The sequence below is a fragment of the Vreelandella venusta genome (assembly GCF_007989605.1).
GTDB classification, from domain to species: Bacteria; Pseudomonadota; Gammaproteobacteria; order Pseudomonadales; family Halomonadaceae; genus Vreelandella; species Vreelandella venusta.
In genome coordinates this window covers 1-230,686 of the sequence record NZ_BJUL01000003.1, presented here as the reverse complement: position 1 = coordinate 230,686, position 230,686 = coordinate 1, and the positions used below count along the sequence as shown (strand labels likewise).

The 230,686-nt window shown below is 52.9% G+C and carries 202 protein-coding genes, 4 tRNA genes, 1 pseudogene and 1 riboswitch (1 of these 208 cut by a window edge); of the genes and pseudogenes, 127 read left to right on the top strand and 80 right to left on the bottom strand.

The genetic code is table 11. The features are described from left to right. From HVE01_RS04930 to HVE01_RS04910, 5 genes are all read right to left on the bottom strand, one after another. Nucleotides 1-121: the beginning of a phosphopentomutase gene (locus HVE01_RS04930; protein ID WP_146942765.1), read on the bottom strand. Its footprint begins 1,124 nt before the window's first position; only the first 121 of its 1,245 coding nucleotides appear in the window; its start codon is at nt 119-121; the stop codon falls past the left edge of the window. Beyond that, complete coding sequence (deoA, locus tag HVE01_RS04925) at nt 121-1,473, bottom strand: thymidine phosphorylase (RefSeq protein ID WP_146942763.1); 1,353 nt, start codon at nt 1,471-1,473, stop codon at nt 121-123. The genes HVE01_RS04930 and deoA overlap by 1 nt, the downstream gene beginning before the upstream one ends. Continuing rightward, nucleotides 1,474-2,292: a deoxyribose-phosphate aldolase gene (gene deoC / locus HVE01_RS04920; protein WP_125746142.1), complete on the bottom strand. Its 819-nt coding sequence runs from the start codon at nt 2,290-2,292 to the stop codon at nt 1,474-1,476. It lies immediately after the preceding gene. Between the two features lie 83 nt (nt 2,293-2,375). Continuing rightward, complete coding sequence (locus HVE01_RS04915) at nt 2,376-3,659, bottom strand: NupC/NupG family nucleoside CNT transporter (RefSeq protein ID WP_125746144.1); 1,284 nt, start codon at nt 3,657-3,659, stop codon at nt 2,376-2,378. Between the two features lie 33 nt (nt 3,660-3,692). Then, entirely contained in the window at nt 3,693-4,535 is an 843-nt protein-coding gene (locus HVE01_RS04910; RefSeq protein ID WP_146942760.1) for an outer membrane protein OmpK, read from the bottom strand. A gap of 260 nt (nt 4,536-4,795) precedes the next feature. Between HVE01_RS04910 and HVE01_RS04905 the strand changes: the two genes are divergently transcribed. From HVE01_RS04905 to HVE01_RS04855, 11 genes are all read left to right on the top strand, one after another. After that, on the top strand, nt 4,796-5,563 hold the full coding sequence (locus HVE01_RS04905) for a DeoR/GlpR family DNA-binding transcription regulator (RefSeq protein WP_146942758.1): 768 nt from the start codon (nt 4,796-4,798) through the stop codon (nt 5,561-5,563). A 274-nt stretch (nt 5,564-5,837) separates the two neighbouring features. Next, the gene (gene cyoA / locus HVE01_RS04900; protein WP_146942756.1) at nt 5,838-6,893 is read left to right on the top strand and encodes a ubiquinol oxidase subunit II; all 1,056 of its coding nucleotides are present in this window, start codon (nt 5,838-5,840) and stop codon (nt 6,891-6,893) included. A 2-nt stretch (nt 6,894-6,895) separates the two neighbouring features. Further along, nucleotides 6,896-8,923, top strand: a complete 2,028-nt coding sequence (gene cyoB / locus HVE01_RS04895; protein WP_125746151.1) for a cytochrome o ubiquinol oxidase subunit I — start codon at nt 6,896-6,898, stop codon at nt 8,921-8,923. Continuing rightward, nucleotides 8,923-9,543, top strand: a complete 621-nt coding sequence (gene cyoC / locus HVE01_RS04890) for a cytochrome o ubiquinol oxidase subunit III (protein WP_146942754.1) — start codon at nt 8,923-8,925, stop codon at nt 9,541-9,543. The genes cyoB and cyoC overlap by 1 nt, the downstream gene beginning before the upstream one ends. A 1-nt stretch (nt 9,544) precedes the next feature. Further along, a complete protein-coding gene (gene cyoD / locus HVE01_RS04885) occupies nt 9,545-9,874 on the top strand; it encodes a cytochrome o ubiquinol oxidase subunit IV (RefSeq protein ID WP_125746155.1) in 330 nt (109 codons plus the stop codon). Beyond that, nucleotides 9,832-10,755 carry a heme o synthase gene (cyoE, locus tag HVE01_RS04880; RefSeq protein WP_125746157.1) on the top strand — a complete coding sequence of 308 codons (924 nt, stop codon included), beginning with the start codon at nt 9,832-9,834 and terminating at the stop codon, nt 10,753-10,755. Before cyoD ends, cyoE begins: the two co-directional genes overlap by 43 nt. Nucleotides 10,756-10,976: 221 nt before the next feature. Next, entirely contained in the window at nt 10,977-12,767 is a 1,791-nt protein-coding gene (locus HVE01_RS04875) for a DUF4153 domain-containing protein (protein WP_146942752.1), read from the top strand. Nucleotides 12,768-13,082: 315 nt separating this feature from the next. Continuing rightward, complete coding sequence (locus HVE01_RS04870; protein ID WP_146942750.1) at nt 13,083-14,003, top strand: EamA family transporter; 921 nt, start codon at nt 13,083-13,085, stop codon at nt 14,001-14,003. 117 nt (nt 14,004-14,120) lie between these two features. After that, nucleotides 14,121-14,630 (top strand): porin family protein, encoded by a 510-nt coding sequence (locus tag HVE01_RS04865; protein ID WP_125746163.1) that lies wholly within the window; start codon nt 14,121-14,123, stop codon nt 14,628-14,630. 299 nt (nt 14,631-14,929) lie between these two features. Continuing rightward, nucleotides 14,930-15,991: an HlyD family secretion protein gene (locus HVE01_RS04860; RefSeq protein WP_146942748.1), complete on the top strand. Its 1,062-nt coding sequence runs from the start codon at nt 14,930-14,932 to the stop codon at nt 15,989-15,991. Beyond that, nucleotides 15,981-17,063: a DUF2955 domain-containing protein gene (locus HVE01_RS04855; protein WP_146942746.1), complete on the top strand. Its 1,083-nt coding sequence runs from the start codon at nt 15,981-15,983 to the stop codon at nt 17,061-17,063. Before HVE01_RS04860 ends, HVE01_RS04855 begins: the two co-directional genes overlap by 11 nt. A gap of 231 nt (nt 17,064-17,294) precedes the next feature. On the opposite strand, the gene HVE01_RS04850 is transcribed toward HVE01_RS04855, so the two are convergent. From HVE01_RS04850 to tenA, 4 genes are all read right to left on the bottom strand, one after another. Next, nucleotides 17,295-18,761 (bottom strand): DASS family sodium-coupled anion symporter, encoded by a 1,467-nt coding sequence (locus tag HVE01_RS04850; protein ID WP_146942744.1) that lies wholly within the window; start codon nt 18,759-18,761, stop codon nt 17,295-17,297. Nucleotides 18,762-19,107: 346 nt separating this feature from the next. After that, the gene (locus HVE01_RS04845; protein ID WP_146942742.1) at nt 19,108-20,817 is read right to left on the bottom strand and encodes a hypothetical protein; all 1,710 of its coding nucleotides are present in this window, start codon (nt 20,815-20,817) and stop codon (nt 19,108-19,110) included. A 181-nt stretch (nt 20,818-20,998) separates the two neighbouring features. Next, entirely contained in the window at nt 20,999-22,945 is a 1,947-nt protein-coding gene (gene thiC, locus HVE01_RS04840; RefSeq protein WP_146942740.1) for a phosphomethylpyrimidine synthase ThiC, read from the bottom strand. A gap of 44 nt (nt 22,946-22,989) precedes the next feature. Next, nucleotides 22,990-23,688 (bottom strand): thiaminase II, encoded by a 699-nt coding sequence (gene tenA / locus HVE01_RS04835; RefSeq protein ID WP_146942738.1) that lies wholly within the window; start codon nt 23,686-23,688, stop codon nt 22,990-22,992. Nucleotides 23,689-23,778: 90 nt separating this feature from the next. Continuing rightward, nucleotides 23,779-23,937, bottom strand: a riboswitch (TPP riboswitch). Between the two features lie 236 nt (nt 23,938-24,173). Here tenA and HVE01_RS04830 point away from each other — a divergent pair. From HVE01_RS04830 to HVE01_RS04805, 6 genes are all read left to right on the top strand, one after another. Beyond that, entirely contained in the window at nt 24,174-25,070 is an 897-nt protein-coding gene (locus HVE01_RS04830; RefSeq protein WP_146942736.1) for a hypothetical protein, read from the top strand. A 52-nt stretch (nt 25,071-25,122) separates the two neighbouring features. Further along, nucleotides 25,123-26,565, top strand: a complete 1,443-nt coding sequence (locus tag HVE01_RS04825; protein ID WP_146942734.1) for a hypothetical protein — start codon at nt 25,123-25,125, stop codon at nt 26,563-26,565. A gap of 88 nt (nt 26,566-26,653) precedes the next feature. Beyond that, entirely contained in the window at nt 26,654-27,118 is a 465-nt protein-coding gene (locus tag HVE01_RS04820; RefSeq protein ID WP_186808804.1) for a DUF2262 domain-containing protein, read from the top strand. A 75-nt stretch (nt 27,119-27,193) separates the two neighbouring features. Beyond that, complete coding sequence (locus HVE01_RS04815) at nt 27,194-27,820, top strand: LysE family translocator (protein ID WP_146942730.1); 627 nt, start codon at nt 27,194-27,196, stop codon at nt 27,818-27,820. 349 nt (nt 27,821-28,169) lie between these two features. Next, nucleotides 28,170-28,637: a GNAT family N-acetyltransferase gene (locus tag HVE01_RS04810; protein ID WP_146942728.1), complete on the top strand. Its 468-nt coding sequence runs from the start codon at nt 28,170-28,172 to the stop codon at nt 28,635-28,637. 215 nt (nt 28,638-28,852) lie between these two features. Continuing rightward, nucleotides 28,853-29,233, top strand: a complete 381-nt coding sequence (locus HVE01_RS04805; protein ID WP_146942726.1) for a nuclear transport factor 2 family protein — start codon at nt 28,853-28,855, stop codon at nt 29,231-29,233. 48 nt (nt 29,234-29,281) lie between these two features. On the opposite strand, the gene HVE01_RS04800 is transcribed toward HVE01_RS04805, so the two are convergent. Continuing rightward, nucleotides 29,282-29,725 carry a MarR family winged helix-turn-helix transcriptional regulator gene (locus HVE01_RS04800; protein ID WP_125746197.1) on the bottom strand — a complete coding sequence of 148 codons (444 nt, stop codon included), beginning with the start codon at nt 29,723-29,725 and terminating at the stop codon, nt 29,282-29,284. 96 nt (nt 29,726-29,821) lie between these two features. On the opposite strand from HVE01_RS04800, the gene HVE01_RS04795 reads away from it, so the two are divergent. The 4 genes from HVE01_RS04795 to HVE01_RS04780 all read left to right on the top strand — a co-directional run bounded on the left by HVE01_RS04795 (nt 29,822) and on the right by HVE01_RS04780 (nt 31,717). After that, nucleotides 29,822-30,268 (top strand): hypothetical protein, encoded by a 447-nt coding sequence (locus HVE01_RS04795; protein WP_125746199.1) that lies wholly within the window; start codon nt 29,822-29,824, stop codon nt 30,266-30,268. Between the two features lie 89 nt (nt 30,269-30,357). Continuing rightward, nucleotides 30,358-30,582 (top strand): hypothetical protein, encoded by a 225-nt coding sequence (locus HVE01_RS04790; RefSeq protein ID WP_125746201.1) that lies wholly within the window; start codon nt 30,358-30,360, stop codon nt 30,580-30,582. 40 nt (nt 30,583-30,622) lie between these two features. Then, nucleotides 30,623-31,222 carry a GNAT family N-acetyltransferase gene (locus HVE01_RS04785; protein WP_146942724.1) on the top strand — a complete coding sequence of 200 codons (600 nt, stop codon included), beginning with the start codon at nt 30,623-30,625 and terminating at the stop codon, nt 31,220-31,222. A gap of 159 nt (nt 31,223-31,381) precedes the next feature. Continuing rightward, on the top strand, nt 31,382-31,717 hold the full coding sequence (locus HVE01_RS04780; protein WP_146942722.1) for a TfoX/Sxy family protein: 336 nt from the start codon (nt 31,382-31,384) through the stop codon (nt 31,715-31,717). Nucleotides 31,718-31,778: 61 nt separating this feature from the next. Here HVE01_RS04780 and HVE01_RS04775 read toward each other — a convergent pair whose 3' ends face one another. Beyond that, entirely contained in the window at nt 31,779-32,447 is a 669-nt protein-coding gene (locus tag HVE01_RS04775) for an FMN-dependent NADH-azoreductase (protein WP_146942720.1), read from the bottom strand. A gap of 140 nt (nt 32,448-32,587) precedes the next feature. Between HVE01_RS04775 and HVE01_RS04770 the strand changes: the two genes are divergently transcribed. Next, complete coding sequence (locus HVE01_RS04770; protein WP_186808803.1) at nt 32,588-33,436, top strand: LysR family transcriptional regulator; 849 nt, start codon at nt 32,588-32,590, stop codon at nt 33,434-33,436. Between the two features lie 48 nt (nt 33,437-33,484). On the opposite strand, the gene HVE01_RS04765 is transcribed toward HVE01_RS04770, so the two are convergent. Further along, nucleotides 33,485-34,279 (bottom strand): helix-turn-helix transcriptional regulator, encoded by a 795-nt coding sequence (locus tag HVE01_RS04765; protein WP_146942716.1) that lies wholly within the window; start codon nt 34,277-34,279, stop codon nt 33,485-33,487. Between the two features lie 93 nt (nt 34,280-34,372). Between HVE01_RS04765 and HVE01_RS04760 the strand changes: the two genes are divergently transcribed. The 5 genes from HVE01_RS04760 to HVE01_RS04740 all read left to right on the top strand — a co-directional run bounded on the left by HVE01_RS04760 (nt 34,373) and on the right by HVE01_RS04740 (nt 38,696). After that, nucleotides 34,373-35,983 (top strand): MFS transporter, encoded by a 1,611-nt coding sequence (locus HVE01_RS04760; protein WP_146942714.1) that lies wholly within the window; start codon nt 34,373-34,375, stop codon nt 35,981-35,983. Between the two features lie 37 nt (nt 35,984-36,020). Continuing rightward, nucleotides 36,021-36,350: an ArsR/SmtB family transcription factor gene (locus tag HVE01_RS04755; RefSeq protein WP_146942712.1), complete on the top strand. Its 330-nt coding sequence runs from the start codon at nt 36,021-36,023 to the stop codon at nt 36,348-36,350. Next, entirely contained in the window at nt 36,343-36,834 is a 492-nt protein-coding gene (locus tag HVE01_RS04750) for an SRPBCC family protein (RefSeq protein WP_146942711.1), read from the top strand. The genes HVE01_RS04755 and HVE01_RS04750 overlap by 8 nt, the downstream gene beginning before the upstream one ends. After that, on the top strand, nt 36,821-37,249 hold the full coding sequence (locus HVE01_RS04745) for an SRPBCC family protein (protein WP_146942709.1): 429 nt from the start codon (nt 36,821-36,823) through the stop codon (nt 37,247-37,249). Before HVE01_RS04750 ends, HVE01_RS04745 begins: the two co-directional genes overlap by 14 nt. Nucleotides 37,250-37,499: 250 nt before the next feature. Then, nucleotides 37,500-38,696, top strand: coding sequence for a multidrug effflux MFS transporter (locus HVE01_RS04740; RefSeq protein ID WP_198350375.1), 1,197 nt, complete (start codon nt 37,500-37,502; stop codon nt 38,694-38,696). 349 nt (nt 38,697-39,045) lie between these two features. Here HVE01_RS04740 and HVE01_RS04730 read toward each other — a convergent pair whose 3' ends face one another. Beyond that, nucleotides 39,046-39,612, bottom strand: a complete 567-nt coding sequence (locus HVE01_RS04730; RefSeq protein WP_125746217.1) for a manganese efflux pump MntP — start codon at nt 39,610-39,612, stop codon at nt 39,046-39,048. Between the two features lie 393 nt (nt 39,613-40,005). Then, entirely contained in the window at nt 40,006-40,965 is a 960-nt protein-coding gene (locus HVE01_RS04725) for an AraC family transcriptional regulator (protein ID WP_125746219.1), read from the bottom strand. 482 nt (nt 40,966-41,447) lie between these two features. Here HVE01_RS04725 and HVE01_RS04720 point away from each other — a divergent pair, with 482 nt between their 5' ends. Both HVE01_RS04720 and HVE01_RS04715 read left to right on the top strand, forming a co-directional pair. Next, on the top strand, nt 41,448-42,632 hold the full coding sequence (locus HVE01_RS04720) for an efflux RND transporter periplasmic adaptor subunit (protein WP_146942707.1): 1,185 nt from the start codon (nt 41,448-41,450) through the stop codon (nt 42,630-42,632). Between the two features lie 6 nt (nt 42,633-42,638). Further along, nucleotides 42,639-45,803: an efflux RND transporter permease subunit gene (locus HVE01_RS04715; RefSeq protein WP_125746223.1), complete on the top strand. Its 3,165-nt coding sequence runs from the start codon at nt 42,639-42,641 to the stop codon at nt 45,801-45,803. Nucleotides 45,804-45,964: 161 nt separating this feature from the next. On the opposite strand, the gene HVE01_RS04710 is transcribed toward HVE01_RS04715, so the two are convergent. Next, nucleotides 45,965-46,699, bottom strand: a complete 735-nt coding sequence (locus HVE01_RS04710; RefSeq protein ID WP_146942705.1) for a CDP-alcohol phosphatidyltransferase family protein — start codon at nt 46,697-46,699, stop codon at nt 45,965-45,967. A 227-nt stretch (nt 46,700-46,926) separates the two neighbouring features. Here HVE01_RS04710 and HVE01_RS04705 point away from each other — a divergent pair, with 227 nt between their 5' ends. From HVE01_RS04705 to HVE01_RS20015, 4 genes and pseudogenes are all read left to right on the top strand, one after another. Then, complete coding sequence (locus tag HVE01_RS04705; protein WP_146942703.1) at nt 46,927-47,916, top strand: zinc-dependent alcohol dehydrogenase; 990 nt, start codon at nt 46,927-46,929, stop codon at nt 47,914-47,916. A 34-nt stretch (nt 47,917-47,950) separates the two neighbouring features. Beyond that, a complete protein-coding gene (locus tag HVE01_RS04700) occupies nt 47,951-48,349 on the top strand; it encodes a 6-pyruvoyl trahydropterin synthase family protein (RefSeq protein WP_146942701.1) in 399 nt (132 codons plus the stop codon). Further along, nucleotides 48,346-50,292, top strand: a complete 1,947-nt coding sequence (locus tag HVE01_RS04695) for a glycosyltransferase (protein WP_146942699.1) — start codon at nt 48,346-48,348, stop codon at nt 50,290-50,292. The genes HVE01_RS04700 and HVE01_RS04695 overlap by 4 nt, the downstream gene beginning before the upstream one ends. Further along, a pseudogene (locus HVE01_RS20015) lies at nt 50,282-51,175 on the top strand (lysylphosphatidylglycerol synthase transmembrane domain-containing protein); the annotation flags it as partial. The gene HVE01_RS04695 and the pseudogene HVE01_RS20015, both read left to right, overlap by 11 nt. 96 nt (nt 51,176-51,271) lie before the next feature. On the opposite strand, the gene HVE01_RS20010 reads toward HVE01_RS20015, so the two are convergent. Continuing rightward, on the bottom strand, nt 51,272-51,940 hold the full coding sequence (locus HVE01_RS20010) for a RibD family protein (protein WP_226930573.1): 669 nt from the start codon (nt 51,938-51,940) through the stop codon (nt 51,272-51,274). A 253-nt stretch (nt 51,941-52,193) separates the two neighbouring features. On the opposite strand from HVE01_RS20010, the gene ribA reads away from it, so the two are divergent. Next, nucleotides 52,194-53,297 carry a GTP cyclohydrolase II RibA gene (ribA, locus tag HVE01_RS04685; RefSeq protein ID WP_146942695.1) on the top strand — a complete coding sequence of 368 codons (1,104 nt, stop codon included), beginning with the start codon at nt 52,194-52,196 and terminating at the stop codon, nt 53,295-53,297. Here ribA and HVE01_RS04680 read toward each other — a convergent pair. The 4 genes from HVE01_RS04680 to HVE01_RS04665 all read right to left on the bottom strand — a co-directional run bounded on the left by HVE01_RS04680 (nt 53,294) and on the right by HVE01_RS04665 (nt 58,444). After that, nucleotides 53,294-54,082, bottom strand: a complete 789-nt coding sequence (locus tag HVE01_RS04680) for a creatininase family protein (RefSeq protein ID WP_146942693.1) — start codon at nt 54,080-54,082, stop codon at nt 53,294-53,296. The genes ribA and HVE01_RS04680 overlap by 4 nt on opposite strands. 78 nt (nt 54,083-54,160) lie before the next feature. Next, complete coding sequence (locus HVE01_RS04675) at nt 54,161-54,943, bottom strand: FkbM family methyltransferase (RefSeq protein WP_146942691.1); 783 nt, start codon at nt 54,941-54,943, stop codon at nt 54,161-54,163. Further along, nucleotides 54,943-56,922: a glucans biosynthesis glucosyltransferase MdoH gene (mdoH, locus tag HVE01_RS04670; protein ID WP_146942689.1), complete on the bottom strand. Its 1,980-nt coding sequence runs from the start codon at nt 56,920-56,922 to the stop codon at nt 54,943-54,945. The genes HVE01_RS04675 and mdoH overlap by 1 nt, the downstream gene beginning before the upstream one ends. Further along, nucleotides 56,915-58,444 (bottom strand): OpgD/OpgG family glucan biosynthesis protein, encoded by a 1,530-nt coding sequence (locus tag HVE01_RS04665; RefSeq protein ID WP_146942687.1) that lies wholly within the window; start codon nt 58,442-58,444, stop codon nt 56,915-56,917. The genes mdoH and HVE01_RS04665 overlap by 8 nt, the downstream gene beginning before the upstream one ends. Nucleotides 58,445-58,620: 176 nt before the next feature. Between HVE01_RS04665 and HVE01_RS04660 the strand changes: the two genes are divergently transcribed. After that, nucleotides 58,621-60,234, top strand: coding sequence for an alkaline phosphatase family protein (locus tag HVE01_RS04660; protein ID WP_146942685.1), 1,614 nt, complete (start codon nt 58,621-58,623; stop codon nt 60,232-60,234). A gap of 48 nt (nt 60,235-60,282) precedes the next feature. On the opposite strand, the gene HVE01_RS04655 is transcribed toward HVE01_RS04660, so the two are convergent. The 4 genes from HVE01_RS04655 to HVE01_RS04640 form a co-directional block, all read right to left on the bottom strand. Further along, a complete protein-coding gene (locus HVE01_RS04655; RefSeq protein ID WP_125746246.1) occupies nt 60,283-60,633 on the bottom strand; it encodes a DUF4870 family protein in 351 nt (116 codons plus the stop codon). Nucleotides 60,634-60,651: 18 nt separating this feature from the next. Continuing rightward, nucleotides 60,652-61,584 (bottom strand): lysophospholipid acyltransferase family protein, encoded by a 933-nt coding sequence (locus tag HVE01_RS04650; RefSeq protein ID WP_146942683.1) that lies wholly within the window; start codon nt 61,582-61,584, stop codon nt 60,652-60,654. A 3-nt stretch (nt 61,585-61,587) separates the two neighbouring features. After that, entirely contained in the window at nt 61,588-62,004 is a 417-nt protein-coding gene (locus tag HVE01_RS04645; RefSeq protein ID WP_125746250.1) for a DUF4870 family protein, read from the bottom strand. An 87-nt stretch (nt 62,005-62,091) separates the two neighbouring features. Beyond that, the gene (locus HVE01_RS04640) at nt 62,092-62,475 is read right to left on the bottom strand and encodes a VOC family protein (RefSeq protein WP_125746252.1); all 384 of its coding nucleotides are present in this window, start codon (nt 62,473-62,475) and stop codon (nt 62,092-62,094) included. Between the two features lie 39 nt (nt 62,476-62,514). Here HVE01_RS04640 and HVE01_RS04635 point away from each other — a divergent pair, with 39 nt between their 5' ends. Next, the gene (locus tag HVE01_RS04635; RefSeq protein WP_146942681.1) at nt 62,515-63,162 is read left to right on the top strand and encodes a class I SAM-dependent methyltransferase; all 648 of its coding nucleotides are present in this window, start codon (nt 62,515-62,517) and stop codon (nt 63,160-63,162) included. Between the two features lie 24 nt (nt 63,163-63,186). On the opposite strand, the gene HVE01_RS04630 is transcribed toward HVE01_RS04635, so the two are convergent. Genes HVE01_RS04630 through HVE01_RS04615 form a run of 4 tightly spaced genes read right to left on the bottom strand, consistent with a single transcriptional unit; the run spans nt 63,187 to nt 69,665 of the window. After that, nucleotides 63,187-64,311 (bottom strand): ABC transporter permease, encoded by a 1,125-nt coding sequence (locus HVE01_RS04630; protein WP_089038822.1) that lies wholly within the window; start codon nt 64,309-64,311, stop codon nt 63,187-63,189. Nucleotide 64,312: 1 nt separating this feature from the next. Further along, nucleotides 64,313-67,078, bottom strand: a complete 2,766-nt coding sequence (gene rbbA, locus HVE01_RS04625) for a ribosome-associated ATPase/putative transporter RbbA (RefSeq protein WP_146942679.1) — start codon at nt 67,076-67,078, stop codon at nt 64,313-64,315. Then, entirely contained in the window at nt 67,075-68,145 is a 1,071-nt protein-coding gene (locus HVE01_RS04620; protein ID WP_146942677.1) for an HlyD family secretion protein, read from the bottom strand. The genes rbbA and HVE01_RS04620 overlap by 4 nt, the downstream gene beginning before the upstream one ends. Nucleotides 68,146-68,162: 17 nt before the next feature. Continuing rightward, nucleotides 68,163-69,665 carry an efflux transporter outer membrane subunit gene (locus tag HVE01_RS04615; protein WP_146942675.1) on the bottom strand — a complete coding sequence of 501 codons (1,503 nt, stop codon included), beginning with the start codon at nt 69,663-69,665 and terminating at the stop codon, nt 68,163-68,165. Between the two features lie 347 nt (nt 69,666-70,012). Between HVE01_RS04615 and HVE01_RS04610 the strand changes: the two genes are divergently transcribed. From HVE01_RS04610 to HVE01_RS04555, 12 genes are all read left to right on the top strand, one after another. Further along, nucleotides 70,013-71,383, top strand: coding sequence for an MFS transporter (locus HVE01_RS04610; RefSeq protein ID WP_146942673.1), 1,371 nt, complete (start codon nt 70,013-70,015; stop codon nt 71,381-71,383). Nucleotides 71,384-71,575: 192 nt separating this feature from the next. After that, nucleotides 71,576-73,366, top strand: a complete 1,791-nt coding sequence (locus HVE01_RS04605; protein ID WP_146942671.1) for an acyl-CoA dehydrogenase — start codon at nt 71,576-71,578, stop codon at nt 73,364-73,366. A 198-nt stretch (nt 73,367-73,564) separates the two neighbouring features. Further along, entirely contained in the window at nt 73,565-74,938 is a 1,374-nt protein-coding gene (locus HVE01_RS04600) for a solute carrier family 23 protein (RefSeq protein ID WP_146942670.1), read from the top strand. A 46-nt stretch (nt 74,939-74,984) separates the two neighbouring features. Then, complete coding sequence (locus HVE01_RS04595) at nt 74,985-76,616, top strand: acyl-CoA synthetase (RefSeq protein ID WP_125746266.1); 1,632 nt, start codon at nt 74,985-74,987, stop codon at nt 76,614-76,616. Nucleotides 76,617-76,634: 18 nt separating this feature from the next. Continuing rightward, nucleotides 76,635-77,483, top strand: coding sequence for a 3-hydroxybutyryl-CoA dehydrogenase (locus tag HVE01_RS04590; protein WP_146942668.1), 849 nt, complete (start codon nt 76,635-76,637; stop codon nt 77,481-77,483). 120 nt (nt 77,484-77,603) lie between these two features. Further along, on the top strand, nt 77,604-78,377 hold the full coding sequence (locus HVE01_RS04585) for an enoyl-CoA hydratase/isomerase family protein (RefSeq protein WP_125746270.1): 774 nt from the start codon (nt 77,604-77,606) through the stop codon (nt 78,375-78,377). A 100-nt stretch (nt 78,378-78,477) separates the two neighbouring features. Continuing rightward, the gene (locus HVE01_RS04580) at nt 78,478-79,095 is read left to right on the top strand and encodes a LysE family translocator (RefSeq protein ID WP_125746272.1); all 618 of its coding nucleotides are present in this window, start codon (nt 78,478-78,480) and stop codon (nt 79,093-79,095) included. 39 nt (nt 79,096-79,134) lie between these two features. Beyond that, nucleotides 79,135-79,830, top strand: a complete 696-nt coding sequence (locus tag HVE01_RS04575; RefSeq protein WP_146942666.1) for a glutathione S-transferase family protein — start codon at nt 79,135-79,137, stop codon at nt 79,828-79,830. Nucleotides 79,831-79,897: 67 nt separating this feature from the next. After that, nucleotides 79,898-80,437: a YaeQ family protein gene (locus HVE01_RS04570; RefSeq protein ID WP_125746276.1), complete on the top strand. Its 540-nt coding sequence runs from the start codon at nt 79,898-79,900 to the stop codon at nt 80,435-80,437. Nucleotides 80,438-80,631: 194 nt separating this feature from the next. Then, nucleotides 80,632-81,621 carry a lipid A deacylase LpxR family protein gene (locus HVE01_RS04565; RefSeq protein ID WP_125746278.1) on the top strand — a complete coding sequence of 330 codons (990 nt, stop codon included), beginning with the start codon at nt 80,632-80,634 and terminating at the stop codon, nt 81,619-81,621. 25 nt (nt 81,622-81,646) lie between these two features. After that, complete coding sequence (locus tag HVE01_RS04560) at nt 81,647-81,967, top strand: hypothetical protein (protein WP_125746280.1); 321 nt, start codon at nt 81,647-81,649, stop codon at nt 81,965-81,967. A 153-nt stretch (nt 81,968-82,120) separates the two neighbouring features. Next, nucleotides 82,121-82,438 carry a DUF6693 family protein gene (locus HVE01_RS04555; RefSeq protein WP_125746282.1) on the top strand — a complete coding sequence of 106 codons (318 nt, stop codon included), beginning with the start codon at nt 82,121-82,123 and terminating at the stop codon, nt 82,436-82,438. 207 nt (nt 82,439-82,645) lie between these two features. On the opposite strand, the gene HVE01_RS04550 is transcribed toward HVE01_RS04555, so the two are convergent. Together HVE01_RS04550 and yghU are read right to left on the bottom strand one after the other, a co-directional pair. Beyond that, complete coding sequence (locus tag HVE01_RS04550; protein WP_038482296.1) at nt 82,646-82,876, bottom strand: DUF2798 domain-containing protein; 231 nt, start codon at nt 82,874-82,876, stop codon at nt 82,646-82,648. Nucleotides 82,877-83,001: 125 nt separating this feature from the next. Then, nucleotides 83,002-83,865 carry a glutathione-dependent disulfide-bond oxidoreductase gene (yghU, locus tag HVE01_RS04545; protein WP_146942664.1) on the bottom strand — a complete coding sequence of 288 codons (864 nt, stop codon included), beginning with the start codon at nt 83,863-83,865 and terminating at the stop codon, nt 83,002-83,004. Nucleotides 83,866-84,019: 154 nt separating this feature from the next. On the opposite strand from yghU, the gene HVE01_RS04540 reads away from it, so the two are divergent. Next, complete coding sequence (locus HVE01_RS04540) at nt 84,020-84,715, top strand: aspartate/glutamate racemase family protein (protein WP_146942662.1); 696 nt, start codon at nt 84,020-84,022, stop codon at nt 84,713-84,715. Here the strand turns inward: HVE01_RS04540 and HVE01_RS04535 are convergent. Together HVE01_RS04535 and HVE01_RS04530 are read right to left on the bottom strand one after the other, a co-directional pair. Continuing rightward, nucleotides 84,712-85,137, bottom strand: coding sequence for an organic hydroperoxide resistance protein (locus HVE01_RS04535; RefSeq protein WP_125746288.1), 426 nt, complete (start codon nt 85,135-85,137; stop codon nt 84,712-84,714). The two genes, HVE01_RS04540 and HVE01_RS04535, sit on opposite strands and share 4 nt — an antisense overlap. A gap of 185 nt (nt 85,138-85,322) precedes the next feature. Continuing rightward, nucleotides 85,323-85,772, bottom strand: a complete 450-nt coding sequence (locus HVE01_RS04530) for a MarR family winged helix-turn-helix transcriptional regulator (RefSeq protein WP_125746290.1) — start codon at nt 85,770-85,772, stop codon at nt 85,323-85,325. 249 nt (nt 85,773-86,021) lie between these two features. Between HVE01_RS04530 and HVE01_RS04525 the strand changes: the two genes are divergently transcribed. From HVE01_RS04525 to HVE01_RS04500, 6 genes are all read left to right on the top strand, one after another. Then, nucleotides 86,022-87,095, top strand: coding sequence for a TRAP transporter substrate-binding protein (locus HVE01_RS04525; RefSeq protein ID WP_146942660.1), 1,074 nt, complete (start codon nt 86,022-86,024; stop codon nt 87,093-87,095). A gap of 72 nt (nt 87,096-87,167) precedes the next feature. Further along, the gene (locus HVE01_RS04520; protein WP_146942658.1) at nt 87,168-87,794 is read left to right on the top strand and encodes a TRAP transporter small permease; all 627 of its coding nucleotides are present in this window, start codon (nt 87,168-87,170) and stop codon (nt 87,792-87,794) included. A 2-nt stretch (nt 87,795-87,796) separates the two neighbouring features. Beyond that, nucleotides 87,797-89,077 carry a TRAP transporter large permease gene (locus HVE01_RS04515; RefSeq protein ID WP_146942657.1) on the top strand — a complete coding sequence of 427 codons (1,281 nt, stop codon included), beginning with the start codon at nt 87,797-87,799 and terminating at the stop codon, nt 89,075-89,077. 12 nt (nt 89,078-89,089) lie between these two features. Further along, a complete protein-coding gene (locus HVE01_RS04510; protein ID WP_146942655.1) occupies nt 89,090-89,614 on the top strand; it encodes a gluconokinase in 525 nt (174 codons plus the stop codon). A 100-nt stretch (nt 89,615-89,714) separates the two neighbouring features. Then, nucleotides 89,715-90,710, top strand: coding sequence for a gluconate operon transcriptional repressor GntR (gntR, locus tag HVE01_RS04505; RefSeq protein ID WP_146942862.1), 996 nt, complete (start codon nt 89,715-89,717; stop codon nt 90,708-90,710). Nucleotides 90,711-90,804: 94 nt separating this feature from the next. Continuing rightward, nucleotides 90,805-91,650, top strand: a complete 846-nt coding sequence (locus HVE01_RS04500) for an MOSC domain-containing protein (RefSeq protein ID WP_146942653.1) — start codon at nt 90,805-90,807, stop codon at nt 91,648-91,650. On the opposite strand, the gene HVE01_RS04495 is transcribed toward HVE01_RS04500, so the two are convergent. After that, nucleotides 91,604-92,509 carry a DMT family transporter gene (locus HVE01_RS04495; protein WP_125746304.1) on the bottom strand — a complete coding sequence of 302 codons (906 nt, stop codon included), beginning with the start codon at nt 92,507-92,509 and terminating at the stop codon, nt 91,604-91,606. The genes HVE01_RS04500 and HVE01_RS04495 overlap by 47 nt on opposite strands. Before the next feature lie 239 nt (nt 92,510-92,748). Here HVE01_RS04495 and HVE01_RS04490 point away from each other — a divergent pair, with 239 nt between their 5' ends. Continuing rightward, the gene (locus HVE01_RS04490; RefSeq protein ID WP_125746306.1) at nt 92,749-93,171 is read left to right on the top strand and encodes an OsmC family protein; all 423 of its coding nucleotides are present in this window, start codon (nt 92,749-92,751) and stop codon (nt 93,169-93,171) included. A gap of 393 nt (nt 93,172-93,564) precedes the next feature. After that, nucleotides 93,565-94,530, top strand: coding sequence for a L,D-transpeptidase family protein (locus tag HVE01_RS04485; RefSeq protein ID WP_146942651.1), 966 nt, complete (start codon nt 93,565-93,567; stop codon nt 94,528-94,530). A 6-nt stretch (nt 94,531-94,536) separates the two neighbouring features. On the opposite strand, the gene HVE01_RS04480 is transcribed toward HVE01_RS04485, so the two are convergent. Genes HVE01_RS04480 through HVE01_RS04465 form a run of 4 tightly spaced genes read right to left on the bottom strand, consistent with a single transcriptional unit; the run spans nt 94,537 to nt 98,122 of the window. After that, nucleotides 94,537-95,205, bottom strand: a complete 669-nt coding sequence (locus HVE01_RS04480) for a response regulator transcription factor (RefSeq protein ID WP_146942649.1) — start codon at nt 95,203-95,205, stop codon at nt 94,537-94,539. Between the two features lie 32 nt (nt 95,206-95,237). Beyond that, nucleotides 95,238-96,770, bottom strand: a complete 1,533-nt coding sequence (locus HVE01_RS04475; RefSeq protein WP_146942647.1) for a PAS domain-containing sensor histidine kinase — start codon at nt 96,768-96,770, stop codon at nt 95,238-95,240. A gap of 6 nt (nt 96,771-96,776) precedes the next feature. Further along, a complete protein-coding gene (locus HVE01_RS04470) occupies nt 96,777-97,466 on the bottom strand; it encodes a 2OG-Fe(II) oxygenase (protein WP_125746312.1) in 690 nt (229 codons plus the stop codon). Beyond that, the gene (locus HVE01_RS04465) at nt 97,463-98,122 is read right to left on the bottom strand and encodes a CoA pyrophosphatase (RefSeq protein ID WP_171880173.1); all 660 of its coding nucleotides are present in this window, start codon (nt 98,120-98,122) and stop codon (nt 97,463-97,465) included. The genes HVE01_RS04470 and HVE01_RS04465 overlap by 4 nt, the downstream gene beginning before the upstream one ends. 94 nt (nt 98,123-98,216) lie before the next feature. Here HVE01_RS04465 and HVE01_RS04460 point away from each other — a divergent pair, with 94 nt between their 5' ends. Beyond that, nucleotides 98,217-98,774 carry an NUDIX hydrolase gene (locus HVE01_RS04460; protein WP_089038795.1) on the top strand — a complete coding sequence of 186 codons (558 nt, stop codon included), beginning with the start codon at nt 98,217-98,219 and terminating at the stop codon, nt 98,772-98,774. Between the two features lie 60 nt (nt 98,775-98,834). Here the strand turns inward: HVE01_RS04460 and HVE01_RS04455 are convergent, their stop codons facing one another. Then, on the bottom strand, nt 98,835-99,146 hold the full coding sequence (locus HVE01_RS04455; RefSeq protein ID WP_089038794.1) for a YqfO family protein: 312 nt from the start codon (nt 99,144-99,146) through the stop codon (nt 98,835-98,837). 95 nt (nt 99,147-99,241) lie between these two features. Here HVE01_RS04455 and HVE01_RS04450 point away from each other — a divergent pair, with 95 nt between their 5' ends. The 15 genes from HVE01_RS04450 to HVE01_RS04380 all read left to right on the top strand — a co-directional run bounded on the left by HVE01_RS04450 (nt 99,242) and on the right by HVE01_RS04380 (nt 118,128). Next, a complete protein-coding gene (locus tag HVE01_RS04450) occupies nt 99,242-100,198 on the top strand; it encodes a sugar-binding transcriptional regulator (RefSeq protein WP_146942645.1) in 957 nt (318 codons plus the stop codon). 267 nt (nt 100,199-100,465) lie between these two features. Continuing rightward, nucleotides 100,466-101,788: an ABC transporter substrate-binding protein gene (locus HVE01_RS04445; protein WP_146942643.1), complete on the top strand. Its 1,323-nt coding sequence runs from the start codon at nt 100,466-100,468 to the stop codon at nt 101,786-101,788. Between the two features lie 80 nt (nt 101,789-101,868). After that, nucleotides 101,869-102,759: a carbohydrate ABC transporter permease gene (locus HVE01_RS04440; protein ID WP_146942641.1), complete on the top strand. Its 891-nt coding sequence runs from the start codon at nt 101,869-101,871 to the stop codon at nt 102,757-102,759. A 32-nt stretch (nt 102,760-102,791) separates the two neighbouring features. After that, nucleotides 102,792-103,646: a carbohydrate ABC transporter permease gene (locus HVE01_RS04435; protein WP_089038790.1), complete on the top strand. Its 855-nt coding sequence runs from the start codon at nt 102,792-102,794 to the stop codon at nt 103,644-103,646. Between the two features lie 11 nt (nt 103,647-103,657). Further along, a complete protein-coding gene (locus tag HVE01_RS04430; protein ID WP_146942639.1) occupies nt 103,658-104,815 on the top strand; it encodes an ABC transporter ATP-binding protein in 1,158 nt (385 codons plus the stop codon). Further along, nucleotides 104,812-105,510, top strand: coding sequence for an HAD family hydrolase (locus tag HVE01_RS04425; protein ID WP_146942637.1), 699 nt, complete (start codon nt 104,812-104,814; stop codon nt 105,508-105,510). The genes HVE01_RS04430 and HVE01_RS04425 overlap by 4 nt, the downstream gene beginning before the upstream one ends. Further along, a complete protein-coding gene (locus HVE01_RS04420; RefSeq protein ID WP_146942635.1) occupies nt 105,494-106,279 on the top strand; it encodes an L-iditol 2-dehydrogenase in 786 nt (261 codons plus the stop codon). Before HVE01_RS04425 ends, HVE01_RS04420 begins: the two co-directional genes overlap by 17 nt. Nucleotides 106,280-106,286: 7 nt before the next feature. After that, on the top strand, nt 106,287-106,907 hold the full coding sequence (locus HVE01_RS04415; protein ID WP_146942633.1) for a nucleoside/nucleotide kinase family protein: 621 nt from the start codon (nt 106,287-106,289) through the stop codon (nt 106,905-106,907). A 37-nt stretch (nt 106,908-106,944) separates the two neighbouring features. Continuing rightward, complete coding sequence (locus HVE01_RS04410) at nt 106,945-108,432, top strand: mannitol dehydrogenase family protein (RefSeq protein ID WP_146942631.1); 1,488 nt, start codon at nt 106,945-106,947, stop codon at nt 108,430-108,432. Beyond that, nucleotides 108,432-109,916, top strand: a complete 1,485-nt coding sequence (gene xylB / locus HVE01_RS04405; protein ID WP_146942629.1) for a xylulokinase — start codon at nt 108,432-108,434, stop codon at nt 109,914-109,916. The genes HVE01_RS04410 and xylB overlap by 1 nt, the downstream gene beginning before the upstream one ends. Before the next feature lie 89 nt (nt 109,917-110,005). After that, nucleotides 110,006-110,851 carry a fructosamine kinase family protein gene (locus HVE01_RS04400; RefSeq protein WP_146942627.1) on the top strand — a complete coding sequence of 282 codons (846 nt, stop codon included), beginning with the start codon at nt 110,006-110,008 and terminating at the stop codon, nt 110,849-110,851. Nucleotides 110,852-111,232: 381 nt separating this feature from the next. Continuing rightward, complete coding sequence (locus HVE01_RS04395) at nt 111,233-112,702, top strand: TolC family outer membrane protein (RefSeq protein WP_146942625.1); 1,470 nt, start codon at nt 111,233-111,235, stop codon at nt 112,700-112,702. A 91-nt stretch (nt 112,703-112,793) separates the two neighbouring features. Further along, a complete protein-coding gene (locus tag HVE01_RS04390; protein ID WP_146942623.1) occupies nt 112,794-114,062 on the top strand; it encodes an efflux RND transporter periplasmic adaptor subunit in 1,269 nt (422 codons plus the stop codon). Further along, a complete protein-coding gene (locus HVE01_RS04385; RefSeq protein WP_146942621.1) occupies nt 114,062-117,253 on the top strand; it encodes an efflux RND transporter permease subunit in 3,192 nt (1,063 codons plus the stop codon). Before HVE01_RS04390 ends, HVE01_RS04385 begins: the two co-directional genes overlap by 1 nt. A 200-nt stretch (nt 117,254-117,453) precedes the next feature. Then, complete coding sequence (locus tag HVE01_RS04380) at nt 117,454-118,128, top strand: hypothetical protein (RefSeq protein WP_125753471.1); 675 nt, start codon at nt 117,454-117,456, stop codon at nt 118,126-118,128. Nucleotides 118,129-118,157: 29 nt separating this feature from the next. On the opposite strand, the gene HVE01_RS04375 is transcribed toward HVE01_RS04380, so the two are convergent. Continuing rightward, nucleotides 118,158-119,090: an alpha/beta fold hydrolase gene (locus HVE01_RS04375; RefSeq protein WP_146942619.1), complete on the bottom strand. Its 933-nt coding sequence runs from the start codon at nt 119,088-119,090 to the stop codon at nt 118,158-118,160. Nucleotides 119,091-119,152: 62 nt separating this feature from the next. Next, the gene (locus tag HVE01_RS04370) at nt 119,153-119,764 is read right to left on the bottom strand and encodes a TetR family transcriptional regulator (protein ID WP_125746345.1); all 612 of its coding nucleotides are present in this window, start codon (nt 119,762-119,764) and stop codon (nt 119,153-119,155) included. Between the two features lie 207 nt (nt 119,765-119,971). On the opposite strand from HVE01_RS04370, the gene HVE01_RS04365 reads away from it, so the two are divergent. Next, nucleotides 119,972-121,003 (top strand): succinylglutamate desuccinylase/aspartoacylase family protein, encoded by a 1,032-nt coding sequence (locus tag HVE01_RS04365; protein ID WP_095602439.1) that lies wholly within the window; start codon nt 119,972-119,974, stop codon nt 121,001-121,003. A gap of 92 nt (nt 121,004-121,095) precedes the next feature. Here the strand turns inward: HVE01_RS04365 and HVE01_RS04360 are convergent, their stop codons facing one another. Further along, nucleotides 121,096-122,508, bottom strand: coding sequence for an ATP-binding protein (locus HVE01_RS04360; protein WP_146942617.1), 1,413 nt, complete (start codon nt 122,506-122,508; stop codon nt 121,096-121,098). Next, a complete protein-coding gene (locus HVE01_RS04355) occupies nt 122,505-123,167 on the bottom strand; it encodes a response regulator (RefSeq protein WP_125746349.1) in 663 nt (220 codons plus the stop codon). Before HVE01_RS04355 ends, HVE01_RS04360 begins: the two co-directional genes overlap by 4 nt. A 245-nt stretch (nt 123,168-123,412) precedes the next feature. Here HVE01_RS04355 and HVE01_RS04350 point away from each other — a divergent pair, with 245 nt between their 5' ends. The 4 genes from HVE01_RS04350 to HVE01_RS04335 all read left to right on the top strand — a co-directional run bounded on the left by HVE01_RS04350 (nt 123,413) and on the right by HVE01_RS04335 (nt 126,594). After that, complete coding sequence (locus HVE01_RS04350; protein WP_213017505.1) at nt 123,413-123,790, top strand: diacylglycerol kinase; 378 nt, start codon at nt 123,413-123,415, stop codon at nt 123,788-123,790. Beyond that, nucleotides 123,772-124,458, top strand: a complete 687-nt coding sequence (locus HVE01_RS04345; protein ID WP_146942615.1) for a phosphatase PAP2 family protein — start codon at nt 123,772-123,774, stop codon at nt 124,456-124,458. Before HVE01_RS04350 ends, HVE01_RS04345 begins: the two co-directional genes overlap by 19 nt. 24 nt (nt 124,459-124,482) lie before the next feature. Continuing rightward, nucleotides 124,483-126,150: a phosphoethanolamine transferase gene (locus HVE01_RS04340; RefSeq protein ID WP_125746353.1), complete on the top strand. Its 1,668-nt coding sequence runs from the start codon at nt 124,483-124,485 to the stop codon at nt 126,148-126,150. Nucleotides 126,151-126,225: 75 nt separating this feature from the next. After that, nucleotides 126,226-126,594, top strand: coding sequence for a hypothetical protein (locus HVE01_RS04335; protein WP_146942613.1), 369 nt, complete (start codon nt 126,226-126,228; stop codon nt 126,592-126,594). Nucleotides 126,595-126,790: 196 nt separating this feature from the next. Here the strand turns inward: HVE01_RS04335 and dusA are convergent, their stop codons facing one another. Then, the gene (gene dusA / locus HVE01_RS04330; RefSeq protein WP_146942611.1) at nt 126,791-127,819 is read right to left on the bottom strand and encodes a tRNA dihydrouridine(20/20a) synthase DusA; all 1,029 of its coding nucleotides are present in this window, start codon (nt 127,817-127,819) and stop codon (nt 126,791-126,793) included. 286 nt (nt 127,820-128,105) lie between these two features. Between dusA and HVE01_RS04325 the strand changes: the two genes are divergently transcribed. Beyond that, nucleotides 128,106-128,687: a hypothetical protein gene (locus HVE01_RS04325; protein WP_146942609.1), complete on the top strand. Its 582-nt coding sequence runs from the start codon at nt 128,106-128,108 to the stop codon at nt 128,685-128,687. A gap of 24 nt (nt 128,688-128,711) precedes the next feature. Here HVE01_RS04325 and HVE01_RS04320 read toward each other — a convergent pair whose 3' ends face one another. Then, on the bottom strand, nt 128,712-129,236 hold the full coding sequence (locus HVE01_RS04320; protein ID WP_038482396.1) for a helix-turn-helix domain-containing protein: 525 nt from the start codon (nt 129,234-129,236) through the stop codon (nt 128,712-128,714). Nucleotides 129,237-129,520: 284 nt separating this feature from the next. Here HVE01_RS04320 and gltX point away from each other — a divergent pair, with 284 nt between their 5' ends. The 3 genes from gltX to HVE01_RS04305 all read left to right on the top strand — a co-directional run bounded on the left by gltX (nt 129,521) and on the right by HVE01_RS04305 (nt 131,429). Then, a complete protein-coding gene (gene gltX, locus HVE01_RS04315; RefSeq protein WP_146942607.1) occupies nt 129,521-130,999 on the top strand; it encodes a glutamate--tRNA ligase in 1,479 nt (492 codons plus the stop codon). A 197-nt stretch (nt 131,000-131,196) separates the two neighbouring features. Next, nucleotides 131,197-131,272 (top strand) — tRNA-Ala (locus tag HVE01_RS04310). A gap of 81 nt (nt 131,273-131,353) precedes the next feature. Next, a tRNA-Glu gene (locus HVE01_RS04305) sits at nt 131,354-131,429 on the top strand. 420 nt (nt 131,430-131,849) lie between these two features. Here the strand turns inward: HVE01_RS04305 and HVE01_RS04300 are convergent. Beyond that, nucleotides 131,850-132,731 carry an NAD(P)-dependent oxidoreductase gene (locus tag HVE01_RS04300; RefSeq protein WP_125746473.1) on the bottom strand — a complete coding sequence of 294 codons (882 nt, stop codon included), beginning with the start codon at nt 132,729-132,731 and terminating at the stop codon, nt 131,850-131,852. 141 nt (nt 132,732-132,872) lie between these two features. Continuing rightward, on the bottom strand, nt 132,873-134,159 hold the full coding sequence (gltA, locus tag HVE01_RS04295) for a citrate synthase (protein ID WP_083002030.1): 1,287 nt from the start codon (nt 134,157-134,159) through the stop codon (nt 132,873-132,875). Between the two features lie 486 nt (nt 134,160-134,645). On the opposite strand from gltA, the gene sdhC reads away from it, so the two are divergent. The 9 genes from sdhC to sucD all read left to right on the top strand — a co-directional run bounded on the left by sdhC (nt 134,646) and on the right by sucD (nt 146,481). Further along, nucleotides 134,646-135,023, top strand: coding sequence for a succinate dehydrogenase, cytochrome b556 subunit (gene sdhC, locus HVE01_RS04290; protein ID WP_171880175.1), 378 nt, complete (start codon nt 134,646-134,648; stop codon nt 135,021-135,023). After that, complete coding sequence (gene sdhD, locus HVE01_RS04285) at nt 135,017-135,364, top strand: succinate dehydrogenase, hydrophobic membrane anchor protein (RefSeq protein ID WP_038482412.1); 348 nt, start codon at nt 135,017-135,019, stop codon at nt 135,362-135,364. The genes sdhC and sdhD overlap by 7 nt, the downstream gene beginning before the upstream one ends. Before the next feature lie 3 nt (nt 135,365-135,367). Then, nucleotides 135,368-137,140 carry a succinate dehydrogenase flavoprotein subunit gene (gene sdhA / locus HVE01_RS04280; RefSeq protein WP_146942605.1) on the top strand — a complete coding sequence of 591 codons (1,773 nt, stop codon included), beginning with the start codon at nt 135,368-135,370 and terminating at the stop codon, nt 137,138-137,140. A gap of 27 nt (nt 137,141-137,167) precedes the next feature. Then, nucleotides 137,168-137,878 (top strand): succinate dehydrogenase iron-sulfur subunit, encoded by a 711-nt coding sequence (locus HVE01_RS04275; RefSeq protein WP_125746479.1) that lies wholly within the window; start codon nt 137,168-137,170, stop codon nt 137,876-137,878. Between the two features lie 434 nt (nt 137,879-138,312). Further along, nucleotides 138,313-141,147, top strand: coding sequence for a 2-oxoglutarate dehydrogenase E1 component (locus HVE01_RS04270; RefSeq protein WP_125753477.1), 2,835 nt, complete (start codon nt 138,313-138,315; stop codon nt 141,145-141,147). Nucleotides 141,148-141,185: 38 nt separating this feature from the next. Continuing rightward, on the top strand, nt 141,186-142,739 hold the full coding sequence (gene odhB, locus HVE01_RS04265) for a 2-oxoglutarate dehydrogenase complex dihydrolipoyllysine-residue succinyltransferase (protein ID WP_146942603.1): 1,554 nt from the start codon (nt 141,186-141,188) through the stop codon (nt 142,737-142,739). 114 nt (nt 142,740-142,853) lie between these two features. Next, a complete protein-coding gene (gene lpdA, locus HVE01_RS04260; RefSeq protein WP_125746483.1) occupies nt 142,854-144,293 on the top strand; it encodes a dihydrolipoyl dehydrogenase in 1,440 nt (479 codons plus the stop codon). 149 nt (nt 144,294-144,442) lie between these two features. Further along, entirely contained in the window at nt 144,443-145,609 is a 1,167-nt protein-coding gene (gene sucC, locus HVE01_RS04255) for an ADP-forming succinate--CoA ligase subunit beta (protein WP_009722517.1), read from the top strand. Next, the gene (gene sucD / locus HVE01_RS04250; RefSeq protein WP_125746485.1) at nt 145,609-146,481 is read left to right on the top strand and encodes a succinate--CoA ligase subunit alpha; all 873 of its coding nucleotides are present in this window, start codon (nt 145,609-145,611) and stop codon (nt 146,479-146,481) included. Before sucC ends, sucD begins: the two co-directional genes overlap by 1 nt. Nucleotides 146,482-146,547: 66 nt before the next feature. On the opposite strand, the gene HVE01_RS04245 is transcribed toward sucD, so the two are convergent. From HVE01_RS04245 to HVE01_RS04235, 3 genes are all read right to left on the bottom strand, one after another. After that, nucleotides 146,548-147,588, bottom strand: a complete 1,041-nt coding sequence (locus HVE01_RS04245; RefSeq protein ID WP_146942601.1) for a glucosaminyl phosphatidylglycerol flippase — start codon at nt 147,586-147,588, stop codon at nt 146,548-146,550. Then, nucleotides 147,566-148,684, bottom strand: a complete 1,119-nt coding sequence (locus tag HVE01_RS04240) for an N-acetylglucosaminyl phosphatidylglycerol synthase (RefSeq protein WP_125746489.1) — start codon at nt 148,682-148,684, stop codon at nt 147,566-147,568. Before HVE01_RS04240 ends, HVE01_RS04245 begins: the two co-directional genes overlap by 23 nt. 132 nt (nt 148,685-148,816) lie before the next feature. Further along, nucleotides 148,817-150,757: an exoribonuclease II gene (locus HVE01_RS04235; RefSeq protein WP_146942860.1), complete on the bottom strand. Its 1,941-nt coding sequence runs from the start codon at nt 150,755-150,757 to the stop codon at nt 148,817-148,819. Between the two features lie 254 nt (nt 150,758-151,011). On the opposite strand from HVE01_RS04235, the gene HVE01_RS04230 reads away from it, so the two are divergent. From HVE01_RS04230 to HVE01_RS04165, 14 genes are all read left to right on the top strand, one after another. Then, complete coding sequence (locus tag HVE01_RS04230; protein WP_125746491.1) at nt 151,012-151,746, top strand: GntR family transcriptional regulator; 735 nt, start codon at nt 151,012-151,014, stop codon at nt 151,744-151,746. An 8-nt stretch (nt 151,747-151,754) separates the two neighbouring features. Continuing rightward, nucleotides 151,755-152,870 (top strand): N-acetylglucosamine-6-phosphate deacetylase, encoded by a 1,116-nt coding sequence (gene nagA / locus HVE01_RS04225; RefSeq protein WP_146942599.1) that lies wholly within the window; start codon nt 151,755-151,757, stop codon nt 152,868-152,870. After that, entirely contained in the window at nt 152,871-153,890 is a 1,020-nt protein-coding gene (locus HVE01_RS04220) for an SIS domain-containing protein (protein ID WP_125746495.1), read from the top strand. A 29-nt stretch (nt 153,891-153,919) separates the two neighbouring features. Then, complete coding sequence (gene ptsP, locus HVE01_RS04215; RefSeq protein WP_146942597.1) at nt 153,920-156,499, top strand: phosphoenolpyruvate--protein phosphotransferase; 2,580 nt, start codon at nt 153,920-153,922, stop codon at nt 156,497-156,499. A 1-nt stretch (nt 156,500) separates the two neighbouring features. After that, nucleotides 156,501-158,240, top strand: a complete 1,740-nt coding sequence (gene nagE, locus HVE01_RS04210) for an N-acetylglucosamine-specific PTS transporter subunit IIBC (RefSeq protein ID WP_125746499.1) — start codon at nt 156,501-156,503, stop codon at nt 158,238-158,240. A 192-nt stretch (nt 158,241-158,432) separates the two neighbouring features. Beyond that, the gene (locus HVE01_RS04205; RefSeq protein ID WP_146942595.1) at nt 158,433-159,839 is read left to right on the top strand and encodes an OprD family outer membrane porin; all 1,407 of its coding nucleotides are present in this window, start codon (nt 158,433-158,435) and stop codon (nt 159,837-159,839) included. 17 nt (nt 159,840-159,856) lie between these two features. Beyond that, entirely contained in the window at nt 159,857-162,550 is a 2,694-nt protein-coding gene (locus tag HVE01_RS04200) for a beta-N-acetylhexosaminidase (RefSeq protein ID WP_146942593.1), read from the top strand. 129 nt (nt 162,551-162,679) lie between these two features. Next, the gene (locus tag HVE01_RS04195; protein ID WP_146942591.1) at nt 162,680-163,477 is read left to right on the top strand and encodes a Cof-type HAD-IIB family hydrolase; all 798 of its coding nucleotides are present in this window, start codon (nt 162,680-162,682) and stop codon (nt 163,475-163,477) included. 99 nt (nt 163,478-163,576) lie between these two features. Further along, nucleotides 163,577-164,302, top strand: coding sequence for a response regulator (locus tag HVE01_RS04190; protein WP_125746507.1), 726 nt, complete (start codon nt 163,577-163,579; stop codon nt 164,300-164,302). Continuing rightward, entirely contained in the window at nt 164,299-165,771 is a 1,473-nt protein-coding gene (locus HVE01_RS04185; protein ID WP_146942589.1) for an ATP-binding protein, read from the top strand. The genes HVE01_RS04190 and HVE01_RS04185 overlap by 4 nt, the downstream gene beginning before the upstream one ends. A gap of 181 nt (nt 165,772-165,952) precedes the next feature. Then, nucleotides 165,953-167,248 (top strand): ABC transporter substrate-binding protein, encoded by a 1,296-nt coding sequence (locus tag HVE01_RS04180; protein WP_125746511.1) that lies wholly within the window; start codon nt 165,953-165,955, stop codon nt 167,246-167,248. An 82-nt stretch (nt 167,249-167,330) separates the two neighbouring features. Further along, complete coding sequence (locus tag HVE01_RS04175; protein ID WP_125746513.1) at nt 167,331-168,245, top strand: carbohydrate ABC transporter permease; 915 nt, start codon at nt 167,331-167,333, stop codon at nt 168,243-168,245. Then, the gene (locus tag HVE01_RS04170) at nt 168,238-169,116 is read left to right on the top strand and encodes a carbohydrate ABC transporter permease (RefSeq protein WP_146942587.1); all 879 of its coding nucleotides are present in this window, start codon (nt 168,238-168,240) and stop codon (nt 169,114-169,116) included. The genes HVE01_RS04175 and HVE01_RS04170 overlap by 8 nt, the downstream gene beginning before the upstream one ends. A gap of 184 nt (nt 169,117-169,300) precedes the next feature. Next, nucleotides 169,301-170,422: an ABC transporter ATP-binding protein gene (locus tag HVE01_RS04165; protein ID WP_146942585.1), complete on the top strand. Its 1,122-nt coding sequence runs from the start codon at nt 169,301-169,303 to the stop codon at nt 170,420-170,422. 99 nt (nt 170,423-170,521) lie between these two features. Here HVE01_RS04165 and HVE01_RS04160 read toward each other — a convergent pair whose 3' ends face one another. Then, nucleotides 170,522-172,162, bottom strand: a complete 1,641-nt coding sequence (locus HVE01_RS04160) for a BCCT family transporter (RefSeq protein ID WP_146942583.1) — start codon at nt 172,160-172,162, stop codon at nt 170,522-170,524. Nucleotides 172,163-172,246: 84 nt separating this feature from the next. Further along, nucleotides 172,247-173,785, bottom strand: coding sequence for a choline-sulfatase (gene betC / locus HVE01_RS04155; RefSeq protein WP_146942582.1), 1,539 nt, complete (start codon nt 173,783-173,785; stop codon nt 172,247-172,249). Between the two features lie 128 nt (nt 173,786-173,913). Here betC and HVE01_RS04150 point away from each other — a divergent pair, with 128 nt between their 5' ends. Beyond that, entirely contained in the window at nt 173,914-174,795 is an 882-nt protein-coding gene (locus HVE01_RS04150; RefSeq protein WP_244973784.1) for a LysR substrate-binding domain-containing protein, read from the top strand. Here the strand turns inward: HVE01_RS04150 and HVE01_RS04145 are convergent. The 4 genes from HVE01_RS04145 to HVE01_RS04130 are packed head-to-tail and all read right to left on the bottom strand — an operon-like array spanning nt 174,792 to nt 178,328. Beyond that, nucleotides 174,792-175,820 (bottom strand): YcjF family protein, encoded by a 1,029-nt coding sequence (locus tag HVE01_RS04145; RefSeq protein ID WP_146942578.1) that lies wholly within the window; start codon nt 175,818-175,820, stop codon nt 174,792-174,794. The two genes, HVE01_RS04150 and HVE01_RS04145, sit on opposite strands and share 4 nt — an antisense overlap. Then, complete coding sequence (locus HVE01_RS04140) at nt 175,817-177,205, bottom strand: YcjX family GTP-binding protein (protein ID WP_146942576.1); 1,389 nt, start codon at nt 177,203-177,205, stop codon at nt 175,817-175,819. Before HVE01_RS04140 ends, HVE01_RS04145 begins: the two co-directional genes overlap by 4 nt. A gap of 4 nt (nt 177,206-177,209) precedes the next feature. Next, on the bottom strand, nt 177,210-177,398 hold the full coding sequence (locus HVE01_RS04135) for a hypothetical protein (protein ID WP_125746527.1): 189 nt from the start codon (nt 177,396-177,398) through the stop codon (nt 177,210-177,212). Nucleotides 177,399-177,458: 60 nt separating this feature from the next. Beyond that, nucleotides 177,459-178,328, bottom strand: a complete 870-nt coding sequence (locus tag HVE01_RS04130; RefSeq protein ID WP_146942574.1) for a D-hexose-6-phosphate mutarotase — start codon at nt 178,326-178,328, stop codon at nt 177,459-177,461. 159 nt (nt 178,329-178,487) lie between these two features. On the opposite strand from HVE01_RS04130, the gene HVE01_RS04125 reads away from it, so the two are divergent. The 4 genes from HVE01_RS04125 to HVE01_RS04110 all read left to right on the top strand — a co-directional run bounded on the left by HVE01_RS04125 (nt 178,488) and on the right by HVE01_RS04110 (nt 183,430). Then, nucleotides 178,488-178,733 (top strand): GlsB/YeaQ/YmgE family stress response membrane protein, encoded by a 246-nt coding sequence (locus tag HVE01_RS04125; RefSeq protein WP_125746531.1) that lies wholly within the window; start codon nt 178,488-178,490, stop codon nt 178,731-178,733. Between the two features lie 261 nt (nt 178,734-178,994). Beyond that, nucleotides 178,995-181,460 (top strand): DUF1266 domain-containing protein, encoded by a 2,466-nt coding sequence (locus HVE01_RS04120; RefSeq protein WP_146942572.1) that lies wholly within the window; start codon nt 178,995-178,997, stop codon nt 181,458-181,460. Between the two features lie 107 nt (nt 181,461-181,567). Continuing rightward, nucleotides 181,568-182,206 (top strand): C40 family peptidase, encoded by a 639-nt coding sequence (locus tag HVE01_RS04115; RefSeq protein WP_125746534.1) that lies wholly within the window; start codon nt 181,568-181,570, stop codon nt 182,204-182,206. 36 nt (nt 182,207-182,242) lie between these two features. Next, nucleotides 182,243-183,430: an MFS transporter gene (locus HVE01_RS04110; RefSeq protein WP_146942570.1), complete on the top strand. Its 1,188-nt coding sequence runs from the start codon at nt 182,243-182,245 to the stop codon at nt 183,428-183,430. Here the strand turns inward: HVE01_RS04110 and HVE01_RS04105 are convergent. Genes HVE01_RS04105 through HVE01_RS04085 form a run of 5 tightly spaced genes read right to left on the bottom strand, consistent with a single transcriptional unit; the run spans nt 183,387 to nt 188,239 of the window. Then, nucleotides 183,387-184,028: an ABC transporter ATP-binding protein gene (locus HVE01_RS04105; RefSeq protein ID WP_146942568.1), complete on the bottom strand. Its 642-nt coding sequence runs from the start codon at nt 184,026-184,028 to the stop codon at nt 183,387-183,389. The genes HVE01_RS04110 and HVE01_RS04105 overlap by 44 nt on opposite strands. Further along, nucleotides 184,021-184,875 carry an ATP-binding cassette domain-containing protein gene (locus HVE01_RS04100; RefSeq protein ID WP_146942566.1) on the bottom strand — a complete coding sequence of 285 codons (855 nt, stop codon included), beginning with the start codon at nt 184,873-184,875 and terminating at the stop codon, nt 184,021-184,023. Before HVE01_RS04100 ends, HVE01_RS04105 begins: the two co-directional genes overlap by 8 nt. A 15-nt stretch (nt 184,876-184,890) precedes the next feature. Further along, nucleotides 184,891-185,691 carry an ABC transporter permease gene (locus HVE01_RS04095; protein WP_146942564.1) on the bottom strand — a complete coding sequence of 267 codons (801 nt, stop codon included), beginning with the start codon at nt 185,689-185,691 and terminating at the stop codon, nt 184,891-184,893. Continuing rightward, complete coding sequence (locus tag HVE01_RS04090) at nt 185,688-186,668, bottom strand: ABC transporter permease (RefSeq protein ID WP_244973785.1); 981 nt, start codon at nt 186,666-186,668, stop codon at nt 185,688-185,690. Before HVE01_RS04090 ends, HVE01_RS04095 begins: the two co-directional genes overlap by 4 nt. Continuing rightward, nucleotides 186,659-188,239 (bottom strand): ABC transporter substrate-binding protein, encoded by a 1,581-nt coding sequence (locus HVE01_RS04085; RefSeq protein WP_146942560.1) that lies wholly within the window; start codon nt 188,237-188,239, stop codon nt 186,659-186,661. Before HVE01_RS04085 ends, HVE01_RS04090 begins: the two co-directional genes overlap by 10 nt. 106 nt (nt 188,240-188,345) lie before the next feature. On the opposite strand from HVE01_RS04085, the gene nikR reads away from it, so the two are divergent. Next, nucleotides 188,346-188,747 (top strand): nickel-responsive transcriptional regulator NikR, encoded by a 402-nt coding sequence (gene nikR, locus HVE01_RS04080; RefSeq protein WP_125746547.1) that lies wholly within the window; start codon nt 188,346-188,348, stop codon nt 188,745-188,747. A gap of 62 nt (nt 188,748-188,809) precedes the next feature. Here the strand turns inward: nikR and HVE01_RS04075 are convergent, their stop codons facing one another. Next, entirely contained in the window at nt 188,810-189,292 is a 483-nt protein-coding gene (locus HVE01_RS04075; protein WP_125746549.1) for an FKBP-type peptidyl-prolyl cis-trans isomerase, read from the bottom strand. Between the two features lie 179 nt (nt 189,293-189,471). Here HVE01_RS04075 and HVE01_RS04070 point away from each other — a divergent pair, with 179 nt between their 5' ends. Beyond that, nucleotides 189,472-189,753 (top strand): hypothetical protein, encoded by a 282-nt coding sequence (locus HVE01_RS04070; RefSeq protein ID WP_146942558.1) that lies wholly within the window; start codon nt 189,472-189,474, stop codon nt 189,751-189,753. Between the two features lie 122 nt (nt 189,754-189,875). On the opposite strand, the gene HVE01_RS04065 is transcribed toward HVE01_RS04070, so the two are convergent. The 9 genes from HVE01_RS04065 to HVE01_RS04025 all read right to left on the bottom strand — a co-directional run bounded on the left by HVE01_RS04065 (nt 189,876) and on the right by HVE01_RS04025 (nt 198,716). Beyond that, nucleotides 189,876-190,343: an outer membrane lipoprotein gene (locus tag HVE01_RS04065; protein WP_125746552.1), complete on the bottom strand. Its 468-nt coding sequence runs from the start codon at nt 190,341-190,343 to the stop codon at nt 189,876-189,878. A 268-nt stretch (nt 190,344-190,611) separates the two neighbouring features. Further along, nucleotides 190,612-192,210 carry an isocitrate lyase gene (locus HVE01_RS04060; protein WP_125746554.1) on the bottom strand — a complete coding sequence of 533 codons (1,599 nt, stop codon included), beginning with the start codon at nt 192,208-192,210 and terminating at the stop codon, nt 190,612-190,614. Between the two features lie 449 nt (nt 192,211-192,659). Further along, nucleotides 192,660-193,082 carry a GNAT family N-acetyltransferase gene (locus tag HVE01_RS04055; protein ID WP_125746556.1) on the bottom strand — a complete coding sequence of 141 codons (423 nt, stop codon included), beginning with the start codon at nt 193,080-193,082 and terminating at the stop codon, nt 192,660-192,662. 6 nt (nt 193,083-193,088) lie between these two features. Then, nucleotides 193,089-194,270, bottom strand: a complete 1,182-nt coding sequence (locus HVE01_RS04050) for a cupin domain-containing protein (RefSeq protein ID WP_146942556.1) — start codon at nt 194,268-194,270, stop codon at nt 193,089-193,091. 55 nt (nt 194,271-194,325) lie between these two features. After that, nucleotides 194,326-195,711, bottom strand: a complete 1,386-nt coding sequence (gene purB, locus HVE01_RS04045) for an adenylosuccinate lyase (RefSeq protein ID WP_038482516.1) — start codon at nt 195,709-195,711, stop codon at nt 194,326-194,328. Between the two features lie 93 nt (nt 195,712-195,804). Then, the gene (gene hflD, locus HVE01_RS04040; RefSeq protein ID WP_125746560.1) at nt 195,805-196,443 is read right to left on the bottom strand and encodes a high frequency lysogenization protein HflD; all 639 of its coding nucleotides are present in this window, start codon (nt 196,441-196,443) and stop codon (nt 195,805-195,807) included. Further along, nucleotides 196,440-197,582, bottom strand: a complete 1,143-nt coding sequence (gene mnmA / locus HVE01_RS04035; RefSeq protein ID WP_146942554.1) for a tRNA 2-thiouridine(34) synthase MnmA — start codon at nt 197,580-197,582, stop codon at nt 196,440-196,442. Before mnmA ends, hflD begins: the two co-directional genes overlap by 4 nt. Nucleotides 197,583-197,655: 73 nt before the next feature. After that, complete coding sequence (locus HVE01_RS04030; RefSeq protein ID WP_125746564.1) at nt 197,656-198,105, bottom strand: NUDIX hydrolase; 450 nt, start codon at nt 198,103-198,105, stop codon at nt 197,656-197,658. A gap of 8 nt (nt 198,106-198,113) precedes the next feature. Further along, nucleotides 198,114-198,716 carry a pseudouridine synthase gene (locus HVE01_RS04025; RefSeq protein ID WP_146942552.1) on the bottom strand — a complete coding sequence of 201 codons (603 nt, stop codon included), beginning with the start codon at nt 198,714-198,716 and terminating at the stop codon, nt 198,114-198,116. Between the two features lie 305 nt (nt 198,717-199,021). Here HVE01_RS04025 and HVE01_RS04020 point away from each other — a divergent pair, with 305 nt between their 5' ends. From HVE01_RS04020 to clpA, 3 genes are all read left to right on the top strand, one after another. Further along, the gene (locus HVE01_RS04020) at nt 199,022-201,259 is read left to right on the top strand and encodes an NADP-dependent isocitrate dehydrogenase (protein WP_125746568.1); all 2,238 of its coding nucleotides are present in this window, start codon (nt 199,022-199,024) and stop codon (nt 201,257-201,259) included. A 343-nt stretch (nt 201,260-201,602) separates the two neighbouring features. After that, entirely contained in the window at nt 201,603-201,926 is a 324-nt protein-coding gene (gene clpS, locus HVE01_RS04015) for an ATP-dependent Clp protease adapter ClpS (RefSeq protein ID WP_125753484.1), read from the top strand. Nucleotides 201,927-202,064: 138 nt separating this feature from the next. Then, a complete protein-coding gene (gene clpA, locus HVE01_RS04010; RefSeq protein ID WP_125746569.1) occupies nt 202,065-204,341 on the top strand; it encodes an ATP-dependent Clp protease ATP-binding subunit ClpA in 2,277 nt (758 codons plus the stop codon). 192 nt (nt 204,342-204,533) lie between these two features. Here the strand turns inward: clpA and infA are convergent, their stop codons facing one another. The 3 genes from infA to aat form a co-directional block, all read right to left on the bottom strand. Beyond that, a complete protein-coding gene (gene infA / locus HVE01_RS04005; RefSeq protein WP_007111068.1) occupies nt 204,534-204,752 on the bottom strand; it encodes a translation initiation factor IF-1 in 219 nt (72 codons plus the stop codon). Between the two features lie 139 nt (nt 204,753-204,891). Then, nucleotides 204,892-205,626, bottom strand: coding sequence for an arginyltransferase (locus tag HVE01_RS04000; protein ID WP_146942550.1), 735 nt, complete (start codon nt 205,624-205,626; stop codon nt 204,892-204,894). Nucleotides 205,627-205,687: 61 nt separating this feature from the next. Beyond that, complete coding sequence (aat, locus tag HVE01_RS03995) at nt 205,688-206,440, bottom strand: leucyl/phenylalanyl-tRNA--protein transferase (protein ID WP_146942548.1); 753 nt, start codon at nt 206,438-206,440, stop codon at nt 205,688-205,690. 118 nt (nt 206,441-206,558) lie between these two features. On the opposite strand from aat, the gene HVE01_RS03990 reads away from it, so the two are divergent. Both HVE01_RS03990 and lolA read left to right on the top strand, forming a co-directional pair. Then, complete coding sequence (locus tag HVE01_RS03990; protein WP_146942546.1) at nt 206,559-210,017, top strand: DNA translocase FtsK; 3,459 nt, start codon at nt 206,559-206,561, stop codon at nt 210,015-210,017. A 168-nt stretch (nt 210,018-210,185) separates the two neighbouring features. After that, the gene (gene lolA, locus HVE01_RS03985; RefSeq protein WP_146942544.1) at nt 210,186-210,839 is read left to right on the top strand and encodes an outer membrane lipoprotein periplasmic chaperone LolA; all 654 of its coding nucleotides are present in this window, start codon (nt 210,186-210,188) and stop codon (nt 210,837-210,839) included. Nucleotides 210,840-210,904: 65 nt separating this feature from the next. On the opposite strand, the gene HVE01_RS03980 is transcribed toward lolA, so the two are convergent. Continuing rightward, entirely contained in the window at nt 210,905-212,239 is a 1,335-nt protein-coding gene (locus tag HVE01_RS03980; protein WP_146942542.1) for a replication-associated recombination protein A, read from the bottom strand. Between the two features lie 254 nt (nt 212,240-212,493). On the opposite strand from HVE01_RS03980, the gene HVE01_RS03975 reads away from it, so the two are divergent. The 5 genes from HVE01_RS03975 (at nt 212,494) to HVE01_RS03955 (ending at nt 221,418) form a co-directional block, all read left to right on the top strand. Further along, the gene (locus HVE01_RS03975) at nt 212,494-213,039 is read left to right on the top strand and encodes a hemerythrin domain-containing protein (protein WP_125746581.1); all 546 of its coding nucleotides are present in this window, start codon (nt 212,494-212,496) and stop codon (nt 213,037-213,039) included. A gap of 115 nt (nt 213,040-213,154) precedes the next feature. Beyond that, nucleotides 213,155-213,952, top strand: a complete 798-nt coding sequence (gene murI, locus HVE01_RS03970; protein ID WP_125746582.1) for a glutamate racemase — start codon at nt 213,155-213,157, stop codon at nt 213,950-213,952. A gap of 57 nt (nt 213,953-214,009) precedes the next feature. Then, complete coding sequence (gene trmA, locus HVE01_RS03965) at nt 214,010-215,125, top strand: tRNA (uridine(54)-C5)-methyltransferase TrmA (protein ID WP_146942540.1); 1,116 nt, start codon at nt 214,010-214,012, stop codon at nt 215,123-215,125. Nucleotides 215,126-215,320: 195 nt separating this feature from the next. Continuing rightward, on the top strand, nt 215,321-220,144 hold the full coding sequence (locus HVE01_RS03960; RefSeq protein WP_146942538.1) for an NAD-glutamate dehydrogenase: 4,824 nt from the start codon (nt 215,321-215,323) through the stop codon (nt 220,142-220,144). Nucleotides 220,145-220,404: 260 nt separating this feature from the next. Continuing rightward, complete coding sequence (locus HVE01_RS03955; RefSeq protein WP_125746589.1) at nt 220,405-221,418, top strand: quinone-dependent dihydroorotate dehydrogenase; 1,014 nt, start codon at nt 220,405-220,407, stop codon at nt 221,416-221,418. 72 nt (nt 221,419-221,490) lie between these two features. Here the strand turns inward: HVE01_RS03955 and rmf are convergent, their stop codons facing one another. Beyond that, entirely contained in the window at nt 221,491-221,700 is a 210-nt protein-coding gene (rmf, locus tag HVE01_RS03950; protein WP_125746591.1) for a ribosome modulation factor, read from the bottom strand. A 342-nt stretch (nt 221,701-222,042) separates the two neighbouring features. Here rmf and rlmKL point away from each other — a divergent pair, with 342 nt between their 5' ends. Further along, complete coding sequence (gene rlmKL / locus HVE01_RS03945) at nt 222,043-224,265, top strand: bifunctional 23S rRNA (guanine(2069)-N(7))-methyltransferase RlmK/23S rRNA (guanine(2445)-N(2))-methyltransferase RlmL (protein WP_146942536.1); 2,223 nt, start codon at nt 222,043-222,045, stop codon at nt 224,263-224,265. Nucleotides 224,266-224,284: 19 nt separating this feature from the next. Then, complete coding sequence (locus tag HVE01_RS03940) at nt 224,285-224,620, top strand: glutaredoxin family protein (protein ID WP_146942534.1); 336 nt, start codon at nt 224,285-224,287, stop codon at nt 224,618-224,620. Nucleotides 224,621-224,705: 85 nt separating this feature from the next. Here HVE01_RS03940 and HVE01_RS03935 read toward each other — a convergent pair whose 3' ends face one another. Beyond that, complete coding sequence (locus HVE01_RS03935) at nt 224,706-224,987, bottom strand: WGR domain-containing protein (RefSeq protein ID WP_030070186.1); 282 nt, start codon at nt 224,985-224,987, stop codon at nt 224,706-224,708. A gap of 84 nt (nt 224,988-225,071) precedes the next feature. Between HVE01_RS03935 and pdxB the strand changes: the two genes are divergently transcribed. Further along, nucleotides 225,072-226,247, top strand: coding sequence for a 4-phosphoerythronate dehydrogenase PdxB (gene pdxB, locus HVE01_RS03930; RefSeq protein WP_146942532.1), 1,176 nt, complete (start codon nt 225,072-225,074; stop codon nt 226,245-226,247). A 95-nt stretch (nt 226,248-226,342) separates the two neighbouring features. Here pdxB and htpX read toward each other — a convergent pair whose 3' ends face one another. The 4 genes from htpX to msrB form a co-directional block, all read right to left on the bottom strand. Next, nucleotides 226,343-227,248 (bottom strand): protease HtpX, encoded by a 906-nt coding sequence (gene htpX, locus HVE01_RS03925; protein WP_125746599.1) that lies wholly within the window; start codon nt 227,246-227,248, stop codon nt 226,343-226,345. Between the two features lie 108 nt (nt 227,249-227,356). After that, nucleotides 227,357-228,604 (bottom strand): pyridoxal phosphate-dependent aminotransferase, encoded by a 1,248-nt coding sequence (locus HVE01_RS03920; RefSeq protein ID WP_089038711.1) that lies wholly within the window; start codon nt 228,602-228,604, stop codon nt 227,357-227,359. 55 nt (nt 228,605-228,659) lie between these two features. Further along, nucleotides 228,660-229,613, bottom strand: a complete 954-nt coding sequence (ylqF, locus tag HVE01_RS03915) for a ribosome biogenesis GTPase YlqF (protein WP_146942530.1) — start codon at nt 229,611-229,613, stop codon at nt 228,660-228,662. A 119-nt stretch (nt 229,614-229,732) separates the two neighbouring features. Further along, entirely contained in the window at nt 229,733-230,131 is a 399-nt protein-coding gene (msrB, locus tag HVE01_RS03910; RefSeq protein WP_125746602.1) for a peptide-methionine (R)-S-oxide reductase MsrB, read from the bottom strand. A gap of 340 nt (nt 230,132-230,471) precedes the next feature. Between msrB and HVE01_RS03905 the strand changes: the two genes are divergently transcribed. Continuing rightward, a tRNA-Glu gene (locus tag HVE01_RS03905) sits at nt 230,472-230,547 on the top strand. Between the two features lie 55 nt (nt 230,548-230,602). After that, nucleotides 230,603-230,677 (top strand) — tRNA-Gly (locus tag HVE01_RS03900). Nucleotides 230,678-230,686: the final 9 nt, after the last annotated feature.

Sequence of the window (230,686 nt, the reverse complement as noted above, 5' to 3'; positions counted from 1 at the left end):
CGCGAGCGCAGGCAGCCGCGATGTGGCCCAGGGTATCAGCACCCTGGTCGCCGAATTTATCAGCATCGGGGGCGCTACCGATCCCAAACGAATCAAGGACTAATACAATCGCACGACGCATTAGGCTTCTCCTCGGAAGGTGTCTTGCAGCAGTGTGTCCGCTGCAGCAGGCTCTTCGCTAAGGGTCATGGCGGCACGCAACTGAGCAGCAGCGCGCTTGGCCGCCTCTTCACTGCGGGCGTGAACGATGGCTAACGGGCGCTGGCTATCGACGCGGTCGCCAATTTCGACAATATCGCTAAAGCCGACGCTGTGATCGACGCTAGCGTCGTTGCGCAGGCGGCCACCACCTAGCTCGACCACGCTCATACCGACGGCGCGGGTGTCGATGCGCTGTACGATGCCACTCTGATCGGGGTACACCGGCTGAATGACCGGTGCGGTGGCCAAGTAGCTATCCGAGCGTTCCATAAAGTCGGCGGGCCCACCCAGCTCGCGCACCATCCGGGCGAAGACTTCGGCTGCTGCCCCCGAGGTGAGCGCTTTTTCCAGCTTAGTTAGGGCTTCTTCACGGTTGTTGGCCAGTTTGCCGGCGATTAGCATTTCCACCGCCAGTTCGCGGGTGACCTGCATCACGCGGCTGTTGGCACGTTCGCCGCGCAGCAGGGCCAGGGTCTCAACGATTTCGACCGCATTACCCGCGCAAGGCGCCAACGGCTGGCTCATATCGGTGAGCAGAGCAGTGGTTGGGGTTCCGGCTTGGGTTGCCACGTTGGCGATGCTTTTGGCTAGCTCGCGGGACTTTTCCGGCGTGGGCATAAAGGCGCCGCTGCCAACCTTAACGTCCATCACTAAGGCATCTAAACCAGAAGCCAGCTTCTTACCCAGAATAGAGGCGGTAATTAGCGGAATGGACTCCACGGTGGCGGTCACATCACGCACGCCGTAAATGCGCTTATCGGCGGGGGCAAGGTTACCGGTTTGGCCGATAATCGCTACACCGGTGGATTTCACCACACTGCTAAAGCGTTCCGGCGCGGGGTAGGGATCGTACCCTGGGATCGACTCCAGCTTGTCCAGCGTGCCGCCGGTGTGGCCAAGACCTCGGCCGGAAATCATCGGCACAAACGCGCCGCAAGCGGCGACCCAGGGGCCGAGCACCAACGACACTAAATCACCAACGCCGCCGGTAGAGTGTTTATCGACAATCGGGCCAGGCAGGTTGAGGGAGTCCCACTGCATGACATGGCCAGAGTCGCGGGTCGCCGTGGTCAGAGCGACGACTTCTTCACGGCTCATGCCGTTTAAGAACACCGCCATGGTGAAGGCGCCAATCTGGGCGTCGCTGATGCGATCATCGGCAATGCCTTGTACGAAGGCTTTGATCTCTTCTGCGGGTAGCGGCTGATTATCGCGCTTCAGGCGAATCAGTTCCTGGGGCAGGAGAGCGTGATGAGAAGCGGTAGATGACATTTAGTAGCCTCCGTTAGTAGTGGCGAGCGGTGCGGTTTGTGGGGCGCCGTTTAACGTGTTCAATAAATTACCCAGCAGGCTGGAGGCACCAAACCGGAAGTGCTCAGGCGTTACCCACTGTGCGCCCATGATGTTCGTAGCAAGTGCTAGATACTCGGCGGCCTCTTCGGTGGTGCGTACACCACCGGCGGCTTTAAACCCGACATCTTGACCGCTGGCTTTAATCGCGTTGAGCATGATCTCTGCGGCTTCCAGAGTGGCATTTGTTGCCACTTTACCCGTCGATGTTTTAATAAAGTCAGCGCCGCCTTCAATAGCCAGTTCACTGGCACGTTTGATAAGCGCGGGGTCTTTGAGTTCGCCCGATTCAATGATGACTTTTAAGCGTGCTTGACCGGCGCAGGCGGCTTTACACATTTCGACCAGCTCTAGGCCGATTGCTTCATCGCCTGCCATCAACGCGCGGTAGGGGAAGACCACATCGACTTCATCGGCACCGGAAGCAACGGCGTCGCGGGTTTCACGGGCGGCACCCATGATGTCGTCACCACCATCTGGGAAGTTGGTAACCGTGGCAATTTTAACGTGGTCATTGAGCTTGTGAGCGGTGAGCGCACGCTGCGCGGTAACTACAAATTGCGGATAAACACATACTGCTGCTGGGTTGCCAAAGGGGGTTTTAACTTGCTGGCAGAGCGCCTCAATCGTGCTATCGGTGTCGCTATCGTTCAGGCTCGTTAGGTCCATGAGGGTGAGTGCTTGACGGGCAGCTTGGGTAAGTTGGGCTTGAGTGTGCTGAGAGGAGGCAGTCGCAGTCATGGAATTCTCGCAAATTAATAAAAGACAAAACGGGCCCTGCGTGAAAATGGCAGCGCCCGTTGCATAGTGTCGTGCTCGCTGCGTTAAGCCGTGGCGCTACTCAACGCAATAAAGAAGCCTGCAATTGAGGCCGACATTAGGTTAGAGAGTGTACCGGCCAATACGGCCTTCACGCCAAAACGGGCAATTTCTTTACGGCGTGTAGGGGCAATGCTGCCTAAGCCGCCCAGCAAAATGGCAATCGATGACAGGTTGGCAAAACCACATAACGCAAAGGAAAGAATCGCCATGGTGTGCGGAGTCATCATTTGACCCGTGGCAGCGACCACCTGTTCCCCATCAATGTAGGGAGCCAAGTTGATAAAGGCGACAAACTCATTCACCACCAGTTTTTGACCGATAAACGAACCCGCTAGGGTGGCTTCTTCCCAAGGGACGCCAAGTAAGAAGGCAAGCGGCGCAAACAGCCAGCCGAGAATCAGTTCAAGGCTGAGTGACTCAAAGCCAAACCAACCGCCAACGCCGCCTAGAATCCCGTTAATCAGGGCAATCAGCGCAATAAACGCGAGCAGCATGGCACCGACATTGGCGGCAAGTTTCATACCTGAGGTAGCACCCGCTGCGGCGGCATCCAATACGTTGGCGGGTTTGTCTTCCTGCTCTTTAAGCTCTTCTTCTACTCTAGAAACGCTGTCGCTATCGGTCGCGTCTTGAGTTTCAGGCATGATTAATTTGGCGAACAGTAGGCCGCCAGGTGCCGCCATAAACGAAGCGGCGACCAAGTATTCCATGGGAATACCCAATGCGGCGTAACCCGCCAGTACCGAACCAGCCACCGATGCCAGGCCACCGCACATCACTGCAAATAGTTGAGATGGGGTCATGCGGGCGATAAACGGACGTACCACCAGCGGCGCTTCGGTTTGGCCAACAAAGATATTTGCCGTGGCAGAAAGCGATTCGGTGCGTGAAGTGCCGAGCGCTTTTTGCAGCGCGCCGCCTAAAATCCGAATGACCCACTGCATAATGCCTATGTAATAAAGCACTGCAATGAGTGACGAGAAAAAGATAATGACTGGCAGTACTTTAATGGCGAACACAAAGCCGACGTTATCGACATTGGCTAAGCCGCCAAACAGAAAACCAATACCGTCATTAGCGTAGACCAATACTTGGCTAACGCCGGATGAAATGGCTTGCAGGACTGCTTGGCCAAAGGGCACATAAAGGACAAATGCACCAATACCCGCCTGGATGGCAAACGCGCCAAGCACGGTGCGCAGCCGAATTGATTTACGGTCGTAAGAGAAGATAAGTGCGATGGTTACCAGCGTAACCATGCCTACCAAGCTCATGATGAGAGTCATGTGGGTACCTTCCGAGCGTGTGAAGTGGAGCGATTACAGTAAGTTTAATTTTACTGAGTAAATCATTGCATTTTGGTAAGCGTTCGGGGTGCCCAGCTTATTGTCTGAGTAGCGATACTGCACGCCAGTGGTAATTAGCTCAGAAGGGTGCCACCACAAGCTAAGTGCGCCGTTGGTACCTACGCTATCTGCTTTATCGCCCACGTAGTTTTGTTCTAAATACTCGTCGTCACGGCCAAAGGTTTGTTCATGCCAGTTGGTGACGCTGAAATTCTGGTTGAGCGCTGAGAAGTCATAACCTGCTACCCAGCCTGCCATAAAGCCGTTCATACCAGTGTAGCCGTCGCTCTGCACACGTGCTGCGCCAATAAACGGTTTAAACCATAAGCCATTGTCGAACGTCGTGCGGTAGCCGAGACCAAGAATTTGATCCTGCTCGCGAGCGTTGAAACCATAATCGCGGAAGTCGTACAGGTGCGCGTAGATCGATAGCGGGCTATCGCCTAAATAAATGTGTGAGGTGACTTTTCCAGCGGTACGAAAGTTGTCTTTACCACCGCTTGATTCATCAAACTGGTCGTTGGTTGGGTTCTCGAAATCGAAGAAGCCGTAGAATTCGCCCCAGCTGTAACCTACGCCGCCTTCGATTTCGACAAACGTGAAGTCGCTTTTTGCTGCGTTACTAGCGGTGCGCGCTTCAGTGCCGTTAGACCAATCTAAGTAGTTCACCGAAACGTTGGCAAACGACCAAAGGGGAGTGGTTGGTGACGCGGGGGTGTCGTTGGCTAACGCTGGTGTTGCCAGTGCGGAGCTAACCAGTAAAACGCCAGTGCCAAGCGTGGCGAAAGCAGAGCGAGAAGGTGTTCGAGCAGTCATGGAAGCCTCAACAGGGTTGTTATGAGTCGTGTGGGCTGATGTTGATGTTAAAATTATAACATTTAGTGTTATTTTTTTAACGTTGATTTGCAAGTACTGCCCCATCAACGCTCTGTATATGTGATATAGCTTTCAAATAGTCGCAGAGCAGCGTCTGACAGTGGAAATATAGTGAGGGCTGGCTCAGCATAGACCCTGGATACCCACTAACCGCTGATAACAAATAACGCCTGAACTTGGGATTAAAGGAGAGGTTTGCTATGAATGACCGAAGCGCTCAGCGTTTGGCCAAGTTGCAAGAAGCGCTTGCTAGCGGGGGAACGTTGCATCTGCGCGATGCTGCTGAGCTGTGCGGTGTTTCTGAAATGACGATCCGTCGGGACGTTACTACGCAGCCTTCGGCGATTAGCTTGCTGGGTGGTCGGTTGGTCATGGCAAACTACCCGGGTGTAACACCGGTATATGACTTGACTGAGCAACAGGCGAGCCATTATCAGATTAAGTATCGGCTCTGTCAGCGAGTTGTCAGCTTTATTGAAGACGGCGATACACTGTTTATTGATTGCGGTTCAACGCTAATCCCTTTGCTAAGTCAGTTAAGCTATTTCCGCGAACTTACCGTGGTGACATATGCCCTTAACGTGGCTAACTCAGTGGCCGCGCTGCCTAATGTGCGGTTAGTGCTGCTAGGGGGGCTGTTTTATGCCTCATCACAATCGTTTGGCAGTGACGGTATGCGTGCTGCGATTGAGCGTTTAGGCATTAATAAAGCACTGATCTCTGCCGCAGGAGTGGACTGCGAACGTGGGGTTAGTTGTTTCCATTTTCATGAAGTAGCGCCCAAGCAGGCTGCCATTGCAACGGCTATGCAGCGCCTGTTGATTGTTGATGCCAGTAAATTTGGCTTAGTGCGCCCAGCCTATTTTGCCGCGTTATCCGATTTCGATATTGTCGTGACCGACGATGACAGTGCGCCGAAAGTACAAGATTGTCTTCCTCATGCATCACCCAGTGTGACGGTCGCATAACACACTATTGAGCATTCGGGGTGCGGCAAAGCGTCTCTTTCTGATTGATCCAGATCAATAGAAAATACTTTAGTCGTAGTTGATGCGCGCGTGGCGTGTACTGGCTATGACTCGCTATCAATCCCTTCGGTAGCGCATATTTTTCCCGGAGCAACGCATACGTACTCACTGTTCTGGGAAAAGTATGGGGTGTTAGTTAGCGTGCTATTTAGCTAGCTATTCAGCTGGTCAAATTAGCGCGCTATTTTGGACAACTCTCTGACGAGATCACACCATGCAACGACATACCCTCTGGCGCAGGCGAGGCACATTCGTGCTCGTCATGTTGTGCCTGTTGTTAACGGGCTGCAGTTCTGCATTGTTGGATCCCAAAGGGCAGATTGGCGTTGAGCAACGTTCGCTAATACTGACCTCATTTGGGCTGATGCTAATTGTAGTTATTCCGGTGATAGTGATGACGCTGCTGTTTGGTTGGCGTTATCGGCGCAGCAATCGCAATGTTGCTAAATACCTACCCGACTGGGCGCACTCGAATGCGATTGAAGTCGCGGTATGGACAGTGCCCTGTCTAATCATCGCCGTCTTAGCGTTTCTTACCTGGAAAACCTCCCATAGTTTGGATCCCCATAAGCCCATCGAAAGCGATACCGCCGCAATGGAAATTCAAGTGGTAGCGCTGGACTGGAAATGGCTGTTCATCTACCCCGAACAAGGCATTGCCAGTGTCAACGAGCTTGCCTTTCCTGTGGATACGCCGGTGCGTTTTCGAGTCAGCTCTGGCTCGGTGATGAATGCGTTCTTTATTCCGCGCTTAGGCAGCCAAATTTATGCCATGGCGGGTATGGATAACGATGTCCATCTCATTGCAGACGACGTCGGTGTTTATCCGGGCCGTTCCACTAATTATAGCGGCGCTGGCTTCTCAGGAATGACCTTCGATGCTCACGTTACCACCCCTGAAGAGTTTGAGGCGTGGGTTGAAAACGTGCGGGCTTCCAATGAAACCCTGACGTATCCCGACCGTTATAGCGATTTAGCCAAACCGAGTGAATACCACCCGGTTGAGTACTTCTCTGAGATATCTCCGGCGCTGTATACGTCGATTCTGACCAGCTTTCATACCGGTGGCAGTGGGCACGGTGGTCATGGCGATCATGCTAGCCACATCGAAGCCGCCAGTGATGCTGACGATAGCCACGGCGAGTCTGGCGAGCTAGAAAGCGCGGGCGCTACCCATCATCAGGCCGCGTTTGGCCACGTTACCAATCAGCATGCGAGTGAGGATCACGCGATGAGCGGCCATCCCACAAGCGTTGAAGCGGGGGGTTAAGCATGTTTGGAAAACTGACGTTAGAGTCGATTCCGTATCACGAACCGATCATTATGATCGTTGCCGCCATGATGGCGATTGGCGGTGCTGCGCTTATCGGCGCATTAACTTATTACCGAAAGTGGGGCTGGCTGTGGAGCGAGTGGTTTACCTCCGTTGACCACAAAAAGCTCGGTATTATGTATTTTGTGGTTGCCTTGGTGATGCTGCTACGCGGCTTTGCCGATGCCATTATGATGCGTACCCAGTTAGCGATGGCTGCTGGTGGGGCCGCGGGTTATCTCCCCCCTGAACACTATGACCAGATCTTTACCGCCCATGGCGTGATTATGATCTTTTTCGTTGCGATGCCCATGGTCATCGGCCTGATGAATCTGGTGGTGCCGCTGCAAATTGGCGCACGCGACGTTGCTTTCCCTTTCTTGAATAACCTGAGCTTTTGGCTGTTCGCGGTGTCCGCGATTCTAGTTAATATTTCCCTAGTAGTAGGAGAATTCGCCAAAACTGGCTGGCTCGCTTATGCGCCACTTTCGGGGATAGAGTTTAGCCCTGGTGTGGGGGTCGATTACTGGATATGGGCGTTACAAATATCCGGCATAGGGACGACGCTCACCGGGATTAATTTCTTTGTTACGATCCTGAAAATGCGTACTAAAGGCATGACCATGTTCCGCATGCCTATTTTTACCTGGACATCGCTTTGTGCCAACGTCCTGATTATTGCCTCTTTCCCGATTCTTACCGCGACGATCGCGCTGTTAACCCTAGACCGCTACTTCGGCATGCACTTCTTCACCAATGATTTTGGCGGCAACATGATGATGTACGTCAACCTCATCTGGGCCTGGGGCCATCCGGAAGTGTATATCCTGATCCTGCCAGCCTTTGGCGTGTTCTCTGAAGTGATCGCGACTTTCGCGCGTAAGCGTTTGTTTGGTTACACCACCATGGTATGGGCCACAGTGGCGATCACGCTGCTGTCGTTTATCGTCTGGTTGCACCACTTCTTCACCATGGGGGCTGGCGCTAACGTCAATGCCTTCTTCGGTATTATGACGATGATTATTGCCATTCCTACCGGGGTGAAAGTATTCAACTGGCTGTTCACTATCTTCCGCGGCAGCCTGGAACTGACTTCGCCGGTGCTATGGACGTTAGGCTTTATTATTACCTTCACCTTAGGCGGTATGACCGGCGTGATGTTGGCGCTACCTGCTGCCAACTTTGTACTGCATAACAGCCTGTTCGTAATTGCCCACTTCCACAACGTGATTATTGGTGGCGTAGTGTTTGGCATGATGGCGGGCTTAACGTATTGGTTCCCTAAAGCATTCGGTTTCACGCTTAGCGAGAAGTGGGGCAAGCGTTCATTTTGGTGCTGGTTTATCGGCTTCTATGTCGCCTTTATGCCGCTCTATGTGTTGAGTTTCTTTGGTGCGGTGCGCCGTATGCAATCCTACGCCAACCCTGAATGGCAGTCGTGGATGATCCTGGCCTGGGTAGGTGCCGTCATCATCATGATGGGCATTGCCTGCACCATTATTCAGTTCTGGGTGAGTATTCGTGATCGCAAGCTGAACGCCGATGTGACTGGCGACCCATGGGATGGCCGTACATTGGAGTGGTCAACGTCATCACCAGCACCGTTCTATAACTTTGCCCGTTTGCCTGAAGTTGGCGATATCGACAGTTTCTGGTCGCAAAAACAGCGTAGCAACGAGCAGTTGGACGAAGCACCTTATAGCGATATCCACATGCCTCGTAATACCGTGGCAGGGCCGATTATCAGCTTGTTTGCTCTGGTGCTTGGTTTTGCACTGGTATGGCATATCTGGTGGCTAGCCGCGGTGGGTGCGCTTGGCGTAGTCATCAGCTTCTTAGCGCGTGTTTTCAACGATGATATCGACTACTACGTGCCTGCCGCAGAAGTGGCGCGGATTGAGCGTGAACACCAGCAGCGCAAAACCACCCCGACCGCCAGTGACTCAACTGATAGTAAGCAGACAAACTATGCGGAGGCGCGAGCGTAATGGCTACCAATACTCTACACCATGGCGCAACGTCTGAGCCCCATGAACACCATGAGCACCATGATGCCAGTGGCACTAAAGTGTTCGGCTTTTGGGTCTATCTAATGAGCGATCTAGTGATCTTCGGGTCACTGTTTGCTACCTACGCCGTGCTTATGAAGGGCACAGCGGGCGGCCCGACGGCGGCAGATATTTTCGAGCTACCTTTCGTGCTCGTCGAGACCTTCTTACTGCTGTTTAGTAGCTTTACTTTCGGCATGGGCGTGTTGGCCATGAATGCTGAGCGCATTAGTCAGGTAAAGGCGTGGTTAGCGATAACCTTCCTGCTGGGCGCAGCGTTTGTTGGCATGGAAGTCTACGAGTTTCAGCACTTGATTCATCAAGGGCATGGGCCTGATCAGAGTGCGTTTCTCTCGTCATTCTTCACCCTGGTGGGTACTCATGGGCTGCACGTGACCGTTGGCTTGGTATGGATTCTCGTCATGCTGGTGCAGCTTTCTACCAAGGGGCTAACACCGATGACTCGTCCCAGAATTCTCTGCCTGAGCCTATTCTGGCACTTTCTGGATATCGTCTGGATCTGTGTTTTCTCGTTCGTTTATTTAATGGGAGTGCTGTGAGATGAGCCATTCTTCATCTAATTCAACTTCTTCCCATGGCAGCGTTAAATCGTATGTGACTGGGCTTCTGCTATCTTTAGTGCTAACCGTGATTCCATTCGCGGTCGTGATGAGCGGTGCACTAAGCACCGTCACGACGGTGGTCGTTATCGCAGTAACAGCCGTGCTGCAGATTTTGGTTCAGCTGGTCATGTTTATGCATATGAACACCAAAGCCGACGAAGGGTGGAACGTGATGTCTTTCGTTTTCACGCTGACGATACTTGTCTTGGTGGTAGGGGGCTCTTTATGGATCATGCAGCATCTGCATCTCAACATGATGATCGGTTAACGATAGTGCCTAGCCGTTGGCGTGACCTGCTCGCGCTAACGAAACCAGGCATTATTGGCGGCAATCTCATTGCGACCTTAGGCGGTTATTTTTTAGCCGCCCACGGTACTTTTGATTGGGTCACGTTTAGTACGGTCATGTTGGGTATTGCACTGGTCATTGCGTCTGGCTGCGCCTGTAATAACGTTATTGACCGTGATATTGATGCTTTGATGGCGCGTACGCGCCATCGCCCTCTGGCCAAAGGACGTATCTCTATTACTCAGGCATTAGGCGTTTCGGCGCTGCTTGGGGTAGCGGGCGTGGTGTGTTTGGCGCTGGGTACCAACGGCTTAACCGTGGCATTGGCGGTGATCGGCTGGGGCGTTTATGTTGGGCTGTACAGCCTTTATATGAAGCGGCACTCTGAATACGGCACGTTGGTGGGCAGTCTTTCGGGAGCAATGCCGCCGGTTGTTGGATATTGTGCGGTGACGGGGCAGTTTGATAGCGGTGCTTTCATGCTGCTGGTCATCTTCTGCCTTTGGCAGATGCCGCACTCGTATGCGATTGCGATTTTTCGCTATGCGGATTATCGCCGGGCATCAATTCCAGTGCTGCCGGTGGTGCATGGTATCAAACGGGCAAAACACCACATTCTGGGCTACATCGTCGCGTTTATTCCCGCATCGCTTGCGTTGGTGCTGGCGAGTAAAGCGGGCACTGGGTATCTGTGCGTTGCATTAGCAATGGGCGGGTACTGGCTGTACCTAGCGTTGTGTGGTTTTCGACTGGGTGATGACGTGCGCTGGGCCAAAAAGGTGTTCGGTGTATCGATTCTGACGATTACCGCAATGAGCTTAGTGATGGTGTTGGAAGCCATGGTGCCTATGTGGGCCTGACAGGTAATTCTTACACACGTTAATTCGCTAAATAAAATAGCCCCAGGCAGTGCCTGGGGCTATTTTTCTATGTGGAGTCACGGTCAGTAATGACTTAAGACGTGGTGCAACTGTTAATTGATATTGGCCACCCATGAATAACGTCTACCTGCGATTATTGGTATTCTGAGCCGACTAATGACGTGGTATCACGTTCGCCACCTGCCCCTCAGAGAATTGTCATGGATGATAACCGTTTAAGCGCCTTGGATCGTAGCACCAGCATTGGGTTGATTCTTATTGCCCTGTTTCAGGGGGTTGCACTCTACGCGTTGCATCTGGCTGTTGAACATACACATTGGCTGGCCACTGATCAACGCTGGCTAAGCGCACTTTATTCCATCACTATCGTGGTACCTGCCTTTTACCTGATTAGCATGGTGCGACTGCGGGATCGTATCAATTTAATACCGCTGTTGTTGACGCCTCTGCTGTTTTGGATGGGGTGGCACCTTGGTTGGGCAACCTCTGTGCCGGAAGCGCCTTACCGGAATACATCACCCCTTATGGCTTCCTTTAGTATGACTGTGGGGGTGGCTATGCTCATCCTTGCTCTGTTCTTTCGAAGCAGTGCTTCCAGTGGCACATGGCCAAAAGCCTATCAACCATTGCTGAATTACTCATGGGAATTCGCCCTGACAATTGCCCAGGTCAGTCTGTTTATAGGGGTTTTTTGGGTAATTTTGGGGCTATGGGGAGCGCTTTTTGCTGCCATCGGCATAGACTTTTTTGAACGGGTTTTCTATAAACCGGTGTTTGTCTATCCGGTTACCTGGTTGATGCTCGGTATCGCCGTGGTGATGATTCGCAACCGGTTCCGCTTTCTTGCCAGCGTAAGGCTGATGTGTGAAGCGCTTATCAAGACACTTTTGCCGTTAGTTGCCCTGGTCATCCTGCTATTCTTCGCCGTGCTGATGTGGACAGGGTTAGAACCCATATGGGATACAGGCAAGGCAGCGCAAATCCTTATGGCGCTGATGTTAACCTTGCTACTGTTCTTTAACGCTGTATTCCATCAAACCCATAGCAATCCTCCTTACCCTGGTTGGCTACGCAATACGGTTTTGGTGGCGGTCGTACTCCTGCCAATTGGCAGCCTATTGGCGGCTTGGGCACTATGGCTACGTATCGACCAGTATGGGCTCAGTTTGGACCGGTTATGGGCTGGGCTGCTGCAAGCATTGGTGGCGACTTTTACCTTCAGTTACAGCGTGATAATACTTTGGCGCCGAAAAGCAGCGTTACCCGGTATTCACCGCGTCAATAGGTGGCTGGCCCTTCTGGTGGCCAGTGTGCTGATACTGGTTAATACGCCACTGGCTGACATGAGCCACTGGTCTGCCCAGCATCAGGTAAAGCGATTATTGGATGGGCACACAGCAGTGGAAGATTTTGATTTCGACTATGTGCTCTATCGACTTGGGCGGCCCGGCAAGCTAGCTCTGCAAGAGCTGGCCGAGAGCGAGTTTGCCCAGACGCATCCTGAGCTGAAACGTCGTGTCGAGTTTCACATAAAGCAAGCTCAATCCGGTAACACCGGGTCTCTGATGGATACTGACGACCTGGGTGAGCTAGCCCAACAGTTTCGTATAAGGCCTGAGACGGCTACGATGCCCGAGTCTTTACTGGTGCTGCTGGCTAAACAGGATTTGATGTGCTTGAACCAGCCGGACCCTTGCATAGCGGTTCGTATTGACGATGACCCGAGTATCCAGTGGCTGATTTACGACCAATACACCTTTCAAGCGAAGGCCTACGCCGAGCGCAATCAGGCCTGGCATTGGGTAGGTGATTTAGTGTCGTTGGGTAGCGAGCAGAAACATCATGCCGAAGAGTGTCTACATAGCTACTCGTATAGCAAATTACAGCGTATACCTGAATCTTTGAATATCTATCGAACCGGCTCCTGTTTACACTTTTTACGGCCCTCTCTTGAGTTTGTCAGGCAGCAATTATCAACCGCTGAGAACTAGCTTGGTGTGAAGGGGGGATAGCGCCGACCTGGGTAGCTTGGGAAATAGGTTATTAACTTCCTCCCGTTTCGGCATCATGGTTCCCGGTCCCTGAGGGGCACCATAAATCAATGCATCGTTGATAGAAGAGCCACGGTTAATGACCAGCATCGGTGTGTTTATGACAACCTTTGTAAAGTAGTTAGCGTAAAAGAGGCTTAGACCTTGGTATAATATGCTGCACTGCAATGATGTTGGCGCGGTATTTCGTTAGCCTTCGTCATAGAATGTCGTCATCCTACTTTTAATCTACTTATCGTGAGCCGCTTTGTTGCTATGCCTTCTACCTCATTACCAACGCTACTGCCTCGCCACCTAGCCATTTTTCTGATGATGTCGGTGGCTACTATGTTTGCAGCCAACCACGTTTCCGCGCGGCTAGCGTTTGATAATGGTGCTGGATTACTTCTTGCGGTATTGATGCGCTCAGGCGTAGCGTGTTTGATTTTACTGACGCTGGTCGTGGTTCAAAAAAAGCGGCTGTGGCTACCGCCTGGTACATGGCCATGGCAGCTGGCAGTAGGGCTTCTGATTGCTATTCAAAGTGTTAGCCTTTATTCAGCGGTTGCACGTTTGCCGGTGGTCATTGCGTTGTTACTGGTTAATACCTTTCCTATTCAATTAGCGCTGTTAAGTTGGGCGTTAGGCGGTCCTCGGCCTTCGCTACGTAGTTGCCTGATTATGGGCACTATTTTGATTGGGCTGCTCGTGGTGCTCGATATACCGAGCTGGTTTGGAGATGCCAATGCCATGGGGTCTGAGTGGTTGGTTGGTATAGGATTTGGGTTAAGTGCCGCTTTCGCGTTTGCTTGCGCGCTTTGGGTTACTGAGCATCGCTTGGCAGGGGTTGGCAGCACCTTACGTAGCCTTCTGACCATGCAAACGGTGTTTATTGCCATGATCGTTGGTGGGTTACTGGGTGCAGTTCCTGGGGGAATGAGCTTGCCAGATAACAGCGCAGGCTGGACAGGACTAGCTTTGTTAGCCTTGCTATACGGCAGTGCTTTTTCCCTATTGTTTATTTTTGTGCCACGCCTGGACATGGCGCGCAATGCACCAGTTATGAACTTCGAGCCAGTAGCATCGTTACTGCTTGGCTATATTGTGCTAGGTCAGATGTTAACCCCTAGCCAGTTGGTTGGCGGGGCTGTGGTGGTTGGTGGCATTGTTGTGCTCAGTCTTTCCAAAGGTAGGTAAGCAGGAGGGGAAAAAGGAAACTGTGTGCAAGTTGAGCTGGCAGATTGCGTTCTCCTAAAGTATAAGCCAAAATTAAAAAGTGTAAGGAAACACTGTTTTTTAACTGAGGTTTAACTTATGAAGATGACCGTATTATCACTCACCTCTGCCGCTCTTTTAGTTGGTGCGGGTACGTTCGCGGCATCGGCTCAAGCGCAACAATCCTTCCAGTACCCACAAGGATATGTGGGCGGCGATGCCATGTTCTGGAGCCTGAATCCAGAAAGAGGTTCTTCACGCGATGACGTTGGTTTGCGTCTCCGCGGTGGGGCACAGTTCAATGACTATTTCGCCTTAGAAGGCCATTTGGGGACAGGTGGTTCAGATGGTGGTGCCGAGCTAAATCACGTTGCGGGTGCTTATGCGAAAGGTATCGTACCCATTGCTCCGGAAGTGCGTTTGTATGGCTTAGCGGGCTTCACAGAGGTTGATATTAATAACGACCGTGAAACCGGTTTCTCCTACGGTGCCGGTGCAGAAATGGATATCAGTTCCAATGTATCGGTAGGCGCTGACTACATGCGCTACCTAGATAAATCTGCCTATGATTTTGATGCTGCCAGTGTAGGCCTAAAGTACCGGTTTTAAGGCAATTGCCTAATACTTGATTAACCTACCGAAGAAACAAGGCCCTATTGCTAAGCCAAGCGATAGGGCTTTTTTGTGCTCGGCAAAGGGGCTTTCTAACGAACTAGAGAATGGAAGGGGGCTGGTTCGTATATAAGTCGATGTCTCCAGGGTACGTTATTGGAGTGGCTTGATTGAGCGCTCATTCATAATGAAAATATTGTTAGCTTGCTAATTGTTTGTTAGACTAAAGTATTCCACCTAATAATATCTCCAAGCGGTGACCTAGTCGCTTTGATGCTCGTCAATGAGAAATTCCAATGTCCCCTGATCAACAATTTACCCGATGGGTGAAAATAGCCCTGACCGTATTCCTATTGCTGTTCGTTTACTTCTTAGTGGCCGACAGCTTTATGCCCATGACGCCTGAGGCGCGGGCAATGCGCCCCGTCACCAGCATTGCTCCTGAGCTAAGCGGCCCTGTGAAGGACGTGGTGGTGAGTGACCATCAGACGGTAACCCAAGGGGATGTGCTGTTTCGCTTAGACCCATCTCCCTTTCAAATCGCCCGCTCCCAAGCCCAGTTAAACCGGGAGCAAGCGGAGCAAGAAAACGCCCGCTTAAATGCAGAACTAGCAGCTGCTAGGGCATCACTTGCCTCGGCACAGGCTACTTTCGATGAGCGCAGCGGTGAGCGCCGCCGTGCTGAAGCGCTGCTTGGGCGTCAGGGGATTTCCCGCCAGCAGTACGAACAGCAGGTCGCGGCTGAACATACCGCGCAGGCGGCTGTGGCATCTGCCCAGGCGCAGATTGACAGCTTAGAAGTACAGTTGGGAGAAGAGGGCGACGATAACTTACGCCTTCGCCAAGCGAATAATGCCCTGGAGAGAGCCGAGCTGGATTTAGCCCATACGGTAGTAAAAGCGCCTGAGTCCGGTGTGGTCACTAACCTTCAGCTACAGCCTGGCCATTATGTGCAGGCGGGACAGCCTGCGGTGGCGCTGGTCGCGAACACGCTAGAGGTTGTGGCTGATTTTCGTGAAAAGAGCCTGCGCCATGTGGCGCTTGGCGATGAAGCAAAAGTGGTCTTCGATGGCTTGCCGGGACAAATTTTTGAAGGGCATGTCAGTGCCTTTGATGCAGGCACCCGCGTAGGTCAACAGGCGGTGGATGGCCAACTTGTGGATATTCCTGCTTCAGATCGCTGGGTGCGAGATGCGCAGCGCACGCGTATTCATGTGGCGTTAGATACGCCGTTGACTGAACTACCCCCAAGTGGTGCGCGGGCAACGGTGCAGCTAGTGCCGGGCGAGCATGAAATGGCTAAGCCGTTTGCATGGCTGCAGGCGCAGCTGATTAGTTGGCTGCACTATGTTTACTAAAGCGGCTATTAAAACGGTTATTAATAAGACACCAGCAGTGGCTGTTAATAAGCCAGCGCTCTCTCAAAACGGCCTGCGCCAGTGCTTACGGGTCGCGGGCGGCGGTTCACTGGGGTTTATTATCAGCCAACTAATGGGCTGGAATTATGGGGTGTTTTTCACTGTCTTCCCGATGTTCTTGTTAGGCATGGTGCCCCTTTTAAATGGCAATATCATTCGCCAGTTTTTGGCCAACGTTAGTTTGAATGCTTTGGAAGTTAGCATGGTGGTGGGGCTGCTAAAGCATATGCCGTTAGTAATGACGCTGGTTGTACTAGGTCTGTTTTTGCTGCGCTTCAACCTAATGGCAAAAGGCCCGTTTTTTCTGTTTGGCGCGAATGGCGTACTGACGCTAAGCATATTGCTGCACTTTGCTAGCTACCCAGGTGTTGATTTAAGTGATCTGTTGGCGAGCAATATTATGGCCAGCCTGCTGGCGGTATTTATCGCCATGTTGATGCATACGCTATTTCCCGACGTTGAACCCCGCCAGCTACCACCGCGTGGTGTAAAGCCTGCAGCCCAAATTCGCCATGAAACATTGATGGGCGGCATTACGGCTACGCTCTCGTTTGTGGTGTTCCAAGTGTTTGACCTCCGTGATTCGCTGTCAGCGCAAATGGCCACCATTCTGATCCTATTTGCTTTAGGTTATTCCGGCGCGCGAGTGTCGGCAGGTAAACGGGCAATCGGCACGTTACTGGGCTGTAATCTGGCGTTGGCAATGCAGTTATTGCTTTACACCCAAAGCCATCATTTTTTACTGGTGATTTTGTTCTATTGGCTTGGATTAATGCTGTTTGCTAGAGAGCATATCTTGGAAGGTGGCGGCTCAGGCATTGGCTTTGGAGGCCTGACAACGTTGGGTATTCTCTTTGGGCAATCGTTAGGCCCGCAGCAAGACCTTGTTTATAGTGCGCTTTATCGGTTTTCTTCAATGTGCGTTGCGCTCGTGGGCACCTTGTTGGTCATGGCGTGTTTACACTGTTTGCTAAATAGTTGGCAGCCAACGCGCCTGCCTAAAAGTAATTGAGGTAACTTTTCTTACCAAGGCTACGCTAAGGAAGGTGTCGCCATTCGGAGTAAGTATTCACTTAGTGAGCGGCATCATCCCTACTAACGGATTAGAGGTGCTCGTCATGGCAAGCGGCAAAGAAGGTAAAGTGAAAAGTAAGGCCAAATAGAAAGCTAAGAAATAGCGTCTAGCCAGGGCAGTTCAATGCCAACAGAGGTCAATAACCTCTGTTGGCTTTTAGGCGGTAACTCAGTAGTGGCCAAGCAGCTTCCACCATAAACCACCAACGACTACCCAAATGAGCAGGTTCACCACGCTCATAATGAAACCTGCTTTCCACCACTCTCCCAGCGTCAGGTAGCCTGAGCCAAAGATGACGGGTGAGGTGCCTGTGGCGTAATGGGTTAAGGTCATCATAATCGAAGATGTGGCCGCCATAATCAGCACAAAAGGCATAGGTGGGGCGCCGAGGCTTAAGCCAACGGTGAGAAATGCTGCCATCATCGCGGTGATGTGTGCAGTCGTGCTGGCAAAAAAGTAATGGGTATAAAGAAAGGTGAGTACCAAGAGTGCAGAGGCTCCCGCCCAACCAATCCCCATCGTGGTAATCCAGCTCTGCATATTCGCTGAAAACCAACTAATTAGGCCTGTTTCGTTAAGCTGGCTAGCCATCATAATAAGAGCACCAAACCACAGCAGCGTATCCCAGGCATTTTTTTCTTTCAGCACATCTTCCCAGGTTAAAACCCCTGTTAGCAGTAGTAGCGATAGGCCAATAAACGCAGACGTTGTGGTGTTAAGCGTGGCTGCATCCCCCAGGAATATCGCTGGGATATCCGCCCAAAGCAAAAGCAGCACTAAGAAAACGAACAGCATAATGCCTTCGTTACGGCTTAGTTTTCCTAGTTCGGCAAGTTTATCTCTCGCCAATTGAGTGGCATTTGGGGTTTCTTTAATTTCCGGTGGGTAAAGCAAGTACAGAATGTACGGCATCGCCAGGATGGCGACCAAGCCCGGCAGCAGCATGGCGACCGCCCAGGTTAACCAGCTCAGCTGTATTTCCGCTCCGGTGGCGGACGAGATAAGTTGAACGGTTAATGGGTTAGGAGCGGTGGCGGTAATGAACATAGCCGAGGTGATGGGGTTGCTGTGGTAATTCACCAGCGCTAGATATTTACCGATTTTACCCGACGTGTTGTCTTCAGGATGCGAGTCAAAGCTGTGAGCGATAGAGCGCATAATGGGGTGGATAATACCGCCACCCCGTGCGGTATTACTGGGTGTGACCGGTGCAATTGAAAGTTCGGAAAAGGCGAGGCCATAGCCGATCCCCAACGTACGCTTGCCAAAAATCGAGATGAAGTAGTAACCAATACGCGCACCCAGGCCAGTTTTAATCAACCCGCGCGAAATCATAATCGCAATGGCAATTAACCAGATAAGTGGGTTGGCATAACTGCTTAAGGCGACAGTGATGGCCTTGCCTGGCGTATCGCCGGTAACGCCACTGGCCGCGACAATAGAAATCGCAATCACAGAGATCGCCCCAATAGGCATGGCTTTGCCGATGATCGCGACAATGGTACCGACAAATATTGCCAGCATAAGCCAAGCGTTTGGCGTCAGCCCTTCTGGCAAAGGAATTACCAGCCAAATCAATAAAGTGGTGGCCACAGCAATTGCGGTCGACCAGGGGTTGAAAGGTAGTGTCGGCATAATGGATACCTATAGATTAAAAAACAGCAGCCAGCGGTACACTTGGTATAAGTAAGATAGCGCGCTAAATGCTATTTAAGTCTATAGATATCTAATGTATCTCTCATTGTTCCACGTCAATTGCCGTTCCATCATCCAGTGGGCTCAATAGTGATGGGGTATCACTCACTTCAATCATGCCTACCATGATGAAAGCGGCTATTTTTGTTGAGCCTGGGCACATTGAAATTGACGACAAGCCCAATGGCCCCTTTATTAGCGTGGTTGCCGACGAAAAACTCGCTAGCGCCCGCAATGTTAGCTGCGTCCAATAGCGAGTTTTTCGGATTTAAGGGATAGCCAGTGCTTAGTTCAATTCCAGCGAGAAGCTCATTTCAACACCTGCGTCATCCACTCTGAACCAGTACTCCATGTTCTTGTAGATATCGCTGTATTGCCTGAGCAGATCAACATCAAACTCTGCCATTTCATCGGAAGGCATTTGCGCTATGACATCGGCCAGCGAATCGTAGAACTCACCTGTCAGATGGCCATGAACCAGTAGGTCACGCTCGGAAACAGGGGCTTGCAGTTCTTCCTGTAGTGTTTCGGAATCGCTAATGCCAACGCCCAAGGTAATGGCGTTTTCAGACATCGCCGCGTAGAGCTTTGGTGAGTCCGGTGGCAGCATCATGCTGTCGATTCTTTTGGCTTCTCCGCCGGGTTCGAGTCCAAGTGTCCCTATATCAGGCACGAACGCGCTTGCTGTAGACAGCAGGGCAAGCGGGTTTTGCGAAGCGAGGGTCAAAAGACCGGTACCGGCGGGCTCGCCCTGTTTCATTGTCAGGTTGTTAAGGCGTGCTCTGAAGCCCGACAAGGATGGGCCAACCATCATGGCGATGGGATTATTGATCGCTTTGTTGAGGTCATTCCAGCTGCTGTTTAACTCCTGTAGCTCAGCACAGCTAAACGGGTTTTGACGCACTTCCTGGGCATACTTCTGAACAGTTTGCATCAGCACCGGTAGATTCAGACCTAGCCCGAAGCTAGCCATGCCCTCTGTGCTACCAAGGCCCGGAACTTGGGCGGTCATGGCACGGAGGTCGCTGACAATAGCCTCATCGGTTTCTAGGATGAGATTCATCTCCATACGGTCGAGGTTATACTCACGCATACCCATGACAATACCGGGGAAGCGATTGGTGATGCGGTCAATATCTGCTTGGCAGGCGGAGAGGTCCAAGCGCTCTGCATCAGCCGCGTCCAATAGCGCTTGAGTCGCTAAGTGTGTGGGTGTACTCAGCTCACTAAGCAAGCGTGATGAGTCGATTTCCCCGACACCATAGGGTGTGAAGCCATGGCGCTGTTCAATTTCCTCTAGAGCGCCGGTATCACCAATGTTGCTGTCAGGTAGGGTGTTACCCAGCACCTGTGATAGCAACTCATCGCTGACATTTTCAGGCACCACAGACATCAACAGTTGCTTATCGATAATGGCCATGATGGCTTTGATCGGACCATCTTGTGTTAGTACCCAGTACTCATGCCCGTCTGTTCTAGCCGTACTCGGAGTGATCTCTGCATTGGTGAGAATACGCTGCAGCGTTTCGCGGAAAGCGTCTTCATCCTGCAGTTCTATACGCAAAGTGGGCAAGATGCCCAGTCCGTATAAAGCGACCTGGGGACTCATTTTAAAGCCCAGCGCATGGATATCATCGAGTGTTTCAACCCCGACAAACTCTTCACCCATCGCGATCAACAGAGATACCAGCGAATGCAATACCTCATCATCTATCTCGTGTAGCGTGTCGCGTAGTTCATCCAAGTCCGCTTCCAGGTTGCCCTTTGGCTGCATGCGCTGGTAAAGAGCAAAGGCATCTTGTTCAGGCATTGATTCCCGTGTTGCCACAAAATAGGGCGAGTCGGCGGGGATATATTTCAGCAGGGAAGTTGAGAGGGCTTTTGGTGCTTCCTGCTGGGTGTCTGTTGCTGTTGGCGCATTATCATCGCTGCAGCCACTCAGTACGCCTGCGCTGAGAAGGGCAAGAGAAACAGCTAAGGATAATTTAGTTCTCATTTAACATCAGTCCTTTGAAAAATGGTGACTTTAAAGTGAGCATTTTAAATAATACTCATTGTGAATGATAATCATACACAAATTAATTTAAACTAGCCTCTTCTTGGTTAAGAAAATGGCCCTTGAGGTCGTGTAAGACCCAAGAGCCACTTGTCAGCAGTGAAACTTACAGGCTGCTATTTTAAACTTCCTGGTACAGTTCGCTACCTTCTCGGCGAAACTTCTCTGCTTGCTCCTGCATGCCACGCTTAACGGCCTCGGAATCGCTTTCAGCGGCATTCTCCGGTGTGCGGTCCCGATAGGTATCGCGTACTTCCTGGCTGATCTTCATGGAGCAGAACTTCGGCCCGCACATGGAACAGAAGTGCGCCACTTTGGCGGAGTCCTTCGGCAGGGTTTCATCGTGGAATTCACGGGCGGTGTCCGGGTCTAGCCCCAGGTTGAACTGGTCTTCCCAGCGGAATTCAAAACGCGCTTTGGAAAGCGCGTTATCACGGCGTTGTGCGGCCGGGTGACCCTTGGCCAAGTCTGCTGCGTGGGCAGCAATCTTGTAGGTGATGATGCCGGTTTTGACATCATCTTTATTCGGCAGACCCAAGTGCTCCTTCGGCGTCACATAGCAGAGCATTGCACAGCCGAACCAGCCGATCATGGCCGCACCGATGCCTGAGGTAATGTGGTCGTAGCCGGGGGCGATATCGGTGGTCAGTGGGCCGAGGGTATAGAAAGGCGCCTCATGACACGCCTCAAGCTGCTTATCCATGTTCTCTTTAATCAAGTGCATGGGCACATGGCCAGGGCCTTCGATCATCACCTGAACGTCGTGTTTCCAGGCGATCTTCGTCAACTCACCCAGGGTCTCCAGCTCAGCGAACTGCGCTTCATCGTTAGCATCGGCGACTGAGCCGGGGCGCAGACCATCGCCCAAAGAGAACGCTACGTCGTACTGTTTGCAGATCTCACAGATCTCTTCGAAATGGGTATACAGGAAACTTTCCTGGTGATGATACAGACACCATTTGGCCATAATCGAACCGCCACGGCTGACAATGCCGGTCACCCGGTTGGCGGTCAGTGGCACATAGCGCAACAGCACACCCGCGTGAATGGTGAAGTAATCCACGCCCTGTTCAGCCTGCTCAATCAAGGTGTCGCGGAACACTTCCCAGGTCAGGTTTTCGGCAATGCCGTTAACCTTCTCAAGCGCTTGATAGATCGGTACTGTGCCAATCGGCACCGGCGAGTTGCGAATAATCCACTCACGGGTCTCGTGAATGTTCTGGCCCGTGGAAAGGTCCATGATGGTGTCCGATCCCCAGCGGATACCCCAGGTCATTTTGTCGACTTCTTCTTCAATCGACGAGGTAACTGCCGAGTTACCTAGGTTGCCGTTAATCTTGACCAGGAAGTTACGGCCAATAATCATCGGCTCGGATTCTGGGTGGTTGATATTGTTGGGGATAATCGCACGCCCACGGGCAACTTCGTCGCGCACAAATTCCGGTGTGATCTCTTCCGGCAGTTTTGCACCAAAGCTCTGGCCAGGATGTTGGTGACCAAGAATACGCTCAACTTCAGTGGTGCCTAATGTTTGGCGGCGCTGGTTTTCGCGAATGGCGATAAATTCCATTTCAGGGGTAATAATGCCCTGGCGCGCATAGTGCAGTTGGGTGACATTTTTACCTGGTTTTGCGCGGCGCGGGGTGCGCGTTAAATCAAAACGCAACTGGGCAAGCGTTGGGTCGTTAGCGCGGCGATTGCCGTACTCACTGGTGGGGCCGTCAAGGAACTCGGTATCGTTGCGCTCTTCAATCCAGGCGCGGCGCAGGGCAGGCAAGCCTTTGCGTAAATCGTTGTTGGCGGCTGGGTCGGTGTAAGGGCCAGAGGTGTCGTACACCAGTAGCGGCGGGTTCTCTTCATCAATGCTGCTGGTTTTAGTGGGAGACAAGGTGATTTCTCGAAACGGCACGCGGATATCGGGTCGTGAGCCTTCAACGTAGACCTTGCGCGACGCAGGCAGTGGCTGAATGGCAGCCGCATCGACCTGAGCAGTTTCAGCTAAAAAATGACTGGTTTTACTTGTTAAGGTCTTAGTTTTTACAGTTTCAGTTTCTAAAGTCTTCGTCATGACGGTCGTCTTCCTTCGTTGTTGATTATGGTTATTGTGTTGGCTTAATGGGTGGGATCTTGGTCTGTTAGATCGCTGTCTATCAGATCCAGACCCATCTGCCAGAAATCGATTTCCAGACGCGTGGCGTCGCGGAAGATCTTGCTTAGCTCGGCAAAGCGGGCAGGGGTAACATCGGCCAGGCGGGCGTTGAGCCATTCAAGCTCAGCCTGCATGGCGGCCTGAAACTCCTGGCTTTCGTACATTGCTATCCAGGCATCAAAGGGGTTTTGGCTGCCGCGTAGGGTAGAAGGCTGAGCGTTCAGCCAGTTGGCAATTTCGCCGTAGCCCACTAAGCAAGGAGCCAGCGCTACATGTAAATCGAGCAGGTCGCCGCGATTGCCGGTATCTAATACGTAGCGGGTATACGCCAGGGTAGCCCTGGCTTCGGGCAGCTCCGCCAGCTCTTGCTCGGAAATGCCCCACTCCTGGCAAAAGCCCACGTGCAGGCCCAGCTCCACATCCACAATAGCTTTTAAACCTTCATGGGCCTGGCGCAGATCAGCCAGCGTAGGGCTTTTATAGGCGGCCAACGCGTAGGCGCGGGCGAAGTGAATCAAAAACAGGTAGTCCTGCTTCAAATAGTGGCGAAAGGATGCTTCTTGCAGCGTGGCGGTACCCAGCTGGCGGACAAAATCGTGCTCAATATAGGCGCGCCAGTCGTCATGGCAGGCATTAGTAAGATCAGCAAAGCGGTAGTCCATGGTGCCTCCGGTAGTAATGATCCGGAGGGCGAGCGATTGAGATCGAGGGAATGGCGCTGAAGGTGGCGTGCGATCGTGAGAAACAGCTAGCCAAGGCCATCGCTTGATCCCTACGCCGGTACCCGCGTGCTCGTCATAGGAGCAGCGCATTAGCCGGATCAGGTTCAGCGGGACCAGCGCTTTGGCAGTATCAAGTGGATACGCCCTGCGCCATCTCAGCCGGATTCACCGGCACCCCGTCAAGCAGTTAGTGCCAAGCAGTCTAGGAGGACGAGAGAAGAGATGCAAGAGGCACGCGCAAGCACGCGAATTTTGGATAGGCTGCCAAAATTTGCTTTGCCGCCTTGGGAATCAATGGGGTAGAGTCAAATTGGGTGGCTGCAAAACCCCAATGAATGTGCCGTCGCGTTTATTGGGGTTTTGTAGCGAGGCGTATAATCACTGTTATGTAAGCGGTTCAGGTTAATCGGATATTCAGACACCAGATGATAGACATCTCAAAACGAATAGAAATAATATCCAAGCTTCTCGATGAAAATTCGAGGACTTCTGTCCTATACGCCGCGTTAGAATGCCGATTAACTATAGAAGCGATTTGCTACGAAAGATTTGCATTGTCATATGAGTATATCCCGCATGAATTGCTAAGGAAGTGGCAGCCGCATCATGTCGTTAAGCAAGTTGCAGAGGAAGGCAATGAGCAAGTAACAGAAGGATTTACAATATCTATATCAAAATCTCCAATCGATCAGGACAACCCGCCCGTCACACCTGAAGACTATGAGTCCTTCGAATACGTCAAAATTGGCTCACAAGCAGCGCTTGATGTGGGAAAGCTCGGAAGGCTTTGGAATGCGCTATCGAATACGTCTCTGCACATATCCCTACCAAAGGCGAAGGGAGAAGAGATCGACATTTACGGAGATTCAGACAAAGCCAGAGGTAAAATAACTGAATCCTTAAACGAATTTAAGAGGATTTTGGATGGAAATCTTCTTAGCAGTGGATTCGGTGAAGAATACTACTTTTACTGTATTGGGTGTGACACGAAGTTGAAAAGGAGAGTGAAACTTATAAAGCATGGACAAATGGTAACATGCTTAAACCCAGACTGCCCCGAAAGCTACTACTTTAGTGTTGAGGATGGCGAAATATTTCATATCAGAAGGCTTCTCAATACAACTTGTGCTGATTGCGGAAACTCAATAGAAATTCCAGCTAGATTTGTAGACAAGCTTAAGGTTGAGCAGACGCTAAATGCAGACTGCACTGGCTGTGGGTACAACAATCGTATTAGGTTGATTCCTGGTAGGGCTAACAAACCCGAAGCTCGGGAATCAAACGAAGGCTTACATAACAATCAAAAGCAGTCGGACGCATAAATGCGCCGCTGTTTTGGGCGTTAGACGAACGTATAAATTATGGAGCAGGTGGATGTCTGGAAATAAAGGGGAATTAATAAAAGCTGGATCTACGGAGTTAAGCCAGCCAATAGATGATCTTCACAAACAATTAGAAGGTTATCTTTCCCATGTTGGACTACCTGTTGAAAATGTGGTTGTCCCAATTCTGGAAAGAAAAAAGGTTATCTCCTCATTGGAAGAGGCATTGGCGATAATTCCTGTAGAGGACAGAATCAAGTCCCACTATTTGTCCAAATATACAGTAGCTATAGCTGTCGGTTTGTTTGATGGCGCACTTAATTATCTGTGGGACGAAACGGTCAGGGCCTTTAGAAGGCTAATTATAGCTTTTGACCTTCAATATTTTTATTCTATAGCAGAGAAAATTAGCTCTCGATATAAGAGTTTATCGAAAGAAGAAGATATAGATCAAGTAAGCGAGCATGATTTGTTGGAAGCATGCAGGCGAATCGGTCTTCTTTCTGATGTAAATTATCAACGGCTTGAGCATGTAAACTACATGCGGAATCATGCGAGTGCCGCACATCCAAATGACAATGATATTGATGGCCATGAAATGCTTGGGTGGCTTAGTGTCTGTCTAAAACATGCCATTACTGCTTCACCCGATCACTCTTTAATTCAGGTAAAACAGCTATTAAATAACATTAGAACCGCTGTAATACCTAGCACTGATTATCAAATTATTGGGGCTGATTTTGTAAAACAACCAATTGAAAGAATTGACGACTTCCTATGGACCATCTTTGGTTTGTATACTGGAGACAAAACGACAGCTGACGCGAAACAAAATATCTCTGGTGTCGCACCGTATATCTGGAAAGCGGCAACGGAAGATAGGAAATACGAAATAGGCGCCAAATTCGGTGTTTTTCGTAAAAATGGAGAAGTTGCGAGAAAAGATGCGTGTCAGGAGTTTCTTCAAAATGTTAATGGCCTCAATTATAAAGATGAAGACAGCCTTGCTGGTGAAATTATTGAGAAGCTAGAGAACTTGAATCGGGCTCACTTTGGGTCAAATAACTTTTACAACGAATATCCACATGCAAAGGCACTGGATGATTCATTGCCGCCTAATGGATTAGTTCCAAGAGCCTCACGTGCGATGTGGGTTAAAGTGTTATCTATTTGCTTTGTTGGTAATGGTTACGGTTATCGTGAAGGAGTTGATGAGTCGGCTTTACCATACTACACAAAGCATATTAATAATTTCACAGAAGCAGAAATAGTTGAGTTTGTAAAATTATTTGGAGACCCGGAATTTGCGTCCCCACTTGCCAGAAGCAAGCCGGATAATCGAGTTAGGCAAGAAGCTGCTCTTCTAAAAGCCAAAACTAGTAATGCGCATATCATTAAGTCCCTTGACCTCATAATTACCACCCCAAAACTCACTACGCATAAGATTCACGGGGCGACTGCGTTCAAGAGCAGCTTGGAATATCTACCAAAATGATGAGAATGCGTCTAACAAAAGCGTCAATTAGGACGCTCCTGACGTCGCGCCCCTGCTACAAACGTTATGCACTTATCAGGAGAGATTCGTGAATCATCCGATTTTAGGGCAACTTGTTTCAAAAGAAGCGGAAATAAGCTCATTCGAAGGTGAAGTGATAATCGATGGAAGTAACGTTGGCCTGAATATAGAACTGGATTCGGCACCACAAGATCAGGTTTTAATGCTCGCCGAAAAGGTCGTTGCCTCTATTTCCATTCTCCAGGATAAGGCTGCGGCTATTGTAAGCCGTGATTTGCTTGAAGCGTATAACTCGGGCTGGAATGAGTATGATGAGGTACAAGAAGACGGCTCAACAAAAGCAGTGGTGAATCCAAAATTGGATTCTAATCAATTTATCAGCCAGTTTGAGTTAGATAGCATTTCTATTTGTGGCGCTGATTGCGTTGAGTTCTGGTATAAACCCAATGATCTGTTTTGGGGGCATAGTGTATTCGTCACATCATTTGACGGCCTTGAGTTCAAAGATGCCAATGCTCAGATGTTCGGGTAAATTGTATAACAAAGGGTGACAACAAAAATTTGTCCGGCGAGCCGGGCGTTAAAATTTCATGGGGATCCAAGGAAAATGGAAGAGATAAATTACTTGCTTATTATTGTTTCCGCAGTCGCTGCAATTGCTAGTCCTGGGCCGGCTACGCTTGCAATAGCTGGAGCCTCCATGAACCATGGGCGTTACTTTGGTTTATACTTGGCTGCGGGTGTTCTAACAGGTTCTCTATTTTGGTCAACATCCGCGGCTTTCGGTCTAGCCGCGATCCTTCATGGGAATGCATGGCTTTTTGAGGTGTTGAGATACTGTGGGGCATTCTACCTTTTATATTTAGCTTTGAAGTCTCTGCGTTCAGCTTTTAATGCAAGTACATTACACTTGCCTAAAATGCAAGTCACGTCAGTAAAAGGGATTTACCTTCATGGGTTGCTCATCCATCTGACTAACCCTAAACCGGTTTTATTTTTTGGTTCCCTTTTCTCAATTGGTGTTCCTGCTACTGCGAATCCATCGGAGTTATTGTCAGTTATCTTAGTTGTCGGGTTGGTCAGTTCATTGGTGTTTTTTGGCTACGCCTTTCTTTTTTCACATGAGAGGGTTAGGCAGATATATTTGAAATCTAAAGTGATTTTTGAAAGTGTGTTTGCACTTTTTTTTGGCGTGGCCAGTATAAAATTGTTGATTAGTAAAGCTGGAGGTTGAAACTTTGAAAGCGTTTAAGCCGATTTCTAGCTGTTTGTTGGTTTCGCTTCGCTCAATATTTTAGCCAGCTTTCGACACCTTAACGCGGCATTAGTGTTTTCGATTGCTTATTTTTCTGAGTTGGAAGTGATGGTGAAAGCTTAGTATTGCTATGTGACGCCGACGAAACGTTTCATGAAGCTCAGGCTATGCAATGTATTTAAGAGTATTCACCGCCGCGTAACTCACGGGTGCCGAAGCCTTGCTAAACTCACAAGTTTGCGCGTTATAGGAGATGTGGAAAATGTCAGAGCTCGGTCCCATTACGTTTGCCCACTGATTAGAGAGTTAGAACACTTTGGAAACCACGGTGAGTAATTTAGACTTGGCTCTGCTAGCTAATCATCCTGAACTACTGCCAGCACTCCAAGAAATGTTTGAGTGTGGATGGCCGGAGCATTACGGTGCGCGGGGCAGGGGAAACGCAGAAGAAGATCTGCTGGCATATTCCAATCACAATAAGCTTCCTATTGGGGTTGTTGCGATGCAGGATGGTTCTGCGCTTGGTATCGCGGTATTGAAGGCTAAATGTGTTTCTACACACGACCACCTCACCCCTTGGATGGGTGGCGGCATGGTACTCCCTCAGTACCGGCGTCGTGGAATTGGCGCAACATTGACGGTTGAGCTTGAAAGCATCGCACGCAAGCTGGGATACAAAAAAATCTACTGCGGCACAAGCACAGCAAACAGCCTTCTGGAGCGAAGTGGCTGGTCGTATATCGAAACCGTGCTTTACGGAGGGGATAACGTATCCATCTATGAAAAAGCGCTCTAACTCAGGCGTTGCGGTTGTAGATAGGGCCAGTGGCAGTTATACCGCCTAGTGCATAACATTGAGACGTTAGCGAGTTATGGTTATTTGGCTAAATACCGATATTAAGATTACTCAGCCAGATGACCGGCTGGGTAAATGAATAAGCACAACAGGCGGTGGAAGCGGCTCGAAATCGGGTTCTTCTACAGCCTCGTTAAACAGTAAAAGGAGCTACGGTGGAAAATATCAGGGAAGTCCAAATTCTCGAAGCTGAAGAATTATTGTGTAAGGCAATGCTTGAATCCGACACGGTTACTTTAGATAAGCTCTTGTCATCCGATCTGATTTTTACGAATCATTTAGGTCAGGTTCTTGGCAAAAAAGACGATTTAGAAGCGCATAAATCAGGTTTATTGGACATATCCAATATCTCTGTAGGTGATCAGCAGATCAAATTGCAGCAGGATACAGCGATTGTATTTGCCAAGTTAACAATCCTAGGAAATTATGCTGGTAATCCAGCAAATGGAACATTTAGGTTTACTCGAGTTTGGCAAAATACGGAAGGTAACCACTGGGAAGTAATAGCCGCCCATTCGAGTGTAATTACTGTTTAGCAAGTGTAGGCAAGGGACGCTCCTGACGTCGCGCCCTTGCTACAAACGTTAGCGGTCAATAGAGTCGGAGATTCGCTTAAGAACAGACAGTGCTGTCTCAAGTTCTGCCTTGGTGATACCTATTGAGCATTTCATTGCCCATCCCGATTGTTTTTCATCCAACTTCAAAAATACCGTTTTCCCAAATTCCGAGAGGCTTATAAGCTTTGCGCGCTTATGTCCTGGATTGTCCTGGAAAAACAGAAGTTTATCCTCACGCATGGCATCAACAAGTCGTTGTACAGCTTGTCGCGTCAGCCCCATGCTTCTGGCTATTTGAGGTACAGTTTGTGGCTCACCTGCTAGGTAAAGAGCACCCAAAACCTTCCATCGAGCACTCGTAATACCATATTCCGAACCCATTTGGTCACCTTCACTTACAAGGAGCCCTCCTAGCTTGAATACTTCAAGAACAATCTCGGTGAACACCGGGCCTTTCTGAGCGTCATTCATATGCAATCCTTCCGGTAATTTGACAACATGTTGACAACCATGGTCGCCATTCACATAATGACAACATGTTACCAACTAGCCCTTCCGGAGGAAACCATGACGCTCATACTCCATCGACTTGCAGCATCCGTTGCCGTCTTGTGTATTGCCACGTTTTTCTCGGCAACTATTTTCGTTGAGCTTTTCGGTACGGAGGAATCCATCGCAACCCTGAAAAGTCTCATTGTATGGCCAGGCTTGTTTATCCTTATTCCTTCCATTGCATTAACTGGCGGTAGTGGTTTCGCCTTAGCAAAATCAAGAAGGGGAAAGCTCGTACTACAAAAGAAGAAGAGAATGCCATTTATTGGTGCCAATGGAATATTGGTGCTAATTCCGTGTGCAGTATTACTTGATCGTTGGGCATCCGTAGGCGCTTTTGATACTAATTTCTACGTGGTGCAAGGCGTCGAATTGCTTGCTGGTGCCATCAATCTCATCTTGATGGGGATGAATATGAGAGATGGTCTTAGAATGAGTGGTAGATTTAGACGGTTTTCGTGAAAAAATCGTTAACCATACCTTCCGGCGGACGCAGTCGCTAACGCGCCTGCTCCGCTGAAGGTTGGTATTAGAACACTTTGGAAACCATGGTGAGTAATTTAGACTTGGCTCTGCTAGCCAATCATCCTGAACTACTGCCAGCACTTCGAGAAATGTTTGAGTGTGGTTGGCCGGAGCATTACGGTGCGCGGGGCAGGGGAAACGCAGAAGAAGACCTGCTGGCATACTCCAATCACAATAAACTTCCTATTGGGGTTGTTGCGATTATGGTTATTTGGCTGAATGCCGGTATTAAGATGACTCAGTCTGGTTGAGCGTTCGTCCCATCCTTCAAGAAGATAGTTGAGTATACACATGGCCTTTATCGCACCTATCACCCTTACTGCCCATGGCGTAACGCTTGAGCCGCTCTCACTCAATCACGAAGCCGGTTTGCGAGCCGCCGCTGCAGATGGCGAGTTATGGAATCTGCGCATTACCTCGGTGCCAGCGCCCGATGAGACACGTAACTATATTAATAGCGCCTTAAAAAGCCGCGATGAAGGCCATCGCTTTGCTTTCGCCGTGATTGAAGAGGCGAGTGGTAGGGTGCTTGGCACCACGAGTTACCATGATATTTTGCCCAGCGTAAAACGCGTTGAAATTGGCTACACCTGGTATGCCAAGCGGGTTCAGCGTACGCATGTGAACACCACCTGTAAGCTACTGCTATTGACTCACGCCTTCGACACACTGGGCTGTAACGTGGTCGGCTGGCGTACCGACAACTTCAACTTCGCCAGTCAGCGCGCGATTGAGCGTCTAGGCGCAAAGAAAGATGGCGTAATTCGTGGCCATGCGCTGCGCCGCGATGGGACCATTCGCGATACAGTGATGTATAGCCTGAGCAGGGGCGAGTGGCCAGAGGTGTGCTCGCATCTCAACTACTTGATAAGCCGATCCTGCGCCCAGTGAGATTTATGGTGTGAGACTGGAGTGAATCGCTTCTAAGGTTGGCCTGATGCTACCGCTAGGCTAAGCAGCATCGGTTGCTATGTCCGGATGCCCTTTAGTACCAAGCCTCGCAACTTTATCAACACTACTATGCGATGCGGCCGAAATCGGGGAAGGGGAATGAAAGCTACCAGCGAATTTATCGCAAACCTTAGCGACGTATTTGTACTATTTGGTGACATCCAAACTAAGCGTATGTTTGGCGGATATGGCGTTTATCGCGATGGCCTTATGTTTGCGCTAGTCGCCGATGATGTTCTGTACTTTAAAGTCGACGAACGTTCGGCAGGCTCTTTTATCGAGCTGGGAATGGAACAGTTTGAATACGAGAAGAGCGGTAAAAGGGTAAAAATGACTTACTATGCTGCCCCCGAGGAGATATTTGAAAATCCAGAACATGCTAAGGAGTGGGCTGACCGTGCTTATAAAGCGGCATTGCGGCAAAAGGCTCGTTGACGCGACCAGAGCAACGAGGGCAGTCATTTAAGACTGCCCGGCGGCCACTCAAAGCAAAGGTTTATGCGTTGCTAGCCAAATCCACTGCTAGCAATCCGGCATTTTTAAGCGCATTAGCAACTGATCTCTGATGCCTTTCATCTCCAAATTCTTGGTACTCTGACGCTATTTCATAAAATGACTCGACGCCCAAGTATCTGCCCAGTGTTTTAATATGCGGTCCGAGATGATTCATATGCTCACGTTCACCTCCTGGCCCAAAGCCAAACTCTCCGCATGAAGAGACTAAAATTAGTGTTTTCCCAGACAAAAGCGGCTCTATCGGATGATCACCACGAGCTAAATCAAAACTAAATGTTTTATTTATACGCATGACCTGATCGAACCACGCTTTAAGAGGGGCGGGCATGCCGTAGTTGTACATAGGTGAAGATATTAAAATAACATCCGCTTGTGCTAACTCATTAAATAACTGATCGGATAACGCTAGTTTTTCACGTTGCTCAGAGCTTTTCCGTTCATCTGGTGTGAAAACGGCACCTATCCAGTCTTGGTCAATAAAAGCAGGTGGGTTCAAGCCAATATCACGATAAATGTAATTATCAGCACTGTTAGCAGATTTCCATTTATCAACAAACTGCAAAGCAATACGTTTTGATATTGAGTTGTGGTCAGGGTTTGGGTTTGTCGCTTTACGTACGCTAGCGTCTATATGAAGTAATGTGCGCATGATGGCCTCAGCAGATAGCGGTGTGGAGTGGCTATGCTGCCCTTTTGCCAATAGTGCGACAAATGAATAAACTGGATCAATAGGTGAGAAAAACTTATCTATTGAGAAGCCGGGCTGAAACCAAAAATAGGAGGCAAGCGGTGAATGCTTCACTACAGGCGATTAAGGTGTTTGAAGCGGCCGCTCGGCTGGGGAGCTTTAAAGATGCTGCCGAGGAGCTGTCGATAACGTCGGCAAATGTGTCGCATCACATCAGCAACCTTGAGAATAGGTTGGGAGTGCGGCTGTTTACCCGAATCAATCGGGGCGTGATTTTAACCTCAGAAGGGCACCAGCTCTCTGAGGCGACAACCGCCGGTTTGCAAAAAATCCAGACTGCTTTAGATAATATAAAGTCAGATGCCTCAAAGCTGAATGTTGATACCACCTCATCTTTTGCTGCACTGGTGCTAATTCCGTTGCTACATGACTTTAATAAAATTCATCAAAATGTTGATATTGAAGTATCAACAGGTGAAGTAGTGGCGTCGAAAGTGAATACCCTTTCTATCCGTTTGGGGGACGTAACCCGAGTTGATGAATCAAATTTATTAAAAAAAGAGCGTTTTAACCTATATGGGAGCTGTCCTTTTATCCGCTCCATCACAGTGGATAAGCCAGCAACGGTCTATCTGACTAAATGGAAGAACAAGAAACTGCCGGACGCGCCTTGGGAAAACTGGTTAATAGAAAATGAAGCGTCACTGCCAAGTTTTGAAATAAAGTATTTTGACCAGGAGCTTTATGGTGTGTATGAAGCTATAGCAGGGAAAGGGCTGGTGTTTTGTTCAGAGACTCTGGTTTCTGACTTTGTGAAAGCCAACGCATTGCAGCCCATTTCGTATCAAAGCGTCGATTCTCTGCTGTGTTACTACATCCCGACCCAACGCTGGCAGCATAGTGCCAAAATGCAGGCTTTTGTCGATTGGCTTAAGTCTATGATTGATTGAGATTTATATTCTGAGTGATCAGCTTTCTCCATAAGAGGGTTTGTCTGTTCACTCTTCTGCCGCGAAATAAACCACCATCTTGAGATGACGGTGCTCATCAACGATGAGTGTCTCATGGGTATAGGTATGATGCTCGCCCTCTGTGTCAAGGAGGCTACTGATTCCTCGGTTGTAACCTTCCATGCTTGACGCTTCCCACCAGTGCCGGAAGTCTGGCGATAACTGGCAAAGCTCTTCAATTTGCGTTTGCATGACTGGGTCTTCAGGGGCGACAGCTAAGTCACAACGAAACTGTGCCAGCATATTCGACGCATCCTGTTGCCAGTCAGGGAGTCGTCGACGCAGATCGGGAGCCGTAAATACCATCCTTAATAGATTGCGCTCAGACGCTTCTCGGCTGCTGAACTGTAGTAGTTCATCAGCCTGCGCATTCCAGCCAATAGCATCCCAACGCAGGTTCATCACGTAACTAGGACGAGAGAGGTCATCCATCAGCGACTGGATTCGGGGGGAAGTGCTCTGCTCTTGATACGCTTCTGCAGGCGGCGCTCGGCGGTGCGCTAATAGAAATAGGTGACAGCACTCAGCGTCATCCAGTTTTAGGGCACGGGAGAGGTTGAGCAGAAAGCGTTCGGAGACCTTAATGTCACGGCCCTGCTCAAACCAGGTGTACCACGTCAGGCCTACCCCAGCGAGCGCTGCAACCTCTTCTCGTCTTAAGCCCGGGGTACGCCTTCGCCCGCTGGTGGGAAGCCCGACGTCAGCAGGCGTTAATTTTTGACGATGCCGCAGCATAAATTCAGTGAGATCACTCTGTGTTCGCTCAAGCCGATGATTGGCCATGCTATTACCTCTAGTAATAGGATAATTAGCTATATTGTAACCCCATATTGAGTGTCTGAGAATGCCTGCTTCCTTGATGAAGTTGGAGGCGACATGTCACTCAGCTGTGATGTTCATACCCTTGTTAATACGGACACAGGTAATACGGACACAGGTAATACGGACACAGGTTATACGGATACAGGCGGAAGGCCCTGCAACAAAGCTGGCATTAAAGAGTGGGCGGGGCTTGCGGTATTGGCTCTGCCCACCATGCTGCTTGGGCTCGATGTCACTATTCTCTACCTCGCGCTTCCTGCTTTGGCGGTAGAGCTGCAGCCTAGCAGTACTCAGGCGCTGTGGATTATGGATGCCTACGGCTTCATGATCGCTGGTTTTCTTATCACGATGGGCACACTCGGGGATCGAGTTGGCCGACGCCGACTACTAATGATCGGGGCCTTTGCGTTTGCGGTCGCATCAGTGTTTGCCGCTTATGCGCCTAATGCCGAGTGGCTTATTGTGGCGAGGGCAGCGCTGGGTATTGCCGGAGCAACGCTGATGCCTTCTACACTGGCCTTGATTAGCAATATGTTTTTTGATCTGCGCCAGCGGGCATTGGCGATTGGGATATGGGCGACCATGTTTGCACTGGGGATGGCCTTGGGGCCAGTGGTCGGTGGGTTGCTGTTAGCCCCATTTTGGTGGGGAGCGGCTTTCCTAATTGCCGTGCCCATCGTCATCGTACTGTTATTAACTGCGCCATTACTGCTGCCGGAGTATCGCAATCCGCAGGCAGGTCGTTTGGATATTTTGAGTGTTCTACTGCTGTTGATAGCAATTCTGCCCAGTATCTATGCCATAAAGGCGTTCTCTAAAGCCGGTGTGACGCCACTGGTATTGGCCACACTTGCGCTGGGAATCGTGGGAACACTGCTCTTTATGCGTCGACAAAAGCAGCTGCTTGATCCTTTGCTTGATCTCAAACTGTTTGCCAGTAAAACCTTCACTGCTGCGCTGGTCATAATGTTGCTAGGGTTGGTGGGAGTGGCAGGGATGATGCTTCTAGTCACTCAATATCTTCAGCTAGTGGCGGGCTACACGTCGCTGATTGCTGGGCTGTGGATGGGGCCGCCAGCGCTGATGATGGTACTTGCCGGTATCCTTGCCCCTATCTTGGCGCGCCGTATTCGGCCTGCGTTTGTCATTGCTGTCGCGCTGATACTTGCAAGCATCGGTTGTGGTTTTCTGGCTCGAGTAGACCCGCTGTCTGTTCAGGTACTCCAGGTCGTTTTGGGATTTTCATTAGTGTATCTGGGGTTGGGCACCATCGCCGCGCTGGGCACCGACTTGGTGGTAGGCGCGGCTCCGGCGGAAAAAGCTGGGTCCGCGTCGTCGATGTCTGAGATGGTTCAGGAGTTGGGTGTGGCACTGGGCATCGCACTTCTCGGTAGTCTGGCAACCCTGTTGTATCGCGTGCAGATTGCCAGTGCGATTCCTGACGAGGTGCCAGACGATGTCTCCCGTGCTCTGGGAGAAAGTTTGTGGTCCGCAACGTCCGTTGCTGAACGACTTCCCGACGGGATACTTGAGCAAGCACAGTCAGCGTTTACGCAAGGAATGAATGCTGTGGCCATTGTCAGTGGCATCACTATTTTGGTGCTTGCGTTGCTGTCGGTTGCTAGCCTCCGGCATGTGCAGGCAGTTGGTGAGGGTGAGCACTAAATTTTGACATGCAACTATTTAGTTGCATAATGTCGTTATGACAACTAATCTCAATCTTGTTTTCAAAGCGCTCGCTGATCCCTCGCGGCGCCAGCTTCTGGATAGCCTGTTTGAAAATAATGGGCAGGCACTCAATGAACTGTGCGAACGACTCTCCATGAGTCGACAGGGCGTTACCAGACACTTGGCGCTGCTGGAAGAAGCGGGGCTGGTGGTTACGGCGCGGCGGGGGAGAGAAAAGCTGCATTACCTCAATGCCGAGCCAATTCAGCAGATCCACCAACGCTGGGTCAGTAAGTTCACTCATCAGCGGATTGCGGCGGTGGACAGTCTCAAACAGAAGCTTGAGGACCATCACAATGAGTAAACCCGATTTTGCCTACGTTATTTACATTAACACGACGCCCGAGAAACTGTGGAAAGCGTTGACGGAAGGGGAGTTTACCCGCCAATACTGGGGTGGCCGGCAGATTACGTCGGAGTGGACAGCGGGAGCTACGGTTGAACTCGTCAAGGCCGATGGATCACTGGATTGGCAAGGCGAGGTGCTGGAGTCAGACCCGCCGCACCGTTTGTCCTATACCTTCATTCCTGAAAACGATGACGAGATGCCAGGATATGAGGGCGAAAAAGTTGATCTGACAAGACCTGAAAAACCGTCTCGGGTGACGTTTGAAATTAGCGAGTATATGGGCCAAGTGCGTCTGACACTGATTCACGATCAATTCGAGGAGGACAGCAAAGTACTACAAGGCATCAGCGTCGGCTGGCCAGTTATTCTTTCCAGCCTCAAAAGCTTGCTGGAAGGCGGCAGCCCTCTGCTAAGGAGTGATACTGATGGTACACATTGAACATATTCAATACATCAATGCCCCTCTTTCACGTGTTTACGAAATGCTGACCACGGCTCGTGGCTTGGCCGAAGTGTGGACCCAGGATTTAACATTCACTGCCCAAATCAATGCGGTCAATGAATTCCGGTTTGGATATGAGCACCCGACAAAGATGACGATCGTGGAACTGGTGCCCAATACTAAGATGACCTGGCAATGTATCGATTCAGACCCAGAGTGGATTGGGACCAGCGTCAGTTTCGAGCTAGAACAACGAGGAGGCAAAACGGCTGTCACTCTCAAACATACCGATTGGCGTGAAGTGACCGAGTTCTACCGTTTCTGCAACTATAATTGGGCGATATTCCTGCTGAGCCTTAAGCAATACTGTGAAGAAGGGGCCGGTATTCATTACCAGGCTCGGACGTTTTAGTAGAGCAGCTGTTCAATTGTGACAAGCAATCACGATCAGCCTTCAGAATAATATTTTGCAAATTGTTGTCGATATTTACCTCCCCCACACGACTGTTTGGCATAGGACATAGGACATAGGACATAGGACATAGGACATAGGACATAGGACATAGGACATAGGACATAGGACATAGGACATAGGATATAGGGCATAGGACGAGGCCATTTCGGCTTTCGGATGAACACACTTATTGATAAAGGAATATTCAGTGAAAACCGATATGATCAAAATGGCACTGGTGCTCGGCCTGCTGAGCTGGATAGGCCCTTTTGCCATTGATATGTATCTGCCTGCTATGCCGGCCATCAGTGAAGACCTGGGGGCGTCAGTGTCGGCCGCGCAATGGACGTTGATGTCGTTCTTCATTGCGTTTGGTATCTGTCAGCTTTTTTACGGACCGGCCTCCGATGTGCTCGGCCGCAAGCCACCGCTCTACTTTGGCCTTGGTATCTTCGGTGTCGCCTCGATTGGTTGTGCATTTGCGCCCACCATCGAATGGCTGATTGCTTTGCGCTTTTTGCAAGGTATGGGGGCGGCTGCGGTCATGTCCATTCCGCGCGCGGTGATCCGTGACCGCTACACTGGCACCGAGGCGACGCGCATGATGTCCACCATCATGTTGGTAATCGCCGTTTCACCGATGCTGGCACCCCTGATGGGCACCTCGATCATCGTGCCCTTCGGCTGGCGTGCTGTCTTTCTGGCAGTCGCCATTGCCACGCTGTTGGGCCTGTTTCTGACCGGCTTCGCTTTGAAGGAAACGTTGGCCCCGGCAGACCGCGCACCTTTTCGCTTCAACGCCATGATGAACGCTTTCGGCGTATTGTTCCGGGACTCGGGATATATGGGCCTGACGTTGATTGGTGGTATGGGCATGGCCAGTTTCTTTGCCTTTCTGGCTACCGCCTCATTTCTCTATACCGACTACTACGGCCTGACTGCACTCCAGTTCAGCCTTGCGTTCGCACTGAACGCCCTGGGGTTCTTTACCACCAGCCAAGTTGCCTCCAATCTCGGTGTCCGTTTCGGCTCCATCACGGTGGTGAAATGGGCGGTGGCCGGTTACGCCGTGTCGGCGTGTCTGATGTTTACGCTGATGGCGCTGGGATACACCAGTTTCCCGCTGCTGGTGGGAATGCTGATTACAACCTTTGCGTTTCTTGGTCTGGTGATTCCCACGTCCATGGTGTTGTCGCTGGAGGAACACGGCCCCATCGCCGGTACAGCGGCGGCCCTGGGCGGCACCCTGCAAATGATGCTGGGCGCTGCCGCCATTGCTGTGGTCAGTGTGGTGTTCGACGGCACTCCGCTGATGCTGACCGCAGCCATTGCACTGTGCTCGTTGGTGGCCGCGGGCTTGTCGTTATTGACCTTGCGCGGTACGCCACAAGAGGCCGTGGTCTAGGATTTTTGGATGACGTCAACTTGCAGGCTTGGCCCGCAAGTTGACGTCATCCAGCCCTTGCAGGGTAAGCCCTGTAATTGTTAATGGGCTTCCTGGGTGGTTAACGATCGAATACGAAGGGCTAACCCAGATCATGACACTGGAAGTCGTGGATAGTCGTATTCAGGCACTATACGCTGTGCGTAATCCAGATAAATTACGCCATTTGGCTGACCTGCTAACGAATCTTTAGTCTTTAGTTAAATAACTGGCTTCTTCTTACGCTTTTTATGGTGGCTTGATGTGTAAAGGCTCAATCGCTTAAGAAAGAGTTCCAAGTTTAAAAGGGGATAAGGTTATAGTTGGCTGGTTAAGAATTAAAAAAAGCTGTGTGCTCGGCCAATACTGCTAAGCCAATTCCGATTAGCACAATACCGCCGATAAGTTCGGCCCAGTGACCGACAAAATGGCCAAGTTTATTGCCCAGAAAAGTGCCGATAGAGGCCATTACCGTAGTAGCGAGGCCGATAGCTAGGCTGGTGGCTATGATATTGGCATCGATGAAGGCGAGGCTGGCGCCCACAGCCATGGCATCAATGCTGGTAGCAGTGGCGGTCAACACCAATAACCAGAGCGTCTGTTTGCGATGCTCTATTTTGTCTTCCTTTGTGATCCCAGCATGCATCATATGCAGGCCGATCAGTGCTAGTAGGGTAAAGGCAATCCAATGGTCCCAGGCTTCAACGTACTGTTGAGATGCCTTGCCCGCTATCCAGCCTAGCAAGGGGGTTAACGTTTCAATAATGCCGAAGACGAGACCAATACCAATGGCATGTCGGAATCTGGGTTTTTTTAACTCGGCACCTTTACTTATCGAGGCGGCAAACGCATCGGCCGACATGGAAACGGCTAGAAACAACATGGTGGTCGGTGTCATGGAGTGTGAACTCTCGCCAAAAATTACCGCGTATAAATGCCTTGGGCATCACCTAGAGAGGTATGCCTGAGTAACAAGGTCGGGTATTAAGTTGCGATGAATCCTACCATATTTGATTAAGCAAACAAGCAGCGTAGTTAAAAATAAAGTTTGTAGTTGCGAACTAGTATAGCCTTGGCTAACAGTGTTTATATTGGCTGATTTTCTTAGCTTTTATATATTTTATGATAGTTGATTCAATGTTTTTAAATAGTGTGAGGCTAAAAGTGGATGTTAAAAAGAGTGGTGAGTTTGTTAGCTTAGTTTCATAAGTAATGAGTGTTGAGGAAGAACGCGCGGTAATCAGAGTGGTATTGCCAGCATCGGCTCATCATAGCGACAATACACTCAGAATTAAGCTGGCTGCGAGGCAGCAGCGATGCCGCGTAGTTGGGTAACATCAGCACGTGGCGGTGCGCCAAACATGCGGCTATATTCGCGGCTGAAGTGGGAAGGGCTTTCATAACCCACCCGGTAGCTGGCCGTGGCCGCTTCCAGCCCTTCTGCCAGCATCAGCCGTCGGGCTTCGTGCAGGCGTAGTTTCTTCTGGTATTGCAGCGGCGACATGCGTGTGACTTGTCGGAAGCTATGGTAAAGCGTCGATTCGCTCATGTTGGCGGCGGCGGCCAGCTCGCTGATCTTGAACGGTTGCGTGTAGCGTTCTTTAAGAGCACAGATGACCTTGGCAATCCGGTTGGCTTGGGAGTCAGAGGCGGCAAATCGGCGCATGTGAGGCCCCATTGCACCCATGAGTGCCCGGTAGATCAGCTCGCGCCTAGCTAGGGGCGAAAGTATCTGAATATCGTCCGGTGTGTCGAGCAGGCTTAATAGTCGATAGAGCGCACCCAGCATTGTTGAGTCCATGGGCGCCGATTTAAGCCCGCAGTCTGTTTCGGGGCAGATAGTATCATTTCCCGCGGGTGGTGCTTTATCACCTAGTTCCAGTATCAGCCCTGCTACCTCCTGTGGATCCACCGAGACTTTAACCGCTAAATAGGGGGTTTCAGGAGTGGCATGATCAATCCTGCCTACTATTGGTAGGTGAACGGCGCTCCCAATGCAGCTAGGCCCGGTGTAGACGATCTCCTTGTCACCCAGTAGCACCGTCTTGCTGCCCTGAATGACAAAGCACAGGCACGGCTCGTATACGGCGCAGTGAAAGGTGGTGGGGGCATCAGTACGTATTAGTTGCACCTCGGGAATCGCCGTATTCTGAAGCTCCTCCAAGGGCGTCCAGCGACGGATAAGCTTGCTTAATTGCTGCGGCAGGCCGTCACTGAAATAGGTGATCTGCTCAGGCACGGTATCGGTCAATGGCTCTCCTCCCTAACAGCCTGCAGTATATGTCTTTGCCGCGTGCATAGGAGGTTTTTGAGTTGTTTTTGCAGAATCGGGCAAGTACTAAGTAGAAATCGGCAATCCGTGCCGCGTGTCAGAAAACGGTCATTATGCTAAAAAAACTGAAACAGAGCGATGATCCAACCTCCCCGCCAAGTGAAGCCTTTCACTCCTCACGACAGAAATAGGCAATCTTGCCGCAGGAACCCGATACCTCCATTGCCCTTAAATCCCCTACTGTAGAGAGCTGCTGATTTAGGCGCTAGCAACCTCCTGTCAGCCTCCTTGATAAAAAAATCGACCGTTGACCTATTGACCTCAACTTAACTTGAGGTTGCAAAGTGGATGTCGAATCTGGCGCTGCCCAACCGACTAGTTAAACGCTAACCACCAATGCGGTACGCAATTATACAACCAACGTTGATATCGGTTTCCGATAGCTACTGGAGCAAGTAATCATGGGAAGTTTGGATCAAAGTGCTCTCTCAACAAGTTGCCGGGGACTCATCCCGCTGCTACTGGTCATGGTCTTGCTGACTGGATGCGAGGCTAAGAGCGATGAGGCAGCAGCTTTGCCACCGCCGCCGCCAGAGGTAGAAGTGGTGAGTATGGTTGCTCAGCCGGTAGTGCTGAGTGAAACCTTCACCGGGCGAGTAGAAGCGGCGGAAACGGTGGAACTAAGACCCCGCGTCAGCGGCTATATCCAGGAGGTGGCGTTCGAGGAGGGAGAGCTTGTGGAGCAGGGCGATCTACTGTTCCTGATTGATCCGCGCCCATACCAAGCTCGTGTTAGCGCCGCCCAGGCGGATCTAGCCCAGGCCAGGAGCCAGCAGGCTCAAGCAGGCAGTGAAGCTGAGCGTGCTCGGGTCTTGCTGGGGCGTCAGGCGATTTCACAGGAGGTGCACGACCAGCGTCAATCGGCCCTGAGTAGTACCCGTGCCATGGTCGATGCTGCCGAGGCTGCGTTGCAGACCGCCGAGCTTAACCTTGAGTACACCCGCATTACAGCGCCGGTCAGTGGTCGTGCCGGTCGGGCAATGGTGACCCGAGGCAATTTGGCTAACGCTGACCAAAGCCTGTTGACGACTCTCGTGACCATCGACCCGATTCATGTCTACTTCGAAGCGGACGAACAGGCCGCTTTTGCCAGCCAAGCCCTGCTAACTGATGAAGAAAGCAGCCTTAAGATTGAGTTGGGCGGCGATCCGCAGCGTCAATACAGTGGCACGCTGGACTTTATTGATAACCGTTTAAATCCCAGCACGGGAACACTGCAGTTCCGGGCTCGGTTGGCCAACCCTGATGGTCGTATCCGGCCGGGAGAGTTTGCCCGGGTTGAAATGCCGATAGCTCGTTTGGAACAGGCGCTGCTGGTGGAACGTAAGGCAATTTTGACCGACCAAGATCGTCGCTATGTCTATGTCGTTGATGGTGACAATCGGGCAGAGCGTCGCCAAGTAGCTACCGGTCGCCAGATGGGGGAGCAGATGGTGATCACCGAGGGACTTAGCCCCGGTGATCGAATCATCGTCAATGGTGTGCAAAAAGTGTTCTTCCCTGGAATGGAAGTGAGCCCGCAAAGCGCCGTTGCCGCCTCGACTGTCGATGCCCCATCCGCCACCCTTGCTGCCAGGGAAGAGTAAACCGCTATGAATTTCTCCCGTTTCTTTGTCGACCGACCGATCTTTGCGGCGGTGCTGTCGATTATCATCCTGGCGATCGGACTGATCTCCATCCCCAACCTGCCGATCAGCGAGTACCCGGATGTGGTACCACCCTCGGTGGTGGTGCGCACGGTCTATCCGGGTGCCAACCCGAAGGAGATCGCCGAAACCGTGGCGACGCCTTTGGAGGAAGCCATCAATGGTGTCGAGGACTTGATGTACTTCAAGTCCGTCGCAGGCTCTGATGGCGTACTGCAGATGACCGTCACCTTCCGCCCTGGTACTGATGCGGAGGAGGCCGCCGTCAGGGTGCAGAACCGGGTAAGTCAAGCCGAGGCGCGCTTGCCGGAAGCCGTGCGCCGCCAGGGCGTGACCACCCAGAAGCAGTCGCCCACTTTCCTGATGGTTGTTCACCTGACCTCGCCCGGGGGCGAATACGACACTCTCTATCTGCGCAACTACGTGCGGCTGCATGTCAGAGATCGTCTGGCCCGGCTCGAAGGGGTAGGGGACGCCCAGATTTTTGGTGGTGGTGACTACGCCATGCGTGCCTGGCTCGATCCTGAGCGGGTAGCGGCGCGTGGTCTCACCGCTAGCGATGTAGTGGCTGCCATGCGTGAGCAAAATGTCCAGGTATCCGCCGGGCAGTTGGGCGCTGAGCCCATCGGAGAGAGTGATTTTCTAACCTTGATCAACGCCCGTGGGCGCTTGGAGACGGCGGAGGAGTTTGGCGACATCGTGCTGAAACGCGGTGACAGTGGCGACATTCTAAGGTTGTCGGATGTGGCCCGACTGGAGATGGGCGCTGGGGACTATACTCTGCGTTCACAGCTTGATGGCAATGACGCGGTCGCCATTGGTATTTTCCAGGCGCCGGGTGCCAATGCGCTGGCTATCCGCGAACAGGTGGTGGCCACCATGGATGAGTTGGCCACGCAGTTTCCTACCGGCGTTGAGTATGAGGCGGTCTACGACACCACTATCTTTGTTAGCGATTCGATCAAGGCCGTCGTCAAAACCCTGCTAGAAGCCGTGTTGCTGGTGGTACTGGTCGTTACTCTGTTTCTGCAAACCTGGCGCGCCTCTATTATTCCGCTGTTGGCGGTACCAGTATCGGTGATCGGCACCTTCGGGGCGCTCTACCTGCTGGGGTACTCCATCAACACACTGACCCTATTTGGGCTGGTGTTGGCTATTGGCATTGTCGTCGACGACGCCATCGTGGTGGTGGAGAACGTCGAGCGTAACATCGGTGAAGGGCTCAATCCCCAGGCCGCGGCCCATCAGGCGATGAAAGAGGTCTCTGGCCCAATCGTTGCTATCGGCTTGGTGCTGTGTGCGGTATTTATACCGATGGCCTTTCTTTCCGGGGTGACCGGGCAGTTTTACCGCCAGTTTGCGGTAACGATTGCCATCTCTACTGTTATCTCCACGATTAACTCTTTAACCTTATCACCCGCTTTGGCGGCGATGCTGCTCAAACCCCACGACGCGCCTAAGGATCGACTCACTCGACTAATCGATTGGCTATTCGGCTGGATTTTTCGACCCTTCAATCGCTTCTTCAACGCCAGCGCAGAAAAGTACCAGGGCGGTGTGGCGCGCTCCCTAAAACGAAGGGGGGCGGTATTCATGGTTTACGCTCTATTACTCACCGGAACGGGATTGATGTTCAAGGTGGTGCCACCCGGTTTTATTCCGGTGCAGGACAAGCTGTACCTGATTGCCGGTGTTATTTTGCCGGAAGGGGCATCCCTGGAGAGAACCGACCAAATGCTCCAAGAAGTGGTAGATATTGCCATGGAGACCGACGGTGTTGAGCACGCTATTGCCTTTCCTGGCCTCAACGCGCTGCAGTTCACGAACACTTCCAATACAGGGGTGGTGTTTCTCACTCTTAGCCCCTTTGGTGAGCGTAGCCTCACCGCCGCAGAGATAAACGCCAGGATTAATCAGGGCATAGGGGGCCTGAAAGAGGGCTTTGCGTTTGCGTTTATGCCGCCCCCCATTCTGGGGCTTGGCAATGGGTCGGGCTACCAGATGTTTATCGAGGATCGCGGCAACCTGGGTTATGGAGCGCTGCAGGGAGCGGTTAATCAGCTCCAGGGCGCTATCGCCCAAACGCCAGGGATGGGCTTCCCGATTAGCAGCTACCAATCGAATGTGCCGCAGTTAGATGCCGAGGTTGATCGGCTGAGGGCTAAAGCCCAAGGAGTGCCATTAACCGAGCTATTCGACACTCTGCAAATCTATCTGGGGTCTACCTATGTGAATGATTTCAATCGCTTTGGCCGAACTTGGCAGGTTATCGCCCAAGCGGACGCTCCTTACCGGACCAGCGTGGAAGACATTGCCCGCCTGCGTACCCGCAATGACCAGGGCGAAATGGTGCCTATTGGTACCATGGTAAATATCACACAAACCTTCGGTCCAGACCCGGTACTGCGCTACAACGGCTATCCGGCGGCGGACTTAGCCGGGGAGGCTGACCCTAGGTTGCTCTCCTCTGCTCAGGCAATGGATGCGATCAGCGCCTTGGCAATGGAGGTGCTGCCGCCGGGCATGGCGTTCGAATGGACCGACCTGAGCTACCAGCAGTCCACCCAGGGAAACGCTGCGCTGGTGGTCTTTCCACTGTCGATTCTGTTGGTATTTTTGGTGCTGGCGGCTCTCTACGAAAGCTGGACGTTACCCTTAGCGGTGATCCTGATTGTACCCATGTGCATGCTCTCGGCACTCATCGGCGTCTGGTTTGGTGATGGCGACAACAATATTTTCGTACAGGTAGGATTGGTGGTGCTAATTGGCTTAGCGTGTAAGAACGCCATACTGATTGTGGAGTTCGCCCGCGAGCTGGAACTGCAGGGCAAAAGCGTGGTGGACGCGGCCCTAGAAGCCTGCCGACTGCGACTGCGCCCCATTATTATGACCTCAATCACGTTCACCGCCGCCGTGCTACCGCTGGTCATTGCCACCGGGGCGGGCGCCGAGGTGCGGGCAGCGCTGGGTACGGCGGTGTTTGCCGGTATGGTCGGGGTCACCCTGTTTGGGCTTTTCCTCACGCCGGTATTCTATGTGGCGCTGCGTAAACTCTCTGGCTCTCGCCCGCTTGTCAGCCATCACAACGCCACTCTGGTCGTTGAGTCATGATGCCAAAGAAGGGGGGCTAGAAGGAGAGCCCTCCTGAATGACTCGTCGCCATTCTGGTCAAGAGGGTTGAGTGCAGTAGAGTAATCCAACATGCCACTTTGGCTTGGCCAAAGTGGCATGTTGGAGACGTTTAGCGAGATGATGTTTGGACCTTTACTTTGCTAGTGGGCGTTATGTTTGTGTTGTTGGTACAGCCACCACACATCGAAGCCAAATGAGTAGCTGAGCGAGGCTAACGCACTCAGTGCGAGCAGGCTGGCAGCAAGAGGAGAGGTGAGTGGCGTTAACGCCAGCAGCAAGGCAACAACCTGCCACACGCACACTGCTTTACGCCGAAAACTTTCGAATAACGGTGCTTTTAACCACGCAAATGGCCAGCTGGCGGCGATAAATAAATAACGCATGCCGCCAATCAGTAGTACCCAAGCGCCTAGATGTTCGCTCTGCAATAAGCCGATGCAGAGTATCAGGATTAATACTGCATCCAGCTCCATATCAAAGCGCGCGCCAAACGTGGTGTGGGTTTTAGTGCGCCTGGCAATCCAGCCATCCACACCGTCCAGTAATAGCGCTATGACGGCCACCGCTAGCCATAGCCAAATTGCGTTAGTAAAGGCATTCGCTGCCAGTGCCCCTGCCACGATGGCGACGAGTACGCCGCGCCCAAGCGTTACCCGGTTTGCCCAACCGAGCGGGCCATGGGGCCAAAAACTTACCACCAGTGCGCCCATCACGACGTAGAAGCCAGCTGCCAACCACCAGTTTGCAGCGCTAGCGACTAATCCCGGCAGCATCGATCCTAAGACTGCGAGTAATAGGCTGGCCAGGGCTATCTCAGCCAAGGTGTAAATACGCTTGGGCAAAGAGACACTGGAGGTGTTGGAAAGAGAGGGCATGCTTACTCGCAAAGCGGCTGACTGGCCCGCGGTTGAATTAAAGTGTGCAAACTATTTCTTATGTACCATTCTTGTATAAGAAGGTAAGGTTGTCCATGATGTGAATATAGTTGTTTCAAATCATCTTCGCGCTGACAGGGGTTAAGCAGCCAGGGCTTAAGCAGCCGCTTCGCTTTCTAGGCTACGCTGTATGGAGGGATGAAGCGCTTAAACCATAAGGAAATGTCATGTTGCCGCCTGATACCGCTACGGCTTTTTGGGTGACCCACCCTACCCATGGTGAGCTCAAGCAGGAGCCACTAGCATCACCCGACGACAATGAGGTACGGGTTCGTGCCCTTTATAGTGGCGTAAGCCGTGGCACTGAGTCGCTCGTGTTTAACGCACGGGTGCCGCAAAGTGAACATTTGCGCATGCGCGCTCCCTTCCAAGCGGGTGAGTTTCCTACGCCCGTGAAATACGGCTACTGCAACGTTGGTTATGTGGAGCAGGGGCCAGATCATTTATTGAATAAAACCGTTTTTTGCCTTTTTCCGCACCAGGACTACTACGTCGTGCCTGTCGACGCTGTTTTAGCGCTTCCCGATGACGTACCTGCTTACCGTGCTGTGCTAACCGCCAATATGGAAACTGCCATTAACGGCGTGTGGGATGCTAACCCTATGCTTGGCGAGCGCGTGTGTGTGGTGGGCGCTGGAGTCGTCGGTGTGCTGGTGGCGTATTTATGTGCGCAAATTCCAGGTGTAGAAGTGCGCCTAATCGACATTAATCCCGAGCGAGAAGCGTTGGCAACGCATTTGGGGATTGCCTTCTGCACACCAGAACAGGCACCCAGCGACCAAGATTGCGTGATCCATGCTAGTGGTCAGCCGGATGGCCTGAAGCTGGCCATGAGCTTGCTGGGCAACGAAGGCCGGGTGATTGAAATGAGCTGGTTTGGCGAAGGCGATGTGTCGCTACCGCTCGGTGGTGCTTTTCACTCCCAGCGTTTAACGCTTCGCGCCAGCCAGGTTGGACAACTGCCTGCCAAGTTGCAGCCGCGTTGGAATTATCGCCGCCGTTTAGCGCTCGCTTTACGCTTACTCACCGACCCTCGGTTGGATGCACTGATCAGCGGTGAGAGCGATTTTGCCGATTTTCCAACGCTGGCGCCTGCTCTGTTTGGGCCTGATAGCACAGCGCTTTGCCATCGAATTCGTTATCCATTGCCCGCTTAGGCGATGTGGCTTATTTAACACGACAGGAGTGTCTATGTACCGTTTATGCGTTCGTGACCATTTCATGATTGCCCATAGTTTTAATGGGGAAATATTCGGCCCTGCTCAACGCACCCACGGCGCCACCTATGTCGTGGACGTAGTATTCCAGCGCCCTGAACTTGACCAGGATGGTCTAGTGATTGATATCGGCTTGGCCAGTGAGACGGTTAAAGAGGTGCTGGCGGATTACAACTACCGCAACCTTGATGAGGTAAGCGAGTTTAGCGGTAAAAACACCACCACGGAATTTATGGCCAAGGTGATTTTTGACCAGCTGGCGGCTGCCATTAAAGCAGGAAAAATGGGCGCCACCGCTCAGGGGCTGACGCATATGGAGATCAAACTGCATGAATCTCATGTGGCGTGGGCAAGTTATGAAGGAGCGCTATGAGTCAGCCATTGACCTTGATAGTGGCTGGCGATCCAGACCAGCGTACCGGCGGGTATATTTACGACGCCCATATTGTCGCTGCGCTGCTCAAGCGTGGGCTGGCTATCAATGTGGTGGGGTTGGCAGGGCGTTTTCCTGATGCCGATGATGAGGCGGCTCAAGCGCTAGCCAGTGCGCTTTCTGCATTACAGGATCGTTCGCGAGTGATTATTGATGGCCTAGCCATGGGGGCATTGCCCGATGTGGTGGCTGACCACGCTGAGCGCCTTGATATCACTGCATTACTGCATCATCCGTTAGGTGACGAGCAGGGCTTGAATGAGCTGGATCAGCAGCGTTTTCACCGTAGTGAATTAAGTGGTCTGGCGCATGTGCATAGAGTGATTGTGACCAGTCGCTTTACTGAACGCCGTGTAACAGCGCTGGCAAAGCAATACGCGCTGCCATTTGGTGCCCCTATCAGCGTGGTGGAACCTGGCGTTGAACGTGCTCCGGTCAGCCCCGCGGCGCAACCCAACGAACCTATCCGCCTGCTATGCGTGGCAACGCTGACCCCGCGTAAAGGGCAGGATATTTTGGTTCAAGCCTTGGCGGGTGTTGAGCGTGGTCACTGGCGATGTGATTGCTTTGGCGGTGCTCGCGATGCCGCGTTTACGGAGCGCGTTCAAACACTGATCGACAACCATCAACTTGGTGATTGGATAACGCTTCACGGCGAATGTGATGCAGCGACCCTGGAAGCTGCTTATCAAAATGCCCATGCACTGGTGTTACCTTCTTGGTACGAAGGCTACGGCATGGTGGTAACTGAAGCGCTAGCCCATGGTTTGCCGGTTATCACCACCACTGGCGGTGCGCTGCAGGATACCTTACCCAAAGGGGCTGGCATCAGCGTAGCACCGGGGGATGCTCAGGCGCTGTCGAGGGCGCTGGCGGCTTTCTGCCACGATGAGACACTACGTACTGAACTACGTGCAGGTGCTGCCGCTGCACGTGACCGCTTGGGCGACTGGCAGACTGCAGGAAAAGCGTTTGCCCAGGCGTTGCAGCAACCTTCGACATTGTCGGTGGGAAGCCAATTTAGCGCGGATTGGCTATCGCTGCGTGAAAGCGTCGATGTCAGTTCGCGCAGCCAAGCGTTGGTGGAGGCGTTAGCGAGCTGGTTATCAGAAAGTCAGCAGAGAGCAGAAGCTTCGTCGCCAATAACACTAGCGGATTTAGGCTGTGGACGCGGCAGCAATAGCCAGTTTCTTGCACCTCGCTTGCAGCATGCCCAGCGCTGGATGCTGATTGATCATGACTCGGCCTTACTGAATGAAGCCTACTCGCGAACTAGCCAATTGAACACCGGTAAAGGTGAGCCGCTGCAGGTCGAAACCCACTGCGTCTCCCTAAAACAGCTTGATCACCCAGCTCTTACGTACTGTGACGTAGTGACGGCATCTGCGCTGATTGACTTGGTATCTCAAGAGTGGATCGATGCCTTGGCTGCACAGTGTGCTAAACACCAGCAAGCGCTGCTTATCGCTCTAAGCATTACCGGCGAATGGTACTTTACCAATGCCCAGCAGCAACCTCTGAACGACCTTGACGACCGCTGGATCAGTGAGCTGTTCAACGCACACCAACGTCGCGATAAGGGCTTAGGCGGTGCATTAGGCGGTGCTGCTCACAGCGCGCTAGCTATCGCGATGGCTGGCCACGGTTATCGTGTTAACGAGGCTGAAACACCATGGCGCTTGGCGGCGGGCGAGCCAGCGCAGTACCCCTTGATGGGCGCGTTGATTGAAGGATGGGCGAGCGCTGCTAGCGAACAGGCTCCTGAGGCGGCGTCACGGATTGCTCTTTGGCGTGATCAGCGCCTGGGTCAGGTAGCCAACGGCGAGATCGGTATTTGGGTAGGCCACCGCGACTTGCTGGCGCTGCCAGCGGATGAGGGCTAATCCCATGCGACGCTGGCGCTGGCTGAGAACCCCGTGGGTGCAAAAAGGGCTAGTGAGCTTAGGGCTGCTGGTTGCTGTTGCCCTGTGGGTAGAGCCAGGCGCGGTGATGGCCGAAGTGCAGCGTTTTGCGCCGGGTTGGATGGCTCTGGCGCTGTTGATCAGCGTGCTGCAAGTGATGCTGAGCGCGTGGCGCTGGCAGTTGACGGCAGGCTTAATCGACGTGCCGTTGCGCTACCGTTATGCACTGCGGGAGTACTACTTAGCATTATTGGTTAACCAGCTCCTACCCGGCGGCGTGTTGGGTGATGCAGGCCGTGCCCATCGCCATGCCCGTCAGTCCTCCTCAAAGGGAAGTGCTTGGCGTGCGGTGGTGATTGAGCGTGCCTCTGGGCAATTGGCGATTGCACTTTACACACTAATCGCCCTGTTCACGTCACCACTCTGGCTAACAACACTGGGTTTCAGTGGCTTGATGGTAGTAGTAGGCGTAGTGGGCAGCGTGATGGTGGCCGGTGTGACGCTGATGATCTGGTTGCGGCGTTCGGCGGTAACGCTACCCGCTTGGTGCGCTGCATTAGGGCAGGATATGCGTCGCGGGCTACTGCAGCGCGACGTATGGCCACGGCAACTGATCTCTTCTCTTGCTATCGTGCTTAGCTATGGCTTGGTAATGGTCTGCGCGGCTCGTGCGATTGGCGTGGAATTAGCGGCACTCGATATTTTGGCGCTGGCGCCCGTGTTACTGCTCTCGATGCTGGTGCCCCTTTCGATTGCTGGATGGGGAGTGCGGGAAGGCGCTGCCGCAGGCATTTGGATGTTTGTGGGCTTGCCTTCGGCGCAAGGCGTGGCGATATCACTGGCGTATGGTGTGTTAGTGCTGATGGCTAGCTTGCCAGGCATTTGGGCAGCGCTAGCTTCACGGACACATGCTACGCCATCCAGTTCTCCGCTATCCAGTTCCCCGCCGTCCGGTACGCCGTCAGGCAGTGCGCCCGCTCAGCACTACGTCGAACAGCGTGTCGTCCCCGCAGCGGAAAGAGCGCATCGTCGGGCGCAACGCACTCTCAAGGGTGTCGATGGGCGTCATCTGCAGACCGGGTCTGCCGGAACCGATCAGCAGCGGTGCAACCAGCAAATGCAAGCGGTCGACCGCGTTCGCTTCAATGAATTGCGAAACAGTGACGCCGCCGCCTTCTACCAGTACCCGCGTAAGACCACGCTCCGCCAGCAGGGCAATAACGTCGCTAGGGTGGAACTGACCGTTGGCATCCAGCGGCAGCACGCAGTGTTCGGCGGCCGTTGGCGCCACCGTTGCCTCTGGCCCGGTGAGGTGCAGCGTGGGGGCGGTAGACGAACTGAACAGCGCCACATCAACGGGCACGCGTCCTCGTGGGTCAATCACCACTCGGGTAGGGTGCTTCCCCGTTACATGGCGCACGGTGAGTTGAGGGTTATCAGCACTCGCCGTACCCGCGCCAACCACTACGGCATCTGCCAGCGCCCGCAGACGGTGCAGATGCACCAAACTTTCAACGCCATTGATGTAGTGGGAGTGACCGCTTTCCGTAGCGATGCGCCCATCCAGGCTTTGTCCCAGTTGGGCAACCACCCAGCTCGAATGACGCACCAGTGGCAGCAAACACGTCATCAGCTCCTGCGCGGCGCTTGTGACTGCGCAGGAAGAGTGCCAACCGCTATGGGTATCAAGCGTCATCGTGGCGTCACTTTTGATGCCCTGTTGAGTATCCAGCAACCATGCCCACGCTTGGTCGATATCGATCGTTACGTCATTGGTGCTCGGCATGGTATCTCCACTCAAAAAACAGCAACTCATCATGCGGGGCCATGCTGCCCGACGCAAGCAAACGTTGTCCGCCCCAACCGGCAACTTGGAGGCCTACATGTATCACATTGAACGCGCTATTTTCGATATTCGCCGTGGATTGCCCGTGGTAATTAATACCGGAGAGCAACGTCTGTTGGTACAGGCTCTTGAAGGCAGTGTGTCGGTCGATTCACTGGCGAAACTCTCCGGCTCTCGGCCAGCGTTGGTGTTAACGCGTCATCGCTTGCAGGCAATGGGCATGTCGCTTAAGGCGGATGCGGCCTGTTTACCGCTCACCGAGCAAATCAGTGAGCGTGATTTACATCACCTTGCGGTGTCCAATGAAGCATCGAAGACTCATTCGCTGTTAAGCGGCCTGAAGCCTGCTGGCGTGGGGGAGCGAGGCGCTGTGGCACTTATGCGGCGTGCGCTATTGATACCGGCGGCGCTGTGCGCAGAGGTCAGTGCGGCATCAGCCGAGCATATTGCTCAGCAGTTATCAAAAGGCGAACTATTAGAAGTTAATGCTCGCGATGCAGAAACGTGTTTAGCCGGTGCGCCGGGGATGCTAAAGCGTGTCAGCGAAGCGCTTATTCCTCTTGAAGACGCGCCTGAGAGCCGCTTTGTGCTGTTCCGTGAACCGGATGGTTTGCGTGAGCACGTGGCCGTGGTAATTGGTGATTTGGAAGCCAATCATGGGGCGATTCCTTTGCGGATGCACTCGGCCTGTCTCACCGGCGATCTGTTCGGCAGCTTGCGCTGTGACTGTGGTGAACAGTTGCGTAATGCGGTGGCCGATATTCAAGCGTTGGGTGGCGGCGTGCTGCTTTATTTAGCACAAGAGGGACGGGGAATTGGCTTAGCCAATAAGCTGCGCGCCTACACCTTGCAAGATGGCGGTTTAGACACCGTCGATGCTGACCAGGTACTAGGGTTTGGCGACGATGAGCGCCAATACGCCGTCGCGGTGGACATGCTCAATGCGCTAGAGATCGATAAAGTTCAGCTGCTGACTAACAACCCGCTAAAAATGGCAGCACTGCGTGAAGGGGGGATTGAGGTCGTCTCACGTCAGGCGCTTTACGGCAGCGTGACTGATCACAATCACCGCTACTTAAGCGCCAAGGCTAACCGGGCAGGGCATTTCTTAGACGAAGTGCTTGAAGGTCGTGGGCGTTAGTTTGACGTTTTACGTGTGACAAGCGGTGGCAGGTGGGCGGTTTCGGCCACCACCTGCGCCAACTGAGAGGCGTAGTGCCTGACTAGCCGCTCACCCAATGCTGCATGAGCACCCGTTGCATCACCGGCAACGCCGAACCTGCTCAGGTCCTCGGCAAGCCAGGCAAACGCGGCGCTACCTTCTGGGCTGACCAGGGCGTCCCCTTTAGGCATTGCCGGTGGGGTAGGTTGGTAGTTATCGAGCTGCACAAGCTCCGGTGCTAAATGCAGCATGATGGCGGTTTCCAACAATCCGCCATGCAATCCGTAGCGCAGCTCATCGGCGTTGATAGCGCCTTCCAGCGGCGGTAGCCGCGTGTAGGTGGCTTTCACCACGCGCATTGCAAATTGCTTGCGTAGGGTTAATGCGGCAAGGTCCATCACGGCTTTATTGCCGCCGTGGCTATTAATCACCACCAGCTTTTTTATCCCCGTACGCGCAATGCTTGCGCCATAGGCTTCTAATGTGGCGATGGCGAGTGGCGCGGGTAGGCTAAGTGTTCCAGCAAAACTGGCGTGTTCGTCGCTCGCACCGACGGCAATTGCTGGCAGACACAGCACGTCTAGTGCTGGGGCAATCATGTCTAACATGGCGGCTTGTAACCCTTCACCAATGATCAGGTCGGTGCCCAGCGGCAGGTGAGTACCGTGCTGCTCAATGGCCCCCAAGGTGATCACTGCGACTGGGTCACCTTCGGTAATCGAGGCGAGCTGGGGAGCGGTGAGGGTTTGCCAGTGATAAATCATGTAGGTTCTCTTGTTTTAAAAGCTGTGTTTTAAAGCCCGTGTTTTAAGAGCCGTGTTTGGAAAGCGTTTGTTGAAGAGTTATGCGGATGCGTTTAACAGCGGATGGTCGGCACGGCAGGCGTAGAGATCCCCGGAGGCTAAGCCGTCAACGCCATCGTTGAGCCACTGGGTAATGTTTTCAGGGGATTGCCAAGTTGCCCAGCGAAAGTGGCGCTGCTCACCGGCAATTGCATTGAAACGGTAGTCGCCAAGACGGGACAGCTGTTCAACGCAGGCATGGCTGACCTCTAACATGCCCGCAACAAACTCTATCGAAAGCGCTGCCACTGGGTGGTTAAGCCCCATCAATACTTCTGCTTCAAACCCTTCAACATCAATTTTTATAAAGCTTGGTTCGCCGTAAGTGGTGATCAGTTGATCCAGTGTAATAACTTCCACGCTTAGCTGTTGCTCCCATTGCACGTGCTGAAAACCGGGGTTTCGTTCGCCCACCTGATGTCGCCATTCGGTCGCTAGGGTAGATAGGGTCGGGTTGCTAACACTGATAGCGATATCCGCATAGCCGGGTTGCGGTCCGGCGGCCAGTGGTAAGAGTATGATGTCAGGTCGATTGAGTATCCGTTTAAACCATTTAGCCAGTGCTGGCTGTGGCTCTAAGGCCACTACCTGAGCACCTAGCGCATGGAAGGCGGCGCTACGATCGCCCAGGTGAGCGCCAATATCAAAAGCGATATCGCCCGGTTGAATAAACGGACGATATAACTGCTTTAGCCCCCTTTGCCTTCCTGGCCGCCAGTAAATAAACAGTGAACGCGCCATACCGCTGGCGCTGCGCAGCCGATGAGAAAAAGCAGAAGGCATTAGTAGGGCTCCTTAACGGATGGTGCATGCTCGGTTGCTGTTTGAACGTGATGGCGAAATGACTGGCAGGGCATTTCGCCAGGCTGTTCCTGGGGAAGTGCTAGAGCAAGTGTTGGCAACGAGCGAGCTAAGGTGGCACTGGATTGGTGGCTGCGGTTTTCTAACGCGACAAAGTCCTCCAAAAGCGGTGGTTGTTGTGCTGAACTAGGTGTTTGCAGTAAGCCGAATTTGCGGCTAACGAGGCCTCCCCAGGTGGCACTGCTGGAGTATTTCACCAGCGGAGCAGCTCCAATCAGCCCCAACCATGCGGGGGTTAACCAGCCGAACGCCGAGGGTGAAAAAAGCATCATCGTGCCTGCCCAGGCTATACCGCACAGCGTCATCCACCCGGTGTGGTGCCATGTCTCTCGCCAACTTAGCGAGCGCTCCCCCCGGTGTTGGGTTTGCCAGTCGATAGCTCGGCCAATCAACACGTTGATGATAAATAAGCTATGCCACGCCATCATCAGTGGCGCAATCAAAGCGGCAAACACAATTTCCAATAACGTGCTGGTGACAAGCTTAAGTCGTCCGCCATACGCATGGGGACATTGCCAGAACGTTAGTAATAGCCCCAACAGCTTGGGTGCAATCAGCATACCCAGCGTTACACTTAACAGCCCTAGAGAGAGGGCTTCAGGCAACGGCGGGTTTGAGGTGGTCTCAATGGCTTGATAGCCCACCATCAGGCTAGTGCAGAGTAGAAGCCCAAGCCAAACAAGCGAAGAAAGGTAGGCAAACGCGCCGAATAAAAAGTGTAGCCGACTAATCGGATGAAACCCTGCGCCGGTGAGTAAGCGTAAGTGCTGCAGGTTGCCCTGTAGCCAACGGCGGTCACGCTTGGCAAAGTCGAGCATGTTGCTCGGCATGGCTTCAAAGCTGTTATGTGATGCGCTAGCGTAAGGGTTATGGCGAGATACGGCAGTGGTCGCAGAGGTATCGAGCAGCACCTGCCAGCCACCTCGTTTCAGGAGAGCCGCTTCGACGAAATCGTGGCTTAATAGCTCTCCTCCCAGCGGAGGCTTACCTGGAAGAATAGGTAACCCTGCATGGGCCATAAAGGCCCGTGTGCGAATAATCGCATTATGGCCCCAGTAATTTGCCGCATCGCCCTGCCAGAAGCTTTGGCCCGCTGCCAACATCGGGCTGTAAAGTGCTGAAGCTAGCTGGGTAAAACGACCAAATAGCGTGCGTTGGCCAACGGGAATAGGCACCGTTTGAATAAGTCCTACGCTGGGTTGGCGCTGCATCCGATGGACTAAATGCAGTAGCGTAGCGCCACTCATTAGGCTGTCGGCATCGAGCACCACTAAATAGTCATAGCGGCGACCCCAGCGGCGACAAAATTCGGCGATGTTGCCTGCTTTGCGGCCGTCATTATTAGAGCGCCGCCGATAATAAACGGTTATTTGTCCGGCAAGGCGCTGTTGCAAGGCAGCCACATGAGCTGCTTCGATGTTTGCCATGGCCATGTCTTGGGTGTCGCTTAATACAAACACTTCAAAGTGTTGGTTGATAGCACTGGGTGTTCCTGCCCCATACGCTTCTGCTTGCTGGAGAAGTGAGCGGCATGTAGCTTCTAGCCCTGCAATGGTCGGGATGGGAGGCTCTGCATAAATAGGCATTACTAGCGCGGTGCGGCTGACTAACAGGCTAGCATTAGGATTTTTAATAGTTTGGCGACGTAAACTGAGCGGATCTCGGCGTAGCGCACAAAGCACAAAGCCACATAGCGCGCCCCAGAAAGCCAGCGCTATCCAAGTAAACGTTAATGCAAATAGGATCAACATGGTGAGCTGCCAGCCAATGGCAAAATTGGCAACGACCTGTGCCATTGCGATACAGCCACCGCTACTAGTGGCTAACACTGTGCAGGCAAGAAGGGCCCGGCGACCGTTAAGCCAAGGCATTGAAGGCCGCAACGCGTGGAGATCAGACATCGGGATACCACACGTAATTCCAGGTTTCAGTAATCGGCTCTCCTTCGACCATCAGCCGTAGCCGGATATCGCTGGGTTCGCTGCTGGGGGGTAATCGGAAAGTGGCCCGTTGGCCGTTGTTGGGCAGTGTTTTGACTTGAGGTAGTAATACCTCGCCATTGAGTACACTGATGTCCAGCTCGATTGGCTCGCTTGATGTCAGATCATCCAGTTTGCCGCCCTGGAAGTCGACGATGAATTGGCGCTGGTCAGCAGACGGGGAGTCGGCTTCGCCTGGAACCGCTGCGCTGCCATGGCGGGTACGCACAACCTTACCCAGTGAGTTAGCCTCGGGCTGTTCGTTGAGCGTAAAGGTTCGATAGTGAAAGTGGCGAGACTCGCCAGCAGTTAGCGGCTCTTCAGCGACCCAATAAGCCACTATATTGTCGTGAGTCTCATCTGGCGTAGGAATTTCGACAAGTTCTACATGCCCTGGTCCCCAGTCAGCAAGGGGTTCGACCCATTGGCTAGGGCGGCGATGGTAGCGGGCTTCAAGGTCTAGGTAGCGGCTAAAATCCCGCTCTCGCTGCATTAGACCAAACCCAGCAGGGGAGTCGTCCATAAACGCTGATACGCGAACCGATGAGGGGTTTTGCAACGGCCGCCAAATCCACTCGTCGGACCCCGTGTGGATTAGCAAACCATCAGAATCATGTACCTGAGGACGAAAGTCATCAGCTCGTTGGGTGCTGGCCTCCCCAAAGGTGAACATGCTGGTGAGCGGCGCAACCCCTAGCTTTGCTATATCGGAACGTGCAAACAGCGTTGCTTCTACATCTGCTTCGGTGCTCTCACCCGGCGTTAACGTAATGCGGTAGGCTCCGCTTAGCGATGGGCTATCCATAAGTGCCAGAAGCGTAACGCTGTCAGCGTTTTCATTCGGCTTATAGAGCCATAATTCGCGAAATTCGGGAAACTCTTCACCACTGGCTAATGCGGTATCAATGGCTAGACCGCGGGTAGAAAGACCATAGGCTTGGTCGCGGCCTACTAGACGGAAGTAGCTTGCGCCAAGAAAAACAGCAAATTCATCGGCATAATCATCACTATTGATAGGATAGTGCAGCCTAAAACCGGCATGACCGCTGCCCGTTAAATCATTCTCTAACAAACGGTTGGCATCACCATCGTACTGAAAGTCATCGGCCGAGAACGAGAGTGGTTCAACGTCACCATTGTCGATCACATTAATCGTGACGGGTGTTTGAAATATAAATCCGCTATGAAATAGCTGCATACTGAAAGGGCTTTCATCGTGCCAGTAGGCTCGCTCGGGATTGAAACGGATTTGTCGATACAGGTCGTAATCTAACGACGTGAGAGCGCTGGGAAGCGTCTGATGCGGGGGCTGGTAAGGCGCATCGGCTAAGGTTTTAGCACGTTCAATAACGTAGTCAAAAACATCATCATCGTTAGCAGGCGCAGAAAAGGCGATCAGACAGTTAAGTGACAACATCCATTTTGCTGCAGTACGAACACTCATGGGCGAGTTCCTTTCGATTGCATGCCAGCGTGGTAACCATAAAATCAGTATATGAAATATTTCAACAAAAGTTATACCATTTGTATTGTTGGTACATGATATTTATGGCCATGTGCAAGCTTTAAATTCCATTAAGCGGGTAATATCTAGGTGATTACTATGCTGTTGAAGCGCTAATGATTCGTCTTCTACTCACGTGTGTAACGCTCAACCTTCTGCTGGTATTGCCGCTTTGGTGGCGTTTCGGTGAGATTGGCTCTCCTCTAATTGCGTGGGAGGCATGGCTTGTAGCCCCTGCGATGCTGCTTATTCGCCCTGGTAGCTTACGTCGCTGGTTGGCAATTTTGTTGGTAGGCTGGCTGGCGTTAGTATCGGCGGCCAACCTGGGTGATGCCGCGACACACACCGCGTTTGGGCGTTCACTTAACCTCTATCTAGACGTGCCCTTGGTGCGCTCTATCTACCATTTGCTAGTAGGTAATGTAGGTCAACTCGCCGCAACTTGCCTGATGTTGCTGGGCGGTGCGGCTCTGCTAGCGAGTTTATGGGTGATGCTGCGATTGCTGTTGCCCGCTCAAGCGTTATTGGTGAGGAGTATTTCAGGTGCTCTAGCCATCTTCGTGGTGATCACTGCAGCCGGTTTCGCGCTTGCCGAAGCTAACGGCAAGCGCCTGATCGCTAAATCAACGCTGCCTGCTGTTAACACCACGCGTTTCCAGTGGGAACAGGTGGTGGAGACGCACCGGGCGAGAGTGGCGTTTAGCGAACAGCTGCAGGCGTCACCATTAGCGCCTAAACCATTACCTGGTTTGTTAGGGCGCAATGTCTTATTAACGTTTATTGAATCTTATGGTGTATCGGCCATTAATGATGCTCGTTACAGCAGTGTCGTACTGCCTACGCTAGAGGGCATACAGCAACGTTTGGGGCAGCGTGGTCTACACGCTGTTTCGGGGTTGCTAGAATCGCCTATTCGGGGAGGTCAGTCTTGGCTTGCCCATGCCACGGCACTAAGCGGTCGCTGGATTGATAATCAGCTATGGTATCGGCTGATGCTGGAAAGCGATCATTCAACGCTGATTAATGATTTTAGTAGCACTGGGCAGCGGACGCTCAGTGTTATGCCAGCCATTACGTTGGCTTGGCCAGAAGGGCTGGCCTACGGGTTTGATGAGATTGCAGCAGCGAAAGATATACCCTATGCCGGGCCTGCGCTGAACTGGGTTACGATGCCCGATCAGTTCACGCTGGATTACACCCAGCGACATTTATTAGGTGAGGTGCCGGTATTCGCGCAACTCGCACTTATCTCCAGCCACGCGCCATGGACACCCATTTTGCCCGTTTTCGAAGACTGGTCGATGATCGGCGATGGGCGTATTTTCGCCCCTTGGGAGGAGGCCGGCGATCCGCCAGAGGTGCTTTGGCAGGATATTGAGAGCATCCGTGACCATTACGCGTGGTCAATAGACTACTCTGTAAAGGTCACAGGGCGCTGGGCCGAGCGAGTGGTTGATGACAATACGCTATTGATTGTACTGGGAGATCATCAAGCGGCACCGCTGATTACCGGCGACAACGCCAGTGCAGCGGTGCCTGTGCATGTGATTAGCGGTGACCCCCGGCTCTTAGCACCTTTTAAGGCACGTGGTTTTATTGATGGCATGCTGCCGTCACTGGAAAGCCCTGAAGGAGCCGCGAAAATGAGCCAGCTGCGTCATTGGTTACAGCAAGACTTCGGCACGCCAGCATTAACCTCTTCTTGGTCAACGACAGGGGCGACACCATGATCCAGCCCGTCATTCTTAGCGGTGGTTGTATAGGGGCTTGCTTAGTTGTTACCAGAGCCAACTGCCAGGACGCGCTGGCGGTTCTCCCTTGCGCACTGCGAGCCAGCCAATAATACAGCGCACACCAAGCCACACGGCTAATAGTGGCCATAGCAATGTGCCTACTAACATCAAGCTAAGGGTAAAGGTGACGAAAAAATAGAGGCAGCCTATCCAAAAAGTCCGGATCAAATAGCGGTAGTGCGCTTGCAGCCACGGCGCGGCCTCTTTGTGATACACGTAAGCGATTATAACGCCAATCAACAGCGTAACATTGGCTGTTACTAGACCCGCTAAATAGAGTGCATAAATGATTTGTGGTGGGCGCGCTTCCTCATTGGGAATATAACGCTGGGTCATAGATTACCTCGTTACCCTTCAATAAAGCCGAAATTCTTTGGCGTTTGCCAGCCCTTGCTGTTGCTCTATTACTTTGCGATAGCGTTTGTATTCCCATTGATACTGCGTTGGATCAAGTGCAATTGACGCTTCTACGCTAGCGTTAACACCGCTGGCTGAGACTACATCATCGGCGCTGTAAACCTGCTCATCGGCGTCAAGGAAATGAATTTCAAATCCCTTGCCAGGCACCCGTAAGGCAACGCCAGTGACGACTCTTGCCTGAGTGCGGGCGACCAGTTTCGGTAGCAACGTTGCCGTATAGGCATCGCGCCCATAAAAAGGGGCGAATACACCGCTGCCCCAGTTAGGTTCTTGATCCGGCAAGATGCCAATAGCTTCGCTACGCTTAAGCGCTTTGAGAAGGGCAGCAACGCCTCTGGCGTTGGTGGGTACCAAGCTGGCTCCCATGCGCTCGCGGCCATGGCGAATAATGGGCTCAAGGTCGGCAATTTTGGGTGGCTCGTACATGGCGGTAAAAGGGAAGTGGCTGGAGAGCCAAAAATTAAGCACCTCCCAGTTACCAAAGTGTGGAGCAAGTACAATGACGCCGCGGCCTTCGGCACGTGCGCTGTCCAGCTTATCTCGGCCATGAACCGACAAAATGCTGGCTGCTACTTTTTCGGGCGCAGCCATCCACGCATGGCCAAGTTCCAGCATTGTCGCCGCCGAGTGGCGCAGGCTTTGTATGGCAAGGGTTTTGCGCTGGCTGGCAGTGGCTTCTGGGTTAACCACTGCCAGATTGATTTCCGTCACCTGGCGCTCTCGTTTGCTAAAGCGATAGACCAGCGGGCCTAACCGCACGGCGATACGCCATAGCGCGCCAAGTGGCCAGCGCGCCAGGAGCTTCCAAAGGGCTATGATGGCACGTGCTTGGAAACGTGATTTTTTAGACGGTGACTGCTCTGTCATAAGTTACAGGAACCAGCTATCAACGTTAGTTGGCGCACGCTTCTCCTGCAGACCCTTAAAGCCTTTCACACAGCGAACAATAAACCATACGGCCAGTGCCAGTAGCATGGGGATGCCAATCAGAATAAACGTTAGCAACGTGGCGATGCTGCCGTAGAGCAGCCCAATCCAAAACGTACGGATCTGGTAACGGTAGTGCTCATCTAGCCATTCAGGGCCTTTACCACGATAGACATAGGCGATAACGATACCGACCAACGAGGTGAACCCTACCAAAAAGCTTGCCAAATAAAGCGCGTAAATCACCATCGCCATGGTGGTATCCGGCTGTTCTGAGGAGGTACTGTCGTTGATTACTTCACCTTCTCTGTCGTTAATTACTTCACCTTCTAAAGGTGCTTTGTTGGCATCGTCGTGCATAACCGATCCTTTTTGCTATTCGCCATGAAACGTCCCTGAAGACGTCGCTTAAGCACGCTATGATAGCGCGGCTGGCGCGGCTTATCATTAGCGGGCAGCAGGTCGGCAAATTTCCAGCAAATTACCGTCTGGGTCGCGTAAGTAAATTGACTCAATTGGACCATTAGCACCTTGGCGAGCAACCGGGCCAAGCTCTACGTCAATCGCCAGCGCATCCAAATGCTGTTTGAACTCATCCAGCGGCAGCTGGCAGCGCAGGCATAAGTCCAGGCTGCCCGGGGTTGGGGTGGCAGAAACAGGCGCAATATCAGTATCGGTTTGATGCAAACGCAGTGCCGTGTCGCCTAGCATAAGATCTACCCGCTGTGCGTCTCGGTAGCGCACGTCTAACCCCAGCACACGAGAATAAAAATCCACGGCGCGACCCATATCAGTCACCGTAACAACAAGATGGTCAAAACCTGAGAGCATGCCACTTTCCTTAAAACAAACGTAAAACATGAGAATACGATGATGCGACGCTGTCCGCTATGCAATACGCCTGAACCGGCGCTTTATCACCAAGACCGTCGCCGCGATTACTACCAGTGTGCCACGTGCGCTTTGGTGTTTGTGCCTGCCGAGCAGCATTTAGGTTCGCATCAAGAAAAGGCAGAGTACGACCAGCATCAGAATTCGCCGCATGATACGGGATATCGGCATTTTTTGGGGCGTTTATTTGCCCCGTTAGTGGCGAAGCTACCACAAGATGCCCATGGGCTGGACTTTGGCTGTGGCCCGGGGCCTACGCTGTCGGTGATGTTTGAAGAGGCAGGGTTCTCGATGGCGGTTTACGATATTTTTTACGCCCCAGACGTTGAGGTATTCAACCGCCAGTATGACTTTATTACCGCCACCGAGGTGTTAGAGCACCTTGCGAGGCCTGGCGAAGAGCTTAGTCAACTGGTCGAGAAAATAGTCCCCGGGGGCTATCTTGGGGTCATGACAAAGCGTGTCAGTACTCCAGCAGCATTTGCCCGCTGGCACTATATAAACGACCCGACGCATGTGAGCTTTTTCAGCGAAGCAACGTTTTGTTGGATAGCCGAACGTTGGGGCATGGTGGTGGAGTTTCCCGCAGCGGATGTGGTGTTGCTCCGCCGCAGACCATTACCTTGATGATTCGGTGCCAGAATTGATGACTCATGCCATCTGGCCGATGGCCTTGCGAAAACGCGATAAAGAAAAAGCGAATAGAACGCTACCGATCAACAGCAGCAGTAGAAACTGCGGCCATACTACGTTTATCCCCGCACCTCGATAAAGGATTGCCTGGCCCAGTTCAACGAAATGAGTGGTTGGGGCGAGCAGCATGATGTGCTGGACAATTTCCGGCATGCTTTCGCGTGGCGTCGTACCCCCAGATAGCAGTTGCAGGGGCAGTAGTACCAGCACCATTAGCATGCCAAATTGTGGCATGTTGCGTGCAAGGGTGGCGAGAAAGATGCCCATAGAAGTGGTCGCGAAGAGGTGGAGCGCTGCCCCCACAGCGAACAGTGCCACCGAGCCTGCTATGGGTACCTGTAAAGCCCAGCTAACAACTAAATAGAGCGAAAGCAGTGCGGAGACCAGAACCACCAGGCCCATTGACCATATCTTGGCCAGCATAATTTCTGTCGGGGTGACTGGCATTGCCAGTAGATGCTCAATGGTGCCGTGCTCTCGTTCGCGTATCAATGCCGCGCCAGTGAGAATGATAGAGAGCATGGTAATGTTATCGATGATGGACATCAGCGATCCAAACCAGGCTTTTTCGAGCCCAGGATTGAAGCGCGCTCGCAGCACTAGGTCGACGGGTGGAGCGCTAGAGCTGCGGTAACGTTGAGTAAACGCGTTGATCTCGTCCATAACGATCTGCTGGATATAGCCATTGCCAGTGAACGCTTGGCTCATGCGTGTGGCATCGATATTGAGTTGAATCTGAGGGGCGTGACCAGCCAGTACGTTGCGCTGAAAGTCGGGTGGTATATTGAGGACGAAAGTGTACTGGCCTGCATCTAGCCCAGGGTCAATCTCATGAAGTGAGATCTTGTCTGGGGTAGCGAATTGGGGGGGATAGAACGCCGTGATGATACGAGATGACAGCGGCGAGTTATCTTCATCAACGATGGCGATGGGAGCCATGTGGAGACTTTCGGGCAACGCGGTCGCTTTGGTGTAGACCGAGATACTGCACACGTAGGCGATCAGAATTAGCATAATCGGGTCGCGGATCAGGCTCCATAGTTCCTTGACGCCCAGTCGGTAGATAGTCAGGACACTATGCATCTCAGCGCTCCTGATTTTTTAGCAGGAAAATAGACAGTCCCATGATCGTTGGTACCGCGATCAACAGTGGTATGAACAGGGCATAGAGGTCGCTAAGCCCCAGTGCTTTGCTGAACACACCGCGCGTGATGGTTAACATATGAGACGTGGGGTAGATGGTGCCAATGAAACGTCCCGCGCCTTCTAGTGAGCTGACCGGGTCGATCATTCCTGAGAATTGCACAGCGGGAATCAACGTGCCGATGATGGCGAAGAACATCGCTGCGATCTGACTGCGCGTCAACGTCGAAGCGAGCAATCCCATGCCCGTTGCGATAATGCTGTAGATCACTACTGCTAACAGCAGCGTCAGAAAGCTGCCTTTGATGGGCACATCAAATAGCGTGACCGCGAGTAATGCCATTAGCAGAAAATTGATGATAGCGAGAGCGATATAAGGCAACTGCTTGCCGACTAGGAATTCGCTACGGGTGACGGGTGTGACGTAGAGGTTGATGATCGACCCTAGCTCTTTTTCCCGCACGACGGCCAGCGCGGTCAGCATCGCCGGTAGCATCATTAACAGAAGCGGGATGACTGCGGGCACCATGGCTGGCAGGCTCTGAACATCCGGATTGTAGCGAAAGCGGGTTTCGACACTGGCTGCGGGGGCAGTGACATTAGTCGTGGCTTGCGCTGCTTGCTCGAGCAGCCACTGTCGATGAATGCCCTGCACGTAGCCGCGTGCGGTTTCAGCACGCTGGGGCATGGCACCATCAATCCAGGCGCCGATTTCAACCGGGCTTCCTCGCTTCACATCACGGCCAAAGCCAGGAGGGATTTCAATGGCCAGGGTGAGCTTGCCACTGCGCATGCGCTTGTCCATATCTGCGTAATCAATCAATGGCGGTTGCTCGATAAAGTAGCGGGAGCCGGCAAGATTCATCGCATAGCTATTGCTCAGGGTCGTCTGGTCGCGATCAAGGATGGCATAGCTGAGATCCTCTACGTCCAGGCTGATGCCGTAGCCAATGACTAACATTAGGATGAGTGAGCCAAGTAGGGCAAGAGTGCCGCGCACCGGATCGCGACGAAGCTCCAGCGATTCTCGCCAAGTGTAGCTAAGTAGACGCTGGAGACTAAAAGCGCTGTGTTTTACGTTGTTAGGCGCCGTGCTGGGCGATACTTTGGCCACTGGGGTGGGCGTTGGCTCAGGCGCTTCTTGGTTCTGTTCGTCGGCGCCTGCTTCGGTTAAATAGCCGATGAATGCCTCTTCCAGAGTCGCTGCTCCACGTTTTTTCACCAGTGCCGCAGGCGTATCGCTATCGAGCACTTGACCGGCATGCATCATCGACATGCGATCACAGCGCTCGGCTTCATTCATGAAATGGGTAGAAATGAATATGGTCACCCGGTCACGGCGCGCTAGTTCAATCATCAGCCGCCAAAAGTTGTCACGGGCAACGGGGTCAACCCCAGAAGTCGGCTCATCCAGGATCAGTAGTTCTGGCTTGTGGACCATGGCCACCGCCAGCGAAAGACGCTGACGGATGCCGAGTGGCAAACTCTCCGGCAGGCTGCCGCGTACCTCTTGTAGGTCGAAGCGTTTCACCATCTCATCCACGCGGGCGGCTATTTCGGCTTCAGCAACCTGGAAAAGCCGGGCGTGCAAGATAAGATTCTGCTCAACGGTTAGTTCGCCATACAGTGAGAACGCCTGGGACATGTAACCCACACGGCGGCGGGTATCGATATCGCGGGTATCCACCTGTTTGCCGAACAACCAGGCTTGGCCTTCACTGGCGGGCAACAGACCGGTAAGCATCTTCATGGTGGTTGATTTGCCACAACCATTGGAGCCAAGAAAACCGAAAATCTCGCCACGCCGGATCCGAAAGCTGACGTGGTCGACGGCGACAAAATCGCCAAAGCGCATAGTGAGATCCTTAGCCTCAATGGCGACTTCATCGTCATCTTGTGCCAACGGCGGAATATGCACGGGGGCATAGTCGCGTTTTTTCTCTTCCGGTAGCAGGGCGATAAAGGCAGCTTCCAGGGAGTTGCTGGCAGTACGCTCTAGCAATGCCGTTGGCGTTCCGGTAGCCAGAATTTTGCCGTCGTCCATGGCCACTAGCCAGTCGAAGCGTTGGGCTTCATCCATGTAAGCGGTTGCAACCATGACACTCATCTGCGGGCGTTGGCGACGTATACGTGCGATCAACTCCCAGAACTGGGCGCGAGCCAGCGGGTCGACGCCGGTGGTTGGTTCATCGAGAATCAATAAATCGGGTTCATGAATCAGCGCGCAGCATAGCCCCAGCTTCTGCTTCATGCCGCCGGAAAGTTTGCCTGCTGGGCGGTCGAGGAATCTGTGCAGTCCCGTACTACGGGTTAAATCGTCGATTCGGCGGCGTCGTTCGGCATGCTCATGGCCGAAGAGGCGGGCAAAGAACTGTAGGTTTTCCTCTACTGAAAGCGTCGGGTAGAGGTTCTTGCCCAACCCTTGGGGCATATAGGCAATGCGCGGGCAGATAGTGTCGCGATGACGCTTGTTGGCCATATTGCCGCCGAGCACTTCCACTTGCCCTTGTTGGATCGCGCGTGCCCCCGCAATAAGCGCTAACAGGCTGGACTTTCCAACGCCATCAGGCCCTATCAGCCCAACCATGCTGCCCGCAGGGATTTCTAGATCGATGCCCGCCAGGGCAATCTGCTTACCATAGTGCAGTTGGATGGCTGATAGTGTTACTACCGCTGGCGTAGGTGATGAGGGCGGTGTTGCTATCATTGTGGTACCCGAACAGCCAACTCAGCAGGCCACTCTGCGTCGGGGTCAAGCTTAACCCAGGCTTCCCCAGGGACACCGGTTTTAACTTGCTCAAGATGACGTTGTAGAAGGTCTCGATCAATCTGTGCTTTCACTCGGAACATTAATTTTTGTCGTTCCGAAGCGGTCTCTACCGTCTTAGGCGTAAATTGTGCCGTGCTGGCGACAAACGAGATGCGCGCAGGTATGACTAGGTCAGGTGCCGCATCCAGGATGATACGTGCCTCGCTGCCCAGCGCCACACGACCTGCTTGTTCGGCAGGCAAGAAGAACGTCATGTGTACGTCGCTAAGATCGACCAGGTTCAGCACTCGCCCTCCACCTGGAAGTACCTCGCCAGGCTGGGCAATACGGAATTGTACGCGCCCTGCACGAGGCGCAACTAACTGACTGTCGGTGATGTCTGCATCGATACGCGTGATGGTGGCTTCGGCGGCAGTAACCGCAGAGCGGGCGCCGGTCACCTGGGCGCGAGCCGCTGCGATGGCCGACTGTGCGGCATCCACCTGGGCGTTAGCGGCGGCAACGGCTGCTCGTGCACTATTGACCCGAGCGCGATCATCATCAAGTTCTTGTGCCGAAGCGGCTCCTTCCCGCGATAAGGTTTCCGAGCGAGCCAAGCGGCGTTGAGCCGCATCAAGTTCACTTTCACGCTGAGTCACGACGGCCTGAGCGGCAAGATGGTCGCTTTGCCGCAGGGCAACCTGCGCTTCCGCACTGAGTACGGCATTGAGTGCTTGTTGATACTGGGCTCTTGCCTCATCGCGTTGCGCCTCCAGCACCTGGATCTGCATGCGCGCCAGGGGTTGACCAACGGTGACAAACTCGCCTTCATCGACCAAGACTGCGTCAACGCGTCCAGGAAGCTTGGTAGCGATATCGATTTCAGTGGCCTCGATACGTCCATTACCGCTAGCGAAGCCTTCCCCGAGGCCTTCGTCGCGCAATTCAGTCCAGTAGTAATAGCCTCCAGCAGCAATAAGGATTACCCCGGCGGCAAGGATCAGTTTCTTAAGCGAAGAGTGCATATTGCTAGGCCCTAATGTCATTCAGCATGAGGTGAAGTGAGAGCGGAAGTGCTTGTCACAGTAGCTGATCCGCCGCCGAGCGCTGTGTATAAGGCCACTCGGGCTGACAGCAGTTGGCGGCGAACTGCTAGCCGCTGCTGCTCGGCGGAAAGCAAGTCGCGCTGTGCATCCAGAACTTCTAGGTAGGGCACCGCACCGTTTTCATAGCGCAGCATGGCTAAGCGGGCACGCTCGCGCTGTACTGCTAACATGTCATTGGCAGTTTCTACTTGCTCAGCTAGCCAGTGGTTAGCAGCCAAAGCATCGGCAACATCACGGAAGGCTTGCTGGATGACTTGCTCATACTCGACTATGGCTTGTTCGTGGCGTAACTCGGCCAGCGTCAGGTTGGCTTTTCGGCGACCGCTATCAAAAATGGGCAGTGACAGGGTGGGGGAAAAATTCCATGCCTGGCTATCAGTTCCAAGCAGACCGTTCAAGTCAGCACTCGCCGTGCCCAAACTGCCTGTCAGCGCGATACGCGGGAAGAAAGCCGCGCGCGCAGCGCCAATATTAGCGTTAGTAGAACGCAGTAGGTGCTCGGCGGCGCGAATGTCGGGGCGGCGGGTCATTAGCTCCGATGGCAGCCCCGGCGCGAGAGGGGGCAGAGTATCATCTGCTACTTTATTCCCGTCACTTGTTACCTTTTCGATAGGTGAACCAACTAATAGCGCCAAGGCGTTGGCTTGCTGAGCATGGGCTTGCTCCAACTGGGCACCTAATGCCTTGGCCTGCTGCAGCAACATTTCAACTTGGGTGAGTTCCAGTGGTGACGTTGCGCCTACTTCGACGCGCCGAGTAAATATCCGCAGTGACTCTTGCCGACTGTCGATGGTGCGGCGGGCTAGGTCCAAGCGCGCATCAAGTTCCTGAAGACGAAAATAGCTGTCGGCAACTTGAGCGATTAGGCTGATTTCGGTGGCACGCCGCGCCTCGTCGGTGGCTAGGTACTGCTCGAGGGCAGCCTCATTAAGGCTGCGTATTCTCCCCCAGAAATCTAGTTCCCAGCTGCTAAAGCCGACGCCCGCCTGGAACTGGTTGCCAATCCGCGTACGTCCGCTAGGACTCAGATCAGAGGGTGTGCGTGAACGCTCACCAGCAGCTTGCACGCCAAGTGTGGGTAGCAACTCTGCATGTTGAATACCATAGGCTGCACGTGCTTGCTCAACGCGCAATAAAGCACTGCGCAAATCATAATTAGTGGTCAGTGCCTGTTCAATCAGCGCTTGTAGCCTGGTGTCGGTGAAGTAGCTGCGCCAAGCAATATCAGCATCAGCAGCCGTTGTTGGCATGCGCTCATCTGGGTAAACATCGGGCAATGTTGCTGCTGGCACCGAGTGAGGGGGGGCCAGCGAGGTGCAGCCAGACAGGCTCAGGACTAGCAGCATGATCGCTAAATATGCCACCTTGTCTTGTTGCTTAGGGGCGCAGCGATATTTCATGCGAATGACCGCAGGTAAGGGAGCGAACGTATTGGGCATCTGATTGGCCATGGCAAATAGAAAGGAGACCTCTCCGTGTCAAATGTGTCGATACAATGCATGTGTCTCAGCCTGGAAGGCGTCAGTATGGCAATGTTTGTTCTAGCATTTGTTGATGTAGGGCAAGGGGGCTAATGACGCAGCCACCGCATTCAATATCGACTGCTTTCTGGTGAGTTGCAAATGCGCTTCTCACTATTGCGGATTACACTGGCAATGGGGAGCGAAAAAAACTGGTGAAACCCACGGAACGAGTGTAGATTCGCCGCCCGATTCTGCGGTTGGAGTTTTCTCCAGCCATGTGTTAGCCCTGAAGGGGGCTTTTATTCTGTGAGGCAAGAAGCGATATGTCGCGGCAACTGCTAGCCATGGCGTTAGCGCCCTTATTAGGGCTGTTTATTCTTGGGATTGGCAATGGCTTTCTTGCCACGCTGATCTCTGTGCGGCTAGACGCTGCGGGTGAGTCGGCAACGGTGATAGGTATTGTCTCCTCGGCTTACTTTATTGGCTTAGCGCTTGGCGCGCTATTTAATGACCGACTGTTGCTGCGCATAGGTCACATCCGTGCTTATGGTAGCTTTGCCTCATTGGTCGCTGTCACTGTGCTGTTGCAAGGGCTGTTTTTCGACCCTTGGGCATGGTTTGCGCTGCGTTTAATTGGCGGCTGGGCCACCGTGGGCGTTTACTTAGTGATTGAGAGTTGGTTGCTGACCTCCGGCGAGCAAAAAGTACGTGGTCGGTTGCTGGCGATGTATATGATCTCGCTGTATGCCGCGGGTGTGATTGGGCAGTTGCTGTTAGGTGTCACCAGTGCCATGGGGGTGACTGCCCCCTTTATGGTGATTGGCCTATTGGCATCGTTATCGGTGTTACCCATGGCCATGATTCCGCGGGTGTCGCCTATTATGGAACACGCTGAGCCGCTACCGCCGCACCGCTTGATTACGATGACGCCAACAGGGGTAATGGGGAGTTTAGGGTCTGGCATGGTGGTGGCTGCCGCCTACACCTTGCTGCCATTGTATTTGCAGCGCATTGGTATGAGCGTCAACCAGGTGGGGCAAATGATGGCCGTCGTGATTCTTGGCGCCATGCTGCTTCAGTACCCGATTGGACGCTGGTCTGACCGTCACGACCGGCAAATTGTATTGATCGCCATCAGCGCTTTCTGTGTGGTGATTTCCGCGGCCATGATATGGCTTCCGATGTCGACCCCCTTACTGGCGGCGCTACTGTTTTTGCTCGGCGGCGGTGTTTTTGCGCTTTATCCGGTGGCGGTTAGCCATGCTGCCGACCGTGCTCCGGCGGGGGCGCTGGTACGCATGAGCCAGGGCCTGCTATTGATCAACTCTATTGGGGCTACCATCAGCCCGCTAATGATTTCTCCAGTAATGACCGCGGCGGGCGATGCGGGATTGTTCTGGGCGTTTGGCTCGCTGAGCCTGTTTTTTGTTGTCTTTTTCAGCTGGCGACGCAGTGTGCGGCCTGCGCCAGTTCCTGTGGCTCCCTTTACGCCGACAACGCCGATGACCGCAGCAGGTGCCGAGCTAGTGGTTACTGAGGAGCTGATGCAAGGCGCGCTCGAGCATGAGCACCTGGAAGACCTTTCCGATGTTGTGCCTGACGTGGATGCTGTTGAACCCATCGTTGGCCCACCCTCAGAAGATCAAACCCATATCGTTTATTACGATGATGTGGAAACAGAGGCGCGTCGATAACCCGTGCTGGGCGTGGGTGAAACGTAGCTAAAAACGTAGCTAAAAACGTAGCCAAAAACGCCGCTAGCGGACTGGCGTTAATTCAGCAGGTGAGACCTTGGGCTAATGGTGTGATGAAAGTAGTGAAACTACTATTCGTGATAGTGTTTTTACTAATTGCTATTTATCACCGATTTTCTCTGAGGTTTCGCCATGAATTATTATGCCGCGCCGGTACGCGATTTACGTTTTGTACTCGAAGAGCTACTCGCGCACCGCTCGCTTGCACTGCCTGGCTTCGAAGAAGCCACGCCCGACTTGGTCGAGGCGGTGCTGGAAGAGGCAGCAAAACTTGCCGGCGATGTGTGGGGGCCGCTAAATAGCGTCGGTGACCGACAAGGTGCTAAGCGCCACACCGATGGCAGTGTCACCACCTCAGAGGGTTTCGCTGCGGCCTATCAAGCGTATGTAGAAGGCGGCTGGAACGGCATTGGTGTTTCGGAAGCGTTAGGCGGACAAAACCTACCTGAAGTGGTCGCCAGCGCTGTTCAAGAAATGCTTCACGGTGCCAATATGGCTTTGGGTCTTTGCCCCATGTTGACGGCAGGTGCAATCGAAGCTCTGGCGCATCATGGCAGTGAAACGCTAAAAACAACCTATCTCCCCAAGCTCGTTGAAGGTACCTGGACAGGTACCATGAACCTAACAGAGCCTCAGGCAGGCTCCGACCTGTCTAAAGTACGTACCAAAGCCATCCCCGAAGGCGACCATTACCGCATTAGCGGCCAAAAAATCTATATCACCTGGGGCGAGCACGACGCCGCCGAAAATATCATTCACCTTGTGCTGGCGCGAAAACCTGATGCGCCTGAAGGCAACAAGGGCATTTCGCTGTTCCTAGTGCCGAAGTTCCTGGTTAACGCAGATGGCTCGTTAGGCGAGCGCAACGACGTCACCTGCGCCTCTATCGAGCATAAACTGGGCATCCATGGTTCGCCTACCTGCACCTTAAGCTTTGGCGAAAACGACGGCGCTATTGGATATCTGGTGGGTGAAGAGGGACGCGGTCTTAACCACATGTTCACCATGATGAACGAAGCGCGCCACAAAGTGGGTATTCAAGGTATCGGGGTGGCTGAGCGTGCTTGCCAGCATGCGTTTGCTTACGCCCTGGATCGCACTCAGGGGCGAGCGCCTAAATCTCGTGGTGGTAACGAATGTACGATCAGCGATCACTTAGATGTGCGCCGGATGCTGCTCTCAATGCGCGCCCGCACCGATGCCCTTCGTGCTCTGGCGCTTTACTGCGCAGGCCAGCTTGACCTTGCTCGGCACAGTGAAAGCGACAGCGAGCGCCAAACTGCCCAAGCATGCGCCGATGTACTGATCCCTATCGTCAAAAGCTTTTCGACCGACCAAGCCGTGGATATCGCTTCAATGGGTATTCAGGTGCATGGCGGCATGGGGTATGTGGAAGAAACAGGCGCTGCCCAGCTACTTAGAGATGCACGAATCGCGCCTATCTATGAAGGCACTAACGGCATTCAGGCCCTCGATTTGGCGGGACGTAAGCTACAGCGTGATGGTGGTGCCGCGTTATCTGCGTTAATTGATGAAGTGCAAAAAACCGCTGAGATAATGCGTTCAGAGCCTAGCCTTGCGGGGATGGGCAGTGCGCTAGCGGCCGGTGCCGATGACCTGCGTGCCGCCATGCAACTTGTGCTTGAGCAAGGCCGTGACCCGGAAACAGGCCCAGATGCAGTGCAGGCCTATGCAACGCCGTTGCTCAACCTAGCGGGCCATGTGCTATGCGCTTGGCAAATGGGCAACGCCGCACTCCACGCGACCAACGCGCTGCAAAAAGGCAGCGATGAGCCGTTTTATCGCGTCAAGCTGTCCAGCGCTAACTTTGTTATCACCCAGTGGCTGCCTGCTGGCCGCGCGCAACGCGCGGTTATCGAAGCGGGTATGCAGTGCCTGAGCGATTTCGAATTAACGCCATAAACCACTGTAAGGCCTAAGTGCTTTAACCACTCATTTCCGCCGGCCGTTGGGTCGGCGGCTTACGTTAAGACGCAATGAAACGGTCGTTTTAAAACGTCTCGTTGTGCTTAACCGCGCCAGTGCGCCTATGCGTATTGTTGCGCTGACTCTTTTTCCCGGTTCACAACAACATTAATGACTCAAACCAAGGAGTACTTCATGCAACTTAAGCACCGCCAGCACGGCGAAGAGCAGCCATATTGGCCCTTAGGGCCGTTTAAAGTGCGGCTCCCCTTTGTCCATTATCGCTGGGAAATGGCAGAGATGGTTCAAGGACTCATCATGTTTGTCGTTAGCTTGGCGATGATTCCGCTTTTAGAGCAGTACCTTGGTTTACCTTATGATGTGGCCTTGGCTTATGTGGTGGTGTGCGGCGTCGGCTTTATGCTTCCTGCGCTGTTAGGCGTGCCCATGGTGCCTGGTTGGATTACCCCTGCGGTACCGGTGGTGTTAGCTTTCCTAGGGGATTTTGAGCCAGGTCCAGAGGCTATTCAGGCGCTGTTTGCGCTTCAATTCTTGGTCTTTTTAATCTTCTTAATTTTAGGAGTCACTGGGCTGGGCCGTAAGCTGGTTCACTTGGTGCCCAACTCCCTCCAGGCAGGCATTATTATCGGTGCCGGTATTGCGGCTATTACTGGTGAAATACAGCAGGGCGGGCGCTTAGCAGAGACTCCGATATCATTAATCGCGGGTATGTTAATTGCCATATTTATGCTGTTTTCGGTGGCCTTTAAGCGCTGGGTAGAAGATCACGCGATCATTCGTAAAATTGCCAACTACGGCATGGTGCCAGGCATGATTATTGCGATCCTGGTGGCTTGGGCGATTGGTGAGTACCCGCGTCCTACGATTGAGTGGGGAATTACCCAGCCGAACTTCACCGAAGTGTGGAACTATCTACCCTTTACGGTCGGCTTTCCTAGCGCTGATGTCTTTATGCTGGCCATACCCACCGCGGTGATCGCCTACGTCATCGCATTCGGTGATATTGTCGTCGGGCGTACCTTGATGTCCCGTGTTGACCATATTCGTAGCGATGAAAAAATCGACTACAGCACGGACCGTATCCACCATGTCACCGCTATTCGTAACGGCATGCATGCTTTCTTTGCTCCCTATCCTGGTTTAGCGGGCCCGATCTGGACGGCTGTAACGGCCACCATGGCAGAGCGCTATAAAAATGGCCGCCATGCGATGGAATCGATTTATAGCGGCGGTGGTACTTTCTGGATTACCGGTTTTATTGCGCTGTTCACCTTGCCATTGGTCAGTATGTTTCAGCCGGTGCTGCCCATTGCGCTCTCGCTTACACTGCTGCTGACTGGCTATATTTGCTTAATGGTAGGTATTGAGCAGACTAAAACCACAGCCGAACGTGGCGTTGCAGGCACGATGGCCGTTGTACTGGCGGTATACGGTGCTGGATGGGGGTTAGCGGCAGGGGTTGTGCTGTACGTATTAGTACAAAAAACAAATATGTTCGGGCGTGAGCCTTCGGCTATCCAAAGCGTAGAAGAGCAAGATCAGCGCTAACGATAAAGATGATCAACACCAAAACGATCAACATAAAAGGTGATTTATGAACGCATCCATTTTTGAGCAGGGCATGCCGCCCACAGTTGCTAACCATGTACCACTCTCTCCATTGACGTTTATTGAGCGTACGGCGTCGGTATATCCCGATTACCCAGCGGTAGTGCATGGCACAACACGCCGCACCTGGGCAGAAACCTGGACCCGCTGTCGCCAATTGGCATCGGCGCTTGAAAAACGCGGCCTACAGCCCGGTCAAACGGTGGCGGCGATGTTGCCTAATATTCCGGCGATGTTTGAAGCCCACTTTGGGGTGCCTCTGGCTGGTTGCGTGCTCAATACCTTGAATATTCGCCTGGATGCCGAAGCTATCAGTTATATGCTGGCCCATGGTGAAGCAAAAGCCGTTCTTGTTGATCCTGAATTTGCACCGCTGATCAACGAAGCCGTTGCCTTGTTAGACGATAAGCCGCTGATTATTGATGTTTTTGATCTGGAGTTTTTAGGCGAAACTCAAGGCATTGGTGAGGTTGAGTATGAAGCATTGCTCGCCGAAGGTGATGCCGACTATGCCTACAAACTGCCTGAAGATGAGTGGCAAGCTATTTCGCTGAACTACACCTCGGGCACCACGGGCAAGCCTAAAGGGGTGGTTTACCATCACCGTGGCGCCTACTTAAACGCGGTCAGCAATATCTTAGAGTGGGCTATGCCGCACCATCCGGTCTACCTCTGGACCCTGCCGATGTTCCACTGCAACGGCTGGTGTTTCCCGTGGACGATTGCCGCTAACGCCGGTGTTAGCGTGTGTCTGCGCAAAGTAGATCCAAAGCGGATTAACGACCTGATTGTGGATGAAAAGGTAACGCACTTCAGCGGGGCGCCGATTGTACTGAACGGCCTTGTCAACCTGCCTGCTGATCAGAAGCGAGAGTTTGATCATCCCGTTAAAGTGACCACGGCGGGTGCCGCGCCGCCTGCATCAGTGATTGCTGGTGTCGAGAAACTTGGGATTGAAGTGACTCATGTGTACGGGTTAACCGAAGTTTATGGTCCGGTGACGGTGTGCGCTTGGCGTGAGTCGTGGAATGAACTGCCGTTGGAAGCCCGTGCCAAAATCAAAGCGCGCCAAGGGGTGCGTTACCACATGCTTGAAGCGCTTTGCGTCGCCGACCCGTTGACCCTTGAGCCCGTCGCGAAAGATGGCGAGACCATCGGTGAAATTTTGATGCGCGGCAACAACGTAATGAAGGGCTATCTGAAGAATGCCGAAGCTACTGAGGAAGCCTTGGCAGGTGGGTGGTATCACACTGGCGATCTCGCAGTTTGGCACGCGGATGGCTACATCGAAATTAAAGACCGCTCTAAAGACATTATCATTTCTGGCGGTGAGAATATCTCCACTATCGAAGTAGAAGATGCCATTTATAGCCACCCAGCGGTAGAGGAAGCCGCCGTTGTGGCCAAGCCCGATGAAAAGTGGGGCGAGACTCCATGCGCGTTTGTTAAATTAAAAATCGGTTATGGTGAAATTACCGAAGCCGACATTATTGCTCATTGTCGAGAGCACTTAGCGAACTTCAAAGTACCGAAGACCATCATTTTTAGCGAACTGCCAAAAACGTCAACGGGCAAAATTCAAAAATTTGTTTTGCGCGAAGAAGCGAAACAGAAATGATTCAGGGGATACAGAACGATGAGTGAACAACCAATCGGTGTAGTGGGAGCAGGCACCATGGGGCAGGGGATCGCTCAGGTCGTCGCTGCCAGTGGTTTTACGGTTCGTCTCTTTGATGTCGCTGATGAGCAGCTTACCCGTGCTCAGAAAAGTATTGATAAAGGCCTTGGCAAACTGGTTGAGAAACAGAAAATCAGCGAGTCAGCTAAGCAGGAAGCGCTGGCGCGGCTTTCCACGACCACTGATCTCGAAGCGTTGAGTGATTGCGGCATTATTATTGAAGCTGCACCCGAGCAACCCGCGCTGAAAGAAAAGTTGTTTCGTGATCTGAGCCATTTAAGCAGCGATGCTATTCTTGCCTCTAATACCTCATCACTCTCGCTAACGCGGCTGGCTGCTGTGTGTGAGCGGCCCGAACGGGTAGTGGGTATGCACTTTTTCAACCCAGTGCCGGTGCTCAAGTTAGTGGAAGTGATTCGTGCTGAGCAGACTTCTGATACCACCGTTGAGCGCATCGAAGCGTTGGCAAAAGCGCTGGGTAAAACGGCGGTACCGGTTGGTGATGCGCCAGGCTTTGCGGTTAATCGCTTGTTGGTGCCGATGATTAACGAAGCCGCCTTTATTGTTCAAGAAGGGGCTGCAACACCAGAGGCCATCGACGAAGCGATGAAGCTCGGCGCTGCCCATCCCATGGGACCATTAGCGCTGGCGGACTTGATTGGTCTTGATGTTTGTTTGGCGATTATGAACGTATTGCAGGAAGGCTTTGGCGATCCTAAATATCGCCCCTGTCCGTTGCTGAAGCGTATGGTGGATGCTGGGTATCTAGGACGCAAGAGCGGTCGCGGCTTCCATATATACGAGTAAGCACGCGAAAGCCATCAGGTCAGTCAAGCGCGACAAAAGAAGTGATTGCCTACCAACCAAGCGTTCGCTAGGGTTGGTAGGTGTTCACTTTAAATGCGTAATAACAATTAAGGAGCCTGTATGAGCGATGCAGTGATTGAAAAAGTTGATAACGATGGTGTGGTACGCCTAACGATTAATCGTCCTAAGGCATTGAATGCGCTGAACAGTGATGTGCTTAGCGCCTTAGAAGCTACGCTTGTGGAGCTTGAAGCGCATCCACGGTTACGCGCTGTCATCATTACCGGTGCCGGTGAAAAGTCGTTTGTTGCCGGTGCTGATATCACCGAAATGCGTGCCAAAACGCCAGAAGAAGCGCGTGCTTTCGCTACCCAGGCGCTGCGAACTATCAAGCGCTTAGAAACATTGCCCGTGCCGGTGGTCGCGCTGGTGAACGGGTTTTGCCTTGGCGGCGGCTGCGAATTGGCGTTGGCCTGCGACTGGGCGGTAGCTAGCGACAACGCTATCTTTGGCCAGCCAGAAGTGCTGCTAGGTGTGATTCCTGGCTTTGGCGGCACCCAGCGTTTGCCGCGTCGTGTTGGCCCTGCTATGGCGATTGATCTGGTAACCACTGGCCGCAAAATCGATGCTCAGGAAGCGTTACGCATTGGGCTAGTCAACCGCGTTATGCCCCAGGCTGAGCTGGAAAGTTATGTAGAAGAGCTCACCAAGCAGCTTAAAGGCAATGGCCCGCTGTCAGTACGTGGCGCGAAGCAAGCCGTTCACGATGGGCTAGATCAAGACCTTGATAGCGCTTTGGCGCTGGAAACCAGCCTATTTGCGCTCTGTTTTGCTGGTGAAGAGCAGAAAGAGGGCATGGGCGCTTTCGTTGAGAAGCGCAAACCCAACTTCTAAGCGTTCACTTATTCACTTTTACTTCTTTAGGGGGTGGCGCATGCGCTACCCCCGTTTTATTCTCAGGCTTACTATCTTAGTTCTGTTTGGAGTGACCACAATGCAATGGGCCGCGTTTATCCTCGCCGCGCTTGGTTTTGCTTACCTACCCGGGCCTGCGATGTTGTACACCGCAGCGCAAACCCTGGGGCGAGGCCGACGAGCAGGCTGGTTAGCGGTTATCGGTGTGCATATTGGTTGTTATGTCCACGTAATTGCTGCCGCGTTAGGCTTAGCGCTACTGTTTGCGGCTATTCCGCCAGCTTACATAGCGATGAAGGTCATCGGTGGGCTGTATCTGCTCTGGATGGGGCTGCGTCTCTGGAAGCAGGGCATTCGCTCTCATGGTGACGAAGTTCCGCTGGCGACCACTAAGCGCGTACTGCGTGACAGCTTTCTGGTCGAAGTGCTCAACCCTAAGACGGCGCTCTTCTTTGTGGCTTTTCTACCTCAATTTGTCCAGCCTGACAGTGCCATGCCGGTGGCATGGCAGCTGCTTTGGCTGGGTATCGCTACCAATGCGTTGTTCTCTTCGGCAGATGTCATGGTGGTGCTGCTGGCTAGCCCACTGCGGGAGTGGCTACAAAAGTCCCACGGTTCCTCTCGATTGATTCAACGCATCGGCGGTGGCGTATTAATGGGATTAGGAAGTAATACCCTAGCTCAAGCGGCGCGTTAAGCGCGGCTGCCGGTTAATGTCCTGTGCAAGGAGCGCTGCATGTTTGACCTGTATATTGCCAACAAAAATTACTCGTCTTGGTCGCTGCGCCCTTGGGTGCTAATGAAGGCGCTGAATATTCCCTTCAATGAACACGTCATGCCGTTTGAAGGCGGTATTGGTGAGAGCTACGCCACCTTTAGGCGTTTTTCACCTTCAGGCTTGGTGCCCTGTTTGGTAGATCCGGATAACGAAGTGGCGGCATGGGATTCATTAGCTATTGTTGAGTATCTGGCTGAAACGTACCCGGCTGTGTGGCCCGTAGACAAAGCGGCACGCGCCTGGGCGCGTTGTGCCAGTGCTGAAATGCATAGTGGTTTTAGTGCACTGCGCAATGAGTGCTCAATGAATTGTGGCGTGCGTGTTGCGCTAAAAGAGCGTTCAGTAGGCTTAAACAGCAGTTTGGCACGACTAGACTCGCTATGGCATGAAGGCCTTGCACGCTTTGGAGGTCCCTTTTTGGCTGGGGAGCAGCTGTCTGCTGTTGATGCGTTTTACGCCCCCGTTGCGTTTCGGGTGCAGACGTATAGTCTGCCGCTGAGCGAAGCATCACAGGCTTATGTTCAGCATCTGCTTGCCCATCCGGCGATGGAGGAGTGGTACCAAGCCGCACTGGCAGAAACCTGGCGTGAGCCCATGCATGAGCAGGATACGATTAAAAACGCCGCCTTATTAAACGATTACCGAGCGGTATGACGCCCCTGTCGCCCCTGTGTTGCGATAAATCCGCTACACTGGCGCAAATTTTAGATGGATATTTCCAATGGCGTTGAGTGCTACCCCTTACAAAGTTGATGTCAACCTGACCGACCTTGATCGCAATGTCTATGAGACGCTGCGTTTTACCGTGGCTCGACACCCTTCTGAAACCGAAGATCGGATGTGCGCACGGTTAATCGCCTACCTATTGTGGTATAGCGAAGCGCTTGCTTTTGGCCGTGGCCTTTCCGATGTGGACGAACCAGCTTTGTGGGAAAAAAGCTTGGATGGCCGTGTGTTGCACTGGATAGAAGTAGGTTTACCCGATGCCGAGCGTATGACGTGGTGCTCACGCCGTGCTGAGCGGGTGTCTCTATTAGCTTATGGGCGAGTAGACCTGTGGGAAAATAAAGTGCTACCGGCGGTGGCGTCGCTTAAAAATGTACATGTGGCGGGGCTACCGCAAGAGGCACTGGCGACTATCGCAGAGGGTCTGCCACGCTCGATTAACTGGGCAGTGATGATTAGCGATGGCTCGCTGTTCATTACCGATGAGAATGGCCAGCATGAAGTAACGCCCCAATGGCTTCTCAGGGATCGCTAGAGAGTTCAAAACTAGCTAGTGGCCATATATGAAATGGCGGCGCTTTTCACGACAGGATGTTGTGACAGGCATTGAGTTAGCAGGGTAGATAGCAAGAAAGTACGCTTGCTATCTATTCGTGCGATTACATACAATCATTCATGTTTGTTAATAATTGGTTGCTCTTGCTTTCCCCAACACTCAAGGATTGAGCCATGAATAATACCTCTCCTCTAGGCAGGAAGGCGCTGCTGCTTATGTTACCGTTAAGCCTAATGCCCTCCTTGGGCGTGGCTAGCGACAGTTCTCTGTCGGCCAAATTTGAAAACGATGGTTTTGCCAGCAGCGATGACGGCCACTTTACCAGTGGTTTCGAGCTTAACTGGACCTTCACGCCGCAAGAAACAAGTTGGCTACAGCGCCTTGCGACAGCACTGCCCGATAGCCTTATTGGCCAGGCGGACAGGGCGTCTTATCGTTTGGTTCACCAGATTTATACGCCGAACAATATCGAGCGCCGTGCGTTGATCGACGATGATCGCCCCTACGCAGGTCTTGTCTACGGTGGGCTATCGCTCTATGAAGACGTGGCAATGGGGCACTGGACGCAAGCGACCGATTTACATCTCGATATCGGACTCGTGGGGCCATCCTCCCTTGCTGACAGTATTCAGCGCGAAGTACACCGTGTCACCGATAGCGACCGCCCCCGAGGCTGGAAAAATCAGTTGGGCGATGAGGCGTTAGTGAATGCAACCGTTCGTCGCCAATGGTGGAATGACCTACCGTTTGCAGGTAAACAACTCTCCCACGGCCCCAGCTTAGGCGCAGCGCTAGGCAACTTGTATACCTATGCCAGTGCAGGCTATAGCGTACGTTGGGGGGACGATGCCGAAGGCATTCCTACGCTGACACCCAACCCGGGTAGTCGTCATCTAATGAGTGGTCATCGTGGCTGGCAGTGGTATCTGTTTGCGAATGTAGAAGGCTATTACATGGCGCAGAACCTAACACTTGATGGTAATACATTCAGAGATAGCCACTCTGTTGACCGCGAAGAGTGGGTAGCAGAAGCCTCTGCTGGGCTTGCTATGGCCTGGGAAGACTGGCAAATAACATATGCTGCTGTTCAGCGTACCCGTGAGTTTGATGGACAAGATGAGCAGGACAAATTCGGGGCGGTTACGTTAACGAAACGCTTTTAGTAACACTACATGCGAAGGGGGCGGTATGGCCAATAAGTATCCACATACGCCAGATGGCCGCTATTTTGTAGCAAAAAACCAGCTATGGCGCTGTACCGACCCACGCTTGAGCGATGACGAAAAACGAACCCATATAAAGGCACTGATGAAAGCCCGCCGAGCGGTGCGCAGTGCTCAACAACTTAACGATGAACTAGCGCTGCGCCAAGCACGCGAGGCGGTGCAATCTGCCAAGGAGCTGCTGGGGGAGCGCGGCCCGGTATGGTGGCAAGACGGCACCCCCGATGAAAGTGGTCTTGCCCCTCACAATAGCTCGTATGCAGAGTGGTGGGGTGAGCGCTCCTAAGGCGCGCGCATTCAAACCTGAACGGTGTTAGCGGCTTTTTGCTAAACGATTAAAAATTATAAATTTATAGCCATGGCGGCAATTTGTCATTCACGCTTACACAAGTGGGTGGTAGTCTGCGGCAGTTTGTTTCTTAACACTTAAGGACGCACCGTGAATATTAAGGCGAATCTCTCTATTCTAGATATTATTGGCCACTTGCTGATTTGGGTGGTGCTAACGATTATTACTTTCGGGATTGCACTGTTTTTCTTCCCCTACTCGTTTTCACGCTTTGTGATTAACCGTACTTCAGTGGTGGATACAGCAACAGGCGTAGAACGTAAAATGGTCTGTGATATCAATATTTTTAGCAATATTGGTCATATCGTTTTGTGGATGATTATCTCAGTTTTGACGCTTGGGCTTGGGTATATTTTTTATTTCTATCGTGTTTGGAATTACGCACTGAATAACTCTCGCGTCCAGTAACTAGAAGAAGTGCTGCTTTCAAAGGCTTTTGCCGCTCAGCGGCTCAATCGTTAGGTAGATGAAAGCCTAGTGTCTGCCAGTTCTTGCCTCCGCTAGGATTGCTAGAGCTGGGTTCACAAGGCTTTATTTTGAGCGCTTTGCTGGTGAGTGAAGGTGCCCCTGTAGTGCTGAGTCTGGATGATTGGTGTGAACGGTTAGTATAAACAGTCAGTGTGGGTGCTTAATAAGCACCTTAACCAATCGCCGTACAATAGGCGATACTAGGTTAATTACCGGTAGAGCAACTGCAAAAGCAAAGAGCCATGCTTTCAACCAAACAAAGGCAATGCCTTCAATGAAGCCGACATTGTAGAGCGTAATCACCAGCGACATAATGCACGACATAAACAGTGCCATTAAGAAAGAAAATATCAGCTGGGCGTATTTTGGATCAAACATGGACTGCCTCTGTCGGACACGCTATGAATAATGAACTAAAAATCGGTAGTGAAGCATGGTAAGTCGCCATCCTTAGCGATCGTTAGCCAATGCGGCCGCCTTAACGGTTCACAGTTGTCCTGGGTTTAACGTTTATCTTCGGTCTTGTGATCAAAATCACTGGCATCGTGACGTTCGTGGAGCTGCTCGCTAGGTTCTCCCCAGGTGCGGTTAACCATTCGGCCACGTTGAACGGCAGGACGTGCATCAATCTCATCGGTCCAGCGTAAGACGTTCTGATAGGTATGGGCGTCTAAAAACTCAGCCGCTTCATACACGCGGTTTTTTACCAGCGCACCATACCAGGGGTGAATCGCCATATCCGCGATGGTGTACTCATCACCCGCCATAAAGCGATTCTCTGCTAAGTGGCGATCCAGTACATCCAACTGACGTTTCACTTCCATGGTATAGCGATCAATCGGGTACTGGTATTTTTCTGGTGCGTAAGCATAAAAGTGACCAAAACCGCCACCCAGCATGGGCGCACTGCCCATTTGCCAAAATAACCAGGATAGGCACTCGGTTCGCTTCGCCGGGTCGTTGGGTAAGAACGCAGCAAATTTCTCAGCTAAATAAAGCAGAATCGCACCTGACTCAAAGACCCGCTGAGGCGGGGTAGTGCTGTAATCCATTAGCGCTGGAATCTTAGAGTTAGGATTTACCTCAACAAAGCCGCTGCCAAACTGATCACCTTCGCCAATTTGTATCAGGTGAGCATCGTATTCTGCTTGTTTAATACCCTGCTCCAGCAGTTCTTCAAGCATTACAGTGACTTTGACACCGTTAGGGGTTGCAAGAGAGTAAAGCTGCAGCGGATGCTTACCCACGGGTAGTACTTTCTCGTGGGTCGCACCAGCAACGGGGCGATTGATGTTAGCGAATTTTCCGCCGTTACCAGGTTCCCATTTCCAAACCCGCGGTGGCGTATAGGTCGTGTTGTCGCTCATGATGTCCTCGCTATTCCTACAATAAAAAAGGGCGGTGCAGCGACTCACCCGAAATGTTGCGGCTACTAAGGCGTTATGGGGCCTTAAAACGTGGGTACAAGGATAGTGGGTTGTTAGTCTGATAATAAATAGTTATTTACCATGGAGAAATGTTATGCGGACTATTGGCGTATTAGGCGGTATGAGCTGGGAGTCGACACAAAGCTATTATCAGGCGCTAAACCAAGGGGTTAATCAGGCGCTGGGCGGTTTTCACTCAGCGCAGATTGTGATGATAAGTGTTGATTTTGCTGAAATAGAAACCTTGCAGCAGCAGGGCGATTGGCAAACTGCAGGCCAGTTACTCGCCAGTGCAGCCAAACGTATTGAAGCGGCTGGGGCAGAGTGTTTGTTGCTGGCCACCAATACCATGCACAACGTCGCACCTGCGATTGAAGCCGCTATTCAGATTCCTTTTTTGCACATCGCCGATGCTACCGGGGAAAAATGTCAGAGTGATGGCGTGACTCGGGTTGGGTTGATCGGCACCCGTTTCACGATGGAGCAGGACTTTTACAAGGCGCGCTTAAAAGAGCGCTTTGGGATTGATGTCGTCATTCCTAATGAGCAAGAGCGTGCCGAGGTGCACCAAGTTATTTTCGACGAGCTATGCCATGGCCATATCCACGCTTCATCGCGTGAGCGTTATCTGGATATTATGACGTCGCTACACCAGCAGGGCGCCGAGGCGATCATTCTAGGCTGTACCGAGATAGCGCTGTTGGTTGAGCAGCAACACACCCAGATAGCGCTTTATGACACCACCGCCCTGCACGCAAGCAAAGCGGTGGCCTGGGCGCTAGGTAATTAAACCAGCGTCAGTGTGACATCGATATTTCCGCGGGTAGCGTTGGAGTAGGGGCACACAATATGGGCTTTGTCGACCAGTGCTTGGGCAACGTCTTTTTCCAAACCTGGCAAGCTAATTTTCAGCTCAACTTCAATGCCGAAGCCGGTAGGAATGGCGCCAATACCCACACTGCCATCAATCTGAGTGTCGTCGGACAGTTTAATTTTTTCCTGGCTGGCGACGTGCTTAAGTGCGCCCAGAAAGCAAGCAGAGTAGCCTGCCGCAAATAGCTGTTCGGGGTTAGTACCTTCACCGCCTGCGCCACCTAGTTCCTTGGGTGTGCTGAGCTTAACATCAAGCGCACCGTCAGAAGATTTGGCATGGCCCTCGCGGCCGCCAGTGGCGTGAGCATGTGCGCGGTAAGCAACAGTTTCAATAGACATGGATTATTTCCTAGACCTGATTGTTGTGGACGATTGTTGTGGACCGGGTTGTTATGAACCTGGCTGATATAAACCTAGCTGTTGTGCATCAAACGAGTGCTTTGGAGATTAATTTAGTGCAGCTTTATTTTGTGCGCAAGTAAATTGGTGGGGAAATTTACTACCCAGCCACCGCCTTCAGCAGGTTACTTGACCTTAAGTAGGTTTTCGCGCAGTTGGACTAAATCCTCTTTCAGTTGGTTGAGTGCTTCAACCGACGTTTCGCTGGCGTTGACGACACAGCTGGGAATGTGGCGCGCCTGTTCACGAAGCGAGCGGCCTTTATCGGTCAGGAATAACTCGACGACACGTTCATCTTGCAGGCTACGCTGCCGAATAAGTAGTTGATCACTTTCAAGCCGCTTTAGCAGTGGTGTTAACGAGCCTGGATCGGTAAGCAAGCGCTTGCTTAGAGTACCTACTGTTAGGCCGTCTTCTTGCCACAGTACCAGCATAGCAAGGTATTGCGGGTAAGTGAGCCCCAGCTCTTTGAGCAGAGGTTTATAAACTTTGGTCATCATCAGTGATGTTGAATACAGCGCAAAGCAGAGCTGGTGATCTAGCTCTAATTCGCTACAAGGGTCTAGCGCTGGCATGTCGACTCCAGGACAGGGTGCATAACGCGTAATGTAGCGCGCGGGGAAGGGAGTAGCTATCCCTAGACGTTGGTCGTAAGTGGGACGTTTTGTTTTGACACCGAGTGCTGCGATAGCTAGCCTTCGTTTATCGAATGTTACCGGTAACAATTTGTTGGAGCATAAACTGCAAACCTAGTGCCCGATACGATTCGACTGCCTTTCGGTAAATAGCCAATCAACAACAACGACTATTCTGGAGATAACGTCATGACAACGATTTGGCGCAGCACGCTTACTCTGGTCGGCGCGACCACTCTGACTTTTGGCATGGCACATGCTCAAGGCCCTGAACTTTCTGATCCGCCCGCGATTGAAGGCGACGTAGTGGCTGATCATGGAAGTCACACCCTGCGTATGGGCATCGGTCTGTCCGAAACATCGCCGCAGTTTCTTTCTAGCCAGTACTTCGGTGAAATTCTTGAGCAGCGTACCGATGGTCGTATTACGGTCAATGTTTTCCCCAACAGCCAACTGGGCGACGATGTCCAAATGATGGAAATGCTGCAAACCGGCACCTTGGATATGACCTATCCTTCCAGTTCGGCAACGACTGGGTATGTGGAGGCACTGTCAGCATTTGATTTGCCGTTCCTACTGCCGAGCCGAGAAGCCGCCGTGGCTGTTATGCAGAGTGACGTAGCTCAGGGAATGCTGGATGCGTTTGAGGGCACAGGCTTAAAAGCGCTGACGTTCTCTGAAAATGGCTACCGCCAGCTGTCTAACAGTGCACGCCCCGTCGAATCACCGGAAGATGTGGCTGGCCTGGACGTTCGCGGCCTGAGCGTACGCACCATGCAAAACCCGGTTCACCTGGCAATTTGGGAAGCATTAGGTGCCAACCCAACCCCCATGGCCTTCGGCGAGCTATTTTCGGCGCTTGAGCAAGGCGTTGTGGACGGCCAGGAAAACCCCTGGAGCACTATCCTTACCTCTAACTTCAATGAAGTGCAGGATTACGGCACCGAAACGCGTCACGTTTATACGCCATTTATCATGATGCTTTCCGAGCGTACCTGGAACCGCATGGCACCCGAGTATCAAGCGCTGGTGCAGGAAGCCGCCCGACAGTCGGCTGAGTACGAAATCCAACTTTCTGCCGAGTATGACGACTGGTCGCGTGAACAGCTAACAGCACGCGGCATGCAAATTACCCGCTTGAATGATGAGCAGTTAGCTGCTTTCCAAGACGCCGTGCAGCCTGTTTATGAACAGTGGGCGCCGCGTATCGGTGAGGAGCTGATTGCTGAAATCCAACAAATCGTGGAAGACAGCAGCCACTAATCTGCTACGTATCGCGCACCCTCGGGCAGGCCCACACGCCTGCCCGATTTGTCAGTGCCCCTCGGAGTTTTTATGACATCCTCTTCTACTCCCCCAAACGCGGTGACTTCTTCAGCAGCAACGTTGGAAGATCCGTCGGTTTACTTGAATGACCCTAATCGCAAGCTGCTTGAGATTGATACTGAGACGCGTCAAGGGCCTGCGCTGTTCCGCTGGTTAACACTCGCTATGGAGTATTTGATTGGCGCTATTTTGGTGGCGCTGATTGTCGCAGTTTCCAGCAATGTCGTTGGCCGCTCTGTGTTCAACCACTCACTGCCCTGGGTCGATGAGTTGGCGCGCATGCTATTTATTTGGTTGGTCTTTATCGGCGCCGCGGCGGCGTTTGCACGCTATGAACATATTGCTGTGGATGCGCTGGTGAGGCGTTTGCCGTTACGTGTTGCGCACATGCTCTATTGCTTGCAACACCTGATTATTAGTGGGCTGATGCTCGTGATGATATGGGGCGGTTATCAAGTGCTCAGCCGCTCAAGCGGACGCTCTGCCATTATGGGGGTACCGCTAAGTTTGGTCAGCCTGTCGTTGGTGTTGTGCGTCATTTTTATCGCGGCGGTATCGCTCTGGCGTATGTGGGTCAGCGTGGGGGTTATCCGTCAACCACATCGCCAATCGGCTGACTTACCAGGGGAGCGTTAATCATGTTGTGGATTTTTCTAGCCATATTATTGGCATCTATTGTGATTGGTTTGCCGATTGCGTTTGGCCTAGGGGTAGCAGCCTTAGTCATGGCGGTGCTGTCTGATATCCCGCTATCGATTATGATTGAGCAGTCAATTCGTGGCGTAAATAGCTTCCCGCTGTTGGCGATCCCCTTCTTCATTCTCGTCGGCGAAGTGATGAGCAATGGGGGTATTGCACGACGCTTGATGGAGCTTGCTGGTGCGTTAGTGGGCTTTATGCGCGGCGGACTTGGTCAGGTAGCGATTACCGGTTCGATGTTTTTTGGCGGGATTAGCGGCTCGGCAGTTGCGGATACCGCAGCGACTGGCGCAATGATGATCCCCTCGATGAAACAGCAAGGTTACACCGCCGCAAATGCCACGGCGATAAACACCGTGTCGTCGGTGATCGGCATTATTATTCCACCGTCTATACCGCTTATTTTATATGGCATTGTTACTGAGACGTCGATCAGTCGTCTGTTTATCGCAGGAATTGTGCCTGGCCTGTTAATTGGCGCCGCGTTAATGGTCACCACCTTTATTCTAGCGAGCAAGCAGGGTGGCGGCGTTCGCCAATTTCGCTGGGATCGGTTGTGGAAAGCGTTTAAGGATGCCTGGCTAGCCCTGGTATTGCCTGTGATCGTGATTGGCGGGATTATTGGCGGCGTGTTTACCGCCACAGAAGCCGCCGTTGCTGCGCTGCTCTACTCGTTGGTTATTTCCCTGCTGGTCTACCGTGAATTTAAGCTTAGTGCGTTAGGCGGTATGTTAATTCGCACCGCAAGGCTCACTGGCATGGTGATGATGTTGTTGGCTTTTGCCACCGTTATTGCTTGGTTTTTAACCATTAACATGGTGCCACAAACCTTAGTGCGCCAAGTACAGGCGATTACCCAGGAGCCGTTTTTGCTGCTGCTGATTGTGGCGGGGCTACTGCTGTTGGTGGGCTTCGTAATGGATCTAACACCAGCCATGGTGATTATGGCACCAATGCTTGCGCCGATCGTGACATCGGTAGGCGTCGATGCCGCTTATTTTGGCGTTCTCATGGCCTTTATTTTAGGTATTGGGCTATTAACACCGCCGGTTGGCACCTGCCTGTACGTTGGGTGCGGCGTCGGCAAAGTGTCTATGGAGTCTCTGGTAAAAGCCATGCTGCCTTACTACGCCGCCTTGATCGTTGTTCTGGTGGTGCTGGTTGCGTTCCCTGGCATCGTTACTTGGTTGCCTGACCTCACCGCCGTGCGCGGCAATTGATAGGAGCATCGAGTGAATAAGCCATCACATCGTATTCTTGTCATGGGCGTTTCTGGATCAGGGAAGTCGCATATCGGACAACAGTTAGCAGCAGAGCTGGGCGCAACGTTTATTGACGGTGATGACCATCATTCGCCGGCTAATGTGGCGAAAATGGCCAGCGGTACGCCACTCAATGACAACGATCGTCGTGACTGGCTGGCAACGCTTGCTGAGTTGTTCGCTGATCATAAGGCGTGCAACGCATCCGTGGTCATCGCCTGTTCCGGCCTTAAAAAACGCTATCGGGATCGTCTGCGTGAAGGTGACCCTGCGCTGCATGTTTTATATCTAGAAGGAAGCCACGCGCTTCTGCGTGAGCGGTTAGCAACCAGGGCAGGGCACTTCTTCAAAGGTGATAACATGCTGGCAAGCCAGCTCGCCGATTTAGAGCCGCCAAGCAGTGATGAAGCGGTGACCGTCTCCATTGCGCTATCGCCTGGCGAGATTGTCGAGCGCTTCACGGCAGCGCTAGCGCCCACGCTACGCGTTCATTAGGCTAAAGGGTGGGATAGGCGAGGGGGCATACTATTCGCTATGGTATGGCCCCTGCGCATTTAACAGACGTACGCACTTAACAGAACAGTCAGTGACGCCATTGAAGAAAAAACGCCCAACATTACAAGATATTGCTGATCGCGTTGACGCGACAAAGATGACCGTCAGTCGCTGCTTGCGGGATCCTGATACGGTATCGGAAGGGCTTCGCGAACGTATTTTCAGCGTTGCGGAACAGATTGGCTATATTCCCAACCGGGCACCAGACCTGCTTTCTCGGGCGACCAGTCACTCTATCGGTGTGCTAGTACCATCGCTGACCAACCAGGTATTTGCTGATGTCATTGTCGGTATCGAAGCGTACACCGAGCCTGCCGGTTATCACTTGATGCTGTCTCACTACGGTTACAGTCCTGAGCTTGAAGAGCGCAGCCTAGCCTCGCTGCTCTCATATAATGTGGACGGCATCATCTTGTCTGACCGCGATCACACGCCGCGTAGCCTGCGGATGTTGGAGACTGCCGGTATTCCCATTGTGGAAATTATGGATACTCATCGCCCGCCACTGCAACAAGCGGTGGGTTACGATAACGTACAGGCCGCTTACGATATGGTGAGCGAGATGATTCGCCGTGGCAGGCGCCAGGTGATTTATCTGGCTGTGCGTCTGGATGAGCGGACACGCCAGCGTGAGCAAGGCTATTGCCAAGCCATGGAGGGGCAAGGCCTAACGCCGATAACGCTGCAGAGTAGTCAGCGCTCTTCCTACAGCGTCGGAGCGGCGCTTATGCAGGAAATTCAACGAGATTATCCTAGTGCCGATGGTGTTTTCTGCACCAACGACGATGTTGCAGTGGGGGCTTACTTTGAGTGTTTGCGCCATGGCATCAGTGTCCCCGAACAGATGGCGATTGCTGGGTTTCATGGCCACGATGTCGGCCAAGCGATGAGTCCGCGTCTTGCTAGCGTCATTACACCTCGGCAAGCTATTGGGGAAACCGCTGCGAAAACGCTATTGTCGCGCATTCGTGGCGAAGCACCTGAGCACCAAATCATAGATTTGGGGTATCGAATTGAGGCGGGCAAGACACTTTAGCTTCTGGGTAGCTAGCGGCGAGCCAGCAAACTCGATAGGCTTTTAATTAAAGCTTGATCACTAAAAGAATCATTATAGAGAGCATAAGACCGCCGTGAACATTACCCAACTCATTGTCTATCCGGTTAAATCCTTGAAGGGAATTGACGTTACTCAAAGTGAACTCAATGGCCATGGGTTGGCCTGGGATCGCCGCTGGATGCTGGTGGATGCCCAGCAGCGTTTTGTTACTCAGCGCCAGCTACCTCAGCTTGCCACCATTGCGGTCGAACTAACCGATCAGGCATTGGTGCTATCTCATCCGAATGTAGACCCGATCGCGATTCCCCTTGCAGACCCCCAAGGTAATTTGCGTCTGGTAAAAGTGTGGAACGACCACTGCAAAGCAATGCCAGAAAGCGAGAATGTATCGCATTGGCTTGTGGCGGCATTGGGTGAGCAAGCACAAGGCATTAGCTTAGTGCGCTTTGCTAGCGAATTTACGCGTCCCGTTGAAGAAGATTTTCTGGCGGGAGGTGAAGCCCATACCTACTTTGCTGATGGCTATCCTTTCCTGATAACCACCACCGGTTCTCTGGATGCCTTGAATCAAGCGCTTTTTGCCAATGGCCAATCCCCTGTGCCGATGAACCGTTTTCGGCCGAATATAGTGGTCGAGTGTGAAAGCGCCTGGGTGGAAGACCAGTGGGCCACACTCGCCGGCCAGAGTGGCTATGAGCTGACGCTTCGCAAACCCTGCCAGCGCTGCAAAATTACCACAGTGGACCAGCAAACCGGCACCGTGCCGCAACAGGCAGAACCACTAAAAACGCTGCTTGCCTTAAACACTCAGCCTCATCTTAAAGGCGCGCATTTTGGCCAAAACGCCACGCTAACTACCGGGCAAGGTAGCACTATTCGTGTGGGGGATGAGGTGGTGCCAACGCGCCGCGCGACCTAAGCCTTAATAGTCCGGTAGCAATGGCGGTGCCTGCTAGGGTAATGACCATGCCAGCCACCACTTGAAGACTCAGCGTCTCATTAAGTAACAAGTATCCCCATAGCAGTGCGCTGACAGGGACCAAAAAGGTGACAGTTGAGGTGGCCGTGGCCCCTGCACTCGCTAATAAGCCGAAATAAAGCAGGAAGGCTAATGTGGTGCTTAGCATCGCCAGCGCCAGGGCGTTACCCCAGGCGAGCACGCTGACCGGCTCGCTAGGCCAGAGCAGCAGACCAGGTACCAGTAATATCAGGGCTGACATCGCGCTGCTACCAGCCGCCAACACGCGGCTGGGTAGATGACTCAAGCGTGTTTTCGAGTAGTTACCAGCAAGTCCGTAACAAAACGTGGCACCGAGTACTGCAACAATAAACCAGCCGTCGCCGCCTAGAGTGAAGTCTAGTCGGTCAGCAGACAGCACATACACACCCAGCAGCGCTAATGCGAGACCAATGTACTGCTGACGTTGAATGGGAGTGGCAAAAAAGGCGGCTCCTAATAGAGCGGTGAAGATTGGTGTGGTGGCATTTATCAGCGAAGTAAACCCTGCCTCTAAGCGTGTTGTTGCTAACGCCAACAATGAGAAAGGCAGCACATGATTCATCACACCCAGCAGTAGTAACGGTCCTTTGTGCTGCCAGATCAGCCGCAGATAGCGCAGGCTCAGGAGCAGCGGCACCAAGAGCAAAGCGCCAACTCCCATCCGGACTAACACTAGCGGAATAGCGCCAAATTCCGGCGCGGCTACACGCATAAAAATAAACGACAGCCCCCATAGGGAGGAGAGCAACACCAAACGCAGCGCATCAGTCGATGACATGATGTGTCCTTAGATTCATTGCGGCGACCATAAGTGAAGTGAGTCCCATAGTGCTACTCAGCTTAACGATAAAGCGTTGGAAAGCGAATAGTGTATAACCGCTAAGCAGTAGTATAGGCATGTTGATCGAGTAAATTCGGCAGCGGCGCTAGAATCAGCTACGCTGATTGGGGTTGACGGGCGCGATGAGTGTGCCCTAAAACGAGATGACGCTAACTATCAGAGGAAAGGAGAACGCAATGGATAGTAAAGCAAGTGCACGTTGGGAAGGTGGCCTCAAAGATGGTCAAGGCAATGTGGCAACGGAAAGTGGAGCATTGGATGCGAGCTATTCGTTCAAACAGCGCTTTGAAGGAGCACCCGGCACCACCCCGGAAGAGTTAATTGGTGCTGCTCATGCAAGCTGTTTCTCAATGGCGCTTTCGATGATTCTTGGCGAGAAAGGTTTTACCGCTGATGCTATTGATACCAATGCGCGTGTAACGCTTTCACAAAGTGCCGATGGTTTCGATATTTCCAGTATTCATTTGGACGTTGTGGCCAGCGTAAGCGGTGCCGATGACGCAGCCTTTCAAGAAGCCGCCGAAACGGCTAAAGCAAACTGCCCTGTTTCCAAAGTACTAAATGCGGACATAACCATGGAAGCAACTTTAAAGGGGTGATTCGAACGCCAGATAACGCCGAAAAGCGCTGCACATACATGCAGCGCTTTTTTGTGGCATTTTTCTGGGTGCGTAAGAGCCGATTTAAGTATTTATAAAAGGCGTTTATGAAAGATAGATGCTATGCACTGTCTAGCAATGCTAATGAAGCACGCATAGTTAAGATCAAATTAAATGGACATCAGCGTCAAACCAGGACGTGTTAGATTTATTAATAAACGTTAAAATTGCTCTCAATGAAACGCCTCGCTCACGCTGGGCGTTGAGTCTACTGCGACAGTCTGTCGAATTGACCCGCTCAGATCGCTTGTTCATATTCGTACGCAAATTTCCCCCACAGCAGCCTGTTCAACAGCAGGTAGCGCCTTGGGGCTATATAATAAAGGAGACCCCATGACAGTTGCCGCACGGTATCAAACGCTTCGACAGGTCAAAAAATTGTGGGCTAGCAGTGTCGCTCTGGGAGCTTGGTTGTTTGCATCCAGTGCTGTTGCCAGTGAGAGTGAATTACCCAAAGGCCACTTTTTACTTCCTGATGAGGGGAATATGGTGGGCGAGGTTTATACCGTCACGGCGAAAAAAGAGGATACCCTGCTCGACATCGCTCGCGAGCATAATGTGGGTTACGAAGAGATTCGCATGGCCAACCCGGATACCAGTATTTGGATACCAGGCGAAGGTACTGAGGTGACAATACCTGGCCAATATATTCTGCCAGACGAGCCGCGTACGGGTATTGTGATTAATGTTGCTGAGCTTAGGCTTTACTATTACCCAGAGGTAGAAGAGGGCAAGGCACCGCGGGTCGAAACGTATCCTATTGGAATTGGTCGCGATGCGTTCAATACGCCGCTGGGCATTACTAAGACCACTATGCGCCTTGAGAACCCTGCGTGGTATCCACCTGAATCTATTCGCCGAGAAGCTGCTGAGCGCGGTGATCCTGCGCCCGCAGTTGTTCCACCAGGTGAAGATAACCCGTTAGGGCAATACGCTATTTTGCTGGATATCCCTGGCTACTTAATTCATGGCACTAATCAGCCCGACGGTGTTGGCATGCGCGCTAGCCGGGGCTGTATTCGGATGCACCCAGAAGATATTGAATCGGTATTTTGGCGTATTCCAGTCGGCACGCAGGTAAACATTATCGACAGCCCCGTCAAAGTGGGTTGGGGGAGTAACGAAAATGCCTATGTTCAAGCTTTTACGCCCACGGATGAACAGAGTTTTGGGATGGAAGCGCTGTTAGAAGTGGTTAGCCTAATTGAGGCACAAGAAGGTGATGAGCACGGCATTGATTACGAACAGGTGCGTAATGTGCTGGAAAAAGCCAATGGTCAGGTTGTGCCACTTAGCTAAGCCGTTTTAGCTAGGCCGTTCGCTATCAATAGGGGAGGCGCTGAGCGAGGAAACGAGCTCCAGCGCCACCGCTTGCCGCACCAGTTCTGCCAAATTTGCAGCGTGCATGGCCTTCATGGCTCTTAACCGATAGACCTCGACGGTTTTTCCGCTAATCTCCATGTGCTCGGCAATTTCACGACTGGTCATTCCTTCTGCTACATGAATCACAATGCGCTGCTCTTTCGGGCGTAGCGATTGGTAACGTGTTCGCAGCATTGCCAATTGCTGCTGAGCGCGCTGCTGTTGATGAGCGCTGCCCAACGCCTGTTGCACGCTGTCAATCAGCTGCTGGTGGTTAAACGGCTTTTCAATAAAATCAAATGCGCCGTTCTTCAGTGCAGCCACTGCCATAGGGACATCGCCATGCCCCGTCATCATAATGACCGGTAGGGTAGCGCCTTGATCAACCAACTGCTGCTGCACTTGTAGCCCACTCATGCCTGGCATGCGCACATCAAGCAGCAGCGCGCCCAGCTTATCGTGCTGGCTCGCTAAGAATTGTTCGCCGTCATGAAACGCTTGGGCGGTTAAGCCGACGGATTCAAGCAGCCAAACCAGCGATTCACGCAATGCTTGATCATCATCAACCACTGCAATGGTGGCGGTAGGCTGTGGTTCAACACTGCTGGTCATTACTGGCCCCTGTTGATGCACTGATTGCGCAATCAGACTGTTTCTGTGCGAAGTATTATGTCAAAGCATGCGCCTTTCGCGCTTTGCTGGGGGCGCAGAGTCAGCGCTCCACCCATGCTTTCGATTAGCGAACGGCTAATTGCCAACCCCATTCCCAACCCTTCATCGCGGGTGGTGAAAAAGGCATCAAAAATGGTGTCCTGATGATCTGGCGCTACACCCAGACCTTGGTCTTCAACGCTAAGGGTCAGCTGCCGGTTGCCGCTTTTTTGCGCTGAAACGATGACCTGATCGGCACCAGGAACATCACGGCTAGCGGTTAGCGCATTGAGCAATAGGTTAACGATTACTTGCTCAAGGGCAATAGGGTCCGCATAAATACGTGGCAGCCCGTGGGGCAATTGCTGGGTAAGCTGAACAGAGGCCTGCTTATACTGCCAGTCGCACAGTTGAAAGGCGGCGGCAATGACGTGCTCAAGTACCAGGGGCTTGGCACAGTGGCTGCGCTTACGCACAAAGCTGCGCATATGGCGGAGTCGTTGGGCGAGACGCTGTACTTGCTCATCAATGCGAGCCAGTGGCAGCTGTAGCTCGCTGGCGGGCAAGTTGGGCGTATGCGTTGTTTTCAAAAGGGCGCCACTGGCGTAATTGGCGATGGCACCAAGGGGTTGATTGAGTTCATGGGCAATATTAGACGCAAGCTCTCCGGCGGCGGCTAACCGATTGGCATGGGCAATTTGTTCTTGGTGCCGACGAGCCTGGGCTTCGGCGGCTTTACGCACGCTAATATCGCGATTAATTAAGGCAAAGTGCCCAGGTTCCGCCCCGCGGCTGCGGTGGGTAAGCACGACGCTGAGCACAGGAACCGAGCCGTTTGTGCTGAGCATTTCCAGCTCGCCGCTCCACGAGCCATAGCGTTCTACCGCCGGAAAGACGACCTGTTCCAGCAGCGCCAACGAGTCAGTGTGGTAAAGCGCTGACAGAGCAACTTGCATGGCATCGCGCGGGAGTGAAAAACAGCGCCGAGCTGCTTCATTGGCGCTGAAGATATGGTGGTTAGGCCCTAAAAAAAGTACGTAGTCAGTGGTAGATTCGACCACCTGCGCTAAACGCTCTCTTGTGGCTTCGGCATGGACTCGGCGGCTCACATCCCGAGAGACGCATAAAATATCAATTAGCTCGCCTGTGGCAGCATCTCGGCGGGTTCGGCTGGTGGTTTCAAACCAGATGTAGTGACCTGCCTTAGCCCGAAAGCGATAGGTTTGCTGATAAAAACCGTCGTGATAGTAGACTCTGGGGGATTTGTTCAGCAGATCACTTAGATCGGCAGGATGAAACAGCTGATAGGCCGATACGCCAATCAGCTCTTCGGGTTCATAGCCGAGTAAATCTCGCGCCGCTTGAGAGGCATATAAAAAAGTACCGTCGCGGGCATGGCGAGATATCAAGTCAGTGGTACTTTCAGCCAGCCACTGATAGTGACGCTTCTCTTCTTCCAGCGCTGCATTTTGTGCTTCTAGGGCTTTGATTCTGGCGCTTAATGTGGCTTCGTTACTGGTGTCCATAGTGTTTCAGCGGGCCGGGTCGAGCACGCCACCCAGCGAGGCGTTGCGCCTAAACCAGCCAGCGATGCTGGCGCGCGGGTGCTGGGTTGGCAACACCTCGTGGGGTATGGTTTCGGATAAAAAACAGGCGAACGTACCTGCTTCAGGCACTACGCGGGCAACCTCCTGAGAAGGGGTGTCGGGGTGATAAATGACCATCTCTCCGCCGCCATCCAAGGGCCAGTCAGGATTTAAGTAACCAACGGTTGAAATAACCCGGTTAGCTCGTCCTCGAAAACTGTCTAAGTGGCGTTGATAAAATGCACCTGGCGGGTAGTGGGCAAAGTGAGCTTCATACTCAAACAATCCTAGGAAAAGCGCTTGATTGAGCGACAGTTGGAGTTCTGCCATGGCGTCAAGGTAGCGACGCTGGGCTGCGCTTTCTCTATCCAACCAATGAATGGCATCGCCGCGAATATCTTTGCGAAGGTGATGTTCCTTGCCGCGGCCAATGCCGGCCTCATCAAGCACATCGTGTTCGGCCATATGGTTCAGCTCTCGGTGCAGCGCTTGGCAAAGATCAAGGTCTATCACGTTGTTACCCACGTACCAGCCTTGCTCAACGAGCGCATCAACCAGGGCAAGATGGGCAATAGGGTTGATCGCTGGAGGGCTACTGCTATTGGGTAAAGAGTTTGGCGCTGCAGAGGCAATCATTTCATGGTTCTCTTCGTCGGCATGCTAGCTGCTTTTGGTAGGCGACTGCTTCTCTCTGGGTAGTGCCGTAACGCCCCTGGTGGGCGCTGGTAAAGGTCAATTGACATGCCAAACCCTTCTGCCAGTAGTTCTACCAGCATCATGGCAGAAAGCCCCCAGATCACGTGGCCGTCGACATGGTAGCTAGGTACGTAGTGAGCAACGCCATCTACCGTTATTACATCGGTGTGGGTGCGCTTGTCGTCTAGAAAGTGACGGAGTGGCACTTCAAAAATGGTGTCTAGTTCTGAGGGATCTGCTACCAACGGCAAATCTGGCGGAATAATGCCGACCCATGGCGTGACGCGGATGCCATGTAGCGAAATAACGTCTGATAACCTTCCCAAGGGTTGTACTAAGGAGGGCGCTAGCGCAATCTCTTCTTGTGCCTCGCGAAGAGCCGTAGCATAGAGGTCAGTATCAGAGGCTTCGCGTTTGCCACCGGGAAAGGCGACCTGGCCACTGTGAGTGCTGAGGTGGCTCGCTCGCCGTGTAAACAGCAGCGTGGGCGATGGACGCTCAACAATAGGCATTAGTACGGCAGCCTCAGGCATGGCAACGTGGTCTAGCCGTTGGGGGGAGTGCTGTTGCAGTTGTTTGCGCAGTTTCTCTAACATAGGGTTTCCATTTACTTTGTTCTCTTTTACCCAGCAGCGGTTATTGACGTCAAGTACGTTAAAGCCTTGCCCCATCAGCCGTAGAGAAAACGCGATGAATTTTTGTAGTCAGTGTGGTGAAAAAGTCCGTTTTGCTGTTCCTGAAGGCGATGACCGTTCGCGCTATTTATGCGATGCCTGCGGCACTATTCATTACCAGAATCCGCGTATTGTGGCGGGTACGCTGCCGGTGATTGACGATAAAATATTGCTGTGTAAACGGGCGATTTCTCCGCGCAAAGGGTATTGGACGCTACCCGCGGGCTATATGGAAAACGCCGAAACCACTCAGCAGGCTGCCGCACGCGAGACCTGGGAGGAGGCCGTTGCAGAGGTCAAGCTGGAGGGGTTATATACGCTCATTGATCTGCCTCATATCAATCAAGTGTATATGATTTTTCGTGCAGAGCTTCTCGGTGGTTTTAGCGCAGGCCCTGAAAGCTTGGAAGTAGCGCTGTTCGAAGAGCATGAAATTCCTTGGGACGAGCTTGCTTTTCCAACGATTGAGCGCACGTTACAGCACTTTTATGAAGACCGTAAAAATGCCCACTACCCGCTGCACATCAGCTCAATTACCCCTGAAGACAGAGAGCGATATTTTGGCAGCGCCTAAGTTTTATTGCTGTTTAGGCGTTGCTCGCCACGTGGTCTTCTAACGCCTTGTATTGCTGAATTACAGGTCGGCCAATTGCCAAACATCATAGGCCACCTCTTCATAGGGGTGGGCTAACTTCAATGCCGCAATCGCTGCCCGTATATACTCATCGCGGCAAACAAGCTCCACCTTCACTTCTTCGACAGTTTCAAGTGATCCTACGTGTCCAATATGGGGGTGCGCACCCTCTAGCGGGCGGAACTGGCCGGTACCGCGGGTTTGAAAACAGCAGGCTTCATAATCACCAAGTCGGCCAGCGCCTGTCTCAAAGACCGCTTCTTTAACACTCTCGGCATCTTCAACGGGAACAAAAAAAGCAAGCTTGTACATAGTCAACTTTATCCTTATTAATAAACGATGGCGCAAGAGCCCTAGTGAAGGCGTTGTGCGACAATATTTCAAATTATAGGGCAGTGAGTGTGTCAATGGATAAGTTTGAGGTGAAGCTTGATCAGGCGGCCAGAGCCGCTTGGATGTCTTATGTCGGTGGTATGACTCAGGATGAAATTGCCAACCAGTTAGGGGTTTCTCGACCCGGTGTCCAGCGCCTGTTAGCGCTCGCAAGGCAAGGAGGGTTGGTAAAGGTCCATATTGACCATCCTATTTCTACCTGTATGACATTAGGCAGCGTGCTTCGCGATCATTTTGGCTTGGCATATTGCGATGTTGTGCCCGCCGATAGCCAGGCACCTGAAAATGCTGCGTATTATTTAGCTGTTGCAGGTGCTGAGCGGATGGCTCGTTTGGTAGAGCGCAGCGATCCATTAACGCTGTCTTTGGGGACTGGGCGCTCGGTTAGGGCTGCGGTAGAGGCTCTTAGCCGTATTGAGCGGCCCCAACATCGCTTTGTTTCTTTGGTGGGTAATGTTGCCAGGGATGGTTCGGCTAACCGCTACGACGCGGTCATGCTGCTGGCGGATAAAACGGGCGGCGAGCGCTTTTTACTACCTGCACCCGTGGTAGCGGAGTCGTTAGTCGAGAAAGAGGCCATGCTGACACAGCGCCTGTTTAAAGCGATTGCCGATGTGGCGAGAGAATCTGAAGCTGCCTTTATTGGGGTCGGCAGAATCGATCGGCAAGCCACGCTGTTTCAAGACCACTTCATCAGCGAAAGTGAGTTAGATGAGCTATTGAGCCTTAAAGCGGTAGGTGAGTTGCTGGGCTGGCCGCTTAACGATCAGGGCGAGGTGATTGATTGCTCAATAACACGGCGAGTGACCAGCTTGCCTCTAGAGCGTTTCGGTAAGCATCTTATGGTGGCAATAGCGGGTGGGCACGATAAAGCGCCCGCCATACGGGCAGCATTGCGAGGAGGCTGGTTAAAAGGATTGATAACGGATGAAATTGCGGCGAGACAAATCGTTAACACTATTGCTCAATGAATTATAGCGCAGTGCAACATGCAAATAGCTGAATGAATTAGCATAAAGTCTAAAAGAGTAGGCTTTGCTTTTTTTTGGCTTTCGTACGATCATTTGATCGATAGTTGATCAATTTGATCAAGTTGGCTGTGGTGCCAATAGCTACATTGCCAATAACCACAGTCCTTAATAACCACAGTCCTTAATAACAACAGCCCTAATAACGACAGTTCCAGTAATCGCTGTGCCGATAAAAACAATGCCAATATTTGCCAAGAGGAAAGCTGTATGCGTCTTGCACGTCTTTTTCCCGTCACAACCCTAGCGGCCGCTATTGCGGTAGCTGGCCAAGCCCACGCTCAAACAGAAATCACCGTTGCCACGGTAAACAATAACGACATGGTCATCATGCAGAGCCTGACCGATGCCTTTGAGCAAGCGCACCCGGATATCACTCTGGACTGGGTCGTGCTTGAGGAGAATGTGCTGCGTCAGCGTATGACCACGGATATTGCCACCGGTGGCGGGCAGTTCGATGTGATGACTATCGGTACTTATGAAGTGCCCATCTGGGCAGATCGTGGCTGGCTTGAGCCGCTGGAAAACTTGCCCGATGACTACAATGAAGATGATTTACTGGCATCGGTACGCGATGGCCTAAGCCTAGATGGCACGCTGCACGCTCTGCCGTTCTATGCGGAAAGCTCCATGATGTACTACCGCACCGATCTGTTTGAGCAGGCTGGCATCGAGATGCCAGCGCAGCCAACCTGGGAGCAGGTGCGCGACTGGGCCGAGCGGTTACACGGTAGCGAAGAGAACCTGGCAGGTATTTGCTTGCGCGGTAAGCCGGGGTGGGGCGAGAACATGGCCTTTGTCTCGACGCTGGTGAACACCTTTGGCGGCCGCTGGTTTGATGAGCAGTGGAACCCGGAGCTTAACTCTGAGGCCTGGAACAATGCGCTTGCGTTCTATGTTGACCTGCTAAGCAACTACGGTCCGCCCGGTGCCAGCTCCAACGGCTTTAACGAAAACCTAGCGCTTTTTTCTCGTGGGAACTGCGCCATGTGGGTTGATGCCACCTCGGCAGCAGGCAAACTCTATGATGAAAACGAGTCTGACGTAGCAGGTACGCTAGGTTTTGCGCCAGCCCCCATCGCCAAAACCCCTAAAGGCTCTCATTGGCTGTGGTCCTGGGCGCTGGCGATTCCCGCTTCCTCAGAGCACAAAGAAGCAGCACAGCAATTCATTACCTGGGCGACTTCACAGGAGTACGTCGAGCTTGTTGGCGAAACGAACGGCTGGACCAGCGTACCGCCGGGGACTCGTGAATCCACCTACGCCAACGAGCAGTACGTTGATGCCGCGCCCTTTGCTGATTTTGTGCTTAACGCCATACAAGAAGCTGATCCTACCGACTCCAGCCTAGAGCCAACCCCCTATGTCGGCGTTCAGTTTGTAGGTATTCCTGAGTTCCAGTCGATTGGTACGCAAGTGGGCCAAACGATTGCCGCCGCCCTGACCGGTGACACCTCAGTAGCTCAGGCGCTTGATAGCGCTCAGCGAGCCACCGAGCGCACCATGCAGCGGGCAGGCTACATCGAACGTTAATGCACTCTTACGTCTGCCCGGTTATGTGGGCAGGCGTATTTCAGTGGTTCTAGCAGGTCTGTTTTCTTGTAGGTGTTTCCATGAATAGAACACGTGCTTCTGGCCGAACGGTCGGTGGGCTAAGAACGCTTTCGCTTCAAGCGCCCGCGGTATTGCTGCTGCTGCTCTGGATGATCGTGCCCCTGGGCATGACGATCTGGTTCTCTTTTCAGCGCTATAACTTACTCATGCCAGGGATGACCGGCTTCGCCGGGCTGGAAAACTATGAATACTTGCTGACTGACCCTGCGTTATGGTCGGCGATGGGCACCACCCTATTACTGGTAGGTTCGGTACTGGTGGTTACCGTGGTGGGCGGCACGCTGCTCGCGGTGCTGTTTCAGCAGGAGTTTGCTGGGCGTGGCATTGCCCGCGTGCTGGCGATTTCTCCCTTCTTTGTCATGCCAACGGTGAGCGCGCTGGTATGGAAAAACATGATGATGCACCCCTCTAATGGGGTGCTAGCGTGGCTGGCGCAGTCGCTAGGGCTGCCTGCACTGGACTGGTTCTCATCGCTACCGCTGACCTCCATCATCATTATTGTGTCGTGGCAGTGGCTGCCGTTTGCACTATTGATCCTGCTCACCGCCATGCAGTCGCTGGATGAAGACCAGGTGGAAGCAGCGCGCATGGATGGTGCTGGGCCACTGGCGATTTTCTTCTTCATTACGCTGCCGCACCTAAAGCGTGCCATCAGCGTGGTGATCATGATTGAAATGATCTTCTTGCTGACGATTTTTGCTGAGATTTTTGTCACCACCTCCGGCGGGCCGGGACTCGCGACCACTAACTTAGCCTATTTGATCTATATCCAAGCGCTACTGGATTTCGATGTGGGCTTGGCCTCAGCGGGTGGGGTGATCGCCATCATTCTCGCCAATATCGTCGCGATTTTCCTTGTCCGTATGGTCGCTAAGAACTTAGAAGACTAACCCCGGTGACAGGGCGTCTTGGGAGCATTTCAATGACACTTCATCGTAATAGCGTCGCGCCAGCTAACGCTCGCTCGTTGCCCATCAGGCAACTGGTCTTAACTCTAGTGGGCTGGTCGATTGCCCTGATTATCTTTTTTCCCATCCTGTGGATGGTGCTGACCGGATTTAAAACCGAAACGGCAGCGATTGCAGATCCAAGCTTTATCTTTTCCCCCACGCTTGAGAGCTATCAAGCCGTTCAGGCACGCTCGGGCTATGCGCGTTTTGCGCTAAACAGCGTCGTCGTGGCGTTTGGCTCGACTTTTTTAGCACTGCTGATTGCCATTCCATCGGCGTATGCCATGGCCTTTTTGCCGACTAAGCGCACCAAGGGCACGCTGCTCTGGATGCTGTCTACCAAAATGCTGCCACCTGTCGGTGTCTTGGTACCTATCTATTTGATTTTCCGAGATGTGGGGTTGTTGGATACCCGGACCGGGCTAATCATTATTTACACCCTGATGAATCTGCCCATCGTGGTATGGATGCTCTACACCTTCTTCAAGGATATGCCCAAAGACATTCTGGAAGCCGGCAGGATGGACGGCGCGTCCACTCTGCAGGAGGTGTTTTTCCTGCTGCTGCCGCTAACGTTGCCGGGCATCGCCTCTACCGGGCTGCTTTCAGTGATTTTGAGCTGGAACGAAGCGTTCTGGAGTCTCAACTTGACCTCGTCGAAAGCGGCGCCGCTGACCGCTTATATTGCCTCGTTCTCAAGCCCTGAAGGGCTATTCTGGGCCAAGCTTTCAGCGGCTTCCACCATGGCAATCGCCCCCATCCTGATCCTCGGCTGGATGACCCAAAAACAAATGGTGCGCGGCCTGACCTTTGGCGCCGTCAAGTAAAGGAGTTCCCCATGGCAACCTTACAACTGAAGAACATTATCAAACAGTTTGGCGACACCAAGGTCATCAAAGGCATTGATCTCGAGGTGAACGACCGCGAGTTCGTGGTGTTTGTTGGCCCTTCGGGCTGTGGTAAATCCACGCTGATGCGCATGATCGCAGGCTTGGAGAGTGCAAGCGACGGCGACATTCTGATCGATGGTAAGCGAATAAACGATGTGGGCCCCGCCGACCGGGGCTTGGCCATGGTATTCCAGAGTTATGCGCTGTACCCGCACATGACGGTTGAGGGCAACATGGGCTTCAGCATGCGCCTGGCTGGAGTGCCCAAAGAGGAGCGCCGCGCCAAAGTGCTGGAGGCGGCCAAAATTCTGCAGTTGGAGCCGCTATTAGATCGGAAGCCTAAAGCGCTCTCCGGTGGACAACGCCAACGGGTGGCGATTGGCCGGGCGATTGTGCGTAACCCTAGTATCTTTCTGTTTGACGAGCCGCTCTCCAACTTGGATGCGGCGTTGCGGGTGCAGATGCGCATTGAGCTGGCACGGCTGCATGAAGAACTAGATGCCACGATGATTTACGTCACCCACGATCAGATAGAAGCCATGACCATGGCCGATAAAATCGTTGTGCTACACGATGGCGTGGTGGAGCAGGTGGGCTCGCCAATGGCGCTCTACCACCATCCGCGCAATCGCTTTGTGGCAGGCTTTATTGGCTCACCGAAGATGAATTTTCTACCGGTGACGTTGACCGACGTAACGTCTGAAGGCGTAGCGATTCGTCTGCCCGGCGGCGGTGAGCGCAGTGTGCCGGTCGACGGTGGGCACCTGGATACTAACGCCACTCTTGAGCTGGGTGTTCGCCCAGAACACTTGGTCCTTGATGAACAGGGGCCGCTGAGTGGGCAGATAAAAGTGCTTGAGCGCCTCGGCGGTCAAACCTCGCTCTACGTTCAAATGGACGATGAGCTGATCACTATTATGGCTGATGGCGATGTGGCCTACCGGGTCAACGATAGCGTGCGTTTTGGTTTTGCCCCCGAGCGCGCCCATCTGTTTGACGCAAGCGGGCTAGCCCTACCTAGCCTGCAGCAGCACCCGTTAGCGGGGCTGACCCGACAAGATAATCGCGCGGCTACGGAACCTGCCTCTCCAGGGGAGCAGGTATGAAAGCGCTGATTTTTGATTGTGACGGCGTCCTGGTGGATAGCGAAGCACTCGCTGAAGAGACTCTGGAAATCCACCTTGGGCAGTGGCTACCGGATCTGGATATCCCGACACTACTTAGCCAAGCCCTGGGTATGACGACGGCCAATATCCTCCAGCACCTGGAACAGTTAAGCCGTCACTTGTTGCCGCCCGATGCCGCTGAGCTGGTTGATAGCGCTATTGAGGCGCGCTTGGCGAGGGAATTAACCGCCATTGCAGGGGTGCATGCCGCCGTCAGCGGGATCGACTTACCTAAGGCCGTGGTGTCGAACAGCCGCCGTTGTCGCGTGCTGGCATCGCTCGCCACTACCCAACTGGACGGCGCGCTGGGCGATGCGCCGATTTTCACCGCCGAGCAAGTCGAAAACCCCAAACCGGACCCCGCTATTTATCACTTAGCGGCCAGTTCTCTTGGCTGCTCACCCAGCCGCTGTCTGGTGGTAGAAGATAGCGTGGCAGGGGTAACCGCTGCTTATGCTGCAGGCATGCGAGTGATTGGTTTTGTGGGGGCGAGTCATATAGATGAACAACAGTCCTCACGGCTACTGGCGGCGGGCGCTTGGCGAATTTTGCCCCATATGCGCGGACTTCACGCTTTAGTAGACGAGTGGCAATCCCATTTGCAAGGACAAGATAACAATGAAACTGCTCAATAAACGCGCCGTCATCACAGGCGGTGCCCGTGGTATCGGTTTAGCCATTGCTCAGCGCTACCTCGCCGAAGGGGCGAAGGTAATTGTGGCCGACATCGATGCCAGCGCCATTGACGATGCGCTCGCCACGCTGCAACAAGACGCTGGCGCCGAGCGCGTGATGGGTGTCGTGCTGAACGTGTGCGACCAAGCCTCGATCAACGCCATGGTGGCGAGCGTTACCGAGCGATTTGGCGGGATCGATATTTTAGTCAATAACGCCGCGGTGTTTGATATGGCACCGGTGCTCGAGGTGACAGAGGCTAGCTTTGACAAGCAGTTTGCGGTGAATGCCAAGGGGCTATTTTTTACCCTGCAGACCGTGGCTCGCGCCATGGTGGCACAAGGCCAAGGGGGGAAAATTATTAATATGTCGTCTCAGGCAGGCCGACGGGGCGAGCCACTCGTCAGCGTTTACTGTGCGAGTAAAGCCGCTGTGATTAGCCTGACCCAGTCCTGCGGGCTGGATTTGATCAAGCACCGTATTAACGTGAACGGCATTGCACCGGGGGTAGTGGATACGCCGATGTGGGAAGAAGTCGATGCACTGTTTGCACGCTATGAGAACCGACCGCTGGGCGAGAAAAAGCGTTTGGTGGGCGAGTCTGTACCCTTTGGGCGTATGGGATTGCCGCAAGACCACACGGGGGCCGCCGTGTTTCTTGCTAGTCAGGATAGTGACTACGTCGTTGCCCAGACGCTCAACGTCGATGGTGGCAACTGGATGAGTTGATACGCCTATGACCCCTGATCTTGTTTCGTTAAGCCACCAACTGTTGGATGCCGCCGAAGGCAAAGCACGTTTTATGGTTGCCCTGGCGGGCCCACCTGGAGCAGGCAAGTCTTATCGCAGCGCGCTGTTATGCGATGCCATTAATCAGCAGCGGCCGGGGCAGGCAGCCGTGGTGCCGATGGATGGCTACCACTTCGATAACGCCGTGCTAGGTGATGAGCAACTGCCAGTGAAAGGCGCGCCGCACACGTTCGATGTTGATGGCTTACACCATGACTTAGTGCGCATTCGTCGCGCCGACCAATCGGTAGCGGTGCCGGTGTTTGACCGGCCGCTGGATCTCGCTCGAGCTGCAGGGCGGTTGATTACTCCAGCGCAGCGCATTGTGATTGTGGAAGGTAATTACCTGCTGTTGGATCAAGAGCCCTGGCGGGCGCTGCACAAGCTGTTCGACTGGACGCTGTTTATCGATGTGGACGATGCCGTACTGGTTGAGCGGTTGGTGAATCGTTGGCTGTGTATGGGCCAAGATCATATCGGCGCCCTCGAGCGCGCTCATCAAAAAGACATGCTTAACGCTGAACTTGTAAAAAACGGCAGCGTGCCCGCTGACCAGCGCTGGCGCTAGGACGCGGCGTGGCTAACAAATGACCCGGAGAGTGACGATGACCCAGCTTAATAATCACAACATGGGTGCCCTCAGCGCGGCGGTTGAGACGCCTACTTTTGATCGGCAGGCCGTGACGCCAGGCATCGTGCATATTGGCGTCGGTGGTTTTCATCGTGCCCATCAGGCGATGTACCTGGATGCGCTAATGAACCAGGAGGAGGCGCTTGAATGGGGCATTGTAGGAGTGGGAGTAATGCCCGGCGATAAGCGTATGCAGCAGGCCCTTGCTGCGCAAGACTACCTCTATACGCTCGTGGTGAAACACCCCGACGGCGAGTATCAGCCCCGTGTGATCGGCAGTATGGTGGATTACCTGTTTGCGCCAGAAGACCCCGAAGCGGTGATCGAAAAAATGGCCGATCCTACCATCAAGATTGTGTCGCTCACCGTGACGGAAGGTGGCTATAACTTCCATCCGGTGACTGGAGAGTTCAATCTGGATTCTCCACAGGTGCGTGATGATCTCGCTCACCCAGAGCAACCGTCCACCAGCTTTGGCTTAGTGGTGGAAGCCCTAGTTCGTCGTCGTGCACGGGGCATTGCACCTTTTACGGTGATGTCCTGCGACAATATTCAAGGTAACGGTGACGTGGCCAAACGCATGTTCAGTGCCTACGCCCGTGCTCGCAGCGCAGGGCTTGGCGACTGGCTAGCTGCCGAAGTGGCGTTTCCCAATGCTATGGTGGATCGTATCACGCCAGTGACAGCGCCCACAGATATTGAAGAGTTGGCCCAGCGGTTTGATGTTGAGGATGCCTGGCCAGTGGTATGTGAGCCCTTCAGCCAATGGGTGCTCGAAGATCACTTTCCCTTGGGTCGCCCTGCGCTTGAGAAGGTAGGCGTGCAACTTGTCGATGATGTAGAGCCTTATGAGCTGATGAAGCTGCGCCTGCTCAATGCCAGTCATCAGGCGCTTGCTTACTTTGGCTATCTGGCAGGCTACCGCTACGCCCATGAAGTGTGCCAAGACCCGCTGTTTGTCGAGTTCTTGCTGGGCTATATGCGTGAAGAGGGCACGCCTACGCTGGCGCCAGTACCAGGGGTTGATTTAGAAACCTATCGGCTGACCCTGATTGAACGCTTCGCCAACCCGCAAATTAAAGACACTCTGGCACGGCTATGTGCTGAAAGCTCTGATCGCATTCCCAAATGGCTCGTGCCGGTGATTCGCCAGCAACTTTCTCAGGGGGGGGAGATTGAACGTAGCGCCGCCGTGGTCGCCAGCTGGGCACGTTACGCTGAAGGCGTCGATGAGCAGGGAGAGGCTATCGATATTGTGGACCGTCTGCGTGAGCCATTGATGGCTATTGCCACTAACAACCGCACGTACCCCGCTGCGTTTGTCGAGAACCGCGAGCTGTTTGGTGACTTGGCTGATCAGCCTCGCTTTCTAAACGCTTACCTAAAGACATTGACGTCACTGCATGAACGGGGAGCACGGGCTACTCTTGAGACTCTGGTCGCGTCCAAAGGAACGTTGTGATGTATATCGGGGTAGATTGCGGTACGCAGAGTACCAAAGTCGTGGTGGTAGATGTGGAGCGTGGCGTCATCCTGAGTGAAGGCAGTCTTCCTCATAGTCTAGACGAGGGAGAGCATGGCCGCCGGGAGCAGGCGCCAGCAGAGTGGCTAGCAGCGCTCAAAGGGGCTTTTTTTCAAGCGCTTGAGCGTGCTGGCATTGATGCCAAGCAGGTGCGGGGGATTGGCGTTTCCGGACAGCAGCACGGCATGGTGGCACTGGATGCGGATGGTGTGCCGGTGTATCCCGCCAAACTGTGGTGCGATACCGAAACCAGTGCTCAAAATAGCGATTTAGTCGACCGACTTGGCGGTGAAGCGGGCTGTCTGGAGAAGCTGGGTCTGGTGTTACAAACTGGTTATACCGCGTCTAAAGTGGCGTGGCTGCGGGAGCATCATCCGGATGCCTACCAACGTATAGCCACTCTGCTACTGCCCCACGACTACCTCAACTTCTGGCTGACTGGTGAGCGGGTCACTGAGGCGGGTGATGCGTCGGGCACCGGTTATTTCGATACCCGTGCCCAATGCTGGCAGAAAGAGGTATTTGCAGCCATTGCGCCAGAACTTGATCCAGACCGTGTGCTGCCTCGTCTTATCCAGGCGCACGAGCCAGCAGGGCGAGTGCGCCCGCTAGTGGCGCAAGAGTTGGGGATTCATGATGATGTGATGGTGTCTTCTGGCGGCGGCGACAACATGCTGGGCGCAATTGGCACCGGTAATATTACTCAGGGGCTGGTGACGCTTAGTTTAGGGACCTCCGGCACGGTGTGCGCTTATTCACCTAATTCGGTGGTGTGCGACAGCGCCATGGTGGCCAACTTCTGTGCCAGTCACGGTGGCTGGCTGCCGTTAATCTGTACTATGAACGTTACCTCTGCAACTACCCGCGTGCGTGAACTGTTTGGGCTGGACTTAGCTACCTTCAGCGAGCAGGTGGCAAGCGCCCCGATTGGGGCCGAGGGAGTGGTTGTACTGCCGTTTTTTAACGGCGAACGGGTACCGATGCTGCCCAATGCGACTGGTGATTTTCTTGGTTTGACCAGCCTTAATATGACTCAAGCTAACATCTGCCGAGGGGTGATGGAAGGTGCTACCTTTGGCCTGCGCTATGGCTTGGAGCTGTTAGGTGATCTAGCTACCGACACCAGCCAAATTAGGCTGATAGGCGGCGGCGCCAAGAGCCCGGTTTGGCGGCAAATGGTGGCTGACATTACTAATACCCAGGTAATCTGCCCAGAGATTACCGATGCCGCTGCGTTAGGGGCGGCCATTCAAGCGGCTTGGTGCGACTTACATCAGGAGGGTGTGACCCTGGCATCGCTTTGTGAGCGCTTGGTGCACCTGGATGCTGCTTCCCTTGCCGACCCTGATGCTGGCCGTGTTACTGCTTATGAGGCGATTTATCAGCGTTATCGCGAGGCGCTTGCTCAGCGTCATAGCGTTTAATAATGCGGATTGCCTAGAAAGATATTGCTTTGCCTTGTACCGTTTAAGGAGAGATGCGGAGAGTACACGCGCCTTGAGTGGAGGAAGTCATGGATGCCGTTTTGCGCGATCTGCTAGATACGCTGGGATTAACCCCTACTGATAAGCTTCAGCCACTCAGTGGCGGTGATATAGCGGCTGTTTACGCTTTGACTACCCGCCAAGGGCAAGTCGTTATCAAACACGACGATTCCGCGCGATTGCTTGGCGAAGCAGAGGGGCTGCGCGCGCTCAAGGGGGCGTGCACTTCATTAGTGATACCTGAGGTGCTGGGAGAGGCGCTGGGGTGGCTGGTGATAGAGTCGCTCGATAGCAAACCCGCAAACATCCAGAGTAGCATCGCTTTAGGCGAAGGGCTGCGTGAGCTGCATGGTGTGATAGGTGATGCTCATGGCTGGCATCAGGACAATGCGTGTGGGCGTACGCCCCAACCCAACTCCCCGCTGGCAGATGGCCGTGCGTTTCAGCGCGAACGCCGTCTACTGCCTCTTACCCAAGCTTGTTATCAGCAAGGCCTGTTGGATGGCGCGTTGCGCCGCCGCGTTGAACATCAAGCAGAGCAGCTAGAAACATGGCTGCAAGATTCACCTGCTAGCCTTATTCATGGTGATCTATGGTCGGGTAATGTGCTGACCACCACTAGAGGACCAGCACTGATCGATCCTGCTGTTTATCGCCATTATCCTGATGTTGATGTGGCTATGCTGACCCTGTTTGGGTCGCCTGATGTGCCTTTTTTTGATGCTTACTGGAACGGCGATAAGCCAATCGACTGGCCAAGACGCGAAGCGCTGTTTCAGCTTTATCCATTGCTTAACCATCTACTGTTATTTGGCTCAGGGTATCGCAGTGCCGTTGAACGCTGCGTGGCAGTGTTGGAAGCTTTTGAGAGTTAATGGGGTAGCGTTTTTGACAGAATAATCATAATTATTGTGCTGTTTTTCTCGCTTTATTAGCTATCTGCCTGGATTGCCAATCACTGCCGCATATTGTTGAGAGACTCAAACTCTCCCTTGAGTTAGCGCGCCACTACATTAGCTGTAACATGGTTCACTTACGATTCGAGTGGGTAATAGAAGCGTAAAAAGCTGCAAGCTCATGGGGCTTTGGACTAAGGTAATAGAGAGTCTTGTGGAGTGTGGTGATCTATACGTGACGCTGTTCATATATTTAGGTTAAGTTCAAGCCTAGCATACATACATGAATGTAACTATAATGCCACCCTTCAGAATGGCTATCATTATCGTCACCCTACGTTGACACCTAGAGGCAATCCCATGCGACTGGCACACTGGGCAGTCAATGCCCCTTTTCGTCCCCTGCTATTAGCAGTGCTGACATCTTCTTTCGTCCTGCCCGCTCAAGCGGCAGATTTAGTCAATATCACTCGCGATGCGCTTAATAACAACGCTGCCTTGGCCTCTGCACGTGCTGAATTTTCAAGTGTTGAAGCGGCAAGCGATGTGGCAAGTGGCGCGCTGTTGCCTCAGGTAAATGCCTCTGGCAATGTCGTCCATAACCAGCAGTACGAAAGCCAGTCCTCCTCTAGAGTGGGGCAGAGCGCTGGTGCCGGTTCTAATGCGGCGGGTGTCAGCGATGATCGCTACAACACCGCGTCATTAACACTTGAGGCGACCCAGGCACTCTTCAATGCTGTCACACGTGAGGAAGTGAATCAGGCTGAACGTCAGATTGATCAACAAGTGTACTTATTGGCCGCCACTGAGCAGCAGTTGCTGATTGATGTCGCGAGCGCTTATTTCGATATTTTGCGTGCCCACGAAGTGCTCGAGGCGCGTTTAGCTCAAGAGCGTGCGATTGGCCGCCAGCTTGAGCAGGCTCGAGAGCAGTTTGAAGTAGGTCTCATTGCTATCACTGAAGTAGAGGAAGCACGGGCGAGCTTTGATCAATCCCGCGCTGATCGCATAGCAGCAGAGAGTAATCTTCAGGTGGCATTTGAGGTGCTTGAACAACTGACGGGGCAGCGTTACGCCAGTATCGACGCGCTGGGCGACAGTATGCCGATTGCTCTGCCAACTCCCACGGATCGTAACTATTGGGTAGAGCAAGCCATTGAGCGTAACCCGCAGGTATTAGCGCAGCAGGCAGGCATTGAGCTTTCCCGCGTAGGCGTCGAGCTGGCGCGTGCCGGGCGTATGCCAACTGTTCAGGCATTTGCTAACTACCAGTACTCGGATAGCGATAGTGATTTGGTGAGTGGCTACAACACATCAAGTCAAGTGGGTGTCTCGGCGAACTTACCTATTTATACCGGTGGCAGCACCAGCGCCCGTATTCGCCAAGGCACCTTCCAGCTGGAAAGTAGCCAATACAATTACGAGTCCCAACGCCGCACTACTATCCAACAAGTGCGTTCGCTCTATACCCAGGTTAGTAACAACGTCGATACCGTTGAGGCTCGTCAGCAGGCAATCGTCTCTAACCGTAGTGCTTTAGAAGCTACCCGTGCCGGTTATGAAGTAGGCACACGTAATATCGTAGACGTGTTGAATGCTGAACAAAGCCTCTATAACGCTATCGCCAACTATGCTGAAGCACGTTATGACTATGTGGTCAATTTGCTCTCACTGCGTCAGCAGGCAGGCTTGTTAGACGTTGAGGCGATTGAAGAGGTCAATGCGTGGCTAACGGGAGATGAGGTGAACTTCACCCTGCCTGAGGGTGGCGACCCCGACGCCTACCAGCGGGCTATGGATATTGGCGCTCCACCCACGCCGGGTGCGTAAGTTAGCGAGTTGTTAGTTTTTTAGCACATTAACCAACCACACGCTGCGCTGCTATCCGTCAATGTTGCAAAGATTAATGGGAAACCAACGTATGAAGAAAATGATTCACTCAGGTAGAGCGAGTCTAGTGACGCTGATAGCTGCATTGGCGCTAGCCGCATGCGGCCAGGAGCAGCCTCAGCAACAGCAGGCTGGGCAGCAGGAAGCTCCGCCCCATGCAGTAGAAGTAGTTGAAATAGCCCGCCAGGATATTCCTCTGAATAAATCCTACCCGTCACTGCTGCGCAGCGACAGTGAAGTCACACTGGTGGCCCGGGTAAACGGGTTTCTTGAAGAGCGTCACTTTGAGCCAGGTCAACTGGTAGAGCAGGGGGATCGGCTCTATACCATCGAGCCAGATCTCTACCAAGCTACCGTTAACCAACGTGAGGCCGACTTGCAAAGTGCGCGTGCTGAACTGGCTCGTGCCCAGCGTGATGCGCAGCGTTTCGAGCAGTTGCTAAGCCAAAACTCGGTCAGTCGCCAGCAGTATGACCAAGCACTAGCTGACCAGCGCGTTGCCCAAGCAAGTGTCGCCCAAGCAGACGCTGCGTTAACCAGTGCTAACCTTGATTTAGGCTATTCTAACGTCACCGCACCGGTATCTGGCATGATCAGTTTAAGCCAGGTCAACGTTGGTAATTTGGTAACACCAGGAACTGAGTTAGCCACTATTACGCCGCTTGACCCTCTTGAAGTGCGTTTTCAGCTACCTCAACGAGATGCTTTTGAGTTACGCCGACAACTGGGCGAGAGTGGTAACGCATCAGACATTAGCGCGCGTTTGAGTGTGCCAGGACAGTATGGTGACGACAGCGCTGAGCTGGAAGGGCGTTTGAACTTCCTGGGTTCTCGTGTGGATAGCGGCACCAGTACGGTTCAGGCGTCAGCAACGTTCGCAAACCCTGATGGCGCGGTATTGCCTGGTCAGTTTGTACGGGTTCGTGTTGAAGGCTTGAAGCGTTTTGATGTCCTGGCCGTACCAGAGATTGCCGTTACTCAAGGGTTAATGGGGCCGCAAGTCTTTATTGTCGATGATGAAAATAAAGCGCGCGAGCGCACGGTTCAACTCGGCGAAGTGGCTGGCCCATGGCAAATCATTCATGATGGCCTTACTGCTGGCGAGCGTGTCATCGTAGGCGACCCTGCTGGCCTGGAGCCAGGAATGCTAATTGACCCCCAGCCATTTGAAGGTAACGCTGCCAATATCGTCGCAGAAGCTGAGCAGCAAGACGCCCAGCAAGAAGCCGGGCAGGCAGAGGCAATGCAGGATGGGGCGACTGACGCACAGCCCGCTGAAGGGGAAGAGGGCGCGCAATAATGAACTTTTCCAACTTCTTTATCAGCCGACCGATTTTCGCCACCGTTTTGGCGATTATCTTGACGCTGGTAGGTACGATGGCGATGCGAATACTGCCGATAGAGCAGTATCCCAGCGTTGTACCTCCCACCGTGTCCGTTCAGGCTCAGTTCCCTGGGGCGGATGCTGAGACGGTTGCGCAAACCGTCGCGGCACCGCTTGCTGAGGCCATCAATGGTGTTGAGGACATGCTATATATGACCTCAAACAGCGCTGATAATGGTCTTATGAGCCTGAGTGTTGCGTTTAACATTGGCACTGATGGTGATATCAACACCATCAATGTCAATAACCGAGTGCAGGGCGCGCTTTCGCAGTTACCTGAGGCGGTTCAGTCTCAAGGGGTGACGGTTGAGTTACGCTCTGACTCTATTTTGATGCTTGTTGCCTTGACGTCTCCTAGCGGTGACTACAACAAAATCTACATGCAAAACTACGCCACGCTGAATATCTTGGATGAGCTACGCCAAGTGCCAGGCGTCGGCAATGCCGAAGTGTTAGGCGGCGGTGAGTTTGCGATGCGGGTGTGGATGGACCCTGACAAGCTGGCTCAGTATGACCTCACGCCCAGTGAGGTAGCTAGCGCTATTCGCGCGCAGAATACCGAAATTCCCGCAGGTAACTTAGCGGCAACACCGCAAAGCGAACCGCGTGCTTATACCTATACGATTACCGCCGGCGGGCGCTTATCGGGAACCGATGATTTCCGTAATATTTACCTGCGTACGAATCCTGACGGCTCTTCACTGCGCCTTGCGGACGTAGCACGTATTGAGCTAGGCGCTTCGTTCTACGGTGTTGATGCACGCTTAAACGGTGCCACAATGACGCCGATCATCATCAACCAGCAGCCGGGTGCAAACGCACTGGAAACCGCTGAAGCAGTGCGAGCCACGATGGAAGAACTATCGGGGCGTTTTCCACCCGGGCTTGACTATGTAACGCCTTATGACACCACGCTCTTTATCGATGCCTCGGTAGAAACCGTTCTGCATACATTTATTGAAGCATTCTTGATCGTTATCGTGATTCTGTTCATCTTCTTGCAGAACTGGCGCTTTACGGTCATTGCTATGTCGGTCGTGCCGGTCTCGGTTATCGGTACTTTTGCTGGTTTTTACTTGTTTGGTTTCTCTATTAACCTGTTAACGCTGTTTGCCTTGGTGCTGTCGATAGGCATCGTGGTGGATGATGCGATTCTAGTGGTGGAGAACGTTGAGCGGGTATTGAGCGAAGAAGACGATATTACGGTTCGTGACGCCACTATCCGTGCGATGAAAGAGGTGGGTGGCCCGGTTATTGCCACCTCGCTTATTATGGCGGCGGTGTTTGTGCCCGTGGCGTTCCTGGGCGGTTTTACCGGCCAGATTTATCAGCAGTTTGCGATTACCGTGGCGATATCGGTGGCGCTATCGGCGCTGATGGCACTAACGTTCACCCCCGCGCTGTCGGCCATCTTCATTAAGCATGACCTGCATAAAACGAAACAGTCCGCGTTTAAGCGTGCCATTACCACACCGCTGCGTCTGTTTGACCGTCTTTTCGCTGGTTTTACCGCCGTTTATATGTGGTTTGTGAAAAAACTGGTGCGTTTCTGGGTGTTAGCGCTTGCGCTGACTGTGGCGGTGGGGGCCGGTTCTTACTGGCTCTATGCAAATACGCCTTCCACACTGGTGCCGGAAACTGACCAAGGTATCGTGCTGGTTAGCGTTTCATTGCCAGATGCTGCGTCGCTTAGCCGAACCCAAGCCTATATGAATGAGCTTAGCTCACAGATAGAAGCCATTCCGGGCGTTGAGTACTCCTCTGCTGTCGCGGGATACGACATTCTGTCGAGTGCGGTCAATACTGCACGGGGTATTATGTTTATCAACATGAAAACCTGGGCAGAACGCGACTTAACGGCTAATGAGTTGGTTGGTCGTATTATGCAGTTGGGGGCGAGTATTGATGGTGGTTCGGCGATGGCGTTTAACGTACCGCCGATCATGGGGCTTTCAACCACGGGTGGTTTCACCGGGTATTTGCAATCTTTTGAAGGCGCGTCACCTCGTGAGTTGTATCAAGCGTCATTGCAAATTATGCAGGCCGCTAACCAGCATCCTGCATTAAGCCGCGTTTTTACAACGTTTAACGTCAATGTGCCGTCTTACCGTGCGGAAATAGATCAGCAAAAAGCGCTGAGCTATGGGGTCGCCCTTGAGAATATCAACTCGGCGCTAGCCAATACCTTCGGTAATGGTTTTGTTAACTTCTTTAGCTACCAAAACCGTAACTTCCAGGTCTATTTACAGAATGAAGATAAATTCCGTAAAACGCCCGATGATGTAAGTAGCGTTTATGTACGTGGTGGCAATGGTGAGCGCATTCCTCTTTCTGAGTTTGTAACGCTCGAACGCCAAACGGGTCCATCTGTGGTTTCTCGCTTCGGTGTTTATGCGGGGGCTCAGTTCCAGGGTAATCCAGCGCCAGGCTACAGCTCTACACAGGCTATTGAAGCGATGGAAGAAGTGGTTCAGGAAACATTGGGCCAAAACTGGGGAATGGGCTGGACGGGGACTGCCTATCAAGAGTCTAACCTTGGCAATACTGCGTTACTTGCCATTGTGTTTGGTATTTTGATGGTGTTCTTGATACTGGCGGCACAGTATGAAAGTTGGTCGCTACCACTAGCGGTACTTACCGCCACGCCGTTTGCCTTTTTGGGGGGCGTGGGTGGTATTGCGTTGCGTGGCCTGGATACAAGTGTCTATGTCCAAATTGGTATGCTGGTGGTGGTTGGCTTGGCCGCTAAGAACGCGATCCTTATCGTTGAGTTTGCCGAGTTGCAGCGTAAAGAGCATGGTAAATCGATTCGTGAAGCAGCGATTACCGCCGCGGAGCTTCGTTTCCGTCCTATCGTTATGACGTCACTGGCCTTTATCTTCGGCACCTTGCCATTGGCATTGGCCTCTGGCGCGAGCGATGTGAGTAGCCACCATATCGGCACCACCGTTGCGGTCGGTATGGCGTCGGTTGCCGTGCTGGGAAGTCTGTTTATTCCAAGCTTCTACGCAATGATTGCCACGGTATCTGATTGGCTCTATCGGAAACGCCACCCTGACCGGGATGGTAACAACGAGTCGGCAGCGCTAGGTCACGACCAAGCGTAACGCTGTTTAGCGATTGGCTAGCGGGCACCATGTTTTCATGGTGCCCGTTTTTTTTACAAACTTGATCAAGAGCAATTAGAGAACCGCATAAACGCGTAAGGTGGTCTACGCTAAAAGAGACCCTGTTTTTAGCTTGTGCTAATAAATATAACGTCAAGCGAAAACATCACCAGGCTTTGTCTGGAGGAGAGCACGCCATGATGCAATCACTTGTTTCCGCCGTACTGCAATTTCCAACAATTGTTTTTACCTTCTTGTTGGCTTTGATAGCGCTCTACTGGCTGCTGGTGTTAATCAGACTTGCGCCGCTGGAGCTATTTGAGCGCGATAGTCTGCGCGACGATCATATGGCCAGCACACTGGTGTCTTTAGGCTTTGCAGGTGTACCTGCCACGCTTGCGTTAAGCTTTTTAGTGCTTTTTGCGAGTGTTATTTCGCTGGCTATTGAGCTATTAGCCCTCCGCTGGCTATCGTTGGGGATGTTGAGGGTGCCTGTCGGCGTGCTCGTGCTGTGGATTGCATTTGCAGTTGCATCGCCGATTGCGGCAGCCGTGTGCCATTCATTACAACGCGCGCTTCATCGCTATCAGCCATTCAATCGCCGCTGCTTATTGGGCGCTACGGTCGTTGTTTCAGAGCGCCAGAATGATGAATACGCATCTGCTCAGCTGGAGAATGAGCCCGGCAGCGCCGTTAAATTGCATTGCAAAGCGGGGGACTGCCCGCAAGCTGGCGAGCGCCGGGTGCTTGTGAAATATCTTGCCAGCGAAGGTGCGTACCGCAGTGTGCTTGAGCAACAGTATCTTGATACGCGGGTTCGCGTGAATAAGCTTCGCTTGCGCCGCAAGCATCATTCAAACGGCTATTCCACCTAGTGGCGAGTGTTGTTTAGCCAACGTATTGTTTAGCCAAATAGGCGCCGCCACTGCTTAATAAGCCATTGGCCAATAGGGTGCGAAGTAGTGGTGGCGGTTGTTGGTTTGCTGCGGGGGAAGGCGCTGAGTGGGGTGTCGAGAAACTGACGAAGCGGTGTTACTTGCTCAGGATGGTTCAGCATAGGGGCATGGCCACAGCCTGGGGCGGTGAACGTGACTAAGCCGGGTTGCACTGCTTTCATGCGTGGCAGCGTTTCGGCATCCAGTAACGTTGACTCGGCGCCTCGAATTACCATCACAGGGCAGTCAATGTTCGCCCAATCTGCCCATGTATCTCGCGGTGTATCATGGATGAATTGCTCGCCAATACGGGGGTCGAAGTGGTAGGTCCAGCTACCATCAGGTAGTCGCCGCGCGCTTCCCAATGCCAGCGCTCGCCATTCATCATCAGTGGTAATTCCAAAGCTTGCGTAGTGCTGTGTCAGCTCTTTTTGTAGGTCTGCAAAGTTCGTAAAGCGGTGGGTTAGGCTGAAATAACTGGAAAGCGCGATTAGGCCGTCTTTATTCAACTCAGGCCCAACATCGTTCAGGATAAGTCTAGAAATCCGCTGTTGATGTGTTTTGTCAGCAGCCAGCAGCATGCCCAATAGCCCGCCCATGGAAGTGCCCAGCCAGTCGACCTGGTTTAATTGGAAATGATCCAGGACGCCTATCGCGATAGTCATGTAGTAGCTGTAGAGATAGTCGTGGGCAGGAAACAGTGACCAGCTGGAAAGGCCGCGACCAGGTGTATCTGGTGCAAGAATACGCCATTCGCTGCCCAGCTGACGGGCTAGGGCTTCAAAATCACCGCCGTGGCGCGCAAGACCATGCCATGCCAGCAGCGTGCGGGGTGCATCGGGATTCCAAATGCGCACAGCGATATCAAGTTCGCGGATACGAACAAATTCAAGAGCATCCATAAAATTATCCTATGCTGACGATTTGCTCAGTATAGGTGTATTGCTGCGTTGCAGCGAGATGGTTAGCGCTTCATCATGGTGATTAATGTATCGATGAGTTCACCGCCCCGTTCGCACAACGAAAAAGACTCTGGATTTCGCAACCAATCATGAAATAAGCCCCCCAGTGCCGCCTGCATAAGCCGCGTTGCCACCTCAGGGGTTAGATCATCGCGTAGCAATTGCTGCTGTTGGGCCAATTGAAATACCGACAGCATTTCATCAAAACACTCGTCTGCGATCTCGTCTTGCATTTTAATCGGGTTAATATCGCTAAAGAATTCACAGCGGTGCAAAAGAATCGATAAAATTCGCTGATGAGATGGCTGTTCCATGCGGTTTAAGCCGGCATAGCAGGCAAGTTGTATAGCCGTTAGTGGTGAGATGGTCGGGTCGGCGTTATTTACCTCTTCCATTAGTGACTGGAAGGGCATGCGCACACGCTCCACTAGCGCCATAAAAAGGTCGCCTTTATTTTTAAAATGCCAGTAAACAGCACCGCGCGTCAGGTCGGCGTGACGAGCAATTTGCTCCAGCGATGTGCGAGCTACGCCTTTTGCGAAAAACACCTCTTCAGCCGCATCCAACAGCGCTTCGCGAGTCGCAGCAGCCTCCGCTTTGGTTTTTCTTGCCATATAAAAACGTAACCTCAGTAATTGACACGTGATACGCCCATTTTATCTTATGTGCACCACTTTTTACATTCAAAACTGTATGGTTAATTGCTTTAGCTCATAACGTGGATTAACAAATTCGTCATTTGCCAGTAAAAAGCGTATAAGATTTATTTAGAAACGCTGTTTTGAAACGAAAACGTTATTGTACGCTATAGGACTCTCAGCATGGCGCGAGCACCTTTTACCCTGGCTGGGCGCACTGTAATGCCTGGCCAACGCTTACAAATTGATGTGCCTGTGGCACGCCTGTATACCCACACGCAGCTGCATATTCCGGTCGAAGTCGTGCATGGGCGTAAAGATGGCCCGGTCATGCTGGTGTGTGGAGGGATTCATGGCGATGAAATTAATGGAGTCGAGATTGTGCGTCGACTGCTGCGTTCCAAAGCAATCAATAGCTTGCGTGGCACGTTAATTGCGGTACCCGTCGTTAATGTTTTCGGTTTTTTACAGCAAACGCGCTATTTGCCAGATCGCCGCGATTTGAACCGTTGCTTTCCGGGTAGCGAAAAAGGCTCGTTAGGCGGGCGTATTGCGGCGCTATTTCGCGATGAAATTGTCGATCACGCCACGCATATTATCGACTTGCATACGGGTGCTATTCATCGCACCAATCTTCCGCAAATTCGTGCTCAGCTACAGCCAGGCAGTGAAACTGAGCGCATGGCCGATGCGTTTGGTGCCCCTGTGGTACTCAATGCAGAGCTTCGCGAAGGTAGCCTGCGCCACTATGCTCAGAACCGTGGTATTCCGGTGCTTACTTATGAAGCTGGTGAGGCGCTACGTTTTGATGAGTGGGCAATTGCCCCCGGGGTGCGTGGCGTATTACGCGTGATGCGCCGTTTAGGTATGCTGACCGGCGAGCAGCGTCGCCGCTCGCCAATGCCTGCTGAACTTGCCAATGGCTCCAGCTGGGCGAGGGCGCCCATTGATGGCATTTTGCGTCCTAAGGTGCGTCTGGGGGCTCGAGTAGCAAAAGGCGAGGTGCTCGGTAAAGTAGCAGACCCCTTCGGCAATGATGAAGGTGAAGTGCTCTCTATGGCTGACGGTATTGTTATTGGTATGAGCCGCTTGCCACTAGCAAATGAAGGTGAAGCGCTTTATCACATCGCCCGTTTTGATGAAATTGAAGAAGCTGAGACGGCGATTGAGAATTTTCAATCAAGCCTAACGCCTCAGCCTGATGCGATGTATTGACACTCGGCTATAGCGCTTGGTACGTATTACTTAGTGCTTGGTACGTATTATTTAGTGTTTGGAGTTGGTGACAATCACTATGTTGAAGCTAATTAACTATCTTGATGTTGGTTTTGCTCCCACGTCACACTTGCCGCTAGTCCGTTGGGTGTGCGATTACTAAGTGTAAGGCGCGCTTTTTGGCGCTGAGCCAACTCCGAAACAATCGATAAACCCAATCCGCTACCAGTGGTACCTTGGCCAGCAGCGCGCCTAAAACGCTCAGTGACTTTATTCAAAAGTGCTTCGGGGAGTCCTGGGCCCGTGTCTCTCACTGTGAGTTGAGGCAACCCCTCCCAAAGCGCTAATTCTACTTCCACTTGACCGCCTTGCGGGGTATAGCGCAGGGCGTTATCCAGCAGGTTACGGAAGAGAATTCCCACCTCAATTTCGTCGGCGCAAACCTCCAGGTGGGTTAAGCCTATTAGCCTCAAGTGCTGATTGCGCTCTTCAGCGAGTGGCCACAGCTCGGCTACCAATTCGGCAATAATCGGATAGAGGTCGATAGTGGCTGATGAGATTGTGGTCACTTGGTCCAATCGAGCCAAAATAAGCAGTTGTTCTACCACCCGCTGAAGCCGTTCAACCCCGACATAAGCCTTTTGTAATGATTGCTCTCCGCCTGCCTGCGCATTATCTAAGTGGATTCTCAGCGCTGCTAACGGCGTGCGTAACTCATGGGCTGCATCTGCAGTGAAGCGTCGCTCGCGCTCTAAGGTTTCTTTCAACCGGGCGATAAAGTCGTTTAGTGATTGGCGTAACCCATTAAGCTCTTGAGGAACCGGATTATCAATTTTACGCAGGTCGTGGGCGGAGCGGCCTTGTACTTGGCTGGAAAGCGCTTGGATGGGCGCAATGCCACGTTGGATAATACGACTCATCAGCCAAAGCAGGAGTGGCAGCAACAGCAGCATGGGCAACAAATTGTTCCAGGTAATGCGCTCCACCACTGCATCATGAAACGAGCCTCGCAGCCCCATGCTGATCCAGGTATCGCTGGCAGTATCGAACATGCTGAAAACCCGCCAACGATGGCCATCGTATTTTGCCCAGCGAAAACCCTCTTCTGAAGGCGCGGGGAAAGGGCCTGCATCACTCCATTTGCCTCCTAGCAGCCTGGGTGAGCCATCGGCATTCCAAAAGCCCAGGACTAATTTAAGCTCTTCTTCGTGGTAAAGCTTAGGGCTTGATTCAGAGCGACTCACAGGCACTGCGTTACCGTCGCGATATAGCTGAGCTGGATGTTCAGGAAGACCCATACGTGAAGCCAGACGAGCATAGTCGTCAAGGGTCGCGTTGGGATCGAGCTGGCCAGCCACAATCCGGCTATGCAGACTGAGCTGTGTATCGAGAATCTCCTCTAGCTCATGATCGGTAATTAAATAAGCCGCGGTAACCGCAACACCCCCGGCGACAACCATGGCAATGGCTAGCGTGCGAAGCAGATAATGCCGTATCGATCTCATTGCGCCTGGCTATCCAGCCGGTAGCCAATCCCACGCACGTTAATAATCAGATGCTTTTCAAGTTTTTTACGCAGATGATGAATGTGAACCTCCACCGTATTGGACTCCACTTCTTCGCCCCAGCCGTAAAGCAAACTTTCTAAACGAGGGCGAGATAGCACCCTGTCCGGGTGTCTAGCTAGCTCTAGCAATAGGGCATACTCGCGTCGGCCCAATTTTACGTCTTTGCCCCGCCAGCTCACTGTATGGCGAGCTTCATCAATGCTCAGTGCACCCAGCGTTAATATTTGCGAGGCACGCCCCTCAGCGCGCCGCATTACGACCCGCAAACGGGCGAGTAACTCCTGCAAGTTAAACGGCTTGAGCACATAGTCATCCGCTCCCGCATCTAAACCGCCAATGCGATCTTCCATCGCATCGCGAGCCGTCAAAATCAAAATAGGTAGAGTAGACTGCTGCCGGAGTAAATGCAGTACCTGCATACCGTCCATATCGGGCAACCCAAGATCCAAAATAATCACACTGAAGGTCTCGCTGCCGATAGCGCTGATTGCCTCGCGGCCAAGCATAAACCAATCGACCGTATAGCCCTCACGCTCTAGCGCCGTCTTAATGCCATCCCCAAGCAAGGGGTCATCTTCTATTAGCAGTGCGCGCATGCTGATCCCCTCAATCGACAAACTGTGATCTTCGCTACCAAAACTTAAGCTTTCCTTAAATACGGTAACTTACTTTCCAAATAGCACACTCATCTGAATTCAGCCAGTGAGCCAACCCACACAGTGGGTAATACCACCACTCAGTGATGGGTGTTTATGTTCTAGCGACTGAATTAACGGCATAACTGTTCGTTAAGTTTCGCACTTTATAGTGACGCTACTATTACGTTATCGAGTGTACTGTCTTGCCTATCTCAACTACATCAAAACGCAATGGTGCGGGTTTTAAACGAATCTTTCGCGCCTCTATAAATGCAGTGTCGGGTTTAAAGTCTTGCTGGGTAAATGAATCTGCCTTTAGACAAGAGGTGATGCTCTGTCTCATTCTCTACCCTTTTATATTTTTTGTTAATGCCACTTCTGTAGAAAAAGCGCTGTTGTTTTCTTCACTCACCCTTGTCGTGATAGTGGAACTTATTAACTCCGCCATAGAAAGTACAATTGACCGTATCGGACTAGAAAATAACGAACTTAGCGGGCGTGCTAAAGACATGGGAGCTGCCGCCGTCATGATGACTATTTTTATGATGATGGGTGTATGGCTATGCGTGCTGATCAACTAAATGTTATCAAGCCTGTAGCATCCGTATGGATCTTATTTTTAATCGCTATGTCGGTTTTTGGTAGTTTAAAAATAGACTTCAAGATAACTGATTTTATCTATCACCTTCAAGGTAATGCTTGGGCATGGAAAGATACTTATCTTACCCAAGCTGTTCTCCATAAAGGCGGTAAATGGCTAAGCTTGGCTATGGGGTTAGCCACTCTCCTACTATTGATACTAAGCACCACGGTGACTTGTCTTAAAACATATCGCACGCCGCTATTTTATCTTTTTTCCGCAACGCTTCTTTCAGCGCTACTTGTAGCAACTATTAAACACCTGGTGAGCATGGAATGCCCCTGGGATTTAGTTCGCTATGGTGGAGCGCGTGACTTTATAGGCTTGTTAAGCATGCGGCCTCCCTCAATGCCAGCGTCCGCCTGCTTTCCCGCCGGGCATGCCAGCGCAGGATACACGTGGATAGCCAGCTACTTCTTTTTTGCCGCCATACGGCCCCAATGGCGATGGGCAGGGCTCGCACTGGGTTTAGGGCTTGGCCTTACGTTTGGAATCACTCAGCAGTTTCGTGGGGCGCACTTTCTCTCCCATGACCTCTGGACCGTCATGATTTGTTGGACCGTAAGTTTTGTTCTTTCAAGGTTCTTATTACGCCCCAGTGTTCATTAATCTTTTCATACAGAGATTCTTTCGATGCCCTCTTTGCTATCATTGCCTTCAAAAGTTGTTGACACCGTTTGGCATTATCGTCCCACGTTAAGCACGGAGCTGCTTGTCTTATGGAGTGTTGTCATATTCAGTGTTTTTTACAATGTCCCTTTTTGGCAACAGGCCTTTGCTGGCTATGACCCTTTTGTCGCCAAGACGTGGCTAACCTTTGCCAATATGTTTTTGGTGATGACCTGCCTTAACTATTTGGTCTTCGTTAGCCTTGCTTTGCGAACGCTAGTAAAACCCTTGTTAACCTTGCTATTTCTAATTGCAGCCTTCGTCAGTTACTTTACCAGTTACTACGGCACCTATTTTGATACCTCCATGCTAGAAAATGTCCTTCAAACGGACACTAACGAAGCACAGGAACTGCTCACAGTTGGTTTGCTGATTCATTTGGCGATCTTTTTTGGTTTGCCTACCGTCATGATTTGGCGAGTTAAAATAACACCTTCAACTTGGCAGAAAGCAATATTGCGTCGCTTGGCTTATTGTCTTGCCTGCACTGCTATATTGCTATTGGCGATCTTCTTATCTTATCAAGAATTATCGTCACTCATGCGCAACAATAAAGAGCTTCGCTACTTGGTGACCCCAGGTAATTATATTGTTTCGATGGCGCAGGCTCTTTCCAGCCAGCACGCTACCGCGAATATGGTGCGTTCTCCTGTGGGGGAGGACGCCCGTATCAGTTCGCAAGTGGGCGACAAACCTACATTACTCGTCATTGTGGTGGGCGAAACGGTACGGGCGTCGAACTGGGGGTTAAATGGTTATGAACGCCAAACCACACCTAAACTTGCCCAGCAGCCTGGCGTTATCAATTTTTCAGATGTTTCCTCATGCGGTACAAGCACAGCAGTCTCATTACCCTGCATGTTTTCACTACCGGGGCGTGCCGATTACACTAAATCTTATGCACAGCAGCATGAATCGTTGCTGGACGTATTAGCCCACGCCGGTTTAGAGGTCACCTGGCTTGATAACCAGTCAGGCTGTAAAGGCGTCTGCGAGGGAGTGACGACAAAAGCGCTTGCGCCAGAGGACTATGCGTCTTTGTGCCAAGATGGGCGATGCTTGGATGAGGCACTGGTTCAAGCTTTAACCACGCAAATTAGTGGTACCTCAACTGATCAGGTGGTCGTGTTGCACCAGCTAGGCAACCATGGCCCCAGCTATTACCAACGCTATCCTGATGGCTACGAACGTTTTGTTCCCGCTTGTACTACCGCTGATTTAGCCAAGTGTTCAAGAGATGCCATTACCAACAGCTACGACAATGCCATTCTATATACCGACACTGTGTTGGATCAGGTGATTGAGACGCTAAAGCATCAGGATGAATACGCAACAGCGATGGTCTATCTCTCTGATCATGGTGAATCACTAGGCGAAAAAGGGCTTTATTTGCACGGTATTCCCTACGCCATTGCCCCCGACGAACAGACGCATGTGCCTATGGTTTGGTGGCTGTCGAGCTCATTTTCACAGCAGCAAGGGCTTGATACGGACTGCCTACGACAAATCTCTGATCAAGCCGCCTCGCACGATAACTTATTTCACAGCGTACTGGGTTTGCTTGACATAACAACGGACGTTTATCAGCAGGCAGAAGATATTAGCCAACTGTGCCAGAGCCGCGTCAATTAATGAATGTTTAACTGATCGTTAAGTATTACATGGCAAGCTGTTTTTCACTCTGCTCAACTATTCTGGTGTGTGCACATGGTTTTATCGCATCTGTTGGACTCTAACCAAGGTTTTTGGGGACGGTTTCTACCTACAAAAATGACAACAGAGGAGGGCTTGATAGGTGGTGTCAATGCATCTATAAGTTCTGCTAAATGGCTTTCCTTTAGAGCCAGTGTTGTTTTAATTACTTTGCTAGCGACTCTGCTGTGGTTAATGGGAATAGAAAAAATCGAGATCATTATTGCCATATTCAGTATAACGTCGAATGGTATTTCAAAGTTGCTTGAACGCTATGGTTCTTTCAATGTATTAAAAATGGTTGAAAGTGATTTGATAGATACTCTCGGTGCATTAGGAATAGCTGGGGTTGGAACATTAGTAATTTTATATTTATTGGGTTAATAAGATTAATGTGTATGATGATGCAAAAAAATACCGCACCCACAGTCCTTTCGATTTAACCAAGGTCAGGTACCACAAAGACTGCCTATCTATCGACGTTGGTAAGCTGTTGTCCGGACGCAAACACATGGTGGCGTTTTACGCCTAGCGTGCCCTAGCCGCTAGGCGTCGTCTAAACATGCCGCCCACCGTCGAGCTAGGTCGCGGATTGTAGTGCTTCCTGGGCCTCTGTTTGGGGTTCGCGAACTAAGCTAAGTGCCTCATCGAAAAGGCGCAGGCCCGCGTCCTCTTTATGCGCGTGCTCAGACAGGTGACGACGGAAGCGTCTGCCACCGGGACAGCCCTGAAATAACCCCAGCAAATGGCGGGTAATATGATTCAGCTTGGCTCCTTCATCTAACCGCTGCTGAATATACGGTCGAAATGCGTTAGCCGCTTCCAAACGCGTGCGCGCAGGCCCTGCTTCACCAAACAGCTGCTCATCGACCCCGGCGAGTAGCCACGGGTTCTGATACGCCTCGCGACCCACCATCACACTGTCTACGTGCTCAAGCTGTGCTTTGCACTCGGCAAGGGTTTTGATCCCCCCATTAATACCGATATGCAGCTCTGGATGGCTCTGTTTCAGGCGGTGTACCCGGGGGTAGTTTAGTGGCGGTACATCACGGTTCTGCTTAGGCGACAAACCTTGTAGCCACGCCTTGCGCGCGTGAACGGTAAAGACGTTGCAACCAGCATTCGCTACGATCTCAATAAACCGCGCCAAGTCAGCATCTTCATCCTGATCGTCAATCCCGATACGGCACTTCACCGTGACCGGAATCGACACTGCCGCCTGCATAGCTTCCACTGCCGCCGCCACTTTTTCAGGGTGGCCCATCAAACAAGCGCCAATCATATTGTTCTGCACCCGGTCGCTGGGGCAGCCGACATTAAGATTGACCTCGTCGTAACCCCACGCCTCGGCAATAGCTGCACACTCGGCCAGCTCTCCCGCATCGCTGCCACCCAACTGCAACGCAATCGGATGCTCTACATCGCTATAGCCTAAAAAGCGCTCACGGGGCGACCCGTGCAAAATGGCACCGGTGGTCACCATCTCGGTATACAGCAATGTCCGCCTGGTTAACGTGCGTGCAAACGCGCGGTAGTCGCGCGTTGTCCAATCCATCATCGGGGCCACAGAAAACAGACGAGCAGCGTCTGCTGGGCTAGCTTTAGTCATATCAATCACTTGCATCATACGATGCGGTATAAGCCTGGGGTAATTGCTTTGCAGCGGGGGAGTCGTTGGCGAGCGATTGTACGCAAAAAGCGGGTTTGAGTACAAAGCAGACGTTGCACAATTGTTAAGGTGGACGTCGGCAAAGGTAGGGGGTAAATATTGCTATTTCAAAGCTCGGTGTTTTGGTGGGTAGCGGGCAGGCAAAAGAACTACTCTTTTGCGGTCTAACTCAATGTGAATAGGGCTGGGCAGTGGTAAGCTGATATTTCGTTGTTGAGGAGTCTCTATGGATAAGACACTAGGTGGTATCCGTTTAGTGTTGGTGAGCGTGCTGCTGTTGGCTGGCTGTGGTAGTCAGGAGGAGGATTTGCCCCCAGAGTCGCCTGAGTCAGTCGTTGAAATGCCTAGCCCACAACAAAGCGCCGAGCCACAGGAGGTGGTTGAACCTCTCGTTGTAGCCATTTCGGCTAGCGCCTCTCTGCGCTCCGATCGTCGCTTAATGGTAGACGGCGAAACCAACCTGCCGGACGGCGCTCTTATTCAGGTAACCATTGAACGAGAGATAAGTCGCGTGCGCTGGCAGGAGCGTACCCGTGTTTTGCACGAGAAATTTAATGCTGGCCCCTTTGGTTCTGGCAGTGGTCTACCGGATGGGCGCTATATTGTGACGGTCCAGCTTTCAGAAGCAGCTGTGCAGCCAGAAGAGGTTCAGGCGCGCATTGGCAGTGAAGGAGAGCACTTGGCTGGCGAGCTGGTTAGCCAAACTCGCCATGGATTAGGGCAGGTTGCCACCTACTCGCGCAGTTTCTTAGTGGGCAGTGAACCAAGACGTACGCGCGACCAGGTGGATGTGGTTGAAGAAATGTAGGACGTGGGGGGAGATAAAGATGCTTTAGGCAGGAGACCAGTGTGCTAGCAGTACCGCATGTATGGTGGTGTCACTGGGCGCTTTAGCAAAATGCTCAATAACATAACCTTGCTCTTGCTGGATCAGATAATGACCAGCTTTGTGGAACACATGGGTAGGCCCTAATAGCACTAAGTCGCCTGCTGACACCGGTGAGAAATCCGTTTCTTGGCCGGGGGTTGCCATTATGCAGGGAGCTTTCCAATCAATCTTTAGCGGCAGATGGTGTGGCACCGTCATCATAGTTGCCTGAACCTGTTCCCAGGGGAGGGGACCAGTATGTGTCAGGGTTAACAGAGGAGCAGCGCTGTCACCTTCCAGCAGGGTTGCCAAAGAGCAATCAAGGGCGTCGGCGAGCGCAACGAGGCGTTCGTGGCCGATTTGTTTGATAGCACCGGATTCCCAGTAAGAAATGGTGACATCTGATACGCCTACTTTGCGTGCGAGGGCAGCTTTGTTGAGCTTGGCCCGAAGCCGCAGTTGCTTTATACGTGAGCCTAGCGATTCCATTTCATTTTCCTATCGATGAGCTAAACAAGCTCGTTGAGTGTGCTTCCACCCTATCGGCGGCGCTCAGTGCATACTAAAAATCGCGAGGCGCTTTCGAGTATGAACATGAATCATAGGGGCAGCGCCATACTAAGCGATTGTGCTTTAACGCGCATCTTCCTATCAATGAGCCTCCAACCTCTGATCAGACGCTTTTAAGTCAAACTCGTTCCCTGCAAGGTACTGCTGGTTGCCTTCAGGGTGCGTATAATGCCGAGACGCTCTATTGCCAAAAGGACATTTTGATGACCGTTCGTACTCGTATCGCGCCTTCTCCAACGGGTGATCCGCATGTAGGTACTGCCTATATTGCGCTGTTTAATCTCTGTTTTGCGCGTCAGCATGGTGGCCAGTTCATTCTGCGCATTGAAGACACCGATCGGGTTCGGTCTACCGCTGAATCAGAACAGATGATTTTAGATTCGTTACGTTGGCTTGGGCTGGAGTGGGATGAGGGCCCAGATATTGGCGGTCCTCACGGCCCGTATCGGCAAAGCGAGCGAGGTGATATCTACGCTCAGTACGCCCAGCAGCTGATGGATGCAGGGCATGCTTTCAAGTGTTACCGCACCAGTGAAGAGTTGGATGAACTGCGGGAAGCTCGCAAAGCAGCCGGTATGCATTTGGCCTTGAAACCCGTTGACTTAGCGTTGAGCGAAGATGAGCAAGCTCGTCGTGAGCAGGAAGGTTGGCCTTATGTCGTTCGCATGAAGGTGCCGAGCACCGGCGTTTGTGTGGTTAACGATATGTTGCGCGGCACAATCGAAGTTGAATGGGCGCAAGTTGATGCTCAAATTCTGCTGAAGTCGGATGGCATGCCTACTTATCATCTGGCCAACGTGGTTGATGATCACCTAATGAACATTACCCATGTGCTGCGCGGTGAAGAGTGGATTAATTCAGCGCCTAAGCATCAGCTACTTTATGAATACTTCGGCTGGGAAATGCCGCAGTTGTGCCATATGCCGTTGCTGCGTAATCCCGATAAGTCCAAGTTGTCCAAGCGCAAAAACCCAACGTCGATTAACTATTATCGGCGCATGGGGTTCTTGCCTCAGGCAGTCACTAATTACTTAGGCCGTATGGGTTGGTCGATGCCTGACGAGCGTGAGAAGTTTAGCCTGTCAGATATGATGGTTGAGTTTGATATTCAGCGAGTATCGTTAGGTGGGCCGGTGTTTGATTTGGAAAAATTGACCTGGTTGAACGGCGTTTATATTCGTGAAGACTTAGATGACGATGCGCTACTTCAGGCGCTTCGGGAATGGGCGTTCAATGAGGAGTACGTGAAGCAAATACTTCCTCAGGTGCGCCCACGTGTGGAAACTCTGTCTCAAGTCATTCCGCTGGCGGGGCACTTCTTTTCTGGGCTGCCTGTGCTAACGGAAAACGACTTCGATAGCGTGAAGCTTGAGAAGGAAGAGTTGGTTAAGCTGCTACAATTCTTGGTATGGCGTTTTGAGGCCGTTCCTGCGTGGACGAAGGAAGTGCTCTTGGCGGAAGTTAAGCTGCTTGCTGAGCATTTTGATATTAAGATGAAGGCTTTCCTCGCGCCTGTCTTTATTGCCATTACGGGCAGTGCCTCGAGTACCTCTGTAATGGATGCCATGGCGATCTTAGGTTCCGACGTGACGCGAGCACGACTCCGTAGTGCCATTGAGGTGCTAGGCGGTGTTTCGAAAAAGCAAACCAAACGCTTTGAAAAAGAGTTCCGTGATCTCTAGGTGCTTAGTTGATTTTTGGGCTTTGCACTAGCGAGCTTTCTAAAGGCGCCTGTAATGCGAGTATTTGAAAAGAGTGCTTAAAAGGGCGCTAGAATGCGTCTCTTTCTTGTTGATCAGGAATTTGGCGTTTTCACCGCTTGAAAGGCTTGACGAAGACGGGCGTAATCAGTAACATACGCTCCGTCTTCGAGACATGTGGGGCCTTAGCTCAGCTGGGAGAGCGCAACACTGGCAGTGTTGAGGTCAGCGGTTCGATCCCGCTAGGCTCCACCAATATCGAAAACTCTGGTTGTTAATTTCCAATACAAGGTTTTCAATATAGCGTCTCAAGGCCGTATCTTTTAGGTTAATAACGTCCCATTCGTCTAGTGGTCTAGGACACCGCCCTTTCACGGCGGTAACAGGGGTTCGAACCCCCTATGGGACGCCACCTCCTGATTCCTCAGAATTTATTTGCTGACTTATTGTCAGTGAATATTCTTCACAATACGCATTTTAACCAAAGGCAATGAGGTTACTCATCTGTCGTTTTTTGCGTCCCCATTATTCTCGCTGCTGGCTGAAATAATTCCCATTTCGATCGTTTTTTGGCGATTTTGTGCTTGACTTGTCCACTTTTGCAAGTTTGTGAAAGGGGTTGTGCACAACCCTGGGTTGTTGTCTCAAAAAATCAGTGATTTAGAATTATTTCATTTAAATCAATAAGTTATGCTAGGTTAAAAAATGATCAATTTAAGGCTGGGTCACTGTTCATGGCGATTGTGGGACGTTTTGTAGTGGTTGTGAACAGGGTTATCCACAGATAGTGTGGAAAACCCTTTTCAAGATCGAGGCGCTTAAAAGTCAAGCATTATTCTGGCTTTTGTAGGCGCTTCAAAAGCGACGAAGTGTCCCAGCGTCCGCCATCCATGCGCTGCACATCAGCATAAAATTGATCAACCAGGGCGGTGACGGGGAGTGTGGCGCTCAGTCGACGAGCCTGCTCTAAACAGATGCCTAAATCTTTGCGCATCCAGTCTACTGCAAAGCCGTGATTGTACTCATCGGCAATCATCGTTTTGTGGCGGTTTTCCATCTGCCATGAGCCAGCGGCACCCTTGGACACCACATCAATTACCTGTTGTTGATCCAGCCCTGCTTGTTCAGCGAAGTGGAGGCCTTCGGCAAGACCTTGCACTAAGCCAGCAATACAAATTTGGTTGACCATTTTAGTAAGCTGGCCACTGCTAGCACCGCCCATTAGTGTGACGGCACGAGCGTAGTGATTAAGGATGGGGTGAACAGCATCAAAGTGTGCCTGTTCACCGCCACACATAATTGTTAGGGCGCCATTTTCGGCTCCTTGCTGTCCGCCAGAGACAGGGGCATCTAAAAAGGCCACGCCTTGATTGCGACAGGTAATATCGAGCTCCAGGGCAAGGTCTGCGGAGGCAGTGGTGTGATCGATGAGATAGGTGCCGGTTGCCATGCTGCTCAGCACGCCGTCGGTACCGGTGGTCACTTGCCTGACGTCGTCATCATTACCTACGCATATTAAAACCAAGTCAGCGCCGTCAGCGGCTTCTTTGGGGGTGGCATGTGCTGTGCCGCCAAACTCGTTTGCCCAGGCATCTGCTTTACTGCTTGTACGGTTGTAAACACGCGTTGTGAGGCCTTGTTTGGCAAGATGGCCTGCCATGGGGTAGCCCATAACGCCCAGGCCGATAAAAGCAACAGTAGTGATGGTTCGCATAGAGCACCTTGTGGGTGTGTGGTGAGTGTTAGGGGTGTGGAATATTTTGTGTAGAGTAATAAAAAAGAATTTACGATAAGCAAAAGGCCACCCGTGGGTGGCCTTTTATTATCCTAGTGACGCTACGCTGTTACCGTGGCGTTATTTTTTAGGATAATCGCGCATGTCGTGGCCAATATACAGCTGGCGCGGACGGCCAATTTTGTAGCTTTCGCTGAGCATTTCATGCCAGTGAGAGATCCAGCCAATGGTGCGGGATACCGCGAAAATAACGGTAAACATATTGGTCGGTATACCCATGGCTTTGAGAATGATGCCTGAGTAGAAGTCGACGTTTGGATACAGCTTACGCTCAATGAAGTACTCATCTTCAAGGGCGATTTGCTCCAGTCGCTTAGCGATTTTGAGCTGCGGGTCGTCAGCTAAGCCAAGCTCAGCAAGAACTTCATCACAAGTCTCTTTCATTACTTTGGCGCGCGGGTCAAAGTTGCGATATACGCGGTGACCAAAGCCCATCAGCTTGAAGGGGTCATCTTTGTCTTTGGCTTTGTCGACAAATCGCTGAATATTTTCTTCAGAGTCGTCGCCAATTTCATCAAGCATATTCAGTACGGCTTCGTTGGCGCCGCCGTGTGCAGGTCCCCAAAGTGCCGCAATACCGGCACTGATACAGGCAAAGGGGTTGGCGCCGGTTGAGCCTGCTAAGCGTACCGTAGAGGTCGAAGCGTTTTGCTCATGATCCGCGTGCAACATAAAGATGCGGTCCATGGCTTTCGCGTATACCGGATTGATTTTGTACTCTTCGCACGGGTTGCTGAACATCATGTAGAGGAAGTTTTCTGCATAGCTCAGGTCGTTGCGGGGGTAGTTGAACGGCTGGCCAACATTATACTTGTGCGACATTGCGGCCAGGGTCGGCATTTTTGCAATGAGGCGAATAGCGCTGATCACGCGATCTTCTTCTTGGGTGATGTCCATGTGGTCATGGTAGAAAGCAGCTAGGCCGCCAACGACGCCACAAAGAATAGACATTGGGTGCGCATCGCGGCGGAACCCTTTGAAGAAATTGTTGATCTGGTCGTGCACCATGGTGTGGTTACGAATGCGCGACTCGAAATCTGCATACTGTTCATCGTTAGGCAGCTCACCGAACAGTAGGGTGTAGCATACCTCGACAAAGTTAGACTCTTTGGCCAGTTGGTCGATGGGGTAGCCGCGGTGTAGCAGCACGCCCTTGCCACCATCAATATAAGTGATAGCGGACTGGCAGGAAGAGGTGGCCATGAAGCCGGGATCGTAGGTAAACAGGCCTTCAGCACCTAAGCCGCGTACGTCGATGACGTCGGGGCCAAGTGTGCCGGAATACATGGGTAGTTCGATCGATTTTTCTAGACCGTCTACCGTCAATGTCGCTTTCCTGTCAGCCATGCTGGCCTCCTTTCGAATTCGGTTTGGGACGTAATGTCGTTGTTTCGCATACCGCGCCGGCGAAAAGGCTCGCCTACTATAGAAGTGTGCGACATTTTGTCAATTAGCCTAAGCGCTAGGTATCCTTGTACAGCTGTTGTTGTATTGGATGAGCTTTGTATATGATAAGTGTGGAGTTCGTGGTAGAGGCGTCAGGGGGTTGACGACACGTTTACGGACTTATCAAACCATCAATCTCCTGTCACTATAACCATGCTGCAACGCAAAATCGACTCAGGTTGACCTCATTTTTCTTGCACCATAGTCGAGTTAAGCTTGAGTTCGGTTTGTCAGCAGGGGCGAAGGTTCTTATAATCCACGGCGCGCGACCGGCAGGTAGGAGGTCGTGCTCGACTTGGCAACGGCCGAGCCCCTTCCAGCAACCACTGCCCGCTCGGGCCATGCCCGACCTGTCGCAGAGCGGGCCAAGAGAGTGTGTATAACGCCGTGAATAGCAAACGACCCGTAAACTTAGACCTTACTACGATACATTTCCCACTACCGGCGCTAACGTCGATTACACACCGTATTACGGGTGTCATCCTCTTCGTTGGCCTGATCTTCGCTTTTTGGGCGCTGGGTAAATCACTATCGTCTCCGGCTGGCTTTGATGCCGTCAGCAACGCATTGGCCAATAACTTTTTCGCCAAGTTCATTGCCTGGGGATTGTTATCCGCATTGGCATTCCATTTTGTAGCAGGCATTAAACACCTGTTGATGGATGCGGATATCGGCGTGACCCTAGAAGGTGGCGTGAAAAAAGCACAAATCACTGTTGTCGTCAGTGTCGTTCTGATCATCCTGGCAGGAGTTTGGGTATGGTAACCAACATCACAAGTTTTGGCCGTAGCGGATTATCCGATTGGCTAATGCAGCGCGTTTCAGCGGTAATCCTGGCTGTATATACCGTCTTTATCGTCGCCTACCTGCTGCTCAATCCTAATCTGGATTACTACGCTTGGAGTGGACTGTTCGATCAAACTTGGATGCGTATTTTCTCGCTGCTCGCATTTGTTTCCATTGCAGCGCACGCCTGGATCGGTTTGTGGACGGTCACCACCGATTATCTCAAGTCCACTCGCCTGCGCGTGGGTGCCCAGACTCTGATTATTCTGGCCATCTTCGTATATCTGGTGTGGGGCATTCAAATTCTGTGGGGAGCTTGATACATGTCTAACCTTCGTAGCCTGACATTTGACGCCATTATCATCGGTGGCGGTGGCTCTGGCTTGCGTGCTGCTTTAGAGCTTGCCAAATCTGGTAAAAAGACAGCCGTACTGTCCAAAGTGTTCCCGACACGCTCTCACACGGTTTCTGCCCAGGGTGGTATTACTTGTGCCATTGCATCGTCAGACCCGAACGATGACTGGCGCTGGCACATGTACGACACTGTTAAGGGCGGCGACTACATTGCCGACCAGGACGCAGCTGAGTACATGTGTTCAGAAGGCCCGAAAGCGGTGTTTGAACTTGAGCACATGGGGCTGCCGTTCTCGCGCTTTGATAATGGTCGTATTTATCAGCGTCCATTTGGTGGTCAGTCGAAAAACTTCGGCGAAGGCGGTCAGGCGGCACGTACCTGCGCAGCCGCTGACCGTACTGGCCACGCACTGCTTCACACGCTTTACCAAAACAACCTCAAGAACAACACCACGTTCTTGAATGAGTGGTACGCGGTAGATCTGGTGAAAAACAGCAACGGTGATGTGGTTGGCTGTATCGCCATGTGCATCGAAACTGGCGAAGTTGTCCACGTTAAATCGAAAGCGACTGTTCTGGCCACGGGTGGTGCAGGTCGTATCTACGCCTCTACTACTAATGCCTTGATCAATACTGGCGATGGTATTGGCATGGCGTTACGTGCTGGCTTCCCGATGCAGGACATGGAAATGTGGCAGTTCCATCCGACCGGTATTTATGGTGCGGGTACGCTGGTCACTGAAGGTTGCCGTGGTGAAGGTGGTTACCTGATCAATAAAGATGGTGAGCGCTTCATGGAGCGTTATGCGCCGAACGCCAAAGATTTGGCAGGCCGTGACGTTGTTGCACGCTCAATGGTTATGGAAATTCTGGAAGGTCGTGGTTGTGGTGAGAAGGGCGATCACGTTTTCTTGAAGCTTGATCACTTGGGTGAAGAAGTTCTTGGTAAGCGCCTGCCGGGTATCGTTGAGCTGTCGAAAACGTTTGCTCACGTTGACCCTGCTAAAGATCCGATTCCTGTCGTGCCGACTTGCCACTATATGATGGGCGGTATCCCGACCAATATTCATGGTCAGGCAATTACCCAGGACGAAAGCGGCAACGATCATATCGTTAACGGTTTGTTTGCCTGTGGTGAAGCGGCGTGTGTATCGGTTCACGGTGCTAACCGCTTGGGCGGTAACTCGCTGCTGGATCTGGTGGTCTTCGGTCGTGCAGCGGGTATGTTTATTGAAGGCGCGCTGAACGAAGGTATTGATTACCTGGATGCTTCTGAATCTGATATCGAATCAGCGATGAAACGTATTACGCGCTGGAATGAATCGGATGGTGGTGAGAGCATTCCTGAGCTTAAAGCTGAGCTTCAAGACATCATGCAGACCTCTTTCGGTGTATTCCGCGAAGAGAAGAATATGCAGGAAGGTGTCAAAAAGCTGGCCGATCTGCGCAGCCGTATTGCTAATGCGCACCTGCCTGACAAGTCCAATGCTTTCAACACGGCGCGTGTTGAAGCTTTAGAGCTTGATAACCTAATGGAAGTGGCAGAAGCAACGGCGATTGCTGCCCTTGAGCGTAAAGAGAGCCGTGGTGCGCACTCGCGCTACGACTATCCTGACCGTGATGATGTCAACTGGCTGAAGCACTCGCTTTACTTCCCGGCCACGAAAGAGCTGAAGAAGCGCGACGTCAACTTCAAGCCGAAAACTGTTGATACATTCGAGCCTAAGGTTCGCACCTACTAATCTCTGCACTGACGAGAGGGAGTCACCATGTCTAACCTTCAGGTATCCGTATACCGCTACAATCCGGAAACCGACTCCGCGCCTTATATGCAGGAGTTCCAGGTCGATACCAAAGGCCGTGATCTGATGGTATTGGATGTTCTGCATCTGATGAAAGAGCAGGATAGTGGTCTTGCGTACCGTCGCAGCTGCCGCGAGGGCGTATGCGGTTCCGATGGCATGAACATGAACGGTAAAAACGGCTTGGCATGTATTACGCCGCTGTCAGATGTCGTTAAAGGCAATAAACTGACCTTGCGCCCATTGCCGGGTCTGCCGGTTATCCGCGATATGGTTGTGGATATGGGGCTGTTCTATAAGCAGTACGAGCGCATTCAGCCGTACTTGCAGAACGATGAGCCTGCGCCAGCGATTGAGCGCCTGCAGTCACCAGAAGAGCGCGACAAGCTAGATGGCCTGTACGAGTGTATTCTTTGTGCATGCTGCTCTACGTCATGCCCATCGTTCTGGTGGAATCCAGACAAATTTGTCGGGCCGGCTGGTTTGCTTCAGTCTTATCGCTTTCTTGCGGATACACGTGACACAGCGACTCGCGAGCGCCTAACCAGTCTGGAAGATCCGTTCTCCGTGTTCCGTTGCCGCGGTATTATGAATTGCGTTGCGGTGTGTCCAAAAGGACTAAATCCGACCCGTGCAATTGGTAAAATTCGTGAAATGTTGTTGGCTGATGCGACGTAAACGCCTAATCCTATGAAAAAAATGCGATCGCTACGTAAGTTGCTGCATAAAGCCACTTAAATCGTAGCGCTTCGCTTGTTATCATAGGGGCGTTAGGTGGTGCGGCGACGCGTCGCACCACCTAACCAGTCAAGTTTAAAAGCCGGTGCCACAAGTACCGGCTTTTGAGCATGAACTGATTGAGCATGACTAGATAAAAGAAGCCTTTGTATTAACGTAGTAAGTAGACGAAGGTATAATAGTGCGCAGTGAGATAGAGCGTACTGAAGTGGTATGTAGTGAAAATGTAGTACTTACAGCTAGTATGAATAGGGCTTCCGACCTCCGGTCGGCGCCGCCGGCATATGTCCCGCCCCGCCGGCAGGGCAATAGCGATGTCGTTGCGCGATTGCAGCGATACCGATACCACCCCATCAGTGCAGGGTGACCGAGAGATGCAACAAGGCATAATGGAGTTGATGTGGCGTTCCTCTCACGTTAGTGGTGGCAATGTCCACTACGTGGAAGCGCTTTATGAGCAGTACCTCGCCGATCCTGATTCTGTCTCAGATGAATGGCGCAGCTATTTTGATCAGTTGCCTCGTTCTGAGGGCAGTGCCTCCCACGATGTTCCACTAAGCCCCACTCGTGATCAGTTCTACCAACTGGGTCGTGAAAGTCGCCCAGGCAGAGTAGCCGCCGCCTCCGATGGCGGTGAGAATAAAAAGCAGGTGAAGGTCCTGCAGCTGATTAACGCCTACCGCTTTCGTGGCCATCAGAAGGCCAATATCGACCCGCTAGGGCTGCGTAATCCCACCCCCGTCCCAGATCTCGATCTGTCATTTCATCAGCTTTCCAAAGCTGATCTTGACACCGAGTTCCAGACCGGTTCGTTTTTTCTAGGTATTGATAAAGCGCCGCTGCGTGACATTGTTGATGCGCTGGAGCAGACCTATTGTCGCTCTATCGGTTGCGAGATCATGCACATTGTCGATACCGAAGAGAAACGTTGGTTGCAACGGCGTTTTGAATCGGTGCGCAGTGCGCCGAAATTCAGCGACGATGTGCGTAAGCATGTGCTTGAGCGCCTTACCGCTGCCGAAGGTTTGGAAAATTATTTAGCGTCTAAATATCCAGGTACCAAACGCTTCGGTCTTGAAGGTGGTGAGTCATTTGTCCCGATGATGGACGAGTTGATTCAGCGCTCCGGCGGCTATGGCACTAAAGAAGTTGTTATTGGCATGGCTCACCGTGGCCGTTTGAACCTGTTGGTTAATATTCTGGGGAAAAACCCCGCTGAATTGATCGACGAGTTCGACGGTAAAAAGGTGATCGAGCGTGGTTCTGGTGATGTGAAGTATCACCAAGGCTTCAGCTCTAACGTCATGTCGCCAGGTGGCGAAGTTCACTTGGCAATGTCGTTTAACCCGTCGCATTTGGAAATTGTTGCGCCAGTAGTAGAAGGCTCAGTACGCGCACGTCAAGATCGCCGCAATGATGAAGAGGGCAGTAAAGTACTGCCAATCAACGTTCATGGTGATGCAGCGTTTGCTGGTCAGGGCGTGGTTATGGAGACATTCCAGATGTCTCAAACCCGTGCCTACAAAACCGGTGGCACAGTACACATCGTGATTAACAACCAAGTGGGCTTTACGACCTCGAACCCCTTGGACGCGCGATCCACCGAATACTGTACTGACATTGCTAAGATGGTTCAGGCGCCGATTTTCCATGTTAACGGCGATGATCCTGATGCGGTTATCCATGCGACTCAAGTGGCATTGGATTACCGTCAACAGTTTAAGAAAGACGTTGTTATTGATCTGGTGTGCTACCGTCGCCGCGGCCACAACGAGGCCGACGAGCCATCGGGTACCCAACCGATGATGTATGCCAAGATTAAAGATCACCCTTCTTCGCGTTCACTCTATGCAAAGCGTCTGGTTGAGCAGGGCGTATTGTCCGAAGAAGACGCTAAGGCAATGGTTGAAACCTACCGCGATGATCTTGTGGCAGGCAATCACGTAGCCAATGCCTTGGTGCAGGAGCCTAATACATCACTATTTGTGGATTGGGCTCCCTATCTGGGGCATGAGTGGACCGGTGATGCAGACACTACCTTCGATATGAAGCGTTTGCAGCAGCTGGCCGCGAGAATGTGCGAGATTCCTGATGGCGTCGCAGTACAGCGCCAAGTCGCTAAAATCTATGAAGACCGTCGCAAAATGCAGGCGGGCGGCATGGGGCTTAACTGGGGCTTCGCTGAAACGCTAGCGTATGCCACGCTGCTTGATCAGGGGCATCCGATTCGTATTACCGGTCAGGATGTTGGTCGTGGAACGTTCTCTCACCGTCATGCGGTTATTCATAACCAGAAAGATGGTTCGACGTACGTTCCGCTGCAGAATATGTCAGACGGTCAACCGCGCTTTACCATTCACGACTCTTTCTTATCGGAAGAGGCTGTGCTGGCTTTTGAGTACGGCTACTCGACGACAGCACCCGGTGACTTAGTCATTTGGGAAGCCCAGTTTGGTGACTTCTTCAACGGTGCCCAAGTCGTGGTTGACCAGTTTATCTCTTCTGGTGAGACCAAATGGGGGCGGCTGTGTGGACTGACCATGCTGTTGCCACATGGCTATGAAGGCCAGGGGCCAGAGCACTCCTCCGCGCGGTTAGAGCGCTTCTTGCAGCTGTGTGCCGAACACAACATGCAGGTATGTGTGCCGACAACCCCCGCACAGATTTACCATCTGCTGCGACGTCAAGTCATTCGTCCGTTACGTAAACCGCTAGTCATCATGTCGCCGAAGTCGCTACTGCGTCATAAAGAAGCGGTATCTAGCCTAGAAGACCTCGCTCACGGCAAGTTCTACATGGTGTTACCGGATCAGGCGAATCTTGAGGCAGAAAAGGTGACTCGCGTTATCATGTGTGCCGGTAAGGTGTACTACGACCTAGCCAACTGGCGTGCTGAAAACGAACGTGATGACACGGCGATTATTCGTCTTGAGCAACTCTACCCCTTCCCGAAAGAAGAACTTTTGGAAGTGCTCCAGGCGTATGCCAATGTGGAAGACATCGTGTGGTGCCAGGAAGAGCCGCTAAACCAGGGCGCTTGGTACTCAAGTCAGCACCACATGCGCGCCGTAGCCGATATGCTGAAAGATGGCCTCGGACGTGATTTGAAATTTGCAGGACGTCCTGCCTCTGCCGCACCGGCAGCGGGCTATATGTCCGTCCACACTGAACAGCAGCGCCAGCTGGTGGAAGACGCTTTTAACCTATAAGCGCCCACCGGGTTTAGAGAACATATAAGGGAAACGACATGGCTACTGATATCAAAGCGCCAACCTTTCCGGAATCCGTTGCCGAAGGCACTGTGGCTGCGTGGCATAAAAAGCCGGGTGACAGCGTCGAACGTGACGAGCTGATTGTTGAGATCGAAACCGACAAAGTGGTGCTAGAAGTCGTCGCGCCGGAAGCGGGTACCCTGACTGACGTGATGGCAGAAGAAGGCGATACCGTTGAGTCAGAGCAGGTGTTAGGCAAAATCGGTGAAGGCAGCGCGTCTAGCGGTAAAGAAGAAAAATCTTCTGACGGTGCTAGCGCTAAAGCGTCTGCAGAGAAAAAAGCCAGCGGCGGTAACGGCGGTGGTAAGCAACATGACGTAAAAGCCCCAAGCTTCCCTGAGTCTATCCAGGAAGGCACCGTGGCAACATGGCACAAGAAAGTAGGTGAAGCGGTTAAGCGCGATGAAGTGTTAGCCGATATCGAAACCGACAAAGTTGTGCTCGAAGTTGTTGCACCTGCCGATGGCGCACTGGCAGAAATTAAGGCCGAAGAAGGCAGCCAGGTTGAGTCCGAAGCGGTGCTGGCCATCTTTACCGAAGGTGCTGGTGGCGCCGGTGAAGAGAGCAGCAGTGCCTCTGCTTCAAGCGCTGCGGGTAGCGATGATGAGGGCGCTGATGAGAAGGTCGGCGATAAGATCCTCGCGCCGGCAGCACGCAAGATGGTTGCTGAGCATGATCTGGATGTCGCCAAGATTGAGGGCACCGGCAAAGGTGGCCGCATCTTGAAAGAAGACGTGCAAAAAGCCGTGAAAGATGGGTCTGCCAAAAAAGCAGCGAAATCTTCAGCGCCGGCGAAAGCAGCTGCCGCCGCACCGGCAGTGGAAGGTGATCGCGTTGAGAAGCGCGTCCCGATGACGCGTCTGCGTCAAACCATTGCTAAGCGTCTGGTTCAGGCACAGCAAACGGCTGCCATGCTGACCACTTATAACGAAGTGGACATGACTGAAATCATGGCGCTTCGTGCGCAGTACAAAGAGACGTTCCAGAAAACCCACGATATTAAACTGGGCTTTATGGGCTTCTTTGTAAAAGCGGCTTCTGAAGCACTCAAGCGCTTCCCGGATGTTAACGCCTCTATCGATGGTACCGATATCGTTTACCACGGTTATCAAGATATCGGCGTTGCGGTATCAACGGATCGTGGCCTGGTTGTACCGGTGCTACGTGATACCGATAGCATGAAAATTGCCGACGTTGAGCGCACCATTGTTGATTTCGGTAAGCGTGGTCGTGACGGTAAGCTGGGCATGGATGACATGATCGGCGGTACTTTCACTATCACTAACGGCGGTACCTTTGGTTCTTTGATGTCGACCCCGATTATCAATCCACCTCAAACCGCTATCCTGGGTATGCATAAAATCCAGGATCGTCCAATGGCTGTGAATGGTAAGGTCGAGATTCGCCCGATGATGTATCTGGCGCTGTCCTACGACCACCGCATGATTGATGGTAAAGATGCGGTACGATTCTTGGTTACTATTAAAGAGCTGCTGGAAGACCCGGCTCGCTTGCTGCTGGACGTATAACGGAGCGCGTTGATCCGCCTCCTCTGCTGTATTAGCGTTCTAATGCAATCGCACCTTGCCTCCTGCTCGTTTTAAGCTCAAACGGGGGGAGGCAACCAAGCTAAAGGAGCCAACATGGCTGACAAGTTTGATGTGATCGTTATCGGTGCAGGCCCTGGTGGCTACGTAGCGGCTATCCGCGCTGCGCAGCTGGGCCTGAAGGCCGCCTGTGTTGAAAAATGGATTGGTAAAGAAGGCAACGTCGTTCACGGCGGTACGTGTTTGAATGTCGGTTGTATCCCGTCTAAAGCGTTGCTTGAAGCCTCGCACAAGTTCGTCGAAGCCAAGCACGATTTCGACGACATGGGTATTAATGCCGGTGACGTCACGATGGACGTCAAAAAAATGATGGCTCGCAAGGACAAGATCGTTAAGAACTTGACCGGCGGCATCTCTGGCTTATTTAAAGCCAATGGTGTTACTGCTATTGAAGGCACCGGTAAAGTGGTTTCCGGTAAGCAAGTCGAAGTTACCGATCTGGACGGCAATACCACCACTTACGACGCTGATAACATCGTCATTGCTGCAGGTTCCGTGCCGGTTGAAATTCCACCGACGCCGCTAACCGAAGGCTTGATTGTTGACTCTACCGGCGCGCTGGAATTCCAGGAAACGCCGAAGCGTTTAGGCGTTATTGGTGCTGGCGTTATCGGCCTAGAGCTGGGTAGCGTTTGGAACCGCTTGGGTTCTGAAGTGACTGTTTTGGAAGCGATGGATAGCTTCTTACCGATGGTCGATACGGCGATCGCTAAAGAAACACAGAAACTGCTCAAAAAGCAGGGGCTGGATATTAAACTGGGCGCCCGTGTGACGGGGTCGGAAACCAATGGCGATGAAGTCATCGTTAAGTACACCGATGCCAATGGCGAACAGGAAATGACCTTCGACAAACTGATTGTTTGCGTTGGTCGTCGTCCGTACACCAAAGGTGTGATTGCCGATGGTGTGAGCGTTGAGCTGGACGAGCGCGGTTTTATCTTTGTTGATGATCAGTGCCGCACTAATGTACCCGGTGTTTATGCCATTGGTGACTGTGTGCGTGGCCCCATGCTGGCGCACAAGGCATCGGAAGAAGGCATTATGGTCGCTGATATCATCGCTGGCCACAAAGCCGAGATGAACTACGACACGATTCCGAACGTGATCTACACGTTCCCGGAAGTCGCTTGGGTCGGTATGACCGAGCAAGATGCCAAAGCGAAAGGTATTGAAGTTAAGACTGGTAGCTTCCCGTTCGCGGCAAGTGGTCGTGCGATGGCTAACAACGCCACCGAGGGTAGCGCCAAAATTATCGCCGATGCGGAAACCGACCGTATTCTCGGCATGCATATTGTTGGTCAGCACGCGGGTGAGATGATTGCCCAGGGCGTGATTGCAATGGAATTCGGCTCCAGCGCTGAAGACCTAGCTCTGACCTGCTACGCACACCCGACTATGTCGGAAGCTGTGCATGAAGCAGCGCTTGCGGTAGAAGGCCATGCCATTCATATGGCTAACCGTAAGAAGCGTAAGTAATTCGCTAAGCAACAACCAAGCGCCACCGTCAGGTGGCGCAACACTTTCGGCTCTGTGAGAAATCAGCGGGGACGAAGGTACGGGGATGCCCCGCTCTTTTAAAGCAGCGGGCCATCGTTCGAGTCACATGCAACCAATGGCATGAATCGATGAACCTTCACGAGTATCAAGGCAAACAGCTGTTTGCTGATTATGGTCTACCAGTGTCTAAAGGCTTTGCCGTGGACACTCCCGAAGAAGCTGAAGAAGCGTGCAAAAAGATCGGCGGTGACATGTGGGTGGTTAAAGCCCAGGTTCACGCTGGTGGCCGCGGTAAAGCGGGCGGCGTTAAGCTGATTAAAGATCCGGCTGAAGCGAAAGCTTTCGCCGAGCAGTGGTTAGGTAAGAACCTGGTCACCTTCCAGACTGACGAAAAAGGTCAGCCGGTTGCTAAAATTTTGGTTGAGACTTGCACCGACATCGCTGACGAGCTGTATCTCGGCGCCGTCGTCGATCGCACCACCCGTCGCGTGGTCTTCATGGCCTCTACTGAAGGCGGTGTTGAAATCGAGACCGTTGCAGAAGAAACGCCAGAAAAGATTCTGAAAGCCGAAATCGATCCGCTGGTTGGCGCACAGCCCTACCAAGCGCGTGAGCTAGCATTTGCTCTGGGCCTTAAAGGCGACCAGATCAAGCAGTTCACCAAGATCTTCCTGGGCCTTTCTAAGCTGTTCCATGACAAAGATCTGGCGCTGTTAGAAATTAACCCGCTGGTTATTACCGACGAAGGCAATCTGCACTGCCTCGACGCCAAACTGGGTCTCGACAGCAACGCGCTGTACCGTCATCCGGATCTTCAAGCGATGCGCGATCCTTCCCAGGAAGATCAGCGTGAAGCTGATGCAGCGAAGTGGGAACTTAACTATGTCGCGCTTGATGGCAACATCGGCTGCATGGTTAACGGTGCTGGCCTGGCCATGGGCACCATGGACATCGTCAACCTGAGTGGCGGCAAGCCTGCTAACTTCCTGGACGTTGGTGGCGGCGCGACCAAAGAGCGTGTTGCAGAAGCGTTCAAGATCATCCTGTCTGACGACAACGTTAAAGCGGTTCTGGTGAACATCTTCGGCGGTATCGTTCGTTGCGACATGATTGCTGAAGGCATCATCGGTGCTGTTGAACAAGTTGGTGTTAACGTTCCAGTGGTTGTGCGTCTGGAAGGTAACAACGCTGAATTGGGCGCTGAAAAACTGGCGTCTAGCGGTCTGAACATCATCGCTGCTACCAGTCTGACCGACGCGGCTCAGCAGGTTGTAAAAGCAGCGGAGGGCAAGTAATGAGCATCCTGATCGATAAGAACACCAAGGTCATCTGCCAAGGTTTCACGGGTGGCCAGGGCACGTTCCACTCCGAACAGGCGATTGCCTATGGCACGCAAATGGTCGGTGGTGTTACACCGGGCAAAGGCGGCCAGACGCACCTGGGTCTGCCCGTTTTCAACACCGTGAAAGAAGCGGTTGAGAAAACCGGCGCGGAAGCCAGCGTGATCTACGTTCCGGCACCGTTCTGTAAAGACTCGATTCTTGAAGCTGCTAACGCTGGCATCAAGCTGATCGTGTGCATCACCGAAGGTATCGCGACGCTAGACATGCTCGAAGCAAAAGTAAAATGTGACGAGCTGGGCGTGCGTCTGATCGGCCCGAACTGCCCAGGTGTTATCACGCCTGGCGAATGTAAAATTGGCATCATGCCGGGCCACATTCACCAGCCGGGTAAAGTCGGTATCGTGTCGCGTTCAGGCACCCTGACTTACGAAGCTGTTAAGCAGACAACTGACCATGGTTTCGGTCAGTCTACCTGTGTAGGCATCGGTGGTGACCCGATTCCGGGTTCTAACTTTATCGACATTCTTGAAATGTTCGAGAATGACCCGAAAACTGAAGCGATCGTGATGATCGGTGAAATCGGTGGTACGGCTGAAGAAGAAGCAGCGGCTTACATCAAGGCCAACGTTTCTAAGCCTGTGGTTTCCTACATTGCCGGTGTCACTGCACCTCCTGGCAAGCGTATGGGCCATGCGGGCGCAATCATCTCTGGCGGTAAAGGTACTGCGGATGAGAAGTTTGCTGCCCTAGAAGATGCCGGTGTTAAAACCGTGCGTTCTCTGGCTGAAATCGGCGATGCACTGAAAGAAGTCACTGGCTGGTAAGCTATCGACCTCTAGTCGCACGCGATAAGGGCGCCCCTCGGGGCGCCCTTATTCGTTGGTGTACGGTTATCTTGCCGGCGTTTTATTATCGGATTTTCTGTTTAGCATTCGGTAGCTGTACAGAATAAATAGTGGTGCCCCCACCACTAAATAGAGGTGGTAGCTCACCAGTCGCCACACTAAGACGGCTGCTGCAGCCTGCTCGCGTTCCATCAAGGGCAGCAATAAACTGCCAACGCCCACTTCAGCGGCACCAGCACCGCCAGGAAGAAAACTAAGCTGGCTGGCCGCCATGGCCAGCATTTGGGTTAAAAACGTCCACATCCAATCGGCATGGCCACCCACGCCCAGCACCGCGACATAGAGCAAGCTATAGCGCATTAACCAGTGTGCGGTGGTGAGCATCATCATCGCAAGCAGCGTTGTAAAAGGCAGCGCGAGTGTGACCTTGAGCGCATATCGGCATCGCAATAAGCGCCTTACTAACCAGCGCCGTCGGTAACGGCTTGGCCACGCCGTTATAACGCCACCTGCACGCAACAGGCTGGGTAAGTAGTACATCGCACCACTGACCAGTGTCGCCATAAATGCTAAACCGACCAGTGACCACTGTACTAATGACTGATGCGGCCACTGAGTGTCGCTGACCAGAGAGAAGAGTACCAAGCCGCTCAGCATGGTCAGGAAAAACAGCAAATCACAGCCTTGATCAATCAAAAACACTGCTGCCCCTTTGGCGGGAGGGAAGCCGCGTCGTCCAAGTAGGATTAGTAGAGTGGCTGGCCCTCCACTCCCTCCTGGCGTAGCGCACAGCGCAAACTTTGATGCCAGCTCAATGCCCAGCGCACCACGTTGCCCCAGTTGCCCTGCACGGCCACCTAACATTAACCGCAGTCTTGTGGCGTTCAGGTTCCAACACAGAAACGCTAACACCACCATCAACAGCAATAACCCGAATGGAAAATGTTTAATACGCTGCAGCGCCTCAGCACCGCCCAGCCAAGTGGTAAGTACGAGCGGGGCCAAGAGCGCTCCCGCCAGTAGAAAACCATGCAGTGGGCGAAAACGCAGTAATCCTGGGGGCTTAGTGGTGGTGGGCGAGGGCATTGGGAAGTTCAATGTTGCAAAGGTCGATGTAGTGCTCAAGTAGAGACTGGATGACGCTATCCCAGCTAAATTGGCGTTCGACAAAATGCCGGGCATAACGCCCGCTGGCAGCGATGTCATTACTGAACAAGGCTGTGCATGCCTCGGCCATGGCCTCTGGGTCGAGTGGCTGACACAGAATGCCTGCGCCTAATGGCACATTTTCGACCAATGCTCCGGCCCTAGCACCCACGACAGGGATACCGCAGGCCATCGCTTCTTGAGCGATCAAGCCAAAGGTTTCCCGAGTGCCCGCATGCAGAAGGGCATCGCTACTGGCGAGTGCTTTGGCCACTTCATGTGCGCCGCAGCAGCGATCCACGACAGTGACATTACTAGGCACCTGATGGGGCATGCCGGGACCCATCAGCAATAAATGGTAATCACTGCCGAGCTGGCGCATCGTCGCCAGCAGCACATCAATATTTTTCTCGCGGGAATTGCGACCCACAAAGATCAGCAGCTTTTTATCGCTGGGGATGCCCATGCCTTGGCGGAAAGCAGGGTCTCGCTGCTGAGGGTGAAAATGGTTTAAGTCGACCCCTAATGGCTGAACGCGAACGTTATCGACTCCCCACTCCCTTAGTCGATTAGCCATAGCGTTACAGGGTGCCAGCACGCTATCAAATTGGCAGTAGAGGTCTTTGACGTAGCGCGTTAAGCGTTTCTCTACGTAGCGGCCAAAGCGATCCCCCATTAAGCGCGGCAGATCTGAGTGATAAAATCCGACCACCGGCACGCCAAGCTTTTGGCCTGCGGCAAGGGCTGCCCATGCCGTTACATAAGGGTCGCCAGCCTCGATAAGATCAGGTTTTAGCTCGATTAGTGCATCGCGCCAGCGTGACCCTCTCAGCGGAAAGCGGTAGCCCTGTCCCAAAGGGAGATGTAGCGCTGGCAAGGTGTGGTGGTCACCAAGGCTGTCGCGCTCAGCGCCCGGCACTAACAGGCTAGTGCGCAGGTTGGCCGTATGCGCAAGCACCCGGTGTTTAGCTTGCAGATAAGTACGAACGCCGCCGCTTGCCGGGGCGTGAAACATGGTCACATCAGCGATGTGCAAGGTAACCTCCGAACTACAAGGGTGTCATCGGATTACCATAAGGAAGAAATAAGTCAGTTCTGCGACAGTTAATGGATGGTGGGAAAATAAAACGCCACGGCAATGCCGTGGCGTGGGCGGTACAAGGTAATGTTATTCAGTGGGTTTGGCGACCAGCGAGCGGGTTTCCTCACGGGCTTCTGTTAGTGCAATGCGCAGGCTATCGCCCAGCTTGTAGCGCTCTTCGCCTTCAATCTGAATGCGACCCTCTTTATCATCAATGACCACTTTATCGCGATCGCTATGCATTAGCGGGGCGGGGACGAAGGCGGTAGCACCATTTTCCAACAGGCGTACGCGCATACCTCCACGGTTGATCGCCATGATCTCTGCGTCGAAGGCATCTTGGTTTTGAGCCGCTGGCGTTAAGTAACGAACGTAGAGCCAATCTTTTACGTCGCGTTCTGCCATACGGTTCAGGCGCCGCCGTTCGGTGAGTTGCTCGGTGAGCTGTTGGCTGGCTTCTGCTGGAGCCTGTTCACCTTTAAGCACACGCTTGATCAAACGATGGTTGACCATATCGCCGTACTTACGAATTGGCGACGTCCAAGTGGCATAAGCCGGCAACCCCAGGCCGAAGTGTGGGCCGGGTTGAGCTGACATGCTGGTAAAGCCTTGGAAGCGGCGCAGGCGCGCGTCCAGCCAAGCATCATCACGGCTTTCCAGGGCGCGCTTCAGCTCTTTGTAGTGAGCCAGTTCTGTCAGCGCTTCCTGGGCGACCTCAATCTCTTGAGTGGCTAAGAACTCTTGAGCAGATTCGGCTTTTTCTGGCTCAAAAGCGCGGTGCACATTAAAGATGCCGTGACCGATATGTTGGGCAAGGAAATCCGCGCAGCAAGCGTTAGCGGCAATCATTGACTCTTCAATCATACGATTGGCAATACGGCGATCTTCGGTGCGAATGCCTAACACGTTGCCCGCGTCGTCCAGGTCGAAAACGTAATCAGGACGATCTTTAAACACCAGCGCGTGTTCGTTGCGCCAAGCAGTGCGCGCCTCAGTCAAATCGCGCAGTGCTTTCAACTGCTCCGCGATATTGTCGGCAGGAGCCCACTCACCTTGTCCTTCAATCCAGTCGGAAACGCTGTCATAGGCCAGTTTGGCGTGGGATTTCACATTGGCCGCAAAGAAACGGTAATCACCTAGGCTGCCGTCGGCATTAATGTCCAGCGTGCAGGCAAGAGCAGGGCGCTCTTGGCCTTCCCACAACGAGCAGAGATCATCTGCCAGCTGTTCAGGCAGCATGGTCACGTTCTGGCCAGGTAAGTAGACCGTAAACGCACGGGTGCGCGCTTCAAGGTCGGCCGCATGGCCCTCTTCGACGTAGGCCGTTGGGTCAGCGATCGCGACGCTTAGCCGCCAGCCGCCGCTTTCCAGCGCTTCCACGTGTAGCGCATCGTCCATATCGCGAGTTTTTTCGCTATCGATAGTAAAGAAGGGCTGCGCCGTGAGGTCCTCACGGGTTAACCCTTCATCATGCAGTGGCCACTCGGTACCTGCGTCCGGGCACTCTTGTTCCAGCGCATGGCGGGCAAGGGTGACGCGCCACGGAACGGCGGGATCGTCGGCCTTGGCCACTAGCTCATCAATTTGCGTGAAGAAGCCGCGATCGTTCTCTTTCAGCGGGTGGCGTACCAGCCGCGCGACAACCCAGTCGCCATCAGCAATGGTGGCTTCATCCAGGCTGTTCTTTATGCGCGCTTTCAGCACATTGCGAATCGACGGATGGTCGGGCACAACGGCTAAACGGCCTTCGCGCTTCTGAACACGGGCAACAAAGCGGTCAAGCCCAGCTTCGATCAGCTTCTCAGGCTCTACAGACTTTTTGTCGCCGTTTTCATGGATCACTGCCTCGACGCGATCGCCATGGAGTACTTGCTTCATGGCGGGGGGCGGCACGAAATAAGATTCACCGCTGTCGGTTTCAAGAAAACCGAAGCCTTTTTCGGTGGCTTTGATCACCCCTTCAGCGCGTGGAGTGGTGTCACGGATCTGTTGCTTGAGCTGGGCAAGCAATGAGTTGTTTTGCAGCATGTGTTCAATCAGTTGGCGAGAGTAGCCTGCCACTATACGGATTCCCAAAGGCCGCGCCAATCGTGGTTACCCTGAAGTTCGCTTTGGCCCCAAACTATCAATGATCTGCGTTCAATTTTATGCGTGCTTTATTGCCTTATTGACTAGGTCGGCCGTCACTATTCAACCATAGTTGTATCTAATTGGTATTTGATTGGTATCTTATTGGGTCTATAGTGGTATCTAATTGGTATGGCCGCTACTGGTAGACACTCATGGACCCACGCTTTACTCAGCTTCATCTTGACCCTCAGGGCGCGACACCGCTTTATCAGCAGTTAGCGCGCCAACTAGAACAAGCCATTGAGACGGGCGCCTGGCAAGCTGGCGAAGCGTTGCCTTCGGAGCGCAATTTGGCTGAAAGCTTAGCGGTTTCGCGCATCACTGCGCGGAAGGCATTGGATCGCCTAGCAGAGCTTGGATTGATTCACCGTAACCGTGGCTCGGGCACGTTTATTGCCCCTCGCCTCAATCAGTCCTTGTCGCGGCTCGCCAGTTTTACCGAGCTGCTGACCCAGCGTGGGTTTACGCCGAGTTCTCATTGGTTAGAACGCAAGCTGGCTAACCCCAGTGCAGAAGAGAGCATGCGCCTTGGCCTGGGGGCTGATGCTCAAGTCACGCGCCTCAAGCGTTTGCGTTTGGCCGATGAGGTAGTAATGGCGGTGGAAGAGAGTTGCCTGCCCACCTCAGTGCTGTCTGATCCGCTGACGGTTGAGACATCGCTGTATGCAACCTTGGAAGCCAATGGGAAAGGAATTGCACGCGCTTTGCAGCATGTCACCGCCATTAATGCCAGCGCAGAGCTAGCCATGCTGGCGGAGGTGCCTGAGGGCCAGGCGCTGCTCAAAGTGACGCGTCTCGGCTATCTCGCAGATGGCTCTCCGGCAGAGCTTACCGTTACCTACTGTCGTACTGATTATTACGACTTTATGGTCGAGATGACCCGCTAGGAGGTTTTATGCAGTTTGGCAATATTCTCACCTCTGAGGGCTGGCGCCTGGGCGAGATCCACTGGGAAGACGGGCGTATCCGGCGCATTGACGGCGATCCGGTAGATCCTGATACCAATGACCATCCACGCATTATTCCCGGCTTTATCGATTTGCATGTGCATGGTGGTGGCGGTGCCGACACCATGGAAGGCGGCACAGCGCTTGCCACCTTAGCACGCACCCATGTGCGTTTTGGCACCACCCGCTTGCTTGCGACCACCATGACGGCGCCAGATGAGCGGATCCGTCAGGTGTTAGGCGATATCGCTGGCTATATGGAGGCGCAGGAGCCGGATGCCGCCATGGTATTGGGCGTTCATCTGGAAGGCCCCTATATCAATCCCGGTAAGCTGGGCGCTCAACCCGCCCATGCGCGTAACGGCGTGATTGAGGAGGTGGATGAGCTGTGTGCTTTGGCCCCTATCCGTTTACTGACACTTGCCCCTGAATTAGCTGGCCACTATGCATTAATTCGCCATCTCAGCGAGCGTGGTGTGCGGGTTCAGATAGGCCATACGCTTGGCAGCTATGAAGAGGGTGTTGAGGCAATGGCGCATGGTGCCTGCGGGTTTACGCATCTGTTCAATGCCATGACCGGACTGCATCACCGCAAGCCAGGAATGGTCGGCGCAGCGCTCGCTCATGCGCAGTACGCCGAGGTGATTCCTGATCTGCTGCATGTACACCCTGGTGCCATCCGTGCCGCCTTACGTTGCATCCCTAATCTCTACGCGGTTACCGACTCCACTGCAGCGGCAGGCATGCCAGACGGTGATTACCGTCTAGGTGAGCAGACCGTCACCAAATGTCTGGGAGGTGTGCGTTTGGCTGACGGCACCTTGGCAGGCAGTACGCTGACCATGGATCAGGCATTACGTAACTTCACTAGCCTCGGTCTTACCCTGGCGGACGCCTCAGATCGCCTGTCACGTTTCCCCGCCGACTTCCTGGGGATCGACGACATTGGCCGCCTGCAAGAGGGCGCATTGGCGGACCTGGTCATCCTTGACCCCCAACTTCAACTCCAGGCGGTCTATGTCGAAGGCCGTCATATCTGTGGAAACGCCCAAGGAGCCTCATAAATGTCTTTGATGCTTGAAGAAACTCGCAACGCCCCTGAACGTGTTCGCGGTCAGTTGCAGCGTAATCACGCGTTGCTTGCTGCACTAGGTGAGCGTTTGCGCCTTGCCGAGCCCACTGCAGCCGTCACCGTGGCTCGGGGCAGTTCCGATCATGCCGCCAGCTACTTCGCCTACCAATGCATGCAGCGTAAAGGCATTCCGGTGGCCTCGCTGCCTCCTTCGCTGACCACTCTGGCGAAGGCACCTTGGCGACTAACTGGGCAATTATCCTTGGCGGTTTCCCAGTCTGGACAAAGCCCTGACCTAGTGGCGATGCAGCAGTCGCTCGCTGCCGCTGGGGCTCGAACGATAGCGCTAGTCAATACGCCACAGTCGCCTCTGGGCGAGGCCAGCGATAGTGAAATTCCGCTCTATGCGGGAGAAGAGAAAAGTGTCGCTGCCACCAAAAGCTACTTGGCCACGCTTTCTGCCATGGCTCAGCTTATCGGCCACTGGCAGGAAGACCGCCTGCTACTCACTGCTCTGGAACAACTGCCAGAACGACTGACCCAGGCCCTGGCGATGGACTGGTCCCCGGCCATCGAGGCACTGCTAAATGCCGACAAGATGATGGTGATTGGTCGTGGAGCAGGTCTTGCCGTTGCTCAGGAAGCGGCGCTCAAGTTTAAAGAAACCTGTGCAATTCAAGCGGAACCCTTTAGCGGTGCCGAAGTTCGCCATGGTCCGATGGCGCTAATTGGCCCTGATTATCCGGTGCTGGTATTCGCGCCACCAGGGCCCGAACAGGCAGGCTTGCTGGAGTTAACCGAGTGGCTCAAGAGTGTTGGCGCCCGAGTCGTCCTTGCTGCCGACAAGAGCGTGGTACAGCGCAATTTAACCTTGGCAGATGCTGGTCATGAGGCTCTGCAACCACTATCGGTGATTCAGAGCTTTTATCAAATGGTGGCAGGGCTTGCAGAGGCTCGGGGTAGTGATCCAGATCGCCCACGGCACCTCAATAAAGTTACCTGCACCCTGTAACGCATAACAACAATCTTGGGAGTTCTCCCATGTCAGACGCAAACCAATCATTAACGCTGCGGGCCCCCGTGGCGGGGGTTGTGGTACCCCTAACAGCGGTGCCCGATCCAGTTTTCGCCAGCCTAACCCTGGGTGAGGGCATTGCTCTCGATCCACTGGACGAATGCCTGCATGCTCCCTGTGACGGAGAAGTGGTGCAGTGCGCGCGTACCCACCATGCGTTCACTTTAAAAACCGAGGCGGGTGTTGAATTACTGCTTCATCTGGGCCTGGATACGGTTGAGTTAAACGGGGAAGGTATTGAGCCTTTGGTCGTCGTAGGTGATCACGTGCGCGCTGGTGACCCGCTGTGCCGTTTCGATGCCGATGCGTTAGCGCTGGGCGCAAGTGCGCTGATTACTCCATTGGTGATCACCGAAGCGGCTGGTTGGCAATTACTGCCGTCGAAGCATCGCGAAGGGGAACGGGTTTCCCTTGGTGAGCCATTGCTGGTACTCACTCGCACGGCTATTGAGCAATCCGATACAGGTGCTGATGGGCCGTTGGCTGAACGCCGAGTGACCCTAGCTTTGGCATCGGGGCTGCATGCACGGCCTGCTGCCCGGCTGCGTGCTATTGCTCGCCAGCATAGCGTTAATCTAACGGTGCAGCATGAAGGTTCAAGCGACAACGCTGCCAGTGCGAGTGCCGCTAGTCTTAGCGCATTAATGAACTTGGGCCTGACCGAAGGCGCAACGTTAAAACTGACGGCCCAGGGAGAGGCTGCTGAGGCCGCACTGGATGACGCCGAGTGCCTGTTGACTACCCCTGAAGCCGACGAACATAGCGCGCCTGCGTCGTCTACATTAGCCTCAGTGACACTTCAAGAGGGCGAACTGGCTGGCTTAGTGGCTAGCCCTGGTTTAGCCATCGGCCCGCTTGTCTCTTATCAATTGCCGCTCCCCACTGTGCCCTTGATGGGCGAGGGCGAAGCTGTTGAGACAGCTCGCTTGAAAAAGGCGCTGTTAAGCGTTGGTGAGGCGCTAGCCAACGCTGAAGCACAAGCGACGCGCCAAGGGCAGAGCGCCGAGGCGGAAATCTTTGCTGCCCATAGTGCCTGGCTAGAAGATCCCGATTTGGCGGCAGCGGCAGGTAAGCACATTAGTGACGGTCGCAGCGCTGGCCAAGCTTGGCGTGAGGCGCTTGATGGTGAAGCTGCAAGGCTTGCGGCGAGTGGAAATACGCTGCTTGCCGCCAGGGTTGCTGATCTGCGCGACTTGCAGCGCCGTGTGATGGTGGAACTCAGCGACGACCAGCAAGCGGCACTTCCTGAGCTGCCGAAGGGAGCCGTCGTCGTTGCTGATGAACTGACACCCTCAGAGCTGGTGGCCGTTGCCGCCCAGCACCCTGCTGGGCTGTGTCTCGCGGGCGGCGGCACTACTTCCCATGTGGCTATTTTGGCGCGCGCCCGAGGGATTCCCTGCCTTGTGGCCATGGGAGGGAGCCTGATTGAGGCTGCTAATAGCGCCACAAACGAGAGCGTCATTCTAGATGCGGAAAATGGGCGCTTGGCGTTGAGTCCCAGCGCGGCTCAACGGGCGGAAGTGGCAGAACGTATTGATGCTCGCCGTTATGAAGCTGAGCAAGCACAAGCGTTAGCCCATGAACCAGCGATGACTCTGGATGGGCGAGAAATTGAAGTATGCGCCAATATCGGTGGCGCCGAAGAGGCCCGTTTAGCGGCAGACTCGGGGGCTGATGGTGTCGGCCTACTGCGCAGTGAGTTCTTGTTTCTTGAGCGAGATAGTGCCCCCAGCGAAGCGACTCAGCGCGAGGAGTATCAGGCTGCGGTGAAGGCCTTAGATGGCAAGCCTGTGATTATTCGCACCCTGGATATTGGTGCCGACAAGCAGCTTCCTTATCTGCGCTTGCCGTCAGTACCTAACCCAGCGCTGGGCGTTCGGGGCGCTCGCTTGTGGGCCAGCCAGCCTGAGCTGCTGGAGACCCAGCTACGAGCGCTGCTCGGCGTTACGCCGTTGGCAACGCTGCATATCATGCTGCCGATGGTGACTGAGGTTGGCGAGCTGCGCGAAGTGCGCAAGCGCTTAGAGACGTTGGCCTGCGAGATGGGCCTTGAAGCGCGGCCGCGCCTTGGCGCTATGATCGAGGTGCCTAGTGCTGCCCTGTGCGCCAGAAGCCTCGCCGCTGAAGCTGACTTCCTATCAATCGGCACCAATGATCTAACCCAATACGCCCTGGCGATGGACCGCGAGGACCCGGCGCTCACCGCGCGAGCGGATGTATTGCATCCCGCGGTGTTGCGGCTAATTCAGGCGACGGTAGACGGCGCGAAAGGGCACTGTCCCGTGGGCGTATGCGGTGCCGCCGCGGGGGATGAGCGGGTCGCGCTTCTACTCGTCGCACTGGGTGTCGATGAACTTTCTGTAGAACCTGCTCGTGTGCCTGCAGTGAAAGCTGCCCTGCGTTGCCTGAATGCTGCCGCACTGGCAGATGAACTTCCCGCACTACTGGCCTTGGACGATGCGACTGCTGTACGCCAGCACTTAAGCGCGTGGCTTGCTCAGGCCAACCAAACCGACATAACAACAACGACCCTTGAGAGGTGCTGAAATGTCTTCTACGACCTTCGGTTCCCGCCTGATGGGCGGGCTACAGCGGCTTGGCCGCTCTCTGATGCTACCCATCGCGGTATTGCCCATTGCAGGTCTATTGCTGCGCCTTGGGCAGCCTGATCTGCTGGATGTTGCCTTTATTGCTGGTGCTGGCCAGGCCATTTTCGCCAACCTGGCGCTGATTTTTGCCATCGGCCTCGCCGTAGGCTTCGCGGATGATAGCAACGGCGCTGCTGGCCTGGCCGGGGTGATTGGCTATCTGGTGCTAGATGCGGTGCTGACCGCGCTTAACCCTGAGATCGATATGGGGGTGCTGGCAGGGATTATTGCCGGCAGCGTGGCAGGCCTACTCTATAATCGTTATAAGTCGATCCAGCTCCCTGATTATCTGGCCTTTTTTGGTGGGCGACGCTTTGTACCTATTGCTACTGGCCTAGCGGCAGTGGCAATGGGGGTGGTTTTTGGGGTGATTTGGCCGCCCATTCAACATGGCATTGATGCTCTTGGTCACTGGCTGATTGGCGCAGGTGAACTGGGGCTTTTCGTCTACGGAACGATTAACCGTTTGTTGATTATGACGGGCCTGCATCACGTGCTGAACAGCCTAGTGTGGTTCGTCTTCGGCAATTTTGAGACAGCCGCTGGGGTAGTCGCCAATGGCGACCTTAATCGTTTCTTTGCCGGTGACCCTGAAGCAGGGCGCTTTATGGCAGGCTTTTTCCCGGTGATGATGTTCGGCCTGCCAGCCGCGGCACTGGCCATGTACCATGCTGCACCAAAAGGGCGCCGTGCCCAGGTGGGTGGCTTGTTACTTTCGCTGGCGTTAACGGCTTTCCTGACCGGTGTCACCGAGCCCATCGAATTCACCTTTATGTTCCTGGCACCGCTGCTTTATGGCATGCACGCAGTGTTAACGGGCATTTCCATGGCGCTGTTGCACTGGCTGGACGTGAAGCTTGGCTTCACCTTCTCCGCTGGAGCCTTTGACTTTGCGCTCTCTTACGGGCTTTCCACCAATGGCTGGCTGATGCTGCCTGTCGGTCTCGTCTATTTTGTTCTGTACTACACGGTATTTCGCTGGGCCATCGTCCGCTTTAACCTACCTACTCCCGGGCGCGAGCCTGAAACTACTTCCTCCGCAGCAGCCTCAGCACCACCTGGTGAGCGTGGCCCGGCGTTTGTCACGGCGTTAGGTGGCGCGAGCAACCTGAAAAGCGTAGGTGCCTGTACGACTCGGTTGCGCTTGGTGCTGGAGAATCCTGAGGCAATTGATGAAGCGACCCTGAAATCATTGGGCTCTCGGGGGATTATGCGTCTTCAGGGCGGTGGTCTGCAGGTAGTGATGGGGCCCATTGCAGATGGTATCGCAGATGAGATTCGACAAGCGCTTGAGCAGAGTGGAACGGCGGTTGATGCTAATACCTCTTCTCATGGCCCTTCTGAACACAGCCCTGCTGAACAGAGCCCTGGCACCCCCGCAACCCCTTCTCAACCAACGGCATTGCCCGCCGAGGTGGCCCAACGCTGGATGGCTGCCTTAGGTGGTAATGCCAACGTACAACGGCTGGACGTTCAAGCCCAGACACGCCTGCGCGTAGAGCTAGTCGATGGCGCTGGGCTAGACAGCGCCGCGCTTGACCAACTGGGATGCAGAGGCATCCAGGCGTTGAACGGCAATACATGGCACCTGATCGTCGGCGATCAAGCCGCTGCTATCGCGCATTCACTAAGAGCCTAACGCTCGTAATTGATACCCGTTACTCGGCAACGGCTGAGTAACGGGTAGCCGTGGCGATTTAGCCAAGACTTCTACGTCATAGACCCATGTTTATAGGGCAGCGCTGCGCTGCCCCACAGACCCCGCGCGTCTTTAAAACGTGCACGTCACTGCAACGCTAATACAAAATCAACAACAATCGGATACGACGCCATGCTGATATCAAGCATACCTACGCCCCAAAAAGGGCAGCCGTTAGGTCGCTTTGGTCAACTAGCCCTGATCGGTACCTTATCGTTGGTTCCTTTGACATCTTCTGCCGACGAGCCCCAGGGCTTTATGGAAGAGGCCAGCCTTGAGACCACCCTGTTTTATATCTATCGCGACCGTGATCGTCGTTCGGGAGGTATGGGGCCGGATGGCGAGGGCACTCCAGGGGCTTACGCTTCCAATCTGCAGCACTCCACCGCCAATCTGGCTGTCGACTTCTCGAGTGGTCATGCGGGGGGCGTTGTGGGGCTGGATCTAGCCGCCTTTGCTGCTTACGACTTTCAGAACCGCCACCAGGGCACGGAATTCAATTTTCGTCCGGCGAGCACTCTGTGGGAAGAGCGCTGGGACGGTAAGGAAACGAATGGTGCAAGCCTCTATCGGGCCGCACTCAAGTTCAAGGTTGGCGATATGTGGGGGCGGTTAGGATATCTGCAGCCCCAAGGCACCAGTGTTATCGCCCCCAACTGGTCCTTCCTGCCAGGCACTTATCGCGGTGGAGAACTCGGCGCCAGGATAGGTGACCTATCGCTGAGCTATTTTCATGCTGATCGTTACAAGGCGCCTTGGTATCAGAGCTTCTACGAGTTCCGCCAAGCTGATGGAGAGACGATCGACTACCTGCACTCGCTGGGAGCACGCTACGACGTCACCGATGAGCTGGCCATCGAGGCAGCTTTTGGGCAAGCCCATGGCTATATGGATCAAGGGTTCGGCAAGGTGTCTTATGCCACCCAGCTGAACGACTCCCCGCTGCGTTTGAGTTACCAAACCTACGCCGCCCGTGACCGCCATGACGATGGCTCAGCCAACGACGTCTATGACGGTACTGCCTGGCAACAGGTGCTTACCGCTCATTATGATCAGGGGGCCTTCGATTGGCGGCTTGAGTTTAGCTGGGTGCATGCACCTGGGTCTCAGGGCTACTTCCTGCCTCGAATGACCACTCCTTATGCATCGTCCAACGGCCGCTTGGATATCTGGTGGGATGCCCGGTCCGACTGGAATCACGATGGTGAAAAGTCCCTCTACGCCGGTGTCACCTATGACCTGGAAGGCTGGGATTTGCCTGGTTGGTCACTGGGCTTGGCTCATGCTTATGGCTGGGATGCTCGTCCCTACTCAGGTTTTGAGGACCCCGGGCGCCGCTTTAGTGAGTCCGCCTGGAACGTTGACGTGCATTACAAAGTTCAGAATGGCTGGGCCGAGGGCACGCGTTTTCAACTTCACTATACCCGCTACGACAACCGCACCGACTACGCCTCCTGGGGAGATGGCGGCTTTAAAAATGCCTTTCAAGATGAGCACGACATCAAGTTCACGGTCGTGGCTCCTTTCTCGATTCTGTAATGCTTGAGGTGAAAACAATGACAACATTGACGAAGGCCCTAACGACACTGGCTATCGGGGTTGCAATCAACTCGGCGGCAGCCCAGGCCAGCGAAACCACTCAGCTTGACGCGTCGTCTGCCCGCGACTTGGCGCAGCGGCTGGACGTGCAGTACACGATAACCGCCAACCAGCCGCAGGCGCATGATATCGACTGCCAGAGACTGGGGGCGGATTATGCCGCCTGTTTCACCGCGACGATTCTTTTGACCAATACCTCTGATAAGGCCATTGAGGCGAGCGATTGGGAGCTCTATTTTTCGAGTATTCGCCGCTTGCTGCAGATGGATCATCCTGAACTGTCGCTGACGCGTATCACTGGGGATCTGCATCGCCTTGAGCCCAATGACTCTTTTACTGGGCTGGGCGCTGGAGAGAGTCTGGAAATTCCCATTGTGGGTGAGTACTGGCAGCTATTCATGACCGATGTGATGCCCAACTGGTACCTAGCCGTGGGCGATGAAACCGCGGTGATCGATAATACCCGTGACGACGTATTGAGCGATTTTGTCCGTGCTCCCTTCGGTGAACAGCTTATGCGTACACCGGACGATAACAACGTGGTGATAACCGCCGAGACACGCTTCGAGCGCAACGCTGCGGCCACTGCAATGCCCGCCGACGCATTGCGGGGAGCTATTTTGCCGACACCGCGCTCATCTCGCCTGGGAGAGGCTACTCTCGATTTGTCTGAAGGGGTCAGCCTCGAGATGCCAATGCTTAGCGAGGCCAGCCTAGCGGTACTGGGAGAGCGCTTCGAACGGCTCGACATCCCCGTCAACGAAGGTGGCGACAGCTTGGTGATCCGAGCCCGCTTGGTCTCTGAGTCAGAAGTTCTCGATGAAGCATTGGCACGGGAAGGAGGATATCGCCTGCAGCTCAATGAGTCCGGTGCCGATATTCTGGCTTTTGACGCTAGCGGGGCTTTTTACGCTGTCCAGTCGCTAATAGCGGCCATGGATGAGGAGGGGCTGGTGCCAGCGATGGACATTGATGATGCTCCACGTTACGACTATCGCGGCGTCATGCTGGATGTTGCACGGAATTTCAAAGATAAGGCCGCCGTGTTGCGCCTGCTGGATCAGATGGCTGCGTACAAGCTCAACCGTTTCCATTTCCATCTCACCGATGATGAGGGCTGGCGGCTGGAAATTCCAGGGTTGGCGGAATTAACCGAAGTAGGCAGCAAGCGCTGTCATGATCTGGCAGAAACGAACTGTCTTTTACCTCAGTTGGGCTCTGGGCCAAAGGACGATACTGCCGGTAGCGGTTTCTACACCCGTGAGGATTACATCGATATTGTTCGCTATGCCGAGGCTCGCCATATTCAGGTGGTGCCTGAAATTGATATGCCAGCTCATGCTCGCGCCGCTGTGGTGGCTATGGAAGCGCGATATCGTCGGCTGATGGAGGAGGGCGATAGTGCGGCAGCCAATGAGTATCGATTAATCGACCCCGAAGATACGTCTAATACGCTGTCGGTTCAGCTCTATGATCGTCGCAGCTACCTCAACCCCTGTCTTGAGTCGACGAACCGCTTTGTCGATAAGGTGATGGGCGAAGTGGTATCGATGCACCAAGAGGCGGGGCAGGCGCTGGACAACTGGCACTTTGGTGGTGATGAAGCCAAGAATATCCTACTGGGTCATGGTTTTCAGGATATCGATGCCGACGAACCGGTCGACTGGCGAGGAACCATCGACCAGAGTGATCAGCATCACCCCTGGGAGGCGTCGCCAATTTGCCAACAGAGCGTTGCCGATGGAGAGGTTGCTTCTGTAGAGGAACTGCCGAGCCGTTTTGCCCTACAGGTCAATCAACTCGCTGATAGCTACGGAATAGCGCGTATGTCAGCCTGGCAAGACGGCCTTAAGCATGTTGAGTCCGCCGCTGAGTTTGCGACGCCACAGGTCGCGGTCAATTTCTGGGATCCGCTGTTTTGGGGCGGTAGTCAGTCGGTGGCCGAGTGGCAGTCGCGGGGTTATGAGGTGATTCTTTCTAGCCCAGATTATCTCTACTTCGACATGCCCTACGAGGTCAATCCACACGAACGAGGCTACTACTGGGCGACACGTTTCACCGATACGCGCAAAGTGTTCTCCTTTGCCCCCGATAATCTGGCGCAAAATGCGGAAACCTCAGTTGATCGAGACGGTAATACCTTTCGTTCCGAGAGCGCTGAGGGATGGCAAGGCGCTCGGGGGATTTCCGCTCAAGCCTGGGGTGAAACGGTACGTAGCGAGACGCAGATGGAGTACATGATCTTCCCGCGTCTGCTAGCGTTGGCCGAGCGAGCCTGGCACCAAGCCGAGTGGGAACTCGACTATCAACCTGGTCAGACGTTTATCGGTGGCGAGACGTCCTTTGTCGACGATGAGTCGTTGACTGAAGATTGGCAGCGTTTTGCCAACCTGCTTGGTCAACGTGTTCTGCCACGGCTGGAGCGCGATGGGATCGCTTATCGTCTGCCGTTGCCAGGAGCCCGGGTTGAAGCGGGCAGGCTAGTAGCCAATGTCGCGTTACCAGGAGTCAGTATTGAGTACTCCTTGGACGACGGGGCGAGCTGGCAGGTCTATCAGGACAGCGCGCGCCCCGAGGTGGAAAACACGGTGTTATTACGCAGTGCCAGTGCCAATGGTCAGCGGCATAGTCGTGTCGTGACGCTAAATTAACCAACGTTAAGATAACGAAGAGCCCTCTTCAGGCAGCGTTGCCTTAGAGGGCTCTGAGTCTCTTTAGGTCGGCTGGGAGCGGCGAGCGTAATCGGATAAGCTGAGAAGTTCTATCATCAGGAGTGCACCATGACATCACGCCTTATCGTTTCCGATCTTGACGGTACGCTGTTAGGCAGCGACCACCAGCTGCACGACAATACGGTTGAGGTGCTTAGAGCGCTTGTATCGCAAGGCCATCATGTCGCGCTGGCGTCTGGTCGCCACTATAACGATATGCGCGTGTTTCGCGATCAGTTGGATATCCCGGCCTATTTAATCAGTACCAACGGGGCCTATATCCATGCTCCAGACGGCACGCTTTTGAGCGCGACCCATCTTGAACCAGCCTACGTCGAAACGCTTATTCAGTTGCCGCGCCCGCCTCAGGTAAGGCTCAACCTTTACCGTGAAAGCGGCTGGTATATCGATGCCGACGCACCGCATCTGTTGTCATTGCATGCCTCGACGGGCTTTCGTTACGAAGTTGTGCCGCAGGAAGCGATGGATGCTGATGGGGTTGGTAAAGTGCTCTATATAGGCGATCCGGCTGCGTTAGCGCAACTGGAATGTCAGGCCCAGGAGGCGCATGGTCACAGCCTACATATCACATACTCAACGATCGACTCTTTAGAAATTATGGCGGGTGGCGTCAATAAAGGCGTGGCCTTAACAGCGCTGCTGAAAAAGCTAAAGCTAACGCCAGTAGAGTGCTTAGCATTTGGCGATAACCTAAACGATACTGAAATGCTTAATCTGGCAGGGGAGGCCCAGATAATGAACAACGCCCACCCTGAGCTTTTTGATCGAGTTTCCAACGCTGAGCGTATCGGCCATCATGGCGAAGCGGCCGTGGCTCGGTGGCTAGCAAAACGCTTCGCGCTGTAACTTGGTCGATGGCCGCTTGCGACAGGATGGCCACTCCACCATCATCTAGCCCCTAAAACGATAATAACGAGTAATAATAACCCAGGGCATATTGCTACCATGACAACCACGCCTGCTACCTTGATGGTCGTTGATGACGACTCGGAAATTCGCGAACTGTTGGCAGACTATTTAGGGCGTCACGGCTATCACGTGTTGACCGCCGACGGCGCGGATTCGCTGTATCAGCAACTGGCTGATCAAGCGCCAGACTTGTTGGTCGTTGACGTTATGATGCCGGGGGATGACGGTTTTACTATCTGCCGGGAACTGCGAAAAACCAGCGATACGCCGATTATTATGCTCACCGCCAGTGCCGATGATACCGACCGCATTTTGGGGCTTGAGTTAGGCGCTGATGACTATATCGCTAAGCCCTTCAACCCTCGTGAGTTGCTGGCGCGGATTAAAGCGGTGTTGCGTCGAGCCCGCCCGGCAGCAACTGGCGCGCCGACCCAAGAGGCTCGCTGGGTGCGCTTTGGCGACTGGCAACTGGACCGCATGACCCGCGAACTGATTGACCAGGCAGGTATTCGCACTGCGCTCTCCGGCGCAGACTTCCAACTACTGCAGGTGTTTCTGGAACGGCCTGCCACCGTCATTACTCGCGACGATCTCTACACCTTGACCCGCGGACGTGAAGCACCACCGCTAGATCGCTCGATTGACGTACATGTATGTCGCTTGCGCCAGCGGCTAGGGGAAGATGCACAGCACTCCCAGCTGATTCGCACTGTGCGTGGGGCTGGCTATGTGTTGACCGCTAGGGTTGAAGCTGCTTCGTGAAGAGCGTAAAGCGCATTCTCGCGAGTTGGTTGCCAAGCAGTCTACGTGGGCGCTTTGTGGTCATTATGATTACAGGGGTGCTGGTTGCTCAAGCGGCTAGCTATGCGCTATGGACTTCTCAGGTGCGAGCCAGCCAGCTTGAACAGTTAGATGAGCTTTCCAGCAACATGGCCTTCAGTATTGCCTCGACCATGCGGTTTTTCCGTTCGCTGCCGGTAGATTATCGGCACATTGTGTTGGATCAACTGCGTAGCATGGGCGGCACGCGTTTTTTTGTCAGCGTGAATGAGCGACGCATTCCAGTCGAAGATATTGGCAGCGGCCCTGAAAAAGAGGTCGTGGTAGACAACGTGCGCTCTATTTTGACCCAGCAGCTCTCCATTGACGATGTGGTGGTGGAGTTTTCCCGCCCGGAAAACTTACGTGTCTTCAATAACGAAGTGCTGCTTTACGATTTACCACCCCGCTGGGGACAGCACAGTCTGTTAATGGAGCCGCTTTCTCCCCCTATCTTAGTGGTGCAACTGGAGTTGGCTCCGGATACCTGGCTTTACGTGGCCACACTACTGGGCGTGCCGGATATTTTTAGCGGTTACCGTTGGCTGTCTGAAGAGCGTTTATTGGTCGGCGTGCTGGTGCTGCTAAGCGTGCTGGCGCTTTCGTTACTCGGTATTACCAGTGTGACTCGGCCGTTGGCGCGGCTTTCCCGAGCAGCACGCCAGTTGGGTGATGATTTGGCTAGCCCGCCACTTAAAGAGAGCGGCCCTAAAGAAGTGGCCGCCACCGCAGCGGCCTTTAATCGCATGCAGCGACGCATTCAAGAGCAGGTTGATGAGCGCGAGCGACTGTTTTCGGCAATTTCTCATGATCTTAAAACGCCCATTACACGCATGCGGCTGCGTGCCGAAATGCTCGATGATGCTGATCAGCGTGAACGTTTTTGTGCCTCGCTTGACGAGTTGAGTGAGCTGGTCAAAGGCGCACTGGCCTCGGTTAAAGGATTGGATCTGCATGAAGAACCCCAGCCTACAGATCTTAACGCGCTGCTGCTGGAGATTGCCGAAGGGTTACGTCTGTACGGCGGTGAGGTGTCGCTTCATGGCGCTGTGTTACCACTAACCGTTAAGCCTCTGGCGCTAAAACGCTGCTTGGCAAACCTACTTGAAAACGCCGTTTTTTATGGCCAGAAAGCAACTGTAACGCTGGAAGAGCAGGCGGGGGTCGTGACGTTGTGCATTCATGATAGTGGGCCAGGTATTCCTGATGCGCAGCTTATCCGAGTCTTTTCACCTTTTGTGCGCCTGGAAGCCTCTCGAAGTCGCTACACCGGTGGAAGCGGCCTGGGACTCGGCATTGCCAGACATATTGCCCGTGCCCATGGAGGCGATATCGTCTTATCGAATCACTCGGCAGGTGGGTTAGTGGCCACGTTAATGCTACCGCGCCAAACGAGTGTTACTGACTTGTAATAAACCTCTAACACTATTAATAAATTGCCAAGACTATGCAGGAATCGGTAACTCCCGTTGTGTGCCAGGGTGGCGTACTCTGCTGTGAGTCGTTCAGTTGAGCATTATCAGCAACGACATCTCATCAGCACAAAACATCAGCATAAAAACAACAGCACAATAACAACAGCAGGAGCTATTCATGCCGAGTATCAATATGCCCGTATTTAACGTACCTACGTTTAAAAAGTCCGTATTTGCATTAGTCGTGGCGGCTGGCACCAGCATGGCGGCCAGCACCACCCAAGCCAACGAAGTGGAAGTGCTGCACTGGTGGACATCCGGCGGTGAAGCCCGTGCCGCAAACGTCCTCAAAGAGTTAATGGAAGCCGAAGGCTATGGCTGGCAGGATTTCGCTGTTGCAGGGGGTGGTGGTGAAACCGCCATGACGGTACTTAAATCTCGTGCAATGTCTGGCAACCCGCCTTCCGCTGCGCTCATTAATGGCCCCGAAATTCAAGAGTGGGGCAAGCTCGGCCTTCTGGGGAATTTAGACGAGGTCGCTACCGCTGAAGACTGGGATGACTTACTGCCTGAAATAGTTGCCGATATTATGCGTTACGATGGCCATTATGTTGCCGTTCCCGCGAATGTTCACCGCGTTAATTGGCTATGGGCGAACCCTGACGTTCTAGAAGCGGCAGGCGTTGAAATGCCTACCACGCTGGATGAGCTTTTTACCGCCGGTGAAGCCATTCGTGAGGCTGGTTTTGTACCGCTAGCCCATGGTGGCCAAGCGTGGCAAGACGCGACGGTGTTTGAAAGTGTCGTGCTGGGTAGCCAGGGAGCCGAGTTTTATCAGCAGGCGCTGGTGGAACTAGACCCAGAGGCGCTTGGCGGGGAACAGATGATCGCAGCGCTAGAAGACTTTAAGCGTCTACGTGAGCTGATGGATGAGGGCATGTCTGGCCGCGATTGGAACATTGCCACCGCCATGGTCATTGAAGGCACTGCAGGCTTCCAGCTAATGGGTGACTGGGCCAAAGGGGAGTTCACCGCCGCAGGCCTGACTGCTGGTGAAGACTATCTGTGCGCGGCTGCGCCCGGCACTGAAGATGCCTTTACGTTTAATATCGATAGCCTAACGATGTTTCGTATGAGCGACGACGCTGGGCGTGAGGCCCAGCAGACCCTGGCTCGCTTAGTCTTGGAGCCGACTTTCCAGGAAGCTTTTAATCTTGCCAAAGGCTCTATTCCTGCGCGATCCGACCTTGATATAAGTGACTTTGATAGCTGTGCTCAGCAGTCGCTTGCTGACTTCCAACGCACCGCTGATGAAGGCGGTTTAGTCCCCAGCTTGGCTCACGGGATGGCGGTGCGCGCTGATGTCCAGGGAGCGATCTTTGATGTTGTGACCAACTACTTCAATGACACCAATATGCCTGCCGAAGAAGCTGCTGAGCGGTTGGTAAGTGCGGCTGAAACCGCCTCTTTCTAAGCCACTGCGTTCTTTTAATAAGTGACGTAACTAGCGCCGCCGCAACGGCGGGGCTAGTGGCTGACTGGCGAGGGATAATCTTATGAGCGAACCCACGACGCGCACTCTAGTGCGGCCGACGGCGTCTGGCTGGCTACAAGCCTGGCTGCCCCGTTTGGTACTTGCCCCTTCTGTTGCGGTGTCTCTGTTGTTTGTTTACGGCTTTATGTTGTGGACTTTTGTGTTGTCGCTAACCAGCTCGCGCATGCTGCCCAGCTACGATTTTGTTGGCTTTGGCCAATATGCGCGGCTAATGGCCAACGAACGTTGGTGGATAGCCTCTAGCAACCTGGTGCTGTTTGGCGTGCTGTTTATTGTGATTTGTTTGGTGATTGGCGCGCTGTTGGCAATTCTACTGGATCAGAAAATTCGCCAAGAGGGCGCGCTGCGCACGATTTATCTCTACCCCATGGCACTGTCGTTTATTGTTACGGGCGTGGTTTGGAAGTGGCTGCTGAATCCCCAGCTGGGAATTCAGGCGATGGTGCAAAGCTGGGGGTTTGAGTCGTTTCGCTTCGACTGGATCGTTGATCCTGATATGGCGATTTATACCCTGGTGATTGCGGCAGTTTGGCAGGCGTCTGGTTTTGTGATGGCGCTCTTTTTGGCGGGGTTGCGGGGTATTGATGACAGCATCGTCAAAGCTGCTCAGTTAGACGGTGCTAGCCTGCCGCGCATTTACTGGCGGGTGGTGATGCCGTGCCTGCGTCCGGTGGTGTTCAGCGCGGTGATGATTCTGTCCCATATTGCGATTAAAAGCTTTGATTTAGTGGTCGCACTCACTGGCGGTGGGCCTGGTTATGCCACCGATCTGCCCGCCACCTTTATGTACACCCACGCCTTTAATCGGGCTCAGATCGGGCTCGGCTCCGCTAGCGCTATGTTAATGCTCGGTGGTGTTCTGGCAATTTTGATTCCTTACCTCTATTCCGAACTAAGGAGCCGCAAACATGGCTAACGTGATTCGTCGGCAAACGCCTGCCGCACGGCTGTTACGGGCTGTGCTTTACGGCGTACTGATTGTAGCGGGGCTGTTTTATATCTTGCCGATGGTGGTCATGTTGATGACCTCTATTAAACCGTTGAGCGAAATAAGTGCGGGAACGCTGCTATCGCTGCCGCAAAATCCAACCCTTGAACCCTGGACGAAAGCCTGGGGAGAAGCGTGTACCGGTATGCGCTGTGAAGGTGTCGGCGGTTATTTTTGGAACTCCTTTGCGATGGTGATTCCTGCCGTGCTGATCTCCACCACGGTCGGGGCGCTAAATGGCTATGCGCTGACCAAATGGCGCTTTAAAGGCTCTGAATTGGTCTTTGCGCTGATGCTATTTGGCTGTTTTATCCCGTTTCAGGTGGTGCTGTTACCAATGGCACAAACCTTGGGCTGGTTAGGGCTTTCCAGCTCACGTGCGGGGCTGATTCTGGTGCATGTGGTTTTTGGCATTGCCTTTACCACACTGTTTTTTCGCAACTTCTATATCGGAATTCCTAACGAGCTGGTCTCTGCAGCGAAGCTGGATGGCGCGGGATTCTTCCGTATTTTCTGGCGTATTTTATTACCGGTTTCCGCGCCGATTATTGTGGTGTCAGTTATCTGGCAATTTACCCAGATTTGGAATGACTTTTTGTTCGGCGTGGCGTTCTCGGCCCACAACACCCAGCCGGTGACGGTGGCGCTCAACAATTTGGTCAATACGTCCACTGGTGTGCGTGAGTACAACGTCGATATGGCCGCCGCGATGATTGCAGCACTGCCAACGCTGGTGGTGTATGTGCTGGCCGGAAAGTATTTCGTGCGCGGGCTGACGGCAGGCTCCGTGAAAGGCTAATAACAACTAGGTGAATGGCAGCAACCATTTCTAGACGGTCAGAAGAAGCCCTCGGCGGGGGCGCTGTGAACCCATCCATGGGCGCTACTTTCGCCATCCATGGCGAAAGACCCCCGCTACGGGCTGCTTTTGACCGATCCAACTAAGTGGAATTTGTCAGTCGCTTTAAAATGGGATTTTCATTATGGCAGCGTTAGAAATTCACAACGTGCGCAAAGAGTTCGGCAGCGAGCGGGTGCTCAAAGATGTCAGTATTTCGATTGATTCTGGTGAATTCCTGATTTTGGTGGGGCCATCTGGCTGTGGTAAATCCACGCTGATGAACGCCATCGCCGGGCTGGAGCCAGTGACTAGCGGCAATATCTATATCGACGGCGAAGACGTCACTTGGCGCACGCCCGCTGAGCGGGATATTGCCATGGTGTTTCAGTCCTACGCGCTCTATCCCAGCATGACCGTAAGGCAAAACATCAGCTTTGGGCTGGAAATGCGCAAGGTGCCCAAAGCCGAGCGTGTCGATGCCGTAGAGCGCGTGGCCGACCTGCTGCAAATCTCTCACCTGCTTGAACGTAAGCCTGCCCAGCTATCGGGTGGCCAGCGTCAGCGGGTGGCCATGGGACGGGCGCTGGCACGTGAACCCAAGGTGTATCTATTTGATGAGCCGCTATCAAATCTGGACGCAAAGCTGCGGGTGGATATGCGTACCGAGATTAAAAAGCTCCATCAGCGTTTAGGCACCACAATTGTTTACGTCACCCATGATCAAGTTGAAGCAATGACCCTGGCCGACTGCATCGCGGTGATGCGTGATGGCAATATCCTGCAGCTTGGTAGCCCCGATGAGGTATATAACAACCCGGTCGACATGTTCGTCGCAGGCTTTATGGGATCACCATCGATGAACTTTATTCGCGCGACGCTGGAGACGGCCGGCGATGGCTATGCACTACGTATTGCCACCCCAGATGAAGACGATCTCTTACTACCATGGCCCTCTGAACGCAACGCAGCGGGGCTTGTGGAACAGCTGAATAAGCCAATTATTCTTGGATTGCGACCAGAACACTTCAGCGAGGAGGATGTTCGGCTGAGCGAGCAGGCGGAAGGGACACTAATGGAGGCCAAGGTAAGTATCGTTGAGCCGACCGGTGCCGATATTCTGCTACGCCTGCCGCTGGGAGAGCAGGAAATCACCGCCAGGGTAGGACCCAAGTGCGCAATTGCACCCGGCGAACGCTTGTCGCTACGCGTCGATATGGCCCGCGCTGTGCTGTTTGATGCCGAGACTGAACAGCGCTTGGCTTGATGTATTAGCGCCACGTAGTGCTGAATAAGATAATACGGTAAAAGAAAGAGTCTCTGCGGATACCAGCAGAGACTCTTTACTATCGTCCTTATGTCCTCGTTAGCGACGTATATGCTTTAACTCGCCATTCAGCGCTTTAATGATCGAGTAGCACATCAACAGCATAACAATTGAGAATGGAATGGCCGTTGCTGTCACGCCTGCCTGAAGCGCTGATAAGCCGCCACCAATCAGCAGTACGATAGCGATAAGCCCCTCAACAATTGCCCAGAACATGCGCTGTGGGCGGGGAGCGTCAATTTTTCCGCCGGCAGTGATAGTGTCGATCACCAAAGACCCCGAGTCCGACGAGGTAACAAAGAATATCAGTGCTAATACGATGCCTAAGGTAGACATAATGCCTGTTAGAGGCAGCTCATTAAGCATGCCAAATAGCGAAAGTTCAGGTCTGTAGTTGTCGATGACATACTCTTTAACCAGACTGCTAGCGGGGTCTGCGTAGAGCTGATCTAGCGCCGTAGCACCAAAGACGCCCATCCAAATAAAGATGAACAAGCTGGGAACAAGCAGCACACAAAGCACGAACTCTCGCACGGTACGGCCTCGCGACACGCGGGCGATAAACATGCCGACGAAAGGTGCCCAACTGATCCACCACGCCCAGTAGAAAATCGTCCAGGACTGACGGTAGGCATCATCGTCACGGCCGAAAGGGGCCGATAGAGGCAGGAAGTCAGCAACATAGGTGACAAGCCCGGACATGAAACCGCTTAGCGCAATCAACGTTGGCCCGGCAAACAAAACAAAGAAGAAGAACAACACGGCCAGGATCATATTGAATTCAGACAGCTTCTTTAAGCCGCCCTCTAATCCACGCCATACTGACACTAGCGCGACTGCCGTTACGAGCACAATGACGATCACCTGGGTGGTGGTGTTTACCTCCATGCCAAAGACGAAGTTCATCCCTGCATTCGCTTGTTGTGCACCCAGTCCAAGGGATGTGGCCAGTCCGAAGAGGGTAGCAAACACTGCCAGAATGTCGATGGCATGACCCCACCAGCCCCAGACGCGTTCGCCCAGAATTGGAAAAAATGCTGAACGTATCGAAAATGGCAGGCCTTTGTTATAGGTAAAAATGCCCAGTGCGAGCGCCATCACAACATACACTGCCCAGCCATGCAGCCCCCAGTGAAGATAGGTACCCGCAAGCCCCATGGCACTAGCATTAGCAATCGCGTCTGGGTTCAGTGTTCCGTCACTTCCGAAGGGCGACGTAATACCTAAAGGCAGCGAAACATTGGCGTGATAAACCGGCTCTAGAACGCCAAAAAACAGTAAGCCGATGCCAATGCCAGCAGTGAACAGCATTGCAAACCAAGAAAGATAGCTATGATCCGGGCGAGCGTCAGGCCCCCCCAGCCTGACTGATCCATAAGGCAAGACCACTAGAGCCAAGCAAAACAGAATAAAGAAATCCACCAGGATCATGAAATACCAGTCCAGGGTTCCCGTGGAAAAGGCGACGATCGACTGAAAAATGCTCCCTGCGCGTTCAGGAAATAGTAGGGTGAGGATAATAAACACGACCGAAGCAAGGGCGGATACAGCAAAAACGCGATTATGGATATCAAACCCGATGGGGCCAAAGCTCCCCTCGATATTATCCTGCCCGACCACGTAGTCGGTTTGCATATCACTAGCCATAGGCGGCGACTCAGGGTCGCTTTTAGTGCTCATAATAGAGTTTCCCTTATTATTAATAATGGGCGCATCCGCCGTCTTATCATCTTTATTTTAGGGTGGTAGTGGTTAAATGATGAATCAACGGTTGTTTGTTACGGAGGCGGTGGCTGATAAACGTGCTCGACGCTCTAGGTCGTCCAAGTCGATGTTGTTACGCATATACTGGATACTCGCATCGAAAGTGGGCTGATAATCCCATGGCGTAACTTTGCCTTGCTTAAGGGCCCGCGAAACTAGTTTACGGCGCCGTTGACTGGCAATCACCTCATTATGCATCTGCTCATAGTCCCAGCGACTGGCGACCTCATTGCGAAATTCCTTACATAACTCCTGATAAGCAGGGCTTTCGGCGAGATTATTGAGCTCTAGCGGATCTGCTTCGAGATCGAATAGCTGATCTGGATCGGGTGCAGTGTGGACGAATTTGTAACGACCGCGACGAATCATTAGTAGCGGTGCAATAGCCCCTTCGCCAAGATACTCGCCTATTACCTCATCGTGACCACCGTTACCCGTCAGGTGCGGCAAGAGGCTGCGACCATCAATCGGCACGGCATACTCCGGTGCACTTCCACCGTGAGCTAGTTCGGCAAACGTTGGCAGCAGATCCATGGTCGATACCGATTCACCCACCCTGCCTGGAGTAAAGCGTTGTGGCGCATGGATAATCATCGGCACGCGTGCTGAACCCTCGAACCAGCTCATCTTGTACCACAGGCCGCGCTCGCCGAGCATATCACCGTGATCACCTGAGAAAACAATGATGGTGTTTTCATCGAGGCCAGTCTCTTGCAACGCTTTAAGCACGTCACCGATTTGATCGTCGACATAGCTTAGCGCCCCATAATAAGCATGGCGCGCGTTGCGGATCTGCTCATCGTTGATGGTGCCCTCATCGCACTGGTAAACATGACGCAGCCGCTTTGAGTGTGGGTCCATCAGCTCTCTCGAATAGGGCACTCGTGGCATATCGATGGCGTCGTGCTGGTAGCGGTCCCAGTACTCCTGAGGGATGGTGTAAGGGTCGTGTGGGTGCGTCATTGAAACGGTCAGACAGAAGGGCCGCTGCTCGCCATTGCGGGCATAATCGTAAAGAAAGCGCTTAGCGCGGAAAGCGACTTCATCGTCGAAGTCGAGCTGGTTGGAGCGCACGCATGGCCCCGCCTGAATCACCGACGACATATTGTGGTAGTAGCTAGGCCGTTCATGAAAATTTTCCCAGTCGACAAACCAGCCATAGTCGGCCGGGTAGATGTCGGTGGTCAGCCGTTCTTCGAAACCATGCAGCTGGTCAGGGCCGCAGAAATGCATCTTACCGGTGAGGGCAGTGTAGTAACCAGCATCGCGTAGATAATGGGCGAAAGTGGGAGTGTCCGCTGGAAAATCAGCGGCATTGTCATAACCTCCAATGCGTGACGGCAATTGACCGGCCATCAACGTAAAACGAGATGGCGCGCATAGCGGGGTGTTGCAGTAGGCTGAGTCGAACACTACCCCTTCATCTGCCAATAGTGAGAGGTGGGGAGTCTTTACGATGGGGTGGCCGTGGAAGGGCATCGCCGAGGCTGCTATCTGGTCGGCCATCAGAAAGAGAATGTTGGGTTGTCGAGCAGTCATGTGCAGAAACTCCAGGTCGTGGCGCGTATCAATTCTTAACCAGTCTCTCTGCTAATCCGTTATGCTGTAAACTGGCTGTTTTTTAATGTTTTCCATTAGGTAAGCTAATGTCAGTGGCGGGTAAAAGGGTGTCGCAGAATGGATTGAGAGTCTTTGAGGCAGCAGCCAGACATCTGAGCTTTACTGCAGCAGCTCGTGAACTGCGTTCGACCCAGTCGGCGGTCAGCCAGCAGGTTCGGGCATTGGAAGAAGAGCTTGGCTTGCGGCTTTTTGACCGGGTATACCGTGGCGTGCTACTGACCGAATCTGGTCATGCGCTGTTTGCCAGTGTTCAGGAAGGGTTTTCGATCATTGAGGAGACAATCGAACGGCTGCAGCATCGCCAGCACAGTCCGCACGTCAATATTTTGACCGATTTTTCGTTGGCTGCTTACTGGTTGATGCCGCGGCTGCCGATGTTTCGGCAGCAGCACCCCAAGATCGACGTGCGCATTTTAACTAGCCAAGAAGTCTTTGATTGGAGAGGGCAAGAGGTCGATGTGGCCATTATGTTCTGTGATGAACGGGGGATGAAAAACGCTTCTCCATTGTTCCAGGAGGAGGTTTTTCCTGTCTGTAGTGCTGGTTTTTTGAAACAGTACGGCCCATTGGAACAGCTCTCATCGCTTGCTGAAGTCCCCCTGCTGACCCTTACCGCTGATCAACGGCAGCACTGGCTGGATTGGCCGACATACTTCAAGCAAATGGGCGGGACGCCTCATGGCCAATCTTCCGAATTGGATTTCAATAACTATACGCTGTTGATTCAAGCGGCGATTGCAGGGCAAGGCGTAGCGCTGGGTTGGAGAGGTCTAGTCGAAGACATGCTTGAACGTGGCATGCTGGTCGGACTGAAGCATCTCAGTCTGGCGACGCCCAATGGTTACGGCATCATTGATACCAACCCAAATGACAATGGGGTTGGCAAACGCACGTTTCTTGACTGGATCGCATCGAACCCTCCCGTTTAACGATCTTGTGAAACGGGCTCTTTATCGAGCCGTTTGATTTGCCGCCATAGGTCTTGGCGTAGATCGGCCAACTTGGGTTGCTCTTGTTCCGTAAAGGCCACTGGGCGACATAGACGCTGGGCGCGTAGCCCTAAACGGGCGCTCAGTAGGCCTGTGGCCAAACCTTGGCCCGCACGAGCGGAAAGCCTGCCTGCCAAGTCCAGTGAGAGCATATCCATGCTGGCATCCGTGGCGAGCTCACTGGCTCCGGCAAAGGCCATGTTATGCAGCACATTGCGAAATAGCCGTAGACGGCTAGCGTAACCAAGCTCAAGTCCGTAAAGGCGGCAGAGTCTGTCGACCATGGCAAGGCTGCGCCAGGCCACCAGTGCCATGTCTACCAACGTCAGTGGGCTGATGGCCACCATGATGGCCGTCTCACCAGACATGCGGGTAATCAGGCGCTGGGCTTCGCGGTCGCGGGGCGCTAGTAGATGGTAGCGCAGCAGTGTTTGTATCTCTTCTCCGCTATGATGGGGCTGGCAGGCACGTTGAAACGCCTGCCAATGAGGATCATCATCGCCCAGTTTTAGCTGGCGCTTGAGCTGCTCTGCCATGGATTGGGCTTGCTTGGTAGAGCGCTGTGGCAGTTCTGCTAGGTCATGGCGTAATCGGTCATGGCGCTTTAAGCGGCGCAGACGGCCAAGCTCTTTCAACAACGACAAGCCGCCTAAACCAATCAAGCTAATGCCAAACAGCTGCCAGGCCATGGTCATCCACTGTGACCGGGAAAAGGCGTCCGGAATGCCGGTGGCCAATTCTACGCTGCCCAAGGTAGCACCGCCGACCAGGGCAAACATCAACCCCCAACGGCGTTTTCGGGGTGTGCTCAGGCTCGCTTCCGGAAGTGCTTTGATGTCTGCCTGGGGAGTCAGCGGCTGATGCGATTCAGTTGCGGCAAAACTTTCACGCTGACGCAACTGCTCGGGGTTGGGGGCGGGTGCTTCTTGTGTTTGGAAATCCCGACGTGGCTGAGGATTACTCATATCAATTTATCTCCAATCAGCCAGTCGATAGCGGCGTCCATGCGGATATGTGAAAGCGCTTCGCTGTCGATAGGCATTGGGCGAAAGCTGGGAAAGTCAAAGCCTTGCTGCTGCCAAAAGTCGGGTTTCGGAAGACGGTTTGGCACGTCACCCGGGTAGACCAGCACGTCTTCGCCTTCAAGGGTAGTGCCTTTTAGCGCGGGAGTGCGTTTGCCTTCGTGGAGAACTTCACGGGCTTCAGTGGCGCGTATGGCCGCTAGTGACAGTGCCTTCACCGGAATGTCGGCAAAACGCAGGTCTTTAAGTGGCTCAGCAAGTAACGCTTCCAGCAGTTGCACAACATTACCGTGCTGGTCGGGCGTCACGTGGTCAGCTTTGGTAGCTGCAATGGCCAGACGGTCTATTTTCGGCGCAAATAGACGCGTCAACAGGCTACGCTTGCCGTAATCGAAGCTTTGCATCAGTTGGCGCAGCGCATGGGAAAGGTCTTCAAAGCGTTCCGGCCCGGCATTAAGCGCACCAAGCACATCGACCAGTACAATCTGACGGTCGAAACGACGGAAATGGTCACGATAAAAGGGCCGTACCACTTGCTGCTGGTAGTAGCGAAAGCGCGCGGCCAAGGTGGCGTAAATACTAGTATCAGGTAGTGCTTCCAGGGTTTCTTTTGGTGCATTTAATTCAGGCAGCGGAAAAAACTGCAGTACTGGCGCGCCATCTAGCTCGCCGGGGAGCAGAAAGCGTCCAGGCTGAAGATCAGAAAACCCTGCCTGTTTGGCCCGGCGAAGACCTTGGGCATAGGCATCTGCGAGCGCTGCCAGTTTCGATTCATCCGCCTCGGCGGCAGGGTCTAGTTGTTCAGCCTCCGTTAACCATTCGCTGAACAACACCTTCCGGTGTGGCCCTTCATGCAGTGATTGCGCCTGGCACCAGCTGTAAAAGTCGTGCTGTAGCAGGGGTAAATCCAGCAACCACTCGCCTGGGTAGTCGAACAAGTCGAGGGTTAAGTGGGCAATGTCTGGAGTAAACCAGCCTTGCTGGGCAGGGCGGTAGCGCAGCTGTAAGCGCAGTTCACTGATGCCACGGGTGGGCTCAGGCCAGCGCGGCGGCGTAGCACGTAGCGCCGCCATGCCAGGATCATAGGGGAAACGTGGCACGCCAAGGTCCGGTTGGTTCAACCGCTGCGCACCCAGCAAACGCCCTTCACGGGCGACGGGTAACAAGTCTAGTTGGGCCTCTACCCCAGCGTGGCGCAATTGGTTAACCAGTGACGTTAGAAACGCGGTTTTCCCGGCCTGAGACAGCCCCGTTACCGCCAGCCGTAATTGCCGGTCACGGCCTCGCTCTAACAAATTGCTCAGTTCGCGACTTAACGGCTGGCGCATCCTATCAATTCCTTATTAGTACAACCTGGGAAAGCATGGGTAGGGTGGCGATGATAAACCCAATCACAGCGACGCTATACCCTGGCCAGCGGCGCTGCATTTTTTGCGCAAGTGTTAAGCCAATTAAGCATACCACCATGCCGATCAGGTTAAAGGCAAACGTGGCAGCCTCCAGCCATTGCTGTGGATCCATTCGGTCTCCCTTCAAAATATTAACTAATTTGATGATAACAAAGCATTGATGAACCGAGGATTAACCGCGGCTTAATGTCGTACCTAATAAGTGTTGTGCGCCGGGGACTAGCCATACAGGATCTAGGCGGGTGTTAGCAGCTTCAACGCAAAAAAAGTGACGTGCCGCGTCGGCAGGCGTATCACTGGGCAAGTCGCTATCTGGGTGCCACACCACGGTGGAGTCGCTGGATTGTTTGGCAATACGCAGCGTACGCTGCCCATCGTTCAGCAATACGGCTTCATTGGTGTGATAAATACGGTCGACGGCGCCGCGAATAGCCAGCGTGCCCTGTTGTTGGTCTTCGCCAAAACCGCGCAGTTTGTCTAAATAACGTGCGCCAGCCAACCCTTCCAGACGGCACTGGTGTACATCACTAACAGCTAAGTAAGTATGTAGCGCACCGCTGATCTTGACCGGCGCTTCGCCAATGTTTTCGCTAATTAATTCAACGTTTAAGCGCTGGGCATTCGCTTGAATGACGACGCGAGCGGTTAGCTGACTATGTAGACGCTCGATAGGAGAGAGGTGCACTTCAATACCTTCAGCATGGTCATCGATCGCGTCTAAACGCCATTGAGCGTGACGAGCAAGCCCGTGAAAAGGGCCGTTACGGTCAGGGCTTTCATCGGCATAGCGTTCGTCGCCAAACCAGGGCCAACATAGGGGGATGCCACCACGGATCGCACCTGGAAGCGCCTGCGGTGTGGGGGTAACCCAGAGCCAGCCTGTGTCGTCAGCGGGTTCAAAATGCAGCACTTGTGCGCCCTGCAGGCTAATGGCCATTTCTCCCCAAGCCATCTTGAACAGCGCTATGTCGCGTCCTTGCCAGGTTACCTGCTGGTGGCCGTCTACTTCGGACAGTAATTGCTTGAGAGAATCGGGAATCATAAGGTTTCCTTGTAAGGAAGGGGATCAAATGGGCAGGACCGTAGCGCCGTGTGCTATGGTAGGACAAGCAACAGTGATACGTAAAACACTGCGAATAAAACGTTGCAGTTAAGATGTTATAGGTAAAACCCTGACGAAAGTGAACATCAAGGAGGCACTATGGGCGGCTTTATTGCGTGGTTGATTATTGGTGGTTTGGCTGGCTGGATCGCTGGCAACATCATGCGTGGCGGTGGTTTTGGTATTTTGGGCAATATTGGTGTCGGTGTTGTTGGCGCACTGCTTGGCGGGTTTTTATTTAGCCTGTTAGGTCTGCAAGCAGGCGGTTTTATTGGTTCGTTGGTGACCGCAATCGTCGGTGCAGTCGTGTTGTTATGGATAATCAGTAAAGTGAAAAGCGCTTAGCATAGCTAACCTGATGCATTATTTACTGCCCGGCCCTGTGCCGGGCAGTGTTGGTTTAGGCGCTCATTTTTTGCCGCGTTTTAACGTTTCGTCGCTATCGGCCTTCGCGCCACTTTCCGTTACACTATGTCCCCTTAGTAATGCCATTTTGGCGATGTCGTTATAACGATGTCTCTTTTTATTTTAAGCGGCCTTAATTGTATAGGCGGCTCACTCTTTTTTTATTTTCATTAATAGCTTCCTGTTTCTTAGAGGTGTCTTTTGGCCGATGCACTGAATGCCTGGTGGGCTCAACAGCTTGTGCTGTGTGATTGGGCCTTTACGCCGCATCCGCTGACGGTGGATGCGGGAGCGGCCGAACAACGTCTGCTACAGCTGGGTATTGCGCACCGTGGCGAGTTGGCTGATCAGCTCTTTTTTGCGCTGGATGCCCCGGCCGGTGAAGCTGATCGACTACTGGGGGCGCTAGAGTGGGCAGCGTTAGCAGGCGCGGCAGGTTGGCTGACACAATCTCAGGCGCAAACGTGGGCGCATCATATTACCCGTCGTATTACGTCTGATTACAGCGACCTACGCGCTTGGCTTTCCGACCTGCGCCGAGCACTTGGTGTGAAAGGGTGGGAAACCGGTGCGGATGATCGCTTTATTGACGCTTGTCAGGCATTAGCGGATTTAGAGAGTGAGGGCGAAGGCATCACTTGGCAAGTTCTGGAAGCAGCACTGGCACGATTGCCTGAACCCCAAACGCTATGGTCAGAAGAGCCATCAGCCCAGCCGTGGCGGCTATGTGCGCTGTTTCGCTCGATGCTCAGTTACCCAGCAAGTGCTGCTGACTGGCCAGACGCCCCTGCATGGTTAGCACGTATCTGGCAAATTCATGACCGTGATCAGCTGCTGGAAGTGATGCTGTGGCTAAGCGCCCAGGGGGAGCGGCAGAGCTGGGATATCGAAGCCCGTGAACTGCTCACTATGGACCATGCTCAGCGCCAAGAGTGGCAGCGGGGTGCGGTTGCAGATGCTCCTTATGCACCGGTATTGGCCACATTTGTTAGTCAAGGGGAGCCATTAGAGTGGGCTGCTTGGGACTGGCTACGTCTGGCTGAGCTGGCGTGGGCGGGCGCTTGTTGTGGCTGGTTAAGCCAAGCGGAGGCTGATGATTTGGCAGCGCATGCGGCTGACTTGATTAACCGTCGTTACCATGATTGGTACGCGGTGTTGAAAGCCTATATGCGGGGTCAAAGCTTGTTTGAAGGGGTCGATCGGCGTGGTATGACGCCTAGTAAACGCCATAAGCTACTGACGCAGGCGCCCCATAGTCCGTGGCAGTGTCCGCTAAGCTCGCTGCTGGATGAGCTAACGCTGAACGCATCTCGTGAACGCATTAAACAGTGGAGAAATACTTCCCATCACTGGTTGCTGGCCCTGGCCAGCGTGCGAGAACCTGATGTGATGCTGCGTCAGTTGAATCCATCCGCGCCTATTGCAGAACAGCGCCGTGCCGATGCGGCGGTCTATCTTCAGGATTCGTTAGACCTGCATGCTGATGAGGGACACCAAGCGTTAGTGCGCTATTGGCTACCGGCCCAGGCGCACCACCTTAATCAGCTTGCCGCAGACGCCGTTCATGGCGTTATGCCGCCATCGCAGACGCCGTTTGGTCAGCCTACACCTGATGAGCTAAAGCAGCGTAATGCAGTAAAAGGGGTTAGCCGTCATGCTGCCACTATTCATATGGCAGAGAAGTTCGCGTTCTACTTACATATGGCGCTGGATAGCAGCCTATTTGAGCGTGAACCACTGATGGCCTATGCCAGCGCTTTGCGTAGTTGCCTATGTCGCTTTTATGCCACCCCAAAGCGTTTGCTTGAAGCATGGTTTGCCTGGGAAAGCTGCTTACCAGAGCCGGAGCACGACTCGCTGATTAACGAAATTGCCTGGCACTTAGAAGACCCTGGTAGTCTTTTCCATTGGTTGAATTGGCACCCTGATGCGTGGTGCGAACCTGGCGAGCGCCCAACACTCAGCCATTTTACGGCTATGTCGCTGGTTGGGCCGCTTAATAGCGCCGTGTGGAGTGAGCCTCAACCGGAAAGCCCTAGAGAGTGCGCTGATATCCGTGAATGGGTAGAAAGCCATTATCATCTGACCAGTGCTGATGACATGCAGGAATTTTTAACCTTCATGCTCGAGTCTGGGGATCGTCAGGAGTACCAAATTAACTATGCGCCCTACACACTTAATCCTGATCGCTTAGATGCCGAAATCGCTATTCTCGAGTCAGGGGAGTGTGCCGAGGAGGAGCGCCACCACCTGCTGCGCTTGCGCCGGGTGCAAAGTAATGAAGATGGTTGTAACGATGTAGATATGGCTGCCTGGGACATTGCGCAATTAGTCGATCTTGCCATTGCTGCGCGCCAGCTTGGCTGGTTAGACCGGAAAGCGTTTGCCGACGTGCTAGACCGGGCTTATAAGCTGGCGGCTGAGCACTATTCTGGCTGGCAAGAGTACGCCGCGGGAATGTACGCCGGTTTTTCGTTTTTTATGGGCGAAACACCAGAGCGAGAAAGCTTTCTGGCTGGGTTTCGGCAGGCGTTAGTCGCATGGTTGTGTGGCGCTCCTATACTGGCTGGCCCTTGGGCAAGCCTTGATTTTCCTGGAAATAAACCGCGTCATTTTGCGCCGCTACATATCGATACATTACCGGGCGATCAGCGAATATTACATTGAAGCTCGCCAAGCACAGGGTAATTAGCTTATAGTCCAGGGTATGAAAAAAATGAGTTTTTTCATACCTCATTCCCATTAAATATTTTTATTGTTACGAGGTTAATCGCATGGTTGCGTCGCCACACCCCGCTGTGACCGCTGTCCGTGTTGTAAGTGTTTGTGCTGTTGTCGCTGTTTTAACTGGTTGTGCGGGCGCTGCCTCACGCCAGGGCATGGAGCCTCCCGAGAATTATTTCTCAATGGCGCTGCCGGGATTGGCAGAAGGTGAAAACCTTGCAATGTCCCCGGTCAGTAACGCCACTGGCCAACTGCGTAGCCTTCAGACGCCGCCACCTACGATCATTCGCCAAGCGCTGTTAGAACAACATCAGCGATGGGCTGGGACGCCGTACCGTATTGGCGGTACCTCGGAACAAGGCATTGATTGCTCTGCTCTGGTAAGAAATGTGTTTCGTGACACGTTTAATTTAGAATTGCCACGCTCTACCTATGATCAAGTACATGAGGGACGCCCGATCGACCGCCAAGAGCTACAGGCGGGCGATCTGGTCTTCTTCCGCCCTCCAGGTCGATACAACCATGTGGGCATTTATGTAGGGGATGGCCGTTTTTTACACGCGTCCTCTTCCAAAGGCGTAATGATTTCTCGTTTGGATAACAGCTACTGGAAGCGCTACTATTGGCAGGCTCGGCGCGCGCTAGAGCCGACCAACTTAGCCCAGCTAAGTAACCGCTATATGCCGTAAATGTCTGCGATCAGTTTTGCATAGTGTGGACATCACATGATTGAGGCTAGAACGCGCGCCTGGTGGCGCGCGACTGCGGCTCTTTGTCTAGGGTCGTTCCTTGTTTTTATCAATTTATATGTCCCGCAACCGCTGCTACCCGGGCTGAAGGACACCTATGGAGTATCTACCTTAGGTGTTAGTTTTTTGATGTCCGCCTCCACGCTTTCCCTGGCTTTCGCGCTACTCGTATTTGGCCCCCTTTCTGATGCGATTGGCCGTGAGGCTATTATGCGCATTACGTTGCTACTAGCCGGCGGCCTTTCCCTTGCATTGGCGTTTGCACCTACCTTCGAAAGCTTATTATTGCTGCGTTTACTGCAGGGGTTCGTGCTGGGTGGGTTGCCAGCCGTTGCGATTGCATGGATGGGGGATGAATTTGAGAAGCCTGCTTTGCTCAGTGCGGTTGGTTTGTATATTGGCGCCAATTCACTGGGCGGTATTAGTGGCCGAATTGTAGGCGGTGGCGCGGCGGCCATAGGCGGCCCCACGGCGGCATTTTTAGCGGTAGGAATCATGACGGTCGCCGGGTGCGCGGTTTTTTGGCGACTGCTACCTAATAGTCGAGCCTTTACAGCCAAGCGGTTTAAATTTCGCCAAGCGGCCGGAGATCTGCTCGGGCACCTACGCACGCCGGTGTTGTTGGCCGCTTATTGCCTGGGCGGAATTAACTTCCTTATTTTTATCAATCAGTACAGCTATATCACGTTCCGTTTAGCGGGTGAGCCGTATCAATTAGCGGCTAGCAGCTTGGGGCTGATTTTCCTGACGTATCTGGGGGGGACGTTGGGTTCTACGCTATCAGGTCGATTAGCCGATCGTTTTTCACCCGCGAGCTGTATGAGCGTGGGTATCTTAATTTTGATGCTAGGCACGGCGGTAACGCTGGCCAACGCTCTGCCGCTGATTATTGTTGGTCTCACCATTAACGCATTTGGGTTTTTCTTAGCACACTCTTTGGCCTCTAGCTGGGTGGGTCGCTATGCACAGGGTGCTAGGGGCAGTGCCTCAGCGCTTTACTTGGTATTTTACTACCTCGGGGCAAGTGTTGGTGGATTCTGGTTAGAGCCATTTTGGCGCTGGGCGCAGTGGCAGGGCATCGCGTTGGGATCTTGGCTGCTGCTTAGCGTTACGCTAATTATTAGCATTGGTTTAAGGCGCTTCGAACGTCGTGAACGGCATTAAGTGTGCCTTGTAAATGGAGGCGGCGAGTACACAATCGCGCTAGCAGTGCTGCGTCATGACTGATCACTAACACGCCAAGTTGCTGGCGATCAGCCACTTTTCTTATTGCCTGCCATAGCTCCACTTGGGTGATAGGATCGAGCATGGTCGAGATTTCATCAGCGATCAGGTAGCGCACCCCCGGGGCTAACGCTCGCAATACGCATACCCGCTGTAATTCTCCTCCAGACAAGGTGGTTGGAAACCGCGATAGCCAATCAGGTTGGATGCCAAAGTCTTGCATTAATGATGCGGAAGGGCACCATGCTTCGCAGAGTATGTTCTTTACTCGCCAACGTGGGTTGACGGCAAGTTCCGGTGATTGCGGTAGCCACTGTACCGGCCGCAGTCCACGGGAAGGGAGTGGCTTATCATCGGCATAAATCTCCCCCTGCTGTGGCTGCAGTAAGCCAGCCAAGAGTTTTCCCAGCGTAGACTTGCCTGCCCCTGAGTCACCGCTTAGCCCCAGCCATTCTCCCCGCTCAAGTGATAGCGAAAGTTGCGTTAATAGTGGTGCTTGAGAACGGAAGCCAAAGGTGATTTTTCGTGCTTCAAGCAAGGATTGACTCCTTAGCTAGGTCAACGGCATCCGTATGGGGGCCGCGCTCGTTAATAGGCACCTGAGCGCTAAAGGTGTTATCTGGTAGTGCATTCCATAGCGCGCAGGCATAGGTGCTTTTAAGCTGTTTCCCATTGCCTTGAAAGGCAGTGGCAGGAGTCGCTTCGATACACTTCCCCTGGCGCAGTATCGTTACATGGTCGGCGATGGGCAACGCGTGGCGCAAATCGTGGGTAATTAGCATGACGGCCTTTCCTTCAAGCGCGAGTGCCTTCAGAGAGGCCAATACACGGTCGCGCTGTTGAGGGTCCAAACCTACGCTTGGTTCGTCGGCAATAATTAGGCTGGCGTTGCCGATTTGGGCCATGGCGGCTAAAACACGCCGTGCCATACCGCCTGAAAGCTGGTGGGGGTATGCCCGCTGAGCGTGATGACTGAGCTGATAATGATTGAGTGCCCGCTCTGCGCTGTGCCAAGCGACGGTTTTGCTTTGCCCTGCCCGGCGAGCCGCCCAACTAACTTGGCGTTGACTGCTGGCGAGTGGGTCTAGGGCATTAAGTGATTGCGGAATGAGGCCCAGCTGGCGGCCTCTGAGCTGGCGCTGGCGTTCAGCGGTCAATGGCGCATCTTTAAAAAATAGCTGACCACTGGTTTTTGCCCCTTCGGGTAGCAATCCCATAATTGTGTAAGCTAGCAGGCTTTTTCCGGCGCCGGATGCACCAATGACGGCATGTACTTCACCGGGTTGTATGCTTAACGACAGGTTATCAATGCAGGTGGTCCACGCACGTAGCCACCAGTGCTGGTAGTAGGGTAATTGCAGCGTCAGATTCTCTATATCCAGCATGCTTGCTTCCTCCCGTTATAGAGCGCGACGCAATTGCACCGCTAAACGATCAATCGATAGCACCATCAGCAGTAATCCCAGGCCTGGGAATACTCCTAACCACCAAAAGCCTCCGGTTAAGTAGCGCATAGCATCGGCGAGTAATACCCCGATAGCGGGTTGGGTTGGGTCTAACCCTACGCCCAGAAAAGTCAGTGCGGCTTCATGCAGAATGGCGTGAGGAAATAGCAATAGCGCGCCAACAATACATTGGGGAATTAAATGGGGGAGTAAGTGGCGTACTAAAATAAAACCACGGCTTTTTCCTAGTGCCTGGGAAATAGCAACGTAGGGGGCATGGCGTAGGGAAAAGAGTTCCGCTCTTAGTATCCTGGCTAAACTTGGCCAATGGGTAAGTGCAACGGCAATAATCACTGCCTGTGTACCACCACCTAAAGCAAAAGCTAACAGGAGTAGTAATATCAGATGCGGTACGCTTAACAGGGTGTCAATCAGCAGGCTAACGAGCGTATCTAACGTGGTTGAAAGTGTCGCCAGCGTCGCGAGCGTTAACGCAATGAGTGTGCCGAGTAGCGCAGCACTTAGCCCTACCCAAAAGCTGAGCCTTAATCCAGCCAGTGTACGCATCCATAGCTCGCGTCCCAAAGCATCGGTACCCAGCCAATGGCTGGTGCTTGGTGGCATAAGGCGCGCATCAAACTGCATTGGTGTCGCGCTAGGGCCTGCCCACCATGAGCTACTTAACAGCACAACCAACATGATAAGTAGAAGGCTAATATAGCCAGCGGCGGCTATGCGTGGTTGGGTCATGCTCATGGCTGTTCCTGTGCCATGCGTGGGTCGATTAGTGGATACAGGCTATCTGCGATTAGATTTCCGACACTGACAAACAGCGCGGTAAACAGCGCTATCCCAAGTAGTAGCGGAACATCACTACGTAGTCCTGCTTCAACAGTGGCTTGTCCAAGGCCGGGGTAGGCAAATACCTGCTCAATTAAGATTGAGCCGCCAAACAGCTCTCCCAGCGAAGCAAAAGCGAGTGTTAGTGCCGGGAGGCTGGCGTGACGTAGGCCATGGCGCCAAGCGATATCTGAGCGGCTGGCTCCTTGGGCAAAAGCGTGAAGGGCGATATCGGAGTTCATCAGCGCTATCATGCGTGCGCGGGTATGAAGGGTGATGGTGGCGATACCTAGCAGAGCCAGTGTCATCATGGGTAATACTAAGTGGTGCAATCGAGTCAGCATGCTAACGTCTTGGTTGAGTATGCCAACCGGTCCGGCGCAGCAGGTTGGAGCCCAGCCGAGATAAACGGAGAATAGCAGTACTGCCAGCATGCCAAGCCAAAACGCAGGCGTTGAGGCGGTGACATAGGCGTAGCCGCTAATCAGCCGGTCAAGCAGTGAGCCTTCTTTCGCACCGGCGATGACGCCAAGCGCAAAGCCAACAAGCAGCGACATTAGCCAAGCACTACTCAGCAAGATAAAAGAGCGTTGGAAACGCTGACTGATAACTTCGCTAACCGGTTGATTGTAGATGTGGCTCCAGCCTAACTCGCCACTTAGCAATTGGCTCAGCCAATGACCAAATTGAACGGCAGGCGAGGCATCAAAGCCCCACCTTTCAGCGATCAGAGCACGTTGTTCGGGGCTTACCTGTGCCATTTGAGGGCCAAGGTAGGCATCTACAGGGTCAATAGGCGACAGCATGACTAACCCAAACGTCACTATAGCGACGCACAGCAATACCAACGCAAGGCGTATTAAACGGCTTGCCAGTATCTTAATCAATCGCACGTCCAGCGCCATTCAAGTAGGTTGGCGGTAACCGGCCAGCCGTGGCCGTGAGGCGCAATGCCTAATTCCCCAAGGTCCAGGCAGGTGTTGGCTGCATATACATGGGCTAGGTTAACCATCCATGCCCAGCTAGTATCGCCCCTAAAGCCATAGCCCGTGTTGCCATCCCACTGGGCGGCTTGCCAGTGACGGTTCGCTTCTTCTGCCCCTGCCGCCGCTTGAGCGGCCTCTAGGTGGCTATCAACTGTCGCGTTTGAGTAGTAGCCACTGTTATAGAAGCCAAACCCCGCGTGCTGGCTATGAAATAGGTAGTACACCTCTTGTGGGCTGTGGCTGCCAAAGCCAAAGACGATGGCGTCTTGGTGCAGTGCTTCGCGCTGTATTTCGTCCCAGTGACGGCCTGTCGGCTGCATCTCAATGCCCAGCGGACGTACCATTTCGGCGCTTACCTGAGCAAGCAGTTGGCGAGTGGTGTCGCTGGCAGGGTAGGTCAAGCGAAAACGAGCGGGCTGGTCGTTTTTATAGCGTAGCCCGTCGGCACGACGCTCCCAGTCTGCTGCATCGAGTAGCGCATTGGCACGGTCGATGTCGGGCGCTGTAAAGGCTTCGTCATCCAGACTCCAGGGTAGCCCATCGGCAGGGCCAAATGCGGGGCGCCCAAAGCCATTAAGGGCGACGTCAACGAGGGTATTTCGATCAAGGGCAAGATTGACCGCCCGGCGTATCGCACTATCGGCAGTAACATCGTTACCAATAGGCGCGCCAGACGCAGACTGCTCGCCCGTAGCAGGCTGCATAGGAAACAAAATACCTCGATTATCGACGCTTTCCATGACGATGCGCTGCATATCGCTTGGCAAGTTGGTGGCGAGTGCCGGTGGCACAGCGGCAAGGTCGAGCTCCCCTGCATGGGCCGCGCTTAACGTAGCCTCTTCGCCAGTAAATACAAACACCAGTCGCTCAAAGGCCGGTAAAGGGCCATGGAAGTAGGGGTTCCGCTCAACAATTAGTTGCTCGCCCTCTTGCCATTCGACTAGCCGATAAGGACCTGAGCCCAGCGGCTGTCTACCGTACCCTTCGCGATAACCGTTTTCTCTGTTAGCGTCTGGAACGATACCAAGCGTCATTAACTGATCGATGAAGGTAATCCGCGGCGCGTTTAAAGACAGTTCCACGGTCGTATTATCGATGGCGCGGGCTTTGTTCAGTGCGCTTAAATCGGCTCGGCCACCGGCTTGCTTTGCGGCATTAAAGGTGTAGGCAACATCCTTGGCAGTCAGCGGTGTGCCGTCACTAAAGCGGGCATCATCGCGCAGAGTGAGTATCCAAGTGAGTCGGTCTTCTGACAGTGTCCACGTGGTAGCCAATCCGGCTTCTGGCGTAAGTTCACGTCCGCGGGTTAGCAACGTTGATTGAAAAAGCGGACTACCGTACTGGCCCCAGCCAAGCAATGGATCGAACCCTTGCTCGGGTTCTCCGCCGATTGCCAAAACCAATTGCTCTTTGCTGAAGGCCGGCGTGCTAAACGCGACGCATGTAGCCGCCAGACCCAGTAAGATAGTACGACGCATAAGATATCCCAGAAACCAGCAGTGTGATGTTTTTACAATAACATCATACTTTAAGGTCTGGAAGTCATGGCAGCACCGCGCTTGCGGCGTTAGTTTAGGAGAGAATATGCAACGGGTAACGGTAACGCTGGACGAGGAACTGCTGAGCGAGGTCGATGCATTGATGCATGCGCGCGGCTACCAAAACCGCTCAGAGGCGATACGCGATTTAACACGCAGTGGATTAAAGCAGGCTAAAGAGGAGGTTGCGCCTGAGGCGCCATGTATGGGCGCGCTCGTCTATGTGTACGATCATGCGGCGCGAGATTTATCGAAACGCTTAACCCGACACTTCCATGATCATCATGATCTAACGCTATCGACGCTTCATGTGCATATTAATCATGATAGCTGCTTGGAAGTGGCGCTACTAAAAGGGCAGGGTAGTGCCTTGAAGCAGTTCTCTGATGAAGTGACATCGTCACGTAGTGTGCGCTATGGACAGTTAGTGATTATCCCTGAGGAGTAATCTAGGGAAGCGTCCATTAAAAAGGGCGGCCCTAGGCCGCCCATAAGCACGCGTTAAGCAACTTAGTGCTCTACGCCGCCTTCGCCGTGCACATGACCGTGCTCGACTTCTTCCTGGCTCGCTTCACGAACGGTGGCAATCTCAACGTCGAAGTTAAGATGCTGGCCAGCCAGCGGGTGGTTGCCGTCAACGACAACAGTATCACCTTCAACTTTCTTGACAGTAACCATCAGCGGGCCACCTTGAGTCTGGGCTTGGAACTGCATGCCCGGCTCAATGCTTTCAACACCTTGGAACGCATCGCGAGGTACTTCTTGCATAAGCTGTTCTTGAACTTCGCCGTAGCCCTCTTCTGGGGTTACTTTTACGTTCAGCTTATCGCCTTCGGTACGGCCTTCGAGTTCTTTTTCCAGACCTGGAATAATGTTGCCAGCGCCGTGTAGATACGTCAGCGGCTCACGGCCTTCGGAACTGTCTAGCACTTCACCTGCATCATTGGTCAGGGTGTAGTGGAACGCGACAACCGAGTTTTGCGCAATTTGCATTTAATAACCTTTCGGTGAGTGCATGTCCCAACATGGTAACGCGTGAAAGCTTGCTTGTCAGGGGGTAAGCAGGCTTTTTCCTCCTCCCACTCCTTTGGCGCTATTGCGCCACGGGGTAACCGGGGATACCCTACGACAACTTCTTTTCCCCCTTTAGACAACATTCACTGGAGCTGGTTATGACAATCTTCTTGATTTGGGTTATCGCCTTTGTGCTAATTGCCTACTTTGCGAACAAACGCTGGGATAGCAGTGTCAGCCAGGGGTTGGATAAAATGCTGCCTGAGGTATTAAAAGCACATGGCGACAACCGCTATTTATGGGTGGCAGCATTAGCCGTGTTGGGTGCTACAACGCTGATTCGTCCAGTCGATATCCTTCTGGTCGTTATTCTGTTGACCATTATTGGTTTGGTAATCGCAAAGCTGGCAGGTTGGGCGAGTAATAAAGTAGCTCACTAAGTTATGCTTTGTTAGCCATTAGCGAAGGCGACAAAAATGCCCGACCAAGTTTACTTGGTCGGGCATTTTTCTATTACGGCGCTACCTGTGTTACTGGCTAGGAAGCGTTTGGTAATACGAGCTTAGTACGGAGCTACGCTTAAGTTAGCGCCGCTACCGATCAGGCGAACACGCTGGCCTGCTTGATATTGACGGTCAGCGCTTTGAACCACGATCACATTTGTGCCGTCGTCGCGACGAATTTCCATTTCCAACGCACTGATACGGTTAGCGCGATCTTCCGCGGCGGTACCCGCAATTGCACCACCTAATGCGCCTGCAACGGTTGCTAGTTGACGACCAGAGCCACCGCCAACTTGACTGCCCAGCAGACCGCCAATGACAGCACCACCGCCGCCACCCAACAGGTTGCCCGTACGGCTGTCTGCTTGGATTTGTACAGGACGGATCGCCACGATGGTTCCATAGGTCACGCTTTGGCCTGTTTGCGCTTGATTACCACGATACACATCACCTGAGTAAGGCGCAGTATTGGCGCAGCCTGCCAGCGTAAGAATGCTTAATGCTGCAATAGGTAGTAAACGTTTCATTCAAACCTCCAGTGTGTCTTGACCCGCATGGCTGCTAAGCCCAACGGTGGTAATACGTAAGCTAGTTATAGAACAGCGTTCGCTAAAGATAACCTAAGCGGCTAGTTTTGACTAGCCATCAGTAAGAAAGATCACAAATTTAAGTGTAGACAAGTATTAAGAAAGCAATGTGTAAAAGCGTACACAATGTTTGAGCAGCTGGGGAGGTGGGAGTGCAATAAAAAAACAGGGAGCCGAAGCTCCCTGTTGAGTATTGCTAATTAAATGATTAACCGAACTGGTTCATAGTGTTGTCTTTGCCACCCGCTTTAAGTGCCGCGTCACCATGGAAGAACTCTTTATGGTCGTCGCCAATATTAGAGCCAGCCATATCCTGGTGTTTGACAGTAGCAATGCCTTGACGAATCTCCTGGCGCTGTACCCCTGCGACGTAGGCCAGCATGCCTTCATCACCGAAGTAGCCTTTAGCCAGGTTATCAGTCGACAGTGCCGCTGTGTGGTACGTCGGCAGAGTGATCAGGTGGTGGAAAATACCGGCTTCACGAGCGCCATCGCGTTGGAAGTTACGTGTCCACTCATCCGCTAGTTGGCCAAGTTCCGTGTTGTCGTATTCAACACCCATCAGTTTGTCGCGCTGGTAAGCGGAAACATCTTTGCCTTCTTTTTCCCAGGCATCAAATACTTGCTGACGGAAGTTAAGTGTCCAGTTAAATGACGGTGAGTTGTTGTAAACCAGTTTGGCATCGGGCACGACGGCGCGGATGCGATTAACCATGCTGGCAATTTGGCCGACGTGTGGCTTCTCGGTCTCAATCCACAGTAGGTCCGCACCGTTTTGCAGGCTGGTGATACAGTCAAGCACAACGCGATCTTCGCCAGTGCCCGGTTTGAACTGATAGAGGCCTGACGCTAAACGCTTCGGCTTAACCAGCTGGCCGTTTTGCTTGATAACCACATCACCATTATTGATGTCGCTAGCATTTTCGATAACATCGCCATCTAAGAAGCTGTTGTACTGGTCGCCGAGATCGCCAGGTTCGTTAGTCACTGCGATTTTCTGGGTTAAGCCTGCGCCTAGCGAGTCAGTACGCGCCACGATAACGCCATCTTCGATGCCGAGTTCAAGGAAGGCATAACGCACTGCATTGATTTTTGCCAGGAAGTCTTCGTGGGGGACGGTAACTTTACCATCCTGGTGGCCGCACTGCTTCTCATCGGACACTTGGTTTTCAAGCTGGATACAGCAAGCACCCGCTTGGATGAACTTCTTGGCCAGCAGGTAAGTCGCTTCAGCGTTACCGAAACCTGCATCGATATCGGCAATGATCGGTACGATATGCGTCTCGTAGTTATCGATTTTGCTGATCAGCTCTTGCTCTTTAGCGCTGTCGCCTGCTTCTTTAGCATCATCCAGAGCACGGAACAGGTGGTTAAGTTCCCAGGCGTCTGCCTGCTTCAGGAAGGTGTACAGCTCTTCGATCAGATCAGCGACCGATGTTTTTTCATGCATCGACTGATCGGGCAGTGGGCCGAACTCGGAGCGCAAGGCGGCTACCATCCAGCCTGACAGATAGAGGTAACTGCGTTTAGTCGTACCAAAGTGCTTTTTAATGGAAATCAGTTTTTGTTGGCCAATAAAACCGTGCCAGCACCCCAGAGACTGCGTGTACTTAGATGTGTCTGCGTCGTAGGCAGCCATATCGTCACGCATAATTTTTGCAGTGTAGCGCGCAATATCCAAACCGGTATGAAAGCGGTTCTGAGCACGCATGCGTGCAGCGTATTCAGGTTTGATCGCTTCCCATTTGCCGCCTTGAGCTTCGCGCAGTTGGGCCATTGCTTTGATATCGTCGAGCAGTCCTGACATAAGCTGTTTCCTCCGGGGTCATGATAGCTATTTCGCAAGTTAGCTTATTCTTATGCTGCACCTGCGAAGATGTGTTCAGCATTATCGAAATTTAACGCGCTGTCTCTACGCCAATTGTCTCTGAGCAAAACGTCTCTTAGTCAAACGTCGCATCGGAGAGTCATCATTGTGAAGATGCTTATTTAAACGTCGATTACAGCGTTTCCAATTTGGCTACCTTCAATGTTGCGCCATAACGCTGCGGTGCAATAACTATCAACGAGAAAGCCAGCTTCAACAATTGTCACTTGGGGGCAGAAGGGGTTGTAGTTCAACTACAGGAGCGTGCTGAAATGCTCTGTTTGTGTAGTCGTTTTTCGTCAGCTGGGCTGAAAATGGAGCAAAAAAAAGCGCCACATAGCTAGTGGCGCTTTTATCGATTGATCACAAGCGAAGTGAGAACAGCGAAACTACAGCGTTAATAGCATCTCCCGGTGAGGTATTCCGGCATCCATGAAGGTGTCACCATGCGCCACAAATCCCAGGCGCTGGTAAAAGGCGAGGGCGTGCAGTTGGGCGCTCAGCGCTACATGGGCATGGCCTGCTTCTCGGGCCGCTTGGATGGCTGTTTCCATAAGTTGATAGCCAATGCCAGCGCCGCGCGCGCTATCGAGTACCGCGACACGCCCAATATGGCCGTCGGGCAGCAGTCGCGCAGTCCCCACCGGCTGATCCTCAAGATAGGCAATGAAGTGGCTGCACTCCTCGTCACGGCCATCCCACTCCTCCTCATGAGGCACGCACTGCTCTTCGATAAACACCACGCGGCGGATCTCGGAAGCTATATCCTTTAGCGTACTCCAATCACCGTTAATAATGGTTGCCGTCGACACCGCTAGCTACTCCTCATCATCCTCTTCGCCCATAAAGCCTAGGCTTCCAGTGTTTACTAACTGTGTTATCAGCGCTGCTGCCCCATCAATGGCAAGTACGTCTTCATACATAGGCGATGGGTCGGCAAGCCGCTTGGCTAGCTCGGTTGAGCAGGAGTGTCCGTCGCCATCGACAAAGAGCGTGGTACCGTTGGCATCGCTTCGCCAAGCAACGCGGGAACCGGGCATATGAAACAGTGGTTCACCGTGTTGTAGTTGCGCAACAAGGTCAGCTTCCGTCATGGGCACTTCAAGAGGCGCTACTTGGTCAATATATTTCGGTTGGGTCATGACGCGACCAAACCATTGGGCTATTTGTTCAGGGTTATCCAAAGTGGAAAGTACAAATTGGCGCATACGTTCGACGGCCGCATCATCGAGTTCACCCACTTGGCTTGCAGGAGACATGCCTGCATCGCTGTAGCGGTGGGAGTCAGCAAGCTGCTCTCCGAGATAGTCGGCGTAGGATGTGATGGCTTCATCCGCTGATGGTGCCCTAAACCCTACTGAGATAGTCATGCAGTCGTCGGTTTGGCTAACGCCGTGGTGCGCCCAGCCGGGAGGGAGATACAGCATGTCGCCCGGTGATAACGTCCAGTCAGAGTCGGCTTCAATCTCAAAGGTTTCGAGAATGCGTAGATCGATACCTTGGATAATGGGCGCGTTGTCTGGCTGCTTACCGCCTAGTTGCCAGCGCCGGTGGCCGCTAGCCTGTAACAGGAAAACATCGTATTGGTCGATATGCGGGCCGACACTGCCACCGGGTGGTGCATAGCTGACCATGATGTCGTCCAACCGCCAGCGGGGAAGGAAATCAAACTCATCCATTAATGCAGCGATAGAAGGTACGTAGTGATCGACGGCTTGAACCAGGAGGCTCCAGTTGCCTTCCGGCAACCGCTCAAAGGTTGCGTCGTCAAACGGACCGTGGGAAACCTGCCAGGGACCATCAGGCCCATTTTCTTCTACAAGACGCGCTTCTACACCGGGTTCGCAGGCAAGCCCGGCTAGCTCATCGGGATCGATGGGGCTAACAAAATCGGGGATAGCGCCACGAATCAGCAGCGGCTTCTGCTGCCAGTAATTGGCCAAGAAGTCTTCGGGCGTTAAATCGCCCAGCAATGTGAGTGGCTTATCGTGTTGGCTCATGGCGTTATCCTAGTTCAAATGAGCGCTGCGTCTGACTAAGGGCGCAGTGCGTCGTTTAGAGTGCAGCAAGCCGCTGGTTAAGTGCTTCGGCTTGAGCCTTTGCATTACCAATATAGCTGGCAGGAGAGAGAGCCTTCAGCTCATTTTTAACCGACTCGGGTAGCTCTAGCGTATCAATAAAAGCGGCAAAGCCTGCTTGGTCAATACGTTTGCCGCGGGTTAATTCTTTAAGCTTTTCGTAGGGCTTTTCGATGCCGTAGCGACGCATGACCGTTTGAATTGGCTCAGCCAATACTTCCCAGCTGTTATCCAGGTCTTCAGCGAGACGCTCAGGATTTGCTTCAAGCTTGCTGATACCTTTGAGGCTGGCGTGATAGCCAATCAGACCGTAAGCCAAGCCAACGCCTAAGTTGCGCAACACCGTTGAATCCGTCAGGTCGCGCTGCCAGCGTGAAATCGGTAGTTTCTGGGCCAAGTGATTAAGCACGGCATTGGCCAACCCAAGGTTGCCTTCCGAGTTTTCAAAGTCAATTGGGTTAACTTTATGTGGCATGGTCGATGAGCCAATTTCGCCTTCGACGGTGCGCTGTTTAAAGTAGCCCAGCGAAATATAGCCCCATACGTCACGATCAAAGTCGATCAAAATAGTGTTGAAGCGGCAAACTGCATCGAAAAGCTCGGCAATGTAGTCGTGGGGCTCAATTTGTGTGGTGTAGGGGTTGAAGCTTAGTCCTAAGCCTTCCACAAAGGTGCGTGCGTTGGCTTCCCAGTCAATGTCTGGGTAGGTTGTCAGGTGGGCATTATAGTTACCTACAGCACCGTTAATTTTACCCAGAATCTCAACGCGTTCGATTTGCTTGAGCTGGCGCTTAAGCCGGTAGGCCACGTTGGCCATTTCTTTGCCTAACGTTGTGGGGCTGGCGGTTTGCCCATGAGTGCGCGAAAGCATCGGTTGAGCCGCATGGGCAATGGCCAGTTTGGCAATCTCATCAGCGACTTCATGCAAGGTAGGTAGAGTGGCTTTTAGGCCATCTGCCAGCATAACGCCGTAGGAAAGGTTGTTGATGTCTTCGCTGGTGCAAGCGAAGTGAATAAATTCAGTGACCGCGTTGAGCTCGGGTTGCCCTGCAATCTTCTCTTTTAAGAAATACTCAACCGCTTTGACATCGTGGTTGGTGGTGCGCTCTATTTCTTTAATGCGTTCGGCATCTTCGACAGAAAAGTCACGAATTAACTGTTCAAGAAAAGCCGTCGCTTCCACTGACAGCGGTGGTACTTCGACAATTTGGCTGTGGTCAGCAAGGCGCTGCAGCCAGCGCACTTCCACAATCACGCGCGCACGGATAAGACCGAATTCGCTGAAGTGTTCCCGTAGTGCGGCGGCTTTTGCGCCGTAACGTCCGTCAACGGGGGAGAGGGCGGTCAAAGCAGAGAGTTGCATGGCTTGGTTTCCAAGGTGGTCTGAAGTCAATGGTTCGAACAGCAATATGCCGAAAAGAAATGGCGCGAAGTGCCTAGATGATCTTTGGGCGCGTTAGCCAAGGCTATCAAGCGCGCGCCTCAACGCTTTACGCTGGAAGACAAGCTTCCAGCGACGGCCGCCTTGTTGGTGCCATAGCAGCGCAAAACGTATGCCCGCCATCAAACAGGCGCGCACCCGCTCGGGCATCATGCGAGTCTGCAGTAAAGAGGGATCGCCCTGAACCACGATGCGGGTTTTGAACGTCGAAATGGTTTCTTGGTAGGCATCACCCAGGCTTGCAATCACATTTTCATGAGTGCTGCCAAAGTGCTCTGCCTGCCCCTGTACGTGGGACAGCTTTTGACCAAGTAAATCCATCATATGGCGGTCAGTGCGCAGTTTATTCATTAACAGTAGTAGCGAAAAACCGTAGCGAAGAACCACAGGGTTGGCTTGTTTGCGGCCAACAAGGGCTTCGAGTGTTTCTAATCCGCGGCGTAAATTGTTGGGGTGGCCGCCATAAATAGCTTCAAAGCTTTCCGGGTTGGTGTCCACGGTTGCATTGATAAGTGTTTCCCAGGCGCGAGGATCTACTTGTCCAGTGCGCGCGAGTTCGTCTACCAAACTAGCGGATTGAAAAACGCCGGCCAGTGCCAGTGCTTGGCGAGCGGCTTGAGACTCCGGCGCGCGATGAATAGGGGTAGCGCTCATGCAGCGGCCTCCGTGGTATTCCAAGTGGCGCGAATAACGCCGCCGCCTAAGCAGATTTCACCATCATAAAGTACCAATGACTGGCCCGGTGTGACCGCCCACTGCGGATCATCAAACACCACCTCAACAGTGCCGTCGGGCAGCGCATGGATCGCGCATGGGCAATCACTTTGACGATAGCGGGTTTTGGCCGTGTAACGGCCTTGCGCAGCAGGCGGTTCTCCTGCCACCCAGTCCATGGTTTCAGTGGCCAATGCATTGGTGAACAGCAGGTGGTGATGCTTACCTTGGACGACAATCAATACATTGCGCTCAAGGTCTTTGGCCGCTACGTACCATGGGTCTTCCGAATAGTTGGCGAGACCACCAATACCTAACCCTTGGCGCTGCCCCAGGGTGTAGTACATCAGCCCCATATGCTTGCCAATGACATCGCCTTCGGGCGTTTCAATATTGCCAGGTTGCGCGGGCAGATATTGCTGCAAAAAATCACGGAAACGGCGCTCGCCGATAAAGCAAATACCCGTCGAGTCTTTTTTCTTGGCGGTAATAAGATCGTGCTGTTCAGCCAGGGCTCTAACGGCAGGCTTTTCCAGCTCTCCAACCGGAAACAGGGTGCGCGCAATCGCTGCTTCAGGCACCGCGTGTAGGAAATAGCTTTGATCTTTATTGCTATCCACACCTTTTAGCAGGCGCGGGCGTCCTCCGCGAACCCCTTGGCGAACATAATGCCCGGTTGCGATTTTATCGGCGCCTAGCATTTCAGCGTAGTCTAGAAAGACCTTAAATTTGATTTCCCTGTTGCACAAGATATCGGGATTGGGCGTTCTACCCGCTTTATATTCGGCTAAAAAATGCTCGAAGACGTTATCCCAATACTCGGAGGCGAAATTGGCCGTATGCAATTTGATACCCAACTTCTCACACACGGCCTCTGCATCGGCGAGGTCTTCTTTTGCCGTGCAGTATTCGGTGCCGTCGTCCTCATCCCAATTCTTCATAAACAGGCCCTCAACCTCATACCCTTGTTGGAGTAGAAGGAGAGCAGAAACCGATGAGTCAACGCCGCCCGACATGCCAACGATTACTTTTTGGGTCTCGGGCGCTTCAGCAATAGACGTGCCATGGGTGGATGTCATTGGCATCCTCAGTTGAAGTGGTGTGCAATTGGATGCTGATTATACACGATGGAGGCTTGGTGCTTCGAGTGCTTCACTCATGAATCACGGCGAGAGGAAAACAGCGGCCCTTAATGGCGTTTTCGATCCGTTTCAGCACCAGGGGGCTGCGCAGCCGGCCAGCATCGCCGAGAGCCTTGATGTCATTTAATGTCAGCCAGTGAGTGGCGGTGATGTCGCTATCAATGGGGGATGAGAGCATGACGTCTGGTGTGGCTATAAAACCATGGCTATGAAAGGTAAGGCCTTCGGGCGTGTGGAAGACATAAAGCCCTAAGTAGTCGGTTAGCGTCACCTGCCAAGCGGTTTCTTCCTGTACTTCGCGCAAGATGGCTGCCATTGGGCCTTCGCCTGGCTCTACATGTCCAGCTGGTTGGTTAAACACGGTTTGTCTGCCGCCGCGGGCTTCTTCCACCATCAAAAAACGATCATTGCGCTGAATCACGCAGGCAACGGTGCTTCTGATGATGGCATTTTTTATCATCTCACTGCTCATTTGGAGTGCCTGCGCCGAGGAGCGCTACTGCGCTTAGTCGCTTTAGTGGGGAGGGGGGCGTGTAGTGTTTCTTTGCGCCACTCGCCCGGAGCCAAGTTGCCAAGTTGCCAAGTGCCAATCGCCGCGCGTATCAATCTCAACGTAGGAAATCCTACATGGGCAGTCATGCGCCGTACTTGGCGGTTGCGGCCTTCGCTGATTGTTAGTTCCAACCAACTAGTAATTGGGTGGCGCTTAGGGTCAATCCTTGAGTCGCGTTGTGCGATGGCCGGTGGTTCAATACGCCGGGCTTTTGCAGGCTGGGTTGGGCCATCTTTTAAGACGACACCGTTTTTCAGCGCACTCATTGCCTCATCATTAATCCGCCCTTCGAGCTGCACCCAGTAAGTTTTGGGCTGCTTGTGACGTGGGTGGGCGATACGGTGAATGAGACTGCCATCATCACTTAATAACAGCAGACCCTCAGAGTCATAATCAAGTCGCCCTGCGGCGTATACGCCAGGCACATCTATAACATCGGCTAATGTGGCGCGGCCTTGTTTGTCGGTAAACTGAGAGAGCATGCGATAGGGTTTATGCAGTAAATATAAAGTGCTCATAATCTCTTTAGAAGGGTGCCCTTGATTTGTCGACAATCTCTCATGCGATTAAAATGCAGCGCTGGTATACTTTGAGGCTAATCTGTCAAAGGCAGTGCTTGAAAAGCTGCCTTTGAATCGCGTTTATGTCGTGCTGGAGTTGTCGTAATTTCCACTGAAATAACCACCGTAAAAACCACCGATTGATAACTGGGAAAGCCAAATTAAATGGCCCCGCCTGCTTCGCGGCATGGTCTCTCGTTGAAGAAGTCGCGTCGCTCAGGATCTCTATAATCACAGCGATAGAAAAAAGAGGTTAACGCAAAATGTCTAAAACGCCGAAGATCATTTACACGCTCACCGACGAAGCGCCTGCGCTCGCGACATACTCTTTGCTACCGATTATTGACGCTTTCACCGACGCTGCGGGTATCGAGGTGGAAACCCGGGATATTTCCCTGGCGGCTCGCGTTCTCTCTTTATTTCCCGACTACTTGACTGAAGAGCAGCGTATCGAGGATCACCTGGCCGAGTTGGGTGCACTGGCCAAGGTGCCTGAAGCCAATATCATCAAATTACCGAATATCAGTGCTTCTATGCCGCAGCTACGGGCGGTGATCAAAGAGCTGCAAGAACAAGGTTACAAGCTGCCCGAGTATCCGGACGACCCCAGCAGCGACGAAGAAAAAGATGTTAAAGCGCGCTACGACAAAGTGAAAGGCAGCGCAGTTAACCCCGTATTGCGTGAAGGTAACTCTGATCGTCGCGCACCAAAGGCGGTAAAAGAGTACGCCCGCAAGTACCCGCATTCTATGGGGGAGTGGAGCCAGGCGTCGCGTACCCATGTTTCGCACATGCATAGTGGCGACTTCTACCACGGCGAGAAGTCGATGACTCTGGATCGCGCCCGCAACGTCAAGATGGAGCTGATCACTGCCAACGGCGAAACCAAGGTGCTCAAGCCCCGGGTCGAGCTGCTGGAAGGCGAAATCATCGACAGCATGTTTATGAGCAAGAAAGCGTTGCTGGAGTTTTACGAGCGTGAAATCGAGGATGCGCGTAAGACCGGTGTGATGTTCTCATTGCACGTAAAAGCGACGATGATGAAGGTCTCGCACCCCATTGTGTTCGGGCACTGCGTCAAAATTTTCTACAAGGACGCCTTTGAGAAGCACGGTGAGCTCTTCAAAGAGCTGGGTGTCGATGTGAACAACGGCATCGCTAATCTTTACGATAAAATTGCGACCTTGCCAGAATCCCAGCGTGATGAAGTCATTAGTGATCTGCATGCGTGCCATGACAAGCGCCCAGAGCTGGCGATGGTTGACTCGGCGCGTGGCATCACCAACTTCCACTCACCCAGCGATGTGATTGTCGATGCTTCGATGCCTGCAATGATTCGCGCTGGCGGTAAGATGTACGGTGCTGATGGTCGTCTCAAGGACGTCAAAGCCGTCATGCCCGAGTCGACGTTTGCGCGTATCTATCAGGAAATGATCAACTTCTGCAAATGGCACGGCGCGTTTGATCCGGCCACAATGGGTACTGTGCCCAATGTTGGTTTGATGGCGCAAAAAGCCGAAGAGTACGGCTCACACGATAAAACCTTCGAAGTGCCTGCGGATGGTGTTGCCAATATCACCGATCTGGACACAGGTGAAGTACTGCTGTCACAGACTGTGGAGCAGGGCGATATCTGGCGTATGTGCCAGGTTAAAGACGCGCCGATTCGCGACTGGGTGAAGTTGGCGGTTGAGCGCTGCCGTGATTCTGGTATGCCGACGGTGTTCTGGCTTGACCCTTACCGTCCGCACGAGAATGAGCTGATCAAAAAGGTCAAAACGTACCTCAAAGATCACGATACTGATGGCCTCGAAATCCATATCATGTCTCAAGTCCGGGCGATGCGTTACACCCTTGAGCGCGTGATTCGTGGCCTTGATACAATCTCGGTGACGGGCAACATTCTCCGCGACTACCTGACAGACCTATTCCCGATTCTTGAATTGGGCACTAGTGCCAAAATGCTTTCCATCGTGCCGCTGATGGATGGCGGCGGTCTGTTTGAAACGGGGGCTGGTGGTTCCGCACCTAAGCACGTTCAGCAGCTGCTTGAAGAGAACCACTTGCGCTGGGATAGCCTTGGCGAGTTCCTGGCGCTGGTTGCTTCTTTGGAGCACCTCGCCAAACGTTTTGGCAATGACCGTGCTAAGTTACTGGCAAAAGCGTTGGATGAAGCTAACGGCAAGTTCCTTGAGAGCAATAAATCACCTTCGCGCAAAGTGGGTGAGCTTGATAACCGAGGAAGCCACTTCTATCTAGCGCTCTATTGGGCAGAAGCACTAGCAGCTCAGGATGAAGACGCTGAACTAAAAACTCGCTTTGCCCGTTTGGTAGAAACGCTGAAAGCCAATGAAGCTACGATCATTGACGAACTGAATAGCGTGCAAGGCCAGCCTGTTGACCTTAAAGGCTATTACCACCCGAATGGGGAAGTGGCTAGTCAAGTTATGCGCCCGAGTAAGACGCTTAACGAAGCCCTTGCAATGGTCGCTAACGGTTAAATAAATCACAAGCGCTCTGTGTTGCTGTTCGGCAATGCTCATGAAAATGCTGTGATATCCCTCGCCCGCCTTGGTGGGCGAGGGTTTTTTGTCTTATTTAGTATGCTAATTTTGTATTTTCCATGAACCCTTGCTGGTAACGGGCGTCTTACTACAGTGAGTCGAACAACGCTGAATGAGTAATGGCTAGAGTCATTAGAACTAGCGTCATTCAAGCTAGAGCAACGAACGCTAGAATGACTCAAGCGCTGTAAGACACCACCCGCCAGCTAAGAGACGACAAACCTTGCTGCTTATGCCTACTACAGACAGCCTATGCGTCACGGCTATCCTGCACGCAGGAATGACTCGGCCTGATGCGCCTGAATATGATGATGATCTGGCCGTTGAGCCAGCTGAGCCTGAGCTTGCTCGGCCGCCGCTATATAAAGTGGTACTTCATAATGACGATTTCACACCGATGGAGTTCGTCGTTGAGGTATTACAGGAATTTTTTAATATGGATAGTGAGCAAGCGGTCCAGGTCATGCTTGCAGTGCATACCCAAGGTAAAGCGACGTGCGGGATCTTTACACGGGATATTGCAGAAACGAAAAGTTATCAAGTCAATGAATATGCCCGCGAATGCGAGCATCCTTTAATGTGTGATATTGAAGCTGCTGACTGAAAGCGTTGAAAAAAATTAGCGATGGGCCTTGCAAGTGCGCCATTTGTACCCGATGTTGAAAGTGCCGGTCGATTAAACTGATCCGACGCAAGCCCTAGGTGGCGACACGCCCTAGGTAGTAGCGAAAAGGGGACTGCCATGCTGAGCAAAGAACTTGAACTTACCCTGAACACGGCCTTTACCGTGGCTCGCTCAAAGCGCCACGAGTTTATGACCGTTGAGCACCTGCTCCTGGCGTTGTTGGATAATGCGTCAGCAGTTGACGTGCTAAAGGCGTGTGGGGCGAATCTCGATAAGCTGCGGTCCGATCTGCAGGACTTTATTAATTCGACTACGCCATTGATTCCTGAGAGTCAGGCGGATCGCGAAACGCAACCAACCCTTGGATTTCAGCGCGTACTGCAACGTGCTGTATTTCACGTGCAGTCATCTGGAAAGAGTGAAGTGACTGGCGCTAATGTGCTGGTCGCTATTTTCTCTGAGCAAGAAAGCCAAGCCGTTTACTTCCTCAAGCAGCAAAGCGTTGCACGTGTAGACGCTGTTAACTATATCGCTCATGGTATTTCTAAGGTAGCTGGCCATGGGCCTGCTCCATCGCCGTCTTCCCAAGAGAGTGAAGATGCTGAAGAGGGTAGCTCTGAAGGGGCTGCGCATCCGTTAACCGGTTACGCTACCAATCTGAACGAGCAGGCGCGTCAAGGCAAAATAGACCCATTGATTGGTCGCGACCATGAGCTTGAGCGCGTGGTGCAAATCCTTGCCCGTCGGCGCAAGAATAATCCGCTATTGGTCGGCGAGGCGGGTGTTGGTAAAACCGCTATCGCGGAAGGTTTGGCAAAGCGCATTGTTGAAGAAGACGTGCCAGATGTGATTGCTGACGCAGTGGTCTACTCACTTGATATGGGTGCGCTATTAGCGGGTACTAAATACCGTGGTGATTTCGAGAAGCGCCTAAAAAGCTTGCTTAGTGAATTACGTAAGCAGCCTAACGCTGTGCTCTTTATTGACGAGATTCATACCGTCATTGGGGCGGGGGCTGCTTCGGGTGGCGTCATGGATGCGTCTAATTTACTGAAGCCCTTGCTCTCCTCTGGTGAGCTGCGTTGTATCGGTTCGACAACCTTCCAGGAGTTCCGCGGTATTTTTGAGAAAGATCGCGCTCTGGCTCGCCGGTTCCAAAAAGTGGATGTGCTCGCGCCTTCTGTAGATGACACCATCAAGATCCTGAAAGGGCTGCGTTCGCGCTTTGAAGAACACCATGAGCTTAAGTACACCGATGGCGCGCTAGAGAGTGCCGCGCGTTTGGCTGATCGCTATATCAATGACCGCCACCTACCTGACAAAGCCATCGATGTGATTGATGAAGCAGGCGCGCACCAACGGATGCTGCCGCCGGAAGTGCGGGCTAACACCATTGATGTTGAGCAAGTGGAAGCAGTAGTGGCATCTATTGCGCGGATTCCGCCAAAGAGTGTTTCAAGCTCTGATCGTAAATTGCTTGAAAAGCTTGACCGCGACTTGAAAATGCTGGTGTTCGGACAAGATGAGGCCATCGATACTCTCTCTGCTGCCATTAAGCTTTCCCGTGCCGGTTTGAAATCGCCAGATAAGCCAGTAGGTAGTTTCTTATTTGCTGGCCCAACCGGCGTTGGTAAGACCGAAGTGGCTAAGCAGTTGGCGCATATCATGGGTATCGAGCTAGTACGCTTTGATATGTCGGAGTACATGGAGCGTCATACTGTTTCTCGCTTGATTGGTGCCCCTCCAGGCTATGTTGGCTATGACCAAGGAGGGCTGTTAACTGAAGCCATTACCAAGCAACCGCACTGTGTATTGTTGCTAGATGAAATTGAGAAGGCGCATCCTGAAGTGTTTAACCTGCTTCTGCAGGTGATGGATCACGGTCGTTTGACAGACAATAATGGCCGCGAGGCGGATTTCCGTCATGTTATCCTGATCATGACCTCTAACGCAGGAGCAGAGCAGGCGTCACGGCGCTCTATCGGTTTCCAAAGCCAAGATCACTCAACCGACGCGATGGAAGTGATTCGCCGTACCTTCTCGCCTGAGTTCCGCAACCGCTTGGATGGTATTATCCAGTTCCATGCACTGCCAACCTCCGTTGTGCGTAACGTTGTCGATAAGTTCCTGATCGAGCTACAAGCGCAGCTGGACGAAAAGCGTGTACAGCTTGAAGTGGATGATACAGCACGAGATTGGTTGGCAGAGAAGGGATACGACCCTGATATGGGGGCGCGCCCAATGGCCCGCTTGATCCAAGAGAAACTGAAAAAGCCGTTGGCTGAGATGATTTTGTTTGGTGAGTTGGCTGATCAAGGCGGTATTGTGCACGTTAGCCTTGAAGAAGGAGAGCTGCATTTATCAATGGAATCTGAGATGGCAGATGCGCCCTGAAAAGGGCGCTAAGGCCACCTAAGTCCACACTAGGCCTTTATGCTCATGCCTAAACTAGCACAGCGCCCTGTCATCCGACGGGGCGTTGTCGTTTCCAGAGAGCGGCGCCGTACTTACGCTATATTTGCACTGTATTTGAAAACAGGATGCGTGCTTGCGCGGACAGTGTTTGCTTGAAGGCATTACCAAGGCTTAGCGCGAGCGATAAACGATACGGCCTTTTGACAGATCGTAGGGCGTCAGCTCTACTTTTACCTTGTCACCTGTCAGGATGCGGATGTAGTTTTTGCGCATCTTGCCTGAAATATGAGCGGTAACGACGTGGCCGTTTTCCAGCTCAACACGGAACATGGTGTTGGGAAGGGTATCAACAATAACGCCTTCCATTTCAATATGATCTTCGCGTGCCATATAGGCAGATCCTCACTTATTTAACGTAATGGTTTGGTCTAATTAGTTACTTCAGTGGGCATCGTCAGATGACGACTGCCCAGCAAGCAGCGCTATATTGTGCCGTAAGCCTGCCATCAAGGCAAAAAAGCTGGCAAGTTTAGCAAATTAAAGGCCGCCAATGACGCCCGTCGAGCACTTCTATTGGCGTGAACGCACGCTTATAGCTCATCTTACGGCACTCCTCAATCCAATATCCAAGATATAAGTGGGGGAGAGACTTTTCACCACACAGTTCAATAAGCTTGAGAATAGCAAACGTTCCCAGGGATCGCTTTTCCAGGGCCTTGTCGACACTAAAAAACGTGTAAATAGCCGATAGCCCATGCTCAAGTTGATCAAATGCCGCGACCGCGACGAGTTTCCCGTCCAGGTGCATTTCTAAAAGATGTGCATAGGGTTCTTCGAGCGTTAAAAAGGTACGATACTGCTCCCGGCTCGGCGGATACATGTCACCATCGGCGTGGCGTAAGCGGATATAGTCAGCATAGAGCGTATAATGCTCTGCCTCATAGCGTGCAGGTACTACACGTGTAGTAATATCAGCATTAAGACGCCAGAGTTTGCGTTGGGTGCGGTTAGCGCTGAAGTCGCTGATAGGAATGCGTACTGAGCGACAGGCATTGCAACCTTCGCAGTGAGGGCGGTATAGATGGCGACCGCTGCGACGAAAGCCGAGCAATGAGAGTGAATCATAAACGCCAGGAACGGGAGATTCCTGGGGGTCCAGGAACAGAGTGGTTGCTTCCTTGCCAGGAAGATAGCTGCAGGCATGGGGAACGGTTAGGAAGAAGCGCAAATCCCGCACCGGGCGGCGAGGAGCGTTACTACTCACGGCTTGCCTCCTTGCTTAGTTGAACATGGACTAGCTTGAACATGGACTAGTTTGAATACGTCTACCATTCTGGATGATGGCCTGAGGCAATGGCATCAAGCCACGGTGATCCAGGTATAGTAGGCGCTTCATTGGTCATATTCGTTAAGTTAAATGCCTCGTTAGGCAACCACTTTTCAAGATAGTTGATGAACGTCTTACGAGCGACTGTTGTCGCACCAAGGCTCGCCAAGTGAGGTGTGTGCATCTGACAGTCGATCAGTTTACCCTCATGGTGTTGCATGGCATTGGCTAAGTGGGCAAGGGCAATTTTGGAAGCATCGGGCACTTTCGAGAACATTGATTCGCCAAAGAAGATAGGCCCCATGGCTAATCCATAAAGTCCGCCAACCAGTTGGCCATCAAGATGCACTTCAATGCTATGCGCGATGCCTAGCTCATGTAGACGTTGGTAAGCGTGGCGCATATCTTGATTGATCCAGGTGCCCGGTTCCCCAGAACGTGGCGCAGCGCATGCTTTAACAATGTTTTCAAACTGTTGATCCAGAGTGACGATAAAGCCACCATGTCGCAATCGCTTAACAAGGCTACGACGTCGTTTAAACTGTGCTGGTTGCAATACCATGCGTGGGTTGGGGCTCCACCATAAGATAGGTTCATCATCGCTATACCATGGAAAAATACCTTTTCGGTAAGCGTCGATTAACCAGTGGGGGGAGAGTTCTCCGCCCGCGGCAAGAAGGCCGTTCGGTGACTCGAGGGCAAGTTCGGTAGACGGAAAGATGGGCTGTGGCGATGAAAGCCAAGGTAGCATTGTTTGCTCCTGTTACTGAACACTTCGATAGAAGCGCTGTGACGGCGAAAGGATGCTCGGTATGATGCAAACTCGCAAGTGGATTAAAGACGCCATTGAGGTGTAAAGGGAGAATCGCTTGAAAGTAAATAAGGCGGTAGACAAGCGAACGCAACGTAACTCGCGTCAACCATCATCAACAGCCTCAACTGGGCGAGTTAAAGCTGCAAAGGATAAAGCTCGTCGATTTGGTTTGCGCTTGCAGGGCTCGGCGCGCGAAGGTGTGGTCGTCGTGCTGCTTGCGTTGTGCGTATTTTTGTTATTGGCACTGTTTAGTTATGACCCTGCCGACCCAGGTTGGTCTTATCAAGGTCCGGAAACGGATGTTCATAACTGGATGGGAGCTGTTGGTGCCTGGCTTGCAGACGTGCTGTATTCGCTGTCGGGAGCAAGTGCCCTGTGGTGGCCGGGAATGTTTGGTTATGCAGCTTGGTGGCTAATGAGATCGCGCCAAGTACGCTTTGATATCGATCCGGTAGCGATCGCTGTCCATACCGGTGGGTTAGTGCTGCTTATCTTCGGCACGACGATGCTGGGGGCGCTGCATTTTTATCATCCTGACAGCATTTTGCCTTACGCCTCTGGCGGTATATTGGGCGAAGGATTAGTAAGTACCCTAAAACCCCTGGTCAGCAGCGGCGGCGTTGGCCTTATTTCTGCTGCCCTAATCTTGATCGGTTTTCCACTGTTTAGCGGCATGTCGTGGTTACAGGTGGCTGATGAGCTTGGTCGTCGCCTGTGTAAAGTAGGCGGGTGGTTCAGCGCTCGGCGTGCTAAGGGGCGTGAGAAACGCTCCCAGCGTGCTGCTGTGCGTGCTGCCGCGAAAGCGGCGTCTCAAAAAGTAAAAGAGAAACCGCTAGCTGAATTTAAAGCGGCTAAGCCAGAGAGTGACGAGCAGCGTCCAAGTCAAAAAGAAAGTAGTCACCAGCAGGCACCCGCCCAAGAAAGCAGCCGCGTACGTCGTGAACCTAGTTTTTCAACGACGACAGATACCTCAATTCCATGGGCAGCTGCTGCATTTTCAGGTGCGTTGCCTGAGGAGGACTTGCCTAAGTCAGCATCCTCAGCTGCGCCTGAACAGGCTGCCCCTCATGATGCTTCGCCGGTTGAGTCTAATAGCCAGCCGCCTGTCAACACAGTTGAAGAACGGCGTGAAGCTAAAACAGAGCCGAAAACAGAGCCTAAAATAGAGCCTATTGCGAGCAGCGGTGTGGAAAAAGCTGCACAAGATACTGCAGAAAGCGTCGAGGAAAAGTTACCCAGCGCGCCTCGCGAGGATGCTTTTGCGCTACGCACCAAGGAAGAAGGCAACGAGCCAACACTTTCAGTACCCCTCTCCGCGAGAGAGACTGAGCCGACGTTCGATCAGCCAGCGCGTGATGAGTCGGCAGGTGAAAAAACGGCTTCTCATTCTGCGCCTAGTTTCCAGTCAGCAGAGACGCAGCCATTTAATTCATCGATGGGTGTATCACGCGATGAAATAGAGCCTCGAGCTACGTCTCAGGCGATGTCTCAGGCGATGTCTTATGCAGCGCATGAAATAAAACAGCATGACGCAGCTAAGCAAGGCGACGACGTTGAGCGCGAGATGGCGCCTGTTTCTACGCGCATGCCTGAACCCGAGCATACGCCCACGCCCGCAATCACGCCGCGAGATCGAGATGAGGGTGACTCTCGCTCTGTCTATGTGAGTCCCCCTGAGCCTCGCTCCGAACGGGTACCTGAAGTCGTACCGGAGCCAGTATGGGATGATGAGGAAGATGACCTTCCTGTTGCACGGTCAGCCGTAACTGCTGTGCGCCAAGAGCCAACGCTTCATGATGCTGAGGTGCCTAGCGTTGAGCCACTCAGAGCGGAGGCGCCTGGGGTTGAAAGTCTCCGAGATGAGCCTTCTGAGGCGTTGGTTCCAAATGACATGCCTGCCGACGTGGCGTCTTCTGAAGAAAAAGAAGACGCCGACAATGGGCCTACTCTATGGACGGTTGAGCATCTGCAGAGCCAGCGTCCGGCGTTTGAAACTTTCGATGAGCCAGAAGGGGATGTGCCTAGTCTCCAATTGCTGACGCCTCCAGAGCCGCATGAGCCTAATTACACCGACGAGCAGCTTGCTGATATGGCCGAGCTCTTGGAAGTGCGGCTGCGTGAGTATGGTGTTAAAGCGGAAGTCGTTGATACATGGCCTGGTCCTGTTATCACTCGGTTTGAAATTAAGCCAGCGGCTGGGGTGAAAGTTTCTAAAATCAGCAACCTTGCTAAAGACCTTGCACGCTCGTTAATGGTCAAGAGTGTACGTGTGGTGGAGGTCATTCCTGGTCGTCCAACGGTTGGCATTGAAATACCTAATCCCCATCGCGCAATGATTCGCCTGCGTGAAGTCATTGACTCTGACCGCTACCAACAGGAGAGCTCGCCACTGACCATGGCGTTGGGTCAGGACATTGGCGGCGGGCCGGTTGTCGCTAATCTAGGCAAGATGCCTCACCTTCTGGTTGCGGGTACGACAGGGTCTGGTAAGTCAGTGGGTGTTAATGCCATGCTGATTTCCATGCTGCTTAAAGCGACTCCAGATGAGCTCAAGCTAATCATGGTTGACCCAAAAATGCTGGAGCTGTCAGTTTACGATGGCATTCCGCACCTTTTGGCTCCCGTGGTCACTGATATGAAGGAGGCTGCAAATAGTCTGCGTTGGTGTGTTGCGGAGATGGAGCGTCGCTACAAATTAATGGCGGCAATGGGGGTGCGTAACATTGCAGGCTTTAATGGGCGTTTAGATGAGGCTGAGAGTGCCGGCGCACAAGTTGCAGACCCGCTTTGGGAGCCGCAGCCTTGGGAAATGCATCAGACGCCGCCAATCCTTGAAAAGCTGCCCTACATCGTGGTGGTGATCGACGAGTTCGCCGACATGTTTATGATCGTCGGTAAGAAAGTTGAAGAACTCATTGCTCGCTTGGCGCAAAAGGCGCGCGCAGCGGGTATCCACCTGATTTTGGCTACTCAGCGCCCCTCTGTTGATGTAGTGACGGGGCTGATTAAGGCGAATATTCCGTCGCGCATGGCCTTCCAGGTATCGTCGCGGATTGATTCACGTACCATTTTGGATCAGGGGGGCGCCGAAAGCCTGCTTGGCCATGGTGATATGCTTTATCTACCTGCAGGTTCGGGGCCGCCAAACCGTATTCATGGTGCTTTTGTAGACGATGACGAAGTGCACCGGGTTGTGGATGACTGGAAGCGACGTGGCACGCCTGAGTACATCGAAGAGATTTTGTCAGGCGGTGTCACTGCCGATGCGTTGACGGGACTTGAGGCTGAGGGTGTCGATGGCGATGACGCTGAGCAGGATGCGCTTTATGATGAGGCGGTTCAGTTCGTTACAGAAACACGCAAAGCTTCTATATCTGCCGTTCAGCGCCGCTTCAAAATCGGCTATAACCGCGCTGCGCGCTTGGTAGAAGCAATGGAAGGTGCCGGTGTGGTGACATCCATGGGGTCTAACGGTGCCCGTGAGGTGTTAGCACCGCCTCCGGTAGGCCACTGACTTATCTGTTAGTGAATACCAGGTGCTTGGTTCAATAATGCAATAAGCGTGAAAATCGCGCCGTAGGTGAAACCCTACGGCGCGTTTTGCGTCTGAGAGGCTACACGGATCGTCTTAACGCTCCTTGCCTTGTCCGCTATCCGGCAATGACTGCCTAGGGAGAAAATAATGCGCGATACACATACTCGACGCTCATCAGCGTTGGCGTTAGCAGCCAGTGCGCTAGGATTAGCCTTTGCATCGCCTATTGCGTGGGCCAACGAGGCCGCAGAGCGCCTGACTGAGCGGCTTGACCCGCTTGAGAACTATCAAGCGACATTTGAACAGCAAATTTTGGACGGTGGTGGCGAGCGTTTACAAAGCGCGCGTGGAGAAATGTGGCTGTCGCGTCCCGGCATGCTACGTTGGGAAGTCGATGCGCCTTATACGCAAGTCGTCGTCTCGGATGGTGATGATGTATATCTCTATGACCCTGATCTTGAGCAAGTCACCATTCAGGCAATGGATGACCGGGTCACTCATACCCCCGCGCTGTTGCTCTCAGGCAGTGCAAGCGATTTAACTGCCAGCTATGACGTATTTCATGAGCAGCAGGACGGTGACGATGTGTTTACGCTGATTCCTATCTCAGCGGATACGTTATTCGAAGAGCTCAGCATGGTCTTTGACGATCAGACCTTAACGCAACTGTGGATGATGGACAGTACTGGTCAGCGCACCGCGATTACGTTTAGCGACATTACCCGTAACGGTAGTATTGACCGCAGCTTATTCAATTTTGATATTCCTGAAGGCACTGATGTTATCCGCGAAGAGCTGTAAACAAATGGTGTGAGAAGAGCAGTACACGCTCGCAGTAATGTCGCCCGATGATCCGATCAGGCACCTTAAGGTGCCTGATCAGCTTCTAGATCCTGCTGTTCCCGCCATGCCATTATTTCACCAAAGCGTTTCTCCTGGCCAAAGACGCTCGGTTCATAAAAGCGTGCTTTAGGTAAGTCATCAGGCCAACAGTCATGAGCGCTGCCAGCAGGGTAACCATGGGGTTCGTTATGCGCATAGCGATAACCGTGGCCATGTCCTAACTGCTCCATCAACTTGGTAGGAGCGTTACGAAGATAGCTGGGAACTTCCAGCTGTGGTTGCTGCTGTACAAACTGCTGAGCCGCCTTCCAGGCACGGTCGATACGATTACTTTTTGGAGCAACCGCTAAATGAATGGCGGCGTGGGCAATCGCTCGCTGGCCCTCATAATCGCCTAAGCGTAAGTAGGCATCCCAGGCAGCAATGACCAGGGGCAGTGCTCGCGGATCAGCATTGCCGACATCTTCGGAGGCAATCGCCGTTAAGCGGCGCACAATATCAAGCGGGTCGCCGCCGCCCTGTAAAAAGCGTGCCATATACAGCAAGGCTGAATCGGGACGTGATGAGCGAATTGATTTATGAATTGCTGATAATAAATCGTAATAAGCATCACCCTGCTTATCAAAGGCGCTTGATTGATGGCCGAGAACATCGGCTAGCACCGCTTTGTGTAGTACCTCTTTATCACCATGTTGTTGAGTAAAGTCGCAGGCCGTTTCTAGTAGTCCCAGCGCGCGACGAGCATCGCCTGCACTAGCATGAGCAAGGGCATCTAATACTCCCTCTTCCATCTCGATGCGGCGCCTCCCCAGCCCATGCTCAGCATCGTTTAATGCCTGAGACAAAACCTGGAGAAGCTCGTCATGGCTTAGCGGTTTAAGTACATACACCCGAGCACGGGAAAGTAGCGCCGAGTTGACCTCAAAAGAGGGGTTTTCTGTTGTTGCGCCGATCAGTGTGAGCAGGCCGGACTCCACATGGGGCAGCAACGCGTCCTGTTGGCTCTTGTTCAGACGGTGGATTTCATCTAAGAACAGCAGGGTGGGTGATGTACGTTGCTGTGCTCGCTCGACGGCTGAGCGAATTTCTTTTACACCGGCCATGACGGCACTTAAATGCTCAAGATAAGCGCCAGACGCGCGTGCTAATAACTCTGCTAGCGTGGTTTTCCCCACGCCTGGCGGCCCCCACAAAATCATTGAGCGCACAATGCCAGACTCTGCCATTCGACGTAGCGGTTTATCAGGCCCCACTAGTGCTTGCTGGCCGACGTAATCGTTAAGGGTTAGTGGGCGCATACGGTAGGCAAGGGGCACGTCTTCGCTCGTGGTAACGGACGCGCGGTCAAAAAGATCCATATAAACGTTCCCTATCAATTTCCAGCGTAAATCTTGCCATTGAACAATCAACGATTAACACGTGTCTGTGGTAAATAATGTAACGTCGGGCTACCTTTGGGCATAACCGACGGATAAGCGCCTACTTGTCTAGGTAATGCCAAAGGCGCATGGTAACGATTAACACTAGTGTAGTTGAACCCTGCTCATGCCATGCGCCTAAGCGCTAGCAGGCAATGGGCGAAAGGTAAGGCACTTACAAAGGAGGCGGCAAGATGTTAAACCAACTGCGTCTAGATCATGCCAACATGGCGCGAATGCTCCATGTGTTGCAGCTGAAACAAAAAACACTCGCGAGCGGTGAACGGCCCGATTTCCAGTTGATGCGCGAGGTGGTGGATTACATTTTGTCTTATATGGATGGTTTCGCTTCTCCGCTGGAAAAGATCTGCGTGGAGCGTCTGCAAAAGCAGGCCCCTGAGCATCTGCCATTGATGGAGCAAATGGCCAGTGACTATCGTAAATTAAAGCCACGTCTGTCTCGTCTATCCAATGATATCGACATGATTCTAATGGATAATGTGCTGCCAATGGACCTCTTTGCAGAGGCGCTGAAAGAGTACCTTGATGCACACCGTGCTTATCTCCGTCATGAGAGAGAGGGCCTGTTCCCGTTGATAGATGAGCATTTCAGCGAAGAAGATATGGAAGAGCTTCGTCAAGCGCTACCTGAGGGGGCTGAACAAGAGCTAGAGCGCCTACAGCAAGCGTACCCCGAACTTTACGCTGAATTGCGTGGTGCCGAAGTGCCGCCAATGTAGCGCATCAGCTGATCACTCAAGGGGGGGGGGCGGGGCGTGTTAGACTAACGCCCCGTTTTTATTGGCGGCTTGAGGAGGGTGGTGTGTACAAAACGTATTGGTTGGTTAAGCGGTGATGTCAGGGCCTGTACTACTGTTTGATTCTGGTGTGGGGGGACTTTCTGTTGCCCATGCGCTTCGCCAGCATTATCCCCACCTGGCAATGTGTTATGCCTGTGATAATGCGTGGTTACCCTATGGTCTACGCGATGATATGACGCTCTCCCAGCGTATTGTCTCGGTATGTAAAGCAGCCGTGGATGCCTGCCAAGCGAGTGTCTTAGTCGTTGCCTGTAATACCGCTAGTACTCTAGCGTTAGAGGGATTGCGTGCAGCGTTAGATATCCCGGTTGTTGGAACGGTGCCTGCTATCAAACCTGCTGCGTTGCGTAGTCAGACACGTCACATTGGCTTGCTCGCTACAGCGGCGACCGTCAATAGGCCGTATACGCAGACGTTAATTAATAGTTTCGCGAGCGACTGTGTGATCACCAGGGTGGCAGCAGGTGAACTTGTCACAGAGGCGGAAGCGTGGCTATCCGGCATACCGATTAACCAGCAGCGCATAAACCTAGCGCTAACACCGTTATGGCAGGCTACCCAGGCTAACCCAGCACTTGATACCGTTGTGCTGGGCTGTACCCATTTTCCACTGCTGAAAACTGAGCTAATCCGGCTATCGCCGGTACCTCTGGCGTGGGTAGATTCTGGCGATGCTATTGCTCGTCGGGTAGGACAAGTGGCACCTACCATCGTCAGTAGCACCCAAGATGGACGTTGTTTCACGACAGCATCAGCGTCGCAACTGACTAACGGATTAGCGCGTTTTGGTTTTCACGCGCCACAACAATTGTCGATTCCTAACGCGGTGTAGTCCCTCTGTTAGGTTATTTGTTTTTATTGATGTTATTTACTTAAATGAGGAACTACCTTGGCGATCCCCACTGTAGAACCAGAACGCTACGCCGAACAGCTCGCTGAAAAGCAAGCCTACGTGGAGAAAACCTTTGCAGCGTTCACCACACCCACGCTAGAAGTCTACCCCTCACCGCCAAGCCACTATCGGCAACGCTGCGAATTTCGCATCTGGCATGAAGATGACGACCTCTTCTACGCCATGTTTGAGGTCGATTCGCACAATCCTAAAAATAAGCGGGTTGTGCGTTTGGATCAGTTTCCCGTCGCCAGTGAGCAGATCAATGCGCTCATGCCGCGTCTGCGAGAAGCGTTCCTTGCCAGCGATGAACTTCGTCGGCGCTTATTTCAAGTTGAGTTTTTAACCACCTTATCTGGCGAAGCCCTGGTAACGCTGATTTACCACCGCCCGCTTGGCGAGGCCTGGGAAGCCGAAGCGCGTGCGCTGGAGACAACGCTTGGCATCATGATTATTGGCCGTTCGCGCAAACAGCGCTTGGTGCTAACCCGCGATCATGTATGGGAGCGCTTAACAGTTGATGGTCGTGAGCTGGTTTATCAGCAGGTTGAAAACAGCTTTACTCAGCCAAATGCGCATATCTGCCAGACCATGCTTAGCTGGGCTAGAGAGGCCACCGCCGGACGGCAAGAGGAAGACTTGGTGGAGCTTTACTGTGGTAACGGTAACTTTACCATTGCGTTAGCGGATAACTTCCGCCGCGTTTTAGCAACTGAAATTTCGCGCACCTCGGTAGCTAGCGCTAACGTTAACCTGGACGCTAACGGGGTAGCCAATGCTCAGGTCGCAAGAATGTCCGCTGAAGAGTTCGCATTGGCGCTAAAAGGCGACAAAACAGGTCGCCGAGTGACGGAGATGGCGTTGGATGCGTATGAGTTTTCCAGCGTGCTAGTCGACCCCCCAAGAGCGGGTCTGGACGTTGAAAGTTGTCATCAAATCAGCGAATACGCTCAAATCGTCTATATTTCATGCAATCCTGCAACGCTAGCCGAAAACTTAACCATACTGACGCAAACGCACCATATTGAACGGTTCGCGCTTTTTGACCAGTTTCCGTTTACCGAGCATTGTGAATGCGGTGTATTGCTCAAACGAAAGGATGCTGCGCAATAGAAAGCTTATTGATAATGTTTAAGAGCTCTTGTCAATAGTGCTTATGATGCATAAGCGGCATACACCATGAAGAACCTGTCAGATGGTTAGGGGGATAAGTAACGGTAGCGTAAGCTAGTGGATAGTGTGGCCTAAAGGCCTATTGTCCTTCGTTTTTTTGGCCTAATTTGTGGCCCCAGGCAGTCGAGGTGATGGATGCATTACGTTGCGATTGAAGAGAGTCGGCGGGATCTTTTGAAGCAGCTACAAGAGCGATTGGATGCGCGACTGGAGCCGGAGCGAGCGGCAGATGTTGAAGCCTTTGCTCGCCACTTCTACGCCACGGTCCCCGTTGAGGACTTGGTGGATCGGCGTTTAGACGACTTGTACGGGGCCACACTGTCGATTTGGCAGTTTTTACAGCACCACGACCCGCAGCATCCCAAGGTGCGTATCTTCAATCCTGACTTTGAAGAGCATGGCTGGCAGTCAACCCATACCTTCGTTGCCGTTTTGCACGAAGATATGCCATTTTTGGTCGATTCGGTACGGATTGAACTTAATCGTCGCGGGCTGACGGTTCACGCTATTCAGAACGCGGTACTTGCCGTGGCGCGTGACGGCCAGCATCAGCTCAAAGCACTGGCCTCGCCAAGAGATGAAAATGCGCCTGATGCGCGCGAGTCGCTGATGGTCATTGAAGTGGATCGTCACTCGGATCCTGAATCGCTGACTAAAATTGAGAATAAGTTACATGAAGTGCTGCGCGATGTTAGAACCGCCGTCAGCGATTTTGACGAGATGTGCGGCCAAATCACGTCGGCTATTCAAGAGTTAGAAAAGAACTGCCCGCCGCAAATTGATCCTGATGATCATGAAGAGGCCATCGCGTTTTTGGAATGGCTGCTCAAAGACAACTTTACCTTCCTGGGTTACGACGAGTACCTGCTGGAAGGTAAAGAGCTGCAGCGTGACCCCAATAGTGTTCTGGGCGTGTTCCGCCTTGATCAGCCGCGCTACCGCGAGCGTATCCGCACTGAAGAGGGGGTTGATGAAAATGGCGACTATGTACTAGTACCCCAGCTACTGTCGTTTGCTAAAAGCGCGCATCATTCCCGGGTGCATCGCCCCACGTACCCAGACTACATTACCGTTGATCGCTATGACGACGACGGCAATGTGATTGGCGAGCGGCGCTTCTTTGGCTTGTTCACGTCTACGGTTTATAACGAATCGCCACGCAATATTCCGCTGCTGCGTCGTAAGTTGAAAGCCGTGATGGATATTGCCGGGTTTAACCCCCAGGGGCATAACGGCAAACAGCTGTTGCAAGTGTTGGAAGTATACCCGCGTGATGACCTCTTCCAGATCAGCACCGAATCCCTGGCCAGCACAGCTCTGGGTATTCTTAATATCCGCGAACGCCGTCAAGTGCGCTTGTTTATTCGCGCGGACGTCAGCGGTAAGTTCTACTCCTGCTTAGTCTTTGTTCCTCGGGATGTGTTCTCTACCGACCTGCGCCAGCGCATACAAACGATGCTGTGCGATGAACTCGACGCTCATTTTGGCGACTTTAATACCTATTTGTCAGAATCGGTTTTAGCCCGTATTCAGCTTATTTTGCGCTTTAATGGTGAAGGTCCAAGCCAATACGATCTTAAGCGCTTAGAAAATAAAGTGGCACGTTTAGCACGTAGCTGGCGTGATGAGCTTCAAGAAGCAATGATCGAAGGATTTGGTGAAGAGCGCGCCAACCACCAAATGGATCATTTCCATGAGGCATTTTCGGCCAGTTACCGAGAAGATTTCAATGCGCGCACAGCGGTGTTTGATGTTCAGCATCTACTGACACTGGATAGCGGTGACGACCTCTCATTGTCACTGTATCGCCCCTTGGAAGAGCAAGCGGGTGGTATGAACTTAAAGCTTTTCCATCGTGAAACCCAGATCCCGCTGTCTGATGTGCTACCGATGATGGAAAACCTGGGATTGCGCGTTATCGGTGAGCGCCCTTATGACATTAATGCCCCGCAGCAGCGTTACTGGATTCATGACTTCGAGCTGGAGCATAGTCGCGAAGGCGTAAATTTAAGTGAAATGCGCGACACCTTCAGCGAAGCATTTAAGCGTATATGGGCTGGTGAGGCGGACAACGACGCTTTTAACCGTCTGATTATTGGTGCCGGCCTTGATTGGCGTGAAGTTGCCATGCTGCGCGGTTATGCCCGTTACCTTAAGCAGATTCGCTTTGGTATGTCGCAGGACTACATCGCGGCTACTCTGGCGAACTATCCGGTAATCACTCAGACGCTCGTTGAGCTATTCCGGTTGCGCTTTGATCCAATGCGACAGCCCGCAAGCTTAGATGAGTGTATTGCTCGTTTAAATGAGCACCTGGAAAGTGTCGCCAGCCTGAATGATGACCAGCTGCTGCGTCGCTTTATGGAGCTTATTCAAGCGACTCTACGCACTAACTACTACCAGAAAGCGGATGATGGTCGTTTTAAAGACTATATCTCTTACAAACTGGAGCCCTCGAAAGTTACGGGCATGCCCAAACCCCGTCCTGCGTTTGAGATTTTCGTCTGTTCACCCCGCGTAGAAGGCGTTCACCTGCGTGGCGGTAAAGTCGCTCGCGGTGGTTTGCGCTGGTCAGATCGCCACGAAGATTTCCGTACGGAAGTGTTAGGCCTGGTAAAAGCCCAGCAGGTGAAAAATGCGGTTATCGTACCGGTGGGAGCTAAAGGCGGTTTCGTATGCAAGCGCATGCCAGAAAACGCTGACCGTGAAACCCAGCAGAAAGAAGGTATCGCCTGCTACAAAATCTTTATTCGCGCACTGCTGGATGTCACCGACAACCTAGTGGGTGGTGAGGTTGTGCCGCCGCAAAATGTAGTACGCCATGATGGCGACGATAGCTACCTTGTTGTTGCCGCCGATAAAGGGACTGCAACCTTCTCGGATATCGCAAATGAGATATCCATAGAGTACGGCCACTGGCTCGGGGATGCCTTTGCTTCTGGCGGGGCTAACGGTTACGACCATAAGAAAATGGCGATTACCGCGCGTGGTGCCTGGGAATCCGTCAAGCGCCACTTCAAAAACCTTGACGTGAATACCCAGCAAGACTTGTTCACGGTGGTGGGCATTGGTGATATGGCCGGCGACGTGTTCGGCAACGGCATGCTGCTGTCAGATAAAATCCAACTGGTAGGCGCATTCAACCACCTACATATTTTTGTCGATCCTAATCCTGACGCAGCAGCTGCTTTCATCGAGCGCAAGCGCATGTTCAACCTGCCGCGTTCCAGTTGGGAAGACTATAATGCTGAATTAATTTCACAGGGGGGGGGGGTCTTTAGTCGCAGCGCGAAATCGATTCCGATTACTCCGGAAATGCAGCAGGTGTTTGGTATCGAAGAAACACGCCTTTCACCCAATGACCTTATTCGCGCGATGCTGAAGGCCAAGATTGATCTGTTGTGGAACGGTGGTATCGGTACCTATGTGAAGAGCTCCGATGAAACCGACGCCGACGTGGGTGACAAGGCCAACGACGCGCTGCGTATTAATGGCGCCGAACTGAATTGCCGTGTTGTTGGTGAGGGCGGAAACTTGGGCTTGACCCAGCGTGGCCGGATGGAAGCGGCTGCTAAGGGTGTGCGCGTTTATACGGACTTTATCGATAATGCCGGGGGAGTTAACTGCTCTGACCATGAGGTCAATATTAAGATATTGATTGATGAAGTGGTGAAGCGTGGGGATATGACCGACAAGCAGCGCAACCAGCTGCTGTCAGATATGACCGAGGAAGTGGCTAACCTAGTCATTCTCGATAACTATCGCCAAACCCAAGCGCTGGATCTGTCAGAGATTCTGTCTCATCAAGGCATGGGGCCATACCGCCGCTTTATCAGTGAGCTTGAATCAGCCGGCCAAATTGATCGTGAATTAGAGTTCCTGCCTGCTGATGATGTGCTTAAAGAGCGCGCCAGCCATGACCAGGGCATGCGGTTACCTGAGCTGTCGGTGCTGATTTCTTACGCTAAGAGCACCCTGAAAGGCGACTTGATCAACTCTGATGTGCCGGATGATCCCTACATTCATCGTCATTTAGAGCGCTTGTTCCCTGACGTCTTGACTGAACGCTATCAGACCGAGATGTATGACCATCGTCTGAAGCGCGAAATTGTTGCCACCCAGGTAGCTAACGATCTAGTCGACCACATGGGTATCGTCTTCGTTCGTCGTCTAATGGACTCTACCGGTGCGGGGCGCGCTGATATTGCTCGTGCTTACGTGGTTGCTCGAGACGCGTTTAACCTGACGGCACTGTGGGAGCAGATTGAGGCGCTGGACAACCAAGTGCCGAACCGTGTGCAGTACTCAATGATGCTCGACCTGATGCGCATGGTTCGCCGCGCAACGCGCTGGTTCCTGCGTCAGCATTTGGGATTATCGACCCAAGATACAATTGAGTATTTCGGGCCTCGCCTTGCTCAGCTGCAGGAAGGGATTGGTGAACTGCTCAGCGGAGAAGAGAAGGCGATATGGCGTAAGCGTTGCGACGAACTGTTAGAAGCAGGCGTGCCTGAAGCGCTAGCCTCTACAGTGGCTGCGTCGCCTAGCCTCTATGCAGGTTTGGGTATTATTCACGCCGCGCGGGTCACTAATGAGAAGCCTCAGCGTGTAGCCGAAGTGTTCTACGAAATTGGCAGTCGCCTAGAACTACCCTGGATTATACAGCAGGTGACCCAGTTGGAAGTGCGTGATGCGTGGCAAGCGCAAGCGCGAGAAACCTTCCGCGACGACATTGATCGCCAGCAATTAGCACTAACGACCAGCGTCCTAAAACTGGAAGCGGGTAGTCGTGACACTCAAGAGCGTGTGGCTCAGTGGCTTGAACAGCACGCCGAGCTACATCGCCGCTGGTGCCATTTGATTGACGAAGTGCGCGGAGGCAGTGAAGGTGGTTTTGCACTGTTTGCCGTCGCCGTACGTGAATTGGTTGATCTTGCTGAAAGCGATAGCGAAGCGTAAGCCACAGGTTAGCTATCGACTTGCTCGATAAGTAACACCACCTACCGCGCCCTGAATTAGGGCGCGGTTTTTTTTGTGACGGTTCTTGAGACTGCTCTTGTGATCGTTTTTTTACGGCATCGCCTTTCTCGCCGCTCAGCGCTGCGAAGATAACGTGATTTACGCTATACTCTGCGCGCCGCGCGCTATGTCGTTTATTTGCCTTCATGTAGCGTGTCCGTTCGTCTGCTTTATGCCCACTGCTCTGGAGAGCCTCGCTGATGTATAACTTCGCCCGTTCGCTGTTATTTCGACTCGACCCAGAAGCATCTCATGGGTTAGCGCTGGGTGCGTTAGATACTCTGCATCGGGTTGGCGGTGTGCAGCGGGTGTATGGTGAGCCTGTGAGCGACCCTGTTGAACTGATGGGGCTGCGTTTTAGTAATCGGGTAGGGCTTGCCGCTGGGCTGGATAAAAATGCCGATCACTTGGATGCGCTGGGCGCGCTGGGCTTTGGGTTTGTAGAAGTAGGCACCGTGACGCCCAAAGCGCAGCCAGGTAACCCAAAGCCACGTTTGTTCCGGCTTGCAGGCCATGAGGCGATCATTAACCGTTTTGGGTTCAATAACAAAGGGGTTGAACACCTTGTCGCCCAGGTTAAAAAGCGCCACTACGGAGGCGTTGTAGGCATCAATATAGGTAAAAATTTAACCACCTCGGTAGAAAATGCGCTCGATGATTACCTGCTGTGTTTAGAAGCGGTACACGGCGTTGCTGATTACATTGCGGTCAATATATCCTCGCCTAATACGCCTGGACTGCGGACATTACAGTTCGGCGAGCAGCTGGATGCGTTACTAGGACCTATCCGTTCGCGTAGCCAAGCATTGGACAACGCGCTAGGCCGTAAGGTACCGCTACTGGTCAAAATCGCCCCAGATATGAGCGAAGAAGAGGTTGTATTGGTAGCCGACAGTATTGCTCGAAATGCACTGGATGGTGTTATTGCGACAAATACTACGATCGCTCGCGATGCCGTTAAGAGTGACCCTCAGTCAGAAGAGGCGGGCGGGCTTTCTGGAAAACCCGTTTTTGAAGCATCGAATAGGGTGATTCGTCTGTTACGTGCACAACTGCCAACGCTGCCTATTATAGGTGTGGGTGGGATTGATAGCGGTGAAGCCGCTGTTGCTAAAATTGCCGCTGGCGCGGACTTGGTGCAGCTCTATTCAGGGTTGATCTACCAAGGGCCTGGATTAGTGAAGGCGTGCGCCGAGGCATTGAAGCAGCAATAGTTGAGCGATAAAAAAGCCCGCTTGCCAGCGGGCTCCGTACTCCAAATGTCATGTTTGAAAAGGTAAAAGAAACTAGGTCATCACCATGGGATTTTTATGAATGCCGGAGACGCCGGTCATCCCGTCCCACTGATCGCCGCGACCTTCACGCCAACCACTCATCCAATACTCGCGTAAATTAACATCTTGACTGGGGCAGTCATCTCGGGAGCGACCCATGACGCCTGCTTTATAGCCGTGAACATAAGCCCGTTGGAAGCGATCACGTTTTTGTCGTTTCATTGGCTAACCTCTTTTCACGAAAGCCTTTGATAAGAAAAGCACGCTGGGTAAAAATGCCCTACTTGCATCAGTGCTATTTCGATAAATAACGTTGGCAAGCCGCCACTTAACGCTAGTGCCTAGCACTCACGTGCTGAACGGGCAAAGCGGCAGACTCGACAAATTAGGGGTCTTGAAAGCTAGTTGCTAATAGAACCCTGACAAACAACGCATGCGTTTTTCAGTAGCTACACTCTTATTGTTAGCTCATTATGGGGTCACTTGTCGACCATCAAATTGTCATAAGACGTAAACTCATTTGCCATATATAGGAATATCGCGCTCTTACGCGCGGCGATAAACATGACCGAGTCGAGCCAAACTGCCCCTCTAAACCTCCTTGCTACCTGCCCAAAAGGCATTGAAGGCCTTTTAGCTGATGAGCTTTCAGCGCTGGGCGCTGAGCCAGGTAAAACGACCGTGGCGGGCGTTTATTTTTCCGCCAATCTAGCAACCGCTTATCGCATATGCTTGTGGTCACGGTTAGCTAACCGCATTATTTTGCTGTTGGCTCGGGAGCCAATGATCGATACCGCTGAACAGGTGCGTGACGTCGTTGCCCGGCTCCCCTGGACACAGCATTTAACACCAGGCAAAACGCTGGCGGTCGATTTCCATGGTCGCAGCGACCATATTCGTCATACCCGGTTCGGTGCCCAGACGGTCAAAGATGGGGTTGTGGATTCGCTGCAGCTAGCCGGCCAGGAGCGCCCAAATGTTGATACCAAAACACCGGATCTGCGCATCTACGCCCATCTACATCGTGCTAACTTAAGTCTGGGAGTTGATCTTTCAGGCGAAAGTTTACATCGCCGTGGCTACCGCCGTGACGTTGGCCATGCACCGCTGAAAGAGAACTTGGCAGCGGCATTGCTCGTGCGTGCTGGCTGGCCTGAACGAGCAAAAGCCGGTGAGCCGCTGTTAGACCCGCTATGCGGTGCAGGCACGTTGCTGATTGAAGCGGCGCTAATGGCCGCCGACCAAGCACCCAATCTCAATCGGGAGCGCTTCGGCTTTCAGGGCTGGGCAGGTCATGACGAGCCGCTGTGGAAAGAGTTAAAGCGCGAAGCTGAGGCGCGGGCGTCGATAGGCCGTAAGCGCTGTAAAACGGCGCTGGTGGGCTTTGATCAGAGTCCGGCGGCATTAACAGCAGCTAAAGCTAACGCCATGCGTGCGGGCATTCCTGCGCTAATTACCTTGCATGGGCAGAGCTTAAGTCAGCTAACCAGACCAGAGGCTATTACTGCTGAACGTGGACTGTTGATAACTAACCCGCCTTATGGCGAGCGCTTAGGCGAGTTGCCTGAGTTGGTGCGTTTGTATGCCCAGTTGGGAGAGAAGGCGAAAGCACTGTTTCCTGGTTGGACACTGGCGCTGTTTACCGGCAATCCCGATTTAGGGCATCGTCTTGGGCTGCGTGCTCACAAGCAGTATGCGCTGAAGAACGGTGCGTTGGATGCGAAGTTGCTGCTTATGGAAATTGCCACTTACACGGCCAATACGACAGACATTGGCAGTGCTGCTGCTGTCTCAGAAAATGGTGACGTGGCGCAGCAAACAAGCACCAGTGCCAAGCCTGCTGTGTCGGAAAATGCCCAGATGTTTGCCAATCGATTGGCGAAAAACCAAAAACGTCTGAAAAAGTGGCTCAAGAAAAGCGCTGAGACTTGCTACCGTGTTTACGATGCTGATATGCCGGAGTATGCGCTGGCAGTCGACCGTTACGGTGACCGAGTGCACGTTCAAGAGTACGCTGCGCCCAGCTCAATCAACCCCGCTCAGGCGCAAAAGCGTCTGTTTGATGCCTTGGAAGTACTGCCCGATGCCCTTGGCGTTGACCCTGGCAAGGTGTATATCAAGCGTCGTGAGCGGCAAACGGGCAGTGCCCAGTACCAGAAGCGGGATGCCAGCGGTGAGCGCTTTGAAGTGCAGGAAGGTGACGCTCGCTTGTGGGTGAACCTGCGTGACTACTTGGATACCGGCTTGTTTCTGGATCATCGGCCAGTACGCCGCCTGCTTAACGAAATGGCTAACGGGAAACGTTTCTTAAACCTGTTTTGCTACACTGCCACGGCAACTGTGCAAGCAGCCTTAGGCGGTGCAAGCGACAGCGTCAGTGTCGATATGTCGAATACCTACCTTGAGTGGGCGAGAGACAACTTTGCGCTAAACAACCTGGACCCAAGGCTGCATCGTGTGGTGCGGGATGACTGTTTCCGCTGGCTTGAAACCGCCAACGCCGAATTTGACTTGATCTTTATGGACCCGCCGACATTTTCTAACTCCAAGAAAATGCGCGATACCCTTGATGTTCAGCGTGATCATCCGCGGCTAGTGGAACTGGCCATGGCGCGTCTTGCGCCCGGCGGTACCCTGGTATTCTCGAACAATCAGCGGCGCTTCAAACTAGACGAAGCGCTTAGCGAGCGCTACGTAGTGGAAGATATTACATCGCGTACGTTTGATCCGGATTTTCAGCGTCGAACCAATCTTCATCATGTGTTTTTGCTTCGGCATACAGCGTAAGGGCGCAAAGAGATCGAATATGATTCAGCTGTCGATTTATACAACGTTAGGCTGCCACTTGTGCGCTCAGTTAGAGGCGCTGGTGGTAACCTTGGCGAACCAAGAGGTATCGCTGCATCACATTGAGATCAGCGACGACGCTACGTTAGCGGCGCGTTACGGTGTGCGCATTCCGGTTTTGATGGATGGTAATGGAGAAGAGCTGGATCGAGGCCTTGATCTTGATAGGCTGAGCGCTTGGTTACGAGCGCGCGGTTGGCTAGATGAGGCTGCGCTTGTAGCACTTACCACACCGCCCGAAAATGCGCCGCCAGTTGGTGCATATCAGCGCGATGGACGGCGCTATTTAGGTTGAGACAGGCCCTGAAAGAGCCCTTGAGAGCGCTGTTAAAACAGCCTTAAGGTTTGAATTACTGTCGCTAACATGGGGCTTGATGCACTCAAAGTGCATCAAGTAGCGACAACTGCCGCATAGCTTCCTGTCCTTCGGGCGTATGATCGGCTGCCTCCAGCACCTTGCGAAACCCTCGCGAGGTCTGGATGGTAGCCTCATCTTCCATCCACATTTGTGCTTGTTCCAGGGTGTCTGCCAACTGGTGCTTTAGCCCACCAAACTGGGTGCCGATTTGCCCCCAGGCGCGGCTGAAAATCCAGTCGCCAAACATATCCTGGTGAATATGCACCAACACATAGTCATGGTCGGTTTCCCAGCGTACGATCACACCCATCTCCTTAACTGCTTCTTGATCATGCCTGCACAGCAAGCCGTTGCGGGCGTATTGTAAAGCCCGGATACGAAAACGCCTATGAAACTTGTTATCGACGCAAATATCCCTGCCGCAGACCTCTGTTTTGAGTCGTTTGGTACGCTGCATCGCTTGCCAGGGCGTGAGATTCGTCCCTCTGATGTAGCCGATGCCGACGCGCTGATAGTACGCTCGATCACTCAGGTCAACCAGGCGCTTTTGGCACAAAGCCCTGTCCGTTTTGTGGGTACCTGCACTATTGGCACTGACCACATTGATCGCGCGTTATTACGCGAGCGCGGCATTAGTTTTGCTAGTGCGCCTGGCTGTAACGCCGATGCCGTGGTGGATTACGTGCTTAGCAGCTTGCTGCTAATAAGTGAACGGCAAGGTTGGTCGTTGCTGGCACGTAGGGTGGGTATTGTGGGGGCTGGCAACGTTGGTAGCCGCTTGCAGCAGCGTTTGCAAGCACTGGGTGTGGAAACCATGGTGTGTGATCCGCCTCGCGCAGCAAAAGAACAGCCTGGAAAAGGGCCCTCTGCAGTAAAGGAGACAGGCCTGTTTTACTCGCTGGATAGCGTCATCGAACACTGCGACGTCGTGTGCCTGCATACTCCGCTGGTGAAAGAGGGCCCCCATGCCACCTATCAACTGTTTAATGCTGAGCGTATTAATGACCTAGCCCCTGGGACTGTGTTGCTAAACGCCGGACGGGGCAACTGTATTGACGGTCTGGCGCTACGGAGTCGTTTGGCGGGCAAAGGCGATATCACGGCGATTCTTGATGTTTGGGAAGATGAGCCGGGGATCGATGCTGGGTTGCGTGATTTGGTAGCGCTGGCGACACCCCATATTGCCGGGCATAGCCTGGATGGCAAGTTGCGTGGCACGTGGATGATACAGCAGGCGCTAGCTCAGCATATCGAGCGGCCAAGTGGCGTTACGTTTAGCGAACTCTGCCCACGGCCTGAGCTGTCAGCATTAACGCTGCAGCAAGCGATGCCGATAGAAGAAGCACTCCGACTATGCACGCGCGCGGTTTACGATGTGCGCCGCGACCACGATGCGTTGCAGCGGCATGTGTTTCATCAAGGAGTCAAAAAGGGCTTTGATGACTACCGAGCAAATTACCCGCTGCGCCGAGAGTTTGCCACGCTGCGCGTGTTGCTAGAAAACGATGCAACGGTACTGGAAGCACCACTGCTAGCGGCTGGTTTTCAAGTGCGCTGCGTATAGCTGTGTGGTGACGGTGTGTTGATTGTTAGGTTGTTTAGAAAGCACAAGGCCCGCATTTGCGGGCCTTGTGTGTTATGCAGCTAGCGAACAGGCGTTTACTGACGGTAAGCCGCTTCTTTTAAAGCGCGAATGCGATCGTCCAGCGGTGGGTGGCTGGCGAACAACTGCTCTAGCAAAGAGCGGGTTTGACCTTTAGTAATAGCCATTGCGCGTAGGGTATCGGGCATTTGGTCAGGCATTTCAGTTTCTGCTTTGAGACGTGCCAGCGCATTCACCATCGCGCCGGTGCCCGCTAGGCGTGCGCCTGCCTCATCGGCACGGTATTCACGATAGCGTGAGAACCAGGCAACGATTGCAGAGGCGACAAGGCCAAAGACGATTTCTGCCACGATCACCACGGCAAAATAGCCGATAAAACCAAGGCCACCTTCGCCGTCGCTACGACTTCTTAAGAAGTTGTCGACTAACTGAGCCACGACCCGAGCAAAAAACATAACAAAGGTATTCACAACGCCTTGAATCAGCGCCAGCGTTACCATGTCGCCGTTGGCCACGTGACCGATTTCGTGGGCCAGTACCGCGCGCACTTCTTCAGGGCGCATGCGGTTTAGTAAGCCCGCTGAAACGGCGACTAATGCATCGTTCTTATTCCAGCCGGTAGCAAATGCATTGGACTGCTGGGCAGGAAAAATACCCACTTCAGGCGTTTTAATACCTGCTTCACGGGAAAGCTCAGCCACTGTATCCAACAGCCACTGCTCAGTTGAATTAGAGGGTGTTTCGATAATCACGGTGCCGGTCGAACGCTTTGCCATCCATTTGGAAATAAACAGCGATACCAGCGAGCCGACCATGCCGAAGATAAAGCAGAAAACCAGCAGGCTAGTAAAGTTGATGCCCTGACTGCTTAGGTAACTTTCCACCCCAAACAGGCGCAGCGTTAAGCTGGCGACCAGCAACACCGCTAAGTTAGTGGCTAAAAACAGCACAATTCGCATCATGGTGCAGGTTCTCCATCAAAGGTCATTAAAAAAGCGTTAGTGGAATGACAGTTTAGATACGTGCTGTTAACGTCAGTTTCAAGTCACCGTTTTTATTGATGACTGCTTTTATTGACGATAGCGAGACAAGAAATTAGCAAAGCGATCAAGCGCATCACCCAGCTGGTCAGCCCAGGGCAGAGTAACAATGCGCACGTGATCTGGCTCCGGCCAATTGAAGGCGGTGCCTTGCACCAGCAGGATTTTTTCCTGGAGCAGTAAGTCCAGTACCAGCTGTTGATCATCCTGAATGTTAAACACCTTAGGGTCTAAGCGGGGAAAGGCATACAGCGCACCTTTAGGCGTCACGCAAGAGACCCCTGGGATAGCGTTAAGCTTTTCTATCGTAATATCTCGCTGAGCCAATAGTCGGCCGCCCGGCAGAATCAAATCATTGATTGACTGGTAGCCACCCAGTGCGGTTTGGATAGCGTGCTGGGCTGGTACGTTTGCGCACAGGCGCATTGAGGCCAACATGGTCAGGCCCTGAATGAAATCACTGGCACGCTGTTTGGCTAACGTACCGGAAATGGTCATCCAGCCGGAACGAAAGCCCGCGCAGCGGTAGCTTTTCGATAGCCCATTCATGGTAATGACCAGTTGGTCATCATCCGCCAATGCACCCGTGGCGGTATGCTCTACGCCGTCATAAAGAATTTTGTCGTAGATCTCATCGGAGAACACCACCAAATTGTGCTCTTGGGCAATATCCAGCACTTCCCGTACCACTTCAGGCGGGTAAACCGCACCGGTAGGGTTGTTCGGGTTGATAATGACAATGGCTCGGGTACGGCTGGTAACTTTGGCGCGAATGTCTGCTATGTCCGGTGCCCAATCGGCTTGTTCATCGCATAAGTAGTGCACGCCGTGACCGCCAGATAAATTCGCTGCGGCGGTCCATAGCGGGTAGTCAGGGGCGGGGATCAGTACTTCATCACCATCGTTTAACAGTGCCTGCATCGACATCACGATCAGCTCAGAAACGCCGTTGCCGATGTAGATATCTTCAATGCCAACCCCAGGAATTCGTTTACGTTGGCACTCTTGCATAATTGCCTTACGCGCCGAGTAAAGTCCTTTAGAATCACAGTAGCCCTGGGCAGTGGGCAGGTTGCGCATCACGTCTTGAAGAATCTCTTCCGGTGCCTCAAAGCCAAATGGCGCCGGGTTGCCAATGTTAAGCTTTAAAACTCGCTGGCCTTCTTCTTCCAGGCGCTTGGCATGGTCGAGCACTGGGCCGCGAATGTCGTAACAGACGTTATGCAGTTTGTGCGATTTTTTCAGCGTGTGTGATTCTGTAGGCTGCGGGGTGTCCATGGGGTTTATTATCCAAAATGTCCTGTGGCCGAAGATGTTATTGATGATCGATTCATTATGCGTCGGATTGTAGGTGGCTGTCTTCGTCGTTTTGTATCGGTGGCGGTGGAATATCACCTGGGGTTTCTAACGTAAGCCTACCGAGCTTGCCATCGCGTAGCTCGTGAAGCAGCACTTCGGCGCCGCGGTGTATGTCGACTTCGCCGCCGGGGCGTAAGCCGCCGCGCTTACTCGCAATTTCTTTCAAAATAGCGTGGCCGTCAAAACCGGCAATGGCTAAGAAGTCTGGCTTTTGCGGGCCATCAGCATCCACTTCTTGTGCTACGGGCGCTTCATAAGTCGGTAGCGCCTTTAACTTATAGCGGGCGGTCAACTCTGCAGGGTAGCGCTTGGCAAGCTCGGCACTGGTGACGATGGCGACATCGGTATACTCAATCGCAGTATCACGAATTGCACCGCTTGCAGCCAAACGATAGGCGCTAGCCTGGTCTTCGATTTTTGGCCATAGCACCCCAGGAGTGTCGATCAGCGCGACGCGGCCGTCGATACGTACCTTTTGTTGGCGCTTGGTGACCGCGGGCTCATTGCCAGTTTTAGCGATTTTTCGACCAGCAAGTCCGTTGATCAGCGTCGATTTTCCGACGTTGGGAATGCCCATTACCATCACGCGGACATCTCTATCCGCACGTACTGCGCCTGACAGCTCGTGGCATAGCTTAGGGATTTTTTTAAGCTCGCGAATATTGGTAGTGGTAATTGCCAGGGCGCGGGTATCTTCTTGAGCATCGAAAAAAGCCACCCACTCAGCAGTACGCTCAGGGTCGGCAAGATCTGCCCGCGACAAAATCTTCAATACCGGCTTATGGCGAGTCAGCTCGGCCAGCATCGGGTTGGCGCTGGAGTAGGGCAGGCGCGCATCAAGTACTTCAATCACGACATCAATTTCGGGCAGCGCGTCCTTAATCTGGCGGCGGGCCTTATTCATATGTCCGGGGAACCAGCCGAGCATGAGTTTCTCCTAATTAGCGCAAAGCAATACAAGCACGAAAAACGGGCACAAAAAAAGCGGGCTGCCATTCTAGCAGATGGTGCCCGCCTTTCTGAGGTTGAACGAGGATTTAGTGACGATTACTCGTCAGGGTGAAACTCTAGTGACACCGAATTGATGCAGTAGCGTAGCCCTGTCGTGTCTGGCGGGCCATCCGGAAAGACGTGACCCAGATGGGCATCACAGTGGGAGCAAACGACTTCCGTGCGCCGCATGCCGTGGGAGGTGTCGCTATGCTCTTCAATGCAGCGTGTTCCCAGCGGGCGATCAAAGCTTGGCCAGCCGCAACCCGCATCAAACTTATGTTCGTTTTCAAACAGCGGCGCATGGCAGCAAACGCAGTGGTAAATACCTTGGGCATCACTGACCTGATAATCTCCGGTGAAAGGGCGTTCAGTGCCTTTCTCACGCGCCACATGGTACTGCTCTGGGGTGAGTTGCTTGCGCCATTCATCAGCGGATTTTTCTATTTTCGCCATGGGGATCTCCTCTCCCTCTGGTTATCGTTAAACAGAGGCTTACTAAGCAGGCTAGCGTATCACTCCGCAGAGTGACAGTAGATAGCCTGTTCAGGTTCAGCATGTGTGAAAGGTAAGAAAACTGCCAGTATGGTGTTTACACGCTAGCGGCATTATCGTGACGGTATAGTAAGTGTATGAGAAATAAACGGCTGTTCTTGTATAAAGTGCCGTGTGGGAGTCAGTGCACTCGATTTAGCAGGCGCGACTCGTGGCAGGATAAAACGTTTCGGTTTTAGAGTGCTTGACAGCAGATTAAGGGCTGAGTAATATACGCGCCACCTCGACGAGGCAATGAAACGTCCCATTCGTCTAGTGGTCTAGGACACCGCCCTTTCACGGCGGTAACAGGGGTTCGAACCCCCTATGGGACGCCACTTACTCTTTTAGAGTTAGTGGTATAGAGTATGAAGCCGTCAAGGTATCGGAAGTGCGGGAATAGCTCAGTGGTAGAGCATCGCCTTGCCAAGGCGAGGGTCGAGAGTTCGAATCTCTTTTCCCGCTCCAAGCATTTTA

Excerpts from the sequence above, each read along its gene's own strand:
- deoA (WP_146942763.1), bottom strand. The coding sequence starts at position 1,473 with ATGTCATCTACCGCTTCTCATCACGCTCTCCTGCCCCAGGAACTGATT.
- deoC (WP_125746142.1), bottom strand. The coding sequence starts at position 2,292 with ATGACTGCGACTGCCTCCTCTCAGCACACTCAAGCCCAACTTACCCAA.
- HVE01_RS04915 (WP_125746144.1), bottom strand. The coding sequence starts at position 3,659 with ATGACTCTCATCATGAGCTTGGTAGGCATGGTTACGCTGGTAACCATC.
- HVE01_RS04910 (WP_146942760.1), bottom strand. The coding sequence starts at position 4,535 with ATGACTGCTCGAACACCTTCTCGCTCTGCTTTCGCCACGCTTGGCACT.
- HVE01_RS04905 (WP_146942758.1), top strand. The coding sequence starts at position 4,796 with ATGAATGACCGAAGCGCTCAGCGTTTGGCCAAGTTGCAAGAAGCGCTT.
- cyoA (WP_146942756.1), top strand. The coding sequence starts at position 5,838 with ATGCAACGACATACCCTCTGGCGCAGGCGAGGCACATTCGTGCTCGTC.
- cyoB (WP_125746151.1), top strand. The coding sequence starts at position 6,896 with ATGTTTGGAAAACTGACGTTAGAGTCGATTCCGTATCACGAACCGATC.
- cyoC (WP_146942754.1), top strand. The coding sequence starts at position 8,923 with ATGGCTACCAATACTCTACACCATGGCGCAACGTCTGAGCCCCATGAA.
- cyoD (WP_125746155.1), top strand. The coding sequence starts at position 9,545 with ATGAGCCATTCTTCATCTAATTCAACTTCTTCCCATGGCAGCGTTAAA.
- cyoE (WP_125746157.1), top strand. The coding sequence starts at position 9,832 with ATGGATCATGCAGCATCTGCATCTCAACATGATGATCGGTTAACGATA.
- HVE01_RS04875 (WP_146942752.1), top strand. The coding sequence starts at position 10,977 with ATGGATGATAACCGTTTAAGCGCCTTGGATCGTAGCACCAGCATTGGG.
- HVE01_RS04870 (WP_146942750.1), top strand. The coding sequence starts at position 13,083 with ATGCCTTCTACCTCATTACCAACGCTACTGCCTCGCCACCTAGCCATT.
- HVE01_RS04865 (WP_125746163.1), top strand. The coding sequence starts at position 14,121 with ATGAAGATGACCGTATTATCACTCACCTCTGCCGCTCTTTTAGTTGGT.
- HVE01_RS04860 (WP_146942748.1), top strand. The coding sequence starts at position 14,930 with ATGTCCCCTGATCAACAATTTACCCGATGGGTGAAAATAGCCCTGACC.
- HVE01_RS04855 (WP_146942746.1), top strand. The coding sequence starts at position 15,981 with ATGTTTACTAAAGCGGCTATTAAAACGGTTATTAATAAGACACCAGCA.
- HVE01_RS04850 (WP_146942744.1), bottom strand. The coding sequence starts at position 18,761 with ATGCCGACACTACCTTTCAACCCCTGGTCGACCGCAATTGCTGTGGCC.
- HVE01_RS04845 (WP_146942742.1), bottom strand. The coding sequence starts at position 20,817 with ATGAGAACTAAATTATCCTTAGCTGTTTCTCTTGCCCTTCTCAGCGCA.
- thiC (WP_146942740.1), bottom strand. The coding sequence starts at position 22,945 with ATGACGAAGACTTTAGAAACTGAAACTGTAAAAACTAAGACCTTAACA.
- tenA (WP_146942738.1), bottom strand. The coding sequence starts at position 23,688 with ATGGACTACCGCTTTGCTGATCTTACTAATGCCTGCCATGACGACTGG.
- HVE01_RS04830 (WP_146942736.1), top strand. The coding sequence starts at position 24,174 with ATGATAGACATCTCAAAACGAATAGAAATAATATCCAAGCTTCTCGAT.
- HVE01_RS04825 (WP_146942734.1), top strand. The coding sequence starts at position 25,123 with ATGTCTGGAAATAAAGGGGAATTAATAAAAGCTGGATCTACGGAGTTA.
- HVE01_RS04815 (WP_146942730.1), top strand. The coding sequence starts at position 27,194 with ATGGAAGAGATAAATTACTTGCTTATTATTGTTTCCGCAGTCGCTGCA.
- HVE01_RS04800 (WP_125746197.1), bottom strand. The coding sequence starts at position 29,725 with ATGAATGACGCTCAGAAAGGCCCGGTGTTCACCGAGATTGTTCTTGAA.
- HVE01_RS04795 (WP_125746199.1), top strand. The coding sequence starts at position 29,822 with ATGACGCTCATACTCCATCGACTTGCAGCATCCGTTGCCGTCTTGTGT.
- HVE01_RS04785 (WP_146942724.1), top strand. The coding sequence starts at position 30,623 with ATGGCCTTTATCGCACCTATCACCCTTACTGCCCATGGCGTAACGCTT.
- HVE01_RS04780 (WP_146942722.1), top strand. The coding sequence starts at position 31,382 with ATGAAAGCTACCAGCGAATTTATCGCAAACCTTAGCGACGTATTTGTA.
- HVE01_RS04775 (WP_146942720.1), bottom strand. The coding sequence starts at position 32,447 with ATGCGCACATTACTTCATATAGACGCTAGCGTACGTAAAGCGACAAAC.
- HVE01_RS04765 (WP_146942716.1), bottom strand. The coding sequence starts at position 34,279 with ATGGCCAATCATCGGCTTGAGCGAACACAGAGTGATCTCACTGAATTT.
- HVE01_RS04760 (WP_146942714.1), top strand. The coding sequence starts at position 34,373 with ATGTCACTCAGCTGTGATGTTCATACCCTTGTTAATACGGACACAGGT.
- HVE01_RS04755 (WP_146942712.1), top strand. The coding sequence starts at position 36,021 with ATGACAACTAATCTCAATCTTGTTTTCAAAGCGCTCGCTGATCCCTCG.
- HVE01_RS04750 (WP_146942711.1), top strand. The coding sequence starts at position 36,343 with ATGAGTAAACCCGATTTTGCCTACGTTATTTACATTAACACGACGCCC.
- HVE01_RS04745 (WP_146942709.1), top strand. The coding sequence starts at position 36,821 with ATGGTACACATTGAACATATTCAATACATCAATGCCCCTCTTTCACGT.
- HVE01_RS04730 (WP_125746217.1), bottom strand. The coding sequence starts at position 39,612 with ATGACACCGACCACCATGTTGTTTCTAGCCGTTTCCATGTCGGCCGAT.
- HVE01_RS04720 (WP_146942707.1), top strand. The coding sequence starts at position 41,448 with ATGGGAAGTTTGGATCAAAGTGCTCTCTCAACAAGTTGCCGGGGACTC.
- HVE01_RS04715 (WP_125746223.1), top strand. The coding sequence starts at position 42,639 with ATGAATTTCTCCCGTTTCTTTGTCGACCGACCGATCTTTGCGGCGGTG.
- HVE01_RS04710 (WP_146942705.1), bottom strand. The coding sequence starts at position 46,699 with ATGCCCTCTCTTTCCAACACCTCCAGTGTCTCTTTGCCCAAGCGTATT.
- HVE01_RS04705 (WP_146942703.1), top strand. The coding sequence starts at position 46,927 with ATGTTGCCGCCTGATACCGCTACGGCTTTTTGGGTGACCCACCCTACC.
- HVE01_RS04700 (WP_146942701.1), top strand. The coding sequence starts at position 47,951 with ATGTACCGTTTATGCGTTCGTGACCATTTCATGATTGCCCATAGTTTT.
- HVE01_RS04695 (WP_146942699.1), top strand. The coding sequence starts at position 48,346 with ATGAGTCAGCCATTGACCTTGATAGTGGCTGGCGATCCAGACCAGCGT.
- HVE01_RS20010 (WP_226930573.1), bottom strand. The coding sequence starts at position 51,940 with ATGACGTGTTTGCTGCCACTGGTGCGTCATTCGAGCTGGGTGGTTGCC.
- ribA (WP_146942695.1), top strand. The coding sequence starts at position 52,194 with ATGTATCACATTGAACGCGCTATTTTCGATATTCGCCGTGGATTGCCC.
- HVE01_RS04680 (WP_146942693.1), bottom strand. The coding sequence starts at position 54,082 with ATGATTTATCACTGGCAAACCCTCACCGCTCCCCAGCTCGCCTCGATT.
- HVE01_RS04675 (WP_146942691.1), bottom strand. The coding sequence starts at position 54,943 with ATGCCTTCTGCTTTTTCTCATCGGCTGCGCAGCGCCAGCGGTATGGCG.
- mdoH (WP_146942689.1), bottom strand. The coding sequence starts at position 56,922 with ATGTCTGATCTCCACGCGTTGCGGCCTTCAATGCCTTGGCTTAACGGT.
- HVE01_RS04665 (WP_146942687.1), bottom strand. The coding sequence starts at position 58,444 with ATGAGTGTTCGTACTGCAGCAAAATGGATGTTGTCACTTAACTGTCTG.
- HVE01_RS04660 (WP_146942685.1), top strand. The coding sequence starts at position 58,621 with ATGATTCGTCTTCTACTCACGTGTGTAACGCTCAACCTTCTGCTGGTA.
- HVE01_RS04655 (WP_125746246.1), bottom strand. The coding sequence starts at position 60,633 with ATGACCCAGCGTTATATTCCCAATGAGGAAGCGCGCCCACCACAAATC.
- HVE01_RS04650 (WP_146942683.1), bottom strand. The coding sequence starts at position 61,584 with ATGACAGAGCAGTCACCGTCTAAAAAATCACGTTTCCAAGCACGTGCC.
- HVE01_RS04645 (WP_125746250.1), bottom strand. The coding sequence starts at position 62,004 with ATGCACGACGATGCCAACAAAGCACCTTTAGAAGGTGAAGTAATTAAC.
- HVE01_RS04640 (WP_125746252.1), bottom strand. The coding sequence starts at position 62,475 with ATGCTCTCAGGTTTTGACCATCTTGTTGTTACGGTGACTGATATGGGT.
- HVE01_RS04635 (WP_146942681.1), top strand. The coding sequence starts at position 62,515 with ATGATGCGACGCTGTCCGCTATGCAATACGCCTGAACCGGCGCTTTAT.
- HVE01_RS04630 (WP_089038822.1), bottom strand. The coding sequence starts at position 64,311 with ATGCATAGTGTCCTGACTATCTACCGACTGGGCGTCAAGGAACTATGG.
- rbbA (WP_146942679.1), bottom strand. The coding sequence starts at position 67,078 with ATGATAGCAACACCGCCCTCATCACCTACGCCAGCGGTAGTAACACTA.
- HVE01_RS04620 (WP_146942677.1), bottom strand. The coding sequence starts at position 68,145 with ATGCACTCTTCGCTTAAGAAACTGATCCTTGCCGCCGGGGTAATCCTT.
- HVE01_RS04615 (WP_146942675.1), bottom strand. The coding sequence starts at position 69,665 with ATGCCCAATACGTTCGCTCCCTTACCTGCGGTCATTCGCATGAAATAT.
- HVE01_RS04610 (WP_146942673.1), top strand. The coding sequence starts at position 70,013 with ATGTCGCGGCAACTGCTAGCCATGGCGTTAGCGCCCTTATTAGGGCTG.
- HVE01_RS04605 (WP_146942671.1), top strand. The coding sequence starts at position 71,576 with ATGAATTATTATGCCGCGCCGGTACGCGATTTACGTTTTGTACTCGAA.
- HVE01_RS04600 (WP_146942670.1), top strand. The coding sequence starts at position 73,565 with ATGCAACTTAAGCACCGCCAGCACGGCGAAGAGCAGCCATATTGGCCC.
- HVE01_RS04595 (WP_125746266.1), top strand. The coding sequence starts at position 74,985 with ATGAACGCATCCATTTTTGAGCAGGGCATGCCGCCCACAGTTGCTAAC.
- HVE01_RS04590 (WP_146942668.1), top strand. The coding sequence starts at position 76,635 with ATGAGTGAACAACCAATCGGTGTAGTGGGAGCAGGCACCATGGGGCAG.
- HVE01_RS04585 (WP_125746270.1), top strand. The coding sequence starts at position 77,604 with ATGAGCGATGCAGTGATTGAAAAAGTTGATAACGATGGTGTGGTACGC.
- HVE01_RS04580 (WP_125746272.1), top strand. The coding sequence starts at position 78,478 with ATGCAATGGGCCGCGTTTATCCTCGCCGCGCTTGGTTTTGCTTACCTA.
- HVE01_RS04575 (WP_146942666.1), top strand. The coding sequence starts at position 79,135 with ATGTTTGACCTGTATATTGCCAACAAAAATTACTCGTCTTGGTCGCTG.
- HVE01_RS04570 (WP_125746276.1), top strand. The coding sequence starts at position 79,898 with ATGGCGTTGAGTGCTACCCCTTACAAAGTTGATGTCAACCTGACCGAC.
- HVE01_RS04565 (WP_125746278.1), top strand. The coding sequence starts at position 80,632 with ATGAATAATACCTCTCCTCTAGGCAGGAAGGCGCTGCTGCTTATGTTA.
- HVE01_RS04560 (WP_125746280.1), top strand. The coding sequence starts at position 81,647 with ATGGCCAATAAGTATCCACATACGCCAGATGGCCGCTATTTTGTAGCA.
- HVE01_RS04550 (WP_038482296.1), bottom strand. The coding sequence starts at position 82,876 with ATGTTTGATCCAAAATACGCCCAGCTGATATTTTCTTTCTTAATGGCA.
- yghU (WP_146942664.1), bottom strand. The coding sequence starts at position 83,865 with ATGAGCGACAACACGACCTATACGCCACCGCGGGTTTGGAAATGGGAA.
- HVE01_RS04540 (WP_146942662.1), top strand. The coding sequence starts at position 84,020 with ATGCGGACTATTGGCGTATTAGGCGGTATGAGCTGGGAGTCGACACAA.
- HVE01_RS04535 (WP_125746288.1), bottom strand. The coding sequence starts at position 85,137 with ATGTCTATTGAAACTGTTGCTTACCGCGCACATGCTCACGCCACTGGC.
- HVE01_RS04530 (WP_125746290.1), bottom strand. The coding sequence starts at position 85,772 with ATGCCAGCGCTAGACCCTTGTAGCGAATTAGAGCTAGATCACCAGCTC.
- HVE01_RS04525 (WP_146942660.1), top strand. The coding sequence starts at position 86,022 with ATGACAACGATTTGGCGCAGCACGCTTACTCTGGTCGGCGCGACCACT.
- HVE01_RS04520 (WP_146942658.1), top strand. The coding sequence starts at position 87,168 with ATGACATCCTCTTCTACTCCCCCAAACGCGGTGACTTCTTCAGCAGCA.
- HVE01_RS04515 (WP_146942657.1), top strand. The coding sequence starts at position 87,797 with ATGTTGTGGATTTTTCTAGCCATATTATTGGCATCTATTGTGATTGGT.
- HVE01_RS04495 (WP_125746304.1), bottom strand. The coding sequence starts at position 92,509 with ATGTCATCGACTGATGCGCTGCGTTTGGTGTTGCTCTCCTCCCTATGG.
- HVE01_RS04490 (WP_125746306.1), top strand. The coding sequence starts at position 92,749 with ATGGATAGTAAAGCAAGTGCACGTTGGGAAGGTGGCCTCAAAGATGGT.
- HVE01_RS04485 (WP_146942651.1), top strand. The coding sequence starts at position 93,565 with ATGACAGTTGCCGCACGGTATCAAACGCTTCGACAGGTCAAAAAATTG.
- HVE01_RS04480 (WP_146942649.1), bottom strand. The coding sequence starts at position 95,205 with ATGACCAGCAGTGTTGAACCACAGCCTACCGCCACCATTGCAGTGGTT.
- HVE01_RS04475 (WP_146942647.1), bottom strand. The coding sequence starts at position 96,770 with ATGGACACCAGTAACGAAGCCACATTAAGCGCCAGAATCAAAGCCCTA.
- HVE01_RS04470 (WP_125746312.1), bottom strand. The coding sequence starts at position 97,466 with ATGATTGCCTCTGCAGCGCCAAACTCTTTACCCAATAGCAGTAGCCCT.
- HVE01_RS04465 (WP_171880173.1), bottom strand. The coding sequence starts at position 98,122 with ATGTTAGAGAAACTGCGCAAACAACTGCAACAGCACTCCCCCCAACGG.
- HVE01_RS04460 (WP_089038795.1), top strand. The coding sequence starts at position 98,217 with ATGAATTTTTGTAGTCAGTGTGGTGAAAAAGTCCGTTTTGCTGTTCCT.
- HVE01_RS04455 (WP_089038794.1), bottom strand. The coding sequence starts at position 99,146 with ATGTACAAGCTTGCTTTTTTTGTTCCCGTTGAAGATGCCGAGAGTGTT.
- HVE01_RS04450 (WP_146942645.1), top strand. The coding sequence starts at position 99,242 with ATGGATAAGTTTGAGGTGAAGCTTGATCAGGCGGCCAGAGCCGCTTGG.
- HVE01_RS04445 (WP_146942643.1), top strand. The coding sequence starts at position 100,466 with ATGCGTCTTGCACGTCTTTTTCCCGTCACAACCCTAGCGGCCGCTATT.
- HVE01_RS04440 (WP_146942641.1), top strand. The coding sequence starts at position 101,869 with ATGAATAGAACACGTGCTTCTGGCCGAACGGTCGGTGGGCTAAGAACG.
- HVE01_RS04435 (WP_089038790.1), top strand. The coding sequence starts at position 102,792 with ATGACACTTCATCGTAATAGCGTCGCGCCAGCTAACGCTCGCTCGTTG.
- HVE01_RS04430 (WP_146942639.1), top strand. The coding sequence starts at position 103,658 with ATGGCAACCTTACAACTGAAGAACATTATCAAACAGTTTGGCGACACC.
- HVE01_RS04425 (WP_146942637.1), top strand. The coding sequence starts at position 104,812 with ATGAAAGCGCTGATTTTTGATTGTGACGGCGTCCTGGTGGATAGCGAA.
- HVE01_RS04420 (WP_146942635.1), top strand. The coding sequence starts at position 105,494 with ATGAAACTGCTCAATAAACGCGCCGTCATCACAGGCGGTGCCCGTGGT.
- HVE01_RS04415 (WP_146942633.1), top strand. The coding sequence starts at position 106,287 with ATGACCCCTGATCTTGTTTCGTTAAGCCACCAACTGTTGGATGCCGCC.
- HVE01_RS04410 (WP_146942631.1), top strand. The coding sequence starts at position 106,945 with ATGACCCAGCTTAATAATCACAACATGGGTGCCCTCAGCGCGGCGGTT.
- xylB (WP_146942629.1), top strand. The coding sequence starts at position 108,432 with ATGTATATCGGGGTAGATTGCGGTACGCAGAGTACCAAAGTCGTGGTG.
- HVE01_RS04400 (WP_146942627.1), top strand. The coding sequence starts at position 110,006 with ATGGATGCCGTTTTGCGCGATCTGCTAGATACGCTGGGATTAACCCCT.
- HVE01_RS04395 (WP_146942625.1), top strand. The coding sequence starts at position 111,233 with ATGCGACTGGCACACTGGGCAGTCAATGCCCCTTTTCGTCCCCTGCTA.
- HVE01_RS04390 (WP_146942623.1), top strand. The coding sequence starts at position 112,794 with ATGAAGAAAATGATTCACTCAGGTAGAGCGAGTCTAGTGACGCTGATA.
- HVE01_RS04385 (WP_146942621.1), top strand. The coding sequence starts at position 114,062 with ATGAACTTTTCCAACTTCTTTATCAGCCGACCGATTTTCGCCACCGTT.
- HVE01_RS04380 (WP_125753471.1), top strand. The coding sequence starts at position 117,454 with ATGCAATCACTTGTTTCCGCCGTACTGCAATTTCCAACAATTGTTTTT.
- HVE01_RS04375 (WP_146942619.1), bottom strand. The coding sequence starts at position 119,090 with ATGGATGCTCTTGAATTTGTTCGTATCCGCGAACTTGATATCGCTGTG.
- HVE01_RS04370 (WP_125746345.1), bottom strand. The coding sequence starts at position 119,764 with ATGGCAAGAAAAACCAAAGCGGAGGCTGCTGCGACTCGCGAAGCGCTG.
- HVE01_RS04365 (WP_095602439.1), top strand. The coding sequence starts at position 119,972 with ATGGCGCGAGCACCTTTTACCCTGGCTGGGCGCACTGTAATGCCTGGC.
- HVE01_RS04360 (WP_146942617.1), bottom strand. The coding sequence starts at position 122,508 with ATGAGATCGATACGGCATTATCTGCTTCGCACGCTAGCCATTGCCATG.
- HVE01_RS04355 (WP_125746349.1), bottom strand. The coding sequence starts at position 123,167 with ATGCGCGCACTGCTAATAGAAGATGACCCCTTGCTTGGGGATGGCATT.
- HVE01_RS04345 (WP_146942615.1), top strand. The coding sequence starts at position 123,772 with ATGCGTGCTGATCAACTAAATGTTATCAAGCCTGTAGCATCCGTATGG.
- HVE01_RS04340 (WP_125746353.1), top strand. The coding sequence starts at position 124,483 with ATGCCCTCTTTGCTATCATTGCCTTCAAAAGTTGTTGACACCGTTTGG.
- HVE01_RS04335 (WP_146942613.1), top strand. The coding sequence starts at position 126,226 with ATGGTTTTATCGCATCTGTTGGACTCTAACCAAGGTTTTTGGGGACGG.
- dusA (WP_146942611.1), bottom strand. The coding sequence starts at position 127,819 with ATGACTAAAGCTAGCCCAGCAGACGCTGCTCGTCTGTTTTCTGTGGCC.
- HVE01_RS04325 (WP_146942609.1), top strand. The coding sequence starts at position 128,106 with ATGGATAAGACACTAGGTGGTATCCGTTTAGTGTTGGTGAGCGTGCTG.
- HVE01_RS04320 (WP_038482396.1), bottom strand. The coding sequence starts at position 129,236 with ATGGAATCGCTAGGCTCACGTATAAAGCAACTGCGGCTTCGGGCCAAG.
- gltX (WP_146942607.1), top strand. The coding sequence starts at position 129,521 with ATGACCGTTCGTACTCGTATCGCGCCTTCTCCAACGGGTGATCCGCAT.
- HVE01_RS04300 (WP_125746473.1), bottom strand. The coding sequence starts at position 132,731 with ATGCGAACCATCACTACTGTTGCTTTTATCGGCCTGGGCGTTATGGGC.
- gltA (WP_083002030.1), bottom strand. The coding sequence starts at position 134,159 with ATGGCTGACAGGAAAGCGACATTGACGGTAGACGGTCTAGAAAAATCG.
- sdhD (WP_038482412.1), top strand. The coding sequence starts at position 135,017 with ATGGTAACCAACATCACAAGTTTTGGCCGTAGCGGATTATCCGATTGG.
- sdhA (WP_146942605.1), top strand. The coding sequence starts at position 135,368 with ATGTCTAACCTTCGTAGCCTGACATTTGACGCCATTATCATCGGTGGC.
- HVE01_RS04275 (WP_125746479.1), top strand. The coding sequence starts at position 137,168 with ATGTCTAACCTTCAGGTATCCGTATACCGCTACAATCCGGAAACCGAC.
- HVE01_RS04270 (WP_125753477.1), top strand. The coding sequence starts at position 138,313 with ATGCAACAAGGCATAATGGAGTTGATGTGGCGTTCCTCTCACGTTAGT.
- odhB (WP_146942603.1), top strand. The coding sequence starts at position 141,186 with ATGGCTACTGATATCAAAGCGCCAACCTTTCCGGAATCCGTTGCCGAA.
- lpdA (WP_125746483.1), top strand. The coding sequence starts at position 142,854 with ATGGCTGACAAGTTTGATGTGATCGTTATCGGTGCAGGCCCTGGTGGC.
- sucC (WP_009722517.1), top strand. The coding sequence starts at position 144,443 with ATGAACCTTCACGAGTATCAAGGCAAACAGCTGTTTGCTGATTATGGT.
- sucD (WP_125746485.1), top strand. The coding sequence starts at position 145,609 with ATGAGCATCCTGATCGATAAGAACACCAAGGTCATCTGCCAAGGTTTC.
- HVE01_RS04245 (WP_146942601.1), bottom strand. The coding sequence starts at position 147,588 with ATGCCCTCGCCCACCACCACTAAGCCCCCAGGATTACTGCGTTTTCGC.
- HVE01_RS04235 (WP_146942860.1), bottom strand. The coding sequence starts at position 150,757 with ATGCTGCAAAACAACTCATTGCTTGCCCAGCTCAAGCAACAGATCCGT.
- HVE01_RS04230 (WP_125746491.1), top strand. The coding sequence starts at position 151,012 with ATGGACCCACGCTTTACTCAGCTTCATCTTGACCCTCAGGGCGCGACA.
- nagA (WP_146942599.1), top strand. The coding sequence starts at position 151,755 with ATGCAGTTTGGCAATATTCTCACCTCTGAGGGCTGGCGCCTGGGCGAG.
- HVE01_RS04220 (WP_125746495.1), top strand. The coding sequence starts at position 152,871 with ATGTCTTTGATGCTTGAAGAAACTCGCAACGCCCCTGAACGTGTTCGC.
- ptsP (WP_146942597.1), top strand. The coding sequence starts at position 153,920 with ATGTCAGACGCAAACCAATCATTAACGCTGCGGGCCCCCGTGGCGGGG.
- nagE (WP_125746499.1), top strand. The coding sequence starts at position 156,501 with ATGTCTTCTACGACCTTCGGTTCCCGCCTGATGGGCGGGCTACAGCGG.
- HVE01_RS04205 (WP_146942595.1), top strand. The coding sequence starts at position 158,433 with ATGCTGATATCAAGCATACCTACGCCCCAAAAAGGGCAGCCGTTAGGT.
- HVE01_RS04200 (WP_146942593.1), top strand. The coding sequence starts at position 159,857 with ATGACAACATTGACGAAGGCCCTAACGACACTGGCTATCGGGGTTGCA.
- HVE01_RS04195 (WP_146942591.1), top strand. The coding sequence starts at position 162,680 with ATGACATCACGCCTTATCGTTTCCGATCTTGACGGTACGCTGTTAGGC.
- HVE01_RS04190 (WP_125746507.1), top strand. The coding sequence starts at position 163,577 with ATGACAACCACGCCTGCTACCTTGATGGTCGTTGATGACGACTCGGAA.
- HVE01_RS04180 (WP_125746511.1), top strand. The coding sequence starts at position 165,953 with ATGCCGAGTATCAATATGCCCGTATTTAACGTACCTACGTTTAAAAAG.
- HVE01_RS04175 (WP_125746513.1), top strand. The coding sequence starts at position 167,331 with ATGAGCGAACCCACGACGCGCACTCTAGTGCGGCCGACGGCGTCTGGC.
- HVE01_RS04170 (WP_146942587.1), top strand. The coding sequence starts at position 168,238 with ATGGCTAACGTGATTCGTCGGCAAACGCCTGCCGCACGGCTGTTACGG.
- HVE01_RS04165 (WP_146942585.1), top strand. The coding sequence starts at position 169,301 with ATGGCAGCGTTAGAAATTCACAACGTGCGCAAAGAGTTCGGCAGCGAG.
- HVE01_RS04160 (WP_146942583.1), bottom strand. The coding sequence starts at position 172,162 with ATGAGCACTAAAAGCGACCCTGAGTCGCCGCCTATGGCTAGTGATATG.
- betC (WP_146942582.1), bottom strand. The coding sequence starts at position 173,785 with ATGACTGCTCGACAACCCAACATTCTCTTTCTGATGGCCGACCAGATA.
- HVE01_RS04145 (WP_146942578.1), bottom strand. The coding sequence starts at position 175,820 with ATGAGTAATCCTCAGCCACGTCGGGATTTCCAAACACAAGAAGCACCC.
- HVE01_RS04140 (WP_146942576.1), bottom strand. The coding sequence starts at position 177,205 with ATGCGCCAGCCGTTAAGTCGCGAACTGAGCAATTTGTTAGAGCGAGGC.
- HVE01_RS04135 (WP_125746527.1), bottom strand. The coding sequence starts at position 177,398 with ATGGATCCACAGCAATGGCTGGAGGCTGCCACGTTTGCCTTTAACCTG.
- HVE01_RS04130 (WP_146942574.1), bottom strand. The coding sequence starts at position 178,328 with ATGATTCCCGATTCTCTCAAGCAATTACTGTCCGAAGTAGACGGCCAC.
- HVE01_RS04125 (WP_125746531.1), top strand. The coding sequence starts at position 178,488 with ATGGGCGGCTTTATTGCGTGGTTGATTATTGGTGGTTTGGCTGGCTGG.
- HVE01_RS04115 (WP_125746534.1), top strand. The coding sequence starts at position 181,568 with ATGGTTGCGTCGCCACACCCCGCTGTGACCGCTGTCCGTGTTGTAAGT.
- HVE01_RS04110 (WP_146942570.1), top strand. The coding sequence starts at position 182,243 with ATGATTGAGGCTAGAACGCGCGCCTGGTGGCGCGCGACTGCGGCTCTT.
- HVE01_RS04100 (WP_146942566.1), bottom strand. The coding sequence starts at position 184,875 with ATGCTGGATATAGAGAATCTGACGCTGCAATTACCCTACTACCAGCAC.
- HVE01_RS04095 (WP_146942564.1), bottom strand. The coding sequence starts at position 185,691 with ATGAGCATGACCCAACCACGCATAGCCGCCGCTGGCTATATTAGCCTT.
- HVE01_RS04085 (WP_146942560.1), bottom strand. The coding sequence starts at position 188,239 with ATGCGTCGTACTATCTTACTGGGTCTGGCGGCTACATGCGTCGCGTTT.
- nikR (WP_125746547.1), top strand. The coding sequence starts at position 188,346 with ATGCAACGGGTAACGGTAACGCTGGACGAGGAACTGCTGAGCGAGGTC.
- HVE01_RS04075 (WP_125746549.1), bottom strand. The coding sequence starts at position 189,292 with ATGCAAATTGCGCAAAACTCGGTTGTCGCGTTCCACTACACCCTGACC.
- HVE01_RS04070 (WP_146942558.1), top strand. The coding sequence starts at position 189,472 with ATGACAATCTTCTTGATTTGGGTTATCGCCTTTGTGCTAATTGCCTAC.
- HVE01_RS04065 (WP_125746552.1), bottom strand. The coding sequence starts at position 190,343 with ATGAAACGTTTACTACCTATTGCAGCATTAAGCATTCTTACGCTGGCA.
- HVE01_RS04060 (WP_125746554.1), bottom strand. The coding sequence starts at position 192,210 with ATGTCAGGACTGCTCGACGATATCAAAGCAATGGCCCAACTGCGCGAA.
- HVE01_RS04050 (WP_146942556.1), bottom strand. The coding sequence starts at position 194,270 with ATGAGCCAACACGATAAGCCACTCACATTGCTGGGCGATTTAACGCCC.
- purB (WP_038482516.1), bottom strand. The coding sequence starts at position 195,711 with ATGCAACTCTCTGCTTTGACCGCCCTCTCCCCCGTTGACGGACGTTAC.
- hflD (WP_125746560.1), bottom strand. The coding sequence starts at position 196,443 with ATGAGCGCTACCCCTATTCATCGCGCGCCGGAGTCTCAAGCCGCTCGC.
- mnmA (WP_146942554.1), bottom strand. The coding sequence starts at position 197,582 with ATGACATCCACCCATGGCACGTCTATTGCTGAAGCGCCCGAGACCCAA.
- HVE01_RS04030 (WP_125746564.1), bottom strand. The coding sequence starts at position 198,105 with ATGATAAAAAATGCCATCATCAGAAGCACCGTTGCCTGCGTGATTCAG.
- HVE01_RS04025 (WP_146942552.1), bottom strand. The coding sequence starts at position 198,716 with ATGAGCACTTTATATTTACTGCATAAACCCTATCGCATGCTCTCTCAG.
- HVE01_RS04020 (WP_125746568.1), top strand. The coding sequence starts at position 199,022 with ATGTCTAAAACGCCGAAGATCATTTACACGCTCACCGACGAAGCGCCT.
- clpS (WP_125753484.1), top strand. The coding sequence starts at position 201,603 with ATGACTCGGCCTGATGCGCCTGAATATGATGATGATCTGGCCGTTGAG.
- clpA (WP_125746569.1), top strand. The coding sequence starts at position 202,065 with ATGCTGAGCAAAGAACTTGAACTTACCCTGAACACGGCCTTTACCGTG.
- infA (WP_007111068.1), bottom strand. The coding sequence starts at position 204,752 with ATGGCACGCGAAGATCATATTGAAATGGAAGGCGTTATTGTTGATACC.
- aat (WP_146942548.1), bottom strand. The coding sequence starts at position 206,440 with ATGCTACCTTGGCTTTCATCGCCACAGCCCATCTTTCCGTCTACCGAA.
- lolA (WP_146942544.1), top strand. The coding sequence starts at position 210,186 with ATGCGCGATACACATACTCGACGCTCATCAGCGTTGGCGTTAGCAGCC.
- HVE01_RS03980 (WP_146942542.1), bottom strand. The coding sequence starts at position 212,239 with ATGGATCTTTTTGACCGCGCGTCCGTTACCACGAGCGAAGACGTGCCC.
- HVE01_RS03975 (WP_125746581.1), top strand. The coding sequence starts at position 212,494 with ATGTTAAACCAACTGCGTCTAGATCATGCCAACATGGCGCGAATGCTC.
- murI (WP_125746582.1), top strand. The coding sequence starts at position 213,155 with ATGTCAGGGCCTGTACTACTGTTTGATTCTGGTGTGGGGGGACTTTCT.
- HVE01_RS03960 (WP_146942538.1), top strand. The coding sequence starts at position 215,321 with ATGCATTACGTTGCGATTGAAGAGAGTCGGCGGGATCTTTTGAAGCAG.
- HVE01_RS03955 (WP_125746589.1), top strand. The coding sequence starts at position 220,405 with ATGTATAACTTCGCCCGTTCGCTGTTATTTCGACTCGACCCAGAAGCA.
- rmf (WP_125746591.1), bottom strand. The coding sequence starts at position 221,700 with ATGAAACGACAAAAACGTGATCGCTTCCAACGGGCTTATGTTCACGGC.
- rlmKL (WP_146942536.1), top strand. The coding sequence starts at position 222,043 with ATGACCGAGTCGAGCCAAACTGCCCCTCTAAACCTCCTTGCTACCTGC.
- HVE01_RS03940 (WP_146942534.1), top strand. The coding sequence starts at position 224,285 with ATGATTCAGCTGTCGATTTATACAACGTTAGGCTGCCACTTGTGCGCT.
- pdxB (WP_146942532.1), top strand. The coding sequence starts at position 225,072 with ATGAAACTTGTTATCGACGCAAATATCCCTGCCGCAGACCTCTGTTTT.
- htpX (WP_125746599.1), bottom strand. The coding sequence starts at position 227,248 with ATGATGCGAATTGTGCTGTTTTTAGCCACTAACTTAGCGGTGTTGCTG.
- HVE01_RS03920 (WP_089038711.1), bottom strand. The coding sequence starts at position 228,604 with ATGGACACCCCGCAGCCTACAGAATCACACACGCTGAAAAAATCGCAC.
- ylqF (WP_146942530.1), bottom strand. The coding sequence starts at position 229,613 with ATGCTCGGCTGGTTCCCCGGACATATGAATAAGGCCCGCCGCCAGATT.
- msrB (WP_125746602.1), bottom strand. The coding sequence starts at position 230,131 with ATGGCGAAAATAGAAAAATCCGCTGATGAATGGCGCAAGCAACTCACC.